The 230,686-nt window shown below is 23.9% G+C and carries 287 protein-coding genes, 1 tRNA gene and 4 pseudogenes (2 of these 292 running past the window's edge); 122 read left to right on the forward strand and 170 right to left on the reverse strand.

Going from position 1 to position 230,686, the window contains the following annotated elements; genetic code table 4:
• From AACL05_RS07160 to AACL05_RS07245, 18 genes are all read right to left on the reverse strand, one after another.
• On the reverse strand, nt 1–1,529 hold the 5' portion of the coding sequence (locus AACL05_RS07160) for a hypothetical protein (protein ID WP_338985936.1). 499 nt of this gene lie to the left of the window's left edge; the window shows 1,529 of its 2,028 coding nt (coding positions 1–1,529); its start codon is at nt 1,527–1,529; its stop codon lies off the left edge, out of view.
• Nucleotides 1,480–2,721 carry a hypothetical protein gene (locus AACL05_RS07165; protein ID WP_338985938.1) on the reverse strand — a complete coding sequence of 414 codons (1,242 nt, stop codon included), beginning with the start codon at nt 2,719–2,721 and terminating at the stop codon, nt 1,480–1,482. Before AACL05_RS07165 ends, AACL05_RS07160 begins: the two co-directional genes overlap by 50 nt.
• An 18-nt stretch (nt 2,722–2,739) precedes the next feature.
• Nucleotides 2,740–2,862, reverse strand: coding sequence for a hypothetical protein (locus AACL05_RS07170; protein WP_255495924.1), 123 nt, complete (start codon nt 2,860–2,862; stop codon nt 2,740–2,742).
• A gap of 4 nt (nt 2,863–2,866) precedes the next feature.
• The gene (locus tag AACL05_RS07175) at nt 2,867–4,951 is read right to left on the reverse strand and encodes a hypothetical protein (RefSeq protein ID WP_338985940.1); all 2,085 of its coding nucleotides are present in this window, start codon (nt 4,949–4,951) and stop codon (nt 2,867–2,869) included.
• A 3-nt stretch (nt 4,952–4,954) separates the two neighbouring features.
• Nucleotides 4,955–6,673: a hypothetical protein gene (locus AACL05_RS07180; protein WP_338961092.1), complete on the reverse strand. Its 1,719-nt coding sequence runs from the start codon at nt 6,671–6,673 to the stop codon at nt 4,955–4,957.
• A gap of 14 nt (nt 6,674–6,687) precedes the next feature.
• Nucleotides 6,688–7,782 (reverse strand): hypothetical protein, encoded by a 1,095-nt coding sequence (locus AACL05_RS07185; RefSeq protein ID WP_338985942.1) that lies wholly within the window; start codon nt 7,780–7,782, stop codon nt 6,688–6,690.
• 18 nt (nt 7,783–7,800) lie between these two features.
• Nucleotides 7,801–8,175, reverse strand: a complete 375-nt coding sequence (locus AACL05_RS07190) for a hypothetical protein (RefSeq protein WP_338961095.1) — start codon at nt 8,173–8,175, stop codon at nt 7,801–7,803.
• Nucleotides 8,176–8,190: 15 nt separating this feature from the next.
• Nucleotides 8,191–8,379, reverse strand: coding sequence for a hypothetical protein (locus tag AACL05_RS07195; protein ID WP_174480113.1), 189 nt, complete (start codon nt 8,377–8,379; stop codon nt 8,191–8,193).
• A 33-nt stretch (nt 8,380–8,412) separates the two neighbouring features.
• Entirely contained in the window at nt 8,413–8,571 is a 159-nt protein-coding gene (locus AACL05_RS07200) for a hypothetical protein (RefSeq protein ID WP_281749444.1), read from the reverse strand.
• Between the two features lie 16 nt (nt 8,572–8,587).
• On the reverse strand, nt 8,588–8,908 hold the full coding sequence (locus AACL05_RS07205) for a hypothetical protein (protein ID WP_338961097.1): 321 nt from the start codon (nt 8,906–8,908) through the stop codon (nt 8,588–8,590).
• Nucleotides 8,909–8,939: 31 nt separating this feature from the next.
• Nucleotides 8,940–9,398, reverse strand: coding sequence for a hypothetical protein (locus AACL05_RS07210; RefSeq protein ID WP_338985944.1), 459 nt, complete (start codon nt 9,396–9,398; stop codon nt 8,940–8,942).
• Between the two features lie 105 nt (nt 9,399–9,503).
• On the reverse strand, nt 9,504–9,740 hold the full coding sequence (locus AACL05_RS07215; protein WP_338985945.1) for a hypothetical protein: 237 nt from the start codon (nt 9,738–9,740) through the stop codon (nt 9,504–9,506).
• Nucleotides 9,740–9,901 carry a hypothetical protein gene (locus AACL05_RS07220; protein WP_174480223.1) on the reverse strand — a complete coding sequence of 54 codons (162 nt, stop codon included), beginning with the start codon at nt 9,899–9,901 and terminating at the stop codon, nt 9,740–9,742. Before AACL05_RS07220 ends, AACL05_RS07215 begins: the two co-directional genes overlap by 1 nt.
• Before the next feature lie 4 nt (nt 9,902–9,905).
• Nucleotides 9,906–10,199, reverse strand: coding sequence for a hypothetical protein (locus AACL05_RS07225; protein WP_281748863.1), 294 nt, complete (start codon nt 10,197–10,199; stop codon nt 9,906–9,908).
• Between the two features lie 2 nt (nt 10,200–10,201).
• Complete coding sequence (locus AACL05_RS07230; RefSeq protein WP_281748671.1) at nt 10,202–10,666, reverse strand: hypothetical protein; 465 nt, start codon at nt 10,664–10,666, stop codon at nt 10,202–10,204.
• A gap of 8 nt (nt 10,667–10,674) precedes the next feature.
• Complete coding sequence (locus AACL05_RS07235; protein ID WP_281748866.1) at nt 10,675–10,878, reverse strand: hypothetical protein; 204 nt, start codon at nt 10,876–10,878, stop codon at nt 10,675–10,677.
• Nucleotides 10,871–11,041 (reverse strand): hypothetical protein, encoded by a 171-nt coding sequence (locus AACL05_RS07240; protein ID WP_338961106.1) that lies wholly within the window; start codon nt 11,039–11,041, stop codon nt 10,871–10,873. Before AACL05_RS07240 ends, AACL05_RS07235 begins: the two co-directional genes overlap by 8 nt.
• Complete coding sequence (locus tag AACL05_RS07245) at nt 11,013–11,531, reverse strand: hypothetical protein (RefSeq protein WP_281748867.1); 519 nt, start codon at nt 11,529–11,531, stop codon at nt 11,013–11,015. The genes AACL05_RS07240 and AACL05_RS07245 overlap by 29 nt, the downstream gene beginning before the upstream one ends.
• A gap of 593 nt (nt 11,532–12,124) precedes the next feature.
• Here AACL05_RS07245 and AACL05_RS07250 point away from each other — a divergent pair.
• Nucleotides 12,125–12,724: a BspA family leucine-rich repeat surface protein gene (locus AACL05_RS07250; protein WP_338985947.1), complete on the forward strand. Its 600-nt coding sequence runs from the start codon at nt 12,125–12,127 to the stop codon at nt 12,722–12,724.
• A gap of 112 nt (nt 12,725–12,836) precedes the next feature.
• Here the strand turns inward: AACL05_RS07250 and AACL05_RS07255 are convergent, their stop codons facing one another.
• The 14 genes from AACL05_RS07255 to AACL05_RS07320 form a co-directional block, all read right to left on the reverse strand.
• A complete protein-coding gene (locus tag AACL05_RS07255) occupies nt 12,837–13,529 on the reverse strand; it encodes an ABC transporter permease subunit (protein ID WP_338961110.1) in 693 nt (230 codons plus the stop codon).
• The gene (locus AACL05_RS07260) at nt 13,462–13,701 is read right to left on the reverse strand and encodes a hypothetical protein (protein WP_338961111.1); all 240 of its coding nucleotides are present in this window, start codon (nt 13,699–13,701) and stop codon (nt 13,462–13,464) included. The genes AACL05_RS07255 and AACL05_RS07260 overlap by 68 nt, the downstream gene beginning before the upstream one ends.
• Nucleotides 13,694–14,320: an AAA family ATPase gene (locus AACL05_RS07265; protein WP_338963056.1), complete on the reverse strand. Its 627-nt coding sequence runs from the start codon at nt 14,318–14,320 to the stop codon at nt 13,694–13,696. The genes AACL05_RS07260 and AACL05_RS07265 overlap by 8 nt, the downstream gene beginning before the upstream one ends.
• Nucleotides 14,289–14,588, reverse strand: a complete 300-nt coding sequence (locus AACL05_RS07270; RefSeq protein WP_338961113.1) for an ATP-binding cassette domain-containing protein — start codon at nt 14,586–14,588, stop codon at nt 14,289–14,291. The genes AACL05_RS07265 and AACL05_RS07270 overlap by 32 nt, the downstream gene beginning before the upstream one ends.
• Nucleotides 14,589–14,738: 150 nt before the next feature.
• Entirely contained in the window at nt 14,739–16,187 is a 1,449-nt protein-coding gene (locus AACL05_RS07275; RefSeq protein ID WP_338961115.1) for an MFS transporter, read from the reverse strand.
• Nucleotides 16,187–16,915 carry a glycerophosphodiester phosphodiesterase family protein gene (locus AACL05_RS07280; protein WP_281748966.1) on the reverse strand — a complete coding sequence of 243 codons (729 nt, stop codon included), beginning with the start codon at nt 16,913–16,915 and terminating at the stop codon, nt 16,187–16,189. Before AACL05_RS07280 ends, AACL05_RS07275 begins: the two co-directional genes overlap by 1 nt.
• A 152-nt stretch (nt 16,916–17,067) precedes the next feature.
• A complete protein-coding gene (locus tag AACL05_RS07285; RefSeq protein ID WP_338961116.1) occupies nt 17,068–17,703 on the reverse strand; it encodes a hypothetical protein in 636 nt (211 codons plus the stop codon).
• Nucleotides 17,630–17,812 carry a hypothetical protein gene (locus tag AACL05_RS07290; RefSeq protein ID WP_338961118.1) on the reverse strand — a complete coding sequence of 61 codons (183 nt, stop codon included), beginning with the start codon at nt 17,810–17,812 and terminating at the stop codon, nt 17,630–17,632. Before AACL05_RS07290 ends, AACL05_RS07285 begins: the two co-directional genes overlap by 74 nt.
• Nucleotides 17,813–18,089: 277 nt before the next feature.
• Nucleotides 18,090–19,010 carry an ABC transporter permease gene (locus tag AACL05_RS07295; RefSeq protein ID WP_338961120.1) on the reverse strand — a complete coding sequence of 307 codons (921 nt, stop codon included), beginning with the start codon at nt 19,008–19,010 and terminating at the stop codon, nt 18,090–18,092.
• Complete coding sequence (locus AACL05_RS07300; RefSeq protein WP_338961122.1) at nt 19,010–21,304, reverse strand: ABC transporter permease subunit; 2,295 nt, start codon at nt 21,302–21,304, stop codon at nt 19,010–19,012. The genes AACL05_RS07295 and AACL05_RS07300 overlap by 1 nt, the downstream gene beginning before the upstream one ends.
• Nucleotides 21,297–22,877, reverse strand: coding sequence for an ABC transporter ATP-binding protein (locus AACL05_RS07305; protein ID WP_338985948.1), 1,581 nt, complete (start codon nt 22,875–22,877; stop codon nt 21,297–21,299). Before AACL05_RS07305 ends, AACL05_RS07300 begins: the two co-directional genes overlap by 8 nt.
• A 17-nt stretch (nt 22,878–22,894) precedes the next feature.
• Nucleotides 22,895–24,202: a BMP family ABC transporter substrate-binding protein gene (locus tag AACL05_RS07310; protein ID WP_338961125.1), complete on the reverse strand. Its 1,308-nt coding sequence runs from the start codon at nt 24,200–24,202 to the stop codon at nt 22,895–22,897.
• Between the two features lie 332 nt (nt 24,203–24,534).
• A complete protein-coding gene (locus AACL05_RS07315) occupies nt 24,535–25,893 on the reverse strand; it encodes a BMP family ABC transporter substrate-binding protein (protein WP_338961127.1) in 1,359 nt (452 codons plus the stop codon).
• Nucleotides 25,894–25,957: 64 nt separating this feature from the next.
• Nucleotides 25,958–26,329 carry a helix-turn-helix transcriptional regulator gene (locus tag AACL05_RS07320; RefSeq protein ID WP_338961129.1) on the reverse strand — a complete coding sequence of 124 codons (372 nt, stop codon included), beginning with the start codon at nt 26,327–26,329 and terminating at the stop codon, nt 25,958–25,960.
• Nucleotides 26,330–26,448: 119 nt separating this feature from the next.
• Between AACL05_RS07320 and AACL05_RS07325 the strand changes: the two genes are divergently transcribed.
• Complete coding sequence (locus AACL05_RS07325; RefSeq protein WP_338985949.1) at nt 26,449–26,964, forward strand: hypothetical protein; 516 nt, start codon at nt 26,449–26,451, stop codon at nt 26,962–26,964.
• A 7-nt stretch (nt 26,965–26,971) separates the two neighbouring features.
• Here the strand turns inward: AACL05_RS07325 and AACL05_RS07330 are convergent, their stop codons facing one another.
• Nucleotides 26,972–27,427 carry a hypothetical protein gene (locus tag AACL05_RS07330; protein ID WP_338961133.1) on the reverse strand — a complete coding sequence of 152 codons (456 nt, stop codon included), beginning with the start codon at nt 27,425–27,427 and terminating at the stop codon, nt 26,972–26,974.
• Between the two features lie 762 nt (nt 27,428–28,189).
• Here AACL05_RS07330 and AACL05_RS07335 point away from each other — a divergent pair.
• The 24 genes from AACL05_RS07335 to AACL05_RS07450 all read left to right on the forward strand — a co-directional run bounded on the left by AACL05_RS07335 (nt 28,190) and on the right by AACL05_RS07450 (nt 43,241).
• Nucleotides 28,190–28,708 carry a hypothetical protein gene (locus AACL05_RS07335; RefSeq protein WP_338961135.1) on the forward strand — a complete coding sequence of 173 codons (519 nt, stop codon included), beginning with the start codon at nt 28,190–28,192 and terminating at the stop codon, nt 28,706–28,708.
• Nucleotides 28,709–28,842: 134 nt separating this feature from the next.
• The gene (locus AACL05_RS07340; protein WP_338985951.1) at nt 28,843–28,986 is read left to right on the forward strand and encodes a hypothetical protein; all 144 of its coding nucleotides are present in this window, start codon (nt 28,843–28,845) and stop codon (nt 28,984–28,986) included.
• A gap of 86 nt (nt 28,987–29,072) precedes the next feature.
• Entirely contained in the window at nt 29,073–30,023 is a 951-nt protein-coding gene (locus AACL05_RS07345) for an IS30 family transposase (protein WP_338960236.1), read from the forward strand.
• The gene (locus tag AACL05_RS07350; protein ID WP_338985952.1) at nt 30,024–30,227 is read left to right on the forward strand and encodes a hypothetical protein; all 204 of its coding nucleotides are present in this window, start codon (nt 30,024–30,026) and stop codon (nt 30,225–30,227) included.
• A 2-nt stretch (nt 30,228–30,229) separates the two neighbouring features.
• Nucleotides 30,230–30,454: a hypothetical protein gene (locus tag AACL05_RS07355; protein WP_338961140.1), complete on the forward strand. Its 225-nt coding sequence runs from the start codon at nt 30,230–30,232 to the stop codon at nt 30,452–30,454.
• A 30-nt stretch (nt 30,455–30,484) separates the two neighbouring features.
• Nucleotides 30,485–30,664, forward strand: a complete 180-nt coding sequence (locus AACL05_RS07360) for a hypothetical protein (RefSeq protein ID WP_338961141.1) — start codon at nt 30,485–30,487, stop codon at nt 30,662–30,664.
• Complete coding sequence (locus tag AACL05_RS07365; RefSeq protein WP_338961142.1) at nt 30,654–30,947, forward strand: hypothetical protein; 294 nt, start codon at nt 30,654–30,656, stop codon at nt 30,945–30,947. The genes AACL05_RS07360 and AACL05_RS07365 overlap by 11 nt, the downstream gene beginning before the upstream one ends.
• A 3-nt stretch (nt 30,948–30,950) precedes the next feature.
• Complete coding sequence (locus tag AACL05_RS07370) at nt 30,951–31,121, forward strand: hypothetical protein (RefSeq protein ID WP_338961144.1); 171 nt, start codon at nt 30,951–30,953, stop codon at nt 31,119–31,121.
• The gene (locus tag AACL05_RS07375; protein ID WP_338961146.1) at nt 31,114–31,401 is read left to right on the forward strand and encodes a hypothetical protein; all 288 of its coding nucleotides are present in this window, start codon (nt 31,114–31,116) and stop codon (nt 31,399–31,401) included. Before AACL05_RS07370 ends, AACL05_RS07375 begins: the two co-directional genes overlap by 8 nt.
• 404 nt (nt 31,402–31,805) lie before the next feature.
• Nucleotides 31,806–32,042: a hypothetical protein gene (locus tag AACL05_RS07380; RefSeq protein ID WP_338960588.1), complete on the forward strand. Its 237-nt coding sequence runs from the start codon at nt 31,806–31,808 to the stop codon at nt 32,040–32,042.
• Between the two features lie 12 nt (nt 32,043–32,054).
• Nucleotides 32,055–32,252 (forward strand): hypothetical protein, encoded by a 198-nt coding sequence (locus AACL05_RS07385; RefSeq protein WP_338961148.1) that lies wholly within the window; start codon nt 32,055–32,057, stop codon nt 32,250–32,252.
• A gap of 119 nt (nt 32,253–32,371) precedes the next feature.
• Nucleotides 32,372–32,611 (forward strand): hypothetical protein, encoded by a 240-nt coding sequence (locus tag AACL05_RS07390; protein ID WP_338985954.1) that lies wholly within the window; start codon nt 32,372–32,374, stop codon nt 32,609–32,611.
• Nucleotides 32,612–32,763: 152 nt separating this feature from the next.
• Nucleotides 32,764–33,195 carry a hypothetical protein gene (locus tag AACL05_RS07395; RefSeq protein WP_338961150.1) on the forward strand — a complete coding sequence of 144 codons (432 nt, stop codon included), beginning with the start codon at nt 32,764–32,766 and terminating at the stop codon, nt 33,193–33,195.
• 16 nt (nt 33,196–33,211) lie between these two features.
• Nucleotides 33,212–33,370: a hypothetical protein gene (locus AACL05_RS07400; RefSeq protein WP_338961151.1), complete on the forward strand. Its 159-nt coding sequence runs from the start codon at nt 33,212–33,214 to the stop codon at nt 33,368–33,370.
• A gap of 34 nt (nt 33,371–33,404) precedes the next feature.
• Entirely contained in the window at nt 33,405–33,593 is a 189-nt protein-coding gene (locus AACL05_RS07405) for a hypothetical protein (RefSeq protein WP_174481134.1), read from the forward strand.
• Nucleotide 33,594: 1 nt separating this feature from the next.
• Nucleotides 33,595–33,783: a hypothetical protein gene (locus tag AACL05_RS07410; protein ID WP_338961152.1), complete on the forward strand. Its 189-nt coding sequence runs from the start codon at nt 33,595–33,597 to the stop codon at nt 33,781–33,783.
• A 17-nt stretch (nt 33,784–33,800) separates the two neighbouring features.
• Entirely contained in the window at nt 33,801–34,175 is a 375-nt protein-coding gene (locus AACL05_RS07415) for a hypothetical protein (protein ID WP_338961154.1), read from the forward strand.
• 18 nt (nt 34,176–34,193) lie between these two features.
• Complete coding sequence (locus AACL05_RS07420; protein WP_338961155.1) at nt 34,194–35,375, forward strand: hypothetical protein; 1,182 nt, start codon at nt 34,194–34,196, stop codon at nt 35,373–35,375.
• 14 nt (nt 35,376–35,389) lie between these two features.
• Complete coding sequence (locus AACL05_RS07425; RefSeq protein ID WP_338961157.1) at nt 35,390–37,087, forward strand: hypothetical protein; 1,698 nt, start codon at nt 35,390–35,392, stop codon at nt 37,085–37,087.
• Nucleotides 37,088–37,090: 3 nt separating this feature from the next.
• Nucleotides 37,091–38,785 carry a hypothetical protein gene (locus AACL05_RS07430; RefSeq protein ID WP_338985955.1) on the forward strand — a complete coding sequence of 565 codons (1,695 nt, stop codon included), beginning with the start codon at nt 37,091–37,093 and terminating at the stop codon, nt 38,783–38,785.
• 4 nt (nt 38,786–38,789) lie between these two features.
• The gene (locus tag AACL05_RS07435) at nt 38,790–38,912 is read left to right on the forward strand and encodes a hypothetical protein (RefSeq protein ID WP_255495889.1); all 123 of its coding nucleotides are present in this window, start codon (nt 38,790–38,792) and stop codon (nt 38,910–38,912) included.
• A 161-nt stretch (nt 38,913–39,073) separates the two neighbouring features.
• Nucleotides 39,074–40,024, forward strand: a complete 951-nt coding sequence (locus AACL05_RS07440) for an IS30 family transposase (RefSeq protein WP_338960236.1) — start codon at nt 39,074–39,076, stop codon at nt 40,022–40,024.
• Nucleotides 40,025–41,260: a hypothetical protein gene (locus AACL05_RS07445; protein WP_338985956.1), complete on the forward strand. Its 1,236-nt coding sequence runs from the start codon at nt 40,025–40,027 to the stop codon at nt 41,258–41,260. It abuts the gene before it with no gap.
• Complete coding sequence (locus AACL05_RS07450) at nt 41,205–43,241, forward strand: hypothetical protein (protein ID WP_338985958.1); 2,037 nt, start codon at nt 41,205–41,207, stop codon at nt 43,239–43,241. Before AACL05_RS07445 ends, AACL05_RS07450 begins: the two co-directional genes overlap by 56 nt.
• On the opposite strand, the gene AACL05_RS07455 is transcribed toward AACL05_RS07450, so the two are convergent.
• The 3 genes from AACL05_RS07455 to AACL05_RS07465 all read right to left on the reverse strand — a co-directional run bounded on the left by AACL05_RS07455 (nt 43,238) and on the right by AACL05_RS07465 (nt 45,390).
• Nucleotides 43,238–43,393, reverse strand: coding sequence for a hypothetical protein (locus tag AACL05_RS07455; RefSeq protein WP_338961165.1), 156 nt, complete (start codon nt 43,391–43,393; stop codon nt 43,238–43,240). The genes AACL05_RS07450 and AACL05_RS07455 overlap by 4 nt on opposite strands.
• Nucleotides 43,365–43,532: a hypothetical protein gene (locus tag AACL05_RS07460; RefSeq protein WP_338961167.1), complete on the reverse strand. Its 168-nt coding sequence runs from the start codon at nt 43,530–43,532 to the stop codon at nt 43,365–43,367. Before AACL05_RS07460 ends, AACL05_RS07455 begins: the two co-directional genes overlap by 29 nt.
• Nucleotides 43,533–43,683: 151 nt before the next feature.
• Nucleotides 43,684–45,390 carry a hypothetical protein gene (locus AACL05_RS07465; protein WP_338961169.1) on the reverse strand — a complete coding sequence of 569 codons (1,707 nt, stop codon included), beginning with the start codon at nt 45,388–45,390 and terminating at the stop codon, nt 43,684–43,686.
• Between the two features lie 73 nt (nt 45,391–45,463).
• On the opposite strand from AACL05_RS07465, the gene AACL05_RS07470 reads away from it, so the two are divergent.
• Together AACL05_RS07470 and AACL05_RS07475 are read left to right on the forward strand one after the other, a co-directional pair.
• Nucleotides 45,464–46,624 carry an Mbov_0401 family ICE element transposase-like protein gene (locus AACL05_RS07470; RefSeq protein ID WP_338961171.1) on the forward strand — a complete coding sequence of 387 codons (1,161 nt, stop codon included), beginning with the start codon at nt 45,464–45,466 and terminating at the stop codon, nt 46,622–46,624.
• 635 nt (nt 46,625–47,259) lie between these two features.
• Nucleotides 47,260–48,513 carry an HAD family acid phosphatase gene (locus AACL05_RS07475; RefSeq protein WP_338985959.1) on the forward strand — a complete coding sequence of 418 codons (1,254 nt, stop codon included), beginning with the start codon at nt 47,260–47,262 and terminating at the stop codon, nt 48,511–48,513.
• A 69-nt stretch (nt 48,514–48,582) separates the two neighbouring features.
• On the opposite strand, the gene AACL05_RS07480 is transcribed toward AACL05_RS07475, so the two are convergent.
• From AACL05_RS07480 to AACL05_RS07490, 3 genes are all read right to left on the reverse strand, one after another.
• Complete coding sequence (locus AACL05_RS07480; protein ID WP_338960236.1) at nt 48,583–49,533, reverse strand: IS30 family transposase; 951 nt, start codon at nt 49,531–49,533, stop codon at nt 48,583–48,585.
• 515 nt (nt 49,534–50,048) lie between these two features.
• On the reverse strand, nt 50,049–50,585 hold the full coding sequence (locus AACL05_RS07485) for a DUF402 domain-containing protein (RefSeq protein WP_338961175.1): 537 nt from the start codon (nt 50,583–50,585) through the stop codon (nt 50,049–50,051).
• A 156-nt stretch (nt 50,586–50,741) separates the two neighbouring features.
• Nucleotides 50,742–50,818 (reverse strand) — tRNA-His (locus AACL05_RS07490).
• Nucleotides 50,819–51,395: 577 nt separating this feature from the next.
• Between AACL05_RS07490 and AACL05_RS07495 the strand changes: the two genes are divergently transcribed.
• From AACL05_RS07495 to AACL05_RS07570, 16 genes are all read left to right on the forward strand, one after another.
• Entirely contained in the window at nt 51,396–52,031 is a 636-nt protein-coding gene (locus AACL05_RS07495) for a rolling circle replication-associated protein (RefSeq protein ID WP_338961176.1), read from the forward strand.
• Nucleotides 52,007–52,342, forward strand: a complete 336-nt coding sequence (locus AACL05_RS07500; protein WP_338961178.1) for a hypothetical protein — start codon at nt 52,007–52,009, stop codon at nt 52,340–52,342. Before AACL05_RS07495 ends, AACL05_RS07500 begins: the two co-directional genes overlap by 25 nt.
• Before the next feature lie 227 nt (nt 52,343–52,569).
• Nucleotides 52,570–52,845 carry a hypothetical protein gene (locus tag AACL05_RS07505; RefSeq protein ID WP_174480871.1) on the forward strand — a complete coding sequence of 92 codons (276 nt, stop codon included), beginning with the start codon at nt 52,570–52,572 and terminating at the stop codon, nt 52,843–52,845.
• 60 nt (nt 52,846–52,905) lie between these two features.
• Nucleotides 52,906–53,079, forward strand: a complete 174-nt coding sequence (locus AACL05_RS07510; RefSeq protein ID WP_338961180.1) for a hypothetical protein — start codon at nt 52,906–52,908, stop codon at nt 53,077–53,079.
• Nucleotides 53,080–53,326: 247 nt separating this feature from the next.
• Nucleotides 53,327–54,190, forward strand: coding sequence for a hypothetical protein (locus tag AACL05_RS07515; protein WP_338961181.1), 864 nt, complete (start codon nt 53,327–53,329; stop codon nt 54,188–54,190).
• A gap of 34 nt (nt 54,191–54,224) precedes the next feature.
• Nucleotides 54,225–54,611 (forward strand): hypothetical protein, encoded by a 387-nt coding sequence (locus AACL05_RS07520; RefSeq protein WP_338961182.1) that lies wholly within the window; start codon nt 54,225–54,227, stop codon nt 54,609–54,611.
• Between the two features lie 145 nt (nt 54,612–54,756).
• On the forward strand, nt 54,757–55,002 hold the full coding sequence (locus AACL05_RS07525; RefSeq protein WP_338961183.1) for a hypothetical protein: 246 nt from the start codon (nt 54,757–54,759) through the stop codon (nt 55,000–55,002).
• Nucleotides 55,003–55,005: 3 nt separating this feature from the next.
• A complete protein-coding gene (locus tag AACL05_RS07530) occupies nt 55,006–55,239 on the forward strand; it encodes a hypothetical protein (protein WP_286640898.1) in 234 nt (77 codons plus the stop codon).
• A gap of 1 nt (nt 55,240) precedes the next feature.
• Nucleotides 55,241–55,414, forward strand: a complete 174-nt coding sequence (locus AACL05_RS07535; protein WP_338985961.1) for a hypothetical protein — start codon at nt 55,241–55,243, stop codon at nt 55,412–55,414.
• Between the two features lie 55 nt (nt 55,415–55,469).
• Nucleotides 55,470–55,724: a hypothetical protein gene (locus AACL05_RS07540; RefSeq protein WP_174480864.1), complete on the forward strand. Its 255-nt coding sequence runs from the start codon at nt 55,470–55,472 to the stop codon at nt 55,722–55,724.
• An 11-nt stretch (nt 55,725–55,735) separates the two neighbouring features.
• Complete coding sequence (locus AACL05_RS07545; protein ID WP_338961186.1) at nt 55,736–56,110, forward strand: hypothetical protein; 375 nt, start codon at nt 55,736–55,738, stop codon at nt 56,108–56,110.
• A 2-nt stretch (nt 56,111–56,112) separates the two neighbouring features.
• Complete coding sequence (locus AACL05_RS07550; RefSeq protein WP_338960392.1) at nt 56,113–56,310, forward strand: hypothetical protein; 198 nt, start codon at nt 56,113–56,115, stop codon at nt 56,308–56,310.
• A 9-nt stretch (nt 56,311–56,319) separates the two neighbouring features.
• Entirely contained in the window at nt 56,320–56,511 is a 192-nt protein-coding gene (locus AACL05_RS07555) for a hypothetical protein (protein ID WP_338961188.1), read from the forward strand.
• A 2-nt stretch (nt 56,512–56,513) separates the two neighbouring features.
• Complete coding sequence (locus AACL05_RS07560) at nt 56,514–57,572, forward strand: hypothetical protein (protein WP_338961189.1); 1,059 nt, start codon at nt 56,514–56,516, stop codon at nt 57,570–57,572.
• A gap of 11 nt (nt 57,573–57,583) precedes the next feature.
• Complete coding sequence (locus AACL05_RS07565; RefSeq protein WP_338985962.1) at nt 57,584–58,507, forward strand: hypothetical protein; 924 nt, start codon at nt 57,584–57,586, stop codon at nt 58,505–58,507.
• 258 nt (nt 58,508–58,765) lie between these two features.
• The gene (locus AACL05_RS07570) at nt 58,766–59,458 is read left to right on the forward strand and encodes a hypothetical protein (RefSeq protein WP_338985964.1); all 693 of its coding nucleotides are present in this window, start codon (nt 58,766–58,768) and stop codon (nt 59,456–59,458) included.
• Nucleotides 59,459–59,625: 167 nt separating this feature from the next.
• Here the strand turns inward: AACL05_RS07570 and AACL05_RS07575 are convergent, their stop codons facing one another.
• From AACL05_RS07575 to AACL05_RS08750, 11 genes and pseudogenes are all read right to left on the reverse strand, one after another.
• Nucleotides 59,626–60,474 carry an energy-coupling factor transporter transmembrane component T gene (locus AACL05_RS07575; protein ID WP_338961195.1) on the reverse strand — a complete coding sequence of 283 codons (849 nt, stop codon included), beginning with the start codon at nt 60,472–60,474 and terminating at the stop codon, nt 59,626–59,628.
• Between the two features lie 13 nt (nt 60,475–60,487).
• Nucleotides 60,488–61,366: an energy-coupling factor transporter ATPase gene (locus AACL05_RS07580; protein WP_281748539.1), complete on the reverse strand. Its 879-nt coding sequence runs from the start codon at nt 61,364–61,366 to the stop codon at nt 60,488–60,490.
• Nucleotides 61,342–62,184 (reverse strand): energy-coupling factor transporter ATPase, encoded by an 843-nt coding sequence (locus AACL05_RS07585; protein ID WP_252320168.1) that lies wholly within the window; start codon nt 62,182–62,184, stop codon nt 61,342–61,344. The genes AACL05_RS07580 and AACL05_RS07585 overlap by 25 nt, the downstream gene beginning before the upstream one ends.
• Nucleotides 62,185–62,384: 200 nt before the next feature.
• Nucleotides 62,385–63,779 (reverse strand): hypothetical protein, encoded by a 1,395-nt coding sequence (locus tag AACL05_RS07590; protein WP_338985965.1) that lies wholly within the window; start codon nt 63,777–63,779, stop codon nt 62,385–62,387.
• Between the two features lie 189 nt (nt 63,780–63,968).
• Nucleotides 63,969–65,603 (reverse strand): ankyrin repeat domain-containing protein, encoded by a 1,635-nt coding sequence (locus tag AACL05_RS07595; protein WP_338961197.1) that lies wholly within the window; start codon nt 65,601–65,603, stop codon nt 63,969–63,971.
• 266 nt (nt 65,604–65,869) lie between these two features.
• Nucleotides 65,870–66,820, reverse strand: coding sequence for a M60 family metallopeptidase (locus tag AACL05_RS07600; RefSeq protein ID WP_338985968.1), 951 nt, complete (start codon nt 66,818–66,820; stop codon nt 65,870–65,872).
• A gap of 189 nt (nt 66,821–67,009) precedes the next feature.
• Complete coding sequence (locus tag AACL05_RS07605) at nt 67,010–67,282, reverse strand: M60 family metallopeptidase (protein WP_338985969.1); 273 nt, start codon at nt 67,280–67,282, stop codon at nt 67,010–67,012.
• Nucleotides 67,272–67,538, reverse strand: a complete 267-nt coding sequence (locus AACL05_RS07610; protein ID WP_338985970.1) for a hypothetical protein — start codon at nt 67,536–67,538, stop codon at nt 67,272–67,274. The genes AACL05_RS07605 and AACL05_RS07610 overlap by 11 nt, the downstream gene beginning before the upstream one ends.
• Complete coding sequence (locus AACL05_RS07615) at nt 67,539–68,489, reverse strand: IS30 family transposase (protein ID WP_338960236.1); 951 nt, start codon at nt 68,487–68,489, stop codon at nt 67,539–67,541.
• Between the two features lie 72 nt (nt 68,490–68,561).
• A complete protein-coding gene (locus AACL05_RS07620; protein WP_338985972.1) occupies nt 68,562–68,690 on the reverse strand; it encodes a hypothetical protein in 129 nt (42 codons plus the stop codon).
• A gap of 18 nt (nt 68,691–68,708) precedes the next feature.
• A pseudogene (locus AACL05_RS08750) lies at nt 68,709–68,870 on the reverse strand (hypothetical protein); the annotation flags it as partial.
• Between AACL05_RS08750 and AACL05_RS07625 the strand changes: the two are divergent.
• Nucleotides 68,803–68,949, forward strand: a complete 147-nt coding sequence (locus AACL05_RS07625; protein ID WP_338961204.1) for a hypothetical protein — start codon at nt 68,803–68,805, stop codon at nt 68,947–68,949. The pseudogene AACL05_RS08750 and the gene AACL05_RS07625 sit on opposite strands and share 68 nt — an antisense overlap.
• A 412-nt stretch (nt 68,950–69,361) precedes the next feature.
• Here the strand turns inward: AACL05_RS07625 and rplQ are convergent, their stop codons facing one another.
• The 29 genes and pseudogenes from rplQ to rpsJ form a co-directional block, all read right to left on the reverse strand.
• A complete protein-coding gene (gene rplQ / locus AACL05_RS07630) occupies nt 69,362–69,727 on the reverse strand; it encodes a 50S ribosomal protein L17 (RefSeq protein ID WP_252319218.1) in 366 nt (121 codons plus the stop codon).
• Between the two features lie 18 nt (nt 69,728–69,745).
• The gene (locus AACL05_RS07635; protein WP_338961205.1) at nt 69,746–70,714 is read right to left on the reverse strand and encodes a DNA-directed RNA polymerase subunit alpha; all 969 of its coding nucleotides are present in this window, start codon (nt 70,712–70,714) and stop codon (nt 69,746–69,748) included.
• Nucleotides 70,715–70,732: 18 nt separating this feature from the next.
• Nucleotides 70,733–71,125: a 30S ribosomal protein S11 gene (gene rpsK, locus AACL05_RS07640; protein ID WP_338961206.1), complete on the reverse strand. Its 393-nt coding sequence runs from the start codon at nt 71,123–71,125 to the stop codon at nt 70,733–70,735.
• A 17-nt stretch (nt 71,126–71,142) separates the two neighbouring features.
• Nucleotides 71,143–71,541, reverse strand: coding sequence for a 30S ribosomal protein S13 (rpsM, locus tag AACL05_RS07645; RefSeq protein ID WP_174480910.1), 399 nt, complete (start codon nt 71,539–71,541; stop codon nt 71,143–71,145).
• 24 nt (nt 71,542–71,565) lie between these two features.
• Nucleotides 71,566–71,679, reverse strand: a complete 114-nt coding sequence (rpmJ, locus tag AACL05_RS07650) for a 50S ribosomal protein L36 (RefSeq protein ID WP_174480911.1) — start codon at nt 71,677–71,679, stop codon at nt 71,566–71,568.
• Nucleotides 71,680–71,700: 21 nt separating this feature from the next.
• The gene (gene infA / locus AACL05_RS08755; protein WP_348774424.1) at nt 71,701–72,021 is read right to left on the reverse strand and encodes a translation initiation factor IF-1; all 321 of its coding nucleotides are present in this window, start codon (nt 72,019–72,021) and stop codon (nt 71,701–71,703) included.
• A complete protein-coding gene (gene map / locus AACL05_RS07660) occupies nt 72,021–72,803 on the reverse strand; it encodes a type I methionyl aminopeptidase (RefSeq protein WP_338985973.1) in 783 nt (260 codons plus the stop codon). Before map ends, infA begins: the two co-directional genes overlap by 1 nt.
• Nucleotides 72,796–73,461 (reverse strand): adenylate kinase, encoded by a 666-nt coding sequence (locus tag AACL05_RS07665; RefSeq protein ID WP_281748525.1) that lies wholly within the window; start codon nt 73,459–73,461, stop codon nt 72,796–72,798. The genes map and AACL05_RS07665 overlap by 8 nt, the downstream gene beginning before the upstream one ends.
• A 9-nt stretch (nt 73,462–73,470) precedes the next feature.
• Nucleotides 73,471–74,829 (reverse strand): preprotein translocase subunit SecY, encoded by a 1,359-nt coding sequence (secY, locus tag AACL05_RS07670; RefSeq protein ID WP_338961210.1) that lies wholly within the window; start codon nt 74,827–74,829, stop codon nt 73,471–73,473.
• On the reverse strand, nt 74,830–75,273 hold the full coding sequence (gene rplO, locus AACL05_RS07675; protein ID WP_338961212.1) for a 50S ribosomal protein L15: 444 nt from the start codon (nt 75,271–75,273) through the stop codon (nt 74,830–74,832). It lies immediately after the preceding gene.
• Nucleotides 75,274–75,282: 9 nt separating this feature from the next.
• Nucleotides 75,283–75,987: a 30S ribosomal protein S5 gene (gene rpsE / locus AACL05_RS07680; RefSeq protein ID WP_338961216.1), complete on the reverse strand. Its 705-nt coding sequence runs from the start codon at nt 75,985–75,987 to the stop codon at nt 75,283–75,285.
• Nucleotides 75,988–76,005: 18 nt separating this feature from the next.
• Nucleotides 76,006–76,356 carry a 50S ribosomal protein L18 gene (rplR, locus tag AACL05_RS07685; RefSeq protein ID WP_174480918.1) on the reverse strand — a complete coding sequence of 117 codons (351 nt, stop codon included), beginning with the start codon at nt 76,354–76,356 and terminating at the stop codon, nt 76,006–76,008.
• A gap of 30 nt (nt 76,357–76,386) precedes the next feature.
• Nucleotides 76,387–76,941, reverse strand: coding sequence for a 50S ribosomal protein L6 (gene rplF, locus AACL05_RS07690; protein WP_252319239.1), 555 nt, complete (start codon nt 76,939–76,941; stop codon nt 76,387–76,389).
• 14 nt (nt 76,942–76,955) lie between these two features.
• Nucleotides 76,956–77,360, reverse strand: coding sequence for a 30S ribosomal protein S8 (gene rpsH / locus AACL05_RS07695; RefSeq protein WP_422397351.1), 405 nt, complete (start codon nt 77,358–77,360; stop codon nt 76,956–76,958).
• Between the two features lie 13 nt (nt 77,361–77,373).
• On the reverse strand, nt 77,374–77,559 hold the full coding sequence (locus tag AACL05_RS07700; protein ID WP_174480921.1) for a type Z 30S ribosomal protein S14: 186 nt from the start codon (nt 77,557–77,559) through the stop codon (nt 77,374–77,376).
• A 1-nt stretch (nt 77,560) separates the two neighbouring features.
• Nucleotides 77,561–78,118, reverse strand: coding sequence for a 50S ribosomal protein L5 (gene rplE / locus AACL05_RS07705; protein WP_338961218.1), 558 nt, complete (start codon nt 78,116–78,118; stop codon nt 77,561–77,563).
• 21 nt (nt 78,119–78,139) lie between these two features.
• Nucleotides 78,140–78,487 (reverse strand): 50S ribosomal protein L24, encoded by a 348-nt coding sequence (rplX, locus tag AACL05_RS07710; protein ID WP_338961220.1) that lies wholly within the window; start codon nt 78,485–78,487, stop codon nt 78,140–78,142.
• A 13-nt stretch (nt 78,488–78,500) separates the two neighbouring features.
• Complete coding sequence (rplN, locus tag AACL05_RS07715) at nt 78,501–78,869, reverse strand: 50S ribosomal protein L14 (RefSeq protein WP_338961221.1); 369 nt, start codon at nt 78,867–78,869, stop codon at nt 78,501–78,503.
• 21 nt (nt 78,870–78,890) lie between these two features.
• Complete coding sequence (rpsQ, locus tag AACL05_RS07720) at nt 78,891–79,169, reverse strand: 30S ribosomal protein S17 (protein ID WP_252319243.1); 279 nt, start codon at nt 79,167–79,169, stop codon at nt 78,891–78,893.
• Nucleotides 79,169–79,663: a 50S ribosomal protein L29 gene (rpmC, locus tag AACL05_RS07725; RefSeq protein ID WP_281748521.1), complete on the reverse strand. Its 495-nt coding sequence runs from the start codon at nt 79,661–79,663 to the stop codon at nt 79,169–79,171. The genes rpsQ and rpmC overlap by 1 nt, the downstream gene beginning before the upstream one ends.
• Nucleotides 79,644–80,129, reverse strand: coding sequence for a 50S ribosomal protein L16 (gene rplP / locus AACL05_RS07730; protein WP_338961223.1), 486 nt, complete (start codon nt 80,127–80,129; stop codon nt 79,644–79,646). Before rplP ends, rpmC begins: the two co-directional genes overlap by 20 nt.
• Before the next feature lies 1 nt (nt 80,130).
• Nucleotides 80,131–80,874, reverse strand: coding sequence for a 30S ribosomal protein S3 (gene rpsC, locus AACL05_RS07735; RefSeq protein ID WP_338961225.1), 744 nt, complete (start codon nt 80,872–80,874; stop codon nt 80,131–80,133).
• Nucleotides 80,875–80,890: 16 nt separating this feature from the next.
• Nucleotides 80,891–81,223: a 50S ribosomal protein L22 gene (gene rplV, locus AACL05_RS07740; RefSeq protein WP_281748518.1), complete on the reverse strand. Its 333-nt coding sequence runs from the start codon at nt 81,221–81,223 to the stop codon at nt 80,891–80,893.
• Between the two features lie 12 nt (nt 81,224–81,235).
• On the reverse strand, nt 81,236–81,508 hold the full coding sequence (gene rpsS, locus AACL05_RS07745; RefSeq protein WP_174480930.1) for a 30S ribosomal protein S19: 273 nt from the start codon (nt 81,506–81,508) through the stop codon (nt 81,236–81,238).
• Between the two features lie 14 nt (nt 81,509–81,522).
• Nucleotides 81,523–82,386, reverse strand: a complete 864-nt coding sequence (rplB, locus tag AACL05_RS07750; protein ID WP_252319248.1) for a 50S ribosomal protein L2 — start codon at nt 82,384–82,386, stop codon at nt 81,523–81,525.
• Between the two features lie 24 nt (nt 82,387–82,410).
• The gene (gene rplW, locus AACL05_RS07755; RefSeq protein WP_338961227.1) at nt 82,411–82,704 is read right to left on the reverse strand and encodes a 50S ribosomal protein L23; all 294 of its coding nucleotides are present in this window, start codon (nt 82,702–82,704) and stop codon (nt 82,411–82,413) included.
• A 1-nt stretch (nt 82,705) separates the two neighbouring features.
• A complete protein-coding gene (rplD, locus tag AACL05_RS07760) occupies nt 82,706–83,335 on the reverse strand; it encodes a 50S ribosomal protein L4 (protein ID WP_281748516.1) in 630 nt (209 codons plus the stop codon).
• Between the two features lie 23 nt (nt 83,336–83,358).
• Entirely contained in the window at nt 83,359–84,051 is a 693-nt protein-coding gene (gene rplC, locus AACL05_RS07765; RefSeq protein ID WP_174480934.1) for a 50S ribosomal protein L3, read from the reverse strand.
• Nucleotides 84,052–84,172: 121 nt separating this feature from the next.
• Nucleotides 84,173–84,475: pseudogene (gene rpsJ / locus AACL05_RS07770) on the reverse strand (30S ribosomal protein S10); the annotation flags it as partial.
• 472 nt (nt 84,476–84,947) lie between these two features.
• On the opposite strand from rpsJ, the gene trmB reads away from it, so the two are divergent.
• On the forward strand, nt 84,948–85,616 hold the full coding sequence (gene trmB, locus AACL05_RS07775) for a tRNA (guanosine(46)-N7)-methyltransferase TrmB (RefSeq protein WP_338961228.1): 669 nt from the start codon (nt 84,948–84,950) through the stop codon (nt 85,614–85,616).
• 55 nt (nt 85,617–85,671) lie between these two features.
• Here the strand turns inward: trmB and AACL05_RS07780 are convergent, their stop codons facing one another.
• The 3 genes from AACL05_RS07780 to AACL05_RS07790 all read right to left on the reverse strand — a co-directional run bounded on the left by AACL05_RS07780 (nt 85,672) and on the right by AACL05_RS07790 (nt 87,775).
• Entirely contained in the window at nt 85,672–86,055 is a 384-nt protein-coding gene (locus AACL05_RS07780; RefSeq protein ID WP_338961229.1) for a hypothetical protein, read from the reverse strand.
• The gene (locus AACL05_RS07785) at nt 86,036–86,617 is read right to left on the reverse strand and encodes an ETX/MTX2 family pore-forming toxin (RefSeq protein WP_338961230.1); all 582 of its coding nucleotides are present in this window, start codon (nt 86,615–86,617) and stop codon (nt 86,036–86,038) included. Before AACL05_RS07785 ends, AACL05_RS07780 begins: the two co-directional genes overlap by 20 nt.
• Nucleotides 86,618–86,824: 207 nt before the next feature.
• Complete coding sequence (locus AACL05_RS07790) at nt 86,825–87,775, reverse strand: IS30 family transposase (protein WP_338960236.1); 951 nt, start codon at nt 87,773–87,775, stop codon at nt 86,825–86,827.
• A gap of 273 nt (nt 87,776–88,048) precedes the next feature.
• Between AACL05_RS07790 and AACL05_RS07795 the strand changes: the two genes are divergently transcribed.
• From AACL05_RS07795 to AACL05_RS07875, 17 genes are all read left to right on the forward strand, one after another.
• Complete coding sequence (locus AACL05_RS07795) at nt 88,049–88,942, forward strand: hypothetical protein (protein ID WP_338985974.1); 894 nt, start codon at nt 88,049–88,051, stop codon at nt 88,940–88,942.
• 671 nt (nt 88,943–89,613) lie between these two features.
• A complete protein-coding gene (locus tag AACL05_RS07800) occupies nt 89,614–90,132 on the forward strand; it encodes a hypothetical protein (RefSeq protein ID WP_338961234.1) in 519 nt (172 codons plus the stop codon).
• Nucleotides 90,104–90,274 (forward strand): hypothetical protein, encoded by a 171-nt coding sequence (locus AACL05_RS07805; protein WP_338961236.1) that lies wholly within the window; start codon nt 90,104–90,106, stop codon nt 90,272–90,274. The genes AACL05_RS07800 and AACL05_RS07805 overlap by 29 nt, the downstream gene beginning before the upstream one ends.
• The gene (locus tag AACL05_RS07810) at nt 90,267–90,422 is read left to right on the forward strand and encodes a hypothetical protein (protein ID WP_338957292.1); all 156 of its coding nucleotides are present in this window, start codon (nt 90,267–90,269) and stop codon (nt 90,420–90,422) included. Before AACL05_RS07805 ends, AACL05_RS07810 begins: the two co-directional genes overlap by 8 nt.
• Before the next feature lie 2 nt (nt 90,423–90,424).
• Nucleotides 90,425–90,862: a hypothetical protein gene (locus AACL05_RS07815; RefSeq protein WP_338961238.1), complete on the forward strand. Its 438-nt coding sequence runs from the start codon at nt 90,425–90,427 to the stop codon at nt 90,860–90,862.
• Nucleotides 90,852–91,145, forward strand: a complete 294-nt coding sequence (locus AACL05_RS07820) for a hypothetical protein (RefSeq protein WP_338961240.1) — start codon at nt 90,852–90,854, stop codon at nt 91,143–91,145. The genes AACL05_RS07815 and AACL05_RS07820 overlap by 11 nt, the downstream gene beginning before the upstream one ends.
• A gap of 3 nt (nt 91,146–91,148) precedes the next feature.
• Entirely contained in the window at nt 91,149–91,307 is a 159-nt protein-coding gene (locus AACL05_RS07825; RefSeq protein WP_338961242.1) for a hypothetical protein, read from the forward strand.
• Between the two features lies 1 nt (nt 91,308).
• The gene (locus AACL05_RS07830; protein WP_338961243.1) at nt 91,309–91,452 is read left to right on the forward strand and encodes a hypothetical protein; all 144 of its coding nucleotides are present in this window, start codon (nt 91,309–91,311) and stop codon (nt 91,450–91,452) included.
• Nucleotides 91,445–91,582, forward strand: coding sequence for a hypothetical protein (locus tag AACL05_RS07835; protein ID WP_281747958.1), 138 nt, complete (start codon nt 91,445–91,447; stop codon nt 91,580–91,582). The genes AACL05_RS07830 and AACL05_RS07835 overlap by 8 nt, the downstream gene beginning before the upstream one ends.
• On the forward strand, nt 91,582–91,818 hold the full coding sequence (locus AACL05_RS07840; RefSeq protein ID WP_338961245.1) for a hypothetical protein: 237 nt from the start codon (nt 91,582–91,584) through the stop codon (nt 91,816–91,818). The genes AACL05_RS07835 and AACL05_RS07840 overlap by 1 nt, the downstream gene beginning before the upstream one ends.
• Nucleotides 91,819–91,949: 131 nt before the next feature.
• A complete protein-coding gene (locus tag AACL05_RS07845; RefSeq protein ID WP_338961813.1) occupies nt 91,950–92,135 on the forward strand; it encodes a hypothetical protein in 186 nt (61 codons plus the stop codon).
• Nucleotides 92,135–92,959, forward strand: a complete 825-nt coding sequence (locus tag AACL05_RS07850; protein WP_338985975.1) for a hypothetical protein — start codon at nt 92,135–92,137, stop codon at nt 92,957–92,959. Before AACL05_RS07845 ends, AACL05_RS07850 begins: the two co-directional genes overlap by 1 nt.
• 16 nt (nt 92,960–92,975) lie before the next feature.
• Nucleotides 92,976–93,134: a hypothetical protein gene (locus AACL05_RS07855; protein WP_338961250.1), complete on the forward strand. Its 159-nt coding sequence runs from the start codon at nt 92,976–92,978 to the stop codon at nt 93,132–93,134.
• A 33-nt stretch (nt 93,135–93,167) separates the two neighbouring features.
• Complete coding sequence (locus tag AACL05_RS07860) at nt 93,168–93,356, forward strand: hypothetical protein (protein ID WP_174480113.1); 189 nt, start codon at nt 93,168–93,170, stop codon at nt 93,354–93,356.
• Between the two features lie 15 nt (nt 93,357–93,371).
• Nucleotides 93,372–93,746 (forward strand): hypothetical protein, encoded by a 375-nt coding sequence (locus AACL05_RS07865; protein ID WP_338961252.1) that lies wholly within the window; start codon nt 93,372–93,374, stop codon nt 93,744–93,746.
• Nucleotides 93,747–93,764: 18 nt separating this feature from the next.
• Nucleotides 93,765–93,926 carry a hypothetical protein gene (locus tag AACL05_RS07870; protein ID WP_338961254.1) on the forward strand — a complete coding sequence of 54 codons (162 nt, stop codon included), beginning with the start codon at nt 93,765–93,767 and terminating at the stop codon, nt 93,924–93,926.
• Nucleotides 93,913–94,470, forward strand: a complete 558-nt coding sequence (locus tag AACL05_RS07875) for a hypothetical protein (protein ID WP_338985976.1) — start codon at nt 93,913–93,915, stop codon at nt 94,468–94,470. The genes AACL05_RS07870 and AACL05_RS07875 overlap by 14 nt, the downstream gene beginning before the upstream one ends.
• A 70-nt stretch (nt 94,471–94,540) precedes the next feature.
• On the opposite strand, the gene AACL05_RS07880 is transcribed toward AACL05_RS07875, so the two are convergent.
• The gene (locus AACL05_RS07880) at nt 94,541–95,935 is read right to left on the reverse strand and encodes a peptidase M17 (RefSeq protein ID WP_338961258.1); all 1,395 of its coding nucleotides are present in this window, start codon (nt 95,933–95,935) and stop codon (nt 94,541–94,543) included.
• Between the two features lie 145 nt (nt 95,936–96,080).
• Between AACL05_RS07880 and pepF the strand changes: the two genes are divergently transcribed.
• The 5 genes from pepF to AACL05_RS07905 all read left to right on the forward strand — a co-directional run bounded on the left by pepF (nt 96,081) and on the right by AACL05_RS07905 (nt 102,577).
• Nucleotides 96,081–97,919 (forward strand): oligoendopeptidase F, encoded by a 1,839-nt coding sequence (pepF, locus tag AACL05_RS07885; RefSeq protein WP_338985977.1) that lies wholly within the window; start codon nt 96,081–96,083, stop codon nt 97,917–97,919.
• Nucleotides 97,920–98,048: 129 nt separating this feature from the next.
• On the forward strand, nt 98,049–99,038 hold the full coding sequence (locus AACL05_RS07890) for a GMP reductase (RefSeq protein ID WP_338961262.1): 990 nt from the start codon (nt 98,049–98,051) through the stop codon (nt 99,036–99,038).
• Between the two features lie 242 nt (nt 99,039–99,280).
• Nucleotides 99,281–99,517: a hypothetical protein gene (locus AACL05_RS07895; RefSeq protein WP_338961263.1), complete on the forward strand. Its 237-nt coding sequence runs from the start codon at nt 99,281–99,283 to the stop codon at nt 99,515–99,517.
• Between the two features lie 51 nt (nt 99,518–99,568).
• Nucleotides 99,569–100,339 carry a hypothetical protein gene (locus AACL05_RS07900; protein ID WP_338961264.1) on the forward strand — a complete coding sequence of 257 codons (771 nt, stop codon included), beginning with the start codon at nt 99,569–99,571 and terminating at the stop codon, nt 100,337–100,339.
• Between the two features lie 843 nt (nt 100,340–101,182).
• Nucleotides 101,183–102,577 (forward strand): hypothetical protein, encoded by a 1,395-nt coding sequence (locus AACL05_RS07905; RefSeq protein WP_338961265.1) that lies wholly within the window; start codon nt 101,183–101,185, stop codon nt 102,575–102,577.
• Between the two features lie 92 nt (nt 102,578–102,669).
• Here the strand turns inward: AACL05_RS07905 and AACL05_RS07910 are convergent, their stop codons facing one another.
• Nucleotides 102,670–103,911: a hypothetical protein gene (locus AACL05_RS07910; protein WP_338961267.1), complete on the reverse strand. Its 1,242-nt coding sequence runs from the start codon at nt 103,909–103,911 to the stop codon at nt 102,670–102,672.
• Nucleotides 103,912–104,201: 290 nt separating this feature from the next.
• On the opposite strand from AACL05_RS07910, the gene AACL05_RS07915 reads away from it, so the two are divergent.
• The gene (locus tag AACL05_RS07915; RefSeq protein WP_338961268.1) at nt 104,202–105,836 is read left to right on the forward strand and encodes a DEAD/DEAH box helicase; all 1,635 of its coding nucleotides are present in this window, start codon (nt 104,202–104,204) and stop codon (nt 105,834–105,836) included.
• A 12-nt stretch (nt 105,837–105,848) separates the two neighbouring features.
• Here the strand turns inward: AACL05_RS07915 and AACL05_RS07920 are convergent, their stop codons facing one another.
• From AACL05_RS07920 to AACL05_RS07930, 3 genes are all read right to left on the reverse strand, one after another.
• Nucleotides 105,849–106,175, reverse strand: a complete 327-nt coding sequence (locus AACL05_RS07920) for a hypothetical protein (RefSeq protein ID WP_338961270.1) — start codon at nt 106,173–106,175, stop codon at nt 105,849–105,851.
• A gap of 84 nt (nt 106,176–106,259) precedes the next feature.
• Complete coding sequence (locus tag AACL05_RS07925; RefSeq protein WP_338961272.1) at nt 106,260–106,880, reverse strand: ribonuclease H family protein; 621 nt, start codon at nt 106,878–106,880, stop codon at nt 106,260–106,262.
• Between the two features lie 159 nt (nt 106,881–107,039).
• The gene (locus AACL05_RS07930) at nt 107,040–108,083 is read right to left on the reverse strand and encodes a BspA family leucine-rich repeat surface protein (RefSeq protein ID WP_338985979.1); all 1,044 of its coding nucleotides are present in this window, start codon (nt 108,081–108,083) and stop codon (nt 107,040–107,042) included.
• Nucleotides 108,084–108,631: 548 nt separating this feature from the next.
• Between AACL05_RS07930 and AACL05_RS07935 the strand changes: the two genes are divergently transcribed.
• From AACL05_RS07935 to AACL05_RS07945, 3 genes are all read left to right on the forward strand, one after another.
• Nucleotides 108,632–108,781 (forward strand): hypothetical protein, encoded by a 150-nt coding sequence (locus AACL05_RS07935; protein WP_281748502.1) that lies wholly within the window; start codon nt 108,632–108,634, stop codon nt 108,779–108,781.
• Between the two features lie 82 nt (nt 108,782–108,863).
• The gene (locus AACL05_RS07940) at nt 108,864–109,169 is read left to right on the forward strand and encodes a hypothetical protein (protein WP_338961274.1); all 306 of its coding nucleotides are present in this window, start codon (nt 108,864–108,866) and stop codon (nt 109,167–109,169) included.
• A 31-nt stretch (nt 109,170–109,200) separates the two neighbouring features.
• Nucleotides 109,201–109,722 carry a hypothetical protein gene (locus AACL05_RS07945; RefSeq protein ID WP_338985980.1) on the forward strand — a complete coding sequence of 174 codons (522 nt, stop codon included), beginning with the start codon at nt 109,201–109,203 and terminating at the stop codon, nt 109,720–109,722.
• Nucleotides 109,723–109,922: 200 nt separating this feature from the next.
• On the opposite strand, the gene secA is transcribed toward AACL05_RS07945, so the two are convergent.
• From secA to upp, 16 genes are all read right to left on the reverse strand, one after another.
• Complete coding sequence (gene secA / locus AACL05_RS07950) at nt 109,923–112,307, reverse strand: preprotein translocase subunit SecA (protein ID WP_338961276.1); 2,385 nt, start codon at nt 112,305–112,307, stop codon at nt 109,923–109,925.
• A 445-nt stretch (nt 112,308–112,752) separates the two neighbouring features.
• A complete protein-coding gene (locus AACL05_RS07955; RefSeq protein ID WP_338985981.1) occupies nt 112,753–117,477 on the reverse strand; it encodes a hypothetical protein in 4,725 nt (1,574 codons plus the stop codon).
• A 188-nt stretch (nt 117,478–117,665) separates the two neighbouring features.
• Complete coding sequence (locus AACL05_RS07960) at nt 117,666–118,346, reverse strand: DNA alkylation repair protein (protein ID WP_338961282.1); 681 nt, start codon at nt 118,344–118,346, stop codon at nt 117,666–117,668.
• A 28-nt stretch (nt 118,347–118,374) separates the two neighbouring features.
• Complete coding sequence (locus AACL05_RS07965) at nt 118,375–119,091, reverse strand: hypothetical protein (RefSeq protein WP_338985982.1); 717 nt, start codon at nt 119,089–119,091, stop codon at nt 118,375–118,377.
• A 103-nt stretch (nt 119,092–119,194) separates the two neighbouring features.
• Entirely contained in the window at nt 119,195–121,255 is a 2,061-nt protein-coding gene (locus AACL05_RS07970; RefSeq protein ID WP_338961286.1) for a PTS transporter subunit EIIC, read from the reverse strand.
• Between the two features lie 265 nt (nt 121,256–121,520).
• Entirely contained in the window at nt 121,521–121,751 is a 231-nt protein-coding gene (locus AACL05_RS07975; RefSeq protein WP_338961288.1) for a hypothetical protein, read from the reverse strand.
• 5 nt (nt 121,752–121,756) lie between these two features.
• On the reverse strand, nt 121,757–122,074 hold the full coding sequence (locus tag AACL05_RS07980; RefSeq protein WP_174480958.1) for a F0F1 ATP synthase subunit epsilon: 318 nt from the start codon (nt 122,072–122,074) through the stop codon (nt 121,757–121,759).
• A 14-nt stretch (nt 122,075–122,088) separates the two neighbouring features.
• Nucleotides 122,089–123,651 (reverse strand): F0F1 ATP synthase subunit beta, encoded by a 1,563-nt coding sequence (gene atpD, locus AACL05_RS07985; protein ID WP_338985983.1) that lies wholly within the window; start codon nt 123,649–123,651, stop codon nt 122,089–122,091.
• A 17-nt stretch (nt 123,652–123,668) separates the two neighbouring features.
• Nucleotides 123,669–124,520, reverse strand: a complete 852-nt coding sequence (gene atpG / locus AACL05_RS07990; RefSeq protein ID WP_338961291.1) for an ATP synthase F1 subunit gamma — start codon at nt 124,518–124,520, stop codon at nt 123,669–123,671.
• 28 nt (nt 124,521–124,548) lie between these two features.
• Complete coding sequence (gene atpA, locus AACL05_RS07995) at nt 124,549–126,132, reverse strand: F0F1 ATP synthase subunit alpha (protein ID WP_338961293.1); 1,584 nt, start codon at nt 126,130–126,132, stop codon at nt 124,549–124,551.
• 11 nt (nt 126,133–126,143) lie between these two features.
• Nucleotides 126,144–126,686: a F0F1 ATP synthase subunit delta gene (locus AACL05_RS08000; protein WP_281749183.1), complete on the reverse strand. Its 543-nt coding sequence runs from the start codon at nt 126,684–126,686 to the stop codon at nt 126,144–126,146.
• A 12-nt stretch (nt 126,687–126,698) separates the two neighbouring features.
• On the reverse strand, nt 126,699–127,226 hold the full coding sequence (gene atpF / locus AACL05_RS08005) for a F0F1 ATP synthase subunit B (RefSeq protein WP_281749184.1): 528 nt from the start codon (nt 127,224–127,226) through the stop codon (nt 126,699–126,701).
• A 15-nt stretch (nt 127,227–127,241) separates the two neighbouring features.
• Nucleotides 127,242–127,541 (reverse strand): ATP synthase F0 subunit C, encoded by a 300-nt coding sequence (gene atpE, locus AACL05_RS08010; RefSeq protein WP_338961295.1) that lies wholly within the window; start codon nt 127,539–127,541, stop codon nt 127,242–127,244.
• A 26-nt stretch (nt 127,542–127,567) separates the two neighbouring features.
• Nucleotides 127,568–128,374 carry a F0F1 ATP synthase subunit A gene (locus AACL05_RS08015; protein ID WP_338961297.1) on the reverse strand — a complete coding sequence of 269 codons (807 nt, stop codon included), beginning with the start codon at nt 128,372–128,374 and terminating at the stop codon, nt 127,568–127,570.
• Nucleotides 128,375–128,731 (reverse strand): hypothetical protein, encoded by a 357-nt coding sequence (locus AACL05_RS08020; RefSeq protein WP_338961298.1) that lies wholly within the window; start codon nt 128,729–128,731, stop codon nt 128,375–128,377.
• Between the two features lie 53 nt (nt 128,732–128,784).
• Nucleotides 128,785–129,429, reverse strand: a complete 645-nt coding sequence (gene upp, locus AACL05_RS08025) for a uracil phosphoribosyltransferase (protein ID WP_308699596.1) — start codon at nt 129,427–129,429, stop codon at nt 128,785–128,787.
• A 456-nt stretch (nt 129,430–129,885) separates the two neighbouring features.
• Between upp and AACL05_RS08030 the strand changes: the two genes are divergently transcribed.
• Nucleotides 129,886–130,347: a hypothetical protein gene (locus tag AACL05_RS08030; RefSeq protein WP_338985984.1), complete on the forward strand. Its 462-nt coding sequence runs from the start codon at nt 129,886–129,888 to the stop codon at nt 130,345–130,347.
• A 1-nt stretch (nt 130,348) separates the two neighbouring features.
• Here the strand turns inward: AACL05_RS08030 and AACL05_RS08035 are convergent, their stop codons facing one another.
• Entirely contained in the window at nt 130,349–130,660 is a 312-nt protein-coding gene (locus AACL05_RS08035; RefSeq protein ID WP_338961302.1) for a hypothetical protein, read from the reverse strand.
• Nucleotides 130,661–130,716: 56 nt separating this feature from the next.
• Complete coding sequence (locus AACL05_RS08040) at nt 130,717–131,469, reverse strand: UPF0236 family transposase-like protein (RefSeq protein ID WP_338961304.1); 753 nt, start codon at nt 131,467–131,469, stop codon at nt 130,717–130,719.
• Nucleotides 131,470–131,950: 481 nt separating this feature from the next.
• On the opposite strand from AACL05_RS08040, the gene AACL05_RS08045 reads away from it, so the two are divergent.
• The gene (locus tag AACL05_RS08045; protein ID WP_338961307.1) at nt 131,951–132,106 is read left to right on the forward strand and encodes a hypothetical protein; all 156 of its coding nucleotides are present in this window, start codon (nt 131,951–131,953) and stop codon (nt 132,104–132,106) included.
• Here AACL05_RS08045 and AACL05_RS08050 read toward each other — a convergent pair whose 3' ends face one another.
• The 3 genes from AACL05_RS08050 to AACL05_RS08060 all read right to left on the reverse strand — a co-directional run bounded on the left by AACL05_RS08050 (nt 132,107) and on the right by AACL05_RS08060 (nt 135,473).
• Nucleotides 132,107–134,149, reverse strand: a complete 2,043-nt coding sequence (locus tag AACL05_RS08050) for a hypothetical protein (protein ID WP_338961310.1) — start codon at nt 134,147–134,149, stop codon at nt 132,107–132,109. It lies immediately after the preceding gene.
• Between the two features lie 163 nt (nt 134,150–134,312).
• Entirely contained in the window at nt 134,313–135,332 is a 1,020-nt protein-coding gene (locus AACL05_RS08055; protein WP_338985985.1) for a hypothetical protein, read from the reverse strand.
• Nucleotides 135,333–135,350: 18 nt separating this feature from the next.
• Nucleotides 135,351–135,473 (reverse strand): hypothetical protein, encoded by a 123-nt coding sequence (locus AACL05_RS08060; RefSeq protein ID WP_338961314.1) that lies wholly within the window; start codon nt 135,471–135,473, stop codon nt 135,351–135,353.
• Nucleotides 135,474–136,001: 528 nt separating this feature from the next.
• Between AACL05_RS08060 and AACL05_RS08065 the strand changes: the two genes are divergently transcribed.
• Nucleotides 136,002–136,952 carry an IS30 family transposase gene (locus tag AACL05_RS08065; protein ID WP_338960236.1) on the forward strand — a complete coding sequence of 317 codons (951 nt, stop codon included), beginning with the start codon at nt 136,002–136,004 and terminating at the stop codon, nt 136,950–136,952.
• A 19-nt stretch (nt 136,953–136,971) separates the two neighbouring features.
• Here AACL05_RS08065 and AACL05_RS08070 read toward each other — a convergent pair whose 3' ends face one another.
• The 18 genes from AACL05_RS08070 to AACL05_RS08155 form a co-directional block, all read right to left on the reverse strand.
• A complete protein-coding gene (locus AACL05_RS08070) occupies nt 136,972–138,603 on the reverse strand; it encodes a hypothetical protein (RefSeq protein ID WP_338985986.1) in 1,632 nt (543 codons plus the stop codon).
• A 357-nt stretch (nt 138,604–138,960) separates the two neighbouring features.
• On the reverse strand, nt 138,961–140,304 hold the full coding sequence (locus AACL05_RS08075; RefSeq protein ID WP_338961321.1) for a hypothetical protein: 1,344 nt from the start codon (nt 140,302–140,304) through the stop codon (nt 138,961–138,963).
• A 14-nt stretch (nt 140,305–140,318) separates the two neighbouring features.
• Entirely contained in the window at nt 140,319–141,491 is a 1,173-nt protein-coding gene (locus AACL05_RS08080) for a hypothetical protein (protein ID WP_338961325.1), read from the reverse strand.
• An 18-nt stretch (nt 141,492–141,509) separates the two neighbouring features.
• On the reverse strand, nt 141,510–141,887 hold the full coding sequence (locus tag AACL05_RS08085) for a hypothetical protein (RefSeq protein ID WP_338961328.1): 378 nt from the start codon (nt 141,885–141,887) through the stop codon (nt 141,510–141,512).
• 16 nt (nt 141,888–141,903) lie between these two features.
• Nucleotides 141,904–142,092: a hypothetical protein gene (locus AACL05_RS08090; protein ID WP_338961331.1), complete on the reverse strand. Its 189-nt coding sequence runs from the start codon at nt 142,090–142,092 to the stop codon at nt 141,904–141,906.
• 23 nt (nt 142,093–142,115) lie between these two features.
• Nucleotides 142,116–142,337 carry a hypothetical protein gene (locus tag AACL05_RS08095; protein ID WP_338961334.1) on the reverse strand — a complete coding sequence of 74 codons (222 nt, stop codon included), beginning with the start codon at nt 142,335–142,337 and terminating at the stop codon, nt 142,116–142,118.
• Nucleotides 142,330–142,488 (reverse strand): hypothetical protein, encoded by a 159-nt coding sequence (locus AACL05_RS08100; RefSeq protein WP_338961337.1) that lies wholly within the window; start codon nt 142,486–142,488, stop codon nt 142,330–142,332. Before AACL05_RS08100 ends, AACL05_RS08095 begins: the two co-directional genes overlap by 8 nt.
• A 16-nt stretch (nt 142,489–142,504) precedes the next feature.
• Nucleotides 142,505–143,329, reverse strand: coding sequence for a hypothetical protein (locus AACL05_RS08105; protein ID WP_338961340.1), 825 nt, complete (start codon nt 143,327–143,329; stop codon nt 142,505–142,507).
• Nucleotides 143,330–143,635: 306 nt separating this feature from the next.
• Entirely contained in the window at nt 143,636–143,833 is a 198-nt protein-coding gene (locus AACL05_RS08110; RefSeq protein ID WP_338961342.1) for a hypothetical protein, read from the reverse strand.
• Nucleotides 143,834–143,835: 2 nt separating this feature from the next.
• Nucleotides 143,836–144,081 carry a hypothetical protein gene (locus tag AACL05_RS08115; protein WP_338961344.1) on the reverse strand — a complete coding sequence of 82 codons (246 nt, stop codon included), beginning with the start codon at nt 144,079–144,081 and terminating at the stop codon, nt 143,836–143,838.
• 102 nt (nt 144,082–144,183) lie between these two features.
• Nucleotides 144,184–144,339 (reverse strand): hypothetical protein, encoded by a 156-nt coding sequence (locus tag AACL05_RS08120; RefSeq protein WP_338961346.1) that lies wholly within the window; start codon nt 144,337–144,339, stop codon nt 144,184–144,186.
• A 126-nt stretch (nt 144,340–144,465) separates the two neighbouring features.
• Complete coding sequence (locus tag AACL05_RS08125) at nt 144,466–144,597, reverse strand: hypothetical protein (RefSeq protein ID WP_338961348.1); 132 nt, start codon at nt 144,595–144,597, stop codon at nt 144,466–144,468.
• Between the two features lie 3 nt (nt 144,598–144,600).
• Nucleotides 144,601–144,894 (reverse strand): hypothetical protein, encoded by a 294-nt coding sequence (locus AACL05_RS08130; RefSeq protein ID WP_338961351.1) that lies wholly within the window; start codon nt 144,892–144,894, stop codon nt 144,601–144,603.
• A 114-nt stretch (nt 144,895–145,008) separates the two neighbouring features.
• On the reverse strand, nt 145,009–145,203 hold the full coding sequence (locus AACL05_RS08135; RefSeq protein ID WP_338961352.1) for a hypothetical protein: 195 nt from the start codon (nt 145,201–145,203) through the stop codon (nt 145,009–145,011).
• Between the two features lie 70 nt (nt 145,204–145,273).
• Nucleotides 145,274–145,702 carry a hypothetical protein gene (locus AACL05_RS08140; protein ID WP_338961355.1) on the reverse strand — a complete coding sequence of 143 codons (429 nt, stop codon included), beginning with the start codon at nt 145,700–145,702 and terminating at the stop codon, nt 145,274–145,276.
• Between the two features lie 8 nt (nt 145,703–145,710).
• A complete protein-coding gene (locus tag AACL05_RS08145) occupies nt 145,711–145,914 on the reverse strand; it encodes a hypothetical protein (protein ID WP_338961358.1) in 204 nt (67 codons plus the stop codon).
• The gene (locus tag AACL05_RS08150) at nt 145,907–146,077 is read right to left on the reverse strand and encodes a hypothetical protein (protein ID WP_338961360.1); all 171 of its coding nucleotides are present in this window, start codon (nt 146,075–146,077) and stop codon (nt 145,907–145,909) included. The genes AACL05_RS08145 and AACL05_RS08150 overlap by 8 nt, the downstream gene beginning before the upstream one ends.
• Nucleotides 146,049–146,471: a hypothetical protein gene (locus AACL05_RS08155; protein ID WP_338961362.1), complete on the reverse strand. Its 423-nt coding sequence runs from the start codon at nt 146,469–146,471 to the stop codon at nt 146,049–146,051. The genes AACL05_RS08150 and AACL05_RS08155 overlap by 29 nt, the downstream gene beginning before the upstream one ends.
• A gap of 945 nt (nt 146,472–147,416) precedes the next feature.
• Here AACL05_RS08155 and AACL05_RS08160 point away from each other — a divergent pair.
• Nucleotides 147,417–147,824 (forward strand): hypothetical protein, encoded by a 408-nt coding sequence (locus AACL05_RS08160; RefSeq protein ID WP_338961363.1) that lies wholly within the window; start codon nt 147,417–147,419, stop codon nt 147,822–147,824.
• 69 nt (nt 147,825–147,893) lie between these two features.
• On the opposite strand, the gene AACL05_RS08165 is transcribed toward AACL05_RS08160, so the two are convergent.
• From AACL05_RS08165 to AACL05_RS08185, 5 genes are all read right to left on the reverse strand, one after another.
• The gene (locus AACL05_RS08165; RefSeq protein ID WP_338961365.1) at nt 147,894–148,490 is read right to left on the reverse strand and encodes a hypothetical protein; all 597 of its coding nucleotides are present in this window, start codon (nt 148,488–148,490) and stop codon (nt 147,894–147,896) included.
• An 82-nt stretch (nt 148,491–148,572) separates the two neighbouring features.
• Nucleotides 148,573–149,271, reverse strand: a complete 699-nt coding sequence (locus tag AACL05_RS08170) for a hypothetical protein (RefSeq protein WP_338961367.1) — start codon at nt 149,269–149,271, stop codon at nt 148,573–148,575.
• A gap of 60 nt (nt 149,272–149,331) precedes the next feature.
• On the reverse strand, nt 149,332–149,580 hold the full coding sequence (locus AACL05_RS08175) for a hypothetical protein (RefSeq protein WP_338961369.1): 249 nt from the start codon (nt 149,578–149,580) through the stop codon (nt 149,332–149,334).
• A gap of 83 nt (nt 149,581–149,663) precedes the next feature.
• Nucleotides 149,664–150,044, reverse strand: a complete 381-nt coding sequence (locus AACL05_RS08180) for a hypothetical protein (protein WP_338985988.1) — start codon at nt 150,042–150,044, stop codon at nt 149,664–149,666.
• A gap of 263 nt (nt 150,045–150,307) precedes the next feature.
• Nucleotides 150,308–150,853 (reverse strand): L-threonylcarbamoyladenylate synthase, encoded by a 546-nt coding sequence (locus tag AACL05_RS08185; protein WP_338961373.1) that lies wholly within the window; start codon nt 150,851–150,853, stop codon nt 150,308–150,310.
• Between the two features lie 240 nt (nt 150,854–151,093).
• Here AACL05_RS08185 and AACL05_RS08190 point away from each other — a divergent pair, with 240 nt between their 5' ends.
• Nucleotides 151,094–151,384, forward strand: a complete 291-nt coding sequence (locus tag AACL05_RS08190; protein ID WP_338961374.1) for a hypothetical protein — start codon at nt 151,094–151,096, stop codon at nt 151,382–151,384.
• A gap of 303 nt (nt 151,385–151,687) precedes the next feature.
• Here the strand turns inward: AACL05_RS08190 and AACL05_RS08195 are convergent, their stop codons facing one another.
• From AACL05_RS08195 to rpmE, 8 genes are all read right to left on the reverse strand, one after another.
• On the reverse strand, nt 151,688–153,454 hold the full coding sequence (locus AACL05_RS08195) for a hypothetical protein (protein WP_338985989.1): 1,767 nt from the start codon (nt 153,452–153,454) through the stop codon (nt 151,688–151,690).
• A gap of 113 nt (nt 153,455–153,567) precedes the next feature.
• Nucleotides 153,568–154,407 (reverse strand): peptide chain release factor N(5)-glutamine methyltransferase, encoded by an 840-nt coding sequence (prmC, locus tag AACL05_RS08200; protein WP_281749192.1) that lies wholly within the window; start codon nt 154,405–154,407, stop codon nt 153,568–153,570.
• A 26-nt stretch (nt 154,408–154,433) separates the two neighbouring features.
• Nucleotides 154,434–154,835, reverse strand: coding sequence for a hypothetical protein (locus AACL05_RS08205; protein WP_252320576.1), 402 nt, complete (start codon nt 154,833–154,835; stop codon nt 154,434–154,436).
• 17 nt (nt 154,836–154,852) lie between these two features.
• Nucleotides 154,853–155,950 (reverse strand): peptide chain release factor 1, encoded by a 1,098-nt coding sequence (prfA, locus tag AACL05_RS08210; RefSeq protein WP_338961378.1) that lies wholly within the window; start codon nt 155,948–155,950, stop codon nt 154,853–154,855.
• Between the two features lie 15 nt (nt 155,951–155,965).
• Nucleotides 155,966–156,556, reverse strand: a complete 591-nt coding sequence (locus AACL05_RS08215; RefSeq protein WP_338961380.1) for a thymidine kinase — start codon at nt 156,554–156,556, stop codon at nt 155,966–155,968.
• A gap of 24 nt (nt 156,557–156,580) precedes the next feature.
• Entirely contained in the window at nt 156,581–157,606 is a 1,026-nt protein-coding gene (locus AACL05_RS08220) for a bifunctional oligoribonuclease/PAP phosphatase NrnA (RefSeq protein ID WP_338961382.1), read from the reverse strand.
• 14 nt (nt 157,607–157,620) lie between these two features.
• Nucleotides 157,621–159,591, reverse strand: a complete 1,971-nt coding sequence (locus tag AACL05_RS08225; protein ID WP_338961384.1) for a hypothetical protein — start codon at nt 159,589–159,591, stop codon at nt 157,621–157,623.
• 177 nt (nt 159,592–159,768) lie between these two features.
• Nucleotides 159,769–160,098: a 50S ribosomal protein L31 gene (gene rpmE, locus AACL05_RS08760; protein ID WP_422397353.1), complete on the reverse strand. Its 330-nt coding sequence runs from the start codon at nt 160,096–160,098 to the stop codon at nt 159,769–159,771.
• A gap of 893 nt (nt 160,099–160,991) precedes the next feature.
• Between rpmE and AACL05_RS08235 the strand changes: the two genes are divergently transcribed.
• The gene (locus AACL05_RS08235) at nt 160,992–161,942 is read left to right on the forward strand and encodes an IS30 family transposase (protein ID WP_338960236.1); all 951 of its coding nucleotides are present in this window, start codon (nt 160,992–160,994) and stop codon (nt 161,940–161,942) included.
• A 45-nt stretch (nt 161,943–161,987) separates the two neighbouring features.
• A complete protein-coding gene (locus AACL05_RS08240; RefSeq protein WP_338985991.1) occupies nt 161,988–163,337 on the forward strand; it encodes a hypothetical protein in 1,350 nt (449 codons plus the stop codon).
• Between the two features lie 47 nt (nt 163,338–163,384).
• On the opposite strand, the gene AACL05_RS08245 is transcribed toward AACL05_RS08240, so the two are convergent.
• Both AACL05_RS08245 and AACL05_RS08250 read right to left on the reverse strand, forming a co-directional pair.
• A complete protein-coding gene (locus AACL05_RS08245; RefSeq protein ID WP_338985992.1) occupies nt 163,385–164,650 on the reverse strand; it encodes a VirB4 family type IV secretion system protein in 1,266 nt (421 codons plus the stop codon).
• On the reverse strand, nt 164,635–166,032 hold the full coding sequence (locus AACL05_RS08250; RefSeq protein WP_338985994.1) for a hypothetical protein: 1,398 nt from the start codon (nt 166,030–166,032) through the stop codon (nt 164,635–164,637). Before AACL05_RS08250 ends, AACL05_RS08245 begins: the two co-directional genes overlap by 16 nt.
• Nucleotides 166,033–166,134: 102 nt before the next feature.
• On the opposite strand from AACL05_RS08250, the gene AACL05_RS08255 reads away from it, so the two are divergent.
• The 8 genes from AACL05_RS08255 (at nt 166,135) to AACL05_RS08290 (ending at nt 172,630) form a co-directional block, all read left to right on the forward strand.
• A complete protein-coding gene (locus AACL05_RS08255) occupies nt 166,135–166,938 on the forward strand; it encodes a hypothetical protein (protein ID WP_338961393.1) in 804 nt (267 codons plus the stop codon).
• Nucleotides 166,939–167,460: 522 nt separating this feature from the next.
• Entirely contained in the window at nt 167,461–167,901 is a 441-nt protein-coding gene (locus tag AACL05_RS08260) for a hypothetical protein (protein WP_338985996.1), read from the forward strand.
• Nucleotides 167,902–167,973: 72 nt separating this feature from the next.
• The gene (locus AACL05_RS08265) at nt 167,974–168,924 is read left to right on the forward strand and encodes an IS30 family transposase (protein ID WP_338960236.1); all 951 of its coding nucleotides are present in this window, start codon (nt 167,974–167,976) and stop codon (nt 168,922–168,924) included.
• Complete coding sequence (locus AACL05_RS08270) at nt 168,925–169,482, forward strand: hypothetical protein (RefSeq protein ID WP_338985997.1); 558 nt, start codon at nt 168,925–168,927, stop codon at nt 169,480–169,482. It begins immediately after the preceding gene.
• A 127-nt stretch (nt 169,483–169,609) separates the two neighbouring features.
• A complete protein-coding gene (locus tag AACL05_RS08275; protein ID WP_338985998.1) occupies nt 169,610–169,972 on the forward strand; it encodes a hypothetical protein in 363 nt (120 codons plus the stop codon).
• Between the two features lie 285 nt (nt 169,973–170,257).
• Nucleotides 170,258–170,854 (forward strand): hypothetical protein, encoded by a 597-nt coding sequence (locus tag AACL05_RS08280; protein WP_338961399.1) that lies wholly within the window; start codon nt 170,258–170,260, stop codon nt 170,852–170,854.
• Nucleotides 170,855–170,893: 39 nt separating this feature from the next.
• Nucleotides 170,894–171,277 carry a hypothetical protein gene (locus AACL05_RS08285; protein WP_338961401.1) on the forward strand — a complete coding sequence of 128 codons (384 nt, stop codon included), beginning with the start codon at nt 170,894–170,896 and terminating at the stop codon, nt 171,275–171,277.
• A gap of 144 nt (nt 171,278–171,421) precedes the next feature.
• On the forward strand, nt 171,422–172,630 hold the full coding sequence (locus tag AACL05_RS08290; RefSeq protein WP_338986000.1) for a hypothetical protein: 1,209 nt from the start codon (nt 171,422–171,424) through the stop codon (nt 172,628–172,630).
• Between the two features lie 74 nt (nt 172,631–172,704).
• Here AACL05_RS08290 and dnaB read toward each other — a convergent pair whose 3' ends face one another.
• From dnaB to AACL05_RS08325, 7 genes are all read right to left on the reverse strand, one after another.
• Nucleotides 172,705–174,045: a replicative DNA helicase gene (gene dnaB, locus AACL05_RS08295; protein WP_338961405.1), complete on the reverse strand. Its 1,341-nt coding sequence runs from the start codon at nt 174,043–174,045 to the stop codon at nt 172,705–172,707.
• A gap of 2 nt (nt 174,046–174,047) precedes the next feature.
• A complete protein-coding gene (gene rplI, locus AACL05_RS08300) occupies nt 174,048–174,491 on the reverse strand; it encodes a 50S ribosomal protein L9 (protein ID WP_286641879.1) in 444 nt (147 codons plus the stop codon).
• A gap of 32 nt (nt 174,492–174,523) precedes the next feature.
• Nucleotides 174,524–176,521 carry a DHH family phosphoesterase gene (locus AACL05_RS08305; RefSeq protein ID WP_252320081.1) on the reverse strand — a complete coding sequence of 666 codons (1,998 nt, stop codon included), beginning with the start codon at nt 176,519–176,521 and terminating at the stop codon, nt 174,524–174,526.
• Nucleotides 176,522–176,708: 187 nt separating this feature from the next.
• The gene (gene rpsR / locus AACL05_RS08310; RefSeq protein ID WP_338961409.1) at nt 176,709–176,939 is read right to left on the reverse strand and encodes a 30S ribosomal protein S18; all 231 of its coding nucleotides are present in this window, start codon (nt 176,937–176,939) and stop codon (nt 176,709–176,711) included.
• Nucleotides 176,940–176,951: 12 nt separating this feature from the next.
• Complete coding sequence (locus AACL05_RS08315; RefSeq protein ID WP_338961411.1) at nt 176,952–177,455, reverse strand: single-stranded DNA-binding protein; 504 nt, start codon at nt 177,453–177,455, stop codon at nt 176,952–176,954.
• A 30-nt stretch (nt 177,456–177,485) separates the two neighbouring features.
• Nucleotides 177,486–178,013: a 30S ribosomal protein S6 gene (rpsF, locus tag AACL05_RS08320; RefSeq protein ID WP_338961413.1), complete on the reverse strand. Its 528-nt coding sequence runs from the start codon at nt 178,011–178,013 to the stop codon at nt 177,486–177,488.
• Nucleotides 178,014–178,204: 191 nt separating this feature from the next.
• Nucleotides 178,205–178,804 carry a deoxynucleoside kinase gene (locus AACL05_RS08325; RefSeq protein ID WP_252320085.1) on the reverse strand — a complete coding sequence of 200 codons (600 nt, stop codon included), beginning with the start codon at nt 178,802–178,804 and terminating at the stop codon, nt 178,205–178,207.
• Between the two features lie 391 nt (nt 178,805–179,195).
• Here AACL05_RS08325 and AACL05_RS08330 point away from each other — a divergent pair, with 391 nt between their 5' ends.
• Together AACL05_RS08330 and AACL05_RS08765 are read left to right on the forward strand one after the other, a co-directional pair.
• Nucleotides 179,196–180,191, forward strand: coding sequence for a hypothetical protein (locus AACL05_RS08330; RefSeq protein WP_338961415.1), 996 nt, complete (start codon nt 179,196–179,198; stop codon nt 180,189–180,191).
• Between the two features lie 351 nt (nt 180,192–180,542).
• Nucleotides 180,543–183,070, forward strand: a pseudogene (locus tag AACL05_RS08765) (vitamin B12-dependent ribonucleotide reductase).
• A 52-nt stretch (nt 183,071–183,122) separates the two neighbouring features.
• Here the strand turns inward: AACL05_RS08765 and AACL05_RS08345 are convergent.
• Nucleotides 183,123–183,464 (reverse strand): hypothetical protein, encoded by a 342-nt coding sequence (locus AACL05_RS08345; protein WP_338961421.1) that lies wholly within the window; start codon nt 183,462–183,464, stop codon nt 183,123–183,125.
• A 285-nt stretch (nt 183,465–183,749) separates the two neighbouring features.
• Nucleotides 183,750–184,559, reverse strand: coding sequence for a hypothetical protein (locus AACL05_RS08350; protein WP_338961423.1), 810 nt, complete (start codon nt 184,557–184,559; stop codon nt 183,750–183,752).
• 211 nt (nt 184,560–184,770) lie between these two features.
• Between AACL05_RS08350 and AACL05_RS08770 the strand changes: the two are divergent.
• Nucleotides 184,771–186,020 (forward strand): annotated as a pseudogene (locus AACL05_RS08770) (ISNCY family transposase).
• Nucleotides 186,021–186,172: 152 nt separating this feature from the next.
• On the opposite strand, the gene AACL05_RS08365 reads toward AACL05_RS08770, so the two are convergent.
• Complete coding sequence (locus AACL05_RS08365) at nt 186,173–186,592, reverse strand: hypothetical protein (RefSeq protein ID WP_338961431.1); 420 nt, start codon at nt 186,590–186,592, stop codon at nt 186,173–186,175.
• A 468-nt stretch (nt 186,593–187,060) separates the two neighbouring features.
• Here AACL05_RS08365 and AACL05_RS08370 point away from each other — a divergent pair, with 468 nt between their 5' ends.
• Both AACL05_RS08370 and AACL05_RS08375 read left to right on the forward strand, forming a co-directional pair.
• Nucleotides 187,061–188,041, forward strand: coding sequence for an SGNH/GDSL hydrolase family protein (locus AACL05_RS08370; RefSeq protein ID WP_338961432.1), 981 nt, complete (start codon nt 187,061–187,063; stop codon nt 188,039–188,041).
• A gap of 111 nt (nt 188,042–188,152) precedes the next feature.
• Nucleotides 188,153–188,674 carry a ferritin-like domain-containing protein gene (locus tag AACL05_RS08375; RefSeq protein ID WP_174481292.1) on the forward strand — a complete coding sequence of 174 codons (522 nt, stop codon included), beginning with the start codon at nt 188,153–188,155 and terminating at the stop codon, nt 188,672–188,674.
• Nucleotides 188,675–189,522: 848 nt separating this feature from the next.
• On the opposite strand, the gene AACL05_RS08380 is transcribed toward AACL05_RS08375, so the two are convergent.
• The 9 genes from AACL05_RS08380 to AACL05_RS08420 form a co-directional block, all read right to left on the reverse strand.
• On the reverse strand, nt 189,523–190,188 hold the full coding sequence (locus tag AACL05_RS08380; protein ID WP_422397374.1) for a rolling circle replication-associated protein: 666 nt from the start codon (nt 190,186–190,188) through the stop codon (nt 189,523–189,525).
• Entirely contained in the window at nt 190,173–190,463 is a 291-nt protein-coding gene (locus AACL05_RS08385) for a hypothetical protein (protein WP_338961439.1), read from the reverse strand. Before AACL05_RS08385 ends, AACL05_RS08380 begins: the two co-directional genes overlap by 16 nt.
• Nucleotides 190,464–190,585: 122 nt before the next feature.
• Entirely contained in the window at nt 190,586–191,008 is a 423-nt protein-coding gene (locus tag AACL05_RS08390) for a hypothetical protein (RefSeq protein ID WP_338961441.1), read from the reverse strand.
• A 98-nt stretch (nt 191,009–191,106) separates the two neighbouring features.
• A complete protein-coding gene (locus AACL05_RS08395) occupies nt 191,107–191,595 on the reverse strand; it encodes a glycosyltransferase (RefSeq protein WP_338961443.1) in 489 nt (162 codons plus the stop codon).
• Nucleotides 191,596–191,616: 21 nt separating this feature from the next.
• On the reverse strand, nt 191,617–193,200 hold the full coding sequence (metG, locus tag AACL05_RS08400) for a methionine--tRNA ligase (RefSeq protein WP_338961445.1): 1,584 nt from the start codon (nt 193,198–193,200) through the stop codon (nt 191,617–191,619).
• Between the two features lie 100 nt (nt 193,201–193,300).
• Nucleotides 193,301–193,837, reverse strand: coding sequence for a hypothetical protein (locus AACL05_RS08405; protein WP_338961447.1), 537 nt, complete (start codon nt 193,835–193,837; stop codon nt 193,301–193,303).
• A gap of 28 nt (nt 193,838–193,865) precedes the next feature.
• Nucleotides 193,866–194,054, reverse strand: coding sequence for a hypothetical protein (locus tag AACL05_RS08410; RefSeq protein ID WP_338961449.1), 189 nt, complete (start codon nt 194,052–194,054; stop codon nt 193,866–193,868).
• A 138-nt stretch (nt 194,055–194,192) separates the two neighbouring features.
• Nucleotides 194,193–195,494: an adenylosuccinate lyase gene (purB, locus tag AACL05_RS08415; protein ID WP_338961450.1), complete on the reverse strand. Its 1,302-nt coding sequence runs from the start codon at nt 195,492–195,494 to the stop codon at nt 194,193–194,195.
• Between the two features lie 2 nt (nt 195,495–195,496).
• Nucleotides 195,497–197,059, reverse strand: coding sequence for an adenylosuccinate synthase (locus tag AACL05_RS08420; RefSeq protein ID WP_338961451.1), 1,563 nt, complete (start codon nt 197,057–197,059; stop codon nt 195,497–195,499).
• Between the two features lie 118 nt (nt 197,060–197,177).
• Between AACL05_RS08420 and AACL05_RS08425 the strand changes: the two genes are divergently transcribed.
• The 19 genes from AACL05_RS08425 (at nt 197,178) to AACL05_RS08515 (ending at nt 210,383) form a co-directional block, all read left to right on the forward strand.
• Nucleotides 197,178–197,435: a hypothetical protein gene (locus AACL05_RS08425; protein ID WP_252320612.1), complete on the forward strand. Its 258-nt coding sequence runs from the start codon at nt 197,178–197,180 to the stop codon at nt 197,433–197,435.
• A 772-nt stretch (nt 197,436–198,207) separates the two neighbouring features.
• Nucleotides 198,208–198,528 (forward strand): hypothetical protein, encoded by a 321-nt coding sequence (locus tag AACL05_RS08430; protein WP_338962897.1) that lies wholly within the window; start codon nt 198,208–198,210, stop codon nt 198,526–198,528.
• 333 nt (nt 198,529–198,861) lie between these two features.
• The gene (locus AACL05_RS08435) at nt 198,862–199,212 is read left to right on the forward strand and encodes a hypothetical protein (RefSeq protein WP_338962892.1); all 351 of its coding nucleotides are present in this window, start codon (nt 198,862–198,864) and stop codon (nt 199,210–199,212) included.
• Nucleotides 199,213–199,214: 2 nt separating this feature from the next.
• Nucleotides 199,215–199,679, forward strand: coding sequence for a hypothetical protein (locus AACL05_RS08440; RefSeq protein WP_338962889.1), 465 nt, complete (start codon nt 199,215–199,217; stop codon nt 199,677–199,679).
• A gap of 2 nt (nt 199,680–199,681) precedes the next feature.
• Complete coding sequence (locus AACL05_RS08445) at nt 199,682–199,975, forward strand: hypothetical protein (RefSeq protein WP_338962887.1); 294 nt, start codon at nt 199,682–199,684, stop codon at nt 199,973–199,975.
• Between the two features lie 3 nt (nt 199,976–199,978).
• The gene (locus AACL05_RS08450) at nt 199,979–200,140 is read left to right on the forward strand and encodes a hypothetical protein (protein ID WP_338962885.1); all 162 of its coding nucleotides are present in this window, start codon (nt 199,979–199,981) and stop codon (nt 200,138–200,140) included.
• Complete coding sequence (locus AACL05_RS08455) at nt 200,140–200,382, forward strand: hypothetical protein (protein WP_338962882.1); 243 nt, start codon at nt 200,140–200,142, stop codon at nt 200,380–200,382. The genes AACL05_RS08450 and AACL05_RS08455 overlap by 1 nt, the downstream gene beginning before the upstream one ends.
• A 5-nt stretch (nt 200,383–200,387) precedes the next feature.
• Nucleotides 200,388–200,585: a hypothetical protein gene (locus tag AACL05_RS08460; protein WP_338962880.1), complete on the forward strand. Its 198-nt coding sequence runs from the start codon at nt 200,388–200,390 to the stop codon at nt 200,583–200,585.
• Between the two features lie 3 nt (nt 200,586–200,588).
• The gene (locus AACL05_RS08465; RefSeq protein WP_338961813.1) at nt 200,589–200,774 is read left to right on the forward strand and encodes a hypothetical protein; all 186 of its coding nucleotides are present in this window, start codon (nt 200,589–200,591) and stop codon (nt 200,772–200,774) included.
• On the forward strand, nt 200,774–201,598 hold the full coding sequence (locus AACL05_RS08470) for a hypothetical protein (RefSeq protein WP_338962877.1): 825 nt from the start codon (nt 200,774–200,776) through the stop codon (nt 201,596–201,598). The genes AACL05_RS08465 and AACL05_RS08470 overlap by 1 nt, the downstream gene beginning before the upstream one ends.
• Before the next feature lie 16 nt (nt 201,599–201,614).
• Entirely contained in the window at nt 201,615–201,773 is a 159-nt protein-coding gene (locus AACL05_RS08475) for a hypothetical protein (protein ID WP_338962874.1), read from the forward strand.
• A gap of 40 nt (nt 201,774–201,813) precedes the next feature.
• A complete protein-coding gene (locus AACL05_RS08480; protein WP_174480113.1) occupies nt 201,814–202,002 on the forward strand; it encodes a hypothetical protein in 189 nt (62 codons plus the stop codon).
• Nucleotides 202,003–202,018: 16 nt separating this feature from the next.
• Nucleotides 202,019–202,393 carry a hypothetical protein gene (locus AACL05_RS08485; RefSeq protein WP_338962871.1) on the forward strand — a complete coding sequence of 125 codons (375 nt, stop codon included), beginning with the start codon at nt 202,019–202,021 and terminating at the stop codon, nt 202,391–202,393.
• An 18-nt stretch (nt 202,394–202,411) separates the two neighbouring features.
• The gene (locus AACL05_RS08490) at nt 202,412–203,593 is read left to right on the forward strand and encodes a hypothetical protein (protein ID WP_338986003.1); all 1,182 of its coding nucleotides are present in this window, start codon (nt 202,412–202,414) and stop codon (nt 203,591–203,593) included.
• 14 nt (nt 203,594–203,607) lie between these two features.
• Nucleotides 203,608–205,326, forward strand: coding sequence for a hypothetical protein (locus tag AACL05_RS08495; RefSeq protein WP_338962866.1), 1,719 nt, complete (start codon nt 203,608–203,610; stop codon nt 205,324–205,326).
• A 3-nt stretch (nt 205,327–205,329) separates the two neighbouring features.
• Nucleotides 205,330–207,027, forward strand: a complete 1,698-nt coding sequence (locus AACL05_RS08500) for a hypothetical protein (RefSeq protein WP_338962863.1) — start codon at nt 205,330–205,332, stop codon at nt 207,025–207,027.
• A gap of 4 nt (nt 207,028–207,031) precedes the next feature.
• Nucleotides 207,032–207,154, forward strand: a complete 123-nt coding sequence (locus tag AACL05_RS08505; RefSeq protein ID WP_255495889.1) for a hypothetical protein — start codon at nt 207,032–207,034, stop codon at nt 207,152–207,154.
• Nucleotides 207,155–207,172: 18 nt separating this feature from the next.
• Nucleotides 207,173–208,405: a hypothetical protein gene (locus AACL05_RS08510; protein WP_338962860.1), complete on the forward strand. Its 1,233-nt coding sequence runs from the start codon at nt 207,173–207,175 to the stop codon at nt 208,403–208,405.
• Nucleotides 208,356–210,383: a hypothetical protein gene (locus AACL05_RS08515; protein ID WP_338962857.1), complete on the forward strand. Its 2,028-nt coding sequence runs from the start codon at nt 208,356–208,358 to the stop codon at nt 210,381–210,383. The genes AACL05_RS08510 and AACL05_RS08515 overlap by 50 nt, the downstream gene beginning before the upstream one ends.
• On the opposite strand, the gene AACL05_RS08520 is transcribed toward AACL05_RS08515, so the two are convergent.
• Nucleotides 210,384–210,554 (reverse strand): hypothetical protein, encoded by a 171-nt coding sequence (locus AACL05_RS08520; RefSeq protein WP_338986005.1) that lies wholly within the window; start codon nt 210,552–210,554, stop codon nt 210,384–210,386.
• Nucleotides 210,555–210,816: 262 nt separating this feature from the next.
• Nucleotides 210,817–212,523: a hypothetical protein gene (locus AACL05_RS08525; protein WP_338986006.1), complete on the reverse strand. Its 1,707-nt coding sequence runs from the start codon at nt 212,521–212,523 to the stop codon at nt 210,817–210,819.
• 63 nt (nt 212,524–212,586) lie between these two features.
• On the opposite strand from AACL05_RS08525, the gene AACL05_RS08530 reads away from it, so the two are divergent.
• A complete protein-coding gene (locus tag AACL05_RS08530; RefSeq protein WP_338986007.1) occupies nt 212,587–213,747 on the forward strand; it encodes an Mbov_0401 family ICE element transposase-like protein in 1,161 nt (386 codons plus the stop codon).
• Nucleotides 213,748–213,987: 240 nt separating this feature from the next.
• Here AACL05_RS08530 and pth read toward each other — a convergent pair whose 3' ends face one another.
• The 3 genes from pth to rsmA form a co-directional block, all read right to left on the reverse strand.
• Nucleotides 213,988–214,551 carry an aminoacyl-tRNA hydrolase gene (gene pth, locus AACL05_RS08535; protein ID WP_338961453.1) on the reverse strand — a complete coding sequence of 188 codons (564 nt, stop codon included), beginning with the start codon at nt 214,549–214,551 and terminating at the stop codon, nt 213,988–213,990.
• Between the two features lie 21 nt (nt 214,552–214,572).
• A complete protein-coding gene (locus AACL05_RS08540; protein ID WP_338961456.1) occupies nt 214,573–215,580 on the reverse strand; it encodes a ribose-phosphate pyrophosphokinase in 1,008 nt (335 codons plus the stop codon).
• A 262-nt stretch (nt 215,581–215,842) separates the two neighbouring features.
• A complete protein-coding gene (rsmA, locus tag AACL05_RS08545) occupies nt 215,843–216,688 on the reverse strand; it encodes a 16S rRNA (adenine(1518)-N(6)/adenine(1519)-N(6))-dimethyltransferase RsmA (protein WP_338961458.1) in 846 nt (281 codons plus the stop codon).
• Nucleotides 216,689–216,866: 178 nt separating this feature from the next.
• On the opposite strand from rsmA, the gene AACL05_RS08550 reads away from it, so the two are divergent.
• From AACL05_RS08550 to AACL05_RS08560, 3 genes are all read left to right on the forward strand, one after another.
• The gene (locus AACL05_RS08550) at nt 216,867–218,006 is read left to right on the forward strand and encodes a rod shape-determining protein (protein WP_338961461.1); all 1,140 of its coding nucleotides are present in this window, start codon (nt 216,867–216,869) and stop codon (nt 218,004–218,006) included.
• Between the two features lie 30 nt (nt 218,007–218,036).
• Nucleotides 218,037–219,275, forward strand: coding sequence for a rod shape-determining protein (locus AACL05_RS08555; protein WP_338961463.1), 1,239 nt, complete (start codon nt 218,037–218,039; stop codon nt 219,273–219,275).
• Nucleotides 219,276–219,515: 240 nt separating this feature from the next.
• Nucleotides 219,516–220,601, forward strand: a complete 1,086-nt coding sequence (locus AACL05_RS08560) for a hypothetical protein (RefSeq protein ID WP_338961464.1) — start codon at nt 219,516–219,518, stop codon at nt 220,599–220,601.
• Between the two features lie 18 nt (nt 220,602–220,619).
• Here the strand turns inward: AACL05_RS08560 and AACL05_RS08565 are convergent, their stop codons facing one another.
• From AACL05_RS08565 to AACL05_RS08580, 4 genes are all read right to left on the reverse strand, one after another.
• Nucleotides 220,620–220,748 (reverse strand): hypothetical protein, encoded by a 129-nt coding sequence (locus AACL05_RS08565; RefSeq protein ID WP_338958431.1) that lies wholly within the window; start codon nt 220,746–220,748, stop codon nt 220,620–220,622.
• 155 nt (nt 220,749–220,903) lie between these two features.
• Nucleotides 220,904–221,221 (reverse strand): hypothetical protein, encoded by a 318-nt coding sequence (locus AACL05_RS08570; protein WP_338961468.1) that lies wholly within the window; start codon nt 221,219–221,221, stop codon nt 220,904–220,906.
• A gap of 510 nt (nt 221,222–221,731) precedes the next feature.
• Nucleotides 221,732–222,004: a hypothetical protein gene (locus AACL05_RS08575; RefSeq protein WP_338986008.1), complete on the reverse strand. Its 273-nt coding sequence runs from the start codon at nt 222,002–222,004 to the stop codon at nt 221,732–221,734.
• A gap of 284 nt (nt 222,005–222,288) precedes the next feature.
• On the reverse strand, nt 222,289–223,239 hold the full coding sequence (locus AACL05_RS08580; protein WP_338986009.1) for an IS30 family transposase: 951 nt from the start codon (nt 223,237–223,239) through the stop codon (nt 222,289–222,291).
• A gap of 468 nt (nt 223,240–223,707) precedes the next feature.
• Here AACL05_RS08580 and AACL05_RS08585 point away from each other — a divergent pair, with 468 nt between their 5' ends.
• Genes AACL05_RS08585 through AACL05_RS08595 form a run of 3 tightly spaced genes read left to right on the forward strand, consistent with a single transcriptional unit; the run spans nt 223,708 to nt 225,262 of the window.
• The gene (locus tag AACL05_RS08585; protein WP_338986009.1) at nt 223,708–224,658 is read left to right on the forward strand and encodes an IS30 family transposase; all 951 of its coding nucleotides are present in this window, start codon (nt 223,708–223,710) and stop codon (nt 224,656–224,658) included.
• A gap of 26 nt (nt 224,659–224,684) precedes the next feature.
• On the forward strand, nt 224,685–224,870 hold the full coding sequence (locus AACL05_RS08590) for a hypothetical protein (protein WP_338961501.1): 186 nt from the start codon (nt 224,685–224,687) through the stop codon (nt 224,868–224,870).
• Between the two features lie 17 nt (nt 224,871–224,887).
• Nucleotides 224,888–225,262 (forward strand): hypothetical protein, encoded by a 375-nt coding sequence (locus tag AACL05_RS08595; RefSeq protein WP_338961707.1) that lies wholly within the window; start codon nt 224,888–224,890, stop codon nt 225,260–225,262.
• Nucleotides 225,263–225,384: 122 nt separating this feature from the next.
• Here the strand turns inward: AACL05_RS08595 and AACL05_RS08600 are convergent, their stop codons facing one another.
• A complete protein-coding gene (locus AACL05_RS08600) occupies nt 225,385–226,335 on the reverse strand; it encodes an IS30 family transposase (RefSeq protein WP_338960236.1) in 951 nt (316 codons plus the stop codon).
• A 40-nt stretch (nt 226,336–226,375) separates the two neighbouring features.
• Here AACL05_RS08600 and AACL05_RS08605 point away from each other — a divergent pair, with 40 nt between their 5' ends.
• The 4 genes from AACL05_RS08605 to AACL05_RS08620 form a co-directional block, all read left to right on the forward strand.
• Nucleotides 226,376–227,548 (forward strand): hypothetical protein, encoded by a 1,173-nt coding sequence (locus AACL05_RS08605; protein WP_338986012.1) that lies wholly within the window; start codon nt 226,376–226,378, stop codon nt 227,546–227,548.
• A 14-nt stretch (nt 227,549–227,562) separates the two neighbouring features.
• Complete coding sequence (locus AACL05_RS08610; RefSeq protein ID WP_338961511.1) at nt 227,563–229,278, forward strand: hypothetical protein; 1,716 nt, start codon at nt 227,563–227,565, stop codon at nt 229,276–229,278.
• A 3-nt stretch (nt 229,279–229,281) separates the two neighbouring features.
• Nucleotides 229,282–230,100: a hypothetical protein gene (locus tag AACL05_RS08615; RefSeq protein ID WP_338986015.1), complete on the forward strand. Its 819-nt coding sequence runs from the start codon at nt 229,282–229,284 to the stop codon at nt 230,098–230,100.
• 164 nt (nt 230,101–230,264) lie between these two features.
• A protein-coding gene (locus AACL05_RS08620; RefSeq protein ID WP_338986017.1) for a hypothetical protein crosses the window boundary here: on the forward strand, nt 230,265–230,686 show its 5' portion. 673 nt of this gene lie beyond the right edge of the window; the window shows 422 of its 1,095 coding nt (coding positions 1–422); it begins with the start codon at nt 230,265–230,267; its stop codon lies off the right edge, out of view.

Consider the following 230,686-nt stretch of genomic DNA (forward strand, 5'->3'; position numbering starts at 1 on the left):
GATTTTAATATAACTTTTACGTCTTTAAATTGTCAAGTATCATTTTCACTAGGATGTATTGGACTTGATTTTAATTCAAAATAGTATGGTAACAAAATTTTATTATCATCATTTAAACCTTTATTAATAGACATACTAGAATAAATATTATTTGATAACATAATAAATATTTGTTTAAAAATGTTAACTTGTTCTAAATTAATATAATCTGGATAATCTAATTTTCATTGTTTAAATAAATTAGTAATAACATCATCAGGTTTTTGTCCTTCAAATTTTTCTTTTAACTTTGCAATTTTATTATCCGGTTTACCATTATCTTTATAGGTAGCACCATCAAAATTTCTATTGTAGTTATATGTGTAACTTAGCATATCTAATAATAATTGTTGTAAACTATCATTAGTTGGTGCATCTTTAATTTCAATTTCAATGTCATCAAATCTATTATTAGTTGCAACATATTGATAAAATTGACTTTCACCCACAAAATCTCAAACTTCTTTATCCTTTAATTCTTTTTGACTTTTTAATGGTCATTTACCACCTAAAACATTACTAAACTCATATCCTAATCAAGCATGAGTTACTCTTGCATTTTTAATAACTTCTCTTCTTGTTACAGAACCACTACTAATTTTAATTAAATCTAAAACTGATTTTTCTTGTCCAATAAATTGTTTTGCTAAATTTCAAGGTAAGATTTGTTCACTAAATCATTGTTGTAATATTCTAACTTTTGGTTGAGTTTCAATAGGCATTGATAATAGCGGAAATGCTATCTTATCTTTAACAAATAACTTTGGGTATACTTCCATATTATCAACTTCACCAAGTACCTTTATATTGCCAAAAATCATGCTTCTAGGGGCTTTAATTTTTAAACCAATAACTTTTGTATCTTTATCTAATGGTTTTTGTAATTTAATAATGATTGGATAACCATCTCTTGTTTTAAAATCTTTAATTTTAATAATAGTAATACTTTTAGTACTTCTTGTTTTTGGGTTTTGATAAGGTTGTGAATAATTATTAATAATATATAAATTATCAATATTATTTTCAGTTAATGGTTCATTAATAGACACAGCATACAATTTAAATTGATTTAATAAATTTATTTCTTGAAATATTAAATTTTTAATATCAGTCATACTATATTCAATAGTATTATCATTAATATTAGTACTTGCTCTTTGATTTAATTGCATAGTAAAGTCTGATGTTTCAACAGCAGTAGTTTTTAATACTTTTTCAATATCAATAAAACCTATTTTAATAGTATTTGCTGAAAATCTTAAACTATTATTTTCATTATTTTTAAATAAACGTTCAATTTCATAAATATATAAAGTTCTTAGTTTAAATTCATCATATGCTCTATTAATATCTGGGTCACTAGTAGCGCGCATCATATTAGTAAAGTCATAAGGAATATTATCAATTAAATAATCATTTTCTACTTCTGCTTGATTAAGTTTAGTTTGTTTCTGTGGAAACTTCGTTTGTGGTTTGTTGTTGTTTTCCATTGTTCTCTCCTATTAATTGGTTATTTTCTGGATTAAATAATTTTAACTTAACTGTTAAATTATTAATTTCTTGTTCATCATTAATATTAAATGTTTTACTATTTAATAAGTCTTTATCTAAACGTACTAATATTTGAATAAATTTAAGAATATCAATATTAAATTGTCATAATTTTTGTTCAATATAATTAATAGTTGAAATATTTACTGCTGTACTTTCGGGAACTGATTGTTGTGCTGATTTCTTTTGACTTGGTATATGAATACCACAACGTTTAAATATTTCATTAACATTTCAATCATATATATCAGTTAAATTTTTACCTTTAAAATTACTATTTGTCATATTGATATTTTCGTTTTGTTCATTATTATCTCCACCACTTTTAAATATGTAGTTTTTAGTAACTAATGTTCTTACTGCTTCTTCTAATCTTGATTGAACATTACCATAAGTTTGACTAAAAATAAACTTTGGTGAGTTTAAAATAGTATCTAAAACAATTTGTTCATAAATAACATCTAATGCTTTAATTTTATCCATTACTTTATCACAATCTGCTAATTCATTTGCTTTATTTCGCATAATTGCTATTGGTATATACTTAATATTTAGTGTTTGTTCTTGTGCTAAATTAGGGTTATTAATGAATGATTTAAAATCTAATGGAAATTGTTTTTTATTATCATTAATACTATAAATTGCACGATTAATTGTTACTTGTTCATTGTTTAACGTATAAACTTCAAATAATCTTACAGTTTGCGCATTTTGTTGATAACTATCATAAAAAATAGTACATTGAATTAATTTACCAGTAATATCATAAACTCTTTGTTGAATATCTACTACTTGAAAATATAAGTCATCATTAGCAATATAAATTAAATAACCACTAATTCCTAATTTACTTAATTTAAAAATAGAATTTCAATTTTTTCTGTAAAATTCTTGTTGAATTAAGTATTGTTTAATAGTTTCATTATTTATTTCTAATGGAGCATTATATAAATTAGCATTATTTTCTGCCACAAAATCAGTAAAATATGTCTCATGATTAAAATCATTAAAACCAAAATAATTTAAAATTGAAGCATGCGTACTTTTGTGTTTATTAGTTAAAAATTTTACTTTTTCATTTTGATTATCACTAGTATTTGTTTTATCTCTTCTAAAAAATCTACCTAACATAATATTTACCACCTTTCTTTAAAATATTTGATTAATTTTTAATATAATTTTGACAATAATAAATATAATTAAGCCAGCAGTTGCAGATGATAGAATTACTCCAATTAAACCTAAAATAATTTTTATAATTTTAAAAAACATAATATTATTCCTGTAATTCTTCTAATTTTTTAAAAATATAATCTCTACCCATACCCCACATTATTCTATTATTATAAATATTAATTTCAGTATCCGCATTAACATTATTATTTGATATTCATAAACTACTTTTTAAAACATTTGTATCTAATTGATAATAAAAATTAATTATTTGTCAACTATAATTTTTATTATTTTCTTTACTAGTATAATCACCAAAACTATAATATATTCTATAATGTGTTTTATCTTTAAATATATATTCTATATGTGTAATATTATTTTTATCTACTACGACTTTACCTACTTCTTTTCAATTTGAACCACTTGGACTGGGTTGTGGTTGTTTTTCTAATATTTCATTAATGGCTTGTAATAATTTTTTATTTTGAGTTTTTAATAATTTATATTCATTATTTTCTAATAAATCTTTACAAAGTAATGAATTTTCTTCATCATTTAATGCAATTTCATTTGTTTCAGTATTATATTTAAAATAATCATTTGAAAATTTTTTATCTTTTATTTTTTCTTTTAATTCATTAATAGCACCAGCAACAGTTTTATCAGTAGTTTCTAAATTAGGAATTTCAGTACCAATAGTATTTATAGAAAAAGCATATTTGAATTGGTCTTTATCCATTTTATTGTCTAATTTTTTATCTACTTCTTCTTTTTTATAATAATCAGATAAATTAGGAATTTTATTATTGATTTCATTAATTGCAGGAACGATTTGTTTAGAAACTGTTTGTAAAGCATCATCATTGATATTTTGCTTTTTATCTAATAAATTATTAGTTTCTAGTTTTGTGTAATAATCATGTTCAGTACTTTCTTCTGTTATAAATTCAGTTGGTGTATCTATTCCTTGATATTGATATATTTCTTCTATATCACCAATTAAATTAATTTTTCCATGTTCAGGATAGGAATTACCACCACCCCTAAATTTTTTATTTCTATTGTCATAGTAAATCGTTCCGGTATTTAAAATTCTTTTATTTTGGATTTGTTCACTATACGTCATGGAATCAACATTTAGCAATTCAAATTCATTAAAAACATTATTTAAATAAATTTTAATTACTTTATAAAATTTCATAAAGTTATTTTCTGTTAAATATTGATAACTGATTTTAATAAAATATCATTTAAATATTTCTATATTATTATTTTCAACTTTTTTTCATAAAGGACTAGTTTCAATATTAAATCAATTATTTTTAACATCATTAATATTTTCATTTGCTTTAATTAATTCAGTATTTAATTTGGTAATTTCATTTTCATTAGTAGTAATTCGTTTTTGTTGTTTAGCAGAAAAATCACAAGTTGGTGCATGTGTATAATCACCAATTTGTGGATTATTTTGTAATGCTTCGGGGGGTAATGTACCAATTTCATCAGGTCAATCTAAAATCATTGTTTCAGTTTCTTTATCATAATCAGTTGCAACATAACCTTTATTAATAAATTTACTAACAGGACCTCTATATATTTCATTTTCATTATCATCAACTAAATCATCATATAATTTAATTTGTTTTAATAATGTAAATTCTTTTTGTTGTTCAATTAATTCATCAACTTGATTTCTAGTATAAAATGCTTTTAAGTCAATTTTTTCAACATCTATTTCATCATCATTATAACTTGAAAATATTTGTTTTAATTCTGTTAGTCTTGCCCATATTTTCATTCTACTAGGTGCTAAATCTCAAACATTAATTGTAGGAATACTACTTGCACTAAATTGATTACCATTATTAAATTGAATAGTAGCATCAACATTAAATTCAATTGGTGTACGATTAAATACTCAATGTTCTACCATTACATAAACCATATCTCTTAATGTTTCTTTAATTAATTCATCTTTAAAACTATCAAAAGGAAATTTAGATAAAATAAAATTAAGATAAGCATTAATATCATTTTGAGCACGAATAGCAAATGTTTTAAATCAATCATTAGCATTTGGTCATGTTTGTATATATTGCTGTGGCGTTTCTGTAATTTTTCCAGTTAATGGATATCAGTTATTATAATTTTCAAGACTGACATCAGTTCAAAGTTTATTAATCATAATTTATCATTCCTTAAAAAATGCTTGTTTATAATGATGAGTATGTTTTTTTGTTTTTTTATGTGTTATATGTTCAATTTCTTTTTGTATTTTATTTTTACCTTTTTTTAAATTTTTCTTACTTTTTGTTACAACTTGACTATATGCAAATTTTTCTAAATGATGTAATAATCCAGTACCAAATAAAGTATTAACACTAAATTTTAAACCAACATTTTTAAATGATTTGTTAATATTTTCAATAGGATTATTAATAATATTTACTACTTTATGATAAGTTCTAATAGTTCTAAATATTTCTCTATATACTTTAAAACTATCTCTAATTACTTGTTGTACCACTGGTGGAGCAAATGCTATTGCTTTTAATCATTTATTATGATTAACTCCATAACCAATGTATCAACCACTATATCAACGATATCAATGAAATGGATGTATTTGAGTAACAAAAGTTTTTGCTTTAAGAATACTATCAACAACTGTAATTGGTTTATACTTAGGATTACAATGATAAATAGTAATTGCACATTTATCTAATGACAAAGGTTGAATTTTACAACCCATAAATACTGGTGAATTTAATGGAATTAATTGTGCGTGTTTAATTGCTCTTTTTTCTGCACTAGTAAATAAATCAGTTGCTTTTTCTTTTAATTTCTGAATTTTTTCAAATACTTGTTTTTCTAACTTTTCAAATTTTTCTTGTAATTTATATATACTTTCTCGTATTTTTTCAAAATATGGTGTATCTTTTCAAAATTTATTTAAACCTTTTTTTAAATAAAATTTAATATCAAAATATTTAAAAGTTTGATTTGCTTTTAAAACAAGTTGATGAATAACATTATTTTTAAAATTAAATTTAATAGCATTAGCACGAATTTTTTGTAAATCTAAAATTAAAGTTTTTCCATATCTATTTTCTGTATGTATTGTATGAACTAAATTTAATCAATCATGTTGATTCATTTTTAATACTTCTTTTAAATCAGTATTAAATTTTTTAAAAAAGTTATTTGCTTTTTCAATATCTTTAATTTTAAATTTAGGAGTTAATTGTGGACTTAGTTTTATTAATGTATTTTGTAATAATAAGTGTTCCATTAATTTTTCTGTTTCTAGTTTTTGAAAATTATTCTTATATTGTCTTTCAGCAACATATCCTAAATCTCGTAATACTGTTTCACGATTAGGAGTAAAACTATACTTCATTAAATAACGTTTATTACCAATAATTTTATCTGTTAAAATTTCTTTTCCACTTACTTGACTAATAATTTCTTGTAAGTTTTTTGCTTCTTTAATACCAACTTGTTCTAATGTTTTAGTTTTTTGTGCTAACTTAATAAATTTAGTTGTACGATAACCACGACTAATTTTATTAAGTCCAGCAAATGCTGGTAATATATTAAAAAAAGTATTTAATGGTGTTACATTTCCTTTTAAATAATCATAAACTTGATTAATAGTAAAATCAGTTAAAAATTCTACACCAACAGCACTAATACTAGCAATTAAATCACTTGCACCTAATCCAAGGGCTACACTTTCACTTAATCCACCAGTAAAAGGAGCAAGTGCTACTGCTATAACTTGTACACCAATCATTTCTAAAATTTCTCATCAAAAACTTTTGTTTTCTTGTTGGTTACTTGTTCTAGTATGTTTTGGTTTATTTATGTTTAAAAGTATTGCTGTACTAGTTGTACCGATTGGCATAATATTAATTTCCTTTATTTAAGAGTTATTTTAATTGGATTTGTTGTTCCTTGTGCATCACTAAAATATTTAATAGTTGGATTTGTTAAATTAGGATTTAATGATTTAAGTTCATTAGTACTTTTTATTTGTGTATTTAATTCACTATTATTGTTATTAACATTTGCAGTAATATCAGTTGTTAAACTTGTAATTTTAGTTTTTAAATCATTTTTATCATTATTAACAATTGCACATAACATTCAGCGTGAAGTTGTTTCTTCATCTGTTATATAGGGTATTGATTCACCAGTTACTTCTCCACCAACTAAATATCTTCTTCCAACTTTACCATCAGCAATATCTTGAACATATACAACTGTATTTTGTAACATATATCTTTTCATTGCTCTTGGTGTTGCTAAAACAAAAGACATAATTTTAGTTTCATTATTATCAGTAAATGTCATATAATCATCCATTACAATTTGACATAGTACACCTTTGATGTATAAATCATTTCCATTTAATCTTAATTGTTGAGCAATTTGATTATCAGTAATTAGACCTTTATTATTGGCTAAATAAACAATAGTATCATAAAGATTATTAGTAATAAAAAAACGACAATTATTACTATTTCTTAGTTGAAATAAAGTATTTCAAGCATCTAACATTGATTTTAAATATCCTAATGGTGTTTTATCAGTAATATCTATTTTAGTTGCATATTTTGCAATTACATTTGTATCATTATTTGCTAAATAATCTGCTAAGTCATTAGCAACTTCATATTGCATTGTATTTAATAAATTTTGTCCATTTTCAGCATTTAAATCAACATTAGCAATTATTTCACCCGCAACCGCTTCTTCTTTAATTTCTTTTAAAATTTTAACAGTTTCAGCATAACTAACATCTAATCCTTTGCTTTTATCATTTCATTTTAATACTTTAATTTCTGAATTTTTTGGTTTTTTAACTATAAATTCAATTTTTGTTGAATTAACCATTTCGATAGGAAAAAAACTTGCTCATGGTGAATTTGATTGTTTATAAAATTCTATAAACTCTGGTGCTTCTACTAATTTTTCGGTATTATCTAAATTTTTATTGAATTGTATTGCCATTTTTTGATTTCCTTTCTGTTATAAATTATTATTTTTTTTATAATCCAATAATGTACTTTTTATTGAATTTTGTTGATTTGTTATTATTGTTTGTTGTTTACCACCTGTATTAATTATTTCTTTAAATACTGGTTGTTCTTTAATAATTTTTTTAATAGTTTCTTCAATTTTTGAATTTTCTAAATTATTAGTTTTAAATTTTAAAAAATCATAAAATTCAGTTTTAACTTGATATTTTTTAAATATATTAATTATTTCTTTTTCTTTAATTTCTTGATTAAGTTTATTTAACTTATTTTCTGCTTCATTAACTTTATTTTCTATTTCTTGTTGAGCATTATTTTCAGTTAAAGGTTCAGTTGTTTGTTGAACATTATCTTCATTTTCTAACATTTACATCACCCTTTATTATTTATTTTCTTTATTAATTTTTTCATTTAATTTTGCTAATTTTTTTTGATGTTTTATAATTTTGTTATTTGCTCTAACATGTTTTGGAGTTGTGATAAATCTTTTTAATAAAACAATAATTTCTCTGCAAATTAATGTTCCAACACTTGTTCCAATAATTATTAATTCATGTAAAAATTCTTTCATCTGAATATTTTCCTTTCAATTGTTTATTTTTAATTATTCATCAAATTGACCACCATTAATTCTTTCAATCATTGATTGTGAATTACTTATAATTTCTACTAATACAGATATTTCTTTATTGAATTCTTCTATTCTTTCTTTATATGTTTTTATTTCCTGATTATAATATTCAATTATTTTTTCTTTATTCATAAATTATTCACCTCCTTTATAAACTCATGTGATTATAATCTCAATTTAATGAAGCATTATCATTATTTAATGGTACTTCGCTCATATTATCACTACCATATTGACTAGTTGTTTCACTATTAATAGTAAATCTATTATCATTAATTAATCTTGTAGTTTCATCATTAAATGATGTTTCTTGCATTTCTTGATTATGATGTGTTGTTTCCATAGGTAGTAAATTATTGATTATTTCACTTGCACCAGCAATAATAGTAGGTACTGCATAAGCATTATTAAAATCATTATTAATTCCCATTGCAACACCACTTGATATTAAACATCCACCAGTAGCCATATTACAAATCTTTCTTATCGCTTCAAATTTATTAGGTATTAACTCAGTTAATACCTAATAAATTTGAAATACCATAAGCATTTAATGAAATATAAGTATCTCAATCCATTAATGACTGATGTTCTTGTTTATTTAATAATAATCATGGAGGACCCTCAGTTGTAGTTGTAGTAGTTATTGGCATTGGTGTTGTTGGAATAATAGGATTAATATTATTTTCTGTTCATTTACTATAATTTGCTAAACCAATTGTTCCTAAACCTAATAAAATTTTTTTAGAACTATTAATTAATTTAGTTTTAGTATTTGGTCTTTGATTTAAATTTCATATATCTAAACCTAATTTTTTACAAAATAATAAACTATTAATTGAACCTAATACTGGATTACTTATTACTTGACCATAATAAGCACTTGTACCAATCATTGCACTTAAAGGACTTATTGAAGAGCGTATTATTTTTGTTAATGTATAATTATTTGTTTCCATTTCTATTCTCCTTTATTTGCTTTTAACATTTCTCTTACAATATCTAATAAAGTATTTACTTGATAATCATATAATTCAAATTCATGAATTCTAATTTTAATTTTTTTAATTTTCTAATTTTTTAACTATTACTTTAATTCAACCTTGATAAACATCATTATCACCAACTATTAATGCAACATTACTTTCTGGGTCAGAAACAATTATGTGTTTTGATTTAACATTTGGGTATTGTCTTAAAATAATTGTTCTAATATCATTACTTGTATGAATTGCTTTTGGAAATGGTGATAATATTTCAATTTCATCTTTATTTTCAAACAAAGTAGGTAATATTATCATTAATTATTCTCCTTATTTTTAATTTGATTAGCAATTTCACTTAATATTTTTAATACTTTATATTCATTTTTTAATTCTTTAATAATAAATATTAAAAATATTATTAGTGTTATGCTTGTTATTAATATTGGTACTATTAATAAAATTTTTCATAATATCATTTTTTTACTCTTTTCATTTTTTAAATCATTTAACATTTATTGAACAAAATGCACGATTTTTAGGAATATTTAAAGTATTAAAAATTTGACCAGTTACTATAATTTCATCGTTTTTGTTTAATAAAATACAGCGTCTATAAAATTTTGGGTTGTTAAAAATTAAAGTAACATAGTTTAATCCATTTCATTGACCTCTAACACTATAATATAATTCTTTATTACCTTTTTCGTAATATTTTGCTTCAATAGTATTACTTAGTTTTACTGTTAATTTGACATAATTTGCTTTATCTTTCATGTTTATAATTTCCTTAAATAATTATCAAAAATTAATATTTTTTTATGATTTTTTAAATAATATTGAATATGCTTATAAGCATCTTGTTCATGTTTTGTTAATTTTATATTTCCTTTATAATTTGTTATTTTATTTTTATTTTTTGGTTGGTTTTCTAGATAATCTCAGTTGAAAACATCTTGAACTAATACCATTAATGCACCAATGATTTTAGGCGTTGATAATGGATTAGTTAGTAATTGTTTTGAATTTAAAAAGAAATTTTCTACAATAACTAATATTTTTTTATCAATAAATTTTTCTTTAATTAATTGAAATTTTTCTTTATACATATTTTTAGTTCATAAAACAGTTAATGTATTGAATGTTTCATTAAAAACAATATTATTAGTTTCATTTGAATATATAACAATTCCATTATTACCAATTCCAGCGGGGTCAATTCCAATAATTAAATCATATTGCATTAATTAAGTTAACCTCTAATAACTGTTTTAATAATTTCTAAATCACAATTACATCAACAATATTTACATTCTTCAATAAATTCTTTATGACCACAAACTAAATTATCTTTTTTTAAATCATCAATCAGTTTAATTAGTACTATTTTAAATTCAATATCATCACTGTCTGGTATGCAAATCGTTCCTCTTTTAGTTAAATATTCTTTATCCATATTTATACCTCCTACTTAACCTAATATTTAAAATACAGTCATAATAAATCGCTTTACTATTTTTATCTCTTAAAAAATATTTTCTTGTTTTTATATCATTAGTATTAAAGAATAAATAATCTAATTTATTTTGTTTACATGTTCAACAAAAATACTTTTTCATTATGAATTGAAATTTCCTTATAAGAAGTAACTATATAATTAATTGGTAAATCATCATGTTTATATGGATTATTTATTTTAAAGCCTTTTCTATTTTCTTCTCACGTAATGTTATATTTAAAACAAGGATTAGTAATGTTTGTTTTGTTATCTGTTATTTCACCCATAAATCAACTATTATGCTGTTCATAAAATGTTAATGGTTCAAGTTTTATATCATTAAGATAATATTCTTTTGGAGCAGTTGGTTTATTAACAGTTATTTTTTGGTCTTTAATATATGGTTCTAATAATTTTATTAATTCATTACCACTTAATTCTCTTTTAATATTTTCTAAATTAAAAACTCAATATGTATATTTATCATCAGCAATAAAACTATTATTTTTAACCATTCATTTTGGACATTGTAATTTATATTCACCATAATCAATAAGAATAGATTGTGGTTTATCTTTAACAATTTGTTCTTTTTTAAATTCTATTTGCATAATAATCCTTTCCTAATATGTTCTGTTGCTTCTAGCATAAAGAACATATATTTTGATGTTTAGATTATTAATACTACTACTATTCGTTTTATTCATTCCATGAAAACTGGGCTCAAAAATAAATTTTTCAAAAAAAATAAAAAATAAAACCAACACTTGCTCACTGGGGAGTGGCAAGGTTGGTTAAATAAAGAATAGAATTAATACAATAGGTCCCTACAACAGGTCTATATATACTAGTTTCCAATTCGCTCCCACCCCAAGAATTACCATTTCTGGTTAGTATATTTTATTAGGTATCACTCCACTTTTTATTTATCCATGCAAGTCCACATGCTAGCTACTATTTTTAACAACTGTGTTGTAGTTCACTTTTTTAGTTCCCTAACACGTGTTGATAATAGCGTTAAAGATGGTTATTAAAAATTTTAAAATTTTACAATTACAAAAAAAAGACAAGAATTTTATTCTCGTCTTTTGTCATTTATTTTTAATTCAAGGGTTTAAAAAAGAAAGGAGCTATTTAAGGGAAATGAGTTGTTATCGACATCTTCGACACGCTCCCAAAGTTTACAAACTGAAATGTTTCAAATGTGACAAATATAGGATATATGTTTTATGGTGCTTCAGCATTCAATAATGATTTATCAAAATGAAATACATTAAATGTAAAAAATATGCATGCTATATTTTGTAATGCCACTGCATTTAATAAAGACCTTTCAAAATGAAATACAAAAAATGTAACAAACATGAATTCAATGTTTTATGGTGCTTCATCATTTAACCAAAAAATTCTAAATTGAAATACTTCTAATGTAACAAGTATGGATTTTATGTTTTATAATGCCACTACATTTAACGAAAATATTTCAAAATGAAATACAAAAAATGTAACAAACATGAATTCAATGTTTTATGGTGCTTCATCATTTAACCAAAAAATTCTAAATTGAAATACTTCTAATGTAACAAGTATGGATTTTATGTTTTATAATGCCACTACATTTAACGAAAATATTTCAAAATGAAATACAAAAAATGTAACAAACATGAATTCAATGTTTTATGGTGCTTCATCATTTAACCAAGATCTTTCAAAATGAAATGTAAATAAAGTAACAAGTCATGAAGAATTTGCTATTGGTTCACAAATTGATAATTCTAATAAATTACCAAAGTTTAAAAACTAAAATCAAAAATTTTAATAAAAAGTAATATCTTATTGACATTAAATAAATAAAAATGTCTTTAAATTTTTAAAGACATTTTTATTAAACTCATTTATTAAACAATATTATCAATTTACAAAGATAAATCTTTTTTAATAAGAAAATAATTTCCTAATGGAAATAAACCAAGAGGTACTATTAACATTATTGGATATTGTCAAGCAAAATCTAATGCTCTAATAGAAAAAAGTGGTGCTTTTGTTACTTCTGTAACACCGGGAGCAGGTGTTATATTTGGAATATCACCAAACTTAAATGGACAATTTAATAAAGAAGCAATTGTCATATATTTAAAATATTTAAGGTACTCAACTTCAGGAATAAAAGAGAATAATGTCATTGTTTGAAATAAAATAAATACCGTTGAAATACCTGTTGCTACTGAAAGAGAAATAACTGACTTATTAAAGTAACTAATAAAAGTTCAATTAATTGATGCTCAAAGTAAAGCCAATAATATTAAACCCAAATTATATAAAACAAGATATCCAAATTCTTGAAGTTTAAAATCTTGAAATCTAATTGGAAAAATAATTAATTGAAAAACAAAAGCCGAACCATATAATATTAATATTGAAGAAAGCAAAACAAAAAGTTTTGAATTTAAAATAGTTTTTCTAGACATTGGCATTGTTAATCATGAAGCTAAATAACCTTTATCAATTTCTTTAGAAACTAAAATATGATTTAAAATTAAACTAAAAGAAAAAATTAATATTAACCCCGGAATACCAAAAAAAAACAAAATTAAGATAAGTCATGCCACCTAATCCACCTAAACCTGATACTCCATGTTCTTCGCCAATGAATGTCATAGTTGGAGCAAGATAATCTTGTGTTAAAATGGGAACTATTAAAATACATAAAATTATAAAAAATAATATTAATGGAATTTTAACATTTTTAAATTGTGATTTAACAAATCTAAAATTAATCATTAAAATTTACCTCATCCTTATAAAATTTAATAAAATATTCTTCTAAACTAAATGGTAATTCTTTAAAATTATCAACTTTATAAAGTGATAATTCTTTTAAAAACTTATCAACATTAGTACTTAAAACATTCACTTTAATAACTTTTGTTATATTATTTTTTTCAATAATATCTCATTTTTTATTTAAGAAATCATTATAATCTTTCACTGTTGAAAATTTAATTTCATAATTTTTCTTAGCAGAATTTTGTATTTCCTTAATTGATATTTCAGAAATTATTTTCCCTTTTTTAATAATAGCAACTTTATCACATATATTTTCAATTTCGCCAAAAATATGGGAACTCATAAATATTGTTGCACCTTCATTTTTAGAATTTCTAATTAAAGTATTAAACCTTTCTTGCATTAAAGGATCTAAACCTGAAGTTGGTTCATCTAAAACTAAAACTTTTAGTTTATGCATAAAAACTGAAATAATCGCTACTTTTTGTTTCATACCCTTAGACATTTTTTTAATTTTTCTTTTTGCATCAAGTTCAAAATAATTAATTAATTTTTCAACATATGCCCAAGAAATATTTTTTCTAATAGTAGCTACTGTCTTTAAATAAGCAATTCCTAGGCAATGTTACTTCACCAGCTAAATAGCCAAGAGATTCCATAATTTTTGCCGATTCTTTTCAACAATCATAATCTAAAATCTTTGCAAAGCCATTATCAGATTTAATAAAACCTATCATTTGTCTAATAACAGTAGTTTTTCCAGCACCATTAGGACCAATAAAACCATAAACTTCACCTTTGTTGATTGAAAGATTAATATCAAAACAACCAATATTTGGAGAATATTCTTTAGTTAAATTTTTTAATTGAATTATATTCATATTTCCTCCAAACTAAATTAATTCATGAAATTATTATAAACGAAAAAGGGGAAAATATAAATAATGATATGTTTTTCTTTTATAAAAAGAATCTTTAATATACTTATTTTCAAGTTTTATAAAACATTATCATTTAATTAAATTAAATAATTAAACGTTTCCTAACTCACGAAAACGAAATGAAGTTTTATTTAATTTCTTTAACTCTCGTTTATTTAAAATATAAATAATTATTCCGGCAATTAAACCAACTAAAACACAAACGATAGCAATAATTAATAAAATTTGAATTCCCTGTAATGAATAATTTTGATGACCATCAACCACATAAGAATTATTTGGCAATTTTCCAATGGCTGAAGCAACATAATTAAATCAAGCATCTGGAGTAAAAGCAATTCAAGAAATTAATGATATTGTACTAGCATAACTGTTCTTTTCCATTGGTAATTCTCCAACTTGAACAAATCTTAACGTCAATAATGCTCAACCTACACAGCCAATAAACATAAAAAGTAAACACATTATAACTTGAAATAAAACTTGAACTGCTTTTGATGACTGTAAAAATCAAGCATTACCTCAACCAGGGATAACTACATATAAAGAACATGCAATCATTCCAACTAATAATAAAAATATTAAACCCAAAACGTAAGACTTTCACTTATCAGCTCAACGACCAATTGGACTAGCAACTAAAAATCTTAAACCATATGACCGAATTCCACCAAGAATAGTGACTACACCAACAGTAACACCAACTTCTGTTAAAGCGTCTTTCATATAATATGCAAAAGTAGACTGGAACATGTACATCCCAAAAACAAAAATACCACAAAGTCAAACTCGCAAAAATTTCATTGGTTGAAATAGTGAAATTATTTTTTCTTTTCAAATAATTTCTGTTTCTTCACGTTTTTTATTAGGAATAAATATTCAAACTAATAATGCCATTATAAATACCATACCACAAATAAAATAAGCAAAAACTAAAAATGGTATTTTTGTAATAAAATCATTTTGACCATATTGATTTTGTAAATTTTTAGTTAAAATTGTTATTCCTGTTGCAATTCCAGCAATAAAAATTAAACCAAATAATCCCAAAACTGTGCCTTCAAGACCATAAGCAACACCTTGTTGTTCTTTTGTTACATTCTGTGATACTAATTTTCAAAGTGGTGCTCAAAAAAGTCCCGCAATCGAAATACCCCATATTGTATAAATAATATACAATTGAATCATTCGTATATTTTTATCCATATTAAGTTGAATTATTAACGTTCATCATAAACCACATAATCCAGTTATTATAAGTGATACTATCATTATTTTTTTTGCACTAAAACGATCAGTAAGTCAACCACCTGGAATTCTAGAAATAAGAGCAACAAAACCATAAATAGCAACAACAAAATCAAACTCATCTTGATTTAAATTAATATACTGATTAAAGTTGGGAATAATATATCGTAAATAAAGCACTCCACTAAAAACAAATAAATCAGATAAAGCTAAAATGCTAATAATCAAAATAGTTTTACTATCCAAGTCGTGCGTAAAACTTTTTCAACATTTACTTAAAAATATCTTCATTATTTATTTTTCTGCTTTCATAATAATTTAGGATTATCACTAATATAGCCAGTTACTTGATTACCATATATTTCATTTATCTTCACGGCTTCTTCATCACTCTTAAATGTTCATATATTTAACGGTTTTTTTAATTTTTTTAACTTACTAATCATTTCAAAATCTAAAACTACGGAAATTGAAGGATGCAAATAATCAAAGTTTTTAATATACCTCTCACTAAAATCATTTTTATTTTCAAATAAATAACCTTTTTTCATAGGATATTTAATTCTTTTAACAATTTCGTTTAATAACTGGTGATTAAATGAAGAAACAATAATTTCGGCTTTACTTTTTTTTTCTAATTTTTTAATTTCTGAAAAAATAACCATTAATTGATTTGAAGTATATTTACGATTAATTTCTTCTTTAATTTCAACATTAATCATTTGATAATTTTTACTTAATTTTTCAATAAAATCATTAAATAATGGTGGAATTCATTCTTTATTATTTTTAAAAAATTCCAAATTAATAATTTCTTCATATAATAAACTACTAACCTCACTTTTATTATTGGCAATTCTTTCAAATGTATCATCATGAAAAATAATTACTTTATTATCTTTTGTTAATCGAATATCAAACTCTACTGCTTGGCAAATTTTCAAAGCATTTTGGAAATCAATGATTCGATTTTCACCTTCTGTAGAACGAAATCCACGATGTGCCACTAATAATGCCATAAAATAAACACCCCCAATATTCCTATACCTAATTATTTTACACTAGACTTGTTTTGTAATTAAAAAAGTACTTTGTGTTTCCCAAAAATTCAACTATAAAATTTTATTTTTTTAAGTTTAAGTAAAAATTAACAATTAAAATTAATATTTAATTAAGGAATAAGTCTAGTTGATAAATTATAATCATAAATATCATTATCTAAATTACTTGTAACTACAATACTATTATTTCATTCAACATTTTGTTTTGCTATTTTTTCATTAACTAACAATTGTTCAATAGTTTTATCTAATAAATTTAATTGTTCTAATTCTAAATTATTTGATATATCTTTTACAATTTCTTCACTATACACATCATCAAAAATTAAATTAGATGACAAATTTTCACTACTCATTACTGAACTTTGTTCTTCATTAACCATATATTCAAATTCTGCTTCATCTAACAACTTATCTAATTCTGTTTCTTGTGTTTCTGAATAAAGTTGTAATTCTAAAACATCTCATGCAATATTTTTTATTTGTTCACTACACATATCATCACAATTAAAACTGCTTAAATCAAAATTTTGTTTTGAACTAAAAACATAATCAGATTGTAATTCTCTTTGTTTTTGCTTTTTTTGCTTATTAACTTGATATCTTTTTTTATCATATTCTCTTCTCCTTGCTTTCACTTCAGGTCTTTGTTTATATTCTTTTTGCCTTTCTTTATTGCGTTGATATCATTTTTTTTCTATATTGTCGCTGTTTTTCTTTAATAAGCTGATATCTTTTTTTATCATATTCTTGTTTTTTTGCTTTCACTTCAGGTCTTTGAGCATATTCTTGTTTTTTTTCTTTATTTTTTTGAAATAAATAAGGTACATTAATAACTATACTTTCATTATCCATATGCTTTGCTCCCCCTATAAACATAATTAATTTAATTTAAACTTTTACCACATTTTTCTATCTATCAAAAATTATATTTATTTTTTTTGATAAATAAAACTGTATTATTGTGAATTTTTTTTCAAATTCTTAATAAAATAAAAAATTTTATAGTATAAAATAACCATAAAATTTTTTATTTTTTATTATATTTTTAATTAAGTCTTGGAAAATATTACTAAAAAAGTAAAATTTAATTTCAAAATTAATTCATCATTAAAATTATTAATAACTAATTTTATCGTTTAGATTTATTGAAAGCAATACCCAATGCTTTTGGTATTTTACTTCATTTTGATGTAAACACTAAAACTAATAAAGATGTTACAAAAGGCAATATATTCCATATATCAGAATTACTTGATATTCATTGAGGAATATTTGGTAAAAACGTAATTCTGGCACCTGTTGTTTCAACAATAGCAAATAAGGCAGCACCAATTGTAATCAATGGTACCCTTCATTGTCCAAAAATTAAAATAGCTAAAGCAATAAAACCATTTCCACTAACTGTTCCACGAAAAGTTTGACTAGCATACATTGGAAAAATACCACCAGCAATTCCTGCTAAAAAACCAGATAATAATACAGCAACATATCGTTGTTTAATAACATTAATTCCCGCAGCATCAACTGCATTGGGATTTTCACCAGTCGCAACATGATGTAATCCTCATTTAGTATATTTCAAAATAATAGCAATACTGACTAAAACTATAATTGCTAAAAATAAATATAAATTAAAAAATTCATTATTACCAATTTTTGGTAATTGATAAATATTTGTTAATGAAATAAAACCATTATTCCCTGGTAACTGAACAACAAAAACTGCAATTGCTGCTGCTAAAATATTAATTGCAACGCCAGAAATAATTTGATCAGATTTTAAAGTAACTGATGCAAAAGCATGGAAACAAGCAAATCCCATTCCCGCTAATCCACCTACTAATAAAGCAATAATTTGTGATCAATTACCTCAATTAACACCTATATTTTTTCCAAATGAAGAAAAAGCAAGAGCACCAATTGTCATCATTCCTTCAATACCAATATTAACAACACCAGCACGTTCTGAAATTAATCCAGATAATGCACCAAGTACTAAAACAACAAAAATTAAACTAGAATGTTCAAGAATTATTTTGAGTGCTTCCATTAACTTTTTCCTCCTGTTCTTTCGGTTTTTATTTTCATAATTGCTTGTTGTTCATTTTTAAATATATCAGTAAATTTATTAATAAAAGTTGTCTTTTCAATTTCCGCTTTTTTAGTAAATTGTTTGGTTAATATATTAATATTACTATTAATTGGGATAATTTGACTTTTTAATTGCTGTTTGTTAATTTTATAATTTTTAATTAACTCTTTAACATTATTTTTATAATTAGTTTGAAGTTGATGTTTTGCTAAAATTAATTGTTTTTTTATTTTTTTATCATCAGTTTTAACTTTTTGATTTTTTAATGACTTTAATTCATCACTTAATTCTTGTTTCAATTTATTAATTTCTCGATAAAGATTTAATTTTAAGTCTTTTACTCTTGACTTATCTAATATTGCTTTTTGTTTTTTTAATAATGTTATTTCTCGAATTAAATCTTGCTTATAGTTATAAACATTATTTTCATATTTCATTTTTTCATTAATATACATATTTAAACTTTCACCATAAATCGTTTTTATTTCTTGTTGAAAATTATTTCAATTACCAATTTTACCTTTTTTTCAAATTGCATTATATTGTTTATATATATAATGATTTAAAGCTTTATTTTCTTGGAAAAATTGTGCTCAATTAACACCAACTTTATCATTTTTATTATTAATAACTGCTTGTAACTGTAAGTTGATATCACTATTAACTTTATTAATTTCTTGCGAAAGATTTTGTTTTAAATTTTTAACTTTTGACTCATAATCTGATAATGATTTATTATATTCTACCTTTAATTGTTCTTTATCAATTTTATATTTTTTAATTAATTCCTTAGTTTCAATTTTATAAGTAATTTGAAGTTGACATTTTTTTAAAATTAATTGTTCTTTTAATTTTTTATCATTAGTTTTAACTAATTGATTTTTTAATGACTTTAATTGATCACTTAATTCTTGTTTCAATTTATTAATTTCTTGTGAAAGATTTTGTTTTAAATTTTTAACTTTTGACTCATAATCTGATAATGATTTATTATATTCTATCTTTAAGTGATTAATTTTATTATTTTTTTCTTTAATTAAATCTGATTTTAACTTATTATATTGTCTCTTTATTTTAAAATTTTCAATAAAATGATAGTACATCTTGGTAATAAAACTATTTGTAACTTTTCGTTTTTCTCCATCAAAGGCTATATTTAAATAACGAATTAAAAATTTAATTGGCTGTAAACGAGATAATAAAACTGCACAGGCAGCTGAATAAATAATAACACCAAAAATAATATCACCAGTTGCTGTTGGTAATGTTAATACTGAACCAATTGAACCACCGCTCTTAATTAAACCTCAAAGAAAAGCAGAACCCACAACACCTATTGGATTAATTTGACCAACTAAAGCAACAGCTATACTATCAAAACCAATAGTCGGCAAATCATCAGTTAAAAAACTAATTGAAGGATTTTTGGCAATGTAATAAATAACAGCCATTACTCCTGCTAATGCTCCTGAAATAACAAATGATGTTATGCAATAATGTTTATGATTAATACCACTATAAACCGCAGCAAATGGATTTAAACCTACTGTTCGAATTTTATAACCTAAAGTTGTTTTTTTCAATAAGAATCAAACTGTTATTATTAAAATAATAGAAATTAATAATGGTAGTATACAATTATAACCATTAATACTCATACTATCATGAATAGTTGCTGATGTTCCGTGATCAGCATCATATAAATCTTTATTGATTTTAAATAGTCATTTTACTAAATATCAAATTGTTCAATTTAATAAAATAGAAGTAACAACCTCATGAACATTAAAAAAAACTTTTAATAACACTGTTACCAACGCCACCAATATTGCTGCTAATACTCCAGCAAAAAACGCGCTAATTATAGCTAATGGTTGTGATAAGTCATAACGAACACCAATTGCGATAACAACAGCTCCTGCTGCTAACATTTGACCAGCAACCCCAATATTAAACATTCCTGAGCGGAAAGAAATAACTAGTGCTAATCCTGCTACAATATAAATTGCTCATCAAACTAAAGTATTATCTCAATTATTAGCTGGCCAACTTGTAAAAGCATATGTTAATAACAACTGAAAATAAGTAAAAGCATTTTGACCTGAACCAATTATAACAAAACAAGCAATAATTAATCCAAAAATAATGGCAAAAATTGAACCCTTAAATTTAGTAAGACTACTATTCATTTCTTTTGAACCAAGATATAAACGACTTCGTCGTTTTAAAAATCATGTTTTTTGTTTAAACATTATCTTCATTTCCTTCCATTAACATTTTTTGTCCCGCCATCATTAATCCTAACTGTTCACGAGTAACATTTTTAGTACTAACATTACCAGTAATTTTACCAGCATGTAAAACAACAATTCGATCTGCTAATGACATAACTTCTGATAATTCATAAGAAATTAATAATACTGCATTACCTTCATTTTTTTCATCAAGAATACGACTATGAATATATTCAATAGCACCAATATCCAAGCCACGTGTTGGCTGAGCAACAACTAAAATTTTATGTTTTCTTGTTAATTCTCTACCAACAACCGCTTTTTGTTGATTACCACCCGACAAACCTCTAACTAAAGCAAAACCACTTTTACTACCACGAACATCATAATTATTAATAATATTTTGTGCATAAGATTGAATAGCTTTACTGCGAATCAAACCATGCTTAGAAAAAGGATATTCGCTAATATTTTGTAAAACCATATTATCAATAACATTATAATCTAAAACAAGTCCATATTTATGACGATCTTCAGGAATATGACTTAAACCACTTTTATATAAACTTTGAATTGAACTGTGTTTCATATTCTTATTACCAAAAAAAATATCACCTTTTTCTGGCTTAATTAAACCAGTAATTGCTGAAATTAATTCGGTTTGACCATTACCTTCAATACCAGCAATAGCCACAATTTCTCGTGACTTAACTTCTAAACTAAAATCAGAAAGACCCATTATTGATTTCTTATTACCAATTTTATGAACAAATAAATTATCAATTTTTAATAATACTGGCCCTAATACAACATTACCTTGATTTCTAATATCAACTAAATCTCTACCAACCATCAAAGTAGCAATTTCTTCTTTAGTTTTACTCTTAGATTCAAAAGTTTCAATAACTTTACCTAAACGAATTACTGTAACATTATCAGCAACTTGTTTAACCTCTTCTAATTTATGACTAATAAAAATAATAGTTTTACCATCACGTCTAAGTTCTTCAATAATTGTTAATAAACTAGTAATTTCTTGTGGTGTTAAAACCGCGGTTGGTTCATCAAGCACAATAATACTAGCACCACGATAAAGAACTTTTAAAATTTCAACACGTTGTTGCATACCAACACTAGCATTCTCAATTTTTAAATTAAGTTTAATGTCTAATTTATATTTTTTTGAAATTTCTAAAATTTTAGACTTAGCTTTTTTATAATTAATTCACTGTCATTTATGAACTGGTTCACTACCTAAAATAATATTTTGTAAAATAGTGAAGTTATCAACTAATTTAAAATGTTGATGTACCATTCCAATACCTAATTCACCTGCTCTAATTGGTCCTGATATTACTACTTCTTTACCATTAATTTTAATAATACCTTTTGTTGGTTGATATAGTCCAAATAAGATTGACATTAGTGTCGATTTACCTGCACCATTCTCACCAACCAAAGCATGAATTTCTCCTTTTTTAATTTTAATAGAAATATTATTGTTAGCAATAATAGTATCTAAAAAAACTTTAGTAATACCTTCCATTTCAACAGCATATTGTAAGTTCTGTTTTTCAATATTTACTTGCATTTTATCACCCCTCTTAATTATTTAAATGGATCATATTCTTTTTTAATACCATTAATTCAATAATGATCTTTTAAATTGAGTACTTTTTGTCATCCAGCAGAAATTTTATCTAATCAATTAGTAGTTTCTGTCATTAATGGTGTGTAAATATCTTTATCACCGTCTTTAATTGCTTTATTTGGTGCTATTCCAGTAAAATTAGGTCCACCTCTGTATGGTGCATCATCAATAAATGTTTGATCGGCAGTTGGATCAGTTGAATGCTCTGGATTCTGATTAGTTTTACCAACTGATTTTCAGAGCATAAGTTTAATTGAACTAATTAAATCTTTTTCTGCAGAAGTAATAAATCTATCTGCAGATTGTGGATATTGAAGTTGTTGATCTGTATCAACACCAATAATTTTACCTTGACCAGATTTTTTTAATGATGATAAAGTATCTTCGGTTTGTGGTCCTGCTACTGGAAAAATAATATTAGTTTTTTGTCGAGCAAGATCATCATTAATTGCTTGTGAACCTTTTGAACCTTGAGTAAAATCACCACTAAATTGAGTACCTGAATTTATAAATTTAATATTTGGTAATGGTTCTTTAAAATCTGAATTTAAAATTTTAACTCATGATATTAATTTTTCTTCATCTTCTTTATTTTTAAATTTATTATTAAAGAACTGTATGGCTCAATAATAACCATACATATAATTAGTAACTGCTGGAATATCAAGTCCACCATAGGTTGACATTTTTAAATTATCAAGTCCACCATATTGATTAGCATGAGCAGTTAACCATATTGCCCCTGCCAATCCGGCTAAAAAGCCTGATTGTTCTGCTTTGTAAAGTAAACCAGCCAATTGCTTATTAGATTTTGGTACTTCTTTATTTGGAGTATCACCATCAATAAAAATAAATTTCACTTTATGTTTTAAAATAGTATTTTGTGCTTTAACCAAAGCATTATGATGTAAAAATCCTGAAGCAATAATTACTTTACTATTTATGAAAACGGCTTTATTATATGATGTCATTAAATCATCAGTATTAGTTAATTGGGGATTATCTCAAGAAACCTCAACTCTTTTATTTTTATATTGAGGATCAACATAATCACTATGTGTTCAATCATTAAACTCTTGTTTAAACTTGAGAGCAGCATTATATGATGATTCATTAAAAGAAGCATCATTAATAGTATGTCCATCAGTTACAACAGTTATTCGATAAATATTTGGATCATTAAACTGACTATTGCAAGCAATGATTGGTAATATCATTATTACTGACAATGATATTGCACTAAATACAGTAAAAATTTTACGCATACTATTATATTCCTCCTACAAATATATATAAATATTTATATAAAAAAAATATAAAAAAAGAAAGCAAAAACATTGCTTTCTTAATTCAATTATTCAAAATAAAATAAAACTGTGTATAAATAAATTTTGAAAATAAATAGGTGAGAATAACTTACTATTAAAAAATACAGTATATATGTATTTAATATTAATTATTTTCTTATTTTCACAATTAACTCTAAACACTAGTTTCTCCTTTAATGGCATAACTACCATTATATAAGATAATAAAACTTATTCTTTAAAAATTCAAGAATAATTATAATTTTTTTAAAATATATAGTAAAGTTTTATTAAAACTGTGGTTTATACTTTTCAACACTTTCATCAACATAATTTTTTCAAGCATTTTCTCACTTATCACGAGTAGAATCATTAACTAAATCAGCAACTAATTTATTATAAGCGTCAGTTACTTTTTGTGCTAAACGTCAATAATCATTACTATCAATAATTAAGTTATTATAAATAGCACTAATAGAATCATTATTAGCAATTCCAAGATATTGCTGACCACCTAATGCTGGTTGTGGTATGCTGCCATCAAAGTATTGTTCACCATTAATAGGTTTAATAACTGAATGTTGATCATCCTTATTATAATCTAAATTAAAAGAATGTCATAATCAAGTATTAACTGACTTATGAATTCCTTTTAAAGCTGATGTAATAAAAATATCTTTAGCATAACTATATTGAACACTTTGATCAACATCGACACCAATAATTTTTGCTTTGCTATTAGTAGTAGAGTTTTTAACAGCTGATACTAAATCAATTGTTTGTGCTCCTGCAACAGGCATTACAATATCATCTTTATATCCATCAATTAATTGTGAAGTTATTGCTTTTGATGATTTTGTACCAGATTCAAAACTACCTGTAAATTGTTTAGCAATTTTATCAAAATGAATATCAAATTTATTAGTTCATTTTTCAATTTTTTCCTTACCCTCTTTAATTCTAATGGCATTAGTCATTTCCAATAAATTATCATTGCTATTACGATATTTATTAAAATAATATACACCTCAATAATAACCCATCATATAACTAACAATAGTATCAACTGGTAAACCACCAAAAGTTGACATTTTTAAACCATTATCATCATATGTTTCATGATTAGCTGCTAATCATATTGCTCCTGCTAATCCTGATAAAAATCCTGATTGTTCTGCTGAATAACTTAAACACGCTACATCAACTGGTTTTTCTAATTTAGCATCAACTAAAATAAAACGAACACCTAACTTTTTATATTGATTTTGAATAGCTGGTGTTAATGCACCAAGATGATTAAACCCAACAACAATAATTGTTTTAGCACCAGCAAATGTTGCTAAATTATAATTATTTTGTAAAGTTGAAACAGTACTATCTCGTGAAATAATTCAACGTGTTTTCATTTTTTTATTTTTTCAAACTTCATTACCGGGTAAATTACTAATCATAATACGATTATCATTAAATGTTTTAGTAAACTCTTTTGAACCTTCTAATACTTGCTGATTAAAAGCTTTATCAAATAAATCACCACCATCAGTAATTATTCAAATATCACCAACACTAGGAATACTACATCCAATTAATCCTACTGACGAACTATTTATTAACAAAGTAATAATTAATAATTTTAAAAAATATTTCATAAATTTCTCCTATAAATAAAAAAATGTACTACAGTAAAAATATTAATATTTATTTACAATTTTTTTATACTTTATTTTTACCATATTTTTCATCAAAATTAATAATTCCTCTATTATATGCATCAATAATAATTCGTGCGCAATGAACAGGATTATATAAAATATTAGTTTTTAATTGTGAATTAGCCATTAACAGTTTAATAAATAGTTCAAAATCATTTTCTTTTAATACAAAATCATGCGTAAAACCTTTTATATCATTCATATCTACTAATAATGCTAAAAGAATTTTATGAATTATTCCTCATGAAGAATTTTTAGCATTATTCTCAATTCTACTAATTGTTGCTTGACGAACACCTACTAATTTCCCCAAATATGCTTGCGTTCAACCAAGTCTTAGACGTATACGCCTAATTTCTACTTCAATTGCCATTTTATTTCCCTCTCTAATTTTAGTTATTCCCAAACTTATTATGTTATGAAAAATTATAAAAAGATAAATTTTATTCTATATTTGCATAAAATATACTAAAATTAATATGGTGATACAAAATGGAAAATGAATTAATTAAATACTGAACAAAAAAAAGTTTTTTTTATGTTAGCATTTTGTGATTAATTGTTCAAATTATATTTATAATAATAGGTTCAATTTTAATAAATACTACTAGCGAAAAAATAATTAATATTTTATTAATAGTTGGCATAAATAGTTTAATTCTATTAATTTTGTTTACTTTTTCTATTAATCATTATACTTATGAAACGGTTTATCAAATTAAAGTCAAAGGTAGTACTTTTCAAACTAAATTTTATCGTTATCTAATTATTCTATTTAGTTTTGGTTGATTAATTTTTTTTATTTTAAATGCATTATTTATGTTAGTTGAAACTGCCGTTTTTAAAAGCAAACTTGATTATTTTAATACTTTAAACGATCATTGATGAATTTTACTTATTGTAACAATATTTAACGTTTTAATTATTAGCATACATCGACAATTAATGCATTATACATTAACAAATTTACAATTACCATGAAGTAAATATATAAATAATAAAAAGTAGATATAATCTACTTTTTCTTTGCATCTCATAAATTTATAATGTTTTTTGCACTAATTAAACCAAATAATGATCCACAAGCAACTAAACCACCATTCAATCCAATAAAAACAAATGATAATCCTAATACTAAAGTTATTACTCCATTGCCAAGACTAGCAATACTAACAATAATTAATGGTAATAATGTAACAACAATTGAAGCAACTCCAATTACTAAACCAAGAATATAACCAATTCTTTGTTCAAATGCTTTTCTTGAATTTATCATAACTAAAATAAATATAAGAATACCATAAGTTGTTAGACAAGCTATCAATATAATTCATCCTAATCATTGAATAGTACTTAATCCAGAATCAAAAACTTCTTGTAATCATTCTCCAAACTTCCATAATAATTCATAAGAACTTTCCATTAATCCTTTTAAAGAAATCATAATTATAGAAATAACCATTACCGGCATTAATGTTGTCAAAAGTAGATAAATACCAATGTTAGATAATGTTTTTGAAAATTTTAGGGAGCGTGTCGAAGATGTCGATAACTAAAAAGTTTTAAAAATAGCTCCTTTCTTTTTTAAACCCTTAAATTAAAAATAAATGACAAAAGACGAGAATAAAAATCTTGTCTTTTTTTTGTAATTGTAAAATTTTAAAATTTTTAATAACCATCTTTAACGCTATTATCAACACGTGTTAGGGAACTAAAAAAGTGAACTACAACACAGTTGTTAAAAATAGTAGCTAAAACATGTGGACTTGCATGAATAAATAAAAAGTGGAGTGATACCTAATAAATTATACTAACCATTAATTAAATGGTAATTCTTGGGGTGGGAGCGAATTGGAAACTAGTATATATAGACCTGCTTAGGGAACCTACTATATTAATTCTATTCTTTATTTAACCAACCTTGCCACTCCCTAGTGAGCAAGTGTTGGTTTTATTTTTTATTTTTTTTGAAAAATTTTTGGGCGAGAAAATAAATTTCAAACTTGTAAAAAAAATTGAGCGGTGCCGGTTCAATTAAAATATTAATTTGTTAAACACAAATTAAATAAATATTGAATCGAATGCCTCAATGTTTTTTAAAATTTCACAATTTATTTTTGAGCCCAGTTTTGCTGGAATGAATAAAACGAATAATAGTATTATTAATAATCTAAAAATCAAAATATATGTTCTTTATGCTAGAAGCAACAGAACATATTAGGAAAGGATTATTATGCAAATAGAATTTAAAAAAGAACAAATTGTAAAAGATAAACCACAATCTATTCTTATTGATTATGTTGAATATAAATTATCATTACCAAAATGAATGATTAAAAATAATTCTTTTATTGTTGATAACAGTTACACATATTGAGTTTTTAATTTAGAAAATATTAAAAGAGAATTAAGTGGTAATGAATTAATAAAATTATTAGAACCATATATTAAAGACCAAAAAATAACTGTTAATAAACCAACTGCTCCAAAAGAATATTATCTTAATGATATAAAACTTGAATCATTAACATTTTATGAACAGCATAATAGTTGATTTATGGGTGAAATAACTGATAACAAAACTAAAATTACTAATGCTTGTTTTAAATATAACATTACGTGAGAAGAAAATAGAAAAAGTTTTAAAATAAATAATCCATATAAACACGATGATTTACCAATTAATTATATAGTTACTTCTTATAAGGAAATTTCAACTTATAATGAAAAAGTATTTTTGTTGAACATGTAAACAAAATAAATTAGATTATTTATTCTTTAATACTAATGATATAAAAACAAGAAAATATTTTTTAAGAGATAAAAATAGTAAAGCAATTTGTTATGACTATATTTTAAATATTAGGTTAAGTGAGAGGTATAAATATGGATAAAGAAAAACCATTTTCTTGTAAAGACCAAAAAATTATTAATGAATATAATAAAAAACGTAATCAAGAAATAACAAAAGAACATTTAAATAATATAGAAAAATTAAGAGAAGATTTTAAAGCTGAGTTATACTTGTAAGTGCAAGTAAATAAAATTGCAAAAAATTCTCATATAAAAATTTCATAATGCTAAATTTAGTTTAGAAAAAAGTAAGGAGTTTTTATATGAGTTATAAACATCTTGGCATAGATGAAAGGATTTATATTGAGAATCAATTGAAATTTAAATTTAAAATTAGTGAAATAGCTAAAAATCTTAATCGAAGTATTAGTACTATTATTCGAGAAATTAATAGAAATAAAGATAATAATCATTATTTTTCATTAATTGCACAAAATAAAGCTGAAAATCGAAAACAATCACATATTAGTTTTCATAAGTTTAAAAATAAGAATTTAGTAAAATATGTACAACAAAAATTACTATTAGGTTGATCACCTGAACAAATTTATGGCAGAATTAAAAATTTTCATAAAGAGTGAGTTATTAGTTTTAAAACAATTTATACTTGAATTTATTTTGGAATGCTTGATAAAGTTACTAGTAAAAATTTAAGAAGAAAAGGTAAAAAACGAAAATCTAAAGAAAATCGTGGCAAGTTTAATGGTAAATCAATTAAAGAACGAGATATAAATGTTAATGATCGTATAACACTTGGTCATTGAGAAGGAGATACTATAGTATCATCACGAGGTAAAAGCAAATCATGTTTAATAACTTTAGTTGAAAGAGTATCACGATTTACTTTAGCAATATTAGTTAAAAACAGAACTACTAAAGTTATTAATAAAAATGTTAGTTATTATTTATCAATTCTTCCTAAAAACATTGTTAAAACTATTACTTTTGATCGTGGCAAAGAATTTTCAAATTGACAACAACTTGAAAAAAATTTAGATATAAAAATTTATTTTGCCAATCCATATTCACCTTGACAAAGAGGTACTAATGAAAATACTAATGGTTTAATTAGAGAAAAATTTCCTAAAAAATTTATTTTTTCAAAAACTAATAAAAATGAAGTTCATAAATTTATATTGTCTTTAAACCAAAGACCAAGAAAAATACTAAATTATCTTTCACCAATCGAATATTTGGATAGAAAAATAATTTAGTTGCACTTACCTTTACAATTTAGCAAAAAAGAAGTAATTAATCAATATAAGAAAAATTTAATTTGTTCATTAAATATATTTTTGGGTCATTATATAGAACAATACAAAAAAGAAAAAGAAATATATTATTTAAATAAATTAAAAGGTTCAGTTGATACTATTGAATTATTAATTAATAAAATAAAATCCAAAGAATTTGATTAATAATGCAATATGACTTAATTGTTGGCATTGACCCTGCTGGTATTGGTAATAATGGAATTGTTATATATTCAAATGAAACTAATAATATTATCTTTAATGAAACATTTAAAACAAAAACTGTTTTAGAAAGTAAAAATTTTTATAAAGAATATTTTGAATTAATTAAAAAAAATGAGAATAAAAAAATATTAGTTATTGTAGAAAATTTCTTTTTAAGTTCAAAATAATTATTAACTAATCCATTAGCAACACCTAAAATGATTGGTGCATTAATGGTATTAGTAGAAGACGTTATGAATTGAGATTTTCAAGAAAGCGAACCAAAAAATAAAACTAAAATAGAAAATTATAAAGGAAATATAAAATTTACAAAACATGAACATGATGCATATAAGCACATTCAATATTATTTAAGGAATTATAAAAATGAAAGATAAAGCAAATTATGTCAAATTAACAGTAAAACTGAGTAACACTATTGAAGCAAAATATTACGAAAAAGGTAATAAGGAATTATATTATAGTGTTCGTGGTCAATGAAATGGATTAAACTATGTTACTTTAATTTTTAATAACCCAAAATTTTATAAACGATGTATTTTATTAAACAAAAATGATGAAATTTTAGTAACTGGTGAAATCTTTAATACTTTAAACATTCCTAAAAATCGTGCATTTTGTTCAATTAATGTTAAATGATTTAAAAAATGAAAAGAGTAAAAAATGATATTATGAAAAATTTTATTAATAGTACCAATATTAATAACAAGCATAACACTAATAATATTTTTAATATTTATTATTAAAGAATTAAAAAATGAATATAAAGTATTAAAAATATTAAATGAAATATCAAAAGAAATTAAACATAAGGAGAATATGTCTAATGAATAAATGTACATTTACTCAAACTACTAAATTTACTAGTTTAATACCACCACATGATGAAAATTTTGAACAAATACAATGTGAAAATATGACAGATGAGCAATTTGATGAATATGGTAGAGCATATTGTAAAGAACATAGAATTAAAGTTGATGAAATTAATAATTCAAGACATAAAAATTGTATTAATAAAGAAAAAATAATTGAATATTTAATTGAACATAACACATTAGATATGGAATTAATAATTGAATATTTAGAAAAAGGTTACTTTGATAATAAATAAATGTGAACATGAAGATGTGAGTATTGAATTAGTATTTAGATGTGATAATTGTAAAGCTGTTCAATTTCAACATCCAAAAAATAATAAGGAGAAATAACTAATGAAAATGTGTACTGATTGTAAAGAAAATTATAATTGACCAAATTGTCAAAATTGTTTTAAAAATAATGATAATAAAAATAAAAAAGAATAATAAATGTGGTTATGGTAGAGTTTTTGCTCATAAATGTAATAACTTATGTAAACAAAAACAAAATAAAAGAGTTAGGAAAGAAAGGTTAAATTATGAATAAAGAAAAATTAATTAAATATATTAATGATTTAATTGAATTAGAGCCAGCACGGAGAACGGATGTAACATTATTTATCTTAAATAAACTAATAGAAAATGGAGAATTTGACTAATGATAATATTACCTACTTTGTTTGAAAATAAAGATGAAATTGAAATATTATCACCATTTCCCAAAGCAATTCATACAAATAATGATATTAGAGCAATTATTTTAAGACAATACCCAAATGTTAAATCAAAACACATAATTGTTTCTGACCCAGAAAGTAATGTTGCATTAATAGTTGGTGATAATGATGTTTATCAAGGTTGAATTAAAGTAACAATTAAAAAATTAGAAAATTAAAGGAAATTAAATATGACTAAACGCGAATTTTTAATTAAATGAAATGTAGATGAAACATTATTTTTTATTGATAATGTTGAATTTTTACATTCAGATACACATATAATTTTTAATTGAAATGATGATTATTGAAGCATTGATTATCATTCAAAAGAGATGAAAAAATTTATAGAACTATTAAATGATTTAAAACAAATTAAAGGAGAATAAATAAATGCAGAAGGAAAAAATTAAAATTAGAAATTATGAATTTGAATTAAATTCTTATGTAGTAGATTCTTTACTAGATGTTATAAGAGAACTAATAAAAACGAATAAAGGAGATTAAAATGCCAAATATAGAAAATCAATCAAATTATACTTTAACTAAATTAATAAGAACTGGTATAAACCCAATTTGTGCAATGATTGGTACAAGTGCTTATTATGGTCAAGTAATGAACAGTTCACTATTAGGTAGTATTAATAGTTTATTATTTGGTAAAAAATTAGGTTTAGATATTTGAAATTTAAATCAAAGACCAAATACTAAAACTAAATTAATTAATAGTTCTAAAAAATATTATTAGGTTTAGGAACAATCGGTTTAGCAAATTATAGTAAATGAACAGAAAATAATATTAATCCTATTATTCCAACAACACCAACTCCAATAACTACTACAACTACAACAGAAGGTCCACCATGATTATTATTAAATAAACAAGAAAATCAATCACTAATGGATTGAGATACATATATTAGTTTAAATGCTTATGGTATTTCAAATCTTATTAGTGGATTAACTGAATTAATACCTAATAAATTTGAAGCAATAAGAAAGATTTGTAATATGGCTACTGGTGGATGTTTAATTTCAAGTGGTGTAGCAATGGGTATAAATAATGATTTTAATAATGCTTATGCAGTGCCAACAATAGTTGCTGGTGCTTCTGAAATTATTCATAATTTACTACCTATGGAAACTACTAATCATATTGAAGAAATGCAAGAAACAGCATTTAATGATGAAACTGCAAGATTAATTAATGATAATAGATTTTCAATTAATAGTGAAACAACCAGTCAATATGGTAGTGATAATATGAGCGAAGTACCATTAAATAATGATAATGCTTCATTAAATTGAGATTATAATCACATGAGTTTATAAAGGAGGTGAATAATTTATGAATAAAGAAAAATTACTTGAATATTATAATCAGGAAATAAAAAAATATAAAGAAAGAATAGAAGAATTCAATAAAGAAATATCTGTATTAGTAGAAGTTATAAGTAATTCACAATCAATGATTGAAAGAATTAATGGTGGTCAATTTGATGAATAATTAAAAAATAAACAATTGAAAGGAAAATATTGTAATGAAAGAATTTTTACATGAATTAATTATTATTGGAACAAGTGTTGGAACATTAATTTGCAGAGAAATTATTGTTTTATTAAAAAGATTTATCACAACTCCAAAACATGTTAGAGCAAATAACAAAATTATAAAACATCAAAAAAAATTAGCAAAATTAAACGAAAAAATTAATAAAGGAGAAAAATAATATGACAAAAATTGAATTTAATGAAAAGTATAATTTTAAACATGATATCTATAATGATAGAGATTTTGATTTACATATTGATAATTGTTTTAAATTTTCTGATATTGATACATTAGAAAATGCAGTTAATGATTATAAAAAATTAATAAGTGAGATGCCACAATTAGTTAAAGATTGATTATTGGGATAAGATTAGGAGAATGTTAAATGTTAGAAAATGAAAATAATGTTCAACAAACAACTGAACCTTTAACTGAAAATAATGCTCAACAAGAAATAGAAAATAAAGTTAATGAAGCAGAAAGTAAGTTAAATAAACTTAATCAAGAAATTAAAGAAAAAGAAATAATTAATATATTTAAAAAATATCAAATTAAAAATGAATTTTATGATTATTTAAAATTTAAAACAAGTAATATAGAAAATTCAAAAATAGAAGATACTATTAAAAAAATGATTAAAGAACAACCAATATTTAAAGAAACAATTAATACGGGTGGTAAACCACAAACAATAATAACAAATCAACCAAATTCAATAAAAAGTACATTATTGGATTATAAAAAAAATAATAATTTATAACAGAAAGGAAATCAAAAAATGGCAATACAATTCAATAAAAATTTAGATAATACCGAAAAATTAGTAGAAGCACCAGAGTTTATAGAATTTTATAAACAATCAAATTCACCATGAGCAAGTTTTTTTCCTATCGAAATAGTTAATTCAACAAAAATTGAATTTATAGTTAAAAAACCAAAAAATTCAGAAATTAAAGTATTAAAATGAAATGATAAAAGCAAAGGATTAGATGTTAGTTATGCCGAAACTATTAAAATTTTAAAAGAAATTAAAGAAGAAGCAGTTGCGGGTGAAATAATTGCTAATGTTGATTTAAATGCTGAAAATGGACAAAATTTATTAAATACAATGCAATATGAAGTTGCTAATGACTTAGCAGATTATTTAGCAAATAATGATACAAATGTAATTGCAAAATATGCAACTAAAATAGACATTACTGATAAATCACCAGTAGGATATTTAAAATCAATGTTAGATGCTTGAAATACTTTATTTCAACTAAGAAATAGTAATAATTGTCGTTTTTTTATTACTAATAATCTTTATGATAGTATTGTTTATTTAGCTAATAATAAAGGATTAATTACTGATAATCAGATTGCTCAACAATTAAGATTAAATGGAAATGATTTATATATTAAAGGTGTACTATGTCAAATTGTAATGGATGATTATATGACATTTACTGATAATAATGAAACTAAAATTATGTCTTTTGTTTTAGCAACACCAAGAGCAATGAAAAGATATATGTTACAAAATACAGTTGTATATGTTCAAGATATTGCTGATGGTAAAGTTGGAAGAAGATATTTAGTTGGTGGAGAAGTAACTGGTGAATCAATACCTTATATTACAGATGAAGAAACAACTTCACGTTGAATGTTATGTGCAATTGTTAATAATGATAAAAATGATTTAAAAACTAAGATTACAACTTTAACAACTGATATTACTGCAAATGTTAATAACAATAATAATGAATTAAATACAGAAATCAAAAGTACTAATGAACTTAAATCATTAAATCCAAATTTAACAAATCCAACTATTAAATATTTTAGTGATGCACAAGGAAAAACTAATGTAAGTAATCAAAAACAAAAAGCAGGTGACTTATATATAACTATTACTGCAAATATTAATGACTTAAATTATAAAGGAAAAACAAATCCAATTAAAATAACTCTTAAATAAAGGACATTAATATCATGCCAATTGGTACAACTAGTACAGCAATACTTTTAAACATAAATAAACCAAAACATACTAGAACAAGTAACCAACAAGAAAATAAAAGTTTTTGATGAGAAATTTTAGAAATGATTGGTGTACAAGTTATAGCAGTAGCACTTGCTCCTTTTACTGGTGGATTAAGTGAAAGTGTAGCCCTTGGATTAGGTGCAAGTGATTTTATTGCAAGTACTATTAATTTTGGTATTTATGCTACAACTGATTTTACTATTAATCAAGTTTATGATTATTTAAAAGGAAATGTAACAAAATTAAATACTTTCTTAAATTTATTACCTGCATTTGCTGGACTTAATAAAATTAGTCGTGGTTATCGTACAACTAAATTTATTAAATTAGCACAAAAAACTAAAACATTAGAACAAATTGGTGTTAAAGAAGCAAAAAACTTACAAGAAATTATTAGTCAAGTAAGTGGAAAAGAAATTTTAACAGATAAAATTATTGGTAATAAACGTTATTTAATGAATTATAGTTTTACTCCTAATCGTGAAACAGTATTACGAGATTTAGGTTATGTTGCTGAAAGACAATATAAGAATAATTTTCAAAAACTAGAAACAGAAAAATTAATGGAACACTTATTATTACAAAATACATTAATAAAATTAAGTCCACAATTAACTCCTAAATTTAAAATTAAAGATATCGAAAAAGCAAATAACTTTTTAAAAAAATTTAATACTGATTTAAAAAAAGTACTATCTATGAACCAACATGATTGATTAAATTTAGTTCATACAATACATACAGAAAATAGATATGGTAAATCTTTAATTTTGGATTTACAAAAAATTCGTGCAAATGCTATTAAATTTAATTTTAAAAATAATGTTATTCATCAACTTGTTTTAAAAGCAAATCAAACTTTTAAATATTTTGATATTAGATTTTATTTAAAAAAAGGTTTAAATAAATTTTGAAAAGATACACCATATTTTGAAAAAATACGAGAAAGTATATATAAATTACAAGAAAAATTTGAAAAGTTAGAAAAACAAGCATTTGAAAAAATTAATAAATTAAAAGAAAAAGCAACTGATTTATTTACTAGTGCAGAAAAAAGAGCAATTAAACATGCACAATTAATTCCATTAAATTCACCAGTATTTATGGGTTGCAAAATTCAACCTTTGTCATTAGATAAATGTGCAATTACTATTTATCATCGTAATCCTAAATATAAACCAATTACAGTTGTTGATAGTATTCTGAAAGCAAAAACTTTTGTTACTCAAATACATCCATTTCATTGATATCGTTGATATAGTGGTTGATACATTGGTTATGGTATTAATCGTAATAAATGATTAAAAGCAATAGCATTTGCACCACCAGTTATTCAACAAGTAATTAGAGATAGTTTTAAAATATATAGAGAAATATTTAGAACTATTAGAACTTATCATAAAGTAGTAAATGTTATTAATAACCCTATTGAAAATATTAATAAATCATTTAAAAATGTTGGTTTAAAATTTTCAGTTAATACTTTATTTGGAACAGGATTATTACATCATTTAGAAAAATTTGTATATAGTCAAGTTGTAGAAAAAGGTAAAAAAAAGTTACAAAAAGAAATTATCCATATATCACATAGAAAAACTAAAACAAAAACCAAACGTTATAAAAAAGCATTTTTTAAGGAATGATAAAATATGATTAATAAACTTTGAACTGATGTCAGTTTAGAAAATTATAATAACTGATATCCATTAACTGGAAAAATTACAGAAACACCACGACAATATATAAATACATGACCAAATGTTCATGATTGATTTAAAACATTTGCTATTCGTGCTCAAAATGATATTAATGCTTATCTTGATTTTATTTTATCTAAATTTCCTTTTGATAGTTTTAAAGATAAATTAATTAAAGAAACGTTAAGAGATATGGTTTATGTTATGGTTGAACATTGAGTATTTAATCGTACACCAATTGAATTTAATGTTGATGCTACTATTCAATTTAATAATGGTAGTCAATTTAGTGCAAATAGTACTCCTACAATTAATGTATGAGATTTAGCACCTAGTAGAATGAAAATATGAGCAAGATTAACAGAATTAAAACAAATATTTTCAAGTTATAATGATGATGAAATAGATGTTGAAAAAATTGACTTAAAAGCATTTTATACTAGAAATCAAGTTGATGAATTAATTGAACAACAAAAAGAATTTACATTATCAAAACAAATTAAATTATATGATGATTTAGTTGATGATAATGAAAATGAAATATATAGAGGTCCTGTTAGTAAATTTATTAATAAAGGTTATGTTGCAACTGATTATAATAAAGAAACTGAAACAATGATTTTAGATTGACCTGATGAAATTGGTACATTACCACCCGAAGCATTACAAAATAATCCACAAATTGGTGATTATATACATGCACCAACTTGTGATTTTTCTGCTAAACAACAGAAAAATATTACGGCCTTAACTAATAATAAACAAAATAAATTAATTACTGGCCATGGCATTAATATTACAGAAGATAATGTAATATCTGTAAGTTCTTATTTAGTAACACCACAAGATTTTTTGAATAATCCACAATGAGAAGAGCAAAAATCAATGATTTTAACAAGAAATACATATTATCAAATTTTTTGGTCACCTAATATGTCAATCAGTCAAGGACTTAAAGGAGTATTTTTCTTTTATGGTGCAGTACCAACAGCCCATAATGTAGCTATTGATTCAGCAGGTTATTACTCAAATTCTACTAATGAAATTAAAGCGCATTTAAGTGTCCAACCCGAAAATAATGAATTAATACTATCATATTTTGATGGTAATTCTTGAATAGTAACTAATCTAGATGGAAATAAATTAGGAACTAAAATATATAAACCTAAGATAAATAATAAAATTTATACAATTAAAAATAATACATTAGATATTACTTCACCAAGTGTAATTAATATAGATAAACCTATAAAAATTAATTCAAAAAGTTTAGAAACTAATGAAATAGAAGAAAATAATTGAGATATTGAATTAAAAAATAATCCAACACCCAGTCCAAGTAAAGATAATTGAAAAGAAGTAGGAACAAGAGAAAAAAATAAATGAGATAATTGACAAATTACTTATGATTTTCAAGAGAATAAACATTATAGAGTTTATTATTCTTGAAGTATATATAATCCAGTTTATACTATTCAAGAATTTATTATAACTGATAACAAAATTGCTGGTGTACAAATACAAACCTTTAATGATAGTGCTAATATAGTAATTTTATCAGTTCAACATGCTAAATTGATTACTATTTATACTGTAAAAGGTAATTTAAAAGGTAATGTATGAAAATTAGAAGAATTACAGGAATAATATTATGTTTTTTAAAATTATAAAAATTATTTTAGGTTTAATTGGAGTTTTATTATCTTCTGCTGTTGCTGGTTTAATTATATTTATTATTGTAAAAATTGTATTAAAAATTAATCAAATATTTTAAAAAAAGGTGGTGAATATTATGTTAGGTAGATTTTTTAGAAAAGATAAAAGCAATATTGCTGAGTTATACTTGTAAGTGCAAGTAAATAAAATTGCAAAAAATTCTCATATAAAAATTTCATAATGCTAAATTTAGTTTAGAAAAAAGTAAGGAGTTTTTATATGAGTTATAAACATCTTGGCATAGATGAAAGGATTTATATTGAGAATCAATTGAAATTTAAATTTAAAATTAGTGAAATAGCTAAAAATCTTAATCGAAGTATTAGTACTATTATTCGAGAAATTAATAGAAATAAAGATAATAATCATTATTTTTCATTAATTGCACAAAATAAAGCTGAAAATCGAAAACAATCACATATTAGTTTTCATAAGTTTAAAAATAAGAATTTAGTAAAATATGTACAACAAAAATTACTATTAGGTTGATCACCTGAACAAATTTATGGCAGAATTAAAAATTTTCATAAAGAGTGAGTTATTAGTTTTAAAACAATTTATACTTGAATTTATTTTGGAATGCTTGATAAAGTTACTAGTAAAAATTTAAGAAGAAAAGGTAAAAAACGAAAATCTAAAGAAAATCGTGGCAAGTTTAATGGTAAATCAATTAAAGAACGAGATATAAATGTTAATGATCGTATAACACTTGGTCATTGAGAAGGAGATACTATAGTATCATCACGAGGTAAAAGCAAATCATGTTTAATAACTTTAGTTGAAAGAGTATCACGATTTACTTTAGCAATATTAGTTAAAAACAGAACTACTAAAGTTATTAATAAAAATGTTAGTTATTATTTATCAATTCTTCCTAAAAACATTGTTAAAACTATTACTTTTGATCGTGGCAAAGAATTTTCAAATTGACAACAACTTGAAAAAAATTTAGATATAAAAATTTATTTTGCCAATCCATATTCACCTTGACAAAGAGGTACTAATGAAAATACTAATGGTTTAATTAGAGAAAAATTTCCTAAAAAATTTATTTTTTCAAAAACTAATAAAAATGAAGTTCATAAATTTATATTGTCTTTAAACCAAAGACCAAGAAAAATACTAAATTATCTTTCACCAATCGAATATTTGGATAGAAAAATAATTTAGTTGCACTTACCTTTACAATTTAGCATTAATGATAATCAAAATGAAAAAGTAAAATTTTTAAATAATAAAAATAAAAGTACTCATGCTTCAATTTTAAATTATTTTGGTTTTAATGATTTTAATCATGAAACTTATTTCACTGATTTTGTAGCAGAAAATAATGCTAATTTATATAATGCTCCATTAGAAATAAATAATGAAACTATTAAACAATATTTAATGCAACAAGAATTTTATAGAAAAAATTGAAATTCTATTTTTAAGTTAAGTAAATTAGGAATTAGTGGTTATTTAATTTATATTGCTAATGATGATTTATATTTTCAAGTAGTAGATATCCAACAAAGAGTTTATGATATTACTGGTAAATTAATTCAATGTACTATTTTTTATGATAGTTATCAACAAAATGCACAAACTGTAAGATTATTTGAAATTTATACATTAAATAATGAACAAGTAACTATTAATCGTGCAATTTATAGTATTAGTGATAATAAAAAACAATTTCCATTAGATTTTAAATCATTCATTAATAATTCAAATTTAGAACAAGAACAAACACTAAATATTAACTATATACCAATAGCAATTATGCGAAATAAAGCAAATGAATTAGCAGATTGTGATAAAGTAATGGATAAAATTAAAGCATTAGATGTTATTTATGAACAAATTGTTTTAGATACTATTTTAAACTCACCTAAATTTATTTTTAATCAAACTTATGGGAATGTTCAATCAACATTAGAAGAAGCAGTAAGAACATTAGTTACTAAAAATTACATATTTAAAAGCGGTGGAGATAATAATGAACAAAACGAAAATATCAATATGACAAATAGTAATTTTAAAGGTAAAAATTTAACTGATATATACGATTGAAATGTTAATGAAATATTTAAACGTTGTGGTATTCATATACCAAGTCAAAAGAAATCTGCACAACAATCAGTTCCCGAAAGTACAGCTGTAAATATTTCAACTATTAATTATATTGAACAAAAATTATGACAATTTAATATTGATATTCTTAAATTTATTCAAATATTAGTACGTTTAGATAAAGATTTATTAAATAGTAAAACATTTAATATTAATGATGAACAAGAAATTAATAATTTAACAGTTAAATTAAAATTATTTAATCCCGAAAATAACCAATTAATAGGAGAAAACAATGGAAAACAACAACAAACCACAAACGAAGTTTCCACAGAAACAGAAGCAAACTAAACTTAATCAAGCAGAAGTAGAAAATGATTATTTAATTGATAATATTCCTTATGATTTTACTAATATGATGAGTACTACTAGTGACCCAGATATTAATAGAGCATACGATGAATTTAAAAAAAGAACTATATATATTTATGAAATTGAACGTTTATTTAAAAATAATGAAAATAATAGTTTAAGATTTTCAGCAAATACTATTAAAATAGGTTTTATTGATATTGATAAAGTATTAAAAGCTACTGCTGTTGAAACATCAGACTTTACTATGCAATTAAATCAAAGAGCAAGTACAAATATTAATGATAATACAATTGAATATAGTATGACTGATATTAAAAATTTAATTTTTCAAGAAATAAATTTATTAAATCAATTTAAGTTATATGCTGTATCTATTAATGAATTATTAACTGAAAGTAATATTGATAATTTATATATCATTAATAATTATTCTCAACCTTATCAAAATCCAAAAACAAGAAGTACTAAAAGTATAACTATTATTAAAATTAAAGATTTTAAAACAAGAGATGGTTATCCAATCATTATTAAATTGCAAAAACCATTAGATAAAGATACAAAAGTAATTGGTTTAAAAATTAAAGCCCCTAGAAGCATGATTTTCGGCAATATAAAGGTACTTGGTGAAGTTGATAATATGGAAGTATACCCAAAGTTATTTATCAAGGATAAGATAGCATTTCCGCTATTATCAATGCCTATTGAAACTCAACCAAAAGTTAGAATATTACAACAATGATTTAGTGAACAAATATTACCTTGAAATTTAGCAAAACAATTTATTGGACAAGAAAAATCAGTTTTAGATTTAATTAAAATTAGTAGTGGTAATATAACAAGAAGAGAAGTTATTAAAAATGCAAGAGTTACACATGCTTGATTAGGATATGAATTTAGTAATGTTTTAGGTGGCAAATGACCACTAAAAAGTCAAAAAGAATTAAAAGATAAAGAAGTTTGAGATTTTGTAGATGAAAGTCAATTTTATCAATATATTGCAACTAATAATAAATTTAATGATATTGAAATAGAAATTAAAGACGCACCAACTAATGATAGTTTACAACAATTATTATTAGATATGCTAAGTTATACATATAACTATAATAGAAACTTCGAAGGTGCTAAATATGAAGACAAAAATGGTAAACCAAAAAATGAAATAGCAAAATTACGAGCAAAATTTGAAGGACAAAAGCCCGAAGATGTTATTACTAATTTATTTAAACAATGAAAATTAGATTATCCAAATTATATTAATTTAAAACAAATAAAAATTTTTAAGCAAATATTTATCATGTTATCAGAATATATTTATTCAATATTATCAATAAATAAAGGTTTGAATGATGATAATAAAATTTTATTACCTTATTATTTCGAATTAAAATCAAGTCCAATACATCCTACACCTGATGATATTTGGCAATTTAAAGATGTAAAAGTGATATTAAAATCTGCATATTTTGATTTTACAGATATCAATAATATTAAGTTAAAAAATAATGATATTAGTCAAAATGAATTATTTAAATTAGATGATAATCAATTTAATTGATTATCTATTACAAATGAATTAGAAACAAATAACATACCTTCATTAATTCCTGCTGATTGAACATTAGGTAATGGTGAATATGGAAAATATTTTACAAGAGCAATTATTGAAAAAATTAAACTTGAAAATTTATTAAATTTATATGGCTCAAATAAATCCCAATTATTTTCTAAATTAGAATTTTATAAAGAAATTTCAAAAATTGATAATAATAATGAATTTGAATTACAAATTGAAAATCCAATTACTAACTTAAATCGAGTTGAGATTAGTGGTATTTTTGGTGCTGGTAATTATGATTTACTTTTAATAACTAATAAACAAGAAATAAACTTACAAAATATTAATTTATTTGATAAATATAATGAAAATGTTTCTTATATAAATTTAGAAATTTAATTATCAAAATATCCATCAGGATAAATACCATCTCATTTTATATCAGTACTATCAAGCGATTTAATTCCAAAATATAAACTTATCTTATATTTGTCTTTTGTTTTATATGACCATATTGTTGATTTAGCCCCCCCAGTAGACTGTATAGTCATGTCCTAAATATGATTTATAACCATTAGTTTGATTATGTGCTAGTGAACCAATTATTAAACCAGTTACTCCACTTACTGCACCAGTTAGTGCTAATGCTAATGTTATTTTACTTAAATTTGTTTTTATTCATGTTTTCATATTAAATTCTCCTTTTTTTCCTTGATTTTACTTATAAATTGTACTATTTTTGATTATTTTTACAAGTATGCTTTTAAATGCAAAATAAACGCCTAAATTAAAGACGTTTATTTTGTGATACCTATACTATTAATTGTATTGTGCTTATTTATTATATAGCAAATGTGAAGATACTTTTTTTCACAGTAGCATTATTTTTACCCCTAATTACATTTTTATATGGATATAATGCATAAAACAAAGCATCATATGGGTCTTGATACATATTTTTGTCAGGAATGTTAGTTTTTGTTTCATCATAACGTAATTCTTCTAAACATTGAGTAGTTTTTGGTAAATCATCTTTATTAGCATAAAAGTTTCCATAACTCATAATATTTCTCATTCAAACTACTCTATTAGTTAATCCTGCTTCTTGATTTAAATTTGAAGCATGTTTAATAGCAGTTTGTGTTATTAGAATAGTATTATGCTCATCTATTAATTTTTGACTTAATCAATCAATTGCTGTTCTTGCCTTGTCATCATAAAAATAAATTGCTTGGTCAAAGTTTTCAAAATTATCTATTAATCCTAAAATTTCATTAACATAAGCATTAATTTTTTCATTTTCATTAATAAAATCATTTGGAGTAACTACTAATTCACAAATAATATAAGCATCATAATAACCAGTATTATTATATTCTTTAAAACCAACTACCATAAATACAGTATGGTCTTTTGGTCCCGTAGCTCAATCGATTCCAACACTATAAAAATCAAATTTATACATATCTTTTTCTTGATTATAAAATTGTTTTAAATCATATGATTGTCAATATTTTACTGTTTTCTGAAATGGAAAAATTGTTGCATCACTATCTAAAAATTCAAAACCATAAAAAACAGTATTAAATTCATCAGGATTACTTTTTTTCATTTCTAATAATGTTCTTTTTTGAATATCTGGTAATTTATTTCAAAATGGTTGAATAGTAAATCTTAAAACAAATAAACCTAAACCACTAAACATATCTTGATTTTCATAATAAATTTTGCCAACTTTTTTAAGATTTTCCATCACTTTATCATTTAATGGTAAAAATGGCGTACAGTATTTTAAATAAAATGGATGGTATTTATCATAAGGATTACATGTAAAAGTAATGAAAAAACTTTTATAAAAATAACGAGTAATCTTTTGTCCAAAGGTAGAACTATATATATTTTTATCAATAAATGTTCAACTTCACTCTTTAATAGGTTCATTTGATACTTTAATACGATTACTTCTAAACATAGAGTTTTGTAATCTTTCATATCGATATGTTAATTGCTTTTCTGTTAAAGTTTCTTTTTCTTCTGCCATAATAATTTCATCTGTTCTTGAACCTAAAAAACTTGAACCACCTGCTTCTTTTCCAAAAATCTTATTACCATTAGCATAACCAATAAAGTCAATTTGTTGATTATTAGGAAAAATAATACAACCACCATCCTTAGTTATTTTTCATTTAATACCGTGTGGATTATTAGGTAATAAATTAATATTATATGTATCTAATAAAACTTGACAAACATTCATTAAAGCACCAATTGTCGTTTCACTATGAGTATTTTCATAGCGCCTTACTTCTTGAACACTACTATCACTAAAATTACAACATATAAATAAATCAAATGCTAAACAATTTCAAGTTTTTCTTGTGCCACGTGCAGTTGGTACAAAACGATAAAAACAATTGGTAGTGAAAAATTCTGCTCATTCATCACCAACAAATTGTTTAAAAATATCTCAACTAAAACCATAATTATTATCACTAAAATTAAGGTCATATTTTTTATTTAATTGTGTATAACTACTAATAAAAGCCATATTTACTCCTTATTTTTAAAAAAAATTAAACTTAAATTATTAACAAACAAAAATTTAGAAAGGAACATTAAAAATGTTAAAATTACCATTCCCTAATCATTTTGATTGAGACAAACATGATTTTAATCAAGATGAATTAAGTTTAAAACAAACAGAAGAACTATTTTCAAAAATAGATGATTATTTATGAAGTATATGTGATAAATCTGAATATAAATCATATAGATTTAGACAACGAAAATTAAAAACAAAAAAAGGTTTATTAACTTATAAACGACGTATTTGTACAAATTATAACACAAAAACACAAAAAATGGAGTACGTATCATTATTAGATAACTATCTTGGTGTTAAAAAATATAGTAAACTTGCACCTAACGTTATTAAACAAATTTTAAAATATTTTGCTGATAGTAAAAAGTATCGTGATGTTTGTGATACTTTTATTGAAGATTTAATAAGTAATAGTACAGTTTGTAGAACATATCAAAAATTTGAATTACCAAAAGCAAATATTCCCAAAATACCATTACAACCAAATCAAAATTTATATGTAAATATTGATGATGGTCATCGAAAATTTAAGTTTAATGAAAAACACAATACTAAAAATTGTAAAAAATGTTCGATGAGATTAATAGTAATGTGTACTGGTAAAAAGAAAAATGGAAAATTAATTAATAAAAGAGCTGTATGTAAAATAAGAGTTTCAAAAACAGAAATTGGTGCTGAAAAAACCGCAAAATTAATAGAAAAATATGGTAATTTATTTTTTGAAAACTTTGACCAAGCAAATTTAATAGTTTGTGGAGACAGTGCAAAATGAATTAAAAAAACTTCTACCATTTTAAATGCCAAATTTATTTTAGATAAATTTCATGCTTTTCATGTTTTATTTCTTGGTATCATGGCTGGAAGAAGAAAAAATCAAATTGCTAAATTACACTATCAAAATGCAATAACTTTATTTAAAAAAGGTCAATATTATGAATTAATTGATTTTTTACAATCATTAACCTTACAATATAAAAAATTAAAAGTTGGTTATTTCATTAATGCAAAAGATGGTGTACTAAACCAAGCACTAGTTGAAAATATTGGTTGCTTTACTGAAACTAATATTAAACAAATTTTAAAGCATATGATTGGTGATAGAACTTATAACATTGATATGTATACAAAAATGGTTAATTTTAAATGCTATCAAATAAATACTGCCATCCAGTTATTATAAATTAAGATTAAAGATTTTTAAAAAAACCAAAAATAAAATAAAACTTATTAAATTTTGCATTAATAAGAATTTTTGAGTTATAAAAGTAAGTATTATTGTTGACTAATATTTTTGAAGTGTTAAGATTAACTTACAATTGCATATTTAAGTCAAAATTATTCTCGTCTAACTTTATAATTTTCAGACAAATTTGAATATTATTGACAACATCGGTATGCTCCCAAATTTTAACATCCTTTTTACCTCTTTATAATTATTATTTCGCAATATTTCTAGTAAACTATTCGTACTTTATTTTTAACATCTTATGCAAAAAAAAATTAAAATCTATAAACAATAATTTTATTTATCAATCATTTTTAAAATTATTAAAAACTAAATGTAATTAATAATTAAGTATCTAATTTTACATTTATCTTAACATTTAGCCAATATAAATCAACAATAATACGTAATTTAAATAGTTAAAAATAATTATATCTTGTCTTTTAAATTTTAAAAATAAATATATTATCTTTATTGATTGTAAAATTTCAAAAAAAATGTTAAAAAAACTACAAACTAAATATAGTTTTTAACCTATTTACTTTGTTTCTCAAAGTAAATAGGTTTTTATTTTTAAAAGGAGAAAAAACATGAAAAAAATATTAAAAATAATAAGTGGTTTAATAATTATTACAAGTACAAGTTTAAGCGCTATTGGATGTTATAAAAATAACAATATTTATGATTTAAAAGTGTTACAATCAATAATTTGACAAGAATCAGCAGAAAGAAAAATATCATTATTAAATACTTTTCGTGCAGCAATAAAACAGTATGATGATGTTATAGAAGCAAATAAAAAACATTTATCATTAGATGTTATTTACGCAACCGCAAATAAACCTAATGCCAAAAATGATGAAGAAGATAAAAATTATACTGTGCATTATAATCAATCAAAAATTGAAGCTAATAAATATGTACCTATTGTTATTACTGATTTGGATGAAACATTCATAAATAATATTGGTTTTTCAATTTATAAATTTTTTAATCCAAAAATGAAAGATATGGATTATGAATTTAAAAAATGAGTTGATCATCAAGTCAATTTTGAAGAACAACTTTATAATGGAGTTTTAGAATTTGTTAAACATGTATGAAAAAGTGGTGGTATTGTTTTATTTGATTCAAATCGTTTTCAAGGCGAAAATATCAAGTATGGAGATGAAGCAATACCAACTAAAAAACTACTAGAAAATAATTATTATCCAAAGGCATTTCTTGATAGTTATGTTTGATGAATGCAAGGAGTAACTAAATATGATTCAAATAATTATAAAAATTTAATATCAAAAGAAAATCGTTTTAATTATATTAATAATAACAATTTTAAATTATCATCAAAAGATAAAAATAGTATGCAAATAAAAAATTGAGAAAATGATTTAGTACCAATAAAAAATGTACCATCACATATTATAATGAAATTGGGTGATAACATTAATGATTTTCATTCTAATTTAACTAATTCAAAATTAATTGATAAAATATCATTAAAAAATGAATTAATAAATAATAAAAATTTTAATAACTTAATTGGTAAAGTGGGAGATGAATTTTGATTTACAAAAAATGAAAATGGAGAAATAATAGAACATTATTGAAAAGAAAATGAAAAAAATAGTTTAATTGATAGTGATCTAAAAAACCTTGGTTTTGTAAAAGAAATTAAACTAGAAGAAGGAAAAATTAATTGAAAAGAAACTTATGTACTGGTTGGTGGTAATGATGTATATGGTAATTTTTTATGAGATTTAGAAAAAAAATATGGTTCTAATTTAGATAATTGATTAAATTTACTAAAACATTATTTCAAAAAATATGAAAATATATGAAAATAATTTACAAAAATTAATATTCAATCTCTAAATAAAATTAATATATATGCTAAATTGTAAAGGTAAGTGCAACTAAATTATTTTTCTATCCAAATATTCGATTGGTGAAAGATAATTTAGTATTTTTCTTGGTCTTTGGTTTAAAGACAATATAAATTTATGAACTTCATTTTTATTAGTTTTTGAAAAAATAAATTTTTTAGGAAATTTTTCTCTAATTAAACCATTAGTATTTTCATTAGTACCTCTTTGTCAAGGTGAATATGGATTGGCAAAATAAATTTTTATATCTAAATTTTTTTCAAGTTGTTGTCAATTTGAAAATTCTTTGCCACGATCAAAAGTAATAGTTTTAACAATGTTTTTAGGAAGAATTGATAAATAATAACTAACATTTTTATTAATAACTTTAGTAGTTCTGTTTTTAACTAATATTGCTAAAGTAAATCGTGATACTCTTTCAACTAAAGTTATTAAACATGATTTGCTTTTACCTCGTGATGATACTATAGTATCTCCTTCTCAATGACCAAGTGTTATACGATCATTAACATTTATATCTCGTTCTTTAATTGATTTACCATTAAACTTGCCACGATTTTCTTTAGATTTTCGTTTTTTACCTTTTCTTCTTAAATTTTTACTAGTAACTTTATCAAGCATTCCAAAATAAATTCAAGTATAAATTGTTTTAAAACTAATAACTCACTCTTTATGAAAATTTTTAATTCTGCCATAAATTTGTTCAGGTGATCAACCTAATAGTAATTTTTGTTGTACATATTTTACTAAATTCTTATTTTTAAACTTATGAAAACTAATATGTGATTGTTTTCGATTTTCAGCTTTATTTTGTGCAATTAATGAAAAATAATGATTATTATCTTTATTTCTATTAATTTCTCGAATAATAGTACTAATACTTCGATTAAGATTTTTAGCTATTTCACTAATTTTAAATTTAAATTTCAATTGATTCTCAATATAAATCCTTTCATCTATGCCAAGATGTTTATAACTCATATAAAAACTCCTTACTTTTTTCTAAACTAAATTTAGCATTATGAAATTTTTATATGAGAATTTTTTGCAATTTTATTTACTTGCACTTACAAGTATAACTCAGCATATATATATATATTAATTGTAAATTTTCAAAAAGATGTTAAAAATAACTATAAACTAAATATTGTTTTTAACCTATTTACTTTGAGAAACAAAGTAAATAGGTTTTTATTTTTAAAAGAAGTAAAAAAATGAATAAAGAAATTGAACAAGAAATAAAAAACTTAATGTTTAAAGAAATAAAAAAATTAAGAACATATGCTATTAATTATCATAATTACAAAAAAACATACAATTTAATGATATAGATATTCAAAATATAAATAATGGTATTGAAAATAAAAGTAAAAAAAGTAATATAAACAGTATTATGAGAGAACATAATTATGCAAAAAAATTATCTATTTTATAAAAAAATTTAATTTAATTATAAAAAGTTTTAATATAAAAAATAGTAAGAACATATGTTCTTACTATTTTTGTAAACTTTGGTTTTGGTAATTTTTTCAATAATTTAAAATTACATCATCATTAAATAAATTAATTTCATTTTTTTTAACTCCTTTTTTTAATTTATTTATATTTTGTCATAATATATTTTGTAAAGGTATTGGATACTTTCATATTCGACGATTAGTTTTAAATTCTTTCAAATCTAACAGTTTATAAGAACGATTAGGAAATACTTTAATATCTAAATCATAATCAATGTATTTAACTGTTTGCGAATCTAAAATAAAGGGACTGGCAATATTACAATAATAATGAACACCATCATTACGAATCATACAAATAATATTGTATCAATCATTTTTAAAAAATAACCAAATTGCTGGATCAACGGTTGTTCATTTACGACCATTAATTTCAGTAATTGTTACATTCTCATTTACTAAAACTAAATATTTTTCAGTATCTTCTAAAACAATTGAATTATTTCAACTACGATATAAATCGCCATTATGCTTATATGCATGAATTGAAAGTATTTGCCCTTCTTTAAGGTACATATACATTTAAACCTCAACTTTCTGCAAATCATAAAACATAATAATTATACCATTATTTATTTAGTAAATAAAAAGCGAAAAATAAATTTATAATAATATTTATTTAAAAAAGAAAAAACTCCAAAAAGGAATAGTAAAAAACATAATTTTATTAAATGGGGCGACTGACGGGATTCGAACCCGCGAATGTCAGTTCCACAAACTGATGCGCTAGACCGCTACGCCACAGTCGCCATATTAGTTTCTATAAGTAAAACCGTTAAATATTATACAATAAATTTATCATTTTTTAATATTTTTTTTCATAAAACTACAAAAATAATCATCTAATTTTCGTATATAACAGTAACAATAATAAAAAACAATGTTACTATTAACAATCAGAACACAATTTTAAATTAATAATTATGGTTAATTATTAATTTAAATACTCTTAAAATAAAGTTTTATGCCCTTAATAAAAAGCATAAAATGTAATAAATAATATCTTATTAAATCAATTTATTAATCAAATTTTATTAACAATACTAACTTACAAATAATTTAGATACTAATACTTATGATTAAAATTTAGCAATATACTGATTCCTTTCTCAATTAATTTTAATTAAGAACACCAAAAACAAAACAAATACCCTGATTTACAGATTGAAAAAACATTTAAAATTGGTATAATTTATATAATTTTAATTTATTAATTAAGTAACGTTTTTCTTTTATTATTTGTTTTTATAATTTTTTATGATAAGATTTGTTTGTTATTAAAATATAAAATTTACTACTTTAAAATAGTGTTCAGTGGAGTTTTATATGGATATTCAGCAAGATTTTTATATTAAAAAAGTTTTTTATGCTTGTTATGTAAAAAATATAGTATTACCTATTTCATTTTTGACTAATATTGGAAATAAAAAAGGTAAATGTTATGTTGGTAATAAGCAAAAATTAAGAAATAGTACTATTCGTACTAAAACTAATTTAATTCAAAAAGCATTACATAATTTTTATAATAGTAAGATGTTAAGTTTTGTTACTTTAACTTATAAAGATAATATGCAAGATGTTAAAAAAGCAAAAAAAGATATTGGTTTATTTTTTATTAAATTACAAAAGTGATGAAATGACCCTAAACGTTTTTCATATTTGGGAGAATTAAAATATTTTTATGTTTATGAGTATCAATCTCGTGGCGCTATTCATTTTCATATAATTTTCAATAGAAAGATACATAAAAGTATGTTAGCAGAGTGATGAAATCATGGTTTTAATGATTTAAGAGTAGTTAAAAAAGGTACTAATGAATTTGTTATTAAATATTTAGGAAAGTATGTTACAAAAGCAATAGATGATGTTAAGTCTTTAAATCAAACTGATGTAGGTGTAAAAGCCTATGCTTTTGTCGTAATTGTAAAAATCCTATTGTGGTTCGTGGTATTAAGAAATTAACAATTGGAGATATAATTAAAGCAAGTTTTAATGCTACAAATGTATTTTATTTTAAAACTCAAAGAGATAATAATGGTAATACTGTTATGATTGGTGGTATTATTGAAAGTACTGTTGTAAATGATTATTTTAAAGAGTATGAAGATTATGAACGATATGTATATTTAAGTGCTTTATCGTATAAAGACTATTTACGGACTAGTGAAATTGGTTATCTAATTCAAAGAGATAAAGATGTTTTGATTTGGGCAGAGAAAGTTTTTGGTAATAAAGTCGAAAAAATAGATTTTAAGAAAAGAGTTTTACATTAGAAAAAAACTTAATTTTTCTATAATTTTACTTGTATATATATATATATATATATATAATATTTATTGTCAAAATAATTTAAGGTCACCACTGAAGACTTTATTTTGTTTTGACATTTTTTGTTTTTTACTTGAAATATATATAAATATCTATATATTTATATATAAGATGGTTTACCCACATCTTAATCTGACTTTATTAGTCGTTTCAGTGGAGGTTAAGTTTTTTTATGTTTAAAGTTCAATTAGTTAATATTGAAAAAGGGCGTATTATTCCCGATAAAAATAATAAAGGTCAAACATTAAAGTTTGATGTTTTGAAATTTGTAGAAATAAATAAACAAACAAGCGTGCCAACTGGTCAAACACGTGATAAATGATATAATCCGGAATTTGCTAGCGATTTTAATAATTGTTTATCTGCTGTTGATTTAAAAGTTGGTAATTTTTATTCACTTGAACTTGATTTAAGCGGTAATATTAAAAAACTTTCTAATTGAAAATAGTTATTTATTAAAAGGGTAATTTTAAATAATTATTAATATGTTAGGAGTTAATTTTAAATTATGGCTAAAAATGATAATTGTTCATGTGAACAAGCATTTCATTTAGCAATTTATATATGTAAACTTTGTGACCAAGTTATTTGTCCTAAAAGAGTTTTACAAAACTTATATACTAAAAAATATTATTGTCCAAATTGTATATTAGATATTGCTTTAAATAAGGCAATGAGATAGCAAGAAAGTAAGTTAAATTATGAGACATAAATGTAGCGATTGGACTTATGAAAGAGTATATGGTTGTGAAATGTGTTATAGAGTTGCTAATGAAATGGAACGAATAAGAAAAGAGAATAAAAGAAATAAATAAAAATTAAATAAGGGGCTTATATATGGATTATATATTTTTCATTAAGCCCCAATGGATTAGATTATAATTCATAAATAAGCTCCTTATTAGTATATAAAATAAGGAGTTTTATTTATGCCTAATGTGTTAGAACAAACTAGTAATTATACTTTAACTAAAATTTTAAGAACTGGATTAAGTCCATTAAGTGCTATGGTTGGAGTTAGTGCTTATTATGGTCAATATTTAAAAGACCCAATTTTAGGTTCTATTAATTCTTTGTTATTTAGTAAAAAGTTAGGAATTGATATATGGAATATTAATCAAAGACCAACTACTAGAAATAAAGTTATTAATAGTTATAAAAAGATATTTTTAGGTTTAGGAACAATTGGTTTAATAAATTATGCTAAGTTTGTTCACTATGTAGATAAATCAGTTTCTTTATTAAGAGATGAACCTTGTTTTTGACCACCATGTCCTACTGAACCACCTAAACCAACGTATCCACCATTTACAACTGTTAAACCGATAATTGATGTTCCTTTTGTAGATTGAGATACTTATATATCTTTAAATAGTTTTGGTATTTCAAATCTTATTAGTGGATTAACTGAGTTAATTCCTAATAGATTTCAAAATATAAGAAAGATAGCAAATTTGGGTACTAGTGGATGTTTGATTAGTAGTGGTGTTGCTATGGGTATTAATAATAATTTTAATAATTATTTTGCTATTCCTACGATTATTGCCGGTGCAAGTGAGATTATTAATACTTTACTATTGCCATTGGGAAGTACACATAATAATAGTGAATTACAAGAAGTATTTACAGATGAAAGAGCAAGATTAATTAATGGTAGTGTTAATGATTATCAAAGTACAGATGACGGTATGGTTGATGTTGATTTAAATGATGATAGTATGTCAGAGATTAATTTAGATAGAGCAAGTTTAAATTGGGATTATTCTTATGCTTATACACTAGGTGGTGTTTAAAGTGAAAATATATATGTGATAAATTTTAAAATTTATGGCATTAACTGGATGTATTACATTTAGTATATTTTTAGGATTAATTCCTAGCATTATAGTTTTAGGAATTGTTGCAATTAAACCAGTATCTATCTTAATTGGTATTGTTATAGGTTATATTGGTATTCCATGAAATAATATTAAAAATAAAATAACAAATTGAGTTTTTAAGAGAAAAGAAAATAAATTTATTAAAAAGAATGATTTAAAAGTTGAAAGAAAAAGATATGAAAAACAAAAATTAGAAAGAAAATTTCAAAATTTAAATAATCAAGTAAAAGAATTAAAACAAACATTAGAATTTCAAAGTAAATTATTAGAAATTAATAATGAAAATTTAAGAAATAATGAACAAAATAAAACTATAAGAACATTTATTTTATAAGGAGTGAATTAATTTTATGAAAAAAGATAAATGAAAAAAATATGCCAAGACAAAAGTTGCATAAGAAAAAAGCAAAAAGAAATTTTGACCAAAGATTAAGTGAAAATATGAATTATGATGATTTTTTATTAGGGGGTAAAAAATAATGGAAAATAAAGAAATTAAAAAAAAGTGGTATGACACTTCTAAATTTCATGTTTTTTATTTTATTGTTGGTTTCTTTTCTATGGTTTGAACTGTTGCTGAAATACATAATATTATAAATGATAATTTTGACTTTTTTATTGGTTTAGATTTGGGAATTAATATTTTACTTTTTGTTTTAGTAATTGTTTATGAATTATTTAGTTTAATTGATTTTTTAAAAAAAAAGAAAAAAAGGAAGTGATAAATAATGGATTTTAAAGAAATTATAAAATATGCGTTATATATTGGTGGGTTTTGTTTAATTCTTTGGTTTTGTAGAAATTGAATACGTGAAGGTATACAAAGATTTAAACATAAAAAACATATAAAAGATAATGATAGTGAACCCGATTGTATATTTTGTCGTAAAGATTTTGAAAAGAAGAAACGTAAATTAGAAATGGAAAAACAACAAAAAGAATTAGAGAAAGGAGGTGATTAATATGCCTGCTGGATTATCAGCATTATTAAATATGATTGGTGGTGTTGGCCAACAATTATTAAATGCTTTTACTTATATTTTTGGTTGAGTATTTACTACTGGCGATGGTGGAACACTTACAAATTGACCAGTGTTAATTTCAATTGTATTTATGGTATTAGTGTTTATCAAATAATTTGTGGGACATATTATTCATGGAACACATTAGTAATTAGAAAGGAAGTAAGCAAATGGTAAAGTTATTTTTTAGTTTGGTTTTTGTTTTACCTTTATTAGGTAGACTTTTACCAGTTGTTAATACATTGGTACAAACTATTTATATGCAGTATTTAAGTTCTTTTGCTGGGTTACATACTGTGACACTTTTTATTAAGTCGTTTTTTTATGATAGTTTATACACTTTACCTTTGCCTATTCTTGCTTTAATAAATGTTAGTTTTGTATTTTATTTAATTTTGGGATTATTTAGATTTACAAGACATTAGGATATGAAATTATGTTTATACCTTTTATTACAACAGTTATGCAATTATTTGCTTCAATTTTTATGAAGTTTTTTAGTTTTCCACTTGGTGATTTAGGTTTTAATTTGGGTACGTTAATAATATTTTTAATTTTGCTTAGATTTGCATTTAGGGTTATTTTACCCGAATTAATGTTACCAACATTAGGTTTAGGATATGCTGTTAAGTTTATTGATAAAAGTTCTGTTTCTTTGGGTGTTGGTACTGGTCAACAAATTGCTAAGAGTTATCAAAGACGCGTTGAAAAAGTAAAAACAAGAAATAAACAACAAGGTAAGTTTAAAGGTGGTGCTGGTGGTAATAAGTTTACTGGTAGTTCAACTCGTGACTTTGGTATTGGTGATTAATTATGTCTAATTTTGTTCTTAGTATATTGCATTTTATTTTTATATTTTCTAGTAATGATATTAGTATATTTTTAAATCAAACTAATATTACTGATGAAGTTTATATTTTGTTTAATTTGACTTTTTGGTTAGTATTAGGTGTATTTTTTAATTTTATTTATCGTAGTATTAAATTTATTTTTAGGTCATTATTTGGGTAGGTGTTAGTTATGAGTATTTTAGAAATTTACAATAAAATACATCAATGTATTGTTGATTATTGAACTATGTTTATAGGTAATCCAGTTGATGATTTTACTACTATTTTATGAAATTTAGTAGTTTATGGAACACAGTTTTTTATTGGATTTGTTTTATTTTATGGTTCATGGTGAATTTTAAAATGTTTATTTGGTAAATAATTATGTGATTTAAGTTTGCTAAATTATTTTTTGTTGTAAATACTTCTGTTCAAGCACCGACTAGTTTAATTGTTTCAAATGACCCTAATGTTGTTAATTATGATATTACAAAAGAAATGGTTAAACATGTTAAATATCATGATTTTGATGATTGAGCAACAATTCCATGAAATTCTGCTTATTTTGATGTTGACCAACCGGATTTAAAATTAGTTAGTGGTGAATTTATAGGTAATAATGAAGGTTTATATACGTGTTATTATTATAGTGATACAGTTGGTGTTCCGTCACAAATGATAGATATGGGAACTGGTGTTTATACTTTTAATAGAAAACAATTAGATGAATTTTCACGTATTATGTTTAATCATAATTATGTTGCAAAGAATAATACTAATAATTTAAATTTTGTTAATACTGGTAAAAGTATTATAAATTTTCAAACACAGTTAAATTTTGAAATTGATAAACCTTTAAGTTTTTATATTCAAGGTTTTATGTTTTATTTTGAATATGAATATTTTAAAACTTTTACTGCTAATTTTGTTTTTAGTTTTTTAGATAATGTTGGTAATACAAAATATGTTTTTAAAGGTAAAGTTGATAATGATATTTATCAGCAAGATTTATATAATTTTGTTACTATGCCTATTCGTGTTCCAAATTTAAGACATTTAACAGTATTTTTTGATGTTCATGGTGAATCAACTAGACCAACTTTTTCACCACAATTAAATTTTGGTCAAATTAATATTTCTTCAAGTGAGAAAGTTACGCCAGTACCACCAAATAGTCCTTTTAACCCTGAGTATGAACGTGTTAGTTGATATGATGTTTTTGGTCATTTGCGTAATGCTTTTAGGTGAGTACTATATGGTGTTGTTGGTAAAGTTTTACCAGTGGAACCATTAAGAGAATTTTTTACTAAACTTGACGGATTATTGAGACGTATTTTTGATGATACTATTAGTTCTGTTTTAAATGTTGATTTTACTAGTGGTTTAGAACAAGTTTTAACTTTATGAGTATTTTTAAAAGCAGTTGGATTTTTAGTTGGTTAGGAGTTGAAATAATGTCTTGATATGGTTATTTACTTTTAGGAGTTATATTATTAATAATACTTTATCCATTTTTAATAACTAGAAAAAATATAAAGATATTACAACGTGTAGGTAGTTATATTATTTCAGCACCACCACGTACTGGTAAATCTGCCCTTGCTTGTTGTTTAGCACAAAAACATAAAGGTAGGGTAGTAAGTCCTATTCCTATTAAAGTACGTAATGAATATAGTTATCGTTGTTCTTATGATGATGTTTTTAAATTTAATCAATTAAATAGTAATTATGCTTTTAAAGAGAATGATATGCTTGTTTTTGATGAACTAGGTTTAAAAATTAATAGTAATGATTTATCAGCCGAATTTAAAGAAACACAAGAAAGTTTAGGAATGTTTTGTAAATTAATAGGTCATAATTTTAATGGAATTATGTATATGATTGAACAACACCCCGATAGAATACCAAAACAAGCACGTGAAAAAGTGGAATATATTGTGCAAGTTAAAAGAATGCGTATTTTGTTATTTTTAGTTAAGTTTAAACTAAATATTTATACTAATGTTGATGATTATAATAAAGTTGTATTATCTAAAAGACAAACAAAGCGAATAATTAAACGTGGTGGATTACCACCTAGTTATAGTGGTGAAACTATGACTTTTAGTTTATGATTTCCTAGGTCTTATTTACAAAGATATAATAGTCGTGTTTTAAATTATATTCATTCGTTAAAGAGTGAATTAAGTACTGTTAAAGAGTATGAACAATCACAAGCATTAGATTTTACTGTTGATGATATTAGAGCAGTAGGATTAGATAAGTTAGATAATATATTACAAACTGAAAAGAAAGAAACTGAAAATACTGTATGCCGTACTTGTTATTATAGAAATAAATATTCTAAGAAAAATAAGAAAGATGTTAAAATAGAATAAACCTATATTTATTGGTCGAAGCCAACCAGAACCTTGGTTGGTTGGCCGTGGCGTTTACGCCACTGGGGTGAGTTGCGAAGCAACTAGGGGCAAAGCCCCTATATACTTGATATATCTTATTAATCTTATTATTAAAACTTTGAAAAAGTTATAATATACATTTTTATGTATCAAAAAATATTATTTTTAATAAATAGCAAAATATATATAATAAAAGTTTAAATAAAATTAACTTTAATTATATTTAGGGGAAAAAACATGAATAATAGTTTAAGTATAGTTACTAAAACTATTTCTTCATTTCAAACCAATGAAGAAATAGTTAATAAACAATCTAAAAAAAGAAAATGACAAAAATATGAACAAAAACCTGAAGTGAAAGCAAAAAAGAAAGAATATAGACAAAGACCCGAAGTAAAAATAAGAATAAAAGAATATGATCAAAAACCTGAAGTGAAAGCAAAAAAGAAAGAATATAGACAAAAACCTGAAGTAAAAGCAAAAAAGAAAAAATATGATCAAATGTGATACCAAAAAAATAAACAAAGAAAGAAAAAATATGATCAAAAACCCAAAGTAAAAGCAAAAAAGAAAAAATATTATCAAAGATCCGAAATAAAAGTAAGAAAGAAAAAATATGACCAAAAAAGATATCAACTTATTAAAGAAAGAGAAAGAGAATTGCAATCCGATCATGTTTCTAGTTCAAAACAAATTTTTGATTTAAGTAATTTTAATAGTGATAATATGTATGATGAACAAGTTATAAAAAATGTATTAAATAATTTAGAATTAGATCAATTAAATTTATTAGATAAAGCTATTGAACAATTGTTAGTTAGTGAAAAAATAGCAAAACAAAATGTTGAATGAAATAACAGTATTGTAGTTACAAGTAACTTTGATAGTGATATTTATGATTATAATTTATCAACCGGACTTACTCCTTAATTAATTTTAATTATTAATATATTTTAAATTTAAATTAAGAATTTTTAATTAAAAAAAATAATAGTGAGTATAAGAAAAAATAAAAATGATAAATATTATGACTCTTGTTGCAAAATTTTTAATTAAATTTAATATTAATAACATTTAAACTAATTCATATACGTTTATTATTGTGAATAATAATCATCAATAAATGGAATTCTTCAAAAAATTTCTGGATGATAAGTATAAGATATAAGAAATGCTAACAATCCTACACCAATAATAAAGAAAAATATATCTTTAAAATCAATATGGTATTGACGAAAACGTGTTCTTTTACCTTGTGGATCATAACCCCTTGAATCCATAGCGTACGCTAAATCTTCTGCTTTTTGAAATGAAGAAACTAATAAGGGAATAATTAATGAAACTAACGATTTAACTTTTTCTTTAAAATGACCATTTTTTAAATCTACACCACGTGATGCTTGCGCTTTTAAAATTCTACCGGCTTCATCTAATAATGTAGGAATTGAACGAAGAGCAATAGAAATAATCATTGAAATAATATGTACTGGAAATTTAATTAATTTTAGTGGTAACATTAAATCTTCTAATGCTAATGTTAAATCTAATGGTTGTGTTGTGGTTGTTAAAATTGTTGTAATTAAAATCATTAAATAAATTCTAAGAACAATATAAATACTAACAAATATAGCTTTATATGATACCTTAATACCATGCCAACGTCAAATCATTCCAACATTAGGGCCATCAGTTAAAAAACAGTTAATTATAAATAAAATAAATGCCATAAATAAAATGGGGCGCATTAATTTTAATAACATCATAAAAGATAATTTTGCACAAAAGAAAATTGTTATGACAGTAAAACCAATAAGAGCATAACCTTCAAAACCAGTATGAAAAAAAAGTGAAGCAATTAAACAAATTAAAACTAATAATTTAATTCTTGGATCTACACGATGAATGATTGAATTTAAAGGTAAATAACGACCAAAACTAACTTTCATTATTTATTACTCCTTACTTTTTATTGCTATTTTTTTTGGATAATATTTTTGATAGCTGGTCAATTAATTCTGAATCACTTCTAGCAGTAATTTTTGATGTATCAAATCCTGCTGCTTCTAATTTATATAAAAAACTATAAATTTTTGGTGGTTCAATTCCGGTTTCGGTAATTAATTTTTTATCTCTAAAAATAGTAATTGGATCTGCTTTTTTATAAATCTGTGTATTATGTAATACAATAACTTCATCAGCAACCATTAGTACATGATTCATATTATGAGTTACTAAAATAATAGTTTTGTTTTCTTTATGATTTAAATCATAAAATAAATTAATTAATTCTTTTTCACCATCGGGATCAAGTCCTGCTGTTGGTTCATCTAAAATTAAAGTATGACCTTGTAATGCCAAAATACCAGCAATAGCAACTCTTCGTTTTTGACCACCAGACAAATCAAACGGACTTCTTGATAAGTATGTTTCGTCTAATCCAACCAAATTAATATATTTTTTTGCTAACTCTCGTGCTTTATCTTTTTTCTCACCAAAATTAACTGGTCCAAACATAATATCTCGTTCAATAGTTTCTTCAAATAACTGATATTCGGGAAATTGAAAGACTAAGCCAATTTGTTTACGTATTTTTTTAATATCACGAATTTTTTTTTGATTAGCCTTAATAATAAAATCATTAATGGCAACTGAACCTGCCATTGGAACTAATAAACCATTAATATGTTGAATCATAGTTGATTTACCACTACCAGTTTCACCAATAATAGCAACTATTTTTTGTTCAACAATTTCAATAGTAATATCTTTTAATGCTTGATATTGATAAGGGGTTTTTGGAGAATAAGTATAACTTACTTCTTTGAATTTAATTGACATAAGCTAGAAATCAACTCCTCTTCACTTAATGTTTCATTAATATTAATCCCCTTATTTTTTAAACCTAACGATACTTTTAAAACAAAAGGAATATCTAAATGAATACTTTGTAAAAACTCTCATTCTTTTAATATTTCAGATGGAGTTCCATAACGAACTAACTTACCTTTATTCATAACAATAATTTTATCGGCATTAATAATTTCATCCATATCATGAGTAATAGAAATAATAGTTTTATTGCGTTGTTCTTGTAATTTTAACATAATTTCTTTAACTTCTCGTTTACCTTTTGGATCAAGCATACTAGTTGCCTCATCAAAAATAATAATATCAGGTTCTAAAGCTAAAACTGAAGCAATAGCTACACGTTGTTTTTGACCACCAGATAATCATAGCGGTTCATGATCTAAATATTTTTCCATACCCACTGCCCTAGAAACTCTGTCAATAATTGCTGGCATATCACTGGGTTCAACTAAATGATTTTCCAAGCCAAAAGCAATATCATCACGAACAGTTGAACCTATAAATTGATTATCAGGATTTTGAAAAACAATACCTAAGTGACGACGTAATTGTTTAATGTTTTTATTAGTAATTGTTTCACCAAATAATTGAATTGTACCTTTTTGTTTGTGTAAAACACCAATAATAATTTTTGAAAGTGTTGACTTACCACTACCATTATGACCAATTATAGTAATATATTCACCATGATTAATATCAAAACTAACATTATCAACAGCGTTATTGTATTCTGGTTTATAACGAAATTCAACATTTTTTAAACTTAATGAAATTTTAGATTTACTCATATTACTTCTAACTCCATTTTAAATATTATGCTAGTAAAATTATAACAGTAATTTTATATATATCAATTTATAATTTATAAAAATTATAAAAAAAGAAAAAAATGAACAATATCTGTTCAAAATTGAAGTAAAATTATTGTTCATTTTCTAATAAAATTTAGTTTATAAATTAAAGTTATATAAATTTCTATTCTATAAAATTAATGTAAAGAAATATCCGGATTTTTAGAATTTTCTTTTAATAAAGAATCATTTTTTGTTACTTCTTCTGTTGATTTCAATAATTTGTCACTTCAACTTTTAGATGAGCTGGGTACTGCTGATGAAGTTGAAGGTTGCGGATCATTATTTGAAATATTATTTTTTGATAATTTTTCTAGTTCTTTTTTAATATCTTTTAATTCTCGTTTTTTTTCTTCTATTTTTCTTGTTGTTTTACCATGATTATTATAACAACCACAGCTCATAAGTAATCAAAATTTATTTCAAAAATCTTTTAATTTTTCAGCTTCTAATTTCCTAATTTCCGCTTCTAAAGATTTTTCTTTTCTTTGATAATATCCTAATGTAAGTTTTTGTTTACTAACTCTATAAAGTTTAGTAAATGGTTTATATATACGTTTAAATCATGGTTTTGCATTTTGCTGAGTAGAAGTAACATTTTCTTCTGGTGAAATTATTATTGATTCTTCTAATGAATTATTTTTTATTCGTTTTAAGACATCTTTTTTTTCTGTAATTTCTTTGACAATTTTTATAGAAGATTTTTCAAGCCTACATATTGTCAAAAGTAAACTTAAAATTTTTGAATTAATATTTGCTTCATCTATAACCACTATATTTAGTTTATGCTGTAATTCATATATTTCACAAATTCTCTTGTTTTTTTTGATCTCCAATTCTGCTATTTTAACTTCATTTTCTGTTTTTTTATTTGAATATAATTTATGATTTGCTTTTATTAATTGTTCTTTATTTTCTAAAATAATTTGTTTATGTTTAAATTCTTCAAATTCTAATAATGTTATTTCTTTCTCTTTTCTTTTTAAACTAGCAGATAAATTAGCAATTTTTAATCTTACTTCTAATATTTCATTTTCTTTTTCTTTAATCAAAAGATTCACATTAGTATCATCATCAACTATGGTTTCTTTTAATTTACCTATTTCTTCTTCCATTTCTTTCTCATTTTTTTTGAATTTTTCTAATTCATTTATTATTTCTTGTTCATTTTCTTTTAATTTTGTTATATTTTCTTGTATTTGTTGTTGTTGCTTTTCTTCTACTTCAACTTTATTTTCAATTTCTTTTCTTAAGTTTTCTAATTTTATTAAATCTTTTTCTTTAAACTTTACCTCTTTTTCTTCATATTTAATATTTTTTTCTTTTTTTTCCTTTAATTTATTTTTAATTTCTTTACTTAAACCTTCTTTTTCATCATTAATATTTAATTTTAGTTTTTCTCATTTTTTTATTTCTTTTTTTTCATTTTTAATTTGATTATCATTTTCTTTGATTTCTTTTTCAAAGGCTTTAATTACTTTTTTTATTTCTGAACTTTCTTTTTTACGGTTTTCTTGTTCAGTAACTGGCATCAAAATCTTCCTTTCAAAATAAAAAAAATCGATTATTTTTTTAAAAAAAAATAATGGATTGAAAACTATATTTAGTTTTTCATCTATATTATATATAAACTTTATTGAATATATATTATACTTGCTAGATAACACTTTTAAATTTTTATAAAATATTTAAGAATTATTAAAAAAGTTTATTTTTAAACACTAAAATCTTGTTGTATAAGAAAAAGTATCAGTAATTAAACTATCTGGAAAATTATTATTAGATTCTCAAATTATACTGTCTACATCACTTGTATCATCATTACTTAATAAGGAAACAGTATCAACCTCATCATAATAACTATTAGTATCAGATATATTAGTATCAGATATATTATTATCAATAATAACTTCAACAAAACGTTCAAATTTAATATTTTTACTTAAGAGATAATTTTCTATTAAATTCATTACTTTAATTTTATCTTTTCTATTACTTTTTTTCACAATTAAATCATATGCAGTTAATCCAGTTTTATCTTTTATTGTTAAATCAATATTAGGTATTTGTAACAGTTCTTCTATTACTTCAAATCTAGAATAAAGAACTGCTTGATGCAAGGGAGTATATCCTAAATTATTTTGTATATTTATTTCACCACCTGCGTTTAATACTAATTTTAATAATTCAACATTAGATCTTAGTACACAATCATGAATTGGACTATCTCCTTCAGTGTCCTTAGAATTAATTTGATCATAAGATAAAATAGAAAGCAATGTTTTTACAATTTCTTTATAATTTTCAACTAAAATTTTAGTTCTACTGTCCTTTATACCCATATCATTATTTGATATAAATCTAAAGTAACCTAATGGATTAACTCAAGGCATTCCCTCTTTAGGTAAGCCCGTTGTGTCAACACTAGCACCTACAATTGCACATTGTAAAGGAGTACCAATTTTTTCTGCTACATAATTTATTAATGATTGATCATTTAATTTTTGTATTAATAATTTTACAATATCTACATTTCCAAAAAGTGTTGCTATATGGAATATATTTCATCCTTTAATTGAATTAATATTTCAGTTAGGATCTAATGATTTTCATAATTCATTATTAGTAAACAATAAATTAACATTAGAATTATTAATTAAAAATTCAATAACTTCATTATCAAATTCACCATATTTGATAAAACGTTTGGCAGCATATTCGAAAGCACATTCAATAGGTGTTTCTCCATTTTTATTTTTATTATTAATTAATTCTTTATTAATTGATAATAAATATTTTAAAATATCAATTTGACCATTATTTGCAGCAATATGAAAAAGATTACTCTCATTATCAATTATTTCTTCTAAATTAATAATATTAGTTAATAATTTTATACCTTTAATATTTCCTTCTTCAATTAATTTTTTTGCTAATACAAAACTTAATTTACTTTTAAATAAAATTGAATCATTAACTTTAAATAATTTTACTAATTGTTCCTTTTCATCATTCATAATAAGAAAATTAGCACATCTATAACTAATATTAATATGATAATTATTTACTATTATATTTTCTAATTCTTCTAAAAACAATTCTAGCTTTTTTAATTCTGCAGAATCTTTTAAACTATCTCCATCTTTAGCATATTCATAGTTAATTAATCTTTCTTTTATTATTTTAAGATTATCTTGTAATTTTAATTTTATCTCTTCTATAATTTTAAAATTTTCTAGTTCTTTAAAAGATTTATCAATAAGTTGATAAGTATTAATTTTTTCTTGAAATATTTTTTTTACATTCTTAATAAATATCTCTATATCTAAATTACTAATATTTTCTATAGATATCATCTTTCATTTTCTCCTTTTTATTCAAATTAAAAGTAAAATTTAATAAACATAAAAGAAACTAATATAGATAAAATATCCATATTAGTACTAAACATTTATTAAATTATGAATTAATAATATCATAAAGATTTTCTAACTTTATATAATTTTAAAAAATATATAAAAAAACTAAATTTTACTATATAAAAGATAAAACCAAAAAAATCAAAATTACTATGTCATAAAAATAGAATTTACTATTAATAATAAATTCTATTTTTATTCTTTTAACTTATATTTTTTTTAATTAGTTTATCATCACTAACAACAAACTCTACATTCTTTGTTGTTGAAGAAACTCATTCACCAACACTTGGATCAAAATAAAGTCCTCTTTTTGGTTCCATAAATCAAAATATAATCATATAATTATTTTTATAATTAATCTCATTAAGATCATCAAAAACCGATGTTGGATCCTTTCCTACTGCCACTTTTTTATAAATTGAATTACCATTAGCATCTTTAATAGTAATTTTTATATAATCACTGCCTCCATAACCAATATTAAATTTTTCATTATTACCACTGATGAAAAATGTTTTCTTAGTTTTATTTAAATTAATAATTGCTCGATATTGTGTTAAGCCCTGTCCCATTCCTTCTAATAATATACTATTTACAAAATTTAATTTCACTGGAATTTGATATTTATTACCAACAAAATCTTCATTTCTATCTATAATTACAAAATTAGTATCAATACTTTTTTTATCAAGAAAATCAGGTTTTTGATAAGAAATATCTTTAACACTTTCAACTTCTAAATTATCTTCCATCATAATATTTTCTTTAACTTCATTTTTTAAAATTTCATCACCAATACTTTTTTCTAAAAAACTAATAACTTTTACTTCTTGCACTGGTTGATAACTTCGCAATTCATGTTCAACAATAGCATTATCATCATAATGACCATCAAAGATATTATTTCAAATCTCTTTTGTTAACTTTGGATATTTACTTACAATTTTTTCAGTATCTTCATCAGTTTTAATTCCTCATTTAGCAAAGAATGGAATTAGATTTCGATTAGCTATTTTTGAAGTCATTTGAATAAAAAATTGTTTTTTTAATTCATTATCAGTTGGTAATAACTTATCATCTAATAATCGACAAGATTGATTTAAAGTTGAATAAAATCATTTTCCAAAAGCTTGATCTAATTGTCAAAACATACCTAATTTAACAAAAAGTGATTGTTTATCAAAATTTTTATCAGCATTTGAATTTAAAATAAATTCTTTAATATCTTTATCAGCATGTTATTTAATTAAGTTATTTTGAAATCCAAATTCTCTTTCAACTCAAAGTGCACTAATATTTACTGTAACTTCAGTTAGATCATTTCATTTATAACGCGGATTTTAAAATGTGTGTCCTATCTCATGTCATATATATCAACCCTCATTAGGCTTCTTCTTAAATAATGCTTTTCCAGCACCAGTAACTTGTTGAATAATAATATGATAGTGTGTTGCACTAGCATATCCTGCACCAGTATCAGGATTTGTAATATGGATTTTATTATTAACTTTTCGAGCAATACCATTATATTCTAAATTTAATCCACTAACCATACTTGTTAATTCATAAACTCTATCTAAACGAGTAAATGTTTCATTAATATTATACTTCATCTATTCATAATTCTTTTGCAAGTTCCATTTGGAATGTTCCAAAAACATGTTCTCCAATAATTTCAACAAATGGTGATTCTATATTATCATATAACATTTGTTGAAATTCTTCATTTGTTGTTGTATCAACAACAAATGTTGGATCTTCTATTGGATCTTCAACAATAATTTTAGCAAATCGTGAATTAATATTATTATTTAATATTTCATTATATTTTTTATTTATTATTTTGCTAAATTGTAAAGGTAAGTGCAACTAAATTATTTTTCTATCCAAATATTCGATTGGTGAAAGATAATTTAGTATTTTTCTTGGTCTTTGGTTTAAAGACAATATAAATTTATGAACTTCATTTTTATTAGTTTTTGAAAAAATAAATTTTTTAGGAAATTTTTCTCTAATTAAACCATTAGTATTTTCATTAGTACCTCTTTGTCAAGGTGAATATGGATTGGCAAAATAAATTTTTATATCTAAATTTTTTTCAAGTTGTTGTCAATTTGAAAATTCTTTGCCACGATCAAAAGTAATAGTTTTAACAATGTTTTTAGGAAGAATTGATAAATAATAACTAACATTTTTATTAATAACTTTAGTAGTTCTGTTTTTAACTAATATTGCTAAAGTAAATCGTGATACTCTTTCAACTAAAGTTATTAAACATGATTTGCTTTTACCTCGTGATGATACTATAGTATCTCCTTCTCAATGACCAAGTGTTATACGATCATTAACATTTATATCTCGTTCTTTAATTGATTTACCATTAAACTTGCCACGATTTTCTTTAGATTTTCGTTTTTTACCTTTTCTTCTTAAATTTTTACTAGTAACTTTATCAAGCATTCCAAAATAAATTCAAGTATAAATTGTTTTAAAACTAATAACTCACTCTTTATGAAAATTTTTAATTCTGCCATAAATTTGTTCAGGTGATCAACCTAATAGTAATTTTTGTTGTACATATTTTACTAAATTCTTATTTTTAAACTTATGAAAACTAATATGTGATTGTTTTCGATTTTCAGCTTTATTTTGTGCAATTAATGAAAAATAATGATTATTATCTTTATTTCTATTAATTTCTCGAATAATAGTACTAATACTTCGATTAAGATTTTTAGCTATTTCACTAATTTTAAATTTAAATTTCAATTGATTCTCAATATAAATCCTTTCATCTATGCCAAGATGTTTATAACTCATATAAAAACTCCTTACTTTTTTCTAAACTAAATTTAGCATTATGAAATTTTTATATGAGAATTTTTTGCAATTTTATTTACTTGCACTTACAAGTATAACTCAGCTTTTACTAGCAACAAATGTTGGATCTTCTACTTCTGATTCAGCAGTAATTAATACTATATAATCAGTATTTTCACTTTTATTATATAGATATAACATACCTTCTATTTCAGAAATAATAGTTTGATTTTCTTCATTAATAACATACTCTTTTGGTTTTAAACTTTGACCATCATTTAAATTTTTATAACTTCCTCATTGTCCAATAAAAATGTTAAGTAAAGATTCATCATTTTCTAATAATTTTATTGTTATTTTTGATCCTTTAACTACAAAAATTCCTGTTGGAGTAAATTTAGAATGATTAAGTACTCTTTGTTCCTTAGTAAGATTTCTTCAACAATACCTTGTGCATTAGCAACAATCATTTTTTTCATTTTTTTCTTGTTTATTTGAGATAAATATTTAAAAATTACTATATCTATTAAATTTCTTTACAAAAATAATTTTAATTATTGACTGATATTTTTTTGATAATTATTGTTTTATATACAAATAATCCAAATACTATCCCAATCAAATATATAAGTTTTACTTTTTATTAAAGAAACTAAAAACTCCTTATAAAAATAAGGAGTAATAATCTATAAATTGTTATAAAATAAAACTTATATATAATATAACATTGAAATAATAAAAATACCATAAAAAATATTTATCAATAATTGTATTAAAAAATACAATTTTATTTAAAATTGTCAACATATAAAAAAGAGAAAACATAAAAATGCTTTACTCTTTCCAAAATTTTCTTGCTTTAATATTTTTAACTAAACAAAAGTAATTAATACCATTGGTGCATTATCACCAGTTCTATTATCTACTTTAATTAACTTTGTATATCCACCTTTACGGTCTTTATATCTTTCAGCAATATTGCCAAATAATGTTGGAATAACACCATCCTTTGGATGCTCTTTAGTTGTAATTTTACGTAATTTAGCAATTGCCATTCTTCTTGAATGCAAATCACCACGTTTAGCTAATGTTACTAAAGGTTCAATAAATGTTTGTAATCTTTTTGCTCTTTTTTCTAACAAAACTAATTTTCCATGAACAATTAATTCACTTGCTAAATTACGGATTTCAGCATCTACTTTAGCACTATTTCTTCCGATATCGTTAATATATGACATTTTTTCTTATCCTCCTTCTTAGTTTTTAATAGAAAACTCTAAATTATGTTTTGATACACAATCTTCAATTTCTTTAATTGATTTTGAACCTAAATGTTTAATTTGTTTAATTTCATCTAAACTTTTACTTACAATATCACCCAAAGTTTTATAACCATCACGTTTTAAACAATTGTATGAACGAACAGTTAAATTCAATTCTTCTAAGGCTTTGTTTAAATCATTATTTTCTTGCTCATTAGTAATTGAAATAACTTCAAAGTTTTTAACATTATCATCTAAATTAACAAAAAATTCAATATGACTCATTAAAATTTTAGCTGCCATTGCAATAGCTGATGCTGCTTTAACTGAACCATTAGTTTGTACACCAAGAATTAATTTTTCATATTCAATACCTTTTAATGTTTTAGTTACAGGTTCAATTTTATAATCAACTTTTTCAACGGGTGAAAAGTTTGAATCAATAGCAATAATGCCTGAACTATTAGCAATTTCTTTTTTATTTTCCTCAAATGAAGAATAACCACGAGATTTCTTTACCATTAATTCCATTTCAAAAAGAACATTTCTTGAAGTTGTTCGAGCAATAATTAATTCTGGATTAACTACTCTAACATCAGTTGGACAAATAATATCTCCAGCAGTAATATCTTGTTCACCAGTAATACTAATTTTTAAATTAGCAATTTTTTTGTCCTTTTGAATATCACCATCAAAGGCTAAAACTAAGTCCTTAACATTTAAAATTATTTCAGAAACATTTTCAATTACACCTTTAACTGCAGTAAATTCATGAGATACACCACTTATTCTAATTGCATATACAGAAATACCTGGTACTGAAGATAATAATGTTCTTCTTAAGGCATTAGCTAAAGTTGTTCCATAACCACGTTCTAATTGACTCACAATAAATTCACTGTAATTAATAGCACTATTTTCACTGTTTAAACTAAATTTTGGTTTTAAAAATTGTTGTTCCATGTTTTATTTTCACCTACTTTATTTTCTTGGTTTTTTTGGTGGACGACAACCATTATGAGGGATTGGTGTCACATCATTTAAATCTTTGATTTCAAAACCTACTGCTTGTAAACTACGAATTGATGGTTCTCTTCCTGGTCCTGTTCCATTAACAAAAACACTTAAAATTTTAACTCCGTGTTCCATAGCAGTTTTACCTGCAGCTTCAGCTGCTAACTGTGCTGAGTGAGGAGTTGATTTACGAGTTCCTTTGAAACCTACTGCTCCAGCACTTGATCAAGAAATAACATTACCATTAAGATCAGTAATAGTAACAATAGTATTATTAAAACTTGCTTTAATAAATGCTTTTGCTTTAATAAAATTAGGATTAACTTTAATTTTTTTCTTTACTGTTGTTTTTATATTCATTATTTTTTTCCTCCTAATTAACTTGCTTTTTTCTTGTTAGCAACCGTTTTACGTGGTCCCTTGCAAGTTCTTGCATTAGTTTTTGTTGATTGTCCTCTGGCTGGTAATCCTTTACGATGACGAATACCACGATAACATCCAATTTCCATTAATCTTTTAATGTTTAAAGACACTTCACGTCTTAGTTCACCTTCAGTTTTATATTTCTTTTCAATTAATTGACTAATTGAACTTAATTCTTTTTCTGTTAATTCATTAATTTTTTTAGTTTCTTCAATTTTTAGTTCTTTTAATATTTCTGAAGATTTGCTGCGACCAATTCCATAAATTCTTGTTAAACCAATTACTGTATGTTGATTTCCAGGAATATTTACTTGCGCAATTCTTCGACTTGCATTGTTAGTATTTGATGTCATATTTATTTTTCCTCCTTAATATTTCTATCCTTGACGTTGCTTATGTTTAGGATTTTCACAAATGATTACATTACGTTTTTTACGTTTGATTGGTTGACATTTGTCACAAATTTTTTTAACTGATGCTTGTACTTTCATCATTTTCCTCCTGTTAAACTATTAGTTTTCTTTGTTTTCATCATCTTTATTTATCGGTAAATGTGTAGTAGCCATTCTGTTACGAAAAGTAATTCGTCCTTCAGTTAAATTATAAGTTGATAATTCAACTTTTACATGATCACCTTTGATAATTTTAATTTTATGTGTTTGCATACGACCCGATGGTCTTACAATAGGAGTAAAGTCATATTCATTCAACTTTACTTTAAATCTAGCATTAGGTAAAACTTCTATTACTATACCTTCACATTCAATAGTACTATCATTAGTTTTTTTTACTTTTTGAACTTTGGGTTTAACTACTTGTTTTGGTTTAGCCATTAATTACATTCCTCATTATTTTTTTGATTTTCATTAAATATTGTTAGTACTTCACATCCATCATTAGTTACTAGGATAGTGTGTTCAAAGTGAGCAGTTTGTTGTTTATCAGCAGCAACTACTGTTCACTTATCACTTAAAACCAGAATTTTATCAGTTGTTGTTTGAACCATTGGTTCAATACAAATTGTCATTCCTGACTGCAATTTTATTCCGGTGTTGGGCTTACCAACATTAGAAATAGCTGGGTCTTCGTGGAGTTTTTTACCAATACCATGCCCAGTATATGATGTTGGTAAATAAAAGCCTTCGCTTTCTACATAAGTTTGAATGGTGTTACTAATATCACCAATTCTAACTCCTGGTGCAATAATTGCTATTGCTTTATTTAATGACTCTTTAGTCACATTAATAAGTTTTGCTTGTTCTGGTGTTGGTTTACCACCAACACACATTGTAAAGGCAGCATCTGCATGATAACCATTAACAGCAGCACCAGCATCAATTTTCACAATATCATTCATTTTAAAAGGTTTATCATTAGGAATGCCGTGAATTAATTGTTCATTAACTGAAACACAAATCGTGGCAGGAAAACCATGATAATTTAAAAAAGAAGGTATAGCATTATTTTCTTTAATAATTTGTGCTACCACTTTATCAAGCATTTTACCAGTTATTCCAACTTTTATTATCTTTGCTAACTCTTTATGAATAAGTGCTACAACTTGACTAGCGGCTTTGATATTTTGAATTTCACTTTGACTTTTAATGCTAACCATTATTTTTATTTCCTTTTAATGATGATAAATATGATTTAATTTGTTTTTTAATATCACTATTATCTTGGTTGGCATCCACCGTTCTTAACAGTCCACGTTCTTGATAAGAATCTACCAATGGTGCCGTTGCTACTTTGTAAGTTTTTAAACGATTGATAATTGTCTTTTCATCACTATCATCAATTCGTTTAATTAATTTTACCCCATCATTATCACAAATACCAGTAATCTTTGGTGGTAGGAAATTAAGATTATAAATTGCTTTACATTGAGGACAAGTAACTCTTGAAGACAAACGTTTAATAACTGTTTCTTCATTAATATCTAGATACAATACCATTGAAAGCGTTTCATTCAAACTTGTTAATACTTTATCTAATGATGCTACTTGTGAAATTGTTCTTGGATAACCATCAAGAATAAAATTATGTTTAATATCTTTTAAAGTATTACTAATAATCTCGTTTGTAATCTCATCAGGAACATATTGACCCTTATTAACATAAGTTTGAGCTTTTTTACCTACTGGTGATTGTTTTGTGATTTCATCACGAAACAAATCACCAGTTGATAAATGCATTAAATTATATTGTTCTTTCAGAAACTGTGACTGTGTCCCTTTCCCTGATCCTGGTGGACCTAAAATAATTAAATTCATCGTTACCCCCTAAGACCATAAGTGTTCTTTAACATCTTTGTTTTCCTTATAATTTAAGAATGAATGTTGAGTAATTCGTCCCTTAATTTGTTTTGTTGTATCTAGTGCTACTCCAACCATAATTATTAATCCAGTTCCACCAACTGCTAATGAAGAAGGTAGATTAGTAAATTTAGAAATTAAAAATGGGGTTACTGCAACAGCAGTTAAGAAAAAGGAACCAATTGTACTTAAACGATTTAACATTCTTTTAATATAAATTTCTGTTTCCTTCCCTGGCTGAATACCAGGAATATAAGTTCCTGATTTTTGAAAATTCTTAGCCATTTGTTCGGGATTAATTTGCACTTGTGCATATAAAAAGGTAAACATAATCGTCATTATAGCAAAAATACTAATTCCCGGCCACGACTGTAAAGATAAATAATTTCTAGCAAAATTAGCAAAACCACTATTTTGATCAACAATTTGCGCCACTGTCATTGGACCAGTAATTAGTGCCGAAGAAAAAATAACAGGAATTACTCCAGCTGAGTTAACTTTTAAAGGTAAATAAGAACTTTTATCACCCTTTAAAGTTAAACCACTACCAGTTTGTTGAATTGGTAAGTGTCGCTCTGATTCACTAAAGAATACAACAACAAGAATAATCAGTAGGAAGGCTGCAAAATAAAGAGCAAATTTTAAAGTCCCTTGAAAAATAACACCATTATTAGTATCTGGTCCTACTCAATACTTAAAAGTTGAAGCTAAGTTAAATGGTAAATTAGCAGCAATTCCACCAAAAATAATTAGTGAAATTCCATTACCAATACCACGATTAGTAATCTGATCAGCCATTCATAATGATAACATTGTCCCTGCTAGTAAAATAGCTGGAATCAATACATAATAGAAAACTTCTGGTCCAGCTGCTCCCGATCCCGAACTTCAATCAACACTAATAATATGTTGAGATTGTAAACCAAAGATTGTGGCAAAACCTTGCATAATAGCAAAGGGGACAGTTAATACTCGATTCATTAACTCTAATTTTTTCTTACCTTTTTCTCCTGATTTAGCTCATCTTGTTAAGGTAGGAACAACATCAGTTGATAATAACTGCACAATAATTGATGCAGTAATGTAAGGTGACACTCCAAGTGCAAAAACAGAAAATCTGCTAATAGCACCACCACCTAACATTGAAATTAAATTAAAGAATTCAATACCACTACTATTACTGCTACTTAAATCTTCATTCAAAGTTACTCCTGGAACTGTAATAAATGCTCCAACACGAAAGATAAATAAAATAAAAATGGTAAATAAAATTCTAATTATAACTTCTTTATACTTTTTTATTAATTCACGGGTTGTTGTGAACACTTAGATCACCTGCGCTTTTCCTCCGACTTGTTCAATAGCAGTAATTGCTGATTTTGAAAATTTATGAGCTTTAATTGTTTTTGGTGTTGTTAATTTACCTTTACCAAGAACTTTAATACCATCTTTTTTACTTCTAATCAATTTTAATTGAAATAAAAGTTCAGGTGTTATTTCATGCTCTTTAATTAAATCAATTTGTTCTAAGTTAATAATACTATAATTGGTTGTAGTAAAGTTAGTAAACCCTCGTTTTGAAATACGACGATATAGTGGTGTTTGTCCTCCTTCAAATCCGGGTCTTGTTCCACCACCGGTACGGGCATTTTGTCCTTTTGTCCCTTTACCAGCCGTTTTACCTTTTCCAGATGAAGTTCCTCTACCTAAACGTTTAATGTCTTTACGAGAACCTGGTGTTGGTTTTAAGTTATGTAATGTTGTTTCCATAATCCACCTCTAACCATTACTACGCTTAGTAGTAAGATTTTTATTTTTTATAAAATATTGTGCTGGTTTAACATTGCCAAGACCTGCAATTGTTGCTCTAGCTAAATTAATTTTATTTCTAGATCTAAATGCTTTTGAATAAATATTATGAATACCAACTAATTCTAAAATATCACGAGCAGATCCACCAGCTTTAATTCCGATTCCTTCTTTAGCTGGTTTTAATAAAATTTCACTTCCACAATATTTACCTTTAACTTCATGAACAATAGAATTATTGTTTTTAGTTATCGTAATTGTTGTTAAATTTTTGTGAGCAGCTTCAATTGCCTTTTTAATTGCATCAGGAACTTCATTGGCTTTAGATATACCAAAACCAACTACTCCTTTACCATTACCAATAGCAACAGCAGCAGAGAAACGCAATCTTCTTCCCCCGGTTGTTACTTTGTTAATTTTTCTGATTCAAATCACTTTTTCAATAAATTCACTTGGAGTTTTTGGTTTACGTTCAAAATTTTTACGTGGTTCACGAACTTTATTTTCTTTTTTATCATGGCTATTTCTTGGTTGTGATGAATTAGTATGTCTAATTTTATTTTCATTACCAGTAGGATTTTTTACTTCTGCTTTAACAGAAGATTTTGCTACTGATTTTTGAACTTCAGTATTTTCTTTATCATCAATAATTGTTTTTTTATTTTCTAAACTCATACTTTTAATTCTCCTTTTTTAGAATTCTAATCCAGCACTACGCGCTGCTTCTGCGAATGCTTTCACTTTACCATGATATAAATATCCACCACGATCAAAAACCACTTTTTTAATTTTTTTCTTAATAGCTAAATTAGCAATTGTTTCTCCAAGTTTAGTAGCAGCATCTATATTGCTTTTTGATGCTAAATCTTTAAATGTTAATGTTGATACACCAATAATTGTATTTGAAGCAGTATCGTCAATAATTTGAGCATAAAAACTATTATTAGATTTAAAGATATTTAAGCGTGGTCTTTCACTAGTACCCATAATTTTACTACGAATACGATAATGACGAACTTTACGAGCTTGTTGTTTATTAATCATTTTCTATTCTCCTTAAGTGCCAGTATAAGATTATTTACCTTTACCAGCAGCTTTTCCTTCCTTACGACGAATGTGTTCATTTTTATATTTGATTCCTTTACCTTTATATGGTTCTGGTTTACGGAATTTACGAATTTTGGCTGCAACTTCTCCAATTAATTGTTTATCAATACCACTAATTTGTAATACTGTTGGTTTAGGAGCAACAATGGTAATTCCTTGCGGAATTTCAAACTTAATAGGATGAGAATATCCTAATGTTAAATTTAAGATATTAGCTTGGACAGCAGCACGATATCCAACACCATTTATTTCTAATTCTTTCATGAAACCTGTTGATACACCAACTAACATTCCATTAATTAATGAATTAGTTGTTCCGTGAAGTTGTTTATTTTTTTTGTTATCATCAGGTCTTGTTGTAGTAATTGTTTTTTTCTCTTCATCAACGTTAATTTTAATAACATTTGGTAATAGTTTTTTTAAAGAACCTTTTGCTCCTGTAACAGTTAACAAGTTACTTGCATCTAGCGTTATTGAAGTATTTACTGGAATGGTAAGGATACGGTTACCAATACGTGACATATAGAGTTTCCCCCTTATCATACATAAGCAAGAACTTCGCCACCAAGACCAAGTTTTTTTGCTTGTTTATTTGTCATAATACCTTTTGATGTAGAAATGATTGCAATTCCATAACCATTTAACACACTTGGTAAGTCTTCACATTTTGCATACATTCTTAATCCTGGTTTAGATATTCTTTTTAAACCAAGAATTGGACTTTTACCAGTATGAACTAATAAAAGTTCTAATTTAGGTTTGCTAGGATTTTCTTTAGTAACACGATATTTTTCAATATAACCATTTTTTTGCAAGATATCGGCTATCTTAACTAGTTGTTTTGAAGAAGGTACACTAACTACTCGATTTTTACTGCTATCCGCAGCGCTAATAGCATTACGAATAACTGTTAAAATATTACTTATTGGATCTGTCATCATAATTATATACCTCCTATCATGATGCTTTTCTAATACCAGGAATTTGTCCTTGGTATACTAAACCGCGAAAACAAATACGGCATAACATAAATTTACGAATAACCGCATGAGGACGGCCACACTTTTGACAGCGTGTATATGCTTGCGTACTAAACTTTGATTTACGGGCTTGTCTTACTTTTAATGAAGTTTTTGCCATCTTATGCCACCTGCTTTCCTTGTTTTTTAAACGGTAATCCTATTTTTTTTAATAACAATAATGCTGTTGCATTATTTGATGTTGTGGTAATAATTGAGATTTCCATACCACGAACTTTATCTACTTCTTCATAATTAATTTCAGGAAAAATAATTTGTTCTTTAATACCAACAGTGTAATTACCATTTTGATCAAATGCTTTAACTGATAAACCTTGAAAATCACGAATTCTTGGTAAAGAAATTGAGATAAATTTATCAAGGAAACCATACATTTTTTCGCCACGTAATGTAACTTTACAACCAATTGGCATTCCCGCTCTTAATTTAAAGCCGGCAATTGATTTTTTCGCTTTAGTGATAATTGGTTTTTGACCAGTAATTTTTGATAATTCAGATACTGATTTATCAATGGCTTTTGGATTACTACTTGCATCTCCAACACCAATATTAATAACAACTTTTTCAATTTTGGGTACTTGCATTATTGATGTAAAATTTAATTCTTTTTGCAATTGGGGAATAATAGTTTTATTATATTTTTCTTGTAAACGATTCATTTTTATGCTGTTACTCCTTTATTATCGTAATTCTGTTTCAGATCTTCGTGCAATACGAACTTTTTTGCCATCTTTATCAATTTTGTACCCAATTTTTGTTACTTTTTTATCTTTTTTACCATCAAGGATCATTACATTAGAAATGTGAACACTAGTTTTTACTTCCACAATTCCACCTTCTTGATCATTTTGAGTAGGTTTTTTATTTTTATTAGCAGTAATACCTTCAATAATAACACGATTTTTTTCACGAAGTACTTGGATAATTGGTCCGGTATGACCTTTATGCTTTCCTGCAATGATTTTAATTTGGTCGCCTCTTTTTAATTTAGTATCAAGACTAATAACTGGTTTCTTTTTGCTTGCCATTTATTTCATCCTCCTAAACAATTTCTTCTGCTAAAGAAGCAATTTTATTATAACCACGCTCTTTAACTTCACGAGCCAAGACACCAAATACTCTAGTACCACGTGGCGTTTTATCTTCTTTAATAATTACTACTGCATTATCATCAAATTTTACACAAGAACCATCATTACGTTTTACACCAAATTTACTACGTACGACAACTGCTTTAACAACTTGTCCTTTTTTCATTGCACTATTAGGTGTTACTGATTTTGCTGAACAAACAACAATATCACCAATTTTAACAAATTTTTTAGTACTACCACCCAAAACTCTAATAACCATAACTTCTTTAATACCAGTATTGTCAGCCACATTGGCTCACGATAGATTTTGTAACATCTTTCTTATCCTCCTGGTTAATTAAGCTTTTTTATTTGTTTTAGATTCAATAATCTTTAACAAACGGAAGCGTTTTAGAGCTGAAAGTGGACGAGTTGAAATGATTTCAACCTTGTCACCAATTTTAGCTTGGTTAGTTTCATCATGGGCATGATACTTTTTAGTTGACTTAAAACTTTTATGGTACATTGGATGTCGTTTTGAAGTTTCAACAACAACAGTAATTGTTTTATCATTTTTGTCAGAACTTACAATTCCAACAAAAGTTTTACGTTGTTTGTTTGGAATAATATTTGTCATTATTCTTTGTCCTCCTTAGCTGGTGTTACAGTTTTCTTAACTGTAGGTTTTTTAGATGGTTTTTCTACTTTAGTAGCAGTAACTTTTTTAACTTCTTTGTTTGATGATTTTGCTTTAGTTGTTTTTTCAGTAACTTCTTTTTTAGCAATTTTATCTGATTCTTTAATAACTTCTGATTTAGTTATTGTTTTAACTTTAATATCTTTTTTATCATCAACTTTAGCAACTTTTTTAGTTTTTTTGCTTTCTTTATTTTCTTCTGGTAATACCATTTTATTAATATGTAATGGTTTGATTTTTTCACCATTATTAATTCTGATAGTTAATTCAGTTTTAATACGAGCAATATCCTTACGAAGATTATTTATCATATGCGGAGTTTCTAGTTTACCTAACGAACTTTGAATTCGTAAAGCAAACAATTGTGCACGAAGAGTTTCTTCGTCTTGTTGTAATTCTAAAGTTGATTTATTTTTAATTACTTGCATTTCCATTTGCTTCACCCAATTCTGTTGTTAAATTTTTAGCAACCTTTACTTCTTCTGTTGGTTTTATTTCTCTAGTAACAATTTTACATTTGATTGGCAACTTGTGCATTGCAAGACGCAATGCTTCACGTGCTGTTGCTTCATTAGGATATGATACTTCAAACATAACTGTTTTTTCTTTTACTACTGAGACTCAATGATCAATTGAACCTTTTCCTGAACCCATACGTACTTCCGCTGGTTTTCTAGTAATTGGTAAATGTGGAAAGATTCTAATTCAAACTTTTCCACCACGTTTCATGTAACGTGTCATTGCTACTCTGGCTGCTTCAATTTGTCTTTCAGTAATGTAAGAACCTTCTTCAGCACGAAGTCCGTAAGTTCCAAAAGCAACTGTTTTACAACCTTTTGCAGTTCCTTCATAACTTAAACGGTGGACGCAAGAGTGTTTATATCTCTTAGGTATAGCCATCTTACTTTACCTCCTTACGTGGTTGTTGTGGGTAATTATTTCGGCGATTGTTATTATTTCTTTGATTATATTTTGAAATAATTTCAGGTTGAGTTGAGTCAGTTCCTGATAAAATTTCACCTTTATATACTCAAACTTTAATACCAATTTGACCAAAAGTTGTTTTTGCCTCAGCAGTAGCATAATCAATATTACTACGTAATGTTGCTAGAGGAACACTACTTTCTGAATAACCTTCAACACGTGCCATATCCGCTTCACCAAGTCTTCCTGAAACACGAGTTTTAATTCCCTTTGCTCCAGCACGAAGTGCTTTACGAATTGCTAATTTTTGTGTTGTACGATGTGACATACGATTGCTTATTTGTTGTGCTAATGTATTAGCAATTGTTTGCGCATCAATATCAGGATTTTTAATTTCAACAACATTAATTCTAATACCTATTTTACGATTTTTAATTGTTTTACGAATTAATGTTGTTAATACTTCAATGTTTGAACCGCCTTGCCCTAAAACTGAACCAACACGAACACAGTGGATAAATAAGGTAATTTGTGATTTAGTTCTTTCGATTTCAATTTTAGAAACACCAGAAGTTTTTAAATGCGCAAATAGTGCTTTTCTAATTTTGTGGTCTTCTAAAATTCATTTTACTAAATCTTCATTACTAGTTGCATATCAACGTGATTGTCAATCTTTATTAATACCATATCTTAATCCATTTGGACTAACTTTGTGACCCATATTACTTATTTACCTCCTAATTATCGCTAACCACGATAGTGATTTTGCTTGTTCTTTTTAAGATTTGATATGCTCTACCATGAGCACGGGGCATAAATCTTTTCATAGTTGAACCTTCATTTACAAATATTTCCTTAATACGTAATTTGTTGGCTTCCATTCCATAGTTATTAGCAGCATTAGCAACTGCTGAATTAATTAATTTTATAATTGGCTGTGCTGCGCGTTTTTTTTCATGAGCTAGAATTACTAGAGCTTTGGCAACAGCATTATCACGAACTAAATCGGCTACTAAACGCACTTTTCTTGGACTAATGCGTAATTTATCTAAATGAGCTTTTGCTTCCATAATTTCTATCTCCTAACGCTTTTTCTTGTCAGAACCGTGACCACCAAACTTACGTGTGGGTGCGAATTCTCCTAATTTATGACCAACCATATCTTCTGTTACATATACAGGTAAATGTGTTTTGCCATTATGTACACCGAATGTATGTCCAACAAATTGTGGGAAAATTGTTGAACGACGAGATCAAGTTTGAATAATTTTTTTTGATTTATTTTTATTTTGAGTTTCCACTTTGTTTAATAAATGACTATCAGCAAAGGGTCCTTTTTTTAAAGATCTTGACATATATTACTTTCCTCCTACTTTGTTGCATTTCTTCTTCGTACAATTAATTTATTTGATGCTTTTTTACTATCACGAGTTTTTAAACCTAATGCTTTTTTACCTCATGGTGTTACTGGAGCTTTTCTTCCGATTGGGGCTTTACCTTCTCCTCCACCATGTGGGTGATCATTTGGGTTCATAACACTACCACGAACAGTAGGTCTAATTCCTTTTCAACGATTTCTTCCTGCTTTACCAATATTTACTAAGTTATGATCATCATTTCCAACTGTACCAATTGTAGCTCGACAATTACTTAATACTTTTCTAACTTCACCTGATGTTAATTTTAATAATGTATACTTAGCTGTTTCATCACGACCAAGAATTTGAACACTACCACCAGCACTTCGTGCCATTTGTCCACCTTTACCTGGTTTTAATTCAACATTATGAACAACTGTTCCTTGTGGAATCTGTGATAATGGTAAACAGTTACCAACAGTAATATCAATTTTAACAGTATCACTGTTTTCACCACTTAATAACTTATCTCCTACTTTGATTCCTTTTGGTGCTAAGATATAACGCTTTTCACCATCAAGATAAGAAATAAGACAAATGTTAGCATTACGATTTGGATCATATTCAATTGTTTTAACTGTTCCAACTACATTGTCTTTGTTACGTTTAAAATCAATAATACGGTATTTAACCTTATGACCATTACCTTGATGCCTTACTGTAATTTTACCTTGATTATTTCTACCAGCTTGTTTAACTAAATTTACTAATAAAGATTTTTCAGGGCTATTACCAATAGTTAAGTTCTGTTTGTAATCCAGAACGGTCATATTACGTCTTCCTGCAGTAGTGGGATTAATTTTTCTAATTGCCATTGTTTTTTTCTCCTTCCAATCTCATTAGCTTTGTTCTTCAGAACTAAACAAACTTAATTGTTCACCAGGAGCTAATTTAATAAGAGCTTTTTTTACTGCCGATGTTTTTCCAACAAATCTACCAACAGTTTTAGTTTTTGGTTTACTATTAATAATATTAACGTCTGCTACTTTAACTTCAAAAATCTGTTCAAAGGCTTTTTTAACGTAACTTTTATTAGCTTTACGGTTAACAGTAAATGTATAAATACCTTCAGCCATTTGTTTATAAGTTTTCTCAGTTAATACTGGTTTTACTATAACTTCACTTAAATGCATATTAAATTAAAGCCTCCTCAACGATTTTAATTGCCTCAGTAGTAAACAATACTTTTTTAGCATTTAATAAATCGTAAATATTAATACTATTAGCAGCGATTGTTGTTGTTCTAGGTAAATTGCGACCTGATTTAATAACTGTTTCTTTATTGCTTATTCCTGAAACAATTAGTGTTTTATTGTTTGCTAATTCTAAAACTTTTAAAGTTTCTAACATAATTTTAGTTGAAGGTTTTTCAAAGTTTAATTCATCAATTACAACTATGTTTTTATTTTGGAATTTGGCAGCCAATGCTGATTTTATTGCCAATCTTCTTACTTTTTTTGGTAATCCAATTAAATAATTACGATCAGTATTTGGTCCAAAAACAATCCCCCCACCTTTTCATTGTGGTGAACGAATTGAGCCTTGACGCGCATTACCTGTTCCTTTTTGTTTTCATGGTTTTCTACCACCGCCAGCAACTTCAGCACGACTTTTAACAGCGTGTGTTCCTTGACGTTTTGTAGCATTATAACTTAATAAACTATCAAACTGCGCTTGCTTGTGGGGTTCAATTCCTCAAATTTTTTCGTTTAAAGTTAATTCGCTAACTTTTGTTCCAGCGTTGTTAACAACATTAATTTTCATTTTGCTATCCTCCATAATTAACTTTATTGACCATCAGTAACTTCGGTTGTAGTATTTTGATTTCTAACAACTAATGATACTGGGGTTTTGAGAATTGGTTTTTTAACTGCTTGTTTAATAACAAGAAAGCCTTGTTTTGGTCCTGGAACTGAACCTTTTACTAAAAGATAATTATTTTCTTTATCTACTTTAATAACTTCTAAGTTAGCAACACTACGTTTAACATTTCCCATTTGCCCTGGCATTGGTTGTGATTTAAACACACGGTTAGCATTAATAGAACCTGTTGAACCCATTTGACGATGTAAACCTGATCCATGACCCATTGGACCACGTGATTGATTATGACGTTTAATGCGTCCTGTAAATCCTTTACCTTTAGAAGTTCCTTGAACATCAACGAATTCACCTGCTGTGAATACGTCAGCAACATTAATAAGATCTTTATGATTAAATCCGTTCATGTTACGAATTTCTTTCACGAAGCGCTTAGGTTGACTGTCGGCTTTTTTAAAGTGTCCGATTGTTGGTTTGTTTGATAAAGTAACACGAAGATCGAACGTTGCAAGTTGTAAACTACTATATTTGTCTTTTACATTTGTTTTAACTTGACTTACTACATTTGGTTGTACTTCGATAATTGTTACTGGAACTAGTTGTCCGTTGTTTAAGAAAACTTGTGACATTCCTAGTTTCTTACCTAAGATTCCTTTCATAATTTCCTCCTTGGAATATGTTGTAAATAATTAATATTTATCGATTTTAATAATTTTTTTTATTAATCTTTTTTGATACTTGATTTAAAGTTGATTTTTTTTCATCTTTAGATTCGATTATCAAAGAGATACTAACACTATTAGGGATAGTAAGTCCACTTAGAGCATTTAAAGATTTTGGTGATAATTGAGCACCAATAATTCTTTTGTGAGTTCTCTTTTCAAATTGTTCACGTGAATCTTTATGTTTATGCGGTGAACGAAGAATAGTGAAAATTTCTTTATGAGTTGGTAATGGAATTGGACCTACCACTTTAGCACCTTCTTTTTTTAACACATCTTTAATTTTCTGTGCTATTTGGTCAATAGCTGAGTGATCATAACTTTCTAAACGAATTTTTACTTTGTCTCCTATGATTGCCATTGGCTATATCCTCCTTAGAACGATTTTTAATAAAATAAAGAACAAAACATGTGATATAATGACAACTGATATCAGTGTATCAGCATTTATACATAACAATCACGCCTTGTAAGTATAACATAGTGTAATGGTAAAAGGGAATAGCAAAATACAAAAAAAACAAAAAAAATAATGGGTTTTTTGCTCATAATCTTTTAACTATTAATTTAGTTGTAAAAAATAAAGATTTTTATTAAAAAAATAATAAAATACCATTATTTTTTTATTATTTTCTTACTTTAAAAAAGTAAAAGGTAATATATAATTATAATATTTCACAAAATTTATTTAAATAAAAATATTACATGATATAAATATAATAATGAAATTCTTTTAGCAAAAGATATTTAAACTTCAATTTTGATATAATTCTAAAATTAGTAAGTTACACTTTTATAACAACTATGTTGATTAAATTAGAAAAGGAATTACAATGAGAGTAAGAAATAAGCCATGAGCAAAAGAATTTATTTTAACACATAATAATTTATGTATTAATGATCCCTATAATTACAAAGGGAAATGAAATAAAAAAATATTTCAAAATAAAAATCCAATCAATATTGAAATTGGAAGTGGCAAAGGAAATTTCATTATAAATCTTGCTAAACAAAATTCAAATCAAAATTATATTGCTATTGAAAAAAATATTTCTATTGTAACTATATTATTAAAAAAATTAATTGAAAATAAATTATGTAATTTAAAAATAATTATAGAAGATGCCATAAATTTAAAAGATTTTTTTGCCAATAATGAAATTAATAAAATTTATTTAAATTTTTCTGATCCATGACCTAAAAAAAGACATTTTAAAAGAAGATTAACATACCAAAAATTTTTAGAAATATACAAAAAAATTTTAATAAAAAATGGTCAACTTCACTTTAAAACAGATAATAACAATTTATTTAATTATTCACTTTTAGAATTTGAAAAAAATAAATGAAATTTATTAGAATATACAATTAATCTACATCAAGATAATAATATAATAAAAAATGATGAAGCATTTATTAAAACTGAATATGAAGAAAAATTCATTAAACAAAATAAAAACATTAATTATTTATTAATACAAAAAAATAAAATTGAAGTTTAAACTTCAATTTTATTAAAAAAAGTTAATGATTAACTAAGATTATATTCATATTAAACTATAAAGACTTTTCATCAAATGTTACATTTAATTTTCCACCCTGTGAATCTCAAGAAATAGGTAAATTTAAAAAAACAGTTTTTGGGTTATCGGGATTATCTGTTGAAATAATTGAATAAGTGTTAGAACCAATTTTAAGTTGTTCTTTATAACCGTTATCAACTAAAAGTTTAATCAAATCTTTAATAGTATAATCACTTTTACTTCATTGACCCGTTTGTGATCAATAATATGAAGAACTAATAGTATCAGTTAAATTTACTGGATAACTAATTTTCCCTTCATTATGATACGTTCCTTGCTTAATAGTATATAAAACTGTTCCTATTGAATGTGATTTTAATTTAAATGATTGACTTGGATTAGTTAATGTTTCTATCACTAGTAGTTTTAGTTCCTTGTTGCTCTGAAGCAAATTCAGCACTAGTTTCAACATCACTTTTACCAACTCAAGGAATTTTAAATTCAGCTTTAACTTTAACTCCAATTTTTTCTAATGTTTTTCAAGAAAAAGTATTAGTATTAGTAATAGTTTTAGATTGTGATTGCGTTTGATAAATTTGTTTGGTATTAGAACTATTAGTATAAATGTCTTGAAAAGAATCTACTATATTTTCATCTTTAGCAACAGTCTTTATTGGTTTTAAAGTACCTTCTTTGCCAGTAAAATATTTATCATATTCTTTTTGAATCAAATCCTTCATGGAAATTGGTATTTCATAATTACCATCTGCTACTCATCCATTTTTTGGAATAATTGTATTATTGATATCTTTAATAATATTTTCCATATTATCTGGTGGATATCAAGTAAGTCCATTCTTTTTTGTTTCATGTTTTATAGAAGTATCAGCAGAAGTACAAGCAACTACATTCGTTACTGTTACTGTTGAAAATCCTAAAATAGACATTAATGATAATAATTTCCTCATATTTTTGATCATATATTATTTTCCTCCTAAATATTTATACACACATGTTTTGTGTGACCATCTTAATTAGCAGAACAAATAATGATTTAAAGATAAATGAATGATATACAATAAAATAGTTAAAGTCAAAAAAATTAATGAAATTATTTAAAATTAACATTATTTTTAACAAATTTTATCTTTTTATTCTTATATGCTAAATTGTAAAGGTAAGTGCAACTAAATTATTTTTCTATCCAAATATTCGATTGGTGAAAGATAATTTAGTATTTTTCTTGGTCTTTGGTTTAAAGACAATATAAATTTATGAACTTCATTTTTATTAGTTTTTGAAAAAATAAATTTTTTAGGAAATTTTTCTCTAATTAAACCATTAGTATTTTCATTAGTACCTCTTTGTCAAGGTGAATATGGATTGGCAAAATAAATTTTTATATCTAAATTTTTTTCAAGTTGTTGTCAATTTGAAAATTCTTTGCCACGATCAAAAGTAATAGTTTTAACAATGTTTTTAGGAAGAATTGATAAATAATAACTAACATTTTTATTAATAACTTTAGTAGTTCTGTTTTTAACTAATATTGCTAAAGTAAATCGTGATACTCTTTCAACTAAAGTTATTAAACATGATTTGCTTTTACCTCGTGATGATACTATAGTATCTCCTTCTCAATGACCAAGTGTTATACGATCATTAACATTTATATCTCGTTCTTTAATTGATTTACCATTAAACTTGCCACGATTTTCTTTAGATTTTCGTTTTTTACCTTTTCTTCTTAAATTTTTACTAGTAACTTTATCAAGCATTCCAAAATAAATTCAAGTATAAATTGTTTTAAAACTAATAACTCACTCTTTATGAAAATTTTTAATTCTGCCATAAATTTGTTCAGGTGATCAACCTAATAGTAATTTTTGTTGTACATATTTTACTAAATTCTTATTTTTAAACTTATGAAAACTAATATGTGATTGTTTTCGATTTTCAGCTTTATTTTGTGCAATTAATGAAAAATAATGATTATTATCTTTATTTCTATTAATTTCTCGAATAATAGTACTAATACTTCGATTAAGATTTTTAGCTATTTCACTAATTTTAAATTTAAATTTCAATTGATTCTCAATATAAATCCTTTCATCTATGCCAAGATGTTTATAACTCATATAAAAACTCCTTACTTTTTTCTAAACTAAATTTAGCATTATGAAATTTTTATATGAGAATTTTTTGCAATTTTATTTACTTGCACTTACAAGTATAACTCAGCTATAAATAAGTAATAATTAATTATTTAATTTATACGAAAACTTATAATATTGATAATAGTAATCTTATAAATAACATTAAAAGTAAATATTGTATAAAATATTTTATTAGAATTTATTATAAAGATTAAAAAGAAAAACAAATATTTTAAGTAATTAAGGAGAATACTAATGCCATTATCATTAATAACTGAAACCACACCTTTATTACCACTATCAAATAATACTAGCACATGAAAACAAACTATTAAAAATTGAACTAATGGATTTTACCAAGAAATTAAACATTTAGTTTCGGGATCGCTATGAATATCATCAGCTATTATTACAATTGCTAGTTTAAACATTATTAGTACTCAAGTAAATAGTAATGAGGATATAGATTTTAAAAAGACATTTACTACTTTAATTAAATGAGAAGTACTTGGCAATACTACTATTTCACTCTTTGTTTCATTTCTAAAGAAATGTTTAACAAATTTCGGTAATAGTCAATTAGAAAAAACTTTATTTTATAAAGTATGAAATAAAATAAAAGATAAAGTATTTACTAATACTACTGAAATAACTAACCTTAATTTTGAGGAAATAAAAACTAAAATTAATATTCTTGAAACAAATAAAAATACATTAGAAACACAAATGAAAGAGTTTTCAAACTTATGTCAACAATTAGTTACAAAGTTTAAAACTCTTTTAAATAATAATACTGAAAATAATATTATATTAACCATTGAAGAAAACATTAATAACAATCTTAAAGCATATTCAATAATTACTAATGAATTAATAAAAATTATTGCTACTTTCGCAGTTTTCACTAGCGGAGTATCTTTTGCTAGTTCTATAAGTATTATAAAAAACGATATAGCCAATGATTTACCTTTAACTCCAACATCCTTTGTTAAAACTTTTACTGCTCTTGAAACTATTATTGTATCCTTTTTAGCATTAATAATTTTTAAATTAAAATTTAATCTATTTGAAAATGGATTAAAAAATATTAAACACTCATTATTATGACAATGCATAAATTGGGAGCGTGTCGAAGATGTCGATAACTAAAAAGTTTTAAAAATAGCTCCTTTCTTTTTTAAACCCTTAAATTAAAAATAAATGACAAAAGACGAGAATAAAAATCTTGTCTTTTTTTGTAATTGTAAAATTTTAAAATTTTTAATAAACCTCTTTAACACTATTATCAACACGTGTTAGGGAACTAAAAAAGTGAACTACAACACAGTTGTTAAAAATAGTAGCTAGCATGTGGACTTGCATGGATAAATAAAAAGTGGAGTGATACCTAATAAAATATACTAACCAGAAATGGTAATTCTTGGGGTGGGAGCGAATTGGAAACTAGTATATATAGACCTGTTGTAGGGACCTATTGTATTAATTCTATTCTTTATTTAACCAACCTTGCCACTCCCCAGTGAGCAAGTGTTGGTTTTATTTTTTATTTTTTTTGAAAAATTTTTTTGGGCGAGAAAATAAATTTCAAACTTGTAAAAAAAATTGAGCGGGGCCGGTTCAATTAAAATATTAATTTGTTTAACACAAATTAAATAAATATTGAATCGAATGCCTCAATGTTTTTTAAAATTTCACAATTTATTTTTGAGCCCAGTTTTCATGGAATGAATAAAACGAATAGTAGTAGTATTAATAATCTAAACATCAAAATATATGTTCTTTATGCTAGAAGCAACAGAACATATTAGGAAAGGATTATTATGCAAATAGAATTTAAAAAAGAACAAATTGTTAAAGATAAACCACAATCTATTCTTATTGATTATGTTGAATATAAATTATCACTTCCAAAATGAATGATTAAAAATAATTCTTTTATTGTTGATAACAGTTACACATATTGAGTTTTTAATTTAGAAAATATTAAAAGAGAATTAAGTGGTAATGAATTAATAAAATTATTAGAACCATATATTAAAGACCAAAAAATAACTGTTAATAAACCAATTACTCCAAAAGAATATTATCTTAATGATATAAAACTTGAACCATTAACATTTTATGAACAGCATAATAGTTGATTTATGGGTGAAATAACTGATAACAAAACTAAAATTACTAATCCTTGTTTTAAATATAACATTACGTGAGAAGAAAACAGAAAAGGTTTTAAAATAAATAATCCATATAAACATGATGATTTACCAATTAATTATTTAGTTACTTCTTATAAGGAAATTTCAACTCATAATGAAAAAGTATTTTTGTTGAACATGTAAACAAAATAAATTAGATTATTTATTCTTTAATACTAATGATATAAAAACAAGAAAATATTTTTTAAGAGATAAAAATAGTAAAGCGATTTGTTATGACTGTATTTTAAATATTAGGTTAAGTAGGAGGTATAAATATGGATAAAGAAAAATTAATTTATTATCTTGATAATGAATTTATGGAATTACTTAAAGATGATATTAGTGATGAAATTAAAATTAATATTAGTAATTGAAAACTTAAATTAATAATGAAATTACAAGAAAAAATTCAAAATGGTGAATTTGATTAATTATGCAATATGACTTAATTATTGGAATTGACCCCGCTGGTATTGGTAATAATGGAATTGTTATATATTCAAATGAAACTAATAGTATTGTTTTAAATAAAACATTTAAAACAATAACTATTTTAGAAAGTAAAGATTTTTATAAAATATATTTTCAAATAACTAAAAACAAATTTATTGATAAAAAAATATTAGTTATTGTAGAAAATTTCTTTTTAACTTCAAAACAATTATTAACTAATCCATTAGCAACACCTAAAATTATTGGTGCATTAATGGTATTAGTAGAAGACGTTATGAATTGAGATTTTCAAGAAAGTGAACCAAAAAATAAAACTAAAATAGAAAATTATAAAGGAAATATAAAATTTACAAAACATGAACAAGATGCATATAAACATATTCAATATTATTTAAGGAATTATAAAAATGAAAGATAAAGCAAATTATGTCAAATTAACAGTAAAACTGAGTAACACTATTGAAGCAAAATATTACGAAAAAGGTAATAAAGAATTATATTATAGTGTTCGTGGTCAATGAAATGGATTAAACTACGTTACTTTAATTTTTAATAACCCAAAACTTTATAGACGCTGTATTTTATTAAACAAAAATGATGAAATTATTGTAACTGGTCAAATCTTTAACACTTTAAACATTCCTAAAAATCGTGCATTTTGTTCAATAAATGTTAAATGATTTAAAAAATGAAAAGAGTAAAAAATGATATTATGAAAATTTTTATTAATAGTACCAATATTAATAACAAGTATAACACTAATAATATTTTTAATATTTATTATTAAAGAATTAAAAAATGAATATAAAGTATTAAAAATATTAAATGAAATTGCTAATCAAATTGAAAATAAGGAGAAATAATATGAAATATGAAGATAAATGTTCTATGTGCAATAAAGTAAAAGAAAACTTTTTATCCAATACCTGTAATAGTTGTTGATTAGAAGCAGTTAATAAATGAAATAGAAGAAGTTGAGGAAATTTAGGAGACTTTGATAATGAATAAAGAAAAATTACTTAAATATATGAAAGATATAATTAAATGAACTAAAAAAATTAATTATACAAACTCTGATTTTGACAAAAATATTTTAAATTTATTAATTGAAAAAATAGAAAAAGGTGAATTTGACTAATGATAATATTACCTACTTTGTTTGAAAATAAAGATGAAATTGAAATATTATCACCATTTCCAAAAGTAATTCATACAAGTAATGATATTAGAGCAATTATTTTAAGACAATACCCAAATGTTAAATCCAAACACATAATTGTTTCGGACCCAGAAAGTAATGTTGCATTAATAGTTGGTGATAATGATGTTTATCAAGGTTGAATTAAAGTAACAATTAAAAAATTAGAAAATTAAAGGAGCATAAACAAATGCATAAGGAAAAAATTAAAATTAGAAATTATGAATTTGAATTAAATTCTTATGTAGTAGATTCCTTATTGGATGTTATAAGAGAACTGATAAAAACAAACAAAGGAGAATAAATTATGTTAGATGAAATTTTAAAAGTAATTTTTGATAGAACAGATAAACAAGAATTAATTTATATGATAGAAAGATTAATTCTTGTTACTAAAAATCCGTCAGAAACAAAAAAATGACTTATTAAAGAATTTGATAAAAATCATTATGTTTTAGAAAAATTATTGAATATGAACGGAGAAGTTAAATAATGCCAAATGAAAATACACAATCAAATTATATTTTAACTAAATTAATTAGAACTGGAATAAGTCCAATTTGTGCAATGATTGGTACAAGTGCTTATTATGGTCAAGTAATTGCAAATCCAGTATTAGGTTCAATTAATAGTTTATTATTTGGTAAAAAATTAGGTTTAGATATATGAAATTTAAATCAAAGACCAAATACTAAAACTAAATTAATTAATAGTAGTAAAAAAATATTACTAGGTTTAGGAACAATTGGTTTAGCAAATTATAGTAAATGAACAGAAAATAATATTAATCCTATTATTCCAACAACACCAACTCCAATAACTACTACAACTACAACAGAAGGTCCTCCATGATTACTATTAAATAAACAAGAAAATCAGTCATTAATGGATTGAGATACATATATTAGTTTAAATGCTTATGGTATTTCAAATCTTATTAGTGGATTAACTGAATTAATACCTAATAAATTTGAAACAATAAGAAAGATTTGTAATATGGCTACTGGTGGTTGTTTAATATCAAGTGGTGTTGCTATGGGTATTAATAATGATTTTAATAATGCTTATGCAGTTCCAACTATTGTTGCTGGTGCTTCTGAAATTATTCATAATTTATTACCTATGGAAATTACACATCATAATGAAGAAATGCAAGAAACATCATTTCATAATGAAACTGCAAGATTAATTAATGACAATAGATTTACTATTAATAGTGAAACAACTAGTCAATATGGTAGTGATAATATAAGCGAAGTACCATTAAATAATGATAATGCTTCATTAAATTGAGATTATAATCACATGAGTTTATAAAGGAGGTGAATAATTTATGAATAAAGAAAAAATAATTGAATATTATAATCAGGAAATAAAAACATATAAAGAAAGAATAGAAGAATTCAATAAAGAAATATCTGTATTAGTAGAAATTATAAGTAATTCACAATCAATGATTGAAAGAATTAATGCTGGTCAATTTGATGAATAATTAAAAATAAACAATTGAAAGGAAAATATTCAGATGAAAGAATTTTTACATGAATTAATAATTATTGGAACAAGTGTTGGAACATTAATTTGCAGAGAAATTATTGTTTTATTAAAAAGATTTATCACAACTCCAAAACATGTTAGAGCAAATAACAAAATTATAAAACATCAAAAAAAATTAGCAAAATTAAATGAAAAAATTAATAAAGAAAATAAATAATAAAGGGTGATGTAAATGTTAGAAAATGAAGATAATGTTCAACAAACAACTGAACCTTTAACTGAAAATAATGCTCAACAAGAAATAGAAAATAAAGTTAATGAAGCAAAAAATAAGTTAAATAAACTTAATCAAGAAATTAAAGAAAAAGAAATAATTAATATATTTAAAAAATATCAAGTTAAAACTGAATTTTATGATTTTTTAAAATTTAAAACTAATAATTTAGAAAATTCAAAAATTGAAGAAACTATTAAAAAAATTATTAAAGAACAACCAGTATTTAAAGAAATAATTAATACAGGTGGTAAACAACAAACAATAATAACAAATCAACAAAATTCAATAAAAAGTACATTATTGGATTATAAAAAAAATAATAATTTATAACAGAAAGGAAATCAAAAAATGGCAATACAATTCAATAAAAATTTAGATAATACCGAAAAATTAGTAGAAGCACCAGAGTTTATAGAATTTTATAAACAATCAAATTCACCATGAGCAAGTTTTTTTCCTATCGAAATGGTTAATTCAACAAAAATTGAATTTATAGTTGCTAAATTGTAAAAATATTAAATATTTATTTACTTGATTAATATCAATAGTATCTTCGATGACACTTGATAGTTATTTTGATATTATTACTGCTCAAATAAGTGCTAACAAAAAAATAGATTTTATAAAAGATTTAAAGCTACTAATAACTAAAGAAAATATAATAGTTGCAATAATAGCCCAAATTGGTTTTTCATTTAAACTTAATATTACTGATTTTTGTTGAGAAAGATTTAAAAATACATATACTTGTCAAGCATTAAGTTATATATGTAATTTTCCTAAAAAATGTTATCAGTCTGTTTACTCAAATAATTCATTTTTCCAATTAAGTTCAAATATTACTGAAGAAAATTTAGAAAAATTAGTCAAAAATTATTATGAAAAATTTGATAAAAATATTAAAATCTTAGAAAAAATAAATATTAAATTAAATGATACTATTAATACAAGTAATCGATTAAATATTAATAAAATTAATAATTCTCAACTACCACCATTATTAAAAACACTACAAAAAATAGAATCAAATATTATTTCAATACCAATTAACTAAAAATATTGTCAAATAACTTTTTTATAAAATAAAAAAGGAATAATTGTTATGATTATTCCTTTTTATAACTTTATTTACTTGTACTATAATTTTTCATATATTGAACTAATGTTTTAATTAATACACCCATACCACGATCATTTTTATAAGCAGTTCCTGCAATATCTAAATGTAAAAATGGTTTATCTTCACTAAATTCTTTTAAAAATGCAGCAGCATTTGATGAACCACCATATGGATCTTTAGAAAGATTACTTAAATCAGCTATTTTAGATGAACGCATATTTAAAATATTTTGTTGATGAATTGGCATTCTTCAAATTTCCTCATTAGTTTGTTGTGATGATAAATCAAAATCATTAAATAATTTATCATCAGTAGCAAAAGCACCAGTCATATAGCTACCTAATGCCACTAGCATTGCACCAGTTAAAGTTGATAATTCAATAATACGATTTGCTTTTCCTTTACGTAAAGCATATGTCATACCATCTGCTAATACCAATCTTCCTTCTGCATCGGTATTATTAATTTCTACAGTTTTACCATTCATTGAAGTAAAAACTGTTTCTACTAAAGTAGCATGACCACCAATCTTATTTTCTGTTAAACAAGCAACAGCGACAAAGTTTATTTTTAATTGTAATTTAGCAGCAGCAATGGCAGCATTACATACACTAGCTGCACCCGACATATCAAATTTCATACCTTTCATTGCTGAAGAAGGTTTTAGTGAATAACCACCACTATCAAAAGTAATTCCTTTACCAACTAATCCCAAAATATCATCGGCATGCTGTGGATCACCTTTATATTCCAAAACAACAACACGAGCATCAAAATTACTTCCAGCATTAACTGCTAATAATAAATTCATATTTAGCTCTGTTATTTCTTTTTGCCCTAAAACCTTTACTGATAAATTTTTAATACCTTTTGCTGTATCTTGAATTTTTTTTGCAAAAACTTCGGGATATAATAAATTAGGTGGCATATCTTGCAAATTACGTGCTAAATTAATACTTTCTCCTTGAATTTCGATCTGTTGTTGTGAAGTATAGCTAGGGAATTTTGCTGTTGAAACAACATTATATTTAACTTTTTTTTCTTCATTCTTTTTACTTTTTAAAGTATATTCTTTAAAAGTACCAAATCATAATGCTTCATATATAGTTTGTAAAAGTATACTTTCATCTAAATTACTCGTAACAAAAGATTTGACATCAATATCCAAATCTTGACTATTATTACTACTAAAATTTACAAAAAAATTATAAACATCATTACGAGTTAAACCTTTACTATCACCTAAATATAGGTAATAAGTTTTATCTTCAGAAATTAATGTTAATTTATTTTTTTCTTTAGCAATCAATTCATGAGGAACTTTATCAGCAAATACCGCTGTTAATTTTAATTTTAATTCAAGTTTACTACTAACATTAAGTAGAATATTTTTATCCATATTTTCACTCCTAAATGGTAATATTAAAATAATTACAATATATCTGAATTAATATTTTCGAAAATTACAACAAAAATAGATAAGTTAAACAATATTATTGTATTATTATTGTATTGTAATATTACCATAGAATGGAGCAAAAACTATGAAGCGTTCTGAATTAAATGAAAAAGATAAAAAAAAGTACTGCTGAGATTTTAAGCATTTATTTATTAATAATGAATCTTGAAAAAAAGCTTTACCTGAGTTTGATAAATTTGCCAATCAACTTTTAACTTTTAAAGGAAAATTAAATAATATTGATAACTTTAAAAAATATTTAGCAATTAGCAAAGAAATATCAATGTTAGGATCTAAAGTTGTACAATATTTACATTATGGAGATTTAGATCAAACTAACTTAGAATTGCAACAATTATCTAGTTTATTTGCGACTCAACAAAGTAAGTTATCGGAAAAATTAGCATGGATTGAACCAGAAATTAAAACTATTGGTTTACAAACTATTAAAAACTGGATTAATAATGATCCCTCATTAATGATATATAAACATGATATGGAAGTTTTCTTTAAATTTGAAAAATTTATTTTAAGTGAGCACGATGAAACTTTACTAAGTAAAGTTAGTAAATCAAGAAGTGCTGCTGGTGGTTTATATGATAGTTTGGTTTATGCTGATAAACAAAAAACAATGTTTAATTATCAAAATAAAGAACAAGAATTAACACAAACTTTATATTTAGACATTTTAGAAAATAGTAATCCAGTAAAAGATCAACAATTAAGAATTGATATTTCAAAAAAATTTTATGAAGATATTAAAAATAAAAAACATTCATTAGCACAAGTTTATGAAAGTATTTTAGAAGTAGCTGTTGAAGAAATAAAAATTCGTAACAACGATAAAGAAAAAGATAATAAAAAACATTTAACTACTTTAGAATATAGTTTATTAAGTGATGATGTACCATTAATACTATATGAAAATTTAATAAAAACGGGACAGAAACACGCTATTTTAGTAGAAGAATTTTATAATTTAAAACGTAAATTTTTTAAATTTAAAAAATTTTATAGTACCGATACTAGTTTAAAAATGACAACAATACCAACCAAAAAATTCAGTGTTGAAGAAGGTATTAATTCAATCAAAGAAATTTTAAGTATCTTAGGTGATGAATATTTAGAACAATTAAACTTAGCATTATTACCAGGTAGAATTGACTATTATGAAGACACAAATAAACGAACTGGTGCTTATTCAACAGGTGGTAATGGCGTAGAACCCATTATTTTAATGAATTGAGATGATACTATTAATTCACTTAATACACTAGCTCATGAATTAGGTCATTCTGTTCACAGCCTATTTTCAGAAAAATATCAAAAATATCCAAATGCTGACTATCCAATTATTTTAGCTGAAGTTGCTTCAACAGTTAATGAACATCTAGCATTTGATTATTTATATAATAAAGCGTCAAATAATCAAGAACGCATTTACTTACTACAAACTCATATTGAAACTGTAATTGGTACTTTTTTTCGTCAAATTCAATTTGCTGAATTTGAATGAGAAGCACATAAATTAGTAGAAAAAGAAGTGCCATTAAACGCCGATATTTTGGCTGATTTATTTGAAAATACAGCTAATAAATATGGACAAAAAGCATTAGATAAATACGAAGAAAAAGGAAAAGGATACTCATGACCACGAATTCTTCATTTTTTCCACTCACCTTATTATGTTTATAAATATGCTACTTCAATTACCGTTTCTTATAAACTTTATGAAGATGTTAAAAATGGTAAAAAAGAAAATTTACTTAACTTTTTAAAAGCTGGTGGCAGCAAATATCCATTAGATATTTTAAAAGATGCGGGTGTTGATTTAACACAAATTGATGTTTATAACCCATTAATTACTAATTTAAAGAAAATGATTAACCAATTATCAGACTTAATTAATAATAAAGATAATTAAATTGCAAAAAAATAATATATAATACTAATGGTGTTTTAGTCCTTTAGCATTTTATTTAAAACGTTATAAAATAATATGTACATATTTTGACTATTACAATTAGTAAAGACTAAGGAGAATAAATAAAAAATGAATGTGAAATTTGATTTTGAAGATATAAATCTAATTGCAAATAAAGGAATAGTTAAATCGCGAAAAGAATGTGATACCAGTGTTAAACTAAATGGTTTTACTTTTAAAATTCCAATTATTCCGGCAAATATGAGTGCTGTCATTAACCAAGAATTATGTATTTTATTGGCTAAAAATAATTACTTTTATGTAATGCACCGTTTTAATATCGATCAAATTAAATTTATTAAAAATATGCATGAACAAAAATTATATGCTTCAATTAGCATTGGTGTTAAAAAAGAGGATAAAGAGTTACTTGAACAATTAATCAAACTGAATCTAATTCCTGAATTTATTACTATTGATATTGCTCATGGTCATAGTAATGCTATGGAAGAAATGATTAAATTTATAAAAACTACTTTTACTAAAACAAATACTAAACCTTTTATTATTGCTGGTAACGTTATGACAAAAACCGCTGTTAAAGATTTAGAAAAATGAGGCGCTGATGCAATTAAATTTGGTGTTGGTCCAGGAAAAGCTTGTATTACTAAACTAAAAACTGGATTTGGTACAGGTGGTTGACAATTAAATGCTTTACAAGATGTTGCCAATAGCACCACTAAACCATTAATTGCAGATGGTGGTATTAGATGTAATGGTGATATTGCTAAAGCAATAGCTTTTGGTGCCACTATGATTATGGCAGGAAGTATTTTAGCGGGTTATGATGAATCACCTGGCAAAATTGTTACAATAAATGGTCAATCTTACAAAGAATATTTTGGATCAGCAAGTATTTTTAACAAAGCGGAAGCGAAAAATATTGAAGGTAAAAAAATACTTGTTCCATATAAAGGTTCAATTGCTGATACTTATAAAGAAATGGAAGAAGATTTACAATCTGCTATTTCTTATGCTGGCGGTAAAGATTTATCTGCATTAACAAAATGTGATTATGTTATTGTTAAAGGTACTATTAATAATGGTGACGATCGTTAATAAATTAAAATAAAACTGCTCAAATTGAGTAGTTTTTAAATATTTATCACCAATTAAATCCCAAAAACAAATGTCAAAAAATAGTCCTAAAAAGTGTTGCCATTCCACCTATCATTTATTGATATTTTTAATTTTGGTTTATATAATATATATAAACTAAATATAGTTTTTAAGTCCTTACTGAATTTTTACAGTAAATGAGTTTTTTTATTTTTAAAAATAATAAAAAAAGAGGTTAATCAATGCTAAGACAAAAAATTAAAGATTTACAAAGTTTCAAACAAGAAAAGGAAAAAGAATTAACTAAACAAATCGTTATCAGACAAGAGAAAAATCTGAAAATTGAACAAGAACAAAAAGTTTTAGTAGAACAATTAAAAAAATTAAATAATAAGAAAGTTGATAATAATAAAAAATATCATCAATTAAAAGCGATAGAAACACAATTATTTTTAGAAAAAAATATTATTTTAAATTAAATAATAAAAGATAATTTTAATACTAAGACCTGAGATAATTTTATTAAAGGGATGAAACTAACCGGTGTTGCTTTTAAAGGAGGAATCAAAGGTGGTTTAGGTGCTGCTGCTGGTTTAGTGGGTACTGCTGGTGTTGTTACTTGTTGTATATTAGGAGGAGGAAGTTCTTCAGGAGGAGATGGTGGAAGTTGTAGTATTCCTACTAGTGTTGGTATCGGTATTGATGGCGGCTGTATTGCGGGTGTGGTGACTAGTATCGCTATTTTATGTTCTACAACTATACCAGTAACGGTCCCTGTTGCTATTGCTAGCAGTGGTATTACTATTGCTACTGGTAGTATTGTCGAAGGTACTCGTAGTGTTAAAAAAAAGTTAAAAAAATGATCTTTAAAATCACAATCAAATTTATCATTACAATCAGTTTTGAGTACAATTCATCATTTGCAAAGTTTAAATGATAAGAGTAAACATAAAACAAAAGAGAAATTAGCAAAAACACTGATTGAAATTAAACAAGACTTATCGCAAAAATTAGCCGAGCAAGAAGAAGTAAACAAACAACTATTAGCTGAACAAGAGATATTAAAAAAAGAAATTAGTTTAATATCTTCAAAAATAGCAAAACAAAAAACAGAAATAGTAAAAGCAAATGAACCAGTTGCAGCATTAGAAAAAGAAATTAATGAATTAGAAAAAATAATTTGAAAATTAGAGTCTGAAGAAAATAAAATAAATGAAGTATTAGCTGAAGCTCAACAGTATGATTCATTTGCTGATAATTTTTTGTCAAAACCACAAAATCAAAAATCACCAACTTTATAAATATAATTATTGTATAAAATCTTGGATTTAACATTGATGGTTATATTAAACTTAAAATTAATAAAGAATTAATTATAAAATATTTTGTAGGTTTAAAAAAGATTAAACAAATGTTTATTTATCTTACACAAAAAAAGTTATAAAATAAATATTGAATTCGTCTATATGAGTTATTTGTACATGAATGCAAAAACTAAAAAAACACCAAATTTTAAACATAAATGAGATTTTGAATAACTTTCAAATATTTTTTCTTTTCATATTTTGGCATAAAAAACTCATTTGTTCTAAAATAAAAATAATAAGTTAAAAACTTATATTATATAGCATAATTTTATATTATAAATATGGATAATATAATTTTATAATTAAAAAGAAAAAGTAAACCCTTTATCATTATTATATCCAATTTCATTAAAATAAAGATTGGAATTCATTTCATTTCAAAATATGCTGATTGAATTCACCGACATAATTGTTTAATGATATTAAAGAATCTAATGATTAAATTATTTTTAATATTTGAACTACTTTGCCTGAAATTTTTTTCTGATTTTTTATCATTATTTTATATTTATTTTTGATTACATTTCTTTATGATATCTTCTTTAAGAGTTTTACTTTTTTATTTTTTTCCATATTTTTTTGCTTTTTAGTTTATATTCAATTTTATTTTAATAAAATATAATGAATTAAATAAACTTTATTTAAAATACCAGATAAAAATATATTGTAAAATACGTTTTATTTCTTTATAATAAATATAAAAATTAATATAAGTTTTTTAATCCATTTACTTTCATTTCAAAGTAAATGGTTTTTTATTTTGAAGGGGATGAAAAGATGATTAATACAGAAAAATTACCTTTATTAGAAACAAGTGCACATATTAATTATAATGGAATTAATAATTCAAATATGTCAATAAATCATAATGATTCATCTAGTACTGAAAGTATTATAACTTTAGATGATGATCAAATAACAAATGGAAGAGAAAATAATAATTTAAACAGTTTATTATTTGATGGTGATTCAGTAAATACTATTGTTAATTTTAGCAATGATTGAAGGGATACTGATGATCGTTATGGTGGAAAAACACAGAAAAGATTAGATATTAATGGTAATTGAGAATATAATACAAAATTTATAATAGGTGATATTTTAAATGAAAAAATAGCAAATATTGATAATCAATTATATTTAATGAAAGAAATTATATTAAATGATGGCAGAGTTATTTTAGAATTATCAAATTTAAATGAAAATAAAAAAATTGAAACAAAATATAAAATATACAATAATGAAGAAGAAAGAGAATACAATAATAATTTAAATGACTTGGATTTAACTACTTTTTTACCAATAAATAAAGAAAAAACTAATTTTTTAAAAAAATTTTTCAATTCAAAATATATGTTTTTACCTAATACATTTTTTTTAAATTTTGCTTTCGGATCAGTATTATTATTTGAAACTAAAAATTATTTTCATAAAGAAAAGTTACCTGAAAATCTTTATCATAATTTTTGAGATGTATTAATGAGTGGTATTAGTGGTATTACAGTAATGAATTTATCGTATTTAAATTACAAACTTATTTCTTTAAAAAATAAATGAAAATACTTATCTTTTTCTTTAGCAATTGGTGGTATTAGTATTTGAGATCAATTTTTATATTTATATGTTAGCGAAGAAAATTTCAACTTCATCTCTTTTATAGAAAGAATAAGTATTTTTTTTATTAGTATTTTAATTGAAGAATTAATTTTTGATAAAATTGCTCAACCTTGCATTAAAAAATTATGACAAAATTTAAAAAATCAAAACTTTTCAAAAATTATTAAATATGGTAGTACTGTTAGTATGCTTCTTTTTGTATCAATTTTTAAAAATATATTAACTGGTCTTTATGGCGAAGAAAAAGAAATAAATTTAGAAAATATTAAAAAAGCACTTCCACTAACACTATTGACAGTAATTCTTGAAAATACTCTTACTTCTTTTTCTTTTTCTTATTTTGATTGATTTTGAACAAAAATTTCAATTGCAAAAGAAATAGCAACCAATAGTATAAAAGGAATAGAAAGATTTGCTAATCAACAAGCACAAAATTATAGTTTTAAAAAATTAATAAAACAATTTATTTTTCAACCATTTAATGCAAACTTAATAAATGAAAGCGAATCGATAGATCATCCAGATTCAAATCAACCATCTATCCAAGTTATGTAAAAGTAAAGTCATTAATTCATCTTTTGATGAAATATAAAAAATAACACATTTTAGTTTAAAATATTAACTGAAAAAATACATTATATAATATATTAAAACGAAGAAGTAAACCCCCTATTATCGTTATATCCAATTTCATTGAAACAACGATTGGGATCCATTTCATTTCAAGATACAGCATGTCTAGATGTTGAAGGTTGAGATTGCATAGTTGCTTGACTTCTTAATCCAGAAATCTTTTGTTTAATTTCATATAATTTTGCAATTTTTTGTTGTTTAATTTCATTACTTCTACTATTATTAAAACGACCACAACTAATAATAACTCAAAATTTATTAGAAAAATTTCGCCCTCCTTTATCTGTTTCTAATTTTTGGATTTCTTTTTCTAATTTTTCTAATTGAGCTTGATATTGATTTAACGTTACTTCATATTTATATTTTTGAAATTGTTTATTCAATCAAATAAAAGGAGATTTTAATAATATTTTTATTTGTGTTTTTATACTTTGTGAATTATAAATTTGTCTTACTGTTGCAAGACAACCATTAATTTCAATATTTTTTTTATTTATACTAACATTTAATTTTGCAATTTTTTTATCTATTTTTGCAATATCTAAATTTCTTCTACTCATACTACGATTTAAATCGCAAATATTTTCCATCTTCAATTTTAATCTTATTTTTAATCTTGCATCTAAAACTTCTTTTTCTAATTTTAGATTTGGACATAATCATCAATTTTCTTGTTTTATTGAAAAAAATTTATTTGCTATTTCAAGTTCATTTCTAGCAATTTTACAAAATATTCTTTTTGTTTTGTATGTTCTTCTTTCTAACTTAACAGCTAATCTTGCTGTTTTTAATTTTAACTTTGATAAAATTAATTTTTTATTTAAATCATGAGCATTAAAATTTTCAATTTGCTGTTCTATATTTGTTCCTTCAACTTCCAATACTCTTATTTCACTATCTAATTTCTCTTCTCGTATCATTTCTTTGGATATTTCTTCATCTAATGCTACTATGTTTTCTTTTCATTTTTTTATCATATATGTTGTTTGTAATTGTTTATTTGGTAATTGATTTTTTAATTTTAATATTTCTTCTCTATTTTTTTCTATTTGTTTTTGGATTTCATAAAGTTCATTAATATTTATAATCTTGTCTATTTTTTTAATTTGTTCAAAATGTTTTTTTCTTTCTTTTTCTAATTTTTGTTTTTCAATCCTTAAAACTATTATTTTATTTTGTTTTGTTTTTATTACAGTATCTATTTTTTTGATTTCTTCTTTAAAAATTTTTGATTCCTTTCTAATTGTTTCTATCACTAACTTCTTCCTTTCTTTTTTATTTAATATAAAAAAAATTATTACTTTCTTAAAAAAATAATAGATTGAAAACTATATTTAGTTTTTCTTTTACATTGTATATAAATATAATAAATTTACATGATATATACATTAATACTATTTTCTATATACAATTCAATAACTTATAATTCTTTTAAAATAAATTATTAATAATCTAATATTTACTAACAAAAATAAATTATTTTTTAATTTATATTAATTTTATTATAATATTTAATATCATATACAAACACTAAAGTAGGTTAATAATGTTAGAAATCATAAGTCTTAATAATAAACATATTACAATTAAAGTGAAAAAAAATAAAAAAGAAATTTTAAATGCACTAGGTATTATTGATATCAATAATACTAATGAATTTAAAATATTTAATACTCCGTTTGCTCTTGAAATACTACTTAAATATACAAATAATAATGATAAATTAAAACAAATATATGAGCACTCACTAATATCATGAAAAAAAATCCAACAAGAAAAAAACTTAAATGATTATCCAGGTAATCCTAAACTAAGACATTATCAACGTGTTGATGTTGCAATTTTAAAAGCAAATAAAAGATTTGGCTTATTTAATGAAATGCGAACTGGTAAAACACCCACCATTTTAACAGCATTATCAGAAATGAAAACTAATAAAATATTATTTGTTGTTCCTAAGTCAACTATTTTATTAACATGGGTTCCCGAAATTAAAAAATGAACTACCTATAATTGTATTACTATTAAAGATGATATTACTAAAGTGCGAACAGAAAAATATAATCAATTTAAAAATAGTAATAATTGTATTTTAGTAGTTTCTAAAAACACTTTTAAAAATGATATAAAAAATAAATTATTAACTAAATTTGATTTTACATTAGTTATTGATGAAGCACATTTTTTAAGAAACTACAAAACTGCACAAAGTTCAACAATTTTGGAAGTTGCAAATAAAGTATCATCAGTTTATTGTTTAACTGGTACTCCCGCCAACAATCATCCTAGTGATATTTTTGGTATATTAAAAATTATTGATAATAAACTATATAAAAATATTGATTATTGAGATTTTGTTGCTCGTTACTTTGGAATAATTAGAAAACGTATTACTAATTTTGTAACTATTAATATACCAAAACCAAATGTTAAACCACAACTAGCAGCAGAATTTGATTATTTAGTTAAAAAAATATCAATTATGCGTAAACAAATTGATGTACGTAATGAAATGCCAAAAATTATTAAAAATGATTTAATTTTAACTATGCCCAAAGCACAAACTGCAATTTATTATGATACTCTTGAAACTATGAAACAAGAATTATTTTATAATAAAAAATCTAAAATAACTTTTTTACAAATATTTACCAAATTAAGAACTATTTGTTCAACACCTATTAATGAGGGAATGAAAGAATTAGGAGCAAAATTTAATTGATTACTAGACTACTTACATGATAATGAAAATGATTCAATTATTATTTATAGTAGTTTTAGTGATAAAGGAATTAACATTTTAAGTAACATTTTAGATAAACATAAATTAAATCATCAATTAATTACTGGTAAAGTAAATCATGAACAAAGACTTAAAGCTATTAGTGATTTTCAAAGTAAAAAAGTTAAAATTATTTTATGTAACATTAAATCTACTAATGTTGGTATCACATTAGATCAAGGTGATGTTATGATTTTTCTAGATCGTGAATTAAACCCAACCGAAAATGAGCAAGCTGAAAGTCGCTTTTTTCCAACTCAATTAAACGATAATAAAACTAGAGAAATTATTAATTTATATTGTGCTAATACTATTGATTTAAAAATTAGAGACATCCTTAATAATAAAATTGATATTAATAAAGTTATTAATGATCAAGGTATTAAATTTTTTGAATAATTTTTATTATATTTAATAAACTAAACGAGGATTAAAAACAAGATCTGCATTATTATTAGGAATGAATTGTTCATCATTAATTTTAAAAATATATTCTTGCAATAAAGGCGCAAATTCGTTTGAAGATTGAAAAGAATGAGTGTTATCAATGATTTGTTGACTTTCAAAAAATTCTCTATAATCACCATTATCTTCTCCATCATTTAAACAACAAAAAAGACCTGAAATAAAACCAAAAAGAGCACCAGCAAAACACCCTGAAAACACTGTTACAGCTGAAGTAATATCAAATTCAAAAATATTTTGTTCTCTTTTTTTGATATAAATCAGAAAGAGCAAACAAACTACCTCCAATAATATTCCCTAAACAACTTGCTAATATTATTTTTTTATTAATCATGTTATTTACCACCTTTTTAATATTTAAATTATTGGTTTAGATATTTTTTTTAAATTAAATGCTTTTCAAGCAAGAGCATCTGCTTCATCATTATATATATCACCACTATGACCTTTAACTCATTTAAAATAAATATTAACATCTTTTGCTATTTTATCATAAAATGCTTTATATGCCTTTGTTTCTACTTTAGTAGTTTTTCATTCACCAGTACATCATTTACTAATTCCAACATAATCATGACAAATTAAAATTGATTTTATATTATTTTCCAAAGCTAACTGCATTGCCTTTTGTGCACCCATTATTTCTCCAGCAACATTTCTTAATTTTGCTCAATTTTTATCATCAAATTTTTCATAAAATATATCTTTTTTGTCATTATTTAAGAAAACAAGTCCATAAGAAAATTGATTAATTTCTTCTTTAAAACTACCATCAGTATATGCTATTACTTCATATTTATAGTGATTTTCAGATTTTATTTGAATTTTATCATCTAAATAATCTTGAGCTTCTTTTTTAGTTGCAAATTTTTTATACTGAGCACCAGCAAAACCTCTAATTTGTATTTCACATTCATTCCAGTTTTCAAATATTCCAATGACTCTACCTTTTTTTACTGCATAAAATTTACTTGCCATAATTATGACTCCTCTATTGTTTATTTTAATTTTACAATAATATTAAATTTTATCTAATTAAAATGACAAATTAAAGCAAAAATATTGCTGATGCTAATTAGCAAGTGACTTTACTAATTAAATAAAATGACACAAAAAAATATTTATTATTTTAAAATTTTAATTTTTAAATTTGGGTCATTTGTTAGGATCGTTTTCAAATCCTGAATTTTTAGCAAATCATCCATGTCATAATACTTCATTTACATTTCATTTTGATAAGTCTTGATTAAATAACGAAGCTTTATAAAACATATAACCCATATCCACCACTTTTGAAGTATCTCACTTTGAAATATCTTGATTAAATAACGAAGCTTTATAAAACATATAACCCATATCCACCACTTTTGAAGTATCTCACTTTGAAATATCTTGATTAAATGCTACTGCTCCAGCAAACATACAACGCATGCTTGTAACATCATTTACAATTCATTTTGAAATATCTTGATTAAATGATAAACAATTTCGAAACATATTATTCATATTTGTTACATTATTATCATAGAGTAAATTTGTAATATTACCATTAAATAACGAAGCACCATAAAACATTGAACTCATATCTCTCACATTAATTATATTTCAAGATAAATTTTGATTAAATGATAAAGCACCATAAAATATTGCATGCATAGTTGTTACATTAACTACATCTCAGTTTGAAATATCTTGATTAAATTTTTTTGCTCCAGCAAACATCGAACTCATATTTGTTACGTGTGCAATATTTCAACTTGATAGATTTTGATTAAATGATGAAGCATTACTAAACATATAACTCATATCTACCACATTTGATGTATTTCATTTTGAAATATCTTGATTAAATTCTCTTACATCCATAAACATATTTTTCAAAGATCTAATTTCTGATGGTAATTGATCAGATACTTTTTCTATTGTTACTGGCATTTTAACAACTTGAATTATTCCTTCTCGATTTTGAAAAAATCCAATTTGAATAACCTCTTTGCTATTTATATTTGATAAATCTACTTCACTCGTTTTCACTTGTTTTCCATCTTTGTCAATGTAAATTGTATCTTGCTGAATTTTATTATCTAAAAGTTGAATTTTTTGTGAACTTGTATTTAAGATAACATTAGTTAAATTACCTGTAATTGTTAAAATACTTAATGTTGTTAATAATGATTTCATAATTAATCACCCTCCAAGTTTTCTCCAATAACTTCTTAAAGTTTAAGAAGATAAATATATTTTAGTATTTTTTAAAAAAATAAATAAACAATAAGTTATAAAAAACAAAGCATTACAATTATCTTTAAATTTAAATTAAATAAAAAGTTATCAATGTACTTGCAAAATGTTCACCGATAACTAAACTATTTTTAAATTGAAACTATTTTTTATTATTAAATTAATAAATAAAATAAAATACCGGCATTAATGATATTGCAATTAATAATGATAAATATTTTTTCATAAATTAATCCTCCTCAATTTTTACCAATAACTTCTTAAGTTTAAGAAGATAAATATATTTTACATACTTTTAATTATTTTTTAACACTTTTTTCATAAAATTGTATACTAATAACTTATTAACTAAATCTATTGCACTATTTAAAATAATATAAATTTTAATATATAAAACACTTAAAATATAAAAAAAATAATTAATAAAATGATAAAACAGAAATCATGTAAAATATATAATATAAATTTAAAGGGGGTTAATTTAGATTATGCCAATTATTACAACTAAATGCTATATTTCATCATGTGAGAAAGAATATACATTTGACTCTTTATATCGTGATAAATTTATATATTGCAGTGGTAAATGTTATCAACAAGCATTCAATAATACAGTAACAAAATATACACAAAAATAATAAGTTAGTTTTGGAGAGATATTATGAAAAAAGAAAAATTAATAGAACTGATTAACAATAAAATATTATAAGGTTTTTAAAAATGAAAAAAATATTTAAAGAAACTGTTGATGATAATTATTCAACAAAGAAAAGTATTAACTATTATAATAATTGACTTATTATAATTTTTTCATGATTAACAAGTATAACTTTAATAATTAGTTGAGTTTTATGAATTATTTTCTTTAAAAGAAAAACTACTGATTTATTAATCCTTATTGATAATTTAATCACTAAGAAATTTTTTAAATTCAATTTAACTTTTCTAACTCTGACAATTGCAGTATTGGGCTTTGGCTTCATAATTTTAGGTATTGTTGCTTTTCCTTTTATCTTTTTAAAATAATGACTTTATTTCTCTAATATTAACTAGAATTATGTTATGAATATCATTATTTTTTATTATTGGATTAATTTTATTTTTTTCCTTTGGTGGATATGCTGCTTTTTATAAATTTGCTTCTGTGATAACTATTCGTAAAAAACTATTTTTCATTATTCCATGAGGATTAGAATTTTTTTATTTTATAGTTTTAATAATTTCTTGTATATGCTTTATTAAAAAAAGTAGAAAAAAGAAATATATGTCACTAGAAGCAAAAGCACTATATTCACAAAATGAAATTAATCAAAACATAACTTCTTCAACAAATAATAATAATAATAATAATGAACAAGCAATATGAACGCCACAACAAATTGAAGAAGTATGAAATAAAGGAGAAATTATCAATAATTTTAATCCACAATTATACCGTCGAGATTATGCGGGTGCCTTAATGTTTTGACATAATTTTATTGCACAACCGAAGCTTAATGATCCAATTGAAAGTTTAAATTGAACTATTATTTATGAACGTCCCACCACAGCAGATGGAACTAATTATATTAAAATTTAGTACCCATGAATAATAATAATGCTGTTACTAAAGGTAATAATTTCCCCATTGAACAACTTCAGTCACTTATGACAGTAAAAAAAATAAAAACATATTTAAAAAGAAGTCATGAAAACATAAAGAAAAAAATCAAATAGAATAAAAAAAACATATTTAAAAAACTAAGTATTTTAATACTTAGTTTTTTAAATAAAGATTAATTATCCAATTTTAGTTTTAGTTTCAACATTACTTGCTAATACTGTATCCAATACATCTTGACCACCACGAACCTGATGTTGTTCTGGATCAATGCTATGTAACATAATAATAACTTGATGAGCAACATTGATTTTCATACGATTAAATAATTTTGAAGCTTCCTCAATATAAGCTTGTAAGGGATTTAACTGCGCATAACCACGCAAATGGATTCCTGCACGCAGTTTGCTTAAAGCATCAATGTGATTAGTTCAATATTGATCAAAAGTTTGTAAAATAACACTATTTTCAATTTGTTTTATAATAACATCATTTAATTTTTCTCTTTTTTCAAGATAAAAATTATAAGATTTTTCAACAATTAAATCAATATTTTCCTCAATACTTAATCGATTTAACTTTTCTGCAATTAAATCATTAGGTTTAATTAATTTATTTTCAATACCTTTAACTAATTCATCATAATCAATAAACTGTTCTCTACCAACAACTTTATTAAAAATATTTAGTAAATCACGTGCTACTGTTCTGTGCATATTTTTGATTAAATCTAATAAATCATCAGCAAGTAAAATATTATCACGTTGATGATATGTAGCTTCACGATGCTGAGCAATAACATTATCATAATCTAATAAGTTTTTTCGTGCATCAAAATTCATACCTTCAATTTTTTGTTGTGCTCTAGTAATTGATCTAGTTAACATTTTTGATCTAATATAGTCTTCACCTAAACTTGCAAAAGCTTTTTTTAATTTTTCACCACCAAAACGTAACATCAAATCATCTTCAATTGAAACATAAAATCGTGAAAATCCAGGATCACCTTGTCTTCCGGCTCTTCCACGTAATTGATTATCAATTCTTCGTGCTTCGTTTCTTTGAGTACCTAATACAGCAAGGCCACCAAGTTCAATAACACCCTTACCAAGTTTAATATCTGTTCCACGTCCTGCCATATTGGTTGCTAAAGTAATTGATCCTTTTTCACCAGCTCTAGCAATAATATCAGCTTCACGAGCATGATTTTTAGCATTTAAAATCTCATGCTTAATTCCTTCCAAAGTTAACATATTAGCAATTCGTTCTGATACATCAACATTAGCAGTACCAATCAAAATTGGTTGTCCTTTAGTATGTCGTTCTTTAACTTCTGCAATTAAAGATTTAAATTTAGCATTTAATGAAGCAAAAACATGATCGGGTTTATCTTCTCGAATAATTGGTTTATTAGTAGGAATCTTAATTACTCTCATATTATAAATTTTTACAAACTCTTCTTCTTCGGTTTTAGCAGTTCCTGTCATACCACTTAGTTTATTATATAAACGGAAAAAGTTTTGATAAGTAATAGTAGCTACTGTTGTTGTTTCTTGTTGAATTGTAACATTTTCTTTAGCTTGTAAAGCTTGGTGAAGTCCATCACTATATACTCTACCAGGCATTAATCTACCAGTAAACTGATCAACTAGCACAATTTCACCATCTTTAACAACATACTCTACATCTAATTTGAAAACATGATTAGCAAGAAGTGCATTTTGAATATGATGAAATAATTCCGAGTTATCAATATCAAATAAATTTTTTAAATTAAACTGTTTTTGAACTTTATTAACACCCGTTACTGTTAATGCAATTTGACGTGATTCTCAATCAATTTTATAATCTTCAGGTATTAAAGTTTTTGCAAAAACATCTGATGCTTGATATAAAGGAGTACGATTTTTTGAACCACCAGAAATAATTAAAGGTGTTCTTGATTCATCAATTAAAACAGAGTCCGCCTCATCAATGATAGCATAATTAAGCTGACGTTGAACTTTTTCTGGATAAACCTTAACCATATTATCACGCAAATAATCAAAGCCTAATTCTGAATTAGTTGTATATGTAACATCTTTTAAATACGCTTCACGTTTTTGATTAGTAGAATGATCACGAAGACTAACGCCAATAGTAATTCCCAAAAATTCTAAAATTGGTCGATTTAATTCGGCATCTCTTGCTGCTAAATATTCATTAACAGTAATAACATGAACACCTTTACTACTTAAAGCATTTAAATAAATTGGCATCACAGCAGTTAAAGTTTTTCCTTCACCAGTTCGCATTTCAGCAACATCGCCATTATGAAGAACAATACCACCAATTAATTGAACAGGATATGGATGTAATCCACTAATTCTTCGTGCTGCTTCTCTAATTGTCGCAAAAGCTTCAACTAAAATATCATCTAAAGTCTCACCTTCTGCCAATCTGGTTCTGAATTCAACTGTTTTATTTGCTAATTCTTCATCTTTAATTTTTCTCATTGTTTCATCAAGGCTAATTATTTCCTTAACTTGTTTATTAATTTTTCGTAAAATTTTACGATCTCACATAAAGTAAATCACCATTTTTTCTTTATTATTACTTATACTTATTATTACTTGTAAAGTAATAAAATCTTTATTATTTTAACATAAAAAAACTTAGAAAACTTAGTACCCAAAAAAAATTGTATTTATATTATATTTTTTCTTTCTCTTCGAAGTTAGAAAAAATAATTTACTATAATTATTTTAATTACTATAAAAAACTTGATTATTATATGATTTAATATTACTTTTATTAAAAGATTCCTGGTTAATTTCTGATTTTGTAAGTTCAATAAAATTAATTTTAGATTCTAACATTTTATTTAAACTATTTTCATTAAAGTTGTCTTCTTCTTTTTTTAATTTACTTTTTTTGTAAGTTGATTTTTATTTTTTTTAAAAATATAAAATAAACTAAATATTGAAGTTGTTGTGAAAAAGAAACTAATAACTAAAAATCAAAATTTTTTTAAACTTCATTGACTACTTTTTTTCCAATTTTCTCTTCTACAAAAATTTGATTTTCTTTAATTATTAATGAACTAGTTTTTAGTTTATTAATAATTGGAATTCTTATTACTTTAAAAAATTTACGTTGGTCAGTTCTAAACCATTGAATTTGCATATCTGTAAAAAATGGAATTTGGTCCTTTGTAAACGCTTGAATTTGTTGGGCTATTAAAGACTGAATCTGTTCCATTGTCAATGATTGAATCTGCTCTTTTGTAAAATATGGAATTTGTTCTGGTGTAAAAACTTGAATTTGGTCGGTTGTAAATCAAGAAATTTGTTCTTTTGTAAAAAATAGAATTTGTTCTGGCGTAAAGATTTGGATTTGCAAAGGCGTAAAAAATGAAATTTGATTTTCTATCAATGATTTAATTTGTAATAATGTAAAAGATTGAATTTGCTCTTTTGTAAAAGCTACAATTTGAATTGGTAAAAATGACTGAATTTGTGATAACGTAAAAAACTGAATCTGCTCTGCTGTAAAAAATGGAATTTGAATAGATGTCAATACTTGAATTTGTCATGACCAAAATCAGCTAATTTGTTCAATCGTAAAAGATTGAATTTGATCTTTTGCAAAAACTTCAATTTGTGATGATATCAATGCTTGAATTTGATTTTCTGTCAATGATTTAATTTGTATAGGCGTAAACGATTTAATTTGATTTTCTATAAATGAAGCAATTTGAATAGATGTCAATACTTGAATTTGTCATGACCAAAATCAGCTAATTTGTTCAATCGTAAAAGATTGAATTTGATCTTTTGCAAAAACTTCAATTTGTGATGATATCAATGCTTGAATTTGATTTTCTGTCAATGATTTAATTTGATCTAATGTAAATTCTGGAATTTGTTCTGGTGTAAAAAATGGAATTTGTTCTGGTGTAAAGACTTGAATTTGTAATAGTGTAAATCAACGAATTTGATCTAATGTAAATGAAGCAATCTGTTCTTTTGCAAAATTTGGAATTTGCTCTTTTGTAAAAAATGGAATTTGCCATAATCAAAATGACTCAATTTGAATGGGCGTAAAAGCTACAATTTGAATTGGTAAAAATGACTGAATTTGGTCTTCCGTTAAATGTAAAATTTGTATTTTTGTAAATGCTGGAATTTGGTCTTCTGTCAATGACTGAATTTGTCATAATCAAAAAGACTGAACTTGCAACGGCAAAAATGATGCAATTTGTTCTCTTGTAAATGCTGCTACTTGCTCAATTATCAATGAACAAATTTGTGTAGATGTAAATACTGAAACTTGTAATGGCCTAAACAAAATAATTTGTGTAGATACAAATATTTGAATTTGTGCTGGTGTAATTATTGGAATTTGTAATAGTGTCAATGCTTGAATTTGTGGTTTTGTTAATGACACAATTTGTTCTCTTGTTAATGTCGGAACTTGCTCAACTGTTAATTCTTGAATTTGTGCTGCTGTAAAAAATGGTATTTGTTCTGCTGTAAAATATGGAATTTGCAACGGCAAAAATGACTCAATTTGAATTGATGCCAATGCTTGAATCTGATTTTCTGTAAAAAATGGAACTTGTTCTTCTGTTAAGAATTGAATTTGTAATAATGTAAAAGATTTAATTTGATCCGTTGTAAAATGTAAAATTTGTCAAGAAGTAAATAATTTAATTTGTTCGGTTGTAAATAATGGAATTTGAAATTTTGTTAAATGTGAAACTTGCTCAATTGTCAATGAAACAATTTGTACTTTTGTCAACGATTGAATCTGTTCTCTTATCAATGACTGAATTTGTGATAACGTAAAAAATTTAATCTGCTCTGTTGTAAATGACTGAATCTGAATCGGTGTAAATGATTGAATTTGTCATGACCAAAATGAAGAAATTTGTGTTTCTGTAAAATGTAAAATTTGTGATGATGTAAAAACTGAAATTTGTTCTGATGTAAAAAGAGGAATTTGTTCTGCTGTAAAAAGAGGAATTTGTAATGACGTAAATGACTGAATTTGTGATAACGTAAAAAATTTAATCTGCTCTGTTGTAAATGACTGAATCTGAATCGGTGTAAATGATTGAATTTGTCATGACCAAAATGAAGAAATTTGTGTTTCTGTAAAATGTAAAATTTGTGATGATGTAAATGAACGAATTTGTTCTGCTGTAAAAACTGAAATTTGTTCTGATGTAAAAAGAGGAATTTGTTCTGCTGTAAAAAGAGGAATTTGTAATGACGTAAATGACTCAATTTGTACTTTTGTAAATTTTGAAATTCGTAATAATGTAAATGATTTAATTTGAATAGGCAAAAATGACCTAATTTGTATAGGCGTCAATGCTTGAATTTGTCATGACCAAAAAGACTGAATCTGTTCCATTGTCAATGATTGAATCTGAACTTCTGTAAAAACTGAAATTTGTGATGATATCAATGCTTGAATTTGATTTTCTGTCAATGATTTAATTTGATCTAATGTAAATTCTGGAATTTGTTCTGGTGTAAAAAATGGAATTTGTTCTGGTGTAAAGACTTGAATTTGTAATAGTGTAAATCAACGAATTTGATCTAATGTAAATGAAGCAATCTGTTCTTTTGCAAAATTTGGAATTTGCTCTTTTGTAAAAAATGGAATTTGCCATAATCAAAATGACTCAATTTGAATGGGCGTAAAAGCTACAATTTGAATTGGTAAAAATGACTGAATTTGGTCTTCCGTTAAATGTAAAATTTGTATTTTTGTAAATGCTGGAATTTGGTCTTCTGTCAATGACTGAATTTGTCATAATCAAAAAGACTGAACTTGCAACGGCAAAAATGATGCAATTTGTTCTCTTGTAAATGCTGCTACTTGCTCAATTATCAATGAACAAATTTGTGTAGATGTAAATACTGAAACTTGTAATGGCCTAAACAAAATAATTTGTGTAGATACAAATATTTGAATTTGTGCTGGTGTAATTATTGGAATTTGTAATAGTGTCAATGCTTGAATTTGTGGTTTTGTTAATGACACAATTTGTTCTCTTGTTAATGTCGGAACTTGCTCAACTGTTAATTCTTGAATTTGTGCTGCTGTAAAAAATGGTATTTGTTCTGCTGTAAAATATGGAATTTGCAACGGCAAAAATGACTCAATTTGAATTGATGCCAATGCTTGAATCTGATTTTCTGTAAAAAATGGAACTTGTTCTTCTGTTAAGAATTGAATTTGTAATAATGTAAAAGATTTAATTTGATCCGTTGTAAAATGTAAAATTTGTCAAGAAGTAAATAATTTAATTTGTTCGGTTGTAAATAATGGAATTTGAAATTTTGTTAAATGTGAAACTTGCTCAATTGTCAATGAAACAATTTGTACTTTTGTCAACGATTGAATCTGTTCTCTTATCAATGACTGAATTTGTGATAACGTAAAAAATTTAATCTGCTCTGTTGTAAATGACTGAATCTGAATCGGTGTAAATGATTGAATTTGTCATGACCAAAATGAAGAAATTTGTGTTTCTGTAAAATGTAAAATTTGTGATGATGTAAAAACTGAAATTTGTTCTGATGTAAAAAGAGGAATTTGTTCTGCTGTAAAAAGAGGAATTTGTAATGACGTAAATGACTGAATTTGTGATAACGTAAAAAATTTAATCTGCTCTGTTGTAAATGAATGAATCTGAATCGGTGTAAATGATTGAATTTGTCATGACCAAAAAGACTGAATCTGTTCCATTGTCAATGATTGAATCTGAACTTCTGTAAAAACTGAAATTTGATCTTTTGTTAAGGATTGAATTTGTCAAGGCATAAATGATTGAATTTGAAAAAATGTAAAATATGGAATTTGATCTTTTGTTAAGGATTGAATTTGTCAAGGCATAAATGATTGAATTTGAAAAAATGTAAAATATGGAATTTGTGTAACATTAAATGACCTAATTTGTATAGGCGTCAATGATTGAATCTGAATAGGAGTAAACGCCTTGATTTGATTTTCTGTAAATGATACAACTTGTTCTCTTATCAATGACTGAATTTGTGATAACGTAAAAGATTGAATTTGTTCTGCTGTAAATGATACAACTTGTTCAATTATTGATGAATTATTTTTTTGTTTATTAAAAGTTGAAATTATTTTTCTTCCAAAAAATTTACGCTGCTCTAATGTAAAAATTTGAATTTGTTCTAATGTAAATGCTGCAATCTGTTTTTCTATAAATTCTGGGATTTGTTCTTTTGTAAAAGCAGAAATTTGTAACGGTGTAAACGCAGGGATTTGTTCGGTTGTAAATAATGGAATTTGTTCTGGCGTAAATACAGAAATTTGCAACGGTGTAAACGTAAGGATTTGTTCTGGTGTAAAAATTGGGATTTGTTCATATGTTAAATACGGAATTTGTTCTAATGTAAATGTTGCAATTTGAATAGATGTAAATGACTGAATTTGTCATAATCAAAATCATTGAATTTGTTTGGGTCTAAACGATTTAATTTGTTCTGTTGTAAAAAGTGGTATTTGCTCTGGTAGCAATGATTGAATTTGATATTTAGATAAAGCTTTTATTTCATGATCTGTTAAAATTCATATTTTTATTGAAGGTATTATTGAAATCATTGTTGTATTAGATTCTACTTGTAAAGTCTTAAAAATTGAAATATTACTATTAATGATAGGTTCTTCTTGTAAAAGAGGTTTAACAATCAATGAATAATTATTAGGCATGTGCTTTTTCTTTCCAAATAAAAACCCATTTACTTTAAAATAAAGTAAATAGGTCAAAAACTTATATTTATATTTTAATATTTTTCTCTATCTATTAAGTGAATCTTACACTATTTTAAGAATATTATTATAAATATTATTTATAAGCAATTTTATTTTTAATATTAATATAAAACCTTCATTTATTTTTAATGTTCATTAATAACAACAATTATTTTTTTACTAACATTGTTAATTTTAATAAAATCATTAATTTTTTGTGAATTAACTCGTTTAGCATTACGCAATGCTCAACCAATAGAACGTATTAGATAAAAATTTGTTGTTAATAACAATGGCTTAATTAATGCAAATAATAAATTAAAATCAGTATCTTCTTTAAACATTAATTGTGATTGAATTGCTATTCTTTGAATTCAAAAATTACTATCATTTATTAACTTAAATAAATATTGATCTCTAACACTAATATTATTGTTACTAAATATAAGAACACCAATAATATTATCAAAATAATCAGTAGTATCTCATCAAATATTATGCTTAATTATCGATAAAAGCCAATCTAAGTCATTAAAACTTAAGTTTTTCTTTCATCAAAGATTTAAAAATTCCATTGCTGTATATTGAAATTCACGATTTTTTTGTAAATATAATGTTTCAAATAACTGTTTTTTACTTATTAAAGATAAATTTTTATTTCATTTATTTAAAAATAATCTTACTAATGGTTTTCGTTTACTAGTTAAAATTCCATAAAATTTGAAATTATTAATTAAAAATTTTTCTTGTTTAATTTTAGTATTGATATTAGCATTATTAATAAAAATTGTCGTTAATATTTTTATTTCTTCATTAAATTTTTCCATATATACCTTTCTATCTATATAAAATATTTTATCTTAAAAATATTGAAGGGAAAGTACTCATTAAAATAATCGTTATTATTGCTAAACAACTAAATATGCATAATCTAAGAATATGATGAAAATGTTTTTTATTTAAATAACTAATTGTTTGATTTAAATACATTAAATTTCATTTATTAATTGGCAATTGATAATAATCCAAAATAGCGATTAAAATTGCATGTCGTTTAAATGATTTACATTTTTTATAATATTTAATATGGAATGAAATTTCATTTCAATGCTTGAAACTAAAAATATTATTAAGATCCATTAGTTCCGAAACAATTTCTTCTGGTGTAAAATCAGCATTTGCTGCATAAAAAGATTTGAATTGCTTATTTTGTTTAATTCAATATTTAACCTCATAAATAATCATAAATAATGCAATTACTAATACCATTACCACTGTTAAATCTTTAAATATATTTACCGCATACAATAATTTTCGAAGTTCAAAACTAATTTTTTGATCAGTTTTATCAATAACAGTTAATAATATTGAAAGAATTATTGAAAATATTGATAAAAACAATGCTAATATATCCATAATTCTAATTTTTTGTGTACATTTTAATTTAATATATTTAAATAAATCTTTAACAACAATATTAACATCAATTGTTAATGTTAAATTTTGTATATTTGTTTGTATTTCTTCATACCTAGCTTCTTCTAACTTTTCTTCTTCTTCATCAAAAAACATAGTTTTCCCCCCATCCTATATTATAATTTTAACATTATCCGTAACTAAAACTAAAAAAATGAACAACTCAAAAAGTTGCTCATTTTTATATTTTAGTAATAGTTTATTTTGGAGTTCAAGTTTTTAATAAATCATTTTTAATATTACCTACTTGTGGCCCATAAATTACCTGAATAGCTGTACCTTTTTTAAAAATACCAACCGCACCAGTTGATTTTAAAATATTATCATCAACTTTAGTTTCATCAAAAACTGTAACACGCAATCTTGTAGCACAATTGTCTAATAATTTAACATTACTTCGTCCACCAAGACCTTTAAAAATATTTTCTAACATATCATTATTTTTATCTTTATTAGTATCAGGTGTTAATGTTTGTTTCTTTGTCATTTCTGCTTGTAAAGTTTTATGAATAGACTCTGCACCATCAAGATAGGTAATTTCAACTTTATTGGCAATTACTTTAATATTTTTAGTTCCACTTAATCTTAATAAAGCTTTTGAATAAATATTTGCATCTTTTAAAGTTGCAACTAATACTTTATCTTTAGCGTTAACATCAATGATATTTAATGCTCCACCAAGTCCAAGTAATAAATTTTCTACTTTTGTTCTACCTTTTTTTGAAGACTTATCTAAAGAAATTTCAACACTTTGTAAGGCTAAGTTGGTTGCTAATTCTCCTTCTTCACGACCTAAAGTTTTGTAATTTCTTCACTTAATAATGTAATAGAACCCAAAGAAATAAGCAGGTGCCATAATTAATCCAGTAACAAATACTCAATAGAATCCTGTTTCTTTACCAAGAATACTTGGTAATATTCCAAAGAAAGAAAAATCAATAAATCCAGCAGCAAAACCTTGACCAACAACTATATTTAATAAATACGCCATCATAAAACTAATTCCTGCCATAAATGCATGGAAAACAAAACATAATGGTGCTACAAATAAGAATGAAAACAATAATGGTTCTGTAACTCCTGTTAAGAAAGAAGTTAGAGCAGCAGATCCTAAAATACCACCAACCATTTTTTTATTTTCTGGTCGTGCTAACATTCACATAGCAAGTGCTGCAAAGGGATAGCCATATTGCATATATGCAAATCGCCCACTCATAAACATTGTTCCCGATGTTTGATTCATGTGTCCTACTGCATTAGAAGCAAATTGTCCAAAGAAAATATTGTACGCTCCAACAAAATGATCACCAGATTCATTAATTCAATTTCCACCAATTCCAGTATATCAGAAAGGCGCATATTGAACGTGATGCAATCCTGTTGGTATTAATAAACGCTCAGTAATTCCAAAAAACATTGCAATAAATGCTCCACCAACTGTCGGATGAAAATTATCACCAGTTAACTGTCCATCAGTAAGTTGACCTGTATTCATACCAGCTGCTAAGCCATTACCAATTTCTCTAAAAGCAATTAATAACATTGGTCAAATAAAGAAAAAAGCTAATCCCATTCCTATTCCAACAAAAACAGCTAAAATTGGCACAAAACGTTCACCACCAAAAAAAGTTAATACTCTTGGCATACGAATATTGTATGAATGATTATGAACAATTGATACTAATCAACCAACAAGAATGCCACCTAAAACTGAAGTATCAAACGTAGGAAATAATCCTAAGACAGAAGAAAATAAACCAGAAGATTTACCACTTTCTGGAGTAATCTTTGCACCTTCACCTAAACCTCATGGATCAAACCCCAACATTCCTGTTTTAGGATTTCAAAAAAACATGCCACTAATAACTGAAGTCATAACAATAAAAGTAATAAATCCAGAAAGAGCAGCTACACCTTTACTAGCTTTTGCAAAACCAAAAGCAATAGAAATAGCAAAAATCAATCCTAAATTAGCAAAAACAACGTTTCCGGCTGATTGCATAATTGAAAAAATATTAATAATAGCAACAAGACTATCATGATTAGGCAATTGCTTTAAAGCACTAGCAACTCCACCACCAATTCCTAACAATAAACCAGCTATTGGTAATGTAGCTATTGGTAAAACAATGGCTCTTGATAAGTTTTGCATTTTACCAAACATTTTGCCACCTAATTTATTGAAAGTTCCTTTAAAAGTAAAACTAGGATTTTTCTTATCCTCAGGAGATGTTTGTTTACTATGAAAAAATTTACTCATTTTCTCACCTCCATTCTATATTGTTCTATACAGATGAGAATTTTATTCTATACAGATAAAAATATTATATATATATATAATAGTAAAAACAACAATAAAATAAATAAAAACGATTTTTTTACTACTATAATAGTAATTTCGGAGAAATTTTATAATCTATATAGATATTATTAATAACTACTATAAATTTTAATAGTATATTGTAATTAAAAAAATAGTAAATATTTTAAAACACTTACTATTTTTATTTTTTTAATTTTAAGTATTAATTTAAATTAAATCAAATATCTAAACCAATAAATTTAATAATTAACGTACCAATACAATAAGTAAAAACTAAAGTTGTTAACATATATAAAATTCATGATTCTTTTACTCTTTTATGATCAAGAAATTTATTAAAAGGAATTGCTTTTACAGCAAATCCGCTAGCAATAAAACTAAAAAGATAAATACTTATTTCAATTATTCATTTTATTAAATGTGAATCATGCATATTTATTAACCTCCACTAACCCTTTTAATACGTTCATCAAATACCTTTGTTTCTTGCTCTTTTAAAATTGATGTATATTCAACTTTATCACTAATAATACGAACCATATGTAAATCAGTTACCAAAAGTCCACCAGAAATCGTTAAATTACGAATTTTTTCTTTAATTTTAAATGACATTTTTGATATTTGAATATTAGCAATCAAAGGTGTATGCCATTCAAGAATACCAACATAGCCTTCAGTTGTTTTAACATTAACTCACTGTACTTCTCCATCGAAAAAAATACCATCAGGAGTAATAATTTTAAGATTTAATGCCATACTATCACCTTCAATTATCTCAATTTCTTTGCCTTTTCAATTGCTTGTTCAATAGTTCCTACATATAAAAATGCTTGCTCTGGTAAATCATCACATTCACCATCTAAAATTTGTTTAAAACTATTAACAGTTTGACTAATAGGAATATAAATACCATTTAAACCCGAAAATTTTTCAGCAACATGAAATGGTTGTGAACAAAAATTACGAATTCTTCTTGCTCTAGCTACTATTTTTTTATCTTCTTCACTCAACTCATCCATTCCTAAAATACCAATGATTGGTTCTAATTCAGAAAAACGTTGAATTGTTTCAATAACTCTTTGTGCAACATCATAATGTTCCTGACCAACAATAGCAGGATCTAACATTCTCGATGAAGATTGTAAAGGATGAACAGCAGGATAAAGCCCTAAAGCAGCAATATTACGATCTAAAACAATTTTAGCATCCAAGTGAGTAAATGTTGTCGCAGGAGCTGGATCAGTTAGATCATCGGCTGGTACATATACTGCTTGTACAGATGTAATAGAACCACGTGTTGTTGATACAATACGTTCCTGTAAAGCACCCATTTCTGTCGATAATGTTGGTTGGTATCCTACTGCTGAAGGCATTCTTCCTAATAAAGCCGATACTTCACTACCAGCTTGTGTAAAACGAAATATATTATCAATAAATAATAATACATCTTGCTGTTTTTCATCACGGAAGTATTCAGCAATTGTTAAACCAGTTAATGCAACACGCATTCTAGCACCTGGTGGTTCTGACATTTGACCAAACACTAAAGCAGTTTTACTAATAACACCTGACTCTTGCATTTCATAATATAAATCATTACCCTCACGTGTTCTTTCGCCAACTCCTGAAAAGACAGAAATACCACCATGTTCTTTAGCTATGTTATTAATTAATTCTTGAATTAAAACTGTTTTACCAACTCCAGCTCCACCGAATAAACCAATTTTTCCACCTTTAGCATAAGGTGCTAATAAATCAATAACTTTAATTCCTGTTTCTAAAACTTCTGATTTTGATTGTAATTCATCAAAACTAGGAGGTGTACGATGAATAGGATATTTTAATTTAGTTTTAAGTTCTTTACCATCATCAATGACTTCACCCAATACATTAAAAAGTCTACCCAAAACTTCTTCACCAACAGGAACACTAATTGGTATTCCTAAATCAACTGCTTCAAGACCACGTAGTAATCCTTCAGTTGGACCCATTGAAATACAACGAACACTATCATCACCAATATGTTTTGCAACTTCAACAATTAATTTTTGACCATTATTATCAATACTAATAGCATTATTTAAATTAGGTAAACTATTATCATTAAAACGAATATCAATAACTGGACCTGAAATTTGAACAATTTTTCCAATATTTCGTTTAGTTGGTAATTGTTTACTAGTTTTAACACTTTCTTTGCTATTAACTACTTTTTTAGTGACTTTTGCTTTTACTTTAGCAATAACTTTAGTATTATCCTTTTTTAAAGAATTTTTATCACTAACTTTTTTTTCTTTAATTGTTATAGGTTTTTTACTAGTTGCATTTTTCATTTTAGTTTGCTCCTTTATTATGATGATTGGGCATCAGCGCCACCAATAATTTCTGAAATTTCTTGGGTAATAGTACCTTGACGGGCACGATTATAACTTACTAATAATTTATCTTTCATTTCTTTGGCATTATTTGAAGCATTTTCCATTGCTAATCTTCGTAATGCTTGCTCTGACACTTGTGATTCTACTAATGCACCATAAACAATGGCACCAACATATAAAGGAATAGCACTATTAATAACAGTATTAGCGTCTGGTTCAAAATCGGTTTGAATTAAATTACTTTCTTGATTAGTTTTAATAGAAACAATTGGCAATAAATCAATAATTGTTGGAATTGTTGTTACCGTATTTACATATTTTGTATATGCAATTTTAATAGCATCAGTTTCTTTATTATTAAACTTAGAAAGTAACAACAAAGATATCTCTTGCGAATCATTATATGATGATTGAATGTTAATTTCAGTATAAGATTGCATAATTTTACAATGATGATTAGTAAAGTATGAAACTCCTTTACTACCAATAACAACTATTTCATCTTGTGGTTTATATTGTTCTAATACTAATTTATTTAAATTATTATTAAAACCACCACATAATCCTAAATTAGAATTAAAAACGACTCATATTGTTTTATTAATAACTTGATCTTTTGTTTTTAAATAAATTGAATTACTTAATTTAGGTATTAGTTGATTGAATGTATCATAAACTTCAGAATAATAAGGTTTAATCATCTCAATTCTTTTACCTACTTTTTTTAATTTAGCTGTTGATACTAGTTGCATTGCTTTAGTAATTTTATAACTAGTATTAACAGATTTAATTTTTTGTCTAATTTGTTCCATGCTTTGAGCCATGATATTTCACCTTACCTTCCTAAATACATTATTTGAATGTTTTAATTAATGTTTCCCATTCTTCAAGACTACCATATATTTTAGGATTATAGTCATTTAGCTTATTGGTCAAATTATAAACAACCTGCATAATGCCTTGACTAATGCTCACTTGTAACTCTTCACTAAACGCTTGATCTTGCTGTAATTTTAAATAACTTTTTCGTTGTTGTTTTTGAAAATAAGTTATTACTTCCTTTTTAAAAGAATCCATCATTTCTACTGGTAATCATTTAATTGCCTTATTTTTAATTGCTAATAAAATAATTGCTTGATCAATTTGATTTAATGGTTCATTTTGTTTTTGTTTTAAAATTTCAATGGCACGTTTACCATGTTCAATAACAGCTCTAGTATTTTCATCTAAATCAGAACCAAATTGTGAAAAAGCTTGTAATTCACGAAATTGTGCTAATTCTAATTTTAATGTTCCACCTGCTTGTTTTATTGCTTTAATTTGTGCTGATGAACCTACCCGTGAAACTGATAAACCCACATCAACTGCTGGACGAATTCCGGCATTAAATAATTCTGACATTAAAAAAATTTGACCATCAGTAATTGAAATAACATTAGTAGGAATATATGCAGAAATATCACCGGCTTGTGTTTCAATAATAGGTAAGGCAGTAATACTCCCACCACCATGTTTTTCATTTAATTTAGCTGCACGTTCTAATAAACGTGAATGAAGATAAAAGACATCTCCTGGATAAGCTTCTCTTCCTGGTGGTCGTCTTAATAATAAAGAAATAGCACGATAGGCCACTGCATGTTTACTCAAATCATCATAAACAATTAAGACATCTTTACCTTCTTCCATTCATTCTTCGGCAATAGTTACTCCTGTATAAGGAGCAATATATTGCAAAGGAGCAACTTCACTAGCAGTAGCAGCAACAATAGTTGTATACTCCATTGCCCCTAATTGTGTTAATTTATCAACAATTTGAGCAACAGTTGAGGCCTTTTGACCAATAGCAACATAAACACAAAAAACATTTTTACCCTTTTGATTAATAATAGTATCAATAGCAATCGTTGTTTTTCCAGTTTGACGATCACCAATTATTAACTCTCTTTGACCTTTGCCAATCGGAATCATTGCATCAATTGATAATAATCCTGTTGCTAAAGGTTCTGATACAGATTTTCTAGTCATCACACCCAGCGCTATTCTTTCAATCGGTCTAGTTTTCGTAGTTTTAATTGGACCTTTACCATCAATCTTTTGCCCTAGTGCATTAACAACTCTTCCTAAAAGCATATTACCAACTGGTGTTTCAACAACATTACCTGTTCTACTAACAATATCTCCTTCTTTGATACCCGTGTCATCCCCCATTAAAGTAACACCAACAGCAGTTTCTTCTAAACTCAAAACCATACCATAAATATTACTTTTAGAAAAAAATACTAATTCACCATTAACAGCCTTATCTAAACCATGAATTAGCGCAATTCCATCACCGACAGTAACAACAATGCCTTCCTCATTAGCACTAATTTTTTTACCATAATTTTTAATTTGGCTTTTTATAATTTCTGAAATTTGATTAACGTTTAAGGACATTTGTTTTACCTCTATTCATGACTTAATAATTCTTGTTTTAATTGATCAATTTGACCTTTAACGGAACCATCAAAAACTTGATTCCGTACTTTAACTTTAATACCGCCAATTAATGATTTATCAATCTTGTTAACGACTTTAATCTTATGTTTAATGACTTTCTCAATTTTCAATTTTATTTGATTTATTTGTTGGTTTGAAAGTTCTATTACTGAATAAATAATGCCATAGTTTACATCTTGATATTCATTACATAATTTGCGAAATTCTTTTAAAATGAAACGAACACACTGGAAATGATGTTCATCAATCAACAAAAAGAAAAAATTTAACATATATGGTTCAATATGATTTTTAAAAGTTTCACTAATAATTTGTTTACGTGTTTCAATAGTTAAATTACTACTACTAGTAATATCAATAAATTCTGGATAAGTAGTAAAAATATCAATTAATTTATTACTTTCTTCAGCAAATTGAGTAATTTTTTTTATTTCTCTTGCTAATTGAAAAAGACCATTACTTCATTGATTAGCTAATCCTTCATCTATCATTTAACTTCACCACTATTCCAAATTCTTAATAAAATCAGTAATTAATTGTTCATGTTTTTTAGCATTCATTTCAGCACCAATAATTTTTTTAGCTGCTTCTAATGCTACTACTTTGATTTCTTCGTTAATCTTTGCTTCTGCCTCTTTACGAGCACGAACTAAATCACGATTTGATTGATTAGTAATACGCATACTCTCTTCTTGCGCTTTATCAATAATTTGTTTACGCTTATTGTAACCATCATTTTGTGCATTAGCAATAATTTCCTGAGCTTCAATTTTAGCAGCTTTTAATATTTGACTAGCTTCACCACGATCTTGATTAGCTAATGATTGCTTGCAAGCAGCATCATCAAGTTTTTCTTTAATTACTAAATGTCGCGAATGTAAAGCCTTACGAAACGGAGCATAAACTCATCTTCAAAGTACCATTAATAAAATTAATGTTGCAAAAATATGAGCAATAAAAACAGGAAGATTGGGAAATAATTGATTAACAATATCATCACCTGATACTAAATCATTGAAATTAAAATTCATAAAATCACCTACTTTTTAATATTTTGCTACAAATATTAAAATTAGAGAAACAACTAAACCATAAATAGCACCTGATTCGGCAATAGCTGCACCAATAACAAATTGTGTTCTAATTTTAGATTCTACTTCAGGATTACGAGCAACCGCTTCAACAGCTTTACCAGCAGCAAAACCTTGACCAATTCCACTTCCTGCACAAGAAATAGTTGAAATTCCAGCTCCAACAAACTTTAAATTCATCAATCCATTAGGATCAGCTGCTAAATGATTAAAAAAATGAAAGACATGTGTCATTACTGTTGTTAATAATTCCATAATAAATAAATTCTCCTTTTTGTATTTTATTTTTTTTCCATAATTGAACGTTCGGTATAAATTTCTTCTTCATGATTTATTGCTTGTTGTTTACGAAGTTTTTTTGGTAATTTAATAGTAAGTTCTCCCTTATGAGAACTTCCTTCTTCCATTTGTAACTTCCAATAAACAAGAGTTAAGGTGCCAAAAATTAAGGCTTGAATGCTTCCAGCAAATAAATCAAAATAAATATGTAAGAATGGTCCAATTACACCAATTAATAAATTCATCTGACCAATAATTGGGATATTACTTCAAATATTAGCAGTTACCCCATAAAGCATTGCCAAAATAATACTTCCACCTAAAATATTACCAAATAAACGAAAAGATAAAGAAATCAAAGGTGCAAATTGAGTAATTAATTCTAGAGGGTTAATAATAAATTTTTTAAAAAATAAAAGTTTCTGAAATTTAATAGCAATATAATATATTCCAATAAAAGTAACTAATGCCATTGATAAAGTAACCGTATACATTGATGACTGTGGTTCAAGACCAATAATCGATAATCAATTACCAATTAAAATATAACCCATTACATATAACAAATAAACTGTCAGGTTTTTATACTTTACACCAAGAACATCAACAACAATTTTTTCAAATGATTTAATTATTAATTCAACAACTAAAACAATACCTCTTGGATCTTCATCAGGCTTCATTCGTTTTACTTTATAATAATAAATATAACTAATAACACTGATAAAGACTGTTGTTATCAAAATTGTTACCAATTGTGGCATAATTTGTAAATAGTTCCAACTTTCCAATCCAGCTAAAGTTTCCATTTAAATTCCTTCTTTTAAGTTATTTTTTTGATATACACATAACGTTGCAGTAATAGTAGCAACCATCAATATTGACATTCCGGCAATTATAGTAAAAATATTAGCAAAATTAAAGAAAATATTCAAAACTATAATTGAACCATAAATTAACATTCTTAATAAGAATCCAAAATATGCTAAGGTTTGTTTTAAATGTATTCCGCTGGTTAATCATTTTGACGATAAATATAAAAAACATAACCCAATCATACTTCCTATAAAACCAATATTAAATCCAGTAATTAATAACCAATCGTTTGTATTAATTATAACAGTTATAATTAATCCTACATTAATTAATAATCAATAGCATAACATTGTAAAAAGTATTGAAAGAAAAAGGTTATTTCTAATTTTTTCCATTAAAATATTTATTTAGTTCCAAAAATTCGATCACCAGCATCACCCAATCCAGGTACAATATAACCATCATCATTTAATTCTTTATCCAACGCTGCTAAAAAAATCTTAACATCAGGATGATTATGATTAATTTTCTTAATAGCTACTGGTGCTCCTACAATGGAAACTAAAGTAATGTTTTTAAAACCTACTTTTTTTAATTCTTTAATAGCAGCATCAGCAGTACCACCAGTAGCAAGCATTGGATCTAAGATAAATACTAATGCATCACTTATATTTTTAATATTTTTAGGATATTTAAAAAAATATTTTTGTGGTTTTAAAGTTTCTTCATCACGATAAAGACCAACATGACTAATAATTGCATTAGGTACTACATACTCAAATCCATTTGTCATCCCTAATCCTGCTCTTAAAATCGGAGAAAGAATGATTGTCTTGGTTAATGTTTTACCAATAACTTTAGTAATGGGTGTTTCAACTTCAATTTCATCAAGAGGAATATCTTTAAATACTTCATAAGCCATTAACGTTGCAATTTCGCTTAAATTCTCTTTGAAATCTTTTTTTTGGGTTAAGTGATTTCTAATTCTTGTTAATTTATCTTGTATTAAAGGATGATTAACAATAAACAGATTTTTACTACTTTCCACTAAAAACACTCCTTTATCTTTAATGCGTATATTTTCAATAATTTAAAATATATACTAATATGAAATTTTACGCCTTTTAATTTATAAATCAATAAAATAACAATAAAAATAACGAAAAAAGATAAAAGATTTATTCAAAAATTATTTTTTTAATTGTTAATAACATTCTTATAGTTCAAAATTAACTAAATAAAAATATAATTTATAAATTTTATTTTAAAAACTTTGTTTTTATTTTAAAAAATTATAATCTAAAATATAAATTGGGATATTGTCAAAAATCCGAAATAAATTAAATCTATATAGTCTTATTATATTTTAGACAAGAAATAATTTGGATTTTTATGAAATTGTAACTTTATATTACTATTTTTTAAAATATATTTCAACTAAAATACTTATAATTAAATTTAGTAAGTGCTAAACTTATAAAGTAAAATTAAGGAGAATTTAAAAATGAAAATTAAAGCACTTAAAAAATTACAGTTAGTAACTGTATTATTATTTGTTTTAACTATTTTAATTGTGATTACTTTACTATTATTACTAGGTTTATTTCATGGAAAAGAAGTAGTAACTGTTAAAAACAATAATTTATTTAAAAATACAAAACCTTTAATATATGAATATAACGGTTTTACTTTATGAAGTAAATATAGTTGATATTACATATTAACCAATAATAATATTTGCCTTAAAAATTTTGGAAGTTGTTATATTATTCATAATTCTTATAGTTATTCTTTATTATGGTTAAAAATTGCAGTTATCTTTTCTACAATTGTAGTTCCAATTTTTGTGTCTATAATTTTGTCATTAACATTCTTTATTATTGGTTTAAAAAGAAAAATAAAAAATAATAATTTTTGAGATGCTATTGCAAATTGTGAAATAATAAGTAATTATTACATTCATTAAATTATGTTTCTAAATTTATCTTATTACATTTAAAAATAACCATTTTTATATAAATCAAAATATTATATGTTCTATTACCAAGCATTTCTTTTAAAACATGTCAAATATTAGTTTCAGTAAAACAACCTATATTTCACTTTGCACCTTGATTTTCAATGCCTTGTTTATTATTTTTAAAATACTGTTTCTTTAATTTTTTATGATTATCTAATTCTTTATATAAATATTTAATTAATTGTTCATATTGACCATTATTAATTAAATTTTTACAGTGATTATATTCGTTTAAATATTTTTCTTTATTTCCAGCCATTATTCCAAGATATAATGTTCTAATTAAATGAAATTTATCTAAAACAAATTGTGCACCTAAATAATCAGCAACTTCTTTAATTCATCCTGCACTATCTCCACAAATAATAATTTTGGCTTCTTCAATATTTTCGTAAAATTTTTGACAATGTTCTTTAACAAATTCAGCAGTTTTTTTAACTCCAATTTTGTTTTTGTTGGTCTAATAATTGCTTTTACTCTTTTATTTTGTATTTTGTGATTAATATTATCTGTATATGTTACTATTAATCGCATAGAGTGTTTTATACCTTTACGTTTAAAATTTCAAAATTTTCGATGACCATCATCAATTGCTACAAAAATAGGTTGATTTTTTTCTAGTTTTACTTTTTCTGGATTTGCTTCAACTATTTCGAAATTTTTAAAAACTCTATGAACAGTACTAACACTAATACCTGCTTTTTTACAAATAGCACAAATATCACGATATCTTTTCCCATCTGCAAAATTTTCAATAATAGTGTCTTCAATATCTTCACCAATTCTTTTATATTTAGGTAATTCTAATTCTTCATCTAGTAAACAAATACGAACTCATTTTTGTAATTTTTCATCAAAATATTCATAAATTCTTCTTTTATAAGTCACCATTCCATATAATGTTTTTCTTGTTCGATATTGATAATCAACAATTTTATATTTCTTTTTATCTCTTGTATTTTTTATTCTTCAATCTCATTTTTCTCATTTTTTTGTTATATGTTCTAAAACTAATTTATCAAATTTAGCATATTGTTCTCTAAAATTTCATTTATAATTAAAATTCATATTTAAATTCTCCTAATCTGTTTCTGTACCAATTATTAATTTTAAATTGCATAAATTTAAAGTGTTAAAATATGACAAATTATATTAATAATCTATTTTACTTGATTTTATCCACAATAATCCACATAATAATGTAATTATGAATAAAATAATGGTACTGCGAAAAAAAGTACTTTCATATTTACAATATAATAAACAAGTTATATATAATTAATAGTATAGGTATCACAAAATAAACACCTTTAATTTAGGCGTTATTTTGCGTTTAAAAGTATACTTGTAAAAATAGTGAAAAATAGTACAATTTAAAAGTAACATCAAGGAAAAAAGGAGTAATTTAATATAAAAATATGAATAAAAACAAATTTAAATAAAATAACATTAGCATTAGCACTAACTGGTGCAATAAGTGGAATAACTGGTTTAATAATTGGTTCACTAGCACATAATCAAACTAATGGTTATAAATCATATTTAGGACATGACTATACAGTCTACTGGGGGGGCTGGAACAACAATATGAGAAAGAAAAACTAATGATAAACACATAATAGATTTGTATTTTGATAAAGATAAACGTATTAATACAGATTTAAAATGAGATGGTCAATATCCAAAAGGATATTTTAATTGATAATTAAATTTCCAAATTAATGTATGAAATATTATCGTTATATTTATCAAATAAATTAATATTAGTTAAACTTATTTCTTGTTTATCGGTTATTAAAATTAAATCATAATTTCCGGCACCAAATATACCACTAATTTCAATCCGATTTAAGTTATTAATTGGATTTTCAATTTGTAATTCAAATTCATTATTATTATCAATTTGTAAAATTTCTTTATAAAATTCTAATTTAGAAAATAATTGAGATTTATTTGAACCATATAAGTTTAAAGCATTTTTAATTTTATTCTTATTAATAATTGCTCTTGTAAAATATTTACCATATTCTCCATTACCTAATGTTCAATCAGCAGGAATTAATGATGGAATATTATTACTTTCAATTTCATTTGTAATAGATAATCAGTTAAATTGATTATCATCTAGTTTAAATAATTCATTTTGACTAATATCATTATTTTTCAATTTAATATTATTGATATCTGAAAAATCAAAATATTCAGATTTTAATACAACTTTTGCATCTTTAAATTCTCAAACTTTATCTGGTGTAGAATGTATAGGATTTGATTTTATTTCAAAATAATAAGGTAATAATAGTTTAAAATCATCATTTAAACCTTTATTAATAGATAGTATTGAATAAATATATTTAGATAACATAATTACTATTTGTTTAAATATCTTAACTTGTGGCAAACTTATATAATTTGGATAATCTAATTCTCATTGTTTAAATAAATTAGTAATAACATCATCGGGCTTTTGATTTTCAAATTTAGCACGAAGTTTTGTAATATCAAAATTTTCATCACCTTGTTTAAAAGATATTCCATCAAAATTACGATTATAGGTATATGTATAAGTTAACATATCTAATAATACTTTTTGCAAACTATCAATTGGTGGTTTATCATTTATTTCTAGTTCAACATCATCAAAATTCTGTGATAATTCAATAACAATATTTCTGCTTGGATATGGTGGGTTTGGTTCTTGATGACTATATAATAAATATTGTTCATTCTTTTTCATTTCAAAATCAGCTAATTTTTTCGGTATTGGTGATGGTCCATCATATTTACCAATTTTAGCATTAGTTACTCTTGCATTATTAATAATTTCTTTTCTTGTTTCACTTCCACCACCAATAGCAATTAAATCTAAAACTGATTTTTCTTGTCCAATAAATTGTTTTGCTAAATTTCATGGTAATATTTGTTCACTAAATCATTGTTGTAATATTCTAACTTTTGGTTGAGTTTCAATAGGCATTGATAACAGTGGAAATGCTATCTTATCTTTAACAAATAATTTTGGGTATACTTCCATATTATCAACTTCACCAAGTACTTTTATATTGCCGAAAATCATGCTTCTAGGGGCTTTAATTTTTAAACAAGTAACTTTTGTATCCTTATCTAATGGTTTTTGTAATTTAATAATGATTGGATAACCATCTCTTGTTTTAAAGTCTTTAATTTTAATAATAGTTATACTTTTAGTACTTCTTGTTTTTGGATTTTGATAAGGTTGTGAATAATTATTAATAATATATAAGTTATCAATATTATTTTCAGTTAATGGTTCATTTATACTAACTGCATATAACTTAAATTGATTTAATAAATTTATTTCTTGGAATATTAAATTTTTAATATCAGTCATACTATATTCAATAGTATTATCATTAATATTAGTACTTGCTCTTTGATTTAATTGCATAGTAAAGTCTGATGTTTCAACAGCAATAGTTTTTAATACTTTATCAATATCAATAAAACCAATTTTAATAGTATTTTCTGAAAATCTTAAAGTATTATTTTCATTATTTTTAAATAAACGTTCAATTTCATAAATATAAATTGTTCTTTTTTTAAATTCATCGTATGCTCTATTAATATCTGGGTCACTAGTAGCACGCATCATATTAGTAAAATCATAAGGAATATTATCAATTAAATAATCATTTTCTACTTCTGCTTGATTAAGTTTAGTTTGCTTCTGTTTTTGTGGAAACTTCGTTTGTGGTTTGCTGTTGTCCATTGTTATCTCCTATTAATTGGTTATTTTCTGGATTAAATAATTTTAATTTAACAGTTAAGTTATTAATTTCTTGTTCATCATTAATATTAAAGGTTTTACTATTTAATAAATCTTTATCTACACGTACTAATATTTGAATAAATTTAAGAATATCAATATTAAATTATCATAATTTTTGTTCAATATAATTAATAGTTGAAATATTTACTGCTGTACTTTCTGGAATTGATTGTTGTGCAGATTTCTTTTGACTTGGTATATGAATACCACAACGTTTAAATATTTCATTAACATTTCAATCGTATATATCAGTTAAATTTTTACCTTTAAAATTACTATTTGTCATATTGATATTTTCGTTTTGTTCATTATTATCTCCACCACTTTTAAATATGTAGTTTTTAGTAACCAAAGTTCTTACTGCTTCTTCTAATGTTGATTGTACATTTCCATAAGTTTGACTAAATATAAATTTGGGTGAATTTAAAATTGTATCTAAAACAATTTGTTCATAAATAACATCTAATGCTTTAATTTTATCCATTACTTTATTACAATCTGCTAGTTCATTTGCTTTATTTCTCATAATTGCTATTGGAATATAATTAATATTTAATATTTGTTCTTGTTCTAAATTGGGATTATTAATGAATGATTTAAAATCTAATGGAAATTGTTTTTTATTATCACTAATACTATAAATTGCACGATTAATAGTTACTTGTTCATTATTTAATGTATAAATTTCAAATAATCTTACCATTTGTGCATTTTGCTCATAACTATCATAAAAAATAGTGCATTGAATTAATTTACTAGTAATATCATAAACTCTTTGTTGTATATCAACGACTTGAAAATATAAATCATCATTAGCAATAAAAATTAAATAACCACTAATTCCTAATTTACTTAATTTAAAAATAGAATTTCAATTTTTTCTATAAAATTCTTGTTGAATTAAATATTTCGTAATAACTTCATTATTAATATCTAATGGAGCATTATATAAATTAGCGTTATTTTCTGCTACAAAATCAGTGAAATAAGTTTCATGATTAAAATCATTAAAACCAAAATAACTTAAAATAGAAGCATGTGTACTTTTACCTTTTAAAAAAGTTAATTTAGTTTTTTCTTCATTATTAGTGCTTTTATCTTTTCTTAAAAATCTACCTAACATAATATTCACCACCTTTTTTTAAAATATTTGATTAATTTTAAATACAATTTTTATAATAATAAATATAATTAAACCAGCAATAGCTGATGATAATATAACTCCTATTAAACCTAAAATAATTTTTATAATTTTAAAAAACATAATCTTATTCCTGTAATTCTTCTAATTTTCATACATTACCTTTTAAATTACCTTTTCCAGTATAAATAGTAATCCATTTTGCATGTTGAACTGATAAAATTACTATATTAGCACTATCATTAAAGGTTTGTATTTGTACACCAGCAATTTTGTTATCCGTTATAATAAATTCTTGAATAGTATAAACTGGATTATATATACTTCAAGAATAATAAACTCTATAATGTTTATTCTCTTGAAAATCATAAGTAATTTGTCAATTATCTCATTTATTTTTTTCTCTTGTTCCTACTTCTTTTCAATTATTTATACTTGGAGTTGGAGTTGGTTGTTTTTCTAATATTTCATTAATGGCTTGTAATAATTTTTTATTTTGAGTTTTTAATAATTTATATTCATTATTTTCTAATAAATCTTTACAAAGGCTGAGTTATACTTGTAAGTGCAAGTAAATAAAATTGCAAAAAATTCTCATATAAAAATTTCATAATGCTAAATTTAGTTTAGAAAAAAGTAAGGAGTTTTTATATGAGTTATAAACATCTTGGCATAGATGAAAGGATTTATATTGAGAATCAATTGAAATTTAAATTTAAAATTAGTGAAATAGCTAAAAATCTTAATCGAAGTATTAGTACTATTATTCGAGAAATTAATAGAAATAAAGATAATAATCATTATTTTTCATTAATTGCACAAAATAAAGCTGAAAATCGAAAACAATCACATATTAGTTTTCATAAGTTTAAAAATAAGAATTTAGTAAAATATGTACAACAAAAATTACTATTAGGTTGATCACCTGAACAAATTTATGGCAGAATTAAAAATTTTCATAAAGAGTGAGTTATTAGTTTTAAAACAATTTATACTTGAATTTATTTTGGAATGCTTGATAAAGTTACTAGTAAAAATTTAAGAAGAAAAGGTAAAAAACGAAAATCTAAAGAAAATCGTGGCAAGTTTAATGGTAAATCAATTAAAGAACGAGATATAAATGTTAATGATCGTATAACACTTGGTCATTGAGAAGGAGATACTATAGTATCATCACGAGGTAAAAGCAAATCATGTTTAATAACTTTAGTTGAAAGAGTATCACGATTTACTTTAGCAATATTAGTTAAAAACAGAACTACTAAAGTTATTAATAAAAATGTTAGTTATTATTTATCAATTCTTCCTAAAAACATTGTTAAAACTATTACTTTTGATCGTGGCAAAGAATTTTCAAATTGACAACAACTTGAAAAAAATTTAGATATAAAAATTTATTTTGCCAATCCATATTCACCTTGACAAAGAGGTACTAATGAAAATACTAATGGTTTAATTAGAGAAAAATTTCCTAAAAAATTTATTTTTTCAAAAACTAATAAAAATGAAGTTCATAAATTTATATTGTCTTTAAACCAAAGACCAAGAAAAATACTAAATTATCTTTCACCAATCGAATATTTGGATAGAAAAATAATTTAGTTGCACTTACCTTTACAATTTAGCAAAGTAATGAATTTTCTTCATCATGTAATGCAATTTGATTTGTTTCAGTATTATATTTAAAATAATCATTTGAAAATTTTTTATCTTTTATTTTTTCTTTTAACTCATTAATACCACCAACAATAGTTTTATCATTAGTTTCTAAAGTAGGAATTTCTTTACCAATAGCATTCATATAAAAAGCAATTGGAAATAATTCTTTTGTATCTTCTAATTTTTTATCAATTTCTGATTTATTATAATAATTAGTTAAATTTGCACTAATGGTATTAGTTTCATCAATATTAATATTTGAACCAACAGTTAATTTATCTTGTTTTTTATCTAATAAATTATTAGTTTCTAGTTTTGTGTAATAATCACTTTCAGTATGTTCTTCTGCTATAAATTCAATTGGTGTATCTATTCCTTGATATTGATATATTTCTTCTATATTACCAATTAAATTAATTTTTCCACGTTCAGGATAAGAATTACCTCCACCACTAAATTTTTTATTTCTATTGTCATAGTAAATAGTTCCAATATTTAAAATATTTTTATTTGAGATTTGTTCTTTATAAGTCATGGAATCAACATTTAACAATTCAAATTCATTAAAAACATTATTTAAATAAATTTTAATTACTTTATAAAATTTCATAAAGTCATTTTCTGTTGAATATTGATAACTGATTTTAATAAAATATCATTTAAATGTTTCTATATTATTATTTTCAACTTTCTTTCATAAAGGACTAGTTTCAATATTAAATCAATTATTTTTAACATCATTAATATTTTCGTTTGCTTTAATTAATTCACTATTTAATTTGGTAATTTCATTTTCATTTGTAGTAATTCGTTTTTGCTGTTTAGCAGAAAAATCACAAGTCGGTGCATGTGTATAATCACCAATTTGTGGATTATTTTGTAATGCTTCGGGTGGTAATGTACCAATTTCATCAGGTCAATCTAAAATCATTGTTTCAGTTTCTTTATCATAATCTGTTGCAACATAACCTTTATTAATAAATTTACTAACAGGACCTCTATATATTTCATTTTCATTATCATCAACTAAATCATCATATAATTTAATTTGTTTTAATAATGTAAATTCTTTTTGTTCTTTAATTAATTCATCAACTTGATTTCTAGTATAAAATGCTTTTAAGTCAATTTTTTCAATATCTATTTCATTATCATTATAACTTGAAAATATTTGTTTTAATTCTGTTAATCTTGCTCATATTTTCATTCTACTAGGTGCTAAATCTCAAACATTAATTGTAGGAGTACTATTTGCACTAAATTGATTACCATTATTAAATTGAATAGTAGCATCAACATTAAATTCAATTGGTGTACGATTAAATACTCAATGTTCAACCATAACATAAACTATATCTCTTAATGTTGCTTTAATTAATTCATCTTTAAAACTATCGAAAGGAAATTTAGATAAAATAAAATCAAAATAAGCATTAATATCATTTTGAGCGCGAATAGCAAAAGTTATAAATCAATCATTAACATTAGGTCATGTATTTATATATTGTTGTGGAGTTTCTGTAATTTTTCCAGTTAATGGATATCAGTTATTATAATTTTCAAGACTGACATCAGTTCAAAGTTTATTAATCATAATTTATCATTCCTTAAAAAATGCTTTTTTATAATGCTTAGTTTTTGTTTTAGTTTTTCTATGTGATATATGGATAATTTCTTTTTATAACTTTTTTTTACCTTTTTCTACAACTTGACTATATGCAAATTTTTCTAAATGATGTAATAATCCTGTTCCAAATAAAGTATTAACTGAAAATTTTAAACCAACAGTTTTAAATGATTTATTAATATTTTCAATAGGATTATTAATAACATTTACTACTTTATGATAAGTTCTAATAGTTCTAAATATTTCTCTATATACTTTAAAACTATCTCTAATTACTTGTTACACCACTGGTGGAGTAAATGCTATTGCTTTTAATCATTTATTTTAATTAACTCCATAACCAATGTATCAACCACTATATCAACGATATCAATGGAATGGATGTATTTGAGTAACAAAAGTTTCTGCTTTAAGAATACTATCAACAACTGTAATTGGTTTATATTTAAGATTGCGATGATAAATAGTAATTGCACATTTATCTAATGATAAAGGTTGAATTTTACAACCCATAAATACTGGGGAATTTAATGGAATTAATTGTGCATGTTTAATTGCTTTTTTCTCTGCACTAGTAAATAAATCAGTTGCTTTTTCTTTTAATTTATTAATTTTTTCAAATGCTTGTTTTTCTAACTTTTCAAATTTTTCTTGTAATTTATATATACTTTCTCGTAATTTTTCAAAATATGGAGTATCTTTTCAAAATTTATTTAAACCTTTTTTTAAATAAAATCTAATATCAAAATACTTAAAAATTTTATTTGCATTTAAAACAATCTTATGAATTAAACTATTTTTAAAATTAAATTTAATAGCATTAGCACGAATTTTTTGTAAATCTAAAATTAAAGTTTTTCCATATCTATTTTCTGTATGTATTGTATGAACTAAATTTAATCAATCATGTTGGTTCATAGATAGTACTTTTTTTAAATCAGTATTATATTTTTTTAAAAAGTTATTTGCTTTTTCAATATCTTTGATTTTAAATTTAGGAGTTAATTGTGGACTTAATTTTATTAATGTATTTTGTAATAATAAATAATCTTTTAATTCTTGTGCTTCTAATTTTTGAAAATTATTTTTATATTGTCTTTCAGCAACATAACCCAAATTTTGGATTATTGTTTCACGATTAGGAGCAAAACTATAATTAAATAAATAACGTTTATTACCAATAATTTTATCTGTTAAAATTTCTTTTCCACTTACTTGACTAATAATTTCTTGTAAATTTTTTGCTTCTTTAATACCAACTTGTTCTAATGTTTTAGTTTTTTGTACTAACTTAATAAATTTAGTTGTACGATAACCACGACTAATTTTATTAAGTCCAGCAAATGCTGGTAATATATTAAAAAAAGTATTTAATGGTGTTACATTTCCTTTTAAATAATCATAAACTTGATTAATAGTAAAATCAGTTAAAAACTCTACACCAACAGCACTAATACTAGCAATTAAATCACTTGCACCTAATCCAAGTGCAAAACTTTCACTTAATCCACCAGTAAAAGGAGCAAGTGCTACTGCTATAACTTGTACACCAATCATTTCTAAAATTTCTCATCAAAAACTTTTATTTTCTTGTTGGTTACTTGTTCTAGTATGTTTTGGTTTATTTATGTTTAAAAGTATTGCTGTACTAGTTGTACCAATTGGCATGATATTAATTTCCTTTATTTAAGAGTTATTTTAATTGGATTTGTTGTTCCTTTATAATTTAAGTCATTAACATTTGCAGTAATAGTTATATATAAGTCACCTGCTTTTTGTTTTTGATTACTTACATTAGTTTTTCCTTGTGCATCACTAAAATATTTAATAGTTGGATTTGTTAAATTTGGATTTAATGATTTAAGTTCATTAGTACTTTTTATTTGTGTATTTAATTCACTATTATTGTTATTAACATTTGCAGTAATATCAGTTGTTAAACTTGTAATTTTAGTTTTTAAATCAGTTTTTTCTGTTTTAATAATTCCACATAACATTCAACGTGATGTTGTTTCATTATTAGAAATATATGGTATTGCTTCACCAGCAACTTTATATGCTCTTCCTGCTTTATCGTCTTTAATAAAATCTACATAAATAACTGTATTTTCTATCATGTATCTTTTCATTGCTCTTGGTGTTGCTAAAATAAAGGTCATTAATTGTTGTTCATTTTTATCATTAGTAAAAATCATATAGTCATCAAGAACGATTTCACATAATACACCTTTTACATATAAATTATTTCCATTTAAACGTAATTGTTGTGCCAACTGATTATCGGTAATTAAACCTTTATTATCTGCTAAATAAACTAAACTATCATAAAGACCATTAGTAATAAAAAATTTACTATTTACAATGTTTCTAAATTGAAACAAAGTATTTCAAGCAGATAACATTGATTTTAAATAGCCTACTGGTGTTGTATCTTCAATATCGATTTTAGTAGCAAATTTTGCAATTGCTTGTGTATCATCAATTGCCAATTTATCTGCTAAATCATTTGCAACTTCATATTGCATACTATCTAATAAATTTTGTCCATTATTTGCTTTTAAATCTACATCTGCAATAATTTCTCCTGCAAGATATTTTTTAGTTATTTTTTTACTAATTTTATCTGTATCAACATATGGTAATTCATATCTTTTACTTTTATCATCCCAAGCAATAATTTTTACTTCCAGTTTTTTTGGTTTTTTAACAATAAACTCAATATTTACTGAGTCAACAATTTCAGTAGGAAAAAAGTTTGCCCATGGACTATTTGAAATTTTAAAAAACTCTATAAATTCTGGTGCTTCTACTAATCTCTCTATATTGTCTAAATTTTGATTAAATGGTACTAACATTTTATTTCTTCCTTTCGTTTATAAATAATTTTTCTTTTTATAATTAATTAAAAAATTTTCTTTATCATTTGGTTTATTATTAATAATTATTTGTTTATTACCACCTGTATTAATTGTTTGTTTAAATACTGGTTGTTCTTTAATCATTTTTTTAATAGTTTCTTCAATTTTTGAATTTTCTATATTACTTGTTTTAAATTTTAAAAAATCATAAAATTCAGTTTTAACTTGATATTTTTTAAATATATTAATCATTTCTTTTTCTTTAATTTCTTGATTAAGTTTATTTAACTTATTTTCTGCTTCATTAACTTTATTTTCTATTTCTTGTGAAGAAGCATTATTTTCATTTAAAGGTTCAGTTGTTTGTTGAACATTATTTTCATTTTCTAACATTTACATCACCACTTTTTTATTTATTTTCTTTATTAATCTTTTCATTTAACTTTGCTAATTTTTTTTGATTTTTTATAATTTTGTTATTTGCTCTAACATGTTTTGGAGTTGTGATAAATCTTTTTAATAAAACAATAATTTCTCTGCAAATTAATGTTCCAACACTTGTTCCAATAATTATTAATTCATGTAAAAATTCTTTCATTTGAATATTTTCCTTTCAATTGTTTATTTTCCGATTTCATTTTTTAAAATAAATTCAATAATATTATCAATTTTTTTATTTAATTTATTACTTAATTCATGTTGTTTTGGAGTTGCAATATCTTCATATCTATTAACTAATTTATTTCTTAAATCTAATGCTTCATTTAATCTTTCATAACCAAATTTAAGCGTTTTTTCTTTTCCTTTTATAATTTTTAAATCTTTTTCCATATCTTTATTCATTAAATTCACCTTTATTAATTCTTTCAATCATTGATTGTGAATTACTTATAACTTCTACTAATACAGATAGTTTTTTTTCTAATTCTTCTATTTGCTCGTTATATGTTTTTATTTCATTATTATAATATTCAAGTAATTTTTCTTTATTCATAAATTATTCACCTCCTTTATAAATTCATGTGATTATAATCTCAATTTAATGAAGCATTATCATGATTTAATGGTACTTCGCTCATATTATCACTACCATATTGACTAGTTGTTTCACTATTAATTGTGAATCTATTATCATTTACTAATCTTGCAGTTTCATCATTAAATGATGTTTCTTGCATTTCTTCATTATGATGTGTAGTTTCCATAGGTAATAAATTATGAATAATTTCAGTAGCACCAGCAACAATTGTAGGTATTGCATAAGCATTATTAAAATCATTATTAATACCCATTGCTACACCACTTGATATTAAGCATCCACCAGTAGCCATATTACAAATCTTTCTTATTGTTTCAAATTTATTAGGTATTAATTCAGTTAATCCACTAATAAGATTTGAAATACCATAAGCATTTAAACTAATATATGTATCTCAATCCATTAATGACTGATTTTCTTGTTTATTTAATAGTAATCATGGAGGACCTTCTGTTGTAGTTGTAGTAGTTATTGGAGTTGGTGTTGTTGGAATAATAGGATTAATATTATTTTCTGTTCATTTACTATAATTTGCTAAACCAACTGTTCCTAAACCTAGTAATATTTTTTTACTACTATTAATTAATTTAGTTTTAGTATTTGGTCTTTGATTTAAATTTCATATATCTAAACCTAATTTTTTACCAAATAATAAACTATTAATTGAACCTAATAATGGATTACTTATTACTTGACCATAATAAGCGCTTGTACCTATCATTGCACAAATTAGACTTATTCCAGTTCTAATTAATTTAGTTAAAGTATAATTTGATTGTGTATTTTCATTTGGCATTATTTAACTTCTCCGTTCATATTCAATAATTTTTCTAAAACATAATGATTTTTATCAAATTCTTTAATAAGTCATTTTTTTGTTTCTGATGGATTTTTAGTAACAAGAATTAATCTTTATATCATATAAATTAATTCTTGTTTATCTGTTCTATCAAAAATTACTTTTAAAATTTCATCTAACATAATTTATTCTCCTTTGTTTGTTTTTATCAGTTCTCTTATAACTTCCAATAAGGAATCTACTACATAAGAATTTAATTCAAATTCATAATTTCTAATTTTAATTTTTTCCTTCTGCATTTATTTATTCTCCTTTAATTTGTTTTAAATCATTTAATAGTTCTATAAATTTATTCATGTATTCTGAATAATAATCAATCATTAAATAATTATCATTTCAATTAAACATTACACATGTGTCACTTGTACAAAATTCAACATTATCAATAAAAAATAATTTTTCATCTACATTTCATTTAATTAAAAATTCGCGTTTAGTCATGGTTATTCTCTTTCTATTTCTAATTTTTTAATTGTTACTTTAATTCAACCTTGATAAACATCATTATCACCAACTATTAATGCAACATTACTTTCGGGATCAGAAACAATTATGTGTTTTGATTTAACATTTGGGTATAATCTTAAAATAATTGCTCGAATATCATTACTTGTATGAATTGCTTTGGGAAATGGTGATAATATTTCAATTTCATCTTTATTTTCAAACAAAGTAGGCAATATAATCATTATTTATTTCTCCTTATTTTTAGTTAAATTATTAACTATTATTTCTAAACATTTCATACATCAATTTTTACTTAATCAGATTCTTTTATTACATTTTTATATTTATTCATTATTAAATTCACCATTAATTATTTTTTGTAATAAAATATCAAGTACTAAATCTATTTCTGTACCATTATAGAATTTTTGTTGTTTTTTAATATAATTAATTATTTTTTCTTTATATTCATTAATATAATTTTCTTTTCTTTTTTTCATTAATAGCATCTACTATATCTTGACAAAAATAACAATATAAACGCATGTTATTATTTGGGTTTGGTTTTTTATTAGTTAAAGTTTTACATCCTTTTCCTATATTATCTACATAATCACATCTAGTCATTATTTATTACTTTCATTAATTTTATGTTTTTCAATGATTTCATTATGTTTTTTTAGTTCTTCTTTATAACTATCACTTTCAATTATTTTTAATGCTTTTTTTATTTTTTTCATGTATTCATTACTATTCATTATTTATTCCTTTCATTTTTTAAATCATTTAACATTAATTGAACAAAATGCACGATTTTTAGGGATGTTTAAAGTATTAAAAATTTGACCAGTTACAATAATTTCATCGTTTTTGTTTAATAAAATACATCGTTTATAAAATTTTGGGTTATTAAAAATTAAAGTAACATAGTTTAATCCATTTCACTGACCTCGAACACTATAATATAATTCTTTATTACCTTTTTCGTAATATTTTGCTTCAATAGTATTACTTAGTTTTACTGTTAATTTGACATAATTTGTTTTATCTTTCATGTTTATAATTTCCTTAAATAATTATCAAAAATTAATATTTTTTTATGATTTTTTAAATAATAGTACGCATAATTAGACTATCTACGAGAGTTTTATTAAGTTTTAACTTTAGAATTAAATTTTTATTTGACCTTTATCATATTTTCTTAAGCAAGAACCACATAAATCTACATCTCCACCAAATTTATCGTGTAAATGTGAAATATTATATAATGCATTCTTACCATCAAATACACAATAAAAACCAGGTGCCATTCTATCAGCTTGTGTTCTTTCCATTAATTCTTCAATAATATATAATCTAGACATTTTTTATTTCCTCCTAAAGTTTTTATAAATTTAATCTTTGTTCTTTGTTATCCAATTATGAATCTAAGGGTTAAAGTGATGCGCCCAAATAATATTGAATATGTTTATAAGCATCTTGTTCATGTTTTGTAAATTTTATATTTCCTTTATAATCTTCTATTTTACTTTTATTTTTTGGATGATTTTCGAAATAATCTCAGTTAAAAACATCTTGTACTAATACCATTAATGCACCAATAATTTTAGGAGTTGCTAATGGATTAGTTAATAATTGCTTTGAACTTAAAAAGAAATTTTCTACAATAACTAATATTTTTTTATTATCAAAATGATGTTTAATTGTTAAAAAGTATTCTTTATACAAATTTTTACTTTCTAAAACTGTTTTAGTTTTAAATGTTTCATTAAAAACAATATTATTAGTTTCATTTGAATATATAACAATTCCGTTATTACCAATACCAGCAGGGTCAATACCGATAATTAACTCATATTGCATTAATTAAGTTAACCTCTAATAACTGTTTTAATAATTTCTAAATCACAATTACATCAACAATATTTACATTCTTCAATAAATTCTTTATGACCACAAACTAAATTATCTTTTTTTAAATCATCAATCAGTTGAATTAGTCCTATTTTAAATTCAATATTATCACTGTCCGTTATGCAAATTGTTCCTCTTTTACTTAAGTATTCTTTATCCATATTTATACCTCCTACTTAACCTAATATTTAAAATACAGTCATAACAAATTGCTTTACTATTTTTATCTCTTAAAAAATATTTTCTTATTTTTATATCATTAGTATTAAAGAATAAATAATCTAATTTATTTTGTTTACATGTTCAACAAAAATACTTTTTCATTATGAGTTGAAGTTTCCTTATAAGAAGTAATTATATAATTAATTGGTAAATCATCATGTTTATATGGATTATTTATTTTAAAACCTTTTCTGTTTTCTTCTCACGTAATGTTATATTTAAAACAAGGATTAGTAATGTTTGTTTTGTTATCTGTTATTTCACACATAAATCAACTATTATGCTGTTCATAAAATATTAATGGTTCAAGTTTTATATCATTAAGATAATATTCTTTTGGAGCGATTGGTTTATTAACAGTTATTTTTTGGTCTTTAATATATGGTTCTAATAATTTTATTAATTCATTACCACTTAATTCTCTTTTAATATTTTCTAAATTAAAAACTCAATATGTATATTTATCATCAGCAATAAAACTATTATTTTTAACCATTCATTTTGGACATTGTAATTTTTATTCACCATAATCAATAAGAATAGATTGTAGTCTATCTTTAACAATTTGTTCTTTTTTAAATTCTATTTGCATAATAATCCCTTCCTAATATGTTCTGTTGCTTCTAGCATAAAGAACATATATTTTGATTTTTAGATTATTAATAATACTACTATTAGTTTTATTTATTCCAGAAATTCTGGGCTCAAAAATAAATTTTTCAAAAAAAATAAAAAATAAAACCAACACTTGCTCACTTGGTAGTGGCAAGGTTGGTTAAATAAAGAATAATAGTATGTTCCCCCACGGGTCTATATATACTAGTTTCCAATTCGCTCCCACCCCAAGAATTACCATTACTGGTTAGTATATTTTATTAGGTATCACTCCACTTTTTATTTATCCATGCAAGTCCACATGCTAGCTACTATTTTTAACAACTGTGTTGTAGTTCACTTTTTTAGTTCCTTAACACGTGTTGATAATAGTATTAAAGAGATTTATTAAAAATTTTAAAATTTTACAATTACAAAAAAAAGACAAGATTATTTCTTGTCTTTTTCCTTAATAACTTTGAGAATAATTTTTATTTTTTTAAATGTATATTTTTTAAAATACGTCGAATATAAATTTAAATTTAAGGGTTAAAGAGAGTAATTTTGTCTAATTTTCATTATTTTTCAAATAATTCATTTTTGGAAATAAGTTACTAATATGATAATTAATTATTTCGTAACTTTGACAACCGCCCTTATAAATTTAATAAATTTCTTTTATTAATATAGAAAATTATATATTTACAATAAACTATTAATAGTAATTTTTGTCTTATTTTTATCAAAAAAATCTTATGTTAAAATTAAAATATAAAACTTCATACAAGTTTTTAAACTATTATTTTAATTTTAAAATAAATAGTTTTTTATTTTGAAAGGAGAAAAAATGAAAAAAATTCAAAAATACTTTACATATACAGGCGGAATATTAGGTGGTAGTACAGCACTAAGTGACATAAGTTATTTTTATTATGATTTAATTTCAAAAAATAAGGAAGCTTTCCATGATCCAGAAGCAGGAATGGCACTCTTTTGACTAATGGTTGGTATAACAGGTTCAACTTTTATTGGAGCATTTTTAGGCTCTAAACTAGGGTATGGAATTAGCACTTCCATTTCAAATATTTATGATAAATGTTTTCCAACAAATATTTCTGATATTAATGTTGAAAGTAATAACGAACAACAAATATCTGAAAGAACTCCATTATTAAGAAACAACGATATAACAAGTATTAATAGTGAACAATTACCAATAATTAATGAAAATCATTGTCAATTAACTTTTTCATAAACTTAATAAAAATAAATGTTGGTAACTTACTAACATTTTTTATTTATGATTAAATAACAATAAAAAAAGTTACTGTTTAACACCCATTTTTTTCATTTCTTCATATAACTTATTATTATTTCTATTATTTCATGTACCAAATTGATGATTAAAAGAAGTAAGCAAAGGATAAGAAAACCCAAGTTCTACTAATTTTTTAATACATTTAAAATAATCTTCTTTTAATGGTAAAACAACTTCAGCAACTTTCTGTTTTCATGGTTGTTTATATTGAATACCACTATAAATATCATTTAATTCAGGAACAATAAAAACATAAATTCCACCAACACCAACTTCCATAAAATTATGTTTATTTGGATGAGGATATTCAAAAATTTTAATATGTAAAACCAAATGTTCTAATAAATTACAATAAACTAATCGATCAGCATATTGATAGGCAAATGGTGACTTTTGAGCTCATTTGGGAGTAGATAATAAAATTGCTTTATCTTCATCAATATGATGAATATATAAACCTTCTTTTCCCCTTGTTATTCCTTGTGATTTCTTAGACATTGTTGCATCTGAAAAATAATTTTTTGAAATACATCCATATTTATTTTTTAAAAAATTACAAACATTTTCATAATTCATTGTTAATAACTTTTCTACTTCTGACATGCTTACCCCATACTATACTACTTTATTTTTATGATAATAATGAAAATTAAGTTATCTTTTTTATTACCCAAAATAATATAAATTAATCTTTAGCAAAGGCTAAGAAAAAACTAAAACTACCATGTAATAAAAAATGATAATCATCTTCAATAGCATTAACATTAATATGAACATCATCAAATGTTTTAATAGATTCTGATAAAGTATGACCTTCTACATTAACAACATAGTCACTATCTTGTTTTGCTGTTGGAACAATAGCGTTAATTTTACTTTCAATTAATGATAAACAACGTAAAGCAATTGCTTCACCAAAAGTAGTGGTATTAATTTTAATTTTTTCTTCTTGCTTATCAATATTAATATTACTAATGTCTTTAGCCTTTGGTACTAATTTTACACAAGCATTAAAACTACCTTTTAAAATATTACTATTATTTGAAGCAGATACATTAACAGTAAGTGATTCAAATTTATTAATTTTAGCATACATATCATTATGATTAAGAATTGTTATTTTATAATCAGTACCATTTTCTGGCTTTTTTCCTTCTGGAACTAATTTACTAATTTCAGTTTGTACTTTAGTTTTAAATTTAATTAAAGCTATATTATAAATATCTTTATTTAATTCAACAGGAGCATTAGTAACTTCCATATTAATATTACTAATATCAACATATTTTTGATTTGCATCATTTACCTTATCACATGCAATAAGTAGTAAAGAAATAATGCTCGTTAAAAACATCGCTTTAAATACTTTTAATATTTTTCTCATAGTTTTTCACCTATTATTCTCTCGAAAAAACTAATCTTCTTAGTTTTAACTTTATATTTCTTAATTATTTTTGATTATTAACTTATTATTATTTTGTTTTCTTGAATATTTTTTATAACTATTTGTTCCAATAAAAATATAGTAAATTAAAATATTAATAGAACCTATTAATACTGATACTAAACCAAAATATAACAATAGGCTAACTTTAAAAGAAGAAAAAGAAAAAATAATTCCTAAAGTAATTAAAAAAAAGCCAGTAAATTGAATAAATTTTCAAATATTAAATTTAAAGTGTTTTTTTGACATAATTTTGCTCCTAATAATATATTTTGTATAATTATATCATTTTCACAAAAAAAGCAAAATTTTTAATTATTAAATAATAATTGTTATAAACTAATAACATGAACAACAAAACTAATTGCTTCTTCATATTTATTAAAAAGAAAAAATAAACGTTTATTTTGAAAATTAATTTCAATACCAATATATTTTTGTTTATTTTTTATATAATTATTTTTTTCTCAAAAAAATGTAATACTTTTAAAATCAACTAATGGTATTATTTGTAGTTCAAAAGAATCAATAAAATAAAGATTATTTTGTGAAATTAACAAGTCTATTTGATTTAAAGGTATAAAATCTGATGATTTGATAAGATTAACGTCTTTAATTTTATAACGTAAAAATAATTTTTTGGCAGCACTATATTCAGTTTTTAGCAAAATATTTTGGCCAGAAATCTTATTAAGTTCTTCATACTTTCCCAAAATGACTTTGTCACTATAATAAATATCTTCTTTAATTTTTTCTATTGAGACTGGTAATTCTTTAGTATTTATTTTTTTTAATTTTAAGCATTTATATAAAGTATTTATATCTTTAGTAATTTTTAATATTTTCTTTTGTTTATTTTTTTAATTAATAAAATTAGTGCAATTAATAAAATCAATATTGTTGTGCACGCAATAATAATTAAAATTATTCATCAATTCATAGTATTATCTCCTTTTTTAATACTGTTATCTAATTATTATCTAATAATTTTATCATTAAAACTATTAAAAATAGTTGATGGTTTATTTGTTAAAATCTCACCTGCTACTCTATACCTTAAATTAGGCAAGTTTATATTATGATAATCGTTAATTGGTTGTTCATTACTTAAATTACAACTTGTAGCTACTAAAGGTCCTGTTAATTTAATTAATTTTTGAATAAAATGTGAAGCACTAACTCTAATTGCTATTGTCTTTTTATTTATTCAATATGATGTGTTTAAACTAGGTTGTTTTAAAACTATAACAGTAACTTTACCAGCACTAAAATTATTTATTAAAAATGACTGTAATTGATCGCTAATTATACCAATGCTTTTAGCTTGCTCTCAACTAGCAACTAAAATTGGCAGTTCTTTACTATAATCACGTTTTTTAATTTGATAAATTTTATTAATAGCTTTGTCATCATCAAATTTACAAACAAGACCATAAATTGTATCTGTTGGTAAAGCAACCACTTCGCCATTAGCAATGATTTGGCTAATTTCTTTAATTTGATTTTGCTGTAAAGTTATCATGAAAACACCACTATAAATTTTAACTAAATTATACACCTATTATTTTAAATATAATAGTTGTTTCAAAATAATGAATAAAAAACTTATAAATAATATTTGTAATTTAAAATAAACCTTAAAATTACTAATTAAGGATTGGAAAATCATTAATTAATGGTTTAATAAACATCTTAATTTAATATAGATTAATATTTATATTAGATTTTTATTAAATTAAATATAGAAGGAGAATCAAAAAATATGCCCAAAAGAAAAATAGGAATACAACATACTAATGAAGAAATTGAAAAAATAAGAAAAGAAATTGAAGATAATGATAATAAACCATTTATAATAAAAACAATTTGTATTCAAAATATCATTGAAAAAACAATTGATAAAAAATTTAATAATAATGATTTTACAAAAATGATTTTTCCCAATAAAGAATTAGATAGTACTATAAAAAAAGAAATTATAAAATTAGAAACTCAATTTAAAGATGCAGAAATAGATTATATTAAATTTAATTCTTATTTACCAAAAATATAATGAAAGTTAAGATTTATCTTTCTGATGATTATTTAACTAAATGATCATTATTAAATTTATTAAAAATAAATGATTTCATATTTGTTTTTTATTTATACTATTAATTTTATATAAAAAACATCTTTAAACTTATCCTCAAAGATGTTTTTTATATAAAAATGTAAGGGAAATTAACATTAAATTGTCATGATTGATTGTATTATTTTATATATATGACTAATACTTTTAATATTAGTATTAATCATTTTCTTAAATAAAGAAATTCACAAATTGATTCAATTATAATTTTGAGTATTGTTTTTATTAGTAAATAAAATGAATTTTAAATTTGTTTTGAAATATCAAAGGGTTTTTTATATATAAAAGGATAATAGGAAACTCGTAATTAGGAATAGGTAGTAATTGATTTATTAATAATATTTTTTCATAAATATGATTTTTAATTATAGAACATTCATCAATATCTAAAAATTCTAAATTTAAATTATATTTTTTGATAAATGTTTTTTGAAATGCTCACAAAATAGATTTAATACTATAAAATTTTTCTTGGATATAAAAATTAAATACCACAATTGAATATTGAATTCTTTTTAACATTACTCGTTTTATTTTTTCATTAATATTTTTTTCTAATTCATAATTTCATGAATTTTCATTAATATTAATAACAGAAATATTCTTATATTTATCTAAATTATAATTACTATAGATATTTACCTTTTCAATTAATATACAAGGTTTTTGATTTAGTAAATGAAGTTTAAAATTATTACTTAAGTTATTTTTTAGGGAAATAATTAAAATATTAGGGAAATTTACTTTTATAAATAAAGTTATTTGAATTTTATTAGCATAGGAGTCATCAATTAAGAATATATATAAGGGAATGTTTCAGTTCTCGTTTGCTATAAAACTTTTATGAAAAGTAATTATTAAAAATTTATTTTGTAAAAGATTAAGATTGGAAAAATAATTATTTTTTAATTGCGAATTTATAATAAAAAGGAGTTGTTGCCCTCATTGGTAGTCACTTTCTATTTTAAAAGTATCATCCAAGGCAAAACCAATATCACTATAATAATTAAATTGTAATTTAAATCAATTATCACTAAGAAAACTATTCAAATTACTTTTAAAAGTATTTGAATATAAAGACACCTGATATTCATAAGTAATAAAAGAAAATATTTTTTGAGTAATGTTACTAATTTCTGAAGTTATATTTGGAAATAATTGACTGTCAACTTTAATATTAAGTAAACAAATGAAATTAAAATAATTGGTTTCAAACTTATCAAACTCAATAGCAAACTCTTTAGCAATTATTAATCTAAAATGTTCGACTTCTCTTTTTATACTTAAGTTTAAATTAAATTCAATTTGTTCATCTTTTTCAAGAAAAAAATTAAACTTAATTTTTCGTACATGAATTGTTAAAAATCATATTAGTTGATCATCATAATATTTTTTATAACCGATATTGATCATTATAATTTCTATTTTTTTGTATATATAGGTTAGGACTTTATCATTAGTTAAGAGATTTTTTTTATCTTTACTAATAAGTTTTATAATAATAATAATAGCGGTTATAAATCTTAAATGTCATTCATAACCATCTAATTGAAACCCTTTATTATGTTCAAATTTTAATTTTAATCTTAAATTTTGTTCAAAGAAAAAGTTATTCAAGTAAATAATGTCTTTTTTTAAATTATACTTATTTGTGTTACTTATATTGATAAGTCACTCACTACTTAAATATTTTTTTTGTCATACACATATTAAGAACAAATTACTCATTCTAACAAAAGGATATTCATTGGATATGTGGATAAACTGTGTAAGCAAAGTATTTATTGCTACTATTTCATTGTCACCATTAATTACAAAATAATCTTGCTTTCTGGAAATATTGCAATTACTAATTTTTATTAACATTGTATTAATAAAAGTAATATTTCTTTGTAAAGTTCGAAATGTAACATTAAATTTTTCCATTAAAAATGCTATATTAACCGAACAAGAATACTGAAAATATTTTAATATTTCAATGATACGCCACATTAAAACTGCCCCCGTTATCCTAATTGAAAGATTAAATGAGATTTTCCTTTTCAAAAAATAAAATAGTCACCTTTTGAGTGACAAAATTATTGTTCTTAAATTGTTTTTATATGTTATAATGTTTGCCAAATAAATAGCATTCTTCATTTATTATTAATATCTTTAATAAATTTGTAATTATATTGTGGTAAATACTTTTTAATAAGAATAGTTAGTGCTTCTTTTTGATCAAAACCAAATTCAAATGCTAATAAAAAAGATTTTTCTAAAACTGCATGACATTGTTGAAAAATTACTTCATAAAAATATAATCCTTTATGATCAGCAAATAAAGCTAATTTTGGTTCATATTGTAAATTATGTTTTGAAAAAGTATTCGCTGTCTCATCAATATATGGCGGATTTGAAATAATAATATTAAATTTATGATTTTTAAGATTTGTAAATATATCGCTTTCAACAAAATTAATATTTTTTAGGTTAAAATTATCATTATTAATCTTAGCAATAGTTAATGCATCTTTGCTAATATCACTTGCTACTATATTTCAATTAGGTTTCTTTAACGCTAAACTAATAGCAATAGCACCACTACCTGTTCCTAAATCTAATACTTTTAAATTATCATTATTAAAAATGTTTTGTGCATAGACAAAAACATTTTTAACTAGTTCTTCAGTTTCATTACGAGGAATTAATACTCTATTATCAACAACAAACTTATGATCAAGAAATCATTGATAACCAATAATATATTGTAAAGGATAGCCAGCAACAAATTTTTTAACTAATTGTAAATATGATTCTAAAAAATCTATTGCTATTGTTTGACTAAGATTTGCATATAATCAAGATAAATCTTTATTAATAAACTTTAATAAAATTATCTTATTAATTTGTTCATTTTTTTTATTAATTTTTTTTGCTAATAAAAGATAATCTCTATAAGTCATTAATTTATACTCCAAAAATAAATATTTTATTGAAAATTAACAGATGAATTATTATTTCTTGAAGTTTTTTTTATTAAATTATTAACAACGAGAATTAAAACAATAATACTAAAAATAAATAAAAAACTAATTGTTAATAAACAAATAATTGGAAAAAGAATAATGTAACTACAAATACTAATAATAAAACCAAAATTATTAATATTATTACCATTAATATTTCGTAAAAATTCTAAATTTTTTCATAATAAATAATGAAAAATTAAACTAGATGCACTAGCAAATCATAATGTTAAAACTAAAAATAAAATGTGAATAATACCACTACTAAAAGTTAATGTAATAAATGTTCCTAATGTCGCATATAAAAAAATAACTGATATTAAAAACAAAATTTTTGTTCTAGAGTCTAAAATCTTAAAATCCATAATAATTTCTTCCTTTTTTACTTTAATACTGTAATATTTTCATCAATATTTTCTAATTTTTCTTTTTGTTCACTACTAATTAAAGCAATAATAATTTCATCAATATTACCTTCCATAATACGATCTAACTTTAATAAAGATAATCCAATTCGATGATCGGTTACTCTATTTTGTGGATAATTGTATGTTCTAATTTTTTCTGAACGATCACCGCTACCAACAGCTGTTTTTCTTAAATTACCAATTCTTCCCTGTTCTTCTTCAACTTTTTTTTCATAAAGTTTAGCTCTTAATACCCGCATTGCTTTATCTTTATTATCATGTTGACTTCGTCCGTCCTGTGAAGTTACAACAACACCCGTTGGAATATGAGTAATTCTAATTGCTGAATCGGTAGTATTAACATGTTGACCACCAGCACCACTAGAACGATAAGTATCAATTCTTAAATCAGAATTATTTATTTTAATTTCAACTTCATTAACTTCTGGCAATACAGCAACTGTTGCAATTGAAGTATGAACTCGTCCTTGTGATTCGGTTTTTGGAACTCTCTGAACACGATGTCCACCAGCTTCAAACTTTAATTTAGCAAATACATGTTTACCTTTAACCATAAAAGCAATATAACTAAATCCACCATTTATTGCTTCCTTTGCCTCAATAGTTTCAATTTTTCATCGTTGAATTTCACAATACTTACTATACATACGATATAAATCACCAGCAAAAATATTTGCTTCATCACCACCAACAGCTCCTCTGATTTCAATAATAACATTTTTATCATCATTTATATCTTTAGGAATTAGTGTTAGTTTTAATTCATTTTCTGCTTTTTCTAATTCTATTTCATTTGCTTTAATATCTATTTTAAGCATTTCACAAAGTTCTTGATCCTGTTCGGTTGCTAATGCCTTTTTTGCTTCAATAATTTCTTTGTTAATTTTTTCATATTTTCAATATTGTTCAATAATTGGTTCTAATCTACTATGTTCTTTTGTTAATTCAGTGTATTTATCACGAGGAATTAATTCGGGATTTTCTAACTGCTTTTCAATTTCACTATATTTTTTAGTAAGTTGCATTAACTGTTCTAATGTTTTTTCATTCATAATATCACACCTGATTTATCTATTCTGATTATTTGTTAAGACACGATGATGACTACGACATCGAGCTTCATATTGTTCTTGCGCACCAATTAAAATAATTTCATCATCATATCTAGCTTCTCGGCCATTAATAATACGTTGTGTCCTTGTTGCTGCTTTACCACATTTTACACAAACAGCATCTAATTTAGTTACAAATTCTGCTAAGGCTAATAATTCTTTAGTAACAGGAAATGGTTCACCACGAAAATCTTGATCTAAACCCGCAACAATAACTTGCTTATTTTGATTTGCTAATGTTTTAATCACTTCAATAATTGATAGTTTAAAAAATTGTACTTCATCAATTGCAACTGCTTCTATTTCTTTATCTACATGTTTTAATATTTGCATTGGATCATCAATTACTATCGCTGTGATAGATACTCCTTTATGACTTACTACTTTTTTAGCATCATAACGAATATCAACCTTGGGTTTAAAAACTAGCACTTTGCGTTTAGCATACTGTAAACGATTTATACGTCGCATAAACTCTTCTGTTTTTCCAGCAAACATACAACCAGTAATTACTTCAATTCATCCCTCATTATAACGACTATACATTTATATCCAACTCCATCTCTAATTTTAATTGTTTGTTAATTCTGGTGATTTACTAGCAACTTTATCTAAACTATCAATCAATTTTTCAACTTCATTAATATTTTGTAAATATGCACCAGCTGCTGTCTGATGACCACCACCACCAAACTTGGCAATAGTATCATTAATTATTCATCTTGCACTACGAACACTAACTTTGATTTTACTATTCATTTGATCATAAGCAGCAATTAATCAAATTTTAATACCATCAATATTTGACATTACATTAACTTGGCTAGTTAAATCTTCTCTAGTTAAAACAACTTCACCTTTAATATTTAATATTTTATTTTGACTAATAATTTTTGTTTGTAAGTCAGTAATTATTTTATCGTTAAATATTATATAAGCAACACCATTATCAGTAATTTTAAAATTTGATAATATATATCCTTTCAATCTTGCGATTTTTAAATTTTGAATATATAAATTTTGATATAAGTCTAATAAATTAAAATTTTGTTTAACTAAAAAACTAGCAATCTGAAAAGTTTCTTCATTAACAGAGCGATACAAAAATCTACCAGAATCAGTAACTAAACCAAGAAATAAATTTCTAGCTGCTAAAGCAGAAACTTTTAAATTCAATACTTGTGCTCATTTTGCCACTACTTGGCAAGCAGCAGAAGCCTTTTCTTCAATTAAATCAATATCAGCATATTTATCAACAATTGGATGATGATCAATTTTAATTATTTTTTTTCCTTCTTCTCAAAATTCGCCACTAATTCGTTCGCGATTGGCTGTATCAGTGACTATTACTAGTGCATTTTCATAATCTTCTTTTTTAACAAAAGTTGGTTGTGGAAATAATAATGCCATATGTTCATTTGTTTCACCTGGAACAAGTACTTTTTTATTTTCAAAATTATCTTCAATAATTTTTTTTAATCCTCATTGTGAACCCAAAGCATCTCCATCAGGATTAATATGACGATGAATAATAATTGGATTACTGATTTTTATTAATTCATAAATTGCTTGTGCTTCTTTTTTAAACTTATTCATATTATATATCCTTTCTATCATGTACCAATTAATTGCTTTGTTTCATCATCAAAAACAAAAATTGAATTTTTAGTAATACTAATTCAACCAACGGTTCCCACTTCTAAATTATCATTATTATTAGTTAAAACTTCAAATTGTTCTGATTTAGTAGTTTCAACCAATAAATATGCTTTTTTATCATCAACTTTAGTAATATTTTTAATAACACCATTAATAATAATTGAATTTTTTAAAAAAGTAAATCGTGGTTTCTTTGCACTAAACAAAATGGCATTTGATTTAAAAGCAATAGTAGAAGCGGTTTTAGCACCAAACTTACCTAAATTTACATTATAAAAATATAAATTATGAGCATTTCATTCTCCCTTTGCGATATTAATATGCTGTTCATTTATTTCTTTTAATAAATTTAAAGATAATGGTTTATCAGTAATTTCACTAACATTTCCTTGTTGAATAATTATTTCATTTTCAATAACAGTAACATTAGTTGCTAATAAATTAATATCAACTTGATTATTAGTTGTAAAAATAATAATTATTTTCAAAAATTTTTGTAATTTTTTAATTCAATTTGCTAATTGTTCTTTATTATCAACATTTAAAAGTTCAAATGGGTTATGTAAAATTAAAATTTTAGTAGGCACAATTAATTGTTGAATGATTTTTATTATTTGTCGCTCTACTATTGTTAATTGTGTTAAACGTAGTGACAATAAATGACTTAGATCTAAATGTTTAAATATCATAACAATATTTTCACTAATTAAATCACGGACATCAATTAACTGTGAATATAAAGTTTGTAATTGTTGTTGATATGTTTCTTTATCTTGTAACTGTGGATTTTTTAAAATTTTATCATGATAGATTTTAATTTCATCTTTAATATTTTTTAAAAGTAAATGCATTTCATCTGGTAAAAGTTGCATTGCCACAAAATCTTGTTTCATATTAAATTTAATTCTTTGTACTTCTGCTAAGTCAATTCACTGGTCTAAAATTTGATCAATTTGACTACGAGTACATTTAATTTGTTGATATGAAACTAAATGATTAAGTTCACTATTAAAATTTTGATTATGATTGTTACAAGTTTTTAATGTAGTTCTAATTTCACTTCTAGTAGTACTAATCTCTCTATTTAAATAATTATTTATTTCTTTAATAACAAAACTAATTTCTCGTAGTTGAAACTCTCATTTTCTTTCTTTTGGTGGATTACATCCACAAAAACATGGTCCCACTAAACTTTCCAAACTAGAAATACGATCTTGCAAAGATTGTAAAAATAATAAGTTATTATTTGCAATAATATTTTTTTCTTCGGCAGTGAATTTTTTAATTAGAATATCTGTTAATTTTTCACTTCCAGCAAAATTAAATTTCTCTTGAGCAAAGTTTTTATGAAAATGATTAATTTGATATTGATATTCTTTAATAAAATTATTACGAGTGCTTTGTGTCTCATTAATAAAATTTTTAATAATATTAATTAATTTTTCTTTAAAATAACCACTGTCTAAATTTAAACCTGTATTTTTTAAGTTTTCAATATCAGTCTTAATTTTTTGATTAATATTACTTATTTCTTGTAAAAAAGGTTTATTAGTAACTGCTGTTCTTGCTAAGTTACGTTGAATACTAAATAATTTATTTCAACTCTGTAAATGCATACTAACATAAGCCATTTTTCGTTCAAAAGCAATACTATTATAAGTAACATCAATATCATCAATTAAAATTTTACCCTCCATAATAGCAGAAGAACCTGCTAGAGCATTAATTAATTTTTCAATATTATCTTCATCATTACTAAAAATTGCCAAGCAACTAGGATATTTTCCTTCAAAACTTCAATCTTTTACGGCTTTTTCAACGGATAAATTAATAATACTAAAATTAAAGTTACTAGTTTGCTCAGTATTATATCTAATACCTTTACTTATTACCAATTTATTAAAATCAGATGATTTTTCCATAAAACCATTCCCTACCTTAAAGTTTTTTATTTCATATACTATTAAAATTATATTCTATATTTATTGGGTTGTATACATACAATATTTTAACTTAATTAATGTTAAATATGTCTGTAAATAATTTTATTTTTAGAGTATAAAAAAAGAAACTATGATTAGTTTCTAGTTTAATTAAAATTATTTTTTAACTTGTTTAGTATCAGTTAGTTTTAGAACATCTTTTGCTGTTTCTAATACAATAGTTTTAGTATTTTGTGGTTTTGCTTTGTTTATTTCAACAGTTTTTGTTTTTGTTTCAACTTGTTTACTTGCTTTTGTATTAAAGCGTTCAACTCTTCCTTTTGCTGAAACAAATGATTGTTTTCCAATATAAAATGGATGACAACTTGAACATGTATCAACACGGATTTCTTTACCCTTAGTTGAACCACTTATAAAATTATTGCTACATGTTATACATGTTACTTTAGTTTGAAAATACTCTGGATGGATGCTTGCTTTTGCCATGGTTTCACCTCACTTATAAAATTACTATTAATAAAAAGTACTTAAAAATAATATCATTAACAATATAAAAAAGCAAATAAATATTAATGATGGATAGAGTTTTTATTTTGGTAGATTATGTTGTAAAAATGTGTTCTAATTCAATTAACTAGATATCATGAATTTTATTTTTTTTAAATTAGACTTGGTGCAAAACCTTTGATATTGATAATAATCATTAAATTATTAAAATTAAAGGTTTTGCACCAAGTCTATTATATATTCTATTGAAATCTAAAACTTAAAAATTGTTTTTATATGAATAAAAAAATATTATTTACATAATTGATACATTTTTCAGTTAATTAAATACAATAAAAAATATTTACTTTCAGTAATTAAAGATAAAACTTTAATTTGTAAATGATTAGTACTGCTTTGATATTTTTTAATACCTAATGCTAAATTAGAAAGATAAACATAACGATATTTATATTTATCTCAATGCTTGGTATTGATAGCACAGATATTATTAATTTTCTTGTTCTTGTACGATTAGGAATATATAATCTTGGTTATCTTCGTATTCAACTTTTAAATCTTCTAATGCTTTTTAAAAACATCAACTAATATTTATCATAGAAAATGTTTTTACATTGATATCATTCCCCCTATTCTGCTTTTAAAAATTAATTAATACTACATTAATTTTACTAATTAATGTAAACAAAAATGTTTACAAAGTGTTTAATATACTAAAATAATGTTTTATACTTAACATGTATAAAATAAACTATTTTTTATAAATACGCTGAGTTATACTTGTAAGTGCAAGTAAATAAAATTGCAAAAAATTCTCATATAAAAATTTCATAATGCTAAATTTAGTTTAGAAAAAAGTAAGGAGTTTTTATATGAGTTATAAACATCTTGGCATAGATGAAAGGATTTATATTGAGAATCAATTGAAATTTAAATTTAAAATTAGTGAAATAGCTAAAAATCTTAATCGAAGTATTAGTACTATTATTCGAGAAATTAATAGAAATAAAGATAATAATCATTATTTTTCATTAATTGCACAAAATAAAGCTGAAAATCGAAAACAATCACATATTAGTTTTCATAAGTTTAAAAATAAGAATTTAGTAAAATATGTACAACAAAAATTACTATTAGGTTGATCACCTGAACAAATTTATGGCAGAATTAAAAATTTTCATAAAGAGTGAGTTATTAGTTTTAAAACAATTTATACTTGAATTTATTTTGGAATGCTTGATAAAGTTACTAGTAAAAATTTAAGAAGAAAAGGTAAAAAACGAAAATCTAAAGAAAATCGTGGCAAGTTTAATGGTAAATCAATTAAAGAACGAGATATAAATGTTAATGATCGTATAACACTTGGTCATTGAGAAGGAGATACTATAGTATCATCACGAGGTAAAAGCAAATCATGTTTAATAACTTTAGTTGAAAGAGTATCACGATTTACTTTAGCAATATTAGTTAAAAACAGAACTACTAAAGTTATTAATAAAAATGTTAGTTATTATTTATCAATTCTTCCTAAAAACATTGTTAAAACTATTACTTTTGATCGTGGCAAAGAATTTTCAAATTGACAACAACTTGAAAAAAATTTAGATATAAAAATTTATTTTGCCAATCCATATTCACCTTGACAAAGAGGTACTAATGAAAATACTAATGGTTTAATTAGAGAAAAATTTCCTAAAAAATTTATTTTTTCAAAAACTAATAAAAATGAAGTTCATAAATTTATATTGTCTTTAAACCAAAGACCAAGAAAAATACTAAATTATCTTTCACCAATCGAATATTTGGATAGAAAAATAATTTAGTTGCACTTACCTTTACAATTTAGCATACTAAAAAAGGGATAAATGATGAATGATCAAAACAATGATGAGTACTCTTTAATTTTATTAGGTAATGGGTTTGATAGGTCATTAAATCAGCCCACAACGTATAAAGATTACACAAATTGAGTAAAAGATGAATATATTAAAAACACTGTAAAATCTTATGAAAAAAAACAAATAATAAAAAAATCTTATGAATTTATAGAAGAATTTGAAAAATGAAAACAAATTAATAAAGTCAATGAAAAAGAACTTTTATGATCTGATCTTGAAACAGATTTATTAACTTTTTTTAATGAAAAACATAATGACTTAATCAATAAAAGTAAAATACCCAATACTAAAAAATTAAAAATAAAAAGGACAGATTGAGAAAAATTAATCTATAGCTATTCTAGATTTTGTTTTTTAATGCAAACATACTATTTAATAATAGTAAATAAAATAAAAGATAAAAAAACAAAAGATAGTATTATTAAAAAAATTAAATTATTTGATAGTAATGAAATTGCAGGAAACAATAAAGTTATTTCAGTAATTTCATTAAATTATACTTTCCCCTATGAATTTGTAAATAAAAAAGATGACTTTCAAAATAAGACTAAAGTATCTAATAAAATTTATTTATTACACTATACTGTTTTTACAAATAATTTATTTGATTTTTCATGATCATTATTAAATAATTTAAACACAGGAACCTTTCTTAAAAAATTTAAAAAATTTGGGAAAGTTAATGAATTTACCAATTTATCTTGCGGTTTTATTAATTCTGATAATAGAGGCAAGATATCTAATCCAGTAACAAAAACTTCTTTTAAACCAAGTAAAGAAATGAATCTAAATCAAATAATAGAAGATTTAAAATTAAAAATAAATAATAAATTAAATTTGATTGAAGATAATAAATTAGAAAATATTAAGCAAATAATATCAGAAATTAATGTACAAGAATTCATAGAAGAAAATGAACAGGATTGAACTAAATATAATGTCACTTTGATACCTGAACATCATTTTTTTCAATCTTTAATATTGGGTAACGAAAGTGTTACTAATGAAAAATTACTTTTTTTGTCAAAAAGTAAAGGTGATTTTTTATGTGTTGAAAATTATCCTAAAACAATATTAAATTTAATAGAAAATAAGATAGAAGACTTAAAAGTTCAAACTGGTTTCATTGATATTTTTGGTTATTCTTTTGGAACTGCTGATGTTACAGTAAATGAATGATTATTAAATAAACTTAAAAATGGTTGAAAAATTAATTTATGTTTTTGAGAAGAACAAAAAGATTATCCATGTGTTAAAGAAACTGAAGAAAATTTTAAAAAAATGTTTCCAAATTTTTCATATCAAAAGAAATTTTGATAAACAAAAATAGCCCCAGATAACTAAATAAAGTTATCTGGGGCTATTAATTATTTTATATTATCAAATGCTTTAAATTCACTATTTAAAATACTAATATTCAAGCAATAACGTTCATAACTGTGAACAATCATTAATGCGTCGCCCTTACCTGCTCGTTGAATAAAATCTGTTTCTTCAGGTGAAAGACCTCCATATGATTGATATAATAATTTAACATCATTCAAATCACTAGGAGCAAGATTAAAAATAAAAGTATATTGGGTATTATTAATCATGGCTGTTGTTTTCTTTTTAATATCTTCAGTACCTGTAAAGTCATTAATATTTTGAGTTGTAATAATAATTCCAGCATGATACTTACGACAACGTTTTACCATTTGATACATAAAATTAAGAGCTACAGGGTTATCTTTATCAATCGCTAAGTGAGCTTCATCAATAACGATGATTAATTCTTTATCCTTTTTAAATCGATTACGTTTAACCTCACCTTTAATAAAAGCAAGAACTAAGTATAACTGAGCAGCTATAATTTTAGGAATATCTTGATCGAATAATGTTCAAACATCATAAACAACAAATTGATTATTAAAATTTAATGTTGTATGACCGTTTCATAATTTACTATATTGACCATCATTACAAAAGTCATACTGAATAATATCCATTAATTCATTTAAGGTTTTATTTGGCTTTTCTTGGTAACTATGACAAATAGTCTCATATAAATTTTGGAAGGTAGGAAATTGTCCTGGTTTCAATTTACTAATATCAGTAGCATTAGTAATTTGAAATTTAGTATATGTTTTTTGAATTTCATTAATTAAGACTCGTAATTCTCTTTCTTTTAAATCATGATATAGGGTTCTAAATCATTGCGTTAATGTTCGTAGATGATTAGATACTGGAGCTTCATTAATTTCATCAAAGTTTTCAGTTGTAGCTTCATCTAATTCTTTAAAATTATTATCTAAAACTTGTAAAGGATTAATACGACCGATAGTGGCATTACCAATATCAATTCATTGACCTTTGTAATAGTTACATAAGTTTTGATACTCACGTTCAGGATCAATAACAATAACAGTTCGCCCCATGTTTAAGTGAAAAGCAATTTCTTTTTTAGTTAAAGTAGATTTACCACTACCACTAGTACCAATGATAATTTGATTATGATTCTTACGTTTATCATTAAGCATAAATTGGTCGAATAACATTGCATCATTAGTTGTGTTTTCACCTAAATATAACCCTTTATAGTCGTTTAAACCACCATTTAACAATGGGAAAGAACTAGCTACTGTTCAAAACAAGGCATTTCACGACCATTCTTAAAGATTAATGGAACATTAGGCTTAGGTAATACGGCACTAAAACCTAGTAATTGTCGATAAGTTAAAGGGTTGACTTCCATATCTAATTCTTTTAGTGAATTTTTTAATCGAGCACGTGATTCAACTAAACTATTTAAACTTGTACCGTAACTTAAAAATAATAAATTAACATTTTTAACTATTTCACTACCACCAGCAATACTATCACTTAAAGCTTCATAGGCATTAATTTGATATTCAACTTCTCGACTAGTCATATTTGATTTTGTTCGATAGTGTTTAACCTTAGAGTTATTAATTGCTTTATCTAAAGCTTTCTTAATACTTTTGTTTGATAATGGATAAATATTTCAAATAATAGTTTGCTCATTAGAAGAGAGATAAGCTCCTCAGCCACTACGTGGTTCAAAAGGATATTCTTGAATAATATCAATGCCATAGTACAATTTATCAGCTGTTATGTGGTCTTTAGATATAGTAAATTCTTTAAATGATAAAATGTTTTCTAAATTATTTTTATGACATTTAAATTGCTTTAAGGTAATAGACTTACTATAAGGATTATAAATTGAATTAATAGTATTAACTAGTTGAAAGTTAGTTAATTGTTCACAACCAAAACCATTATGTTGTAACTTAGTAGTTACTTGTTGGCAATAGCTTTCAAGTTCACTAATAGTTACGCCATAAACAAAGAAAAAGAATGCTTTTCTTGTTTTAATAAAATTATCACTATTAATTTGTTGTGATTGTAAAGCTTCAATCTGTTCTTGTAATTGTTGATATTGCGAGCTACCAACTTCACATGCTTTTAATTGTTCTTGGTAATAAGTTATTGTTTCACTAAAATTAATCGGTAAATCAATTTTCATCATTGTAATTGGAAAATCACAGTATTTAAAAGTATCTTGTAAATCTTGGATTTTTAACATTTGTGTTTCTGGATTTAATAGACTTAAATTAAAACCTTTAACTTCAAATCCTGCAACATAATATTCATAGTCACCTAATAATTGAGTTTTAATAAAGTATTCTTTTACTGCACAATCATAAGGAACTAACAAACTAGTATCTTGTTTAGTTTTTTCTTGATATTTTCTGGGAGCAATTAAATATTTGATTCATAATAAAATAACTTCTCAACCTCTTAAATGTCCCATCATTGGACAAATTAAAGGTGCTACTAAAAATGAACCAAAGAGAAAGATTGGAATTCGAATATATCATTGTAGTGGCAAAGTTAAAAATATTGCAGCCGCTAACACAATTCATATTATTGCTAATACGAATTCAATAATTGATATGCCACGAAAGAACTCTAAGCGAGTTCGACGAATAGCTTTTGGGATTAAATTTTGCATATTAATCCTCCTTTCTGAAATAAAAAATAAGGTTATATTTAACCTTATTATTTGCGATAATAAACATATATAAATTCATATTTGAAACCGAGGAATTATAAAGTGTTAAATTTAAATAAACTTGAAGATTATATAATTGCAATTTTACTAACTTTTGAAAATAGAAAAAAATCTATCAATAGTTGAGATTCTGATTATTTAATTGAAAACATCATTATTAATCAATTTTATAAATTTTTTAATGAAATAAACTTTCAAAATACAAATGCAATGAATTTAAGAAGTATTATTGAGTCAGAAATTAGTGGAGTAGCAAAAAATATAAGAAATTTAAATAAAAAATTAGGCATTGAATATATTTCTGAAGAATTTTTAGATCAACATCATAAAGAACTCAATCAAAGACTTTCGAATAGAGATTCACTTAAACAATTATTTAATGAATGAATAGAAATAAATGCTTTTCTAAATAACTTAAAATCGGATAAAACTAATATTAGAGAATTAGAATTTGGAAACAAAAATGAACAAATAATCAATTATGCTAATAACATATATTCTATAAATAAAAGATTTCTTAAGAAAATAAATCAAGTACTTGTTAATAAAGAAGAAAAAAAATATACTTTAGACTATTTAAAAGTATTGATTTCAAATGATATCGCTCATCCAGATTTAAATATTCTAAAAAAATACATTGATTTAAATAAGGAAGTAATTGACGAAATAATAAAATTTAATAATAAAAAAAATAAAGATAAATTTAGGAATGACCCAGAGCATAATGATTTTATTACGAATTACTCTTATAAAGAGTGCTTATTTTATCTTTTCATTCAGTCATTACTTTCTCTTTTTATTACTAAAATAATTAATTTAATACCTCCTAGTTTGTGGCCTTATTAATAAAAAATATTTATTTTGCATTTTTATTATTTTTATTTCGTTTTAATCCGCCAATACCTTTTTTCTTGCGATGGTATCTTAAATAACCAACTCCTATAATAAGAAGAATTGAGCCAAATACTACAAAGATAATTCATGTTGTACTAAAGCTACTACTATTATGATTAGGGTCTGGAACTGGGGTTGGAGTTGGGGGAATGGAGGAATTGGTGGGTCAGGTGGTGCTGGTGGAGCTTTAGGATTATTAATTAGTTGTAAGATTGTGTGCCATTAATACATTTTAGTGACTTGTCTTGATCAAAAATAGTGATGTTTAAATTAACCCAAGTTTTACTTGTTAAAAATTGTTTTAAGGTTGCATCATTTAAATTTATTAAAATTAATTAATATGGAAAAAATATTGAAAAAAATATAAAATTTGATAATCTTTAATCATAAACATATAAGTTTTAAAAAACCTATTACTTTATTTAAAAGTAAATAGGTTTTTTATTTAGAAATATATTAAAGGAGAAAATAAAGATGTTAGATTTTGCTAAATATTTTGATTTACAAAGTGATGGTGAATATTTTGATTCAATCATGAAAAATATAATTAAAGAAAATAGAAAAAATGAAAATGTAGTTAATATTTCAGAAGAGGAATTAATATTAAAAGAAACTAATGATTTCAAAGAATTTAAATCACTAATTGAAAAAGAAATTAAAATGTTTATTTTTAATGATGTAAAAAAAACTCTACAAGAATGAAAAATAAAAAATTTTAAAAAAATTTATGCTCTTGAAGAAAGAGGAATAAAATATAGTCGTCAAAATTATCCAGATCAAATATTTCAAACTCACTATGCTATTTATCAAAGAATTAGTGAATATTTTAATAATGATTATAATACTTTGATAATTTCTGAAATTTTAAAAAATTTAAAAGAATGCTGAGTTATACTTGTAAGTGCAAGTAAATAAAATTGCAAAAAATTCTCATATAAAAATTTCATAATGCTAAATTTAGTTTAGAAAAAAGTAAGGAGTTTTTATATGAGTTATAAACATCTTGGCATAGATGAAAGGATTTATATTGAGAATCAATTGAAATTTAAATTTAAAATTAGTGAAATAGCTAAAAATCTTAATCGAAGTATTAGTACTATTATTCGAGAAATTAATAGAAATAAAGATAATAATCATTATTTTTCATTAATTGCACAAAATAAAGCTGAAAATCGAAAACAATCACATATTAGTTTTCATAAGTTTAAAAATAAGAATTTAGTAAAATATGTACAACAAAAATTACTATTAGGTTGATCACCTGAACAAATTTATGGCAGAATTAAAAATTTTCATAAAGAGTGAGTTATTAGTTTTAAAACAATTTATACTTGAATTTATTTTGGAATGCTTGATAAAGTTACTAGTAAAAATTTAAGAAGAAAAGGTAAAAAACGAAAATCTAAAGAAAATCGTGGCAAGTTTAATGGTAAATCAATTAAAGAACGAGATATAAATGTTAATGATCGTATAACACTTGGTCATTGAGAAGGAGATACTATAGTATCATCACGAGGTAAAAGCAAATCATGTTTAATAACTTTAGTTGAAAGAGTATCACGATTTACTTTAGCAATATTAGTTAAAAACAGAACTACTAAAGTTATTAATAAAAATGTTAGTTATTATTTATCAATTCTTCCTAAAAACATTGTTAAAACTATTACTTTTGATCGTGGCAAAGAATTTTCAAATTGACAACAACTTGAAAAAAATTTAGATATAAAAATTTATTTTGCCAATCCATATTCACCTTGACAAAGAGGTACTAATGAAAATACTAATGGTTTAATTAGAGAAAAATTTCCTAAAAAATTTATTTTTTCAAAAACTAATAAAAATGAAGTTCATAAATTTATATTGTCTTTAAACCAAAGACCAAGAAAAATACTAAATTATCTTTCACCAATCGAATATTTGGATAGAAAAATAATTTAGTTGCACTTACCTTTACAATTTAGCGAATTAGAAAAAATCTATAAAGAACTTAATAAATTTGATGATGTTTTTACTGATAATTGTTTTTTATTAGAAGAACTATTACCAGAATTTCAAGAAAATACAAGTAAAAATAGTATGAATGAAATGCAAAACAGAAAAAGAAATATTAAACAATTGGCAAAAGAAAATGAGCAAGAAAATGAAGAATGAGATATAACAGAAGAAGATGAAATTAAAGAATTAAAAAGTAACAATACTAATAGAAAAATTGCTCTTTATGAATTATTAAATAAAAAACTTGATGAGAAAAAGAAACTTAAATTTAAACCTTGAAATAATGCTAAACGTAAACAAATTGATCAAGAAATTACAAAAATTAAAAAAGAATTACAAACTATTGAAGAACATGAAGAAAATGAAAACAATAAAGTTATTGAACAAATAATTACCGAAATTAACCAACTACAAGTTCAACCTTCAATTAACACAGATGATGATATGAATAATTATTATGATGAACAAACAACTATTCAAAAACAATCTTCAACTTTATAAAAAGTATTACATTAAATGTAAAATAGAACAAGATACAAATTTGAATAATTTTTTAAATTCAGAATTTAATGTTGAAAGTTTTAAAAAAGTCTTCAAAACTATAATTTTGATATTTTTTAAATATGAATTGTTTGAATTTAAGACATTATTAAATTTCTATCCAAATTTAAAATCTGAAGCAAATGCTTATGAAAACTTTAGTAATAAAATAATTGATTTGTGTTTGAAAAATGATTCATTGAAATTAAAAATTATTAAAGAATATACAAAAGTAGTTGAAGAAATTGTTAAAAAATCAATAACAGTAGCAGAAGATTGAAATAATGCATCTATAAATTTTACTGAAACTATTTTAAGTAAAATATTATGAAAAGAAATACCATTTTATTCACAATGAAATAAAACAGATATAGATTTTATTAATCAAGAAAATAGCAAAGTTTCAACAAGTAAAGGTCAAAGTTCTAGTAATAAATTACAAAAAATATAAATCTTAGATACTTTTAAACTTTAGACATATTACGCAACTAATTAATTTTAAAAATTGAAAAAATATTTAATATTTTACTTCATTAATTGATTTATAGTAGTGTTTGGAGAAATTATAAGGTAGCGATGTTATTAATTTTTATCCATATATAATTTCATATATCCTTGAAATGAAATGAAATAAATTACCTTTTATACACTGAAAAAAGTTTTAAAAATATTATAATAAATAAATGATATATTTGAATATGTCACCATAAATCTAAAAATTTTAAAGAGGTATAAAATGAAAAGAATATTAAATATTTTAAGTTGTTTAACATTTAGTGCATTAACTACTATTAACATTAACGCTTGTGACTTTTTTGATAACAACCCTCACAAATCAAAATCTTTGTACGAAAATGAAGAATGATTTAATGGCACAAGTTCTCAATATGAAGGCAATATTGTAGACAATATCAATATAATGTCTTGAAAAAAATATCATTTAGATTGACAATCATTTATTAAAAAGTATCAATTGTTAAATTTTGATGATAAAGCAATTATTAAAGTTGAAACTGCCACATATAAAAACTGTATATGACATAATTTACCATCTCAAATTACAGGACCTAACTTATCAGTTAATACAGCAAAAATTAACACATCAAGTAACACAAATGATGAAAAAAACAAAATTTGTTGAAATATAGAATTTATGTATTATTATGGCAGTTGATTTACTCCGTTAGTTTTTATTCATATATATGCTCAAGCATTTTTTTGATATAGTAATAATGGCAATATATATTTATCTATTCATTTAAAAGAAGAATCAAAAAATGCTGTAGAAGGAGCACACTTTAAATTTCAAATAAATAGTACATATTTAAGCTAAATTTATTAATTATAATAATGAAAAGGGGACAATATAACAATGAATGATGAAGATGAAAAATGTGACTTAGAAGTTAAATCAATTTTAGAAAAACAATATAAAAATGATCAAATCAAAGAGTTCTTAGTAAAACTTATAAATTCAAAAAAAGAAGAAAATAAATTTTATAGTAACTTAGAATTACTGGCGGATGTTTCACTATATTATAAAAAAATTAAAAAAACTGTTAAAATAACAAATAATATTTTGGAAATAATAAGCAAAATTTTAAAATTAAATGATACTGAAATAAATAATTTTTTAAGTTTAAGTTGAAATAAAATTCAAGAAATAACTACAGAAAAAATCATAAATATCGAAGAAATTAATGATTTATTAAATGAACCTTTTGTAAATACTTCATATATTAATCAAAAAATTTAATATAGATTTCTAATTTAATATCTTTCTAAAATACTTATATTAACTTCATAAATAACACTCAAAAGTATTATAAATACTATTTTATTTTTGAAATAATGTAAAATTATTTTATAAAAGGGTTAAAGTTTGAAAAAGGGGTATTTTATGAAAAATTTAAAAAGTATACTATCAATTGTAGATGTTTTAGGATTTACAGCAGCAACAACAAGCAATGTCTCTGCATGTATAAGTAATATAACAAGTAATTTTCAAGAAATAACAAATTGAAAAGAAAATAATGGTGAAATTCAAAGCTTAGTTAATAATAAAAATACTATTTATGCAGGAACCAAAACTGGTGATGACAAAGGTAATTTATTTAAAATTACAAAAGATGACACAACAACACCTTTAACAAATTGAAAAGAAAGTAATGGTAAAGTTCAAAGTTTATTAAATGTTAATGATACGATCTATGTTAGAACAAAAACTGGCGATGGCAAAGGTAATTTATTTAAAATTACTAATGATGATACAATAACAGCACTATCTAAATGAGATGAAAACAACGGTGAAATATGTAGTCTATTAAACATTAATAATACTATTTATGCAGGCACAAAAACTGGTGATGGCAAAGGTAATTTATTTAAAATTACTGATGATGATACAATAACAGCACTATCTGATTGAAAAGATACTAATGGTGAAGTTCGTGGTTTACTAAATGTCAATGGCACAATTTATGTTGGAACTAAAACAACACCCGTTGATAATGTATATACAGGAAAGTTAATTAAAATTACAAAAGATGACACAATAACAGCACTATCTGATTGAAAAGATACTAATGGTGAAGTTCGTGGTTTACTAAATGTCAATGGCACAATTTATGTTGGAACTAAAACAACACCCGTTGATAATGTATATACAGGAAAGTTAATTAAAATTACAAAAGATGACACAATAACAATATTATCAAAATGAAATGTAAACAATGGTGAAATTTATAGTTTAACTACTTCAACAAACGAAAATATTTATATCGGAACTAAAACTGGTGATGGTCAAGGATATTTATATAAAGTTAAAGAAGATGGTGAAAATACAGTAGTAACTAACTGAAAAGATACTAATGGTGAAGTTTTAAGTCTAGTTAATGATAATAATACAATTTTTGTTGGAACAAGAACTACTGATGGTAAAGGAAGATTATTTAAAGTTGTCTATACAGTAGCAATTGGTATTTTTAGTTGAAGTAGCAGTGGTGGTGAAGTACATAGTTTATTAAATATCAATGGTATTGTTTACGCTGGAACTAAAATTAATGATAATAAAGGAAAACTATTTAAAAGTTTAAATCCAGAAGGATAATAAAAACTAATTAATTTAATTTATTAACTTCTTTTAAAAAAACCTAAAATTAAATTTTAGGTTTTTTATTATTTTTATCCTGTATAATTTTCAAACTTACCTCATTTTGGAATAAAAACAGTTACTACTTTTCCTGTCGGGCCGTTTCGATGTTTAGAAATAAGAATTTCAGCAAGATTACTTTCTTGTGAACTTGTTGTTTCTTCTCTATTTTTTTCCTTATAATAATCATCACGATATAAAAACATAATTACATCAGCATCTTGTTCAATAGCCCCTGACTCACGTAAATCAGACATTAAAGGGCGTTTTTCTTCACGTCTCTCCACCATTCTTGATAATTGTGATAAACAAACAATTGGTACTCTTAATTCTCTTGCCAAAATTTTTAAACTACGAGAAATATTTGAAACTTCTTGTTGACGTGATTCACTATCTCTACCAGTTAATAACTGTAAATAATCAATAATTACTAACTTAATGCTATTTTCACGACTTAATTTTCTTAATTTAGTTTGCAACTCTAAAACTCTTAAACCAGGTGTATCATCAATAATAATTCTTTTTTGTTTCAATTGCTCAGCAGTAGCACTAATACGATTTCAATCAGCCTGTGTAAATTTAGACTTATTACGTAAACGATTAGCATCAAAATGTCCTTGACAAGAAATCATTCTTGTAATTAATTGATCTTTTGGCATTTCTAATGAAAAAATAACAACAACATCGTTTTTATTATCTTGTTCATTAGCAGCATTTAAAGCAAAATTAAGTGCTAAGGCGGTTTTACCCATTGAAGGTCTAGCTGCTAAAATAATTAAGTCACCTCGTTGAAAACCACTAGTAATCATATCCAAATTGTTAATACCTGAACTTGTACCAGTAATATTAACTGTTGATTTTTGTAGTTGTTCAATTTTAGTTACCACATCATCAATGTGTTCACTAATTGGCAACATCTCTTCATGATTACGTTCACTACTTACTTGTACAATTTGAGCTTCAGCAGCAATTAAAACTTCATTAATTGACTTTTCACTTTGTAACTCTTTACCAATATTTTTTAAAGCATTTTCTAATTGTCGTTTAGTAGTTCTTTCAATCAAAATATCAATGTGTTCTTTTAAATTAGCATCAGTAATATATTGAGCCACTAAAGAAGATAAATATTCAATTCCACCAATTTTATCCAAATTATTTTGCTTAACTAATTCTTCGGCAATAGTTGTTACATCAATACCAGAATTATTTTTATAAAGATTGGTAATTGTTTTAAAAATAATTTGATTAGAATTAATTGTAAAGTCATGTGGTGCCAATAAATTTAATGCACTTTCACATGCTGGTGATGATTGAATCATCGCACTTAAAACATTAACTTCTGCATTATTTATATATTGACTATTGTTAGACATAATTATTCTCCTAAAACTTCAACCTTTAATTGTGCAATAATTGTAACATCTAATTTAATATTAATGTTAGTTATACCTAATTCATTAATAGGATTAAATTTAACAAATTTATGTTTATCAATTTTAATGTTATATTTTTGCACTAGTTGTTCACAAATTTGTTTTGAAGAAATAGCACCAGAAACTTTACCATTATTACTTTTTAATTTAAATTGTAAAGTAATTAAAGCTAATTGTTCTTTAATTTTTTGTAAATCTTCTAATTCCATTTCTCGTTGTATTTTTTTATTTTCAATTACTTTTTGATTAATTTTTAATGCTTCTGATGTAGCAATTACAGCTAATTTTCTAGGTAATAAATAATTTTTACCATAACCATCACTAACATTAACAACTTCACCTTTTTTACCATAATTTTTAACATCCGTTAAAAGTACAACTTTCATTGTAAACATCTCACTTTCTATTTTAATAATTTTTAATACCTTTCAGTAGTAGCACTCTCACTTTGATATACACCACTTTCAATTAGTTTTACCAATTCATCATACAATGCTCTAATTCCCAATTTACTACTTTGGACAGCAGCAGCACTAAAGTGACCACCACCACCTAAGTTTTCACAAATAATTTGAACATTTATTTCACCGTTGCTTCGTGCTGATAAACAGGCACGTCCTTGACGATCATAAGCAATAGTAAATGATGCTTTACAATCACGTAAGTCTAACAACATTTCTGAAATTTGGGCTAAATATGAAGTATGTACTTCTAAGTTTTCATCACCAACAGCAACTAAAAATCCTTTTTTAATTTCTTGGGCGTGACTAATTAAAGCAAATTTATCAATTAGTTCATTTAAACTATTTTTCAATAATCCTTTAACTTTAGAAGGAGAAGCGCCTCAATCAGTTAATAATCCACAGGCTTCAAAAGTTCTTCTTGTTGTTCTTACTTGGAAATTATTAGTATCAATTAAAATACCTGCAAACATTATATTTCATAAAAATTCTGATTCAATATTATTAAAATCATTATAATAAATAATTTCTGTCATTGCTTCAGCTGTTGAAGAAGTTCCTGCATCAATATAAGAAGTAATGGTACTACTAATTGATTCATCAGAAACACGATGATGATCAATAACAATAATTTTTACAGCTTTACTTAATAAATCAGGACTATCAACGCGTTGCGGATTATGAGTATCAACAACAATTAATAAAGTATTTGCATGAAGAAATTTAAGTGCTTGTTTACCTGTAATAAAATTACGACTAATATAACTTTCAGGAACAAGTTCATGAAGAATTTTTAATGTTTTTTCATCAACTTCATTTTGATTAATAACATAATGAGCACTTTTATTTAAACTTTTAGCAATTTCAATAATGGCTGTTCCTGAAGAAATACTATCAAAATCAGCAGCTGCATGTCCCATAACTAAAATGTTTTCTGCTAATTTTATTTCATTATATAATGATTGTGCAAACATTCTAATATTAATTTTAGATTCTGATTGTTTTGCTTCAATAGTACCTCCAATAAAAACTGTATTACCACCAAATTCACGAATAACTACTTGATCACCACCACGATAAACTGCTAACTCTTTACTTTCAATAGCCAAATCATATAGATCTTTACTAATAGCATTACCATAAGAGAAACCAGCAGATAACGTAATATCTGCTTTAAATTTTTTAACACCTTCTCGAATATTTTTAATAAGTGGAAAGTTATCATTTCTTGCTTTATTAAATTCATTTTGATAAAGTAAAATATTGTAACCATCTTCAATATTACCTAATAATAAACCTGAATAATTATTAGCAAAATCATTTAATTCAGTTTTAATAAATGCTTCAACACGAATTTGATTCTCAACTCTTAATTTTTGTAAAGAATTATAAAAATTATCAATACTAATTACACCAAAAACTAATTTTTCTTGCTGTAATTTATTATATAAGAAATGATATTTAGTTGTTTCTTGTAACAAAATTGTTCTAGTTTGTACTAAATAAATAGCATCATAAAGCATATCTTCAATTTTAAGTGTAATTTGAGTAATATTATTACTAATTAATTGTTCTAAATCTCTTGATAGTTTAACAATTGATTTTCCAATTAATCTACCTAAACCTTTATCTTCTAAAAATTCACTTACTCACATAATTGATAAATCACTATCCAAAACAATCATACCAACACTACCAAAAGTTAAAGCTTGTGCATTATTTAATTTTATGATTTCGGCTGTGTTAATATAACGATGACGAATTCATAAACTAAATAAAAAAATATAAAGACAAACAATAATAAAATTACCTAAAACTAAACTTAAAATTACAGTAATAGTGACCACTTGTTCTGCTGTCTCAATATTAACAATAAAATAAGTCAAGCCAATTAAAATTTCAACTACTAATCAAACAATCATTATTAAATGATAATTTCTTAACGATTTGAACACTTTGTCACTTCCTTCTAATATTATTAATTATACTATAACACTAATACTAAAAACAGCCATTATCTTTTATGTAATATAATACTATTAAGGTCTTTTTATTTTAATTTTAAACTATTATTTAAAATAAAATATTTTTAAGATAAAAATAAATAAAAATTGAGTAAGATTTGTAAACTTACTCAATTTTTTATCTTGAATATCTTAATAATCCCATGATTTGGGCACGTTTTATATTTTTAGCAATTAAACGTTGATACTTTGGATTAGTACCTGTTGTTCTTGCTGGCAAAATTTTGCTATTATTACCCATAAATTTACTTAGTAATTCAATATCTTTATAATCAATATAAGTAATATTATTTTTAGTAATAAAACAAGATTTTCTTCTTGTAAAATTTCTTGGTTTACCAGTGTTCATAATTATCCTCCTTTAATTATTTAAATCTCAAATGATATCTTCTTCATCAAATTCTATATTTTGAATAGCAGTTTCTTTTTCTTGAAGCTGATTAGTATTAGTAAAGGCAATATCAGTACTATAATTAGGACTTTTAAAAGCATCATCTAAATGAATTTTATTCTCATCTCTTGGTTTTGAATAATTAATATTAGCATTATTATCACTACTATCTTTTTTACGATTATCTAAAAAAGTAACAGTTTGTGCAACCACTTCAGTAATATATAGTTCTTTTCCATTTTGATCGGTTGATTTTCTTACTGACAGTCTTCCTGAAACTGAAATTAAAGAACCTTTAACTAAATAATTAGTCATATTTTCAGCAACTTTATTTCAAGCCACACACGAAATATAATCAGCTTGATTTTGAATATTATTAACTGCAAGTGTAAAAAAAATAAAAGGTTTTCCTGTTGAAGTTTGATATAACTTTAAATCACGAGTGATTCTACCAATTAATGTAACAATATTCATTTTTTATCCTCACTTTTAACTTAGATTTTATTAATCTTTTTGTTCAGTATTCGATGCATTATTATTAGTATTTGTTTTTGAATTTTGGTAATTAGTTTTTGTACGATAAGATGATTCAGTACCAGCGATTGGTCTTGGTTTTCTTTCACCATTTTCATCACGATTATAAGAAGGACGATTTCCTGGTCTTGTTGGTCGAGAGAAAGAACTAGATTCTACTTGACGTTTTGGTTTAAACTTATTAACTTTTTCACTATCTAAATTAATAACTAAAAAACGCATTACGTCTAATTGTCTTTGTTTATTTAAAGCTACACGATTAAAGTTAGCAATGTTTTCTGGTGAAGTTAGCACTTCAATAATAAAATAATGACCCTTAACTTTTTTGTTAATAGGATAAGCAAATTGACGAATAGAATCTTGTTCTTTAGTAATTTTTCCAGCATTTTTAGTTAAAATTTCACAAAATTCTTTTTTAATTAATTGTGCTTTTTCTTGATTTTGATCATCAACGATGTACATAATTTCATAATTATGCTTTTGTTTTAAATCTTCCAATGTTCGAAGACCTCCTTTTGGGCATATGGCTCTGATGAGCAAGGAGTAAATATATTAAGTTTGATTTTTAAATATTTGACTCATACAATATTATAACGTAATTACCTTTAAAGTAAAGGAAAAATAACAATAATTATTAATATAACATGAGAAAAAATGACTAAATAAAAATTTGATTTCAATAAGAAATTTTATTTTATATAATCAATTATTTTTTGTACTATTTCCTTAGGAGTTAAATCATTAGTGTCAATTACTAAAAAATTAAAGTTATTTTTTTCTTTTTCATATCACTGTTCATATTTTTTATTTAATAAACTTCAGTATTCATGAGGTACATGTTTTTCTGATTCACGACCACGAAGGTTTATGCGTTCAATTGTGTTTTCAAGATTTGCTTTTAAATAGACAATTAAATCAGGCTTAATTTGTGGATCAAAATAAAGTGATGAAATAATAACATTATTATAAAAATTTAAATACACTTCATAATCTCTATCATTCATATTGTTTTGAGCTTTTAATACCTCAACAAAAATAGGATCTTCTAAAATACTACGATCAAAAATAACATTGTTAAAATTTTGTGCTTCTTTTAATTGTTTACTTCGTGCCATCAGCATAAATACTTGCATTTTAAAAGCATATTCTAAAGGATTTTGATAAAAATCATCTAAATAGGGATTACTAGTAACTGGCTCGTCCATAATTTTATATTTTAATAATTTTGCTAATTCTCTACTAATAGTGCTCTTACCAACACCAACTACACCAGATAATACAATTTTCATTTTTTGCCTCCCATAATATATGATTATAATTAATTTATCTTAATATATAAATTTTCTCCCTCCAAATAAAAAAACATTTAATAAATTAAATTTTACTTTTACTAAAACTCGTTGCTTATATTTTCAAAGATTAACATAATATCAATTACATTTTTTGAAATTATTGATAATACACTTTCTTGATTCTACATACCCTTTAATAACTATATTTATCATAACATATAAATTTTACTCTAACTTAAATCTATTATTTTTAGTTAACTTCCATATTAGTATTTTTAAATTTATTATTTATATATGTATATTGTCCTTTATAGGTTAATTTTATAAAATTAATATGATAAAACCAAACTAATAATTTTGTACTATTAATAAATAGAGGTGAATTTGTATGAATAACGACTGAGAAACATTTTTTAATTCTTCTGTACTAAAAATGAAAAAAGCAATAATTTCTTATAATAACTTTTTAGAAGATGATAGACTAGAAAATTTTTATATTTTTGCACATATAGCTTTTAATAGACTATTTATAGCTTTTTGTATAAAAAATGATAAAAAATATAAAAATGATAAAAAACAAAAAATTAAATTTTTTAACGAATTGTCTAATATATTAAAAAAGGAATCTGTCATAACTTCTGATGCAAAAAAAATAATAGATTTATTTAATAATATAAGAAATGAAATACATCACAATATTCATAATAATATAGACGATAAAACAATAAATTCAATAGAAAATGTAAAATTTTTGACTAGTTTAATAAACTTGTACAAAAGAATAATTTTTGAAATTTGACCCGATTTTAAATTATATGAAAACATAATATATTTTAATAATGATAATAATAATAATTTTAATATACCATTAGAAAATACTTACATGATCAAAGTAAAAGAAATTATTAATAAAGAAGAATTGCAAAATTTCTTTAAAGAATATGCTAAAAATATTATCATAGCAAATCATGATAGTAAAAAAGAAAACAATATTATTCTAAAAAAAGATTTAGACCCTAATGAAATAACTAAAGAAGATCTTAAACCTTCAGAAGTAGTAAGTGAATTAAAAACTCAATTTGATTCAAAATTTAATAAGATAGATTTTACAAATATATTAAAATATTTTTGTGTTTTTTCTTTACCAAATGAAAATAGCAACTGAGAGCCTTGAAATATGTCTAATAATTATGAAAAATTAACCATATCTAATAAATTTAAAAACCATTGTTATAAATTAGACATTACAAAGAGTATTTTATATAAGAAATCTATAATTAAACTTTTACTTAATTTTTTACAAAAATATCCCAATAATTATAAAAACTTCTTGAAAGAACAAAAAAAATTTAATAATAAAGGTAATATAAATGATTTTTTATAATTTTTTTATTAATTTTAATTTAAAGTTTAATATTTTATTTAAACATTAAAACCTAAACTTTCCAAAAAATATTTCTTATATAGTAGGCAATAATAACGTAGAACCACAAACAATAAAATACATTATTAAAAATAAATTTATAAATAAGAAAAATTAATTTGTAAGATTATTAGCATTGACTATATAATATTAAATTTGAATTTATTTATTTCAAAAAATAAATTTTTAATAAAATAAATTATGATATTATTTTCTGAAATAAATAATAAATTACTAACAATGTAAATTTAGACTTTAAATTTATCAATTGTTATAATAAGAATAAATTTGTAAAGGGTCAGGTGAATTTTTATGTACAGTGAAAGTTTAAAAAATAATTTAAATGAAGATATTAGTAAGCATTTTACACACTTAAAAACAATAGAAAAAGATTATAAAATTACTCATGAAGGTGTATCAAGAATGGTAATCCTTGATCGTTATGCACAAAAAGACAAAAATTTAATTACTTTAAAACGAGGTGATTTGGTAATTAGTATTATCCGTGAAGACGCTATTTTTCCAACTAGAGGAATTGGTTATGTTGTTGAAGAATTAGAAAATCAAGTTTATGCTATCAAAATTGAAGATGAATACCTAGGTTCAATTGATCCTGAACTAATAAAAATTTCTGGTAAAGCCGGTATTATCCACAAACAAAAATATGAACTTGAAAAACCACTAGAGTTATTTTATGAACAAATTGCTTATCGTGTTAGTAAATCATTAACTACAAAAGAATCACCAAAATTAAGATCTGTTTATTTATCCGAATTTTATGAGCAATTAAAATCGCTAAATATAGTACCTGCTGGAAGAGTTTTATATGGGGCTGGTAGTGATTCTGATGTTACTTTTTTTAACTGTTTCGTAATGCCTTTTATTCATGATTCACGAAGTGGAATTGCTGCCCATCGTCAAGAAGTTATGGAAATTATGTCACATGGTGGTGTTGTTGGTTCTAATGGTTCAACACTAAGACCAAAAGGTACTGTTGCTAAAACAGTTGGTGGTAAATCTTCAGGAGCTGTTTCTTGATTAAACGATTTATCTACATTAACTCATTTAGTAGAACAAGGTGGATCACGACGTGGCGCACAAATGATTATGCTAGCTGATTGACATCCAGATATTATCGAATTTATTATTTCAAAAATGCAAAATGCAAAAATTTTATTATGGTTAAAAGAAAATTCAAAATCAAGTTTAATTCGTGATGAAGCAAGTAAAAAATTAAAATTTGAAGTACTTAGTGACCAAGATCGCAATATTTTTGAATCAATCTTAAATAATGAACAACTTTTTAATGAAGAAATAATAGAAAATGCTAAAAATAAACTAGCACTTGGTGGATCTTGAGAAGTAATTAAAAGCGATTTTTTAACCGGAACTAATATTTCAGTAACAATTAGTGATGAATTTATGAATGCCGTTGCAACAAATGGTAAATGAAATTTACGTTTCCCTGACTTAGATAATTATACTATAACTCAAAAACAAGCTTATGATGAACATTGAAATAAAATTGGTGATGTTCATGATTGAGAAAAAATGGGTTACCCAATTAAAACTTATTATACAATTAATGCATCTGACTTATGAGATTTAATTAATTTCTGTGCTACATATTCAGCAGAACCTGGTATTTTTTTCATTGATAGAGCTAATGAAATGACTAATGCTCAAGCATATGGTATGCGTGTTGTTGCTACTAATCCTTGTGGTGAACAACCATTAGCACCCTATTCAGTTTGTAATTTATCAGCAATTAATTTAGCTAATTTTGTTAATAAAAAAACGAGTGAAATTCTTTACGATGAACTAAGTAAATCTGTAACAACTTGTGTTCGTATGCAAGATAATGTTATTGACAGCACTCCATACTTTTTAGAAGCAAATAAAAACAAGCACTTGGTGAACGAAGAATTGGTCTAGGAGTAATGGGTTTACATGATTTACTAATTTGAAGTAATCTAAAATACGGCTCAAAAGAAGCTAATGAAGTAGTTGATAAAATTTTTGAAACTATTACTACTAGTGCTTATCGTGCATCAATTAATATTGCTAAAGAAAAAGGAAGTTTTCCATTTTTAAAATCACGCGAAGCATTTATTAATAGTGGTTTCATGAAAACAATGCCTGAAGACATCAGAAATGATATTCTTAAATATGGTATCCGTAACTCACATTTATTAACTGTTGCTCCAACAGATTCAACCGGAACTATGGTTGGTGTATCAACAGGACTTGAACCATACTTTGCCTTTTCATATTTCCGTTCAGGAAGACTTGGCAAATTTATGGAAGTAAAAGCAAAAATTGTAAATGATTGATTACAGTATCATCCAGAATTTAAAGAAAAACCATTACCAGATATTTTTGTTTCAGCAATGCAATTAACACCTGAAGATCATGCTAATGTACAATGTATTATTCAGCGTTGAGTTGATTCTTCAATTTCAAAAACTGTTAATGCTCCAAAAGGTTACACTGTTAAAAAAGTAGAACAAATATATTACAAATTATATAAAGATGGAGCAAAAGGTGGAACTGTTTATGTTGATGTAAGTAGAGATAGTCAAGTCTTATCTTTATCCGATGATGATAATCAAATGCAAGAGCAAGTTAACTTAAGTGATCTTGGTCTAACTGAAACTTTTGCCGAAAGTATTAATGAAACAAAACCAATTAAACCAGGATGACGTAATGATCGTCAAGATCGTAAAATTGGTACTGATTTAGGTGACTTATGTACAATGTGTAAAGAAGGAGTCCTTGTCTTTAGCGCTGGTTGTTATACTTGCAATAATTGTGGTATTCAATCTAAATGCGGATTATAAAAATAAAAAACTACTTAAAATTAATTAAGTAGTTTTTTATTTTTGTATTTATTTATATTTTAGATGTTTGATAATTACTAGTTACATTCTGTTGTACTAAAGATGCTACTGAATGCAATTTATTTACTTCTTCACCTATATTTTTTCCTCAATCTTGAAGTTTTGTTTCAGATTTAAATGATTGATCATCTTCAAAAAATTTTTTTCTACACTCTTCATTGTACAATTTATGTTTTCTTAAAATATCAGATAAATTTTCTTCTCTTAATTCACTGTCAGATTCTATTGTTATAATATTTTCTTCTTGCAAATTTACTTCTTCTACAATACTTTCTAGTCTTTTCAATAATTTTTCTAGTTTTTTTTGTCTTTTTGATTTGGTTATATTTTTCATCAATACTTGGTTTAAATTAAAGAAGTGCACCTTTAAAAACTAGCAATACACCAATAGGTACGCCCCCACAATTATACCAATAGGTCCTCCCGCAACTCCAATTAAAGCACCAAATAAAGCACCTCCAATCATAGGAACACCACCTTTTATAACCACAATTCCTAATAACTCTAAATTTTTACAAATATCAGGATGTTTTTTTGATTTTTATTTCAAAATTCTTTTAATTCATTATTTATTTTTTCTATAGTTTCTTTCATCTTTTATTCTCTTTCCATTTTTTGACTACAAAGATGGTTTAAATTTATTTTCTAAAGATAAATTTTGTAATCTTGTTGAATCTTCATCTAAATTTATATCTTGTCAACCATCAGTTTTTATGTTTTCTCTTTCTAAAAATAATTTGTCTCTTGACACGTCTTTATATAAGGTTGTAACTATATCTAATAATGCATCATAACATTTTTTATCACCAATCTTTAATTCTTTAATAGTTTTTTTAAAATTACTTGCATATTCCTCATATTCTTTTAATATAAGTTTCTTATTACTTTTATCTTGAAAATAATTATCTAAAATAATTTTTCATATTTTATTTTCAATATCTCGTATTTCTCTATCTTCTTTTGATAAGAAATTATTTTTCTCATTTTTACTTTTTTCTTCTAATATTTTACATCTTTGTAACTCTAAATCTTTTACTTCTTCTTTTTTATCATCTATAAGTAAATGTAAACAAGCAATTTTTTTATTAAGTCTTGTTTTTTCATTTTTTAAATCTTCAATTTCTTTTTCATTCTTATTTTTCTTTATTTTTTCTTTATTTTTTGCTTCAATTTTTTCTATTTTTGCTTCAATTTTTTCTATTTTTTTTAATTTTATTTTTATTTTTTTTTCTGCTTTTTCAATTTCTTCAAGTTTTTCATCTTCATCAAAAAACATATATTTAAAAAATATATCTTTGCTGTGTAACTTCATATATTCTGAATTTCTTAATTTTTCTTTTTCAAGTTTTTGTTCAAAAAGAAAAACTCACTCTTCTACTATTTTCGAATTAACTAAATTTTCAATTGCTACTGCTATATTTCTACTCATTTTTCCTATTCCCTTTCAATATTTTATAAAAAACCCATTTACTTTAAAAATAAAGTAAATGGGTAAAAAACTAATCTTTTGATTTAAAATTAACACATTTTATTTTTTTTACAATAAAATTATTCTTAATGTCATTATTTAGTGATAATTTCCTATTAGTTATCGAGTAAAAATTTTCCAAAAGTGAAGTTAAATATACTTGGTGATAAATATGGAAAGAAGTATGACTATGAAAGAAAAATATAAATACAAAATTATAAATGATATTATTATTAATAAATTATCTAAACATCAAGCCAAGAATAAACTTAATCTAACTATTAGAAGAATTAACCAATTAATTCAAATTTTTAATAGAGAAGGTAAAGTTGATTTTATTCATAAATCTCGTAATAAAATTTCTAATAAGGCAACAAATTTTGAAATCAAAATTAAGATTATAAACTTGTATAAAACAAAATATTATAATTTTAATTTTCAACATTTTCATGAGAAATTAATTAATGAAGAAAAAATTAAGATTTCATATAACACACTTTATACTATATTAATTAAAGAAAAAATTACTTCACCAAAAAGACATAAAAATAAAAAAAATAACTTACATCCAACAAGAAATCGAAGAACAAATTTTGGTGAATTAATTCAAATGGACGCCAGTAATCATCATTGATTTGGTAACGATAAACCAAAATAATTTTTACATGCTGCAATTGATGATGCTACAGGAAATATTGTTGGACTATGATTTGATCATCAAGAAACATTAGATGGTTATTATAATATTTTTTATCAAATTTTAACTAATTATGGAATACCAAAAACATTTTATACCGATAATAGAACAGTTTTTGGATATAAGAAAAAAGTTGATGCAGGAAAAATAAATACAGAAAATGACACTTATACTCAATTTCAAAAGTCCTGTAATGATTTAGATGTTGTGAAATAATCAGAACTTCAATTCCGCAAGCTAAAGGTCGCGTTGAACGCTTATTTGGAACACTTCAAAGTCGTTTAATTAGTGAATTACGACTTAATAAAATTAGAAATTTAGAAGAAGCTAACAAATTTCTTAAAACATACATAAGTACTTTTAATAAACAATTTGCCTTTCCTATTGATGATACTAAATCTGCTATGGTTAAAGCTCCTACACAGGAAGAAATCAATATTTATCTTTCAAGATTTTCTAAAAGAAAAACAGATAGTGGTTCAACCATAACATATTATGGTAAAAAGTATTTTCCTTATAAAAATAACAAAGTTCAATACATACAACCTAGAACTGATGTAATTGTACTTAAATCATTTATTAATGAATTATATCTTAGTTACAATAATCAAATGTATGAACTAAAAGAAATAGCACAAAAACCAATTATAAAAGAAAATTTAATAAAAACTAAAAAAGTTTATATACCCAATAAAAATCATCCTTGAAGATATGGATATCAATAATTCTTAATTAAAATTAAAAATCTATTTTATAAGATATTTAATTTTATAAATACTAAACCATATAAAATTTTAAAACGTTTGCGTATGAGCAAATTTGGTGTTCTAAAATTGATTTTAAATATAAAAGAAATTGTAATTGCAATCTCTCGTTTTTACATTTGTGGTAAGTTTGATTTAGTCGGATTTATTAATAAATTATTTAAAGTTACATTATTAATTTTATTAACATCTATATTTATTTCACTATTTGATTTTCTTATATATAATTCTTTTACTTTTTTAATATTTCCAAAAAGTTCTTTTGATATTTTTATAAAAAAATCATTTTTTTCTTTAATTATTTTATTTTTATCAATTTTTCCAAAAGTAAATATTTTCAATATTGAATAACTAATTTTTTTAAATTTGCTAATCTTTTGTTTTTTTAAATTTTCATTAATATCAACAATAGTAGTTTGAGCTAAATTAACTCTATTACTAATAATTTCTGGAGTAAATTGATTTTTATCAATAATTATTTTTTTCAATTCTCTATTAATTCATTCATATTCTTCTTGTAAATTTTTATTCATTTTTTCATCCTTTCAAAATAAAAACTCATTTACTTTGAAATTAAAGCAATGAGTTAAAAACTTATATTAAACTTAATTAAATTATACAAAAAAAGTTCGCAAATCAAAATTTAAAGCTAAATTTTTAACGTTTATTTAGAATTCGTGTTTATATTTATTTAACACTATAACTTTCCAAAATAATTTATTTTTTTATAAATATTTTTGGGAAATTTTCACTCGATATTGACATAAAATTATTCTTAAAAACTGCATTAAATTTAATAAATAATTAAATTTATATAATCATTTTTTAAAATCAATTTTTATTTTTGTAATAAAACATTATTTACTGATTACTACTAATATGGTAATATGAAGGTAATAACTTACTATTAAGTTAAGTTATTAATTTTTAAAAGAGAATATAGTTTTCTTTTAAAAATTACCTTCATATTTAAATTTTTAATGAGAAAAGGAATTTATCAAATGAAAACATTTTTAATAAACATCACTCTGACAACAATAACTTTAACTGCTGGAAATGAAATGATAGCAAAACATTTTAATGAACAAATAAGTGTTAAATCACAATTATATGTCCTTGGCGACAGCTTATCAGATAATGGTAATTTAGCTAATATTTTTACTTATGATACTTGAAATATAGATAAAGTTAAATTTCAAGAACCTTTTTATCATAATTCATTTACTAATGGCGATGTTGCTGCTAGTATTTTAGCGAAAAAACTAGGAACAGAACTATTACCAGCTTGATATCAAAAAGGTAATAACTATGCTGTAGGTGGAGCACAAGCCGGACAAAATCATAGTTGAGAATATCAATTATTCTTAAATCATTATTCTATTGACCACCAAGCTAATCAATTATTAAAAGATCATAAAATACAAAAAAATGATGATATTTTTATTGAAATAAGTGGTAATGATCTGCTTTCTGCTATGGATGAAAATTCAACAGCAAAACAAGAGTCAATTATTAATAATGCAATAACAACTGAGTTTGAAACTGTTGATACATTAATTAATGCTGGTGCTCAAAATTTAATAATTGCCAATGTGCCTAACATTAGTAATATTCCAAAATATGTTAATGAAAAACAATCTGTTAAAGAAGTAGCAAACCACTTATCAAATGAATATAATAACAAATGAAATGATAAAATTACTGAATTAATAAAAAATAATTCTGATATTAATATCAGACCGTTTGACTTAGAAACTAATTTTAGTAATTTATTATCTGAAGCACAAGAAATAGGAAAAAATATTACTAATGAATCAATAAAATGATCAATTCCCGGTTTAGCTTTAAATTTAAATCCAAAATATATTGATGGAACAACTCCAGAAACTATTAATAATAATTTTTTCTTTGATTATGTTCATCCAAATAAATGAGCACATGATCAAATTAGTCTTGAACTATTCACTGAACTTACTTCATAAAAAATGCAACAGAAACAATTAATTAACAATATTTTTATTCTTAATTTATTTTAATATATATAGTATTAAAGTAGTATAATATATATAAAGCCAAGAAAGAAGGTGTATTTAATGATTAAAAAGATTAACGATGATCTAAATGATTATATTAGTGAACATCTAAAATATCAAATGCTTAGTTTTAAATTAAGTAATGATGCAAATCAAAAAGGATATCCTGGGTTTGCGCGCTTCTTCCAAGTAGAAGCAGCTGATGCTGTTGTTCATATTCGTAAAATTTGTAACTATTTAATGGATCAAGATGCTCAAGTTGAAATTAAAGACATTAAAGTTCCAACTTTTACTACAAAAAACATTGAAGAAGCATTAAAAAAATTAAAATCTACTAAAGAAGAATTACTTGATTTTACTAATAAACTTGTTAAAAGTGCTCGTGAAAATAATGATAATTTAACTGCGAAATTTTATGACTGATTCTTAATTGATTTCTATGAAGAAATTGCTTATGAAAAAGACTTATTGGATTGAATTGCAATGTCTAATAGTAACCTTTATAAAATTGACAAACGTTTACTAAAAACTGAAGAGCCAGATACTTTAAAAGTTATTGTTCCATTTTATGAACCCGAATAAATTTCATATTTAACTCTTAATTTTCACCAAAAATGTATAAAAAAATTATACATTTTTTATTTTTTTATAAAAATTTTGTTGTATTTTTTTGATTTTCTTCTGCTTGATAGTTTAAACTGTATTCTCTTTTTTTACCTTCAATATTTATTTCATCTTTACTTTTATTACTTCATTCAATAACTTTTAACTTATTTTCTCCTAAATCAGTTTTAATATTAATTATTACTCATCAAGTTCCTAGGGGCGTTGCCCCTAGTTGCTTCGCAACCTACCCCGGTGGGGTAAACCCCCCCCACGGCCAACCAACCAAGGTTCTGGTTGGCACCGACCATTAATATTAATTTATTACCCACTCTTTTTTTATTAATTTATTTAAAAATAAAAAAATTCCCAGTCGAATAGGAAAAAGAATAAATTACCCTAAATACTTAACCTGAATTTTAATTTAACCGAACCGAGGTATGCCTCTCTTTCTTTTAAAAAAAATCATAATAAATATATATAAATACATTACGTAAAAATATTAAATTGTCTTTAATAAAAAACTATTATGTTCAAACAACTTGTGATAATTAAAAAATAAAAAAAAGTAAATATTTAATTATCCTTCGACTGAAATTGTTTAAACAATTGTAATAGTTAAATATTTACTCTTAATAACCTTTTACTACTATTAATTCGTTACATTAACGCAATTATTAAGCAAATAAATATCTACATACATAATAACATAAAAAATAAAAAAACAAATAAAAAAAACGTAATTATACTTTCAGTCGAATAAAAGCATAATTACAAATAACATTATATATATATATATATATATATACAAGTATTATAATTAAAATTTAATTTAACTTTTTATTACCAAAAATTATTTTTTCAACTTTATTACCAAAAACTTTTTCTGTCCAAGTCAAAACATCTTTATCTTTATGAATTAAATAGCCAATTTCACTAGTTCGTAAATAGTATTTATGCGATAAAGCACTTAAATATAAATAACGTTCATAATCTTCATAATCCTTAAAATAATCATTTACAACAGTACTTTCAATAATACCACCAGTTAAAACAGTATTACCATCACTATCTTTTGGAGTTTTAAAATAAAACACATTTGTAGCATTAAAACTTGCTTTAATTATATCTTGAATTGTTATTTTCTTAATACCACGAATTACAATAGGATTTTTACAATTACGACTAAAAGCATATGCTTTAATGCCTACATCCGCTTGATTTAAAGACTTAACATCATCAAATGCTTTTGTAACATATTTTCCTAAATATTTAATAACAAATTCATTAGTTCCTTTTTTAACTACTTTTAAATCACTAAAACCATGAGTTCATCATTCTAATAACATACTTTTATGTATTTTTCTATTAAAAACTATATGAAAATGAACTGCTCCACGAGATTGATATTCATAAACATAAAAATACTTTAATTCACCTAAATATTTTAAACGTTTAGGGTCATTTCATCATTTTTTTAATTTAATAAAAATAAGCCAATATCTTTTTTAGCCTTTTTAATATCTTGCATATTATCTTTATAGGTTAAAGTAACAAAACTCATTATTTTACTATCATAAAAATTATGTAATGCTTTTTGAATTAAATTATTTTTTGCACGAACAGTACTATTTCTCAATTTTTGTTTATTACCAACATAACATTTACCTTTTTTATTTCCAATATTACTCAAAAATGAAATAGGCAACACTATATTTTTCACATAACAAGCATAAAAAACCTTTTTAATATAAAAATCTTGTTTCATAACAAAAAAACTACCTTTCGACTGAAGCATAAATGCTTAAATAGTTAATTATTAATTAATACAAAAATATAATAACACATAATTATATAAAATATAACTATAAACAAAATAAAAGAAAAACGTTACTTAATTATATACTCATTATAAATCTCTTTAAGTTTTTGAAAATGCTTTTGAAATAAAAATTTATTTTTTTCACTATAATTACCTTCAAATGTAATCATTATTGAAATGTTTTCTATTATTTTTATTTGTTTTACATACTCTTCTGATATTTTTTGTAATCTTCTTTGTTTATTATATTCGGTTTCATTTATTTCATTTCAATTATTGGAACCGTGTTGATAACCAATATCGAAAGAAGAAAATAATTCTGATGGAAATGCCATTTTTCTAAAAGTCTTTAATGAAAAATATAAATTATTTTTCATTGAATAAAAATCTACTCCTATATACTGACTATTAGCATCATATAATATTTCTTTTTCTTCTTCTTTAAAATTATTTTCAATTATATAATTAACAATTTTTTGAATTTTTACCAATTCTCCTACATCATATGTTGGATTATTTTTTTGATCTAATTCTTCTCTTAATTCATTTATTACCTTACTAATAATTTTAGAATGTTTTGTAACAACAATTACATCATAAAAATCTGTATCAAAATATAATTTATAATTATCATTTTTTTAATTTTAATATTTAATAAAATACCATAACAAGCATAAAGAAATCTAGGGAGTGAACGTTTTAATTCAACATCACCATCTAAATAAATGCCTCCATATTGGCTTAATATAACAATTCTTATAAAATCTGATGCTGATTTTAGTTTTTCTTTAATTGCTAATCTATTATTTTTAAATATTTGTTCAAATATTACTACATCATTATTTTCTAAATTTTCTATTTCTTTTAAACTAATAATTTTAATATTATTAAGTAACTTATGTTGTTGTTTTTCATTTTCAGTAATTTCCCTATTTTTTTCATTTTTAGAAATTCATAAAATAACTTCACGTTCATGTTGATGTAATAAAGCCGCATAAATTATATTATTTCTTACAGTAATTGGTATTTCTCCAATTCATACAAAATGAATTGGATATTTATTATCTATAACTGTCATTTTTTTAATAACTCTTATATTTTATTTAAATGCATTGTTTAAAAATGATAATTCATCTTCGATATTTAATCTTGGAAATAATAACTCTTTTTTATTAACAGATTTATTAAAAACTTCATTCAAGTTAATATTGACTATTGGTTTAGTAATTTTTAAGACACCTAATTGTTCATGAATTTTTAATGAACTATTAACCAAAATTGGACTTAATAAAGCACTACTAATAATTAAAATATTTGCTAATAAATTTAAAATATTATGTAATTCAATAGTTTTATTATTTTTATGTAAATCTCATGGTTTTGTTAAATCAATTAATTTATTACCACTAGTTATTAATTTAAAAACGACATTAATTGCTTCATGAATTTGATACTCATCCATTTCAATATTAAAATCATTAATAGTACTTTTAATAATTTTAATTATTTCTATTGCTTCTGATTGTAACTTATTTAAATTAACTTTGGGAATTTTACCATCACAATATTTAATGATCATTGTAACTGTTCGCGAAAGCAAATTACCTAAATCATTAACAAGATAAGAGTTATAACAATTTAAAAATAATTCATGACTATATTTTGCATCATGACCAATAATAATTTCTTTCATTAAAAAAAACCGTAATCCATCTGCACCATAACGATTTACTAATACTAAAGGATCAATAACATTACCTTTTGATTTTGACATTTTTCCTTCTTCATTAGTAATTCAACCGTGGGCCAAAATTCGATTTGGTTGTCTCAAGTTTAATGCCATTAATAAAATTGGCCAATAAATCATATGAAAACGACTAATTTCTTTACCAACTAAATTCACAATTTCACAATTTGAATCTAGTCAAAATTTTTTAAAATTAATGTCATCATCTTGTAAATAACCTAATCCTGTTAAATAATTACTTAATGCATCAATTCAAACATAAATAACATGTTTTGGATTTTCTAATACTGGTACCCCTCAAGTAAAACTCGTTCTAGTAACACTTAAATTTTCTAAGCCTGGCGTAATAAAATTATTAATCATTTCCGTTTTACGATTAAGTGGTCATAAAAATAATGGGTATTCATCATAATATTTTAATAATTGTTTAGTATATTTTTCCAATTTTAAAAAATATGATGGTTCTGATAAAGTAGTAATATTACCTTGACATATTTTACATGTATTATTAGTTTTATTAATTTGGCTATCTGTCAAAAATTCTTCACAAGAAATACAATATGAGCCTTCATATTTTCCCAAATAAATATCATTTTGTTTTAATAATTTCCTGAATATTTTCTGAACACTTAAAATATGATTTTTATCAGTTGTTCTAATAAATTTATCATAATCAATATTTAAGTTTTTTCATAAATTCTTAAACCCAACAACAATATCATCAACAAATTTTTGTGGAGTTTGTTTATTTTCATCCGCCTTTTTAGCAATTTTTTGACCATGTTCATCACTTCCAGTTAAAAAGAATACTTCATAACCTTGCATTTTCTTATAGCGAGCTAAAACATCAGCAATAATTGTTGTATAAGCATGTCCTAAGTGTAACTTAGCACTAGGATAATAAATAGGGGTAGTAATATAAAATTTTTTTGTCATTATTTGCTCCTAAATTTAATAATTATAATTTTACATTAAAATAGTATTATTTATTGTAATACTTATTTAAATTAATAATATTTTATTAATCTTTATTTTTTTATAAAATGAAACATTTTTGTTGATATTGATTTTTATTAAAACCATTATCAGAGTTAACAGCATCTATATCAACATTTAAGTAAAACTGATAATCACTATTTACGTGTGAAAGAATACTACTTTTTTCATTATCATAATTATTTACTGGTAAATACTGATTACCATTACTCATTAATGGTTGATTTTGTAATTTTCTTGAAATTGCAAAATCATATCAATCTCTCAAAAGATCATTTTTTTCTCATTGTCTTCTTTTTTCTTTTTCTATTTTTTCTAAAATATTATTAAGTTTTAAAATTTTTAATCCAACCTTTTTCAATTCTTCTTTTTGATTACTTATATTAACTTTTTCACATACTATTTTGTTAATTCGTTTTTTTTCAAAATTATAATAACCAAAAGTTAAAAACTTAACTAATTTATTCTTAAATTTAAAAATTTTACTTGTTTTTTGTTTTTCGAAAATTTCTAACTTTTTAATACTATTTATATTATAAGAAAGAAATATAGATTGTTTTTTAATATATGACTGCAATGTTTTTTCACATTTATATTTCTTATTACTAATATAATATTATTTTTATTTTATTAATTTTCTTTTTTAATAAATTAATATCTAATTCTCCATTATCTTTTAAGTATCGATCATCTAAAACATCATAAAAATGTTCTTCATTATCATCATAGCTTGTAATAAAATTAAAATGTTGATTTATAAAAGGAAAACTATTATCGATTTTGTATTTCTTCATAATTTTCACTGCTTAAACTTATATAATCTAGTGACTAATTACAATATTTTCTTAATCTTTTATATTTATTGATTATTAGATAAAATAAAAAAAACAAATATTAATAAATTAAATGCTAATTAAATTTAATATTAAACATTATTTATCTTTAAAAACTTTTTTAAAAATATAATCAACATTTATTAAAAAAATATTATTATTACAACATTCATTTAACTGTTCACTAGTTAAATATTGATTAATATTATTCTTTATTAATACATCTTTAAAATTAATCATTTTATTTTGTGCTTCTAAAGTGCATTTTTGAATAAAATCATAAGCAATTTCACGTGTTATTTTTGGATTATTTTTAATAATAGTCAATAAAACTACTTGTGAAAAATAAAGTTCATTAGCTTTAGCAATATTATTTGCCATGGCACTAGTATTAATTACTAAATTATCTAAAATATTTGTCATTCTATTAATAATAAAATCTAATATATGATAAATATCAGGTAACATAATGCGTTCATTAGAACTATGAGAGATATCACGTTCATACCATAATAAATTATTCTCATATACTATACTATTATAACTTCGAACTAATCTTGCTAAACCACAAATATTTTCAGAACCAATTGGATTTTTTTTATGTGGCATTGAACTTGAACCTTTTTGTGAAATAGAAAATCCCTCTAAAAGTTCATTAACTTCGCTACGTTGACTCAAACGAATTTCTAAAGCTATTTTTTCAATTGTTGTAGCAATTGAACTTAATTGTGTAATTAAAAAAATCAAACGATCACGTTGTACTACCTGCGTAGCACAACTGTCAACTTCCATTTTTCATTTTTTAGCAATAAATTCACTAACTTTTGGCGAAATATGAACAAAATTACCCATAGCACCCGTAATCTTAATAACTTCAACTTGTTTTCTTGCTAATTCCAACCTTACTAACTGTCTATTTATTTCATCGTATCATAAAGCAAATTTTAATCCTAATGAAGTTGGTTCACCAAAAATACCATGACTGCGACCAATTACTAATTGATTTTTATATTTAAACGCTAACTCTTTTAATTTCAATTGTAAAGTAATTAAAGCTTTTTCAATAATTTCATTTGAAAATTTTATTTGTAGATTTTGGACACTATCAACCATATCAGTTGAAGTTAAACCATAATGAATTCAACGACTTTCAGTTTTTAAGTTAGCACTCAACATTCTAGTAAAAGCAACTACATCATGCTTAGTTTCTAATTCTAATTTATTCATTAATTCAATATCTAATTTAGCATTTTTTTTAATTAATTGAAAATCTTTAAGAGGAATTATATTTAAATGTTGTAATGATTCACAAACATCAATTTGAAAATTCATTCATAAGTTTAAACGATTTTTCATATTTCAAATATTAGTCATTGCTTTTGTTTCGTAACGTTCAATCATTTTTACTCCTTAATAAATATAGTTTGTTTACGATCTGGACCAACAGAAAATATTCTAATTGGAACACCCACCAACTCACTAATTTTTTTTAAATAATTTTTAGCATTTTCTGGTAATTCATCATAACTAGTAATATTAGTAATATCTTCATTTCAGCCAGGCATAGTAATAAAATGTGGTTGACATTTATTAAAGTTATTAATTTGAGAAGGTATGTATCTAATTATTTCGCCATTTAAAGTATAATGCGTACAAATGCTTAATGTTTCAATACCAATAAGCACGTCTAACAACATAATAACTAAACTAGTAAATCCATTAATTTGTGCACTATACTTAGCAATAACTGCATCAAATCATCCAATTCTTCTTGGTCTTTTTGAAACTGTACCATATTCATTACCAGTCATACGAATATAATCTGCTAATTTACCAAAAACTTCACTAGGAAATGCACCAGCACCAACTCTTGTACTGTATGCTTTAGTTACACCAATAATTTCGTTAATTGCTTTTAAAGAAATACCTGAACCAATAGCAATTGAACTAGCACTTGGATTAGAAGATGTTACAAAAGGATATGTACCATGATCTAAATCTAATAAAGTACCTTGTGCTCCTTCAAATAATATCTTTTTATTTCTAACTAATTGTTCATTTAAAAATTGACCAGTATCAATAATTAAATCTTTAAAGTATGGTAATAATTCTAATAAACGATTATATATTGTTTGCGCATTAAATTCTTTTTCATATCCATAAACATTTTTTAATATTTTATTTTTAATTAACAAATTATCAGTAATCAATTCTAATAGCCGATCCTTATCTAATAAATCACCCATTCGAATTCCAATCCGATTAACTTTATCAGCATAACAAGGTCCAATTCCTTTTTTAGTAGTGCCAATAGCTTTATCGCCCTTAATTTTTTCTTCATATTCATCAAATGCTAAATGATAAGGTAAAATAATATGAGCACGATCAGAAATCCGTAAATTTTGACAACTAAAACCGGCAGCTTTTAAATATTCAATTTCAGAAACTAATTTTTCTGGATTAACAACACAACCATTAGCAATAACACAATATGAATCTTTATTAAAGATACCAGAAGGAATAATACTTAATTTATATTTTTGATGATCAAAAACAATTGTATGTCCGGCATTATCACCACCACTTCAACGAACAATAACATCAGAATTTTGACTATAATAGTCAGTTATTTTACCTTTTCCTTCATCACCTCATTGACAACCAATAATAGCAGTAGTTTTAAATGGTTTTGGTTGATCAATTTTTGATATTAAAATATTTTTAGTATTAACAATTTTATTAGCAATTTTTTGATTTTCTTCTTTTATTATATGTTTTGATTTTTCAAAATCTACTTTCATCTTATTAATGATTGGCTTAACAGTGTCAGTTTTTATTGATTGCGTTTTTACTTTAGTTGCTTTTTTTACATCTTTAACTTTTGGTTTAATAGTTTTATTAAGTTGTTCAACTTTAGTTTTTGCCTTTTCTATTGTTGGTTTGATTATATTTTTTTTTGCTTTCATATTGTCTCCTTTATACTCAAAAAAAGTATTTATAAATTTATAAATTAATTATATAATTATTTAATAATGATTATCAAAATATTGTTATTAAAATAAACTAGTAAAGGAAACTTAAAAAATGAAATGAAATTTTGATAATGACAGTTTTCAAAATGATAATAATGATGATTTTGACAAACTTTGTCCTATTTGTAAGCAAAAATTACTAGAAGCAAAACTTGAAAAAATAAATGAAATAAATCAATATCAGCAAACACAAAATGATATTTTATTAATTGAAGAAATAAAAAAAGAATTAGAAAAAATTAAAAAAGAAAAAGAAACACAACTTTATGTTTACTTATGTAGAAAACATAAAAATGAAAATATTCTTTAATATTTTGGGAGCGTGTCGAAGATGTCGGTAACTAAAAAGTTTTAAAAATAGCTCCTTTCTTTTTTTACCCTTGAATTAAAAATAAATGACAAAAGACGAGAATAAAAATCTTGTCTTTTTTTGTGTAATTGTAAAATTTTAAAATTTTTATTATTAACATCCTTTAAATATCTACTACACGCAGTGACCAAGTAGGAGAAAGTTAATAATTAATAACCCTCTTTAACGCTATTATCAACACGTGTTAGGGAACTAAAAAAGTGAACTACAACACAGTTGTTAAAAATAGTAGCTAGAACATGTGGACTTGCATGGATAAATAAAAAGTGGAGTGATACCTAATAAAATATACTAACCATTAATGGTAATTCTTGGGGTGGGAGCGAATTGGAAACTAGTATATATAGACCTGTTGTAGGGACCTATTGTATTAATTCTATTCTTTATTTAACCAACCTTGCCACTCCCCAGTGAGCAAGTGTTGGTTTTATTTTTTATTTTTTTTGAAAAATTTTTTTGGGCGAGAAAATAAATTTCAAACTTGTAAAAAAAATTGAGCGGTGCCGGTTCAATTAAAATATTAATTTATTAAACATAAATTAAATAAATATTGAATCGAATGCCTCGATTTCTTTTTAAAATTTCACAATTTATTTTTGAGCCCAGAATTGCTGGAATGAATAAAACGAATAGTAGTATTATTAATAATCTAAAAATCAAAATATATGTTCTTTATGCTAGAAGCAACAGAACATATTAGGAAAGGATTATTATGCAAATAGAATTTAAAAAAGAACAAATTGTTAAAGATAGACCACAATCTATTCTTATTGATTATGGTGAATATAAATTACAATGTCCAAAATGAATGGTTAAAAATAATAGTTTTATTGCTGATGATAAATATACATATTGAGTTTTTAATTTAGAAAATATTAAAAGAGAATTAAGTGGTAATGAATTAATAAAATTATTAGAACCATATATTAAAGACCAAAAAATAACTGTTAATAAACCAACCGCTCCAAAAGAATATTATCTTAATGATATAAAACTTGAACCATTAAAATTTTATGAACAGCATAATAGTTAATTTATCGGTGAAATAACAGATAACAAAACTAAAATTACTAATCCTTGTTTTAAATATAACATTACGTGAGAAGAAAACAGAAAAGATTTTAAAATAAATAATCCATATAAACATGATGATTTACCAATTAATTATTTAGTTACTTCTTATAAGCAAATTTCAACTCATAATGAAAAAGTATTTTTGTTGAACATGTAAACAACATAAATTAGATTATTTATTCTTTAATACTAATGATATAAAAACAAGAAAAAACTTTTTAAGAGACAAAAACGGTAAAGCAATTTGTTATGACTGTATCTTAAATGTTAAGTTAAGTAGGGGGTATAAATAATGAATAAAGAAAAACCATTTGCTGTTAAAGACCAAGAAATTATTAATGAATATAAGAAAAAACGTAGTAAAGAAATAACAGAAGAACATTTAAATAATATAGAAAAATTAAGAGAAGATTTTAAAAAAGAAATTATTAATAAATATAAAGAAAAATTAAAAAAAGATTTTAAAAAAGAAGTTATTAATGAATATAAGAAAAATTTAATTTGTTCATTAAATATATTTTTAGGTCATTATATAGAACAATACAAAAAAGAAAAAGAAACATTTTATCAAAATCAATTAAAAGGTTCAGTTGATATTATTGAATTATTAATTAATAAAATAAAATCCAAAGAATTTGATTAATAATGCAATATGACTTAATTATTGGAATTGACCCTGCTGGTATTGGTAATAATGGAATTGTTATATATTCAAATGAAACTAATAATATTATTTTTAATGAAACATTCAATACATTAACTGTTTTATGAACTAAAAATATTTATAAAGAAAAATTTCAATTAATTAAAGAAAAATTTATTGATAAAAAAATATTAGTTATTGTAGAAAATTTCTTTTTAAGTTCAAAACAATTATTAACTAATCCATTAGCAACCCCTAAAATTATTGGTGCATTAATGGTATTAGTACAAGATGTTATAAATTGAGATTATCTAGAAAGTGAACCAAAAAATAAAACTAAAATAGAAAATTATAAAGGAAATATAAAATTAACAAAACATGAACAAGATGCTTATAAACATATTCAATATTATTTAAAAAATCATAAAAAAATATTAATTTTTGATAATTATTTAAGGAAATTATAAAAATGAAAGATAAAACAAATTATGTCAAATTAACAGTAAAACTTAGTAACACTATTGAAGCAAAATATTACGAAAAAGGTAATAAAGAATTATATTATAGTGTTCGTGGTCAATGAAATGGATTAAACTATGTTACTTTAATTTTTAATAAACCAAAACTTTATAGACGCTGTATTTTATTAAACAAAAACGATGAAATTATAGTAACTGGTGAAATCTTTAATACTTTAAATATTCAAAAAAATCGTGCATTTTGTTCAATTAATGTTAAATGATTTAAAAAATGAAAAGAGTAAAAAATGATATTATGAGAAATTTTATTAATAGTACCAATATTAATAACCAGCATAACACTAATAATATTTTTATTATTTATTATTAAAGAATTAAAAAATGAATATAAAGTATTAAAAATATTAAGTGAAATTGCTAATCAAATTGAAAATAAGGAGAATAATTAATGATAATATTACCTACTTTGTTTGAAAATAAAGATGAAATTGAAATATTATCACCATTTCCCAAAGCAATTCATACAAGTAATGATATTAGAGCAATTATTTTAAGACAATATCCAAATGTTAAATCAAAACACATAATTGTTTCTGACCCAGAAAGTAATGTTGCATTAATAGTTGGTGATAATGATGTTTATCAAGGTTGAATTAAAGTAACAGTTAAAAAATTAGAAATTAAAGGATAATAACCATGACTAAGCGCGAATTTTTAATTAAATGAAATGTAGACGAAAAATTATTTTTTATTGATAATGTTGAATTTTGTACAAGTGAAACATGTGTAATGTTTAATTGAAATGATAATTATTTAATGATTGATTATCATTCAAAAGAGATGAAAAAATTTATAGAACTATTAAATGATTTAAAACAAATTAAAGGAGAATAAATTATGTTAGATGAAATTTTAAAAGTAATTTTTGATAGAACAGATAAACAAGAATTAATTTATATGATAGAAAGATTAATTCTTGTTACTAAAAATCCATCAGAAACAAAAAAATGACTTATTAAAGAATTTGATAAAAATCATTATGTTTTAGAAAAATTATTGAATATGAACGGAGAAGTTAAATAATGCCAAATGAAAATACACAATCAAATTATACTTTAACTAAATTAATTAGAACTGGAATAAGTCCAATTTGTGCAATGATTGGTACAAGTGCTTATTATGGTCAAGTAATTGCAAATCCAGTATTAGGTTCAATTAATAGTTTATTATTTGGTAAAAAATTAGGTTTAGATATTTGAAATTTAAATCAAAGACCAAATACTAAAACTAAATTAATTAATAGTTCTAAAAAAATAGCATTAGGATTAGGAACAATTGGATTAGCAAATTATAGTAAATGAACAAAGAATAATATTACTCCAATTATTCCAACAACACCAATGCCAATAACTACTACAACTACAACTGAGGGTCCTCCATGATTACTATTAAATAAACAAGAAAATCAGTCATTAATGGATTGAGATACATATATTAGTTTAAATGCTTATGGTATATCAAATCTTATTAGTGGATTAACTGAGTTAATACCTAATAAATTTGAAACAATAAGAAAGATTTGTAATATGGCAACTGGTGGATGTTTAATATCAAGTGGTGTTGCTATGGGTATTAATAATGATTTTAATAATGCTTATGCAGTACCTACCATAATTGCTGGTGCAAGTGAAATAATCCATAATTTACTACCTATGGAAACAACTAATCATATTCAAGAAATGCAAGAAACATCATTTAATAATGAAACTTCAAGATTAATTAATGATAATAGATTTTCAATTAATAGTGAAACAACCAGTCAATATGGTAGTGATAATATGAGCGAAGTACCATTAAATCATGATAATGCTTCACTAAATTGAGATTATAATCACATGAATTTATAAAGGAGGTGAATAATTTATGAATAAAGAAAAATTACTTGAATATTACAATGAAAAATTAAAACAACATGAAAAAGATTTAGAAGACATACGACTGAATGAACGTTTAATTGCAAATCTTTTAATAGATGCAAAATGTATGATTGAAAGAATTATTAAAGGTGAATTTGATGAATAATCAAAAATAAACAATAAATAATCGAAAGGAAAATATTGAGATGAAAGAATTTTTACATGAATTAATAATTATTGGAACAAGTGTTGGAACATTAATTTGCAGAGAAATTATTGTTTTATTAAAAAGATTTATCACAACTCCAAAACATGTTAGAGCAAATAACAAAATTATCAAACATCAAAAAAAATTAGCAAAATTAAATGAAAAGATTAATAAAGAAAATAAATAAAAAAGTGGTGATGTAAATGTTAGAAAATGAAAATAATGTTCAACAAACAACTGAACCTTTAACTGAAAATAATGCTCAACAAGAAATAGAAAATAAAGTTAATGAAGCAGAAAATAAGTTAAATAAACTTAATCAAGAAATTAAAGAAAAAGAAATAATTAATATATTTAAAAAATATCAAGTTAAAACTGAATTTTATGATTATTTAAAATTTACAACAAGTAATATAGAAAATTCAAAAATTGAAGAAACTATTAAAAAAATGATTAAAGAACAACCAGTATTTAAAGAAATAATTAATACAGGTGGTAAACAACAAACAATAATAACAAATCAACAAAATTCAATAAAAAGTACATTATTGGATTATAAAAAAAATAATAATTTATAACAGAAAGGAAATCAAAAAATGGCAATACAATTCAATAAAAATTTAGATAATACCGAAAAATTAGTAGAAGCACCAGAGTTTATAGAATTTTATAAACAATCAAATTCACCATGAGCAAGTTTTTTTCCTATCGAAATGGTTAATTCAACAAAAATTGAATTTATAGTTAAAAAACCAAAAAATTCAGAAATTAAAGTATTAAAATGAAATGATAAAAGCAAAGGATTAGATGTTAGTTATGCTGAAACTGTTAAAATTTTAAAAGAAATTAAAGAAGAAGCGGTTGCGGGTGAAATAATTGCTAATGTTGATTTAAATGCTGAAAATGGACAAAATTTATTAAATACAATGCAATATGAAGTTGCTAATGACTTAGCAGATTATTTAGCAAATAATGATACAAATGTAATTGCAAAATATGCAACTAAAATAGACATTACTGATAAAACACCATTAGGATATTTAAAATCAATGTTAGATGCTTGAAATACTTTATTTCAACTAAGAAATAGTAATAATTGTCGTTTTTTTATTACTAATAATCTTTATGATACTATTGTTTATTTAGCCAATAACAAAGGTCTAATTACTGATAATCAAATTGCTCAACAATTAAGATTAAATGGAAATGATTTATACATCAAAGGTGTACTATGTCAAATTGTAATGGATGATTATATGACATTTACTGATAATAATGAAACTAAAATTATGTCTTTTGTTTTAGCAACACCAAGAGCAATGAAAAGATATATGTTACAAAATACAGTTGTATATGTTCAAGATATTGCTGATGGTAAAGTTGGAAGAAGATATTTAGTTGGTGGAGAAGTAACTGGTGAATCAATACCCTATATAACAGATGAAGAAACAACTTCACGCTGAATGTTATGTGCAATTGTTAATAATGATAAAAATGATTTAAAAACTAAAATTACAAGTTTAACAACTAATATTACTGCAAATGTTAATAACAATAATAGTGAATTAAATACACAAATAAAAAGTACTAATGAACTTAAATCATTAAATCCTAATTTAACAAATCCAACTATTAAATATTTTAGTGATGCACAAGGAAAAACTAATGTAAGTAATCAAAAACAAAAAGCAGGTGACTTATATATAACCATTACTGCTAATGTTAATGACTTAAATTATAAAGGAACAACAAATCCAATTAAAATAACTCTTAAATAAAGGAAATTAATATTATGCCAATCGGTACAACTAGTACAGCAATACTTTTAAACATAAATAAACCAAAACATACTAGAACAAGTAACCAACAAGAAAATAAAAGTTTTTGATGAGAAATTTTAGAAATGATTGGTGTACAAGTTATAGCAGTAGCACTTGCTCCTTTTACTGGTGGATTAAGTGAAAGTGTAGCCCTTGGATTAGGTGCAAGTGATTTAATTGCTAGTATTAGTGCTGTTGGTGTAGAATTTTTAACTGATTTTACTATTAATCAAGTTTATGATTATTTAAAAGGAAATCTAACACCATTAAATACTTTTTTTAATATATTACCAGCATTTGCTGGACTTAATAAAATTAGTCGTGGTTATCGTACAACTAAATTTATTAAGTTAGCACAAAAAACTAAAACATTAGAACAAGTTGGTATTAAAGAAGCAAAAAACTTACAAGAAATTATTAGTCAAGTAAGTGGAAAAGAAATTTTAACAGATAAAATTATTGGTAATAAACGTTATTTAATGAATTATAGTTTTACTCCTAATCGTGAAACAGTATTACGAGATTTAGGATATGTTGCTGAAAGACAATATAAGAATAATTTTCAAAAACTAGAAACAGAAAAATTAATGGAACACTTATTATTACAAAATACATTAATAAAATTAAGTCCACAATTAACTCCTAAATTTAAAATTAAAGATATTGAAAAAGCAAATAACTTTTTAAAAAAATTTAATACTGATTTAAAAGAAGTATTAAAAATGAATCAACATGATTGATTAAATTTAGTTCATACAATACATACAGAAAATAGATATGGAAAAACTTTAATTTTAGATTTACAAAAAATTCGTGCTAATGCTATTAAATTTAATTTTAAAAATAATGTTATTCATCAACTTGTTTTAAAAGCAAATCAAACTTTTAAATATTTTGATATTAGATTTTATTTAAAAAAAGGTTTAAATAAATTTTGAAAAGATACACCATATTTTGAAAAAATACGAGAAAGTATATATAAATTACAAGAAAAATTTGAAAAGTTAGAAAAACAAGTATTTGAAAAAATTCAGAAATTAAAAGAAAAAGCAACTGATTTATTTACTAGTGCAGAAAAAAGAGCAATTAAACACGCACAATTAATTCCATTAAATTCACCAGTATTTATGGGTTGTAAAATTCAACCTTTGTCATTAGATAAATGTGCAATTACTATTTATCATCGCAATCCTAAATATAAACCAATTACAGTTGTTGATAGTATTCTTAAAGCAAAAACTTTTGTTACTCAAATACATCCATTCCATTGATATCGTTGATATAGTGGTTGATACATTGGTTATGGAGTTAATCAAAATAAATGATTAAAAGCAATAGCATTTGCTCCACCAGTGGTGCAACAAGTAATTAGAGATAGTTTTAAAGTATATAGAGAAATATTTAGAACTATTAGAACTTATCATAAAGTAGTAAATGTTATTAATAATCCTATTGAAAATATTAACAAATCATTTAAAAATGTTGGTTTAAAATTTAGTGTTAATACTTTATTTGGTACTGGATTATTACATCATTTAGAAAAGTTTGCATATAGTCAAGTTGTAACAAAAAGTAAGAAAAAAATAAAAAAAGGTAAAAATAAAATACAAAAAGAAATTGAACATATAACACATAAAAAAACAAAAAAACATACTCATCATTATAAACAAGCATTTTTTAAGGAATGATAAAATATGATTAATAAACTTTGAACTGGTGTCAGTCTTGAAAATTATAATAACTGATATCCATTAACTGGAAAAATTACAGAAACACCACAGCAATACATACAAACATGACCTAATGTTAATGATTGATTTAAAACTTTTGCTATTCGTGCTCAAAATGATATTAATGCTTATCTTGGTTTTATTTTATCGAAATTTCCTTTTGATAGTTTCAAAGATGAATTAATTAAAGAAACATTAAGAGATATGGTATATGTAACCACTGAACATTGAGTTTTCAATCGTACACCGATTGAATTTAATGTTGATGCTACTATTCAGTTTAATAATGGTAGTCAATTTAGTGCAAGTAGTATTCCAACAATTAATGTATGAGATTTAGCACCAAGTAGAATGAAAATATGGGCAAGACTAACAGAATTAAAACAAATATTATCAAATTATAATGATGATGAAATAGATGTTGAAAAAATTGATTTAAAAGCATTTTATACTAGAAATCAAGTTGATGAATTAATTGAACAACAAAAAGAATTTACATTATCAAAACAAATTAAATTATATGATGATTTAGTTGATGATAATGAAAATGAAATATATAGAGGTCCTGTTAGTAAATTTATTAATAAAGGTTATGTTGCAACAGATTATGATAAAGAAACTGAAACAATGATTTTAGATTGACCTGATGAAATTGGTACATTACCACCCGAAGCACTACAAAATAATCCACAAATTGGTGATTATACACATGCACCAACTTGTGATTTTTCTGCTAAACAACAGAAAAATATTACAGCCTTAACTAATAATAAACAAAATAAATTAATTACTGGCCATGGTATTAATCTTACAGAAGATAATGTAATATCTGTAAGTTCTTATTTGGTAACACCACAAGATTTTTTAAATAATCCACAATGAGAAGAACAAAAATCAATGATTTTAACAAGAAATACATATTATCAAATTTTTTGGTCACCTAATATGTCAAACAGTCAAGGACTTAAAGGAGTATTTTTCTTTTATGGTGCAGTACCAACAGCCCATAATGTAGCTATTGATTCAGCAGGTTATTACTCAAATTCTACTAATGAAATTAAAGCTCATTTAAGTGTCCAACCTGAAAATGATGAATTAATACTATCATATTTTGATGGTAATTCTTGAATAGTAACTAATCTAGATGGAAATAAACTAGGAACTAAAATATATAAGCCTAAGACAAATAATAAAATTTATAAAATTAAAAGTAATACATTAGATATTAATTCACCAAGTGTAATTAATATAGATAAACCTATAAAAATTAATTCAAAAAGTTTAGAAACTAATGAAATAGAAGAAAATAATTGAGATATTGAATTAAAAGATATTCCTCCAAAACCAAGTCCAAGTCGTTCAAATTGAAAAGAAGTAGGAACAAGAGAAAAAAGTAAAATAGGTAATTGACAAATTACTTATGATTTTCAAGAGAATAAACATTATAGAGTTTATTATTCTTGAAGTATATATAATCCAGTTTATAATATTTTAGAATTTTTTATAACTGATAAAAAAACGATTAGTGTACCAATGCACACTTATAATGATAGTACTAATATAATAATTTTATCTCTTAATCAATCTAAATTGATTACTATTTTTACTGTAAAAGGTTCAAGAAATGGTAATGTATGAAAATTAGAAGAATTGCAGGAATAATATTATGTTTTTTAAAATAATAAAAATTATTTTAGGTTTAATTGGAGTTTTATTATCTTCTGCAGTTGCTGGTTTAATTATATTTATTATAGTAAAAATTGTATTAAAAATTAATCAAATATTTTAAAGAAAGGTGGTGAATATTATGTTAGGTAGATTTTTAAGAAAAGATAAAAGTACTAATAATGAAGAAAAAACTAAATTAACTTTTTTAAAAGGTAAAAGTACACATGCTTCTATTTTAAGTTATTTTGGTTTTAATGATTTTAACCATGAAACTTATTTTACTGATTTTGTAGCAGAAAATAATGCTAATTTATATAATGCTCCATTAGAAATAAATAATGAAACTATTAAACAATATTTAATTCAACAAGAATTTTATAGAAAAAATTGAAATTCTATTTTTAAATTAAGTAAATTAGGAATTAGTGGTTATTTAATTTTTATTGCTAATGATGATTTATATTTTCAAGTCGTTGATATACAACAAAGAGTTTATGATATTACTGGTAAATTAATTCAATGTACTATTTTTTATGATAGTTATGAACAAAATGCACAAATGGTAAGATTATTTGAAATTTATACATTAAATAATGAACAAGTAACAATTAATCGTGCAATTTATAGTATTAGTGATAATAAAAAACAATTTCCATTAGATTTTAAATCATTCATTAATAATCCTAATTTAGCACAAGAACAAACACTAAATATTAACTATATACCAATAGCAATTATGAGAAATAAAGCAAATGAGCTAGCAGATTGTAATAAAGTAATGGATAAAATTAAAGCATTAGATGTTATTTATGAACAAATTGTTTTAGATACCATTTTAAATTCACCTAAATTTATATTTAGTCAAACTTATGGCAATGTTCAATCTTTAATAGAAGACGCAGTAAGAACTTTGGTTACTAAAAATTACATATTTAAAAGTGGTGGAGATAATAATGAACAAAATGAAAATATTAATATGACAAATAGTAATTTTAAAGGTAAAAATTTAACTGATATATACGATTGAAATGTTAATGAAATATTTAAACGTTGTGGTATTCATATACCAAGTCAAAAGAAATCAGCACAACAATCAGTTCCAGAAAGTACAGCTGTAAATATTTCAACTATTAATTATATTGAACAAAAATTATGACAATTTAATATTGATATTCTTAAATTTATTCAAATATTAGTACGTTTAGATAAAGACTTATTAAATAGTAAAACATTTAATATTAATGATGAACAAGAAATTAATAATTTAACAGTTAAGTTAAAATTATTTAATCCAGAAAATAACCAATTAATAGGAGAGAACAATGGAAAACAACAACAAACCACAAACGAAGTTTCCACAGAAACAAACTAAACTTAATCAAGCAGAAGTAGAAAATGATTATTTAATTGATAATATTCCTTATGACTTTACTAATATGATGCGCGCTACTAGTGACCCAGATATTAATAGAGCATATGATGAATTTAAAAAAAGAACCATATATATTTATGAAATTGAGCGTTTATTTAAAAATAATGAAAATAATAGTTTAAGATTTTCAGCAAATACTATTAAAATTGGTTTTATTGATATTGATAAAGTATTAAAAACTATTGCTGTTGAAACATCAGACTTTACTATGCAATTAAATCAAAGAGCAAGTACTAATATTAATGACAATACAATTGAATATAGTATGACTGATATTAAAAATTTAATATTTCAAGAAATAAATTTATTAAATCAATTTAAGTTATATGCTGTATCTATTAATGAACCATTAACTGAAAATAATATTGATAATTTATATATCATTAATAATTATTCACAACCTTATCAAAATCCAAAAACAAGAAGTACTAAAAGTATAACTATTATTAAAATTAAAGATTTTAAAACAAGAGATGGTTATCCAATCATTATTAAATTACAAAAACCATTAGATAAAGATACAAAAGTTATTGGTTTAAAAATTAAAGCCCCTAGAAGCATGATTTTTGGTAATATAAAGGTACTTGGTGAAATTGACAATATGGAAGTATACCCAAAGTTATTTGTTAAAGATAAGATAGCATTTCCGCTATTATCAATGCCTATTGAAACTCAGCCAAAAGTTAGAATATTACAACAATGATTTAGTGAACAAATATTACCTTGAAATTTAGCAAAAGAATTTATAGGCCAAGAAAAATCAGTTTTAGATTTGATTAAAATTAGTAGTGGAACTGAAACAAGAAGAGAAGTTATTAAAAACGCAAGAGTGACACATGCTTGATTAGGATATGAAATGGGTACTGTTTGAGATGGTAAGTGACCATTAAAAAAACAAAAAGAATTAAAAGATAAAGAAGTTTGAAATTTTGCTGGTGAAAGTCAATTTTATCAATATGTTGCAACCAATAATAGATTTGATGATATTGAAATTGAAATAAAAGATGCACCAACTAATGATAGTTTACAACAATTATTATTAGATATGCTAAGTTATACATATAATTATAATAGGAATTTTGATGGTGCAACATATGATGATAAAGGTGTTCCAGACAATGAAATTGCAAAGTTAAGAGCAAAATTTGAAGGACAAAAACCAGAAGAAGTAATAACTAATTTATTTAAACAATGAAAATTGGATTATCCAAATTATATAAATTTACCACAAGTTCATATTTTTAAGAAACTAGTAATTATGTTATCAAATAATATTTATTCAATTATGTCAATTAATAAAGGTTTAAATGATGATAATAAAATTTTGTTACCCTATTATTTTGAATTAAAATCGAGTCCAATAAAACCTACTGGTAAAGATATTTGAAGATTTAAAGATACCAAAGTTATATTAAAATCTGAGTATTTTGATTTTACAGATATGAATAACATTAAACTAAGAAATAATGATATTAGTCAAAATGAATTATTTAAATTAGACGATAATCAATTTAATTGATTATCTATAACCAATGAACTAGAAACTAATAATATACCTTCATTAATTCCATCAGATTTAACATTAGCAAATGGTGAATATGGAAAATATTTTACAAAATTAATCATTAGTAATAATAAAATTGAAAATGCTTTAAATTTATATGGTTCAAATAAATCTCAATTATTTTCTAAATTGGAATTTTATAAAGAAATATCACAAATTGATAATAATAGTGAATTTGAATTACAAATCGAAAATCCGATTAATAATCTAAATCGGATTGAAATTAGTGGAATATTTGGTGCTGAAAATTATGATTTTATTTTAATAACAGATAAACAAGAAATTGATTTAAAAAATATTAATTTATTCGATAAATATAATGAAAATATTTCTTATATTAACTTAGAAATTTAATTATTCAAAATAATTATTTGTGTAAGTACCATCTCATTTTATATCTTCATCATGATGCTTAATTTTTGAAAAATACAATCTAGTTTTATCAGGGCTATATCATTTATTTCATCAAATTGTAGTATCACCATATACTCTTTCACCATTTGGTTTTAAAAATGAATTTTCCATATTATGGGTAAGCACCCCCCCCCATGATTAATCCAATTGTTCCAGTTGTAGCACCAGTTAATGCTAATACTAATGTTATTTTACTTAAATTTGTTTTTATTCATGTTTTCATATTAAATTACTCCTTTTTTCCTTGATTTTACTTATAAATTGTACTATTTTTGATTATTTTTACAAGTATGCTTTTAAATACAAAATAACGCCTAAATTAAAAGCGTTTATTTTGTGAGACCTATACTATTAATAATATTGAAATTATTTATTATATAGCAAATGTGAAGATACTTTTTTTCACAGTAGCATTATTTTTACCCCTAATTACATTTTTATATGGATATAGTACATAAAATAATGCATCATATGGGTCTTGATACATATTTCTGTCAGGAATGTTAGTTTTTGTTTCATCATAACGTAATTCTTCTAAACATTGAGTAGTTTTTGGTAAATCATTTTTATTTGCATAAAAGTTTCCATAACTCATAATATTTCTCATTCAAACTACTCTATTAGTTAATCCGGCTTCTTGATTTAAATTTGAAGCATGTTTAATAGCAGTTTGTGTTATTAAAATTGTATTTTGTTCATCTATTAATTTTTGATTTAATCAATCCATGGCAGTTCGTGCTTTATCATCATAAAAATAAATTGCTTGTTCAAAATTTTCAAAATTATCCATTAATCCTAAAATTTCATTAACATAAGCATTAATTTTTTCATTTTCATTAATAAAATCATTTGGAGTAACTACTAATTCACAAATAATATAAGCATCATAATAACCAGTATTATTATATTCTTTAAAACCAACTACCATAAATACAGTATGGTCTTTTGGTCCCGTAGCTCAATCAATACCAACACTATAAAAATCAAATTTATACATTTCTTTTTCTTGATTATAAAATTGTTTTAAGTCATATGATTGTCAATATTTTACAGTTTTTTGAAATGGAAAAATTGTTGCATCACTATCTAAAAATTCAAAACCATAAAAAACAGTATTAAATTCATCAGGATTACTTTTTTTCATTTCTAATAATGTTCTTTTTTGAATATCTGGTAATTTATTTCAAAACGGTTGAATAGTAAATCTTAAAACAAATAAACCTAAACCACTAAACATATCTTGATTTTCATAATAAATTTTGCCAACTTTTTTAAGATTTTCCATCACTTTATCATTTAATGGTAAAAATGGCGTACAGTATTTTAAATAAAATGGATGGTATTTATCATAAGGATTACATGTAAAAGTAATAAAAAAACTTTTATAAAAATAGCGAGTAATCTTTTTTCCAAAATTAGGACTATATATATTTTTATCAATAAACGTTCAACTTCATTCTTTAATAGGTTCTTTTGATACTTTAATACGATTACTTCTAAACATAGAGTTTTGTAAACGTTCATATCGATATGTTAATTGTTTTTCTGTTAGTGTTTCTTTTTCTTCTGCCATAATAATTTCATCTGTTCTTGAACCTAAAAAACTTGACCCACCTGCTTCTTTTCCAAAAATTTTATTACCATTAGCATAACCAATAAAGTCAATTTGTTGATTATTAGGAAAAATAATACATCCACCATCCTTAGTTATTTTTCATTTAATACCATGTGGATTATTAGGTAATAAATTAATATTATATTTATCTAATAAAACTTGACAAACATTCATTAAAGCACCAATTGTAGTTTCACTATGAGTATTTTCATATCTTCTTACTTCTTGAACACTACTATCACTAAAATTACAACATATAAATAAATCAAATGCTAAACAATTTCAAGTTTTTCTTGTTCCCCGTGCAGTTGGAATAAAACGATAAAAACAATTAGTAGTAAAATATTCTGCTCATTCATCACCAACAAATTGTTTAAAAATATCTCAACTAAAACCATAATTATTATCACTAAAATTAAGATTATATTTTTTATTTAATTGTGCATAACTAGTGATAAAAGCCATATTTACTCCTTATTAACATATATAAGTTAAAATTAAATTATTTAAAAGAAAGGAAAATTAAAAATGATAAAATTACCATTTCCTAATCATTTTGATTGAGACAAACACTATTTTAATCAAGATGAATTAAATTTACAACAAACAGAAGAATTATTTGCAAAAATAGATGATTATTTATGAAGTATATGTGATAAATCTGAATATAAATCATATAGATTTAGAAAAAGAAAATTAAAAACAAAAAAAGGTTTATTAAATTATAAACGACGTATTTGTATACATTATAACCCAAAAACACAAAAAAAGGAATTTGTTTCATTGCTAGATAACTATCTTGGTGTTAAAAAGTATAGTAAATTAGCACCAGATGTTATTAAACAAATTTTAAAATATTTTGCTGATGATAAAAAATATCGTGATGTTTGTGATACTTTTATTGAAGATTTAATAAGTAATAGTACAGTTTGTAGAACATATCAAAAATTTGAATTACCAAAAGCAAATATCCCTAAAATACTATTGCAACCAAATCAAACTTTATATATAAATATTGATGATGGGCATAGAAAATTTAAGTTTAATGAAAAACACAATACTAAAAATTGTAAAAAATGTTCTATGAGATTATTAGTATTTTGTACTGGTAAAAAGAAAAATGGAAAATTAATTAATAAAAGAGCTGTATGTAAAATAAGAGTATCAAAAACAGAAATTGGTGCAGAAAAAACAGCTAAATTTATTCAAAAATATGGTAATTTATATTTTGAAAACTTTGACCAAGCAAATTTAATAGTTTGTGGTGATAGTGCAAAATGAATTAGAAAAACTGCTACAATTTTAAATACTAAATTTATTTTAGATAAATTCCATGCTTTTCATGTTTTATTTCTTGGTATAATGGCTGGAAGAAGAAAAAATAAAATTGCTAAATTACACTATCAAAATGCAATAACTTTATTTGAAAAAGGTCAATATTATGAATTAATTGATTTTTTACAATCATTAACTTTGCAATATAAAAAATTAAAAGTTGGTTATTTTATTAATGCAAAAGATGGTGTATTAAACCAAGCACTAGTTGAAAATATTGGTTGCTTTACTGAAACTAATATTAAACAAATTTTAAAGCATATGATTGGTGATAGAACTTATAACATTGATATGTATACAAAAATGGTTAATTTTAAATGCTATCAAATAAATACTGCCATCCAGTTATTATAAATTAAAATTAAAGATTTTAAAAAACCAAAAATAAAATAAAACTTATTAAAGATGCTTTAATAAGAATTTTTGTGTTATAAAAGTAAGTATTATTGTTGACTAATATTTTTCAAGTGTTAAGATTAACATACAATTGCATATTGAAGTCAAAATTATTCTCGTCTAACTTTATAATTTTAAGACAAATTTGAATATTATTGACAACATCGGTACGCTCCCAATATTTTTATAATATATTAATTATTTTTTATTATATTTATTCATAATATTTTCAAATTTACTATCAGTAATTCAACTACTAATGCTTTCTACAAAAAATTGTTTATGATCTTTTATATTCTTTAACTCATCATTACTAAACTTACTCAAAACTCAATCAGCCGTGTTAAAATTAGGATTTTTACCAACACCAATTCTTAATCTTTGAAAATCTTTACTACCAATTTGATTAAAAATACTTTTAATTCCATTATGACCAGCAGCACTAAATTTTTGTTTGTATTGAAATTGACCAAAATTTAAATCAACTTCATCGTGAATAATTAACACATTTTCAATTTTAATTTTAAAATAATTCATAAAATTTGAAACACAAAAACCTGATAAGTTCATAAAAGTTAATGGTTTTAAAAAAATAACATCAGTGCCATTAACAACAGTTTTAACATATTGACCATTAAATTTAGTTTGATTAATTTTTAATTGTAATGTTTCACAAATCATATCAATAATAATAAAACCAATATTATGACGTGTCAATTCATACTCTTTACCTGGGTTTCCTAATCCAATAACTAATTTCATCTATTTTAAATTTCCTCTTTATTATTTTTTACTATTTTTATTATTAATTTTTTTTATTAATTCATTTGTTTTATCATCATAAACTTTTGTTAATGATTTATTATTAATTGAAGCATCAATCATTTTTGCAATAAAATCAGCAATTGAAATAATTTTTAAACCATTAAACTTTTTTTCCTCAGAAATTTCAATAGTATTAGTAATAACAACTTCCTTAATAATTCCATCAATAACAGCTTGTTTCAATTTTTTTGAAGCTTGACCACTAAAAATACCATGAGTAGCTAAAATATAAACTGATTTTGCACCATGTTCTTTAATAGCTTTTGCTGCATTAATAATAGTACCACCTGTATCAATCATATCATCAATAATAATAGCATTCTTTTCTTTAACATCTCCTAATACAAACTTAACTTGACTTTGATTAGGAGTTGTTCTTCTTTTATCAATAATTGCCAAAGGTACACTTAAATAATTACCTAATCTTCGAGCACGAGTAACACCACCATGATCTGGAGATACAACAACTAAATTACTTAAATTTTCTTCAATTAAATAAGATGCTAAATCTTGAGTTGCTCGTAAATCATCAACAGGAACATCAAAAAATCCTTGTTCTTGTGGTGAATGTAAATCAACAGTAATAACACGATCAACACCCGCAACAGTTAATAAATTTGCAACAAGTTTACAAGTAATAGGTTGTCTACCACCTTGTTTTCGATCTTGACGAGCATAACCAAAATAAGGAATTACTACATGAATTTTAGCAGCAGATGCACGAACTAAAGCATCAACAAAAATTAATAATTCCATTAAATTATCATTAGTTGGCGGCGAAGTTGATTGGATAATATATACCACTTTCCCTCGTACTGATGTTATAGATTGAATGTTAAATTCACCATCAGCAAAACGACTAATTTCTGCTTTTCCAGGTTCAATATTAAGTTTTTTACAAACTTCTTGTGTAAATTTTTGACTAGCACTTAAACCAAAAACTACAATGTTTTCTACATTATTCATTAAATCCTCCTTTACATGTTTCTAAAAATTATAATTATAATTTCATTATACAATGTTTATTACAATTTAAGTATATTAAATTTAAAGACTATTAATTAAAAATAATTAATAAAAAGTTATATCTTTTGCAAAAAAAAATAAAATCATTATAATAGTTAACGGATAATAAATATTTAAAAATATGTTTATTAATAAACAAGGATTATTGCTGAGGTGTTTTATATACTTATTATCCACATTCTAATATCATTAATTTTAATAATTATTCTGAAAGGTATTTATTATTAATAATAGTAAATAACTGGTAAAACATTGAAAATGTTAATTCTTCAGATCTTATTGTTAATGATCAAGATAAGTCGTTAATTAAATTAACGGCTTTTTCTTTGCTATTTAAATAAATACCCAAATTGTTAACTAATGTTTTTCTCTTATTAACAAAACAACTTCTTACAAATTTTCAAAATAATTGTGGTTCATCAAGTTGAAATTTAGGATTTACTTTAAAATAAACAACACTACTTGTAACATTAGGTATCGGAGTAAAATTATTAGGACTAACATCAAAAATAATTTTAACATCACAATAAAATTGACACATAACAGAAAGATTATTATATACTTTAGTTTTAGGTTTAGCACAAAATCTTTGTGCAACTTCTTTTTGCATCATTAATGTAAATGAATCAAATAATTCAATATTTTCTAATAATTTTAAAACAATTTGTGAAATAATATAATAAGGCAAATTTGCAATTACATGAATTTTTTGATTTATTGCAAATTCTTCATTAATGATTTTTTTTAAATCTAAATTTAAAAAATCATCATTTATAATTTTTAAATTTTTGTATTCATTTAACTCTTTTTCTAAAACAGGAATTAATTTTTTGTCAATTTCAATTGTCACAACTTTTTGCGCAGTGCTGAGTAATTTATTAGTTAAATGACCAATGCCCGCTCCAATTTCAACAATGCCATCTTCATCTTTAAAATTACTAGTTTTAACAATTTTATCAATTATATTATTATTAATTAAAAAGTTTTGTCCAAACTTTTTAACTGCATGTAAGTCGTATTTTTTCAATATTTTTTTTGGATTTTCCATTATTATTCTCCAATTCACATTTTTAGTTAATTATATACTAGTAATAATTAACTAAATAGTTAGCCAACTAATCATATATGCTAAATTTACTACTAGCAAATCTACATGTGGTAATATTAACATATATCAACTTAATAAATAAATATTAATTTGAGTGGGAAAAGGAGATGATTTTTATATGGCAACAAAAATAGAGGTTACTAATGACGGACACAATAACCAAGACGTTAATATTGTTTCTCTAGATTTAGGAACAAGAAATTTAATTGTCAGAGTTAATGGAAGGGTTGTTTATAGTCAACCATCAGCAATTGTATTTGATACAGAAAACGGAGAAGTATTCATTGGTGAAGCCGCTTTATTAATGAAAGAAAAAACTCCAGCGAATAAAATTTTCAGAGAACCAATGGCTAATGGCGTTATTAGTGACAATAATGCTTTGATTGCTTTATTAACTGAAATTTTTACACAAATTATTGATGTGAAAGCTGAAAAAATTTGAGAAAATTCAGTAGCACTTGTAGCTATTCCATCTAAGGTTTATAAATTAGATAGAACTGTTTTACGTGAAATTCTACAAGGAAAAAAAATAGCTAAAATTCCAATTTATAGTGATAAATTTCCCAATAGATATAATGCAAGTAATGAAAGCGTAATGAAAGCTGAAAAAGTTGTTATTGTTCCTGAAGTAAAATTGGCAGCTATTGGTGGTGGGGAAGCACTTTGAGATGCTTCAGGAGTATTTATTCTTGATATTGGTGGTGGAACTTCTGACTGTGCCATTTTATCAAGTGGAGAAGTTATTGTTCAAGATTCAATTCCAATTGCTGGAAATGCTATTGAACGTAGTATTAAAGAACATTTTGAAAAAATGCACTATATATCTCTTAGCTCAATGGAGGCTGAAAAAACAAAAATTAGTGCTGGTATTTGAATAGATGGTGAAAAAGATAGTGAAAATAAAATTACTATCCATGGAAAAAGTACTAAAACTAAAAAACCTGAACAAATTACAGTTCCTAAGCAAGAAGTAGCTAGAGTAGTTACTGAAGCCTTTGAACCAATTGTTGCACTATGTAGTGACATTATTGATAAAGCTGGACCTGCCTTTTCAGAAATGATTATGAAAGACGGTTTAACTATCACTGGTGGAGGTGCTTTGCTTGAAAATATTACAACTTATCTAAAAAAACGACTAAATTTAGAACATGTGGTATCTGCTAATAATCCAAGAGAGTGTGTAATTAGAGGAACTCAAGCCTATGAAACTCATAAACAAGATGTATATGAAAAAGGATTCATTAGACCAAGTAATTAAAATTCCAGGTGTGTAGAAGGAGGAAAAAAAATGGGATTATTTGATAAAAAACCCAAAGAAAACTTAAATAAAAAAAGTAATATTAAGTCTATTAATGACTACCAATGATTAGCTTTAGATGTTGGAACAGAAAACTTTAAAGCAAGGTATGTTAACATTGGACTTACATATGATGCTCCAACTTATCTTGCTGAAGACTATGAAAAAAATATTATTCTTTATGGTGAAGAAGCTAAAGCTTTAATTGATAAAACAAATGAAAATGTTGTTATTAAGCGTCCAGTTCGTGATGGTAATATTGCTGATCCAGATGCTTTACAACGTATCCTTGCTAAAATTTTTCAAGATTTTAGACTTGAAATTAAAGATTCAAAACAAGCTGATAAAAACCGTAATTTAATTGTTTTAATGGCAACACCAAGTGAAATTAATTCAGTACAAAGAGAAGCATTAGAAAATATAGTTCATCGTTTAGGAGCACTTCGTGGATTTGTTCAAGAAGAAGTTAAAATGGCAGCATTAGGTTCAGGCCAAGATATTTTTGGAACTGCAATTATGTGTGTTGATATTGGTGGGGGAAGTACTGATATTGCCGTACTTAGCAACGATTCAATCCTATATTCATATACAACACATTGTGCTGGAGACTATTTAACACAAAAAATTCAAGAATACATAGCTAAAAAGCATGCTTTAAAAATTGGTACTAAAGAAGCAGAAGATGTTAAAAAGAACATCGGTTCACTTATGAAATATCAAGATGAAAAACCATATACTATTTCAGGTGTTTCATTACCTAGATTAGACTCTCAGCCAGGAGAAACAATGTCAATTTCTAAAACTATTGAAATTACACCAGAAGAAATTCGTGAAAATGTAATGCAAGTTCAATTTAGAGAACATGTTATTCCATCAATTCGTAGAGTACTAAGAACTTCTGGGGAAAAAGCTGCTGGTAGTGTTAGTGACTTAAAGAAAAAAGGTAAGGGAATCACAATTTGTGGTGGTGGAGCTTATATTAAAAAAATTGATGAATTTATTAAAGAAGAATTGGCTAAGGAATATTTCATCGAAGTTAAAGTTGAAAAAGGTACAAAACCAATTCGTCAAAAATATGAGGGAGATATCTTTGAAGTACGTGTTGCTCAAAATCCTTTAGATAATGTTATTGATGGTTGTGTAAAATATCGTGATACAATTTACAAACAATTAATAGTTGAACAAAATCCTAACCGCGAAATTCTAACAAAAGATGAAGATTTAGGATAAAAAATAAGTTTAAATAAAATGCACTTTTAAAATTTATAGAAGTGCATTTTTTACTTATATAAATAATAAATTACTATTCAAAATGAAATGAAAAAATAATGGTAATGATTTAGTTATCAATTTCAAAAAAAGCAAACAAAAATATAAAATTTCTAGAAGGTACATTTTTTTCTTTCTATGATTATTAATTTAAATAAGGAATTGAAATTATTAATAATAATTTTTTTAAAAGGAGATTTTATGAAAAAATATCGTAAATTTTTTATAATTTTCATAGTTTTATTGGTTACTGGTTTACTTGCTTGAATTATTGTTTGAAGTTGCCAAGTTAATTATAATCGTGATTATTATCTTGGTTTATTACGTTATCGTTGATCATCAGAAATGACTAGTTTTATTAAAGAGAATGAACGAAAAATTAAAAACCCAGCTAGTCAAATGGCAAATAATGAATTTAATAGTTTTTATGATAATGCTAGTAAACCATTACCTTTTCTTGATTTTAATCAATTAGCACATGATTTAACTAATACACGACTAGGAACTCAAAACAGTAATGTTGATTGAGAAAAATTATATAAAGATGTTGGTTTAAGTCAACTTGCTACTGAAACAACAAAAAAAGAACAATTACGTTTTTATAATATTATGGCAGGAGTATATGGTAAAAATAATATTTTACGTTTAATGCAAAGTGTTACTCAAGCACCAATATCAAATAAAAACGTCGTTGCTTATAATCAATATTCTTATCTAATTAATAGTCAACGTCAAATTTATGATCCAGATTTTGTTAATACTAAAGAAATTAGCGCAAACTATCAAGCGGGTTGATGAGCAACTAATAACATAATTAGTGTTAGTACTCATCAATATGGTCATGCTTTCGATAATTTTTTATCATTAACGGATGATGAACGTAGTACGTTTAATAACAATTGAAATTGACCTAAAAATAATAAAATCGAAAATTGTTTACTTAATAAAAATATTTTTAAAATTAATAATGATTATTCATCTGTTTGAAGAGCACAAAATCACGTGATGAAGACGCCAATTTCTGATTGTAGTCAATTATTAATGGATTACTTAAATGATAAAGTTAATATTAGTAATAGTGATTATCAAAAAAGATTAGTATTCCCAATGATTATTGTGCAAAGTAATTATGGTCGTATATTTTGAAGCCAAGCGAAACCCTATAAAAAAGGTGAATTTTTTGCCGAAGCCTTTGCTGAATGATTATTAACGCCGCAATCTGGACGAGGGTGAAATTGAGAATTATTAAATGATTTTTTTATTAAAAAATTACCAACTTATTTATAAATTTTTCCATAAAATATTTTAATTAATAAACTTTTTTAATTCTTCTGTTTTTAAAATTCCTAGAATTTTATTAAAATTAATATTATTTATACTAGTTAATCTTAATAATCTTGTATTTTTAATAGTTTTTAATTTATCAAATATCATAGATTTCCTATCTTTTTTAATTTTAATCATTAAATTTTAATAAATAACTATCCACAAGAAGTCTATTATATAGAGAAACATGAAGCAATATTAATAAAGGAAAATTATATAAAATAATAACCTAAAAATAAAATAATATTTATTTTTTTTACAAATTAATTATTATTAATAAGTTTTATTAATTTCTTTTGTCTAACAAAATAACCAATTAAAATTAAAACTCCAGGAATAACAAATGTTGTTAAACTAAATAAACCTGTTAAAAATAATCATTTTTCTTCAATAAAATAATTATTTAAACAAAGTAAAAAGGGAATCACCTGAAATAGTCCATAAATAATTATTAAAATAATAACTAATGAAAAATAATTAAAAAATGTAAATATTCCATAAATAATACAACTAATAAGTAATATTATTGACATAATCATTCCAATTATTAAACCTATTTTAATAAAATTATTATTTATCATTTTTTGACTACTCCTTTTTTTACTTTATATAAAATTTTAATATAAAATGTTATAATATTATTATACTACTTATGGGAGAAAGATAATCTAATGCACAAAATAAATATTTTGTTTAAAAATCAGATTCAAAAGAAAATTAAAGTAAATAATTTATTAAAACATAAAAATCAAATTGTATATTTTTATAATGTAATTGTCTTTAAAACATATATATTAGTTTATTATTATTACTATAAATAAAAAACACAAACTTAAAATACTACCAATTGATAATAATATTATAAACTACTACTTTTTCAGCTAGATTAATAATTTAACAAGTTAATATTATTATTTTTTTAAAAAAAATCTTTAAAAGAATATTATAAAAATATTAGCCATTGCTTATAAAAAATAAATAATATAAAAACTTTTTTTCTAACTAAAAGCAGATTGTAATTTGAAGTGTAAGACTTTGAATTACAATCTGCTTTAATAATTTTATATTATAACTTTATTTTAAATATTTAATTAATAATCTATTGCAAATTTCAATCCATACCCTAAACTTCTAGTTAAATATACATTAGAAAATGACATATCGAATGTTAATTTTGCAGGAAATAAAAATTGAATGTGTCAATCAAGATTATCAAAAAATAATGCAGTAGTTATACCTCTAACAACTTCAGCAGTTGCTAAAAAATCTTGATACGATTCTTTAAATGAAAAATTCATTCTATTATATGCTACTTCTTCATCTGTAATTTTTCCCTCATTAATTTTATTAATTTCTTTTCCCATTATTTTTAAAGGAACAGAAAATACATCATAATGATCTGAACCTCAATCTATTTTATCTGAACCATTATTTAAAAATCATTCTAATATTCTAATAGATTTTGGTTTTTGAAAAGATTTTAAACCTGTAGAAACTACAAAATCTCAACTTTCATAAGCTGGATTTGATATTGATGATGTTTTATAACTATGAACAATATCTTTTTTATTTTCACTAAATTCATAAGTTATTTCTTTAACTTCTTTTGGACTATTATTTATATGCTAAATTGTAAAGGTAAGTGCAACTAAATTATTTTTCTATCCAAATATTCGATTGGTGAAAGATAATTTAGTATTTTTCTTGGTCTTTGGTTTAAAGACAATATAAATTTATGAACTTCATTTTTATTAGTTTTTGAAAAAATAAATTTTTTAGGAAATTTTTCTCTAATTAAACCATTAGTATTTTCATTAGTACCTCTTTGTCAAGGTGAATATGGATTGGCAAAATAAATTTTTATATCTAAATTTTTTTCAAGTTGTTGTCAATTTGAAAATTCTTTGCCACGATCAAAAGTAATAGTTTTAACAATGTTTTTAGGAAGAATTGATAAATAATAACTAACATTTTTATTAATAACTTTAGTAGTTCTGTTTTTAACTAATATTGCTAAAGTAAATCGTGATACTCTTTCAACTAAAGTTATTAAACATGATTTGCTTTTACTTCGTGATGATACTATAGTATCTCCTTCTCAATGACCAAGTGTTATACGATCATTAACATTTATATCTCGTTCTTTAATTGATTTACCATTAAACTTGCCACGATTTTCTTTAGATTTTCGTTTTTTACCTTTTCTTCTTAAATTTTTACTAGTAACTTTATCAAGCATTCCAAAATAAATTCAAGTATAAATTGTTTTAAAACTAATAACTCACTCTTTATGAAAATTTTTAATTCTGCCATAAATTTGTTCAGGTGATCAACCTAATAGTAATTTTTGTTGTACATATTTTACTAAATTCTTATTTTTAAACTTATGAAAACTAATATGTGATTGTTTTCGATTTTCAGCTTTATTTTGTGCAATTAATGAAAAATAATGATTATTATCTTTATTTCTATTAATTTCTCGAATAATAGTACTAATACTTCGATTAAGATTTTTAGCTATTTCACTAATTTTAAATTTAAATTTCAATTGATTCTCAATATAAATCCTTTCATCTATGCCAAGATGTTTATAACTCATATAAAAACTCCTTACTTTTTTCTAAACTAAATTTAGCATTATGAAATTTTTATATGAGAATTTTTTGCAATTTTATTTACTTGCACTTACAAGTATAACTCAGCATATTTAAAAAATTATTTGCATTTGTAAATGCTAAACCAATCGTTCCTAATAATGTTACTAAAGTTTTCATATATATTTTCCTTTCATAAATTAAAATATTACATTTTTATTTGGGAGGTTCCCAAAAAAGTAGGAAGATGAATTACTAGATAAATAAATTCTTTCCAATATTACCATTTAAAAATGATGATAGAAAAATTAAATTCTCTTTTACCCTTAAATTTATATTCGACGTATTTTAAAAAATATATATTTAAATGCTGAGTTATACTTGTAAGTGCAAGTAAATAAAATTGCAAAAAATTCTCATATAAAAATTTCATAATGCTAAATTTAGTTTAGAAAAAAGTAAGGAGTTTTTATATGAGTTATAAACATCTTGGCATAGATGAAAGGATTTATATTGAGAATCAATTGAAATTTAAATTTAAAATTAGTGAAATAGCTAAAAATCTTAATCGAAGTATTAGTACTATTATTCGAGAAATTAATAGAAATAAAGATAATAATCATTATTTTTCATTAATTGCACAAAATAAAGCTGAAAATCGAAAACAATCACATATTAGTTTTCATAAGTTTAAAAATAAGAATTTAGTAAAATATGTACAACAAAAATTACTATTAGGTTGATCACCTGAACAAATTTATGGCAGAATTAAAAATTTTCATAAAGAGTGAGTTATTAGTTTTAAAACAATTTATACTTGAATTTATTTTGGAATGCTTGATAAAGTTACTAGTAAAAATTTAAGAAGAAAAGGTAAAAAACGAAAATCTAAAGAAAATCGTGGCAAGTTTAATGGTAAATCAATTAAAGAACGAGATATAAATGTTAATGATCGTATAACACTTGGTCATTGAGAAGGAGATACTATAGTATCATCACGAAGTAAAAGCAAATCATGTTTAATAACTTTAGTTGAAAGAGTATCACGATTTACTTTAGCAATATTAGTTAAAAACAGAACTACTAAAGTTATTAATAAAAATGTTAGTTATTATTTATCAATTCTTCCTAAAAACATTGTTAAAACTATTACTTTTGATCGTGGCAAAGAATTTTCAAATTGACAACAACTTGAAAAAAATTTAGATATAAAAATTTATTTTGCCAATCCATATTCACCTTGACAAAGAGGTACTAATGAAAATACTAATGGTTTAATTAGAGAAAAATTTCCTAAAAAATTTATTTTTTCAAAAACTAATAAAAATGAAGTTCATAAATTTATATTGTCTTTAAACCAAAGACCAAGAAAAATACTAAATTATCTTTCACCAATCGAATATTTGGATAGAAAAATAATTTAGTTGCACTTACCTTTACAATTTAGCATATGACAAAAATTGAATTTAATGAAAAATATAGAAAACAAGATATTAGTATTGATAGAGATTTTGATTTACATATTGATAATTGTTTTAAATTTTCTGATATTGATACATTAGAAAATGCAGTTAATGATTATAAAAAATTAATAAGTGAAATACCACAATTAGTTAAAGATTGATTATTGGGATAAGATTAGGAGAATGTTAAATGTTAGAAAATAAAGATAATGTTCAACAAACAACTGAACCTTTAACTGAAAATAATGTTCAACAAGAAATAGAAAATAAAGTTAATGAAGCAGAAAATAAGTTAAATAAACTTAATCAAGAAATTAAAGAAAAAGAAATAATTAATATATTTAAAAAATATCAAGTTAAAACTGAATTTTATGATTATTTAAAATTTAAAACTAATAATTTAGAAAATTCAAAAATTGAAGAAACTATTAAAAAAATGATTAAAGAACAACCAGTATTTAAAGAAACAATTAATACAGGTGGAAATAAACAAATAATTATTAATAATAAAACAAATGATAAAGAAAATTTTTTAATTAATTATAAAAAGAAAAATTATTTATAAACGAAAGGAAGAAATAAAATGTCAGTACCATTTAATCAAAATTTAGACAATACAGAGAGATTAGTAGAAGCGCCAGAATTTATAGAATTTTTTAAAATACTAAATTGTAAAGGTAAGTGCAACTAAATTATTTTTCTATCCAAATATTCGATTGGTGAAAGATAATTTAGTATTTTTCTTGGTCTTTGGTTTAAAGACAATATAAATTTATGAACTTCATTTTTATTAGTTTTTGAAAAAATAAATTTTTTAGGAAATTTTTCTCTAATTAAACCATTAGTATTTTCATTAGTACCTCTTTGTCAAGGTGAATATGGATTGGCAAAATAAATTTTTATATCTAAATTTTTTTCAAGTTGTTGTCAATTTGAAAATTCTTTGCCACGATCAAAAGTAATAGTTTTAACAATGTTTTTAGGAAGAATTGATAAATAATAACTAACATTTTTATTAATAACTTTAGTAGTTCTGTTTTTAACTAATATTGCTAAAGTAAATCGTGATACTCTTTCAACTAAAGTTATTAAACATGATTTGCTTTTACCTCGTGATGATACTATAGTATCTCCTTCTCAATGACCAAGTGTTATACGATCATTAACATTTATATCTCGTTCTTTAATTGATTTACCATTAAACTTGCCACGATTTTCTTTAGATTTTCGTTTTTTACCTTTTCTTCTTAAATTTTTACTAGTAACTTTATCAAGCATTCCAAAATAAATTCAAGTATAAATTGTTTTAAAACTAATAACTCACTCTTTATGAAAATTTTTAATTCTGCCATAAATTTGTTCAGGTGATCAACCTAATAGTAATTTTTGTTGTACATATTTTACTAAATTCTTATTTTTAAACTTATGAAAACTAATATGTGATTGTTTTCGATTTTCAGCTTTATTTTGTGCAATTAATGAAAAATAATGATTATTATCTTTATTTCTATTAATTTCTCGAATAATAGTACTAATACTTCGATTAAGATTTTTAGCTATTTCACTAATTTTAAATTTAAATTTCAATTGATTCTCAATATAAATCCTTTCATCTATGCCAAGATGTTTATAACTCATATAAAAACTCCTTACTTTTTTCTAAACTAAATTTAGCATTATGAAATTTTTATATGAGAATTTTTTGCAATTTTATTTACTTGCACTTACAAGTATAACTCAGCAAATTTCAAATAGTCCATGAGCAAACTTTTTCCCTACTGAAATTGTTGACTCAGTAAATATTGAGTTTATTGTTAAAAAACCAAAAAAACCAGAAGTAAAAATTATTGCTTGAGATGATAAAAGTAAAAGATATGAATTACCATATGTTGATACAGATAAAATTAGTAAAAAAATAACTAAAAAATATCTTGCAGGAGAAATTATTGCAGATGTAGATTTAAAAGCAAATAATGGAAAAAATTTATTAGATAGTATGCAATATGAAGTTGCAAATGATTTAGCAGATAAATTGGCAATTGATGATACACAAGCAATTGCAAAATTTGCTACTAAAATCGATATTGAAGATACAACACCAGTAGGCTATTTAAAATCAATGTTATCTGCTTGAAATACTTTGTTTCAATTTAGAAACATTGCAAATAGTAAATTTTTTATTACTAATGGTCTTTATGATAGTTTAGTTTATTTAGCAGATAATAAAGGTTTAATTACCGATAATCAGTTGGCACAACAATTACGTTTAAATGGAAATAATTTATATGTAAAAGGTGTATTATGTGAAATCGTTCTTGATGATTATATGATTTTTACTAATGATAAAAATGAACAACAATTAATGACCTTTATTTTAGCAACACCAAGAGCGATGAAAAGATATATGATAGAAAATACAGTTATTTATGTAGATTTTATTAAAGATGATAAAGCAGGAAGAGCATATAAAGTTGCTGGTGAAGTTGTTGGAGAAGCAATACCATATATTTCTAATAATGAAACAACATCACGTTGAATGTTATGTGGAGTTATTAAAACAGAAAAAACTGATTTAAAAACTAAAATTACAAGTTTAACAACTGATATTACTGCAAATGTTAATAACAATAATAGTGAATTAAATACACAAATAAAAAGTACTAATGAACTTAAATCATTAAATCCAAATTTAACAAATCCAACTATTAAATATTTTAGTGATGCACAAGGAAAAACTAATGTAAGTAATCAAAAACAAAAAGCAGGTGACTTATATATAACCATTACTGCTAATGTTAATGACTTAAATTATAAAGGAACAACAAATCCAATTAAAATAACTCTTAAATAAAGGAAATTAATATTATGCCAATCGGTACAACTAGTACAGCAATACTTTTAAACATAAATAAACCAAAACATACTAGAACAAGTAACCAACAAGAAAACAAAAGTTTTTGATGAGAAATTTTAGAAATGATTGGTGTACAAGTTATAGCAGTAGCACTTGCTCCTTTTACTGGTGGATTAAGTGAAAGTTTTACACTTGGATTAGGTGCAAGTGATTTAGTTGCTAGTATTAGTGCTGTTGGTGTAGAGTTTTTAACTGATTTTACTATTAATCAAGTTTATGATTATTTAAAAGGAAATGTAACAAAATTAAATACTTTCTTTAATATACTTCCTGCATTTGCTGGACTTAATAAAATTAGTCGTGGTTATCGTACAAGTAAATTTATTAAACTAGCACAAAAAACTAAAACATTAGAACAAGTGGGAATTAAAAAAGCAAAAAATTTACAAGAAATTATTAGTCAAGTAAGTGGAAAAGAAATTTTAACAGATAAAATTATTGGTAATAAACGTTATTTAATGAATTATAGTTTTACTCCTAATCGTGAAACAGTATTACGAGATTTAGGTTATGTTGCTGAAAGACAATATAAAAATAATTTTCAAAAATTAGAAGCACAAGAGTTAAAAGATTACTTATTATTACAAAATACATTAATAAAACTAAGTCCACAATTAACTCCTAAATTTAAAATTAAAGATATTGAAAAAGCAAATAACTTTTTAAAATTTAATACTGATTTAAAAGAAGTATTAAAAATGAATCAACATGATTGATTAAATTTAGTTCATACAATACATACAGAAAATAGATATGGAAAAACTTTAATTTTAGATTTACAAAAAATTCGTGCTAATGCTATTAAATTTAATTTTAAAAATAATGTTATTCATCAACTTGTTTTAAAAGCAAATCAAACTTTTAAATATTTTGATATTAGATTTTATTTAAAAAAAGGTTTAAATAAATTTTGAAAAGATACACCATATTTTGAAAAAATACTAGAAAGTATATATAAATTACAAGAAAAATTTGAAAAGTTAGAAAAACAAGTATTTGAAAAAATTCAGAAATTAAAAGAAAAAGCAACTAACTTATTTACTAGTGCAGAAAAAAGAGCAATTAAACACGCACAATTAATTCCATTAAATTCACCAGTATTTATGGGTTGTAAAATTCAACCTTTGTCATTAAATAAATGTGCAATTACTATTTATCATCGCAATCCTAAATATAAACCAATTACAGTTGTTGATAGTATTCTTAAAGCAAAAACTTTTGTTACTCAAATACATCCATTCCATTGATATCGTTGATATAGTGGTTGATACATTGGTTATGGTGTTAATCATAATAAATGATTAAAAGCAATAGCATTTGCTCCACCAGTGGTACAACAAGTAATTAGAGATAGTTTTAAAGTATATAGAGAAATATTTAGAACTATTAGAACTTATCATAAAGTAGTAAATATTATTAATAATCCTATTGAAAATATTAACAAATCATTTAAAAATGTTGGTTTAAAATTTAGTGTTAATACTTTATTTGGTACTGGATTATTACATCATTTAGAAAAATTTGCATATAGTCAAGTTGTAACAAAAAGTAAGAAAAATTTAAAAAAAGGTAAAAATAAAATACAAAAAGAAATTGAACATATAACACATAAAAAAACAAAAAAACATACTCATCATTATAAACAAGCATTTTTTAAGGAATGATAAATTATGATTAATAAACTTTGAACTGATGTCAGTCTTGAAAATTATAATAACTGATATCCATTAACTGGAAAAATTACAGAAACGCCACAGCAATATATACAAACATGACCAAATGCTAATGATTGATTTAAAACATTTGCTATTCGTGCTCAAAATGATATTAATGCTTATCTTAATTTTATTTTATCTAAATTTCCTTTTGATAGTTTTAAAGATGAATTAATTAGAGAAACATTAAGAGATATGGTTTATGTAATGGTAGAACATTGAGTATTTAATCGTACACCAATTGAATTTAATGTTGATGCTACTATTCAATTTAATAATGGTAATCAATTTAGTGCAAGTAGTATTCCTACAATTAATGTTTGAGATTTAGCACCTAGTAGAATGAAAATATGGGCAAGACTAACAGAATTAAAACAAATATTTTCAAGTTATAATGATGATGAAATAGATGTTGAAAAAATTGACTTAAAAGCATTTTATACTAGAAATCAAGTTGATGAATTAATTGAACAACAAAAAGAATTTACATTATTAAAACAAATTAAATTATATGATGATTTAGTTGATGATAATGAAAATGAAATATATAGAGGTCCTGTTAGTAAATTTATTAATAAAGGTTATGTTGCAACTGATTATGATAAAGAAACTGAAACAATGATTTTAGATTGACCTGATGAAATTGGTACATTACCCCCCGAAGCATTACAAAATAATCCACAAATTGGTGATTATACACATGCACCAACTTGTGATTTTTCTGCTAAACAACAAAAACGAATTACTACTATGAAAATGAAATTACCAAATTAAATACTGAATTAATTAAAGCAAATGAAAATATTAATGATGTTAAAAATAATTGATTTAATATTGAAACTAGTCCTTTATGAAAAAAAATTGAAAATAATAATATAGAAATATTTAAATGATATTTTATTAAAATCAGTTATCAATATTTAACAGAAAAAAACTTTATGAAATTTTATAAAGTAATTAAAATTTATTTAAATAATGTTTTTAATGAATTTGAATTGCTAAATGTTGATTCCATGACGTATAGTGAACAAATCCAAAATAAAAGAATTTTAAATACCGGAACGATTTACTATGACAATAGAAATAAAAAATTTAGGGGTGGTGGTAATTCCTATCCTGAACGTGGAAAAATTAATTTAATTGGTGATATAGAAGAAATATATCAATATCAAGGAATAGATACACCAACTGAATTTATAACAGAAGAAAGTACTGAACATGATTATTACACAAAACTAGAAACTAATAATTTATTAGATAAAAAGCAAAATATCAATGATGATGCTTTACAAACAGTTTCTAAACAAATCGTTCCTGCAATTAATGAAATCAATAATAAAATTCCTAATTTATCTGATTA

Origin of the sequence: Spiroplasma endosymbiont of Thecophora atra (assembly GCF_964019735.1) — a bacterium.
Taxonomy (GTDB): domain Bacteria; phylum Bacillota_I; class Bacilli_A; order Mycoplasmatales; family VBWQ01; genus Spiroplasma_E; species Spiroplasma_E ixodetis_A.